This is a genomic window from Enterococcus sp. S22(2020) (assembly GCF_020295385.1).
GTDB classification, from domain to species: Bacteria; Bacillota; Bacilli; order Lactobacillales; family Enterococcaceae; genus Enterococcus_L; species Enterococcus_L dunnyi.
Genome location: NZ_JACFUD010000001.1, coordinates 115,344 through 346,029 on the forward strand (window position 1 = coordinate 115,344; position 230,686 = coordinate 346,029).

The following is a 230,686-nucleotide window of genomic DNA, read 5'->3' on the forward strand; positions in this document are numbered from 1 at the left end:
AAGCGGTCGATGCGCTCATCTTCTGGAATACCAGCAATGCTCAATACTTGCTCCGCATACAAAGCAAAATTTTCAGGTACATTGTTTTTGACTGGAAAAATCGGTGAGCAGAAAAATCCTCCGCCGATCACACCTTCTAATTGATCTGCTAATGCTGCTGTTGCGAAAATCCCGCCCATTGAAAGGCCAAAAACAGCGATTTGCGCATAGCCTTTTTCTTTTAAAAATTGAAGAGCATTTATTGTGTCCTGCTGCCAGTCTGCTGTTGTTTTTTCCAAAATATTTTCCGGATCAAACGTTGCATGACCGGAAAAATTTGGTGAGTACACCGTGTAGTTTTCTTTTTCTAAATAGCGACTAAGCATACGCATGTCATTGCTGCTTCCTGAATATGCGTGCAGTAAAAGAACTGCACGAGGACCATTTTCGGTAAATAATGGTTTAGGTAGTTTTGTTATTTTCATTCTATGATTCACCTCATCCTCATTTTAGCACATTATCGGCTGAAAACCTTATGAAAAGAAAGGTCGCTGACTTTTTTCCTTTGCTTTTTGAGGAAATAAAAAAGTCCCTCAGTAAATGAGGGACTTCAAAGGTCTTACTTTGATGATAATAATACTAAGACAAATAATAGTAACATCCAAACAGCGCCAATCACTGCTGTTGCTCTTTGCATCACAGCTTCAAAACCACGAGCTTTTTGTTTGCCGAAAAGTTTATCTGCTCCACCTGTAAAGGCACTTGCTGCGCTATTTTGTTTGCTTGGCTGCATCATTACAGCAATGACCATCACTACTGACAAAATGACTACAAGTGTTAAAATAAAATTATACATAGTTTAATTCTCCCTTATTCACAAAATACATCTACTATACTTTAGCATAATTCTTTTTTAAATACTAGTTAAAATTGAAAAATCCTCTGTCTTTTTGTCGGAAAAAAGTCTAGGAGACCACTCATTAAGTCGCATCCTAAACTTTTAATTGATGGATTCTAAACATCAGAAGAATCTCTATTTTTATTACGCTCTTAAAACATCTTTATATTCCGGCTTTGTATCAAATTCTTTTTTTGCGAATGGACATAACGGAATAATTTTTTTCCCTTCTCGACGGGCTTTTTCCACCCCTTGATAAACTAATTTTTCAGCAAGTTTTTGACCTCTGTACGCTGGATCAACAAATGTATGGTCAATGATCATCATTTCAGTGCCTGCATCTGACCAAGTCATTTCGCCAATTTCTTGGTTTTCATCATTATATAAAGCAAAACGCCCTGTTTCTTCTTTGATTTCCATTCTTATTTTCCTTCCTTTCGAATATACTTTAATGCCCCGCTCGGACATGTATCGATTACCCGAATATCGTCTTCTACGCCGCCATTATCTGCGATGATCCAAGGACGACGTCCTACTTCAAATACATCAGGATTGCCCCGCACACAATTACCGATGTGAGCACAAATATCCTTGCTATAGTATATATCTAATTTTTCTCCCGAGTATTTACGATACCCTTGGTCTAAAAGCATCTCCTCTGTTACATTTTTTCCATCGATTTTACTGCCGTCCATCGTTTTTCCTCCTCATCTAACAAGCATTACTAAAATTTGATACATGTTTTTTAGCCTCTTGTTACTGAAATTAGATAACACGCTTTATCTATAGCTACATTTTAACAACTTAAAACCAGCAAGGCAACTAATCGTTCCTGCATCAATCATTTCTAGCCCGTAGTGAAGAAAGGATCGACACAGTATCTACCACTTCCTGCAACACTGCCCCAAATAAAGCTGGAATCACTCCTGTACTAGCGATCAGCATCAAAATAGTACAAATAGCAATACCGATCAATACAGATTGCTTAGCAATTTTCATCGTATCTTTTGAGATTTTAACAGCTTTACTGACCTTTTCTAAGTCATCTTTTAAAATAACCGCATCTGCCGTCTCACTTGCAGCACTTGACCCATGAGCACCCATCGCGATTCCGATATCTGCAACAGCCAAAGAAGGTGCATCATTGACACCATCACCTACCATGATTACTGGACGACTTGATTCTGGCAATTTTTTCAACACGTCTATTTTATCTTGAGGCAAACACTCTGAGTGAACTTCTGTAATGCCGACTTCTGACGCGATCTCTTCGGCAATTTTCTGATGATCTCCAGTCAACATCAATAAATGACTGATTTGAAGCTTTCGAAGTTGGCTCATCGTTTGCTTAGCTTCTGGTCTAACACTATCAGTGAAAGTGATATATCCTAAATAGTGGCCATTCATAGAAACATAGATAGCTGTTTGCTCTGGAATATCTTCTATTGTATCTTTTGAAACGAACGTTGGCTTACCGACAAGAATCGTGTTTCCTTCAATAATCGCTTTCACACCAGCACCAGTTGTTTCCTCAAGGCTCGAAACCTTTTTCAAGCTATGACTTTTTGATGCGTAATTGACAAGCGACCGTGCTAAAATATGACCTGATTCTTGTTCAGCACTCGCTGCTAAAACAAGTAACTCATCCTCAGCAATAGACCCTAAAGCAACAACTTGTGCGACAGAAAGTTCTCCTTTGGTGATCGTACCAGTCTTATCAAAAGCGATTGCCCTTGCATCGGCTATTTTTTCTATAGAAGTTCCAGTTTTTATAACGATCCCATTCCTGCTTGAACGGTTCATGCCGGCAACTAAAGCAATCGGAGCCGCTAAAATCAACGGACAAGGTGAAGCAACAACTAACACTTCTGCAAATCTAGTTGGGTCCTTTGAAAAAAACCAGGCAGCTCCAGCAATCACATAAGCGGCGATCGTAAAAGGTACAGCATAGCGGTCAGCCATGCGAACAAAATGTGCAGGCTGCGTTTGGGACTCTTTAACCAGTTTCACAATCATTTGATATTGACTATCTGCGGCTGTCTTTTCTGCTTGGATCGTCAAAGAACTTTCTCCATTGATAGAACCCGACATCACAGAATCTCCAAGATTTTTGTTTACCGGACGTGATTCACCGGTCAAAGATGCTTCGTCCACCGCAGACTTGCCTCTCAAAATTTTGCCATCGACTGGTATGATTTCTCCTGGTTTCACGACTAGCTCATCACCAATTTTGATTTGCTCGACACGAATATCAGATAAGGAATCATCTAACAGTAGATGAGCTATTTGAGGAGAATGATCTAGAAGCGACTTCAATTCTTTATTCGCACGCTTTGCTGCATAGTCTTCCAAAGAATCACCACCGGTCAACATGATCAGAATCATCAAGCTTGCCCAATACTCACCGACGGCCAATGTGGCAACAATTGCTGTGATTGCTAATATATCCACTCCATAGCGCCCTGACTTTAGTGTACGGATCATCTCTACCAGCATTGAAAACGCCATAATCGAACCCGTTATTAAAATAATACCAAATGCAAATGAAGGTTGATGAAGAATAAATTCAAATAATAAAGCTAGTATTCCTGTGCTGATCGTGATCAGTAATTTTGTCAAATGTTTCATCGTAGCCACGCCTTTCACAAAAGATCTCTTTTAGTCAAGAATACCCTCAAAGAACAATAGAACAAAACCAAAAGGCTTAAATGAAAATGATTGTCATTCTTTATTAAAAACAGCCAAAAAAATAACCTGGACATTTTACTCGCCCAGGCCATTTTCAGCTTAAATCACACGTTTTTTCTTTTTGATCTTTCTATTTTCTTTTCTCTTTTCCACTTCGTAAACCACTCTAGTCATCACCAATGAAATGTAATTGAAGATGGAACGGCTACCTAAAACAAGTGGTAAGTAGAAGAACACGTTCCTTGTGAATAAGGAGGTCAGCATGAAAAATTCTCCGAAAATCAAGAAGCAGACTAAGAATGCTGCAATCAGCAATCCAATCATGATTTTCTTTTTCAAATCTAAAGGCCTTGCTGTTCTGAAAAGCACTTGAAAGCCAACACATCCAGTTAAAAGAACACACATCGTAGAAACTTCTTGATGTGGCAACCCAAACCAAATTCCAGCCAATTGTAAAATCAAAATATTAAAAACAACTGTCAAAGCTCCCGGCACCGAAATTCTAAGGATATTGGTCAAAAAATGACCTTTGATCCGCTGATAATTTGGCTCCAGCGCTAAAATAAATGATGGAATACCAACAGTTAACGTATTGATCGGTGTTAACTGTAACGGAGCAAATGGATACGGCAATAATAAGAAAATAAACGTCACTGCAAGAATGGCAGAATAGATCGTTTTGACCATATACATCGATGCCACACGTTCAATATTATTGATGACACGACGGCCTTCATTCAATACTTGGATCATAGAACTAAAGTCTGAATTCAGTAACACGACATCTGACACAGCTCTAGCTGCATCGCTTCCGCTAGCCATTGCCACGCTAACATCTGCTTCCCTCAATGAAAGAATATCATTTACGCCATCACCTGTCATACACGTCGTATGACCATTTTCTTTTAAAGCCTGGATCAGTTCCCTTTTTTGATATGGTGTTACTCGACCAAATACTGTCGTTTTTTCAACCAGCTCATTAAAATTTTCAGAATCAGATACTTTACTCATATCAACAAAGTGTTCAGCTCCTGCAATTCCAGCTTGTTTGGCAATCTGAGAAACTGTGATTGGATTGTCACCAGAAATAACTTTTAGAGTAACATCCTGTTTTGCAAAATAAGAGAATGTATCTGCAGCATTTTCTCGTAATGTATCTGCGATAATAAAGATAGCTACCGTTTCTTTTTCATTTGGCAGGATCGGACCCGTTAACTCTTCATCAGAATGAATCAAAATCAACACTCGATCGCCTTGCTCATTATAAGGCGCAAGTCTTTCACGAAGTTCATTCGGTAGCTCCGAATAAATGAATTCAGGAGCGCCCATTACAAAAGTCCCTTTTTCATTAAATGTAATGCCACTCCACTTTCGATCAGAAGAAAACGGCATGACTTTTTTTACTGTCCATTCTGCTTGTTGCTGAGGAAATCTTTTTCTCAGTACTTTTGCAGTTGCATTTTGATCGGACAGACCCGCCATCATCTCGCTCATCGCGCGCTCGATCTCACTCGAAGGAAAACCCGCTAACGGAATCAGCTCCTTGAATGTTAATGTTCCATCGGTGATCGTCCCTGTTTTATCCAAACAAATCGTGTCGACACGTGCTAGTGTTTCGATACATGCTAAGCGCTGAATCAGCGTTTGCTTCCGCGCCAAATTTGCTGCACCTACGGCAAATGCCACACTAGTCAAAAGCATCAATCCTTCTGGTATCATGCTGATCAATGCACCGGATACGCCTAAGACTGTTTTAGGAAATGAGTGTGTTGATTGATATTGAGACCAAAATAGCAATACTCCAATAGGCACGATCGCAAAAGTCAGTCCTTTAATCAAAAGGTTTAACGAATTCATAAGCTCTGATGTTGATTTTTTCTCTGTTTTTGCTTCTTTAGACAACTTGGAAACAAAATTATCTTCACCCACAGCTGTGATTTTGACAAAACCTAAACCAGAAGTGATAAAGCTCCCGCTCATGATTTTATCTCCATTACCTTTCAGGATCTTATCAGACTCTCCAGTTAACAGCGATTCGTCAACCTCCATACCTTCTCCATGAAGAACGATGCCGTCAGATGGCACTTGATTTCCTAATGTCAAAACGAGCACATCACCTAAAACAATGTCATCTTGAAAAATCTTTTTCAATTGCCCTTGTCTTAGCGCTAAAACCTCTGTTTTATTGACGATCGATAGCTTGTCGATCGTTCGTTTCGCATGAATTTCCTGAAAAACACCAATTGCTGTATTGATGATGATAATCCAGAAAAAAAGCGCATTTTTAGGATATCCTACAGCAAAAACAGCGATTGCCAGAAATAAATTAATGAAATTAAATAATGTCAATGAATTATCCAAAATGATCTGTTTCGTTGTTCTGGATAGATCTTCTGTTTCCTTATTGTATTTTCCTTCAGCATAGAGTGCTTCGACTTCTTGGTCGGATAGCCCTTTGATCGTCTCTGGAATCCTTATATCTTCAGTAGCTATTCCTTGTTGTTTTTCTTCTGATGAAAAAAACGTTTCATTATCGATATCTCTTTTTTTCTTAAACAATTTTTTCATAGTTCACCCAATTCACTTTCCTCTGATGTTTATACTTAATTAATTGTAGAATACTTTTATCATAATTACTGGCTATAGCTTTAAGTTTACACTTTTTTTAATCAATTGAACAAGAATGGCCCTTTCTTTCTCTATTCAAAGTGTATTTAACATCATTTTCTTGGATCGTCATTGCTAATTCCAGATAGAAAGAATTTTTCCAGCTCCCACTATTTATCTCATTTCTTGTTATTAATAAATAGAAACTAAAAAAAGCCTCACTCTATTGGCAGTGAAACTTTTTACGGATTACTTAATTCGCATGGTTATCTATCGTGATAAATATTCTGAACCTAAATACTTTCAGAAATCAAGAATACTAATGATCATTGGTCTATTGCCATAACAAGATAGAAACTTCGATAAATCGAGCTTTCTATTTTTCTCGTTTCAGCGGGACACTTTTGTAGAAAGTGCCATAATACGTTATAAGATAGCTACTTTTTGAGATTTAGGGTTAATCTACTTCAGATGCCTTGATTAAAATATCTGTAAATGTTTTTCTCTCTATAGTTTTTGATAAAAGTAAAATCAGATGTCCTTCAATGGAGAAAAACGTTGGAGTACTAAGATCTCATTTCCCGGAATCTTTAACATAAAAATAAGGAGAATGCATGAGAAGTTTCTACTCAAAAAATTGAGATAATATATAAACATAAAGGAGAAACGTCTAGCTCTAAACAGAGCTAGACTTGAAGATCCCTAGTCGATCATTGGACAAAGTACTATTTCAATCCACTAGCTCTAAACAGAGCTAGACAAAAAGTGGAATCATTGGAGCTGATCAGTAATGATATTTCAATCCACTAGCTCTAAACAGAGCTAGACTCTTAAAACAATGTTGATTGTGATGAGTGGTGCAGAATTTCAATCCACTAGCTCTAAACAGAGCTAGACATAAACACCGTCCTTTTAATGTACCATTATTATACATTTCAATCCACTAGCTCTAAACAGAGCTAGACGTTATAGAGCGTTTAACAGACAAATCTAAGAAGGAATTTCAATCCACTAGCTCTAAACAGAGCTAGACACGAAGGAAAAAGAGGAGCAGCGCAGCACGTTTATTTCAATCCACTAGCTCTAAACAGAGCTAGACATCGAGAGCAATTTGTTCCGGCAATTCAATAAATATTTCAATCCACTAGCTCTAAACAGAGCTAGACTTTCTACTGAATCCCAACTGTTTTATTGGGTCAATTTCAATCCACTAGCTCTAAACAGAGCTAGACTATGATCTTTTTGATATGATCGTTACTGGTAATAATATTTCAATCCACTAGCTCTAAACAGAGCTAGACTGTGAATAAAGCAGAAATACATTACATATCCGCTATTATTCACCTTAAATTCTCCTCTCACATTAAATTCCCATGAGAAAAAGAGCAATTACAACCCATTTATCTCGATTTTTTGGTGCGAATCGCTCAGTGATTTCATGTGCACTTATGATTCGCACCAAACACGAAACAAACTACAATGTACTATTATTTCCAAAAATCATCAAAAATCGTAATTGGCATATGGCGTTTGTGTTGCGTTTTTTTATACCAGTTCTCGATCGTCTCTTTAGCTTTTGCAGAAACCTCTTTGCCTTCCACATAATCATCAATGTCATCGTAAGTCACACCTAAAGCGACTTCATCCGCTACTAACGGCTTATCGTCTTCTAGATCTGCAGTTGGGATTTTTAAATAAAGTTCTGCTGGCGCACCTAATTCTTTCAACAGAGCTTTGCCTTGTCGCTTGTTCAAACGGAACAATGGTAAGATATCTGCTCCACCATCACCATATTTCGTGTAAAAACCAGTAATATTTTCTGCAGCATGATCTGTTCCTATTACAGCACCTGATTTTTCACCTGCAATAGCGTATTGTACGATCATCCGTTGCCGAGCTTTCATATTGCCTTTGTTGAAATCACTTATTGAAACACCCGTCTCACTCAGTGAAACCACGCTCGCATCAATCGCCGGTTTGATATCTACTCGCAAGGAAATATCTGGTTTGATAAAATCCAACGCCTTTTTGGCATCTGCTTCATCTGCCTGTTCGCCATATGGTAAGCGAACGGCAATAAATTGATAAGAATCATCTTTGGTTTCTATGCGCATTTCTTCCATTGTAAGCTGTGCCAATCTTCCGGCCAAGCTTGAGTCTTGACCACCGCTGATTCCTAACACCAGTGTTTTTAAAAATGGGTACTTATATAAATAGCTTTTCATAAAATCGATACTCTTACGAATTTCTTCTTTAGGATCGATTTGAGATTTTGCACCTAATTCTTCGATGATCGTTTTTTGCAAAGAATCCATGAAACATTCCTCCAATTTATTTATTTTCTGTTAGTGCCTTTACATCAACACGGACTTTTTCAAGTAGACGCATTTTATGATTCCAGCATTCTGTCGATAGATCTACTGGATATTTTTGCGGATTAAGATCTCGTTTGTACTCTTCCCATAATGAATCGAGATTTTCTTTGGCGTAATGTTTGATTTCTTCCAATTTCGGCAGTTCATACACTCTTTTTCCTTCAACAAAAATATCCTGCAAGACTGCTCTTGCTTCAAAATTTCTAACTGTCTTGTTGATAAATGTATGCACTGGATGGAACATGTAAATTTCTTCCTGTTCACGCGGATCTTCGTCCCATAAAGTGACATAGTCGCCTTCAGACTTTTTATCTGACTTACGTGTGATTCGCCACACTTGTTTTTTCCCTGGCGTAGTCACTTTTTCCGCATTGCTTGAAAGCTTGATCGTGTCTTTCATCTTGCCATCTTCATCTTCGATCGACACTAACTTGAACACCGCTCCTAATGCAGGCTGGTCGTACGCCGTGATCAGCTTAGTTCCAACACCCCAAACATCGATCTTAGCTTTTTGCATTTTTAAACTCAAAATCGTATTTTCATCCAGATCATTTGAAGCGTAAATTTTTGCTTCGTGGAAGCCAGCTTCATCTAACTGCTCACGTACACGTTTAGAAATATAGGCCATATCCCCACTATCCAAACGAACACCAAGAAAATTGATTTTATCACCCATCTCACGTGCTACACGAATCGCACTTGGCACGCCTGACTTCAAGGTATCATACGTATCAACTAAAAAGACACAATCTTTGTGGGTTTGAGCATAAGCCATGAACGCATCGTAATCATTACCATAGGACTGAACAAGTGAATGGGCATGTGTTCCACTCACAGGGATACCGAAAATTTTGCCTGCGCGCACGTTGCTCGTAGCATCTGCACCACCGATAAATGCCGCACGTGTTCCCCAAATAGCCGCATCCAACTCTTGTGCTCGACGTGTCCCAAATTCCATCAACGGATCATCACCAATCACTGACTTGATTCGAGCTGCTTTTGTGGCGATCAATGTTTGAAAATTGACCATATTTAATAAAGCTGTTTCGATCAACTGACACTGAGCTAATGGTCCTTCAACCTGGATCAAAGGTTCGTTATTGAACACTAGATCGCCTTCCAAAGCGGAACGGACCGTACATTTAAATTCAAATTCTTTTAAGTAGGTCAGAAAATCTTCTGGATAATCCTCTACTTCTCTAAGATACGCAATATCCGTGTCAGAAAATGTTAGATTCTCTAAATAATCGACTAGTCGCTCTAATCCGGCAAAAATTGCATAGCCATGGTTAAACGGCATTTCTCGAAAATAACATTCAAAAACAGAATGGATATCTGCACGTCCTAACTTCCAATATGTTTGCATCATATTGATTTGATATAAATCAGTATGTAACGTTAAACTATCATCTTTATAAACTCGCTTCATCTCACCATGCCATCCTTTACTTTTTATAAAACATTATCCTTTATTATAACAAAACTTCATTATTTCAACCAAAAACTCGTTTTACTTCTTAAGAAGCCTTGTTCTTGAAAATCAAAAACTTGCTAAAGAAATAATTTAATACGATCACGACGACCTGTGTGACCATTTTAGCCCAAAAATCAGAAATATGCAGCCACTCGATCATCAATACCATCAGAGCCATATCAATGACAAACGATAAAATACGATACCAGTAAAATAGCAGCATTTCTTTAAAAAATGCTCTCAAATCAACATGCTGACTTGCAAAAACAAAATACTTATTTGTAAAAAATGCAAACAAGACAGATAAGAACCAGCCGATCGTATTACTGATTTTATAATCAATGCCAAAAAGATCTTTACAGATAAAAAACACAACAATGTTAACAACTGTTGTTGCCACACCAAAAACTAAATAAGAAATCACTTCTTTATATTTATGAAATAACTCTTTCAATTTTCACTCTTCCTTTCATTGTGCTTCTATTTTAACAAAAATAGAAACGAAAGCCTACTGATTTTCTATTTTTTAGTTATCAGCGAATCGTTCATTCGTTGATAAAGTAAAAGCACCAAAAAGGGCAATCGCTATTTTCCCTTTTTGGTGCTGCTCATTTTTACTTACTCAGCAGAAACATTTTTTTGAATTACAATGATATCCTTTCTAGGTGCACTAAAAGAATAACCTGCTTCTGTCATTTTATTTTTTATGCCGATATGTACATCGACATCTTCTCTTGTTGCATTCAAAAGTCTTTTGATCACAAAGTCAACTTCCGCTTTTGCAATTTTTTTCTTCGTATTGATCATAATGATGTCGATTTTATCATAGGCATCCGCATAAACGATCTGTGTTCGGTCTAGTGCATATAATTTAAAAAACTTGATTGCTTTAGAACCAAAAACAAACTTTGTGATATTTGGATAAAAATATTCTAAATTCAAATTTTTATTTATTGGTGTTTCGATCAATTTCATATATGTAGCTCCTTTTCAACTATCCCTGTCTGATTAACCTTACATAAATTTTACTCTTTCTTTGCTTATTTGTAAATCAGAGATTTTATATGTTATTGTAAATAAAAGACTTGACCTTCACGTTAGGTAAAGGTTTATGCTTAGTTACACAGGAGGGAAAAAGATGGAATATACAATCAAAAAAGTTGCTGAATTATCCGGAATCAGTACACGAACATTACGCTACTATGACGAAATCGGCTTATTGAACCCTGCGCGCATCAATTCTTCCGGTTATCGTATATATGGTACAAAAGAAATCGATCGTCTTCAGCAAATTCTTTTTTACCGCTCGCTAGAGATGAAGCTTGAGGATATCCAAAAGTTGTTAAATGATCCTAATTATGATCCTCAAAAAGCATTACAGGAACACTATGAGCAGCTTTTAGAAAAACGAACGATGATCGATCATCTGATCCTGACTGTAGAAAAAACGATCCACTATCAAAAAGGAGAGATAAATATGACTGATAAAGAAAAATTTATTGGCTTTAAACAACAAAAACTAAAAGAAAATGAAGAACGATACGGTAAAGAAATCCGTGAAAAATACGGAGAAAAAACTGTAGACGCTTCAAATAAGCAGTGGCTAAATTTAAGTGAAGCAGATGTTGAAAAAATGGAACGCATTGAAAAAGACATGTTTGATGCTTTGAAAATAGTCATACAAACAAACGACTATAAATCGGATGAAGCAAAAACTGTATTTTCAAAACACAGAGAATGGCTGATGATCACTTCCCCTAACTATTCTGTTGAAATGCACAGAGGACTAGGTCAAATGTATGTTGGCGATGAACGTTTTGCTGCTTATTACAATGATCGTGTTGGTGACAGAGCTGCCGAAACATTGAATCAGATCATCCAAGAGTTTGCGAAATAGGAACAATATACAGATCAAATGCAAAACAGTACTTCTAAATCAAAAACGGCTAAGTCAAATCATTAGAGTAAAAAACGAGCACTACGCAAATCGTAGTGCTCGTTTTTGAAAAATTGTCAAAAGCTCTGACTTTTGACCACTTTTTTTATAGTATATTCTCTTTTCGCTCAAATTTAAGCTCTTTTAGTATGCTCAAGGCTGTATCAGCAGGTAAGTTCAGTTCAACAGCATCCTTGAAACTCAGGCTGATCGAACCATAATTCTCCTCTGATTCAAAATAATACACCATCATTTGACCTTGTTCAGCGTCTTGTTTTGCTTCTTCTCGATATTCAGTAATGAAAAAATCTTCATGAATTTTTTCCGTTTTTTTATTGACCGAAGATTCAGCTCTCGTTTGAGCTGCCTTTTTCAAATACTCGGAAAAACTATCGTATGTAGCTTTCTCTATCATGCTAACATCGATAAAATAGGTTTCGCTCATAAACGATTGATATGAATATCCATCTTCATCAGCAATATCCATAAAATAGCCAGATTGATCATGAAGTTCCTTAGGCAGTGTTAATGTGATCGTCTCATTTCCTCTTGATACGTCTATTGACTGAATCATCGTTTTTTGTTCATCGTTATCGAGTTCAGCCTCGTCACGTAATCGATTTTCTAAAATTGAAGAACCATTATCGTTAAAATAAGTTTTTGCTCCAAAATAGACCACAGCACTCGCTAGAACAATACCGATCAACGTCAAGATAATTGTACGAATCCTTCTTTTTCGGCGTTTCGCCAAGAAATTAGTATTCTTCAACACTTCTTTTTTATAGCTGTCTGAGTGTGTGATCGCTGTGATATCATAGTAATAAAAATGCAGCGGCTGCTCAAATCTAACTTTATCTGTCTCATAGTTGAAACCTACTAGTAATGTATATTGCTTGATGGCTGACGGAAAATTACGAATATTTTTCTTGTTTAACTTGATCAATTCGCCCTGACTATCTAAAAAATAATAGGCTTGATTATCTTCTTGCGGCGCACTTTCCTGCATCACCGGAAACGCCTCGATCAATTTTTCTGGAATTTCCTTAAAATAGCTTTCAAAGGAAGCTTCTTTTAAAAAGCGAAGCAAATACAGCAAGCCGACAACTTCGCTAATAAAAACAAGTACTAAAATCCCCCTCAAAATAGCAGTTGAAACACCTATCCCTGTGACAGTCAAAAGCATTACAGCAATCAGTCCAAATATATACAGCTGATAGCTCCTTTGATAAAGTTGTCGGATCCCTGATTTGTAATAGTCAAGATCGCGATGAATCTGTTCTTTTATATTTTCCATTCGTTCTCCTTTTACCAGCATAACTATTTATTTTATTAATTCTTTAAAAATAAATTTTCCCACGCCTCCATCAGCGCAGTCGCCAATCACTCGATCACATTGTTCTTTGACGATATCCAACGCGTTACCCACCGCAAGCGAAACATCAACAGCTTCCAGCATCGCCAAATCATTTTCTCCGTCTCCAATGCCATAGCTGACCGCATTTGGATAAGCACTCATAAATTCATTGATCGCATAACCTTTGCTGCTTTTTGGATCTACCACTTCTAGACACTGAGTAAATGAAGAAAAGACATACGCGGTATCGCTTCCCAATAATCTACGTAAATTCTCATGTTCGGCATCACTTGCTTCCATCAATTCGATCTTCATTACTTTCACCTCAGGATGCTCTACTAAATAGGCCAACGGATCCTCTACATGATCGCATTCTGTTTTAAAGAAGTTTTCTTTAAAATCCATGATTTGCTTTCCAATGTCTCCCATTGGCGCAAGTTTTTCTCTCAAAGCTAAAATATTATCTTCATAATTCTCTACTGGTTTTAAAATGATTCCTTCGTTCGTATGAAGATGATAAAAAATGTTGCGATCCTCCAAGATCGTAATCGCTTTTTTGCATTCATCCAAAGGCAAGCAATGGTTATACTCAACTGGCTGACCAACTAATTTGTGACCACCACCATTACTAAAAATCATATCACATTCACTATCAAGCTGATTCATCAATTCTTCTAATTGCGCAAAACCACGTCCACTGATAAACACAAAATGATCTCCTTGTTTTTGAAGCGCATAAATTGCGTCAAAATTAACTTGCGGAATTTTTTGACCCATCTCTTGAAAAGTACCATCTATATCACAAAAAACAACGTTCACTACTTATTCTCCCCTTACAATTCATTTTCCATTTTATTCGCTTGATTAAGTATAGCATAAAGAAGACGATTATATATTTTGATTTTTTATATTTCATTTTGGTGAATTGTTTCCTGTAAAAAATAGAACATATCAAAAAAGCCATGTTGATTACCTGTGCAGGTATGCAACATAGCCCTTTCGATCATTCGTTTTTTTCATTTACTATTTTCTGTTTCTTGTTGTTCTGCTTCGATAGCCAGACGACTAGAGACAAGCAAGTTCCTATTGAAATAGCAGCTGACAGCAGTTGAAGCTTTGTCCAGTAATAGGCAAAGTGGACAGTTCCTTTTCCACTCAAACGTAGCTCACTAAGGCCTGGAAAAGTTGGACTATTGTATGCTTCCAGCATTTTTCCATTCACCTTAGCTTGATAGCCTTTGTAATAAATGAAAGGGAAAACGATCGCTTCTTTTGATTCTTTTTCATCTATCTGATAATCCAAGTCGACTGCACCATAATCAAAGGTGACATTTTCAAATTTGAGCCCTTTACTATTGCGGATCGTTTTAGGTGCTTGAATCAATTCCTGAAGATCAGTATCAGAAGGGATATATTCATTGCCCCATCCTAAAAATGTTGAAGGCAACTGCTCAATCTGATCTTTGGTAACCAACCGCTCAACATCTGCCACAAAAAAACCATGCGTAAACACAAGTACCAGAGCTATCGCCATAACACCGTATGAAAGTAATTTTCTCCAGTACTCTTTTTTTATGATCAAAGAATAATTTTCTGCGAATAACCAGCAAACACAAAAAGTAACGATCGAAAATAAGCGCCAAGGAAATTGAATCGCGTTCATTAATGTATTATCCAATAATCTATGAGGAAAGAAACTCGTTGAGGCAAATAAAAATAATCCTGCGATCATAAGTAATTGTTTTGCTCGTTTAGAAAAACTACTGTAATTTAATCCTAGGAAAAATAGTAACCCGATCATCAACAGCCCTATGTTATTAAACCCACTATTTCGAATAGCAATGTTCAAATAATCGACGATCGTTCCAACTTCCTGACTAAGCTGTGTTACTTGATTTGTTTGAAATGTGAATGATTGCTGTACGACTTGTTCAGCCAACGGCACGAGAAAACCTAGGCATAATAATATCGTTAGTCCGATTGCTTTAAAAAAGGCAACTATTCTTGTTTTTTCACTGATTATATGACGTATATTAAATAGTAAGTAAACTACAATAAATAGACTAAAGATAAACGCACTTAATACATGGCTTAAAATCAAGGCTGACATTCCCAGAGATAACAAATAAAATTTATCCCTGTCTCCTTCAAAAATTGACCACATACCGACAAATGCTAGCGGAATAAACGTAAGGGCCAATACTTCTCCTAAAGCAGCTCTTTCCGTCAAGTCACTTAAGCGGTAAGAAGCTGTCCCATATAAAACAGCAAAAAGAAATGCTTGAAAAGGGACTTTTTTATAAAAAAGAAAACTATAATAAGCAATCAAATAAGTCATAAAATTTATCCCTATCAAGAAAATAATATAACTATTGCTTATTGACAGACCCAATATTCTCAGCAAACTAGCCGGATAAAGGAAAATATCTGAATAAAATATTGGTGAGCCATAACCCATCCCATAGAGAAAAAAATAGTTGATTTTAGGACTATAATCTCCATTTCTTATGCCCAAAGCTAAGCCTTCGATTCGATTGAGATGAAAATAAAGATCATCCCCTCGATACATGACTTCTTTTCCTATATGAGTAAATAGCAGCGGTATGATACTTAACAGCAAAAACACAATAAATAGGAGTATTCGCTGTCGATTCCGTTCCATCTTTATCCGAGCTCACCTCTTTTCTCTCAAATCACTTATATAACGAATCATTCTTTTACTCTGTGTAGTCGATGATTGCCGCGTGAATTTCTCTAAATTCTCGTTTATCATTGAATCCAACTCGCAAGGTTTGAGAAACTAGTTTCTTTTCTTCCGCTTCTTCATCATTTCCATAGACGACCACTGTTTTTGAAGCTGGTCGTTTATCGACTTCTTTGTAATCTTTCTCAAAATTTTGGATAGCTAAATCAGCTGTATCCTTTGAAATATCGATGTTTTGAGCCACTTCCAATAGCAGTTCATTGAAATTGTCCTTTGGATACGCCTCTTCTTTTCCATAATTTGACAGCGCCAAGCTTTGCGAAGCTAAACGAACTTCTTTTTGCTCTTTATCAAACGAATATTTCAGATCGATTAATGCAAAAACAATTAATTCTTCTCCTTTGTAGACAGGGTAATACCCGCGAACTAAAAGGTCATTTCCAGAAGCATAGAGGGAGTACTCAACTTTCTTTGCTTCAAGGTTAGTGGTGATGATCTTTTCATCAAATAACTTTTTAGTCTGTGGGATGATTTCAGGAACCTTCACCTCAAATTTATTTTTCAGTAAGTCCAATGCCTCATCCTCTGAAATTTCTGGATAGTCAAATGTACCAAAAGGTTTCTCTCGCTGTTTTTGCCAAATCAGTTGCTGATGCTCAACCTCAGCTGCATTATTTTTACCTGAGCAACCTGCCGCTAATAAAAGACAGATAAATAGAGCAAGTATAAACAAATAGTTTTTGTGTTTCATTATTTATCTCCTTCCTCTGCTGCAGTCGTTATGACGATCGGAATCTCATCGGCTCCTGCAAAGCGTTCTTTTGAAGGAATTAAAGTCACTTCACTTGTATCCTTCAGCTCATATAAAGACACACTTTCTGCACTGGCTCCTATCGCAATTGCTTCATTTTTTTGCTCGATCAATTTAGGAATATCCAATATCGTGTTTTCTTTTGGTAGTTTGCCTTCGGCTAAGGTTTGATCATTTTGAGTTACCTGAATTGCTTCATCCCAAATTTTAGCTGTCACATCTTGTTCACCGATATTTTCAACTGTATAGCGTAACGCAAGTAATTTTTTGCTGCCTTCTCCATTTAAATTCATTACACCAGTTAATTCGATCGAAAGGGTTTCGTTTTTAAAAACTACTTCATTTGTTTCATCAGAAGTGTCGCTTCCTGAATCACTGACTTCTTTTACAGAACGTGCCGATTCATCAATGATTTCCGCTCTTTTTTCATGACCGCCATCATTTGCTGAATAATAATTTAGCTGAAGCAGTCCGTGCGCTGTTTCAATGTAGTACAGATGCAGCCAAGTTGAACGCTTTTCAAACATTGTATCTAAGGTATATTTGTATCCTTTATATTTCCCAACCTTAAATTCTTTCATAAAAATTTCAGATTCTTTTTTATAGTTATACTGTTCTTTCAGTTCTTTTCGCATCCGCTTGCCAAAATCTTCGTCCAGCGTTACTGCTTCTTTCCTTTGACCCATGACGACTAAAGTTGAGTTACTTTTGGTATCTTGTGCACCAAATACTGCTTCGTTACTGTATTTTACTTTGAAATCCGTCACTGTTTCCCATGTACTCGGCAGCTGGATCGTATAATCGATCCCTTTCGCCTCAAAAGATTCCTTTTTGTCTGCTAATTTAGCTGAACAACCACTAAAAACAAGAAGTAAGAACAACAGTAATACCTTTATTGGTTTCTTAGTCATAGTACCCTCCATTCTCAATTACTATTAAGCTTTGCTTGTTCTTTTTTATTAGTTGCCAGTTATAGAAAGTAAAAAGAAGAATACAACTGACAAATAAAATTACTCCCAGTTTAAGCCCTTGTGGAACAAAGACGAATTTGATCGTATGACTGCCTTTTGCGACTGGCAACGCAAGAAAAGCATCTTTGAAGGTCGGAATAGCCACTTTTTCTCCATCAATGTAGGCTTGCCATCCCTTATCATAAGGAATCGTCGTCAAGACCACTTGTTCTTTATCTAAATTCACCTTAGCCTCTGCAGTACGCCCATCTGTTTTAAAGTCAACTTCTTTTTCCTTCACCTTTTGAATCGCCTCTTTAAATGTGTCGACGTTGATAAACATAGCATTCGGCCTCACTAAATGGACCACCCGGTCACCTGTGAAGCTGACTTCGACCTCTACTGTTTCAGCTTTATCATAGTAGCCTAAATTATAATATTGCCCCGTTCCTTCCAAACCAGCCCAACTTTCAACACCATTGACTTTCATTTTGACGTCAACCTCGGTTCCCTGACCGTACAAGCTAAGATAGGCTTGTGAACGTGCCGGAACATCGACTGAATAAGTCAGTGTTCTCAGTTTATTGGGCATTGTTTTGGAGTAAAATAAGACAGAATCATGATCTTCAACTTGAACATTTTCTTCTTTGACCGTTTTGATCTCAGAAAAATAGAAGAATGAATCTGTTTCGCCGGATAAATACTGCAACAACTCTGTTTGATTTTTTACCACATCTTTTTTATATATGCCTTTATCCGTCAGCATGCCTAAAGGTAAGGCAAATTCATTTTCATACACACCATATTTACCGACTTTTTTCTTAAGAGTAAAGCCAAATTTATCTGGATCATTTTGCGCTAAATTGTATTTGATTCCTAACAAAGAATCCATTACTAGTGTGTTATTGATATATTGGATCGTTAAATTGGTTCCTGTTGAACGAAATCCTAATTCATTCATATACATTGAAGAATGACGGTTTCGGATCGATGAAAACATTGAAACTCCGCTGTAGCCATGAATAAAGCTTTCATTTCTTGAACTACTGTTGAGATTTCCTACGCGGTATAAAGTATCATTTTGCTCTTTTGTCCATTCAACTAATCGATGCACATCTTCATAGTTTTGAGTGTAGGCAATTCGTTCTGGGTAACGCCATTCAGTTGCAATTCCCTCCACTAATTTTTGAGCATTCAATGTCATTTCTCCGATGAAAACAGCTACTAAAAGAAATAACCAAATAGTTTGTTTTGATTTGAAGCGATCTTTCAGTAACAAAATCAGCAAGTAAACAATCAGAAAAACGACACTAGCCAGGACAGCATTTTTATCTAAGAAATCATAACGTTTACGATTCGCTAAGAAAACGATCAGAACATAAAGAAAAATGATGCCTAAAACGATATTTAATATGCGATTGCCGTCTTCTTTCGTCGCTTTTTCCAGTCCGAACCCTGCTAAAAGTAATCCTAAAAAAGAAAATAGAAAGCTAAAACGGAATAAAAACATATTTGGCGCGTGGAATCCATGCCAAAATAGATTCATTGGTTCAATATAAACACTTGCGATCAAAAGGAAAAAAAGACTGCCGTATACGAGTTTATTTTTCAATTTTATTTTTGGACTAACAAAATAGAAAAGACAAAAAATCGTTCCTAATAAACCAAAATATAGAAACGGTGCACTTCCATATTTACTAGTATCATAGACACCTACCATGGTTTTGACTGGAATGTCCCAGATCCCTGTATCATTTGTAAACAAACGACTTAATTTAGTTAAGCTTTCCCCATTGTTTTTTAAATCAAGCAAGGTAGGTAAAATAGTGACCATTGAAGCTCCACCTGCTAAAAGCGAAGTGATCAAATAGGTGATCAACGTCTTTTTGTACATTTGCGGCGCTAATATAAATCGACATAATACATATAGAAAAGAAAAGACACCGATCATGAAAGCCATGTAAAAGTTTGATAAAAACAAGAGTAAATAACTGATAAACAATAATGCTGGTTTTCTTTCATCCATCAAGCGATGAATCCCTAAAATAACTAACGGTAGATAAATCAACCCGTCCAGCCACATTTGCTGCGGAGAATACGCAACGCAAAATCCGCTTAAGGCAAAACTGACACTCAAAATCAATTTGCTCCATTGGGGGATTTTGAAAATACGATCGCTCATTACCCAAAATGTTCCGCCGATCGCACCGAATTTCAGTAAAAGGATCATATACAATGCGTCTGGTATTTGACTGTTATCAAAAAAATAAACAAGTGGGCTAAAAATACCATTGATATAGTACGCCATAAAGGACCAGTAATTCAGCCCTAAAGAGCCGTACCAAGTATATAAAAAGCTCTGCTTTCCATGTAAAGCATTGTTGAAACTGGCAAAAAAATTAGACGTTTGCGATAAAGCATCACTAGCTAAAATCGTTTTCTCGCTGCCTGGATAAATTCCTAGAAGAAAATAAACAAAGCCCATGATGCTGATCGGTAAAAGAATGCTCAATAAAAATGCCCAGCCCTTATGTTTGATCCATTCTTTATACTTCATACTGCGTTTCCTCCTAGATATTTAATCTCTTTTTCAATTTATGCGCCCTGCTCGATCAAAGGGATAAAAACGGCAAACCACCGTTCCTTCAATTTGTTCTGCTTCGACCAACCCAAAGTGACGGCTGTCTTTTGAGGCATTCCGATTATCGCCTAAAACAAAATAACTTCCTTCCGGAATCACTGAAATATTGCGTAATTTTCGAGCTACTTCTTCACTAACAATCAACTTTAATGTACTGTCAGGCAACTGGAAGGCAGTTAATTGATCATTTACATCATTCCATACATCTGCCTGTTTTGGTCTTAAGTACACACCTGTTTGATCTGTCCAAAGCTGATCTCCCGGCATACCGATCACACGCTTCACGTAACTGGATTCCTCCGGTATTTCCGGATCGAAAGTGATCAAATCGTAGCGGTTCGGTGATTGACCTTTTCTCACAATGATTCGATCATTATTTTGTAGCGTAGGCAGCATCGAGCGTCCGTCAACTCGATGTGTTTTGATTTGTAATAAACCGAGAATGCACAGGGCTACCAAAAAAAGCAGGAGCCCTTCACGAATGTTCAGCCCTTTTTTAGTTTCCCGCTCCGATACTTTTTTATTTTTTGGGAGCCTCCTATTTGAAAAATGTTGACGCTTTTTGATCGTAGATTGTCCTTTTCTAGGTTTCTGTGTCTGCATTTGATTGATTGCCACAGTTGTTCCTCCCATTGCCCGATTAAAATTGTGTCATGTTGTGCAACGGCAACAGCCTTGTTTTCACAACACCAATAATGTTTTCTTCATCGATCCAGCCAAACTGACGACTATCCGCTGCGTAATGACGATTATCGCCCAAAACAAAATAGCTGCCCTTCGGTAAAGCCCTAGACCCTGTCAAGGAAGCTAAAGAAAAATTTTCAGTTAATAAGCGCTCCTCTGCTTTTGCTTCGTTTTGTTCGTTCACTAAAAATCGTTCGACAACGAACTTTTGATCGATCATCAATTGATCCTCTTCATAAGTAATCTCTTCTCCTGGTAGACCAATGACCCGCCTGATCATCAACTGATCGTTCACGGGATTTTTAAAATAGATCAAATCAAACCGCTTAATCTGTGCGTGCTTCCTTACAAAAAGTCGATCACCATCATTCAATGTAGCAGTCATCCCATAACCATTGACTGTCGGCAAGCTAAAGAAAAGCCACTGTAATAGAAAAAAAAGACTCATCAACAGGAAAAAGCTGATACCAATTTCTTTGTATATTTGGTGTCTTTGCTCACTTCTTTTTCTTTTTTGACTCGTTTTTTTTCGTTTTCCTTTTTTTCTATTTATTGTTCTGGATGAAGAATGCTTCTTTTTTGCTGCAGAAGTCGCCGTTGTCTTAGCCGGTGTTTGTTGCGACTTTCGGCTTTTTACGTTCTTTTTTTTGGCAGTCTGCTCTCTTATCTTTTTACGTCTTTTATGGTTCTTAACTTTAGCCTTTTGTTCCATGTTGAGTCTCCTAGTTTTTCTGTTTCAGTGCCGACTCATTGACTTTAAAGTAAGTAAAAACAGCTTTTTGTCGTTCTTTGATCTTACTTATATCTTTCAGGTAACTTTCGAGTATTTCTTTGTTTGCTAATTGTTCTTGTGTCAAAGTCGATAAGTTCATTCCAACATCTTTCATCGAAACATAATAACGAGTCAATAGCTTGGAGCCTTCCTCTGATAGTCCCACCGAAACCGGTCGATTGCCATAGGTAACCAATAATGAACTTACTTCTTGAAACTGAGGATAGACTTTATCGATACTACCGCCTTCTTTGATGGTTGTAAGCTTTTTTTCTAAATCTTCTGTCAATAAATACCCTTGAACAACTACTTTGGCATCATCTGACGTTAAGTTGGTCAATTGATAGTATCTAGCATATGCAGCAGATCCAGCTGAAAGAAGCATGACAACTAAGAAAATTAATGAATTTCTAAAGTAACGTTTTTGACGACTAACAAGCAGCCGTCTTTCACGTACCCACCTTTTTCGTTTCACCTTATTTTTTGGTCGCCTTCTCCACTGGCCTTTTTTTAGTTCCTTTTTCGTTGCAAAGAAGTAAAATAAGCAAAATAATACAAACATAAAGCAAAGCATAGCTAAAGAAAGCAACCCCATAAAAAACCAATCTAACAGAACCATATTACTGATCCCCCTTCTTATTTAGCTGCTCTTCTTTCTTTTCTTTTTTGCTCCGCTTTTACTACCCTTCTTCTTTGTTTTTTTCTTATTATTCATTGCTCTAACAGTGAAGAAAATTGCCAAGAAGGCTATAAATACACCACCTGCGATCATTGCAATCAGCTTCCAGTTGATCCCTCGTTCTTGGATCAGTGTCACATCCTGCGCATTGTATTTGTCTGCATCTTCTTTTGTGATTTTAAACTCTTTATCCCACGTCCATTTTTTGTCTCCGCTTGTTACTAGAATATGAGCTTTATAATCGCCTGGTTCCATCTGATCACCATTCATTTCCAATGGAAAATCGATCAGTGAGTTTGGAGCCATACGCATATCTGCGCGTTTTGTATCATAAAGAACCGCTTCTGAACCTTTTTTCGTCACTTCCATTTCAACAGTCATTCCGCTGACAAAATCTGCAGAGACATTCGAAAAATTGGCAAAAATACTATTGCGGTAATTTGATAGGCCAGCGGAAACACTATTCAGCTTTAATTCTGGTGTAATCGCTGTATCCGTTTCTTGCAAGACCATACCTACTACAAAGGCATACTCGTTGATCACGCCCGTCGCTTTTTTCTTCTCTTCTTCCTCTTTTTTGCTTGGTTTTGACTTCATATAAATTCCGCCAACGATTTTACCATCATAACTGACTTCCGGCATTGTTATGTCTAAATTCAAAGGTGCAGTTTCTTTAGGTCCCAGTGTTACTTCTGTCGGGCCTTTTACAATGTCTTTGAAATCATATTTTAGTGAAGCATCATTTTTTATTGAAGATGGACCATATTCTAAAACACCATTTGAGTTTGTTTTAGCGCCATTCAATCCAATCGTGATCGTCTGTTCTTCCTCTGCCCGGTTTGTGAGCATGATTTGAACGGTTTGTTTTTGACCTGGATTCATCCGTAAATTGAAGTATTGCACATCTCCTTGTTGATTTTCCGGCATGATCGATTCATAGGCAAACTGCTTCTCAGCATGTGCAGGCAGGGCAAAGCCAAACAACGATACTATGTATAATCCTATTATTAGGTATAAGCTGATTCTTTTTTTCATTTGATTTGATTGTCCTTTCTCGTCCTATCACTACAATAAGCCAAGACTAAAAATGCTCAACTTCTATAGTTAAAATTAGATACAAATACTTCCTAATTATTGTTACTTCTCTAAACGAATAGGCTTATTAAATAAATGGCGGGAGCAGAAGCAGCTCCCATATATTCCGATGACTAACTGACCGTGATCAGCTGAATCATCGAAAGTGATTCTTAGAGTGTGCTGCTTCTGTCCCAGCCTAAATAATTATTCGAATGGTTGATCTCGAATTATAATGGTGTTTCTGAAAGTGTCCAAGTGATTTCAGCTACATATTTACCATTCATGATTTCTTGTGCTTGGTTCGCAGGGATTTCTAATTTAACAGATTCTTCTGCTTTTTTAGCTGGATCTTCGATATCACCAAAGTAAACAGCATAACGTCCGCGACCTTTAGAACCGTTAGCTTCTTTACCATCTGTATTTGTAAATACAGCAGCAGGTGTTGATTCGTTTACTACAGCTGTTTTAATTCCTGTAGAACTTGGTTTTAAAGCTTCGTTTTCTGCATCAGCAACTAAAATTGGGTTGCCGTAAGTGATTTCAGCACCATTGATGTTTCTTACTTTACCTTTTGCAGTATCGTTGAATTGGAAGTTTCTAGTAATTTTTGCAGTCAATTCATATGTGTGATCGTCTGTTTGACGGTCATCTTTGAATTGAACCCAGTTAGCACGTGATGGCACGTGGTCAGCTGCTGTAGATGGGTTAGCTGTTGTTGGTTTCGCCCAAGAAGTTACTGCACCAGTTGTTGCAGCTTGTGAATTGAAGACTAACTTAGACATACCTTGTACTAAAAATTCTCCATCCAACAATGCAGTACTATCAGTATCTCTTGTTGATTGGCTAGATGTGTTAGGTGGTACAACACCAGAAGTATCATATGTTTCATACGATTTACTTGTAAATTCGATTTCTCCTTCGCCAACACCTGGTTTGTTTGGATCTGCCGCTTTAGTTGCCGGTCCTGCTGCTGCTACTGCCAATGCTGCTAGTAAAGCTGTACCAGCTAATTTGTGTGTTAATTTCATTTGTATTTCCTCCTAGTTTTTGTGTATATTTATGGTAACTCGGCTAATATCCAAGTTAACACCGTTGAGTAAGCGCCCGCTTCTTTTTCTGTTTCCTTAGGTACAGTTAGTGTAATCGCTTGATTACTATACACAGGCTTTTTAAAGATTGGATCTTCAATCGTATTGCCTGAAGAATCCTTTCTCAGTTCCAATGAATTTTGACGCCCATTTTTATTTTCTGCTGACGCGCCAAATATGATGCTCCAAGTTCCAGAACCTTTTTCGTCCTGTGCTTGTGCAAGGTTATACGTGTCTCCAATATTACTCATACGAATGACTTCTTTGGAAACTGATGGTGATAAAGATGCATCTGTAGTCGAATTCGTCCAAGCTTGGTCAAAAGAAATCACTGCTCCCTTTAGCTCAGCTCCGACCTTCGTTGCATGCTTAAATTGTTCCTCTTGTCTTACCTGTAATGTCCAACCTGAGTGATTGTCACGATAATCTGAAACTTGAATAAAATTTCCTCTCGCTCCAGTCTCACCGTGAAACAGTTGTGCATTGATCGGATAGACAGCTGCTTCTTTACTTATTTTTACTGTGCTGAAATTTAGCTTTGGAACAAAATCGATTCGTAAATCACCATCCGTTTGCGGTGTTTCGCCTGGATCGACCTCTATATCAGGATTTTCAGGATCACGAATAATAGAATCTTCTTCCTTAAATTGACTCAAATCGATTTCTGCTCCACTTTTGCGTGAAGCTTCTGCGTGAGCTTGTTCCATTTGAGCTGAAAAAAAGAGAACAGTACCAAGAAAAGCAGTCATCAGTAAGCTTATTCTTTTCATTGATCAGACCCTTCCTTTCTGGTAGATTCTCGTTTTCTTTTCACTAGATAAAAACCTAGTGCAAAAATAAGAACAGCAATTCCGCTAACCGATAGGCTTTTTTGAATCAATTCTCCTGTAGAAGGATATTTTCCTGCCGGTTTTTTTGTTGGTTCTTCACTAGACGATGTTGTCTCACTTGTTTCTGATGTTGGAGGAGTACTTTCTTCTGTGAAAACAATTTCTCCGTTTGTTTTGACAGAAGCCTCTGCTCCATATACCAGTGCTGGTTTCAGCATGAAGAAACTACCTATAAAAACAAGGGAAAGTAGAACAATAGTTGCTCGTATTTTTTTTACTGTCATGTGCATGTCTCTCCTTTAATTTTTACGGGGTCTCTCCAACTGTAAATTCGATCGTTGCTTGATATTTACCTAATTTCTTCACTGTATCCGCAGGCACATCTAATTTGAAGCCTTTGCCTTTCGGATTCCAGGTTCCACTTACATCAAACTCATTACTCGTCGTATGAGTATCTGTCAATAGATCCTGTGCAGTATCCAACAAGAAACTCTTTTCATTCTCCGTCCCATCGTTGTATCTCAAAATGTTAGGAATGACTTTTTTTGATCCATCCGTATCCGTTAAAGTAAATTCTTGTGTTACTTTAGCTTGAAGTGTCCACTTTTGTTTGCTGGCTCTTGTATCCGTGATGATCAATGCTTTGTCAAGTGTAGCTTCGTTTACACGAATTGGCTTATAGCTGACTTCTTCGATCCCAAAGTTGAGCTTCGTTGGTGTTGAAGATAAAAATAGTCGGCCTTCAAATTCATACTCTACTGTATTGCCACTTGCTGAAAGTACAAATTCCTCGACTGGTGCGTTGGTTTGTTCGTAACCTGCATCTTTAATAGCCTGAATAGTATCCGTAACTGATTTGATGTTTTTCAAATTGATTGGATCTCCAATCATTTGAGTCGTATCAACATAATCAGGATATTTATCGGTCATATAACTTCCGTTGATTTTGTACTTAACTCTTAATTCAGTTGTAACAGGTACAATCGTGATTTTCACTTCAATGTCCTTTGTAACATTTTTGGCCGTCGTTAGTGTCAGCCACAACGTCTTGTCTCCTAATACAGATGTGTCGGGCAACGTATGATTTTGACTATAGGTCACTTTCACTGGTTTATCGATTAAGTTATCCGTATCCACAGAAATATTTTTCAAGAAATAATTCTCAGTTTCTGTCGGTAAAGGATTTGCATTAAATGGATAGTCCGTTTCAAAATTCGTATTTAGTGGAATTTGAATTGGTGATTTTGCTTCTGCATTTGGTATACCTTCATATAATACTTTTGCTTGCGAACCAACTTCATTGACATTTTTTATAGGCACTGATTCTAACGCCTTATTATCAATATTTAAAAAGGCATTAACATAGCTGTAGTAAGCAACTGTCTTAGGACCAGCCTGTTCAAAGACCATATAACCATTGTCCTTATCACTTTGATCGGCAGCATTAACGTATCCGTATGGTGACGTCGCAGAGCCATCAAAATTGAATTTGTCATTTGGGACAGCTATCACTTTGATATCAAATAAACTACCATTGAAATCGTTAGATGTAGAATCTTTTGCTGTCAAGATAGCCTTTGACTTCGCTGTACCATCAAAAGTGATATCAAAAAGATTCGTCTTTTTGATTGTCGTACCGTATTCATAAATTTCAATAGATTGAATATCATAAAACTCCGGAACTTCTGTCTCAAGTCTGAATTTAGTGTTTCTATTTTCTTTGGAGTTATCAGCAATTCCTTGAAGAATAGAGTACTTCAATGTCTTATAATCTGGGTCAGTATGGACGGCACTGTTTCTCTCTCCATATACGATTGGTGTTGCTGGTGCAATACGAGCTAGAGACTCAGTAGAATACAAGACAGCCATTTGACCTGGCCATGGATCTGGATCATCATAATCATATCCTTGATATTCCATACTCATTTCATACGTCTTTTTTTCGAACAAATCAGTTAATCGAGTAAATGGTTGATCTACTTCTAAATCATCACTGGTCATTTCAAAAATATTATTTTCAAGCTTATAACCGATCTTTGAATCATCTGTAACATACATATTACTAAAATCAGTTGAAGAAAATGGGAGTGCAACTTTTTTGTTCACATTCACATTACTAAAGTTCCATGAACCTTTTAAATTGAGCGATTCTTTGTTATCGTTATAATAAAATTCATAATGATAACGAACTTTATCACCTAACATAAAATCTTCTTCATGACTATATAAACCCGATCCGACCATTAAGAAGTAGCTTCCCCAAGCTGTGTCGATTGGTACATTAACCATACTATTTCGATCAGCCGCATCTACTGCAAAAAAGCGGAATGAAGGATATGTACCATCTTTTTTTTGCGCAAAGGCCATTTCATCGATGACAAACTTCATATCCACACTGCGACCATTATATAATCCAGCATTTCTAACCCAAGCACCTTTTTCTGTACTCGGATTTGTAGGATTAAATTGGTAAACCTTGGTCTTACTTCCAGAAAAACCATCATTGATTATTGGGTTTCCAATCGGTTCATAGGTGACATTATCAGTTAATTTGAACATGAAACCATAATCTCCAGAAATTTCTGTATTAGAACCACTCTTACCGACTAAATTAATCCCATTGGCTGTTTTAATATCTGAATAGCCTGGTAAAGGTGCTGCAACAATTTTATTTCCATTAGAAACATAAAATTGAAACCAACCAGAAACTAGGGCAATTAGCCCTAGTCCTAGAAAGAGAAAAACTTTGATATGTTTCTTCATTATTTTCCTCCTTTCTTCAAAAATTAAATAAGAATCACATTACTAAAGGTAATCGATTAGATACTTCCACCAACTAGAGAAAGCTTACCGTAGTTTTCAAGTTTAAATTCTTGATCTCCAGTCAAAGTACCTGTAACTGACAATGTTTTGCTATTGCAGATCTTACCGAAGTTCACAGCAAATTCTTTTCCACCTCTGAATGTTTCTGTAGCAGGTGTTGCATAATCTCCACCTAGTTGACCCCAAGTTGAGATACGGCTAATATTTGTACCATTGATTGTTGTATTAGTTGAATAGAATAGTTTTGAATTCGCACGTTTGTTTGCTACTTCAAAGTTTTTAGGGGCATTTAAATTGATTACTGCACCCTTATATTCACTTTCGATTACTGATTTTGTGCTGTCACCAGTCACAACTAATTCAGCACCGCGATCTACATTTACTTCAGTTCCATAGTATTGTAGTTTCATTGCTGAATAGTTTCCGCCACCACGACCATTGAATTTCACTTTACTTCTTGAAGCTAAGTTCAATGTTGGTACTTTATTTACATAATCAGCACGAGGAATAAATTGGAAAGCAACTCCTGCAGCATCAACATCAAATGTTGCGCCTGTACCTACATCAACTTTTTGTACTTTATCGTAAAATACTGGATAGTAGTAATTAACTTTGCTTTGAGGTCCAATTTTTACATTTACGTTTGCATTGTCACCGATGATTGCTTCACCAGTTGCTTTTCCGTTGATCAACGCACCATTAAAGTAAAACGCTGAGAATTGTCCGTGATCTTTGTTAGCAGCGATTCCGTTATACGTAGAACCTGCTTTAAATTCTAAATCGTGAACCCAAGCATTTTCTGCACGAGTCGTGATATTATTTGTTCCGTCAAACGTTAATTTACCTTCACTAAGGTGAACAAAACGAGCACCTGTATAAGTGACATCTTTCGCTAGAACGTCCCATCCATAGCTTGAAGGTCCGTTACCAGAACCACCTGTAAAGAAACGACCGTCACTGTCGGCACCAACGATGTTTGCATTTGTGATCGTTACAAGGTTTGTACCTTTCTTGTTTTGTTTACCATAGATAGAGTTGTGTGCTGAGTTGATCACAACACCTTGATCTGCATTACCATTGATCGTTAGATCACGATTTGGGATATCTGTGATGTTTTTCTTGAATTGGATACTTGCATTTACATTGATTACTGTAACTGAAGGGTTTTTTAAGGCCGCTTCAAATTGTTCAATAGTTGAAACTTCTGCTGTTTCTTCTGCCGCGTATGCTACTACTGGGCTACCTGAAATTGGTGTTGGTACAGTTAGTACCACTGCTCCTAGGGTCGCTGTTGCCGCTAAAGCAAACAAACTTCTTTTCAATACTTGTGTTTTTTTCAATTCTTTCTCCTCCTAAAATGTGCTTTTGACGAAACCTTTTTTGCTCCCTCCTTTCCAGAAGCAACGAGCATCCACTTCTCCTCCCGTTTGCTTCTATCCAGTTTCGCAAATTATCCTATTGACTGAAATCATAATATGCATGTCTCTACCTCCTATTTCTAACTAAAATCAAATGATTGGTTTTATCGTACTAGGATGTATCATTGCCGATTCCCAGTCTAATTACTAATTAGATAAGCTGCTATTCATTTCTTTAAACATATAACATGTATCCTTTAGAACGAATTGTTTTGATATACTGTGGTTTTTCAATATCATGCTCGATCTTTTTCCTTAAATGAAAGACTAAATTAGAAACACGATATTTTCTATTTCCATAGGTATCATTCCAAACATTTTTATAGATTTCCTCATATGTCATTGTTTTACGTGCATGTTTATGTAAATACTCAATCGTAAGAAATTCTAATTTCGTTAGATTTACTTCTTTGCCGTCTTCTAAACAAACACTCAGATTTTGTGGATTTAATTGAAAGTCTTTTACACCTCGAACCAAAGAATTTTTTGACATGCTCAATTGTGCCTGAGGTTCTTTAAAACGTTTTATTAAGTTCTTTACAGTTAATATTGATTCATCTAAATCATTGTTATAATCAATGATCCCGTCAGCACCCAATTGAAGATAAACAATACGATTCGTTTTATTAGACTCATCCACAGATGTAAGAATCCACAATGGTAAATCTGTTTGTCTTCGTATGTCCATAATCAATCCGCAAATCCAATTGATGCCGGAAAAATCAATATCCTCGATAATTAATGTATCTAATTGGTTAATTGACTCAGCTTTCCCTAAAAGTAACTGATCAATCGTTTCTTTTTCTATTAATTGAATATCACATTGAAACATATTAAGGATTTTTTTATACTTTTCACTTAACTTACCATTTAATGAAATGTATCCGATTGTGTACATTTCTCGAAGCCTCCTCACCATCATTTGTTGTTTTACTTTTTTTTCCTTTAAACAATATTTCTTTTAAATTTGAAGCCTTAAAGTTTAGAAAAAATTGATTTGCGATTATAATAACGATAAGTAAATTCATCAGTGGTCGAATGAATTTATATCGACGGCGAATTTTGATTTTATATAGATATTTGGCTTAAATTAATTTCTTGAATGTATCAGGTATAAGAAAAAGGACGGTCAGCTCTTGTTACTACACACTTCAAAAAATCAGTTGACCACTTTATGACGGCTAAAAAATGTCTGGCAGACAAAAAAAAGCTAACAAAACAAGCGATGTTTTGTTAGCTTCTTTTTAAAGTAGTTCCTGTAATTGCTTATCCAATATAGAAACAGCTGCTCTTCTGTTTTCCCAAAGTGAATCTGTGTAGGTATCTAAGGTCAATTTTATCGAAGCATGACCTAAAAGCTTACTTAAAGTGGCAATATCGATACCGCGTTCTACACATCTTGTTGCAAATGTGTGTCTTAAAACATGGAAATGAATCGGTTTGATTCCAGCTTCTTCAATGGTTTTTCGAAAACGATAACTAATCACTCGAGGTTCAGCGTAGCTATCTTTGCAAGATATAACATATTCGGAGGTTCGTTCCTTTTTCTTATTTAATAGGTAGCTTTTCAAATTATCTGCCAAAGGAATCAGACGCTTAGAACTTTTTGTTTTGGGTTCTGCCAAGATAACCTCAGTCTTTTTCTTGTTTGTCACACTTGGGATCCTATACAGTGTTCTTCTAATGTGTATGATGTTCTTCTCAAAATCAATATCGTCCCATTTAAGTCCGCTTATTTCACCAATTCTCAAGCCTGTATATAGCGCTAATATGACAGCAGAACATCTTTTCTCTCTTAAAGCGATAGCTTCTATTTTCTCTTGATCGGCCAAACTTAGTGCAGATATTTCATTCGTCGATGTAGAAGATAATGAAAGATTTTTACAAGGATTTACTAAAATACAATTCTCAATATACGCTCTCCCCAATGCACTTTTTAAAACAGTTACTATTGAATGGATCGTTGAAGATGATAATTCCAATTGAATCAGATAATTAACGAATTCCTCTATTTCACGACTTTTTAGCTGTGTTAATGCGCGATTTCCCAAAGCAGGAATAATATATTTATCGATCCTTAGCCGATAACTTATATAGGTAGACTGCTTTATTCTCTTCTTCATCACAACATTCAGCCAATGATTTAGCCAATCTTCAACGCTTCCTTTATATAAACTGAGATTATTATGCGTGAAAGAATATTGAACTTTCAACTCAGCAAGCCTTTTTTTAACACAAGAATATTTTTTTCCGTAGATATAGCCATATATGATTTTGCCATGTTCGTTTCTTGCTTTGATGTATCTACCTTCCCATCTACCATCCTTCCTTTTATATATATTTTCACCTTTTCTACTCACTTGCGACACCCTCTCCGAAAAAAATTGACGGCTTATTTGACGGCTTAAAAATATATACCTATTTCTTTTTCGATAAGATCATAAGTATGAACAATTTGATTTCAATAAAAATAAAACAATAACCATCTAAACCTTTGTTTTTATAATTTTTAATACCTATTTGTTTAAATCTTTTCTCATTTTTTTCTCAACTTTCATAAAAACATGATAGAAAAATGATCTTTTTCATATAGACTGCTCATCTTTTTTGAGATAGAATGAATTAGTAGTTGAAGTTGACGTGTGATTTATTGATTAACCTGTTTTATATTTTCTTATACCTGATACATTCAAGAAAAAAATTATCTAATACATATATATCATTATTATATCAATATAACTAGAAATTTCATCCTTTTTATAAAAAATATTATTTCTTTTTTTGTATAAAAAACATAAAATCTGAAATATTCTCTCCGATTCCTACACTTATTCTTCTCTCTAACTAAAACAGTCTATCTTCCCTTCAAAAAAGTAATCGAACATGAAAAACTATGCTCTCTTCTATATAACTTGTGGTAAAATAATGTATCTTTACTTACTATAGACAGGGAGGCAGATTGTTGGCATCTAAATTTTTTACAGGCAGTCAATTAAAGTGGCTGGCGATCTTTTCAATGTTGCTGGATCATACAGCAAAAATCATTTCATTTCAGCAGTACGCTATATTGTCTGTCCCTTATACAACAGACAGTTCTGTTATAGCAGAAGTCACCAAAACATTATTCCCTATTTTTATTACGATCGGTAGATTAGCTTTTCCTTTGTTTTGCTTTTTGCTGGTTCAAGGATTTATCCATACGTCAAACCTTTCACGTTACAGTTTACGCTTATTTCTGTTTTCCCTTCTTTCTGAAATTCCTTATGATCTTGCTTTTTCTAAACAATGGTTTGATTGGCAAAGTCAGAATGTCTTTTTTACCTTATTGATAGGTCTACTCGTTATTACTGGTCTAAAGAGGTATCAAGGTCGCTCGATCAAAAATTATCTTATCTCAAGTGTGTTTATTCTATGTGGAGTTTTTTCAGCCGAATGGTTGCATACGGATTATGGTGGTTGGATCGGTGTTTTATTGATCGTGGTATTGTATATTTTTAGGAATCATAACTTACTGAAATGTATATTTGGCGGGGCTGTGATTTTACAAAACAGTTTATTTGGCCTGATGGCTTTTCCTTTGATTTATTTTTATAATGGGCAGCGTGGAAAACAAATGAAGTATTTTTTTTATTGGTTCTATCCTGTTCATTTATTGCTTTTGACAGCAATTCAGCAGTTCATCATTGTTCCATATTTGCTAAATATGTTCTAGATAAAATAAGTAGACCAGATGGTTATTTCAAAGTAGCTACCTCAATTTCTACTCTTTACATAAATTCAAAGAGCCCGAAACAAAACTAAACATCAGTTTTGTTTCGGGCTCTAATTTCGAATAAATATCGAGACAAAAGCAGCTAACACGCTTCGATCACATTAGCCAAACGCTTTTGTCCTAACATTTCTTCTTTGTTTTTTATTACATCATGCCGCCCATACCCATTGAAGGATCCATTGGTGGCATTGCTGGTGCAGCTGGTTCTGGTTTATCAGCAACAACAGCTTCTGTTGTCAATAATAATGCAGCAACAGAGGCAGCGTTTTGTAATGCTGAACGAGTTACTTTTGTAGGATCAACGATCCCTGCTTCTACCATATTGACCCATTCGCCATTTGCAGCATTGAAACCAATACCTAGTTCAATATTTTTCAATTTATCGACAACAACTGAACCTTCATAGCCAGCATTTTCAGCGATTTGACGAATTGGTTCTTCCAAGGCACGGACAACGATTTTCACGCCAGTGGCTACGTCTCCTTCAGCTTCTACTTCTGTTACTTTATTGATCACATTAACTAAAGCAGTACCACCACCAGAAACCATTCCTTCTTCGACAGCTGCGCGAGTAGCATTTAACGCATCTTCGATACGTAGTTTCAATTCTTTTAGTTCTGTTTCAGTTGCAGCACCAACTTTGACAACGGCAACCCCGCCAGCTAATTTTGCTAAACGTTCCTGTAGTTTTTCGCGGTCAAAATCAGAAGTTGTTTCTGCAATTTGATTTTTGATCAATTGAACACGTGCATCGATTCCTGCTTTTTCGCCTGCACCTTCAACGATCGTTGTATTATCTTTATCCACAACGACCTTGCTTGCATTTCCAAGGTTTTCGATCGTTGTATCTTTCAATTCAAGGCCTAAATCATCTGTGATCACAGTTCCGCCAGTTAAGACAGCAATATCTTCAAGCATCGCTTTACGACGATCACCAAATCCTGGAGCTTTCACTGCAACAACATTGAATGTTCCGCGGATTTTGTTTAATACTAAGGTTGGTAATGCTTCTCCATCAACATCATCAGCAATGATCAATAATGGACGGCTTTGTTGTAGAATTTGTTCTAGTAACGGTAAGATATCTTGGATGTTTGAGATTTTTTTATCTGTGATCAAGATATATGGATTTTCTAAAACAGCTTCCATTTTATCATTGTCAGTGACCATATATTGAGATAGATAACCGCGATCAAACTGCATTCCTTCAACGACATCTAATTCTGTTTCGATCCCTTTTGATTCTTCGATCGTAATAACGCCGTCATTCCCAACTTTTTCCATTGCATCTGCAATCAGTTGACCCACACGGTCTGATCCTGAAGAAACAGCTGCAACTTGAGCGATCGCTTCTTTAGAATCAACGACTGTTGAGATATTGTGTAATTCTTCAACAGCTGTTTTTGTTGCTAGTTCGATACCACGGCGAATTCCTAACGGATTAGCTCCCGCCGTAACATTTTTCAATCCTTCACGTACGATCGCTTGCGTTAAAACAGTAGCAGTTGTTGTACCATCTCCAGCGATATCATTTGTTTTTGATGCTACCTCTGAAACAAGCTTAGCACCCATATTTTCAAAATGATCTTCTAATTCGATTTCTTTCGCGATGGTCACACCATCATTTGTGATCAAAGGAGAACCAAATGATTTTTCTAAGACAACGTTACGACCTTTAGGGCCTAATGTTACTTTTACTGTATCTGCTAAAATATCTACACCTCGAAGCATTGCTGCTCGTGCATCTTCTGCGAATTTAATTTCTTTTGCCATGATTTCTTCACCTCAAAATTATTTTTCTATTTACTTGATTGTATCGATTACTCAACGATCGCAATAATATCTTTTCCAGAAACGATCAGGTAATCATTGCCTTCATATTTTACTTCTGTACCGGCGTATTTTTCAAACATTACTACATCGCCTTCTTTAACATCAGCAGGAACTTTTGTCCCGTTATCTAAAACACGGCCTTCTCCTACTGCGATGACTTTTCCAGTTTGTGGTTTTTCTTTAGCAGCAGACGCTAAAACAATGCCTCCTACTGTCTTTTCTTCTTCTTGTGCGACTTCAATAATGACGCGATCGCTTAATGGTTTTAACACAATAAATCCCTCCATACTAAAATTGATCATCTTTTTTAGCACTCTTATAAGCCGAGTGCTAACTTACACTTTTTATAATACTCATTTTGCTATTACTTTGCAAGTCTTTTGGTCAATTTTATAAAATATTTCTTCCCTCTTTTTTTAATATCTATTAAAAGGTCCCTAGTTAAATAAACCATTTTTTTGTTTACAACGATTTCGTGGTAAAATAAAAAAAGAAAGTGAGGCGATTTAGATGAAACAACGAATTATCGGAGCTCTACTGGCGACTGGCCTTTATTTGATCATTGCAAATGTGGGAAATTTCTTTTTTGGCATCAGCCAACGTTTTGATTGGACAACAACATTATGGGAAGCGGCTTTCTTCTTTGTATTCATTTTTCTCTTATTAGGGTATCGCAATAATCGAAAATGATCGACTTTCATTCAATCAGTCTATATCTTCTCATAAAAGATATGATATATTTTTTACATTGTTATATGGAAAGGAGTTCAATTTATTTATGCTCAGAAACTTATCGATCAAAAAATTAAGCATCATTACGATTTTACTTTATTTACTAGTCTTTTTTTCACCCTATGTCTTTGTACCATTTTCTTCAGATTTAGTGATCATCGGGACAACTGTCAGCTATATTCTCGGGGCAGCAGCGATGATTTGGCTATATTTCAAGAATAGGAAAACAGCTGTTACAATTACTGAAAATGAAGCAAAATTGACTTCTCCTGTTTTTACCTTGCTTTTAGGCATCAGCGGGATTTTTCTGGCTATGATCATCCAAACAATCGTCTTCAGTATTGAAATGGCCATCACAGGGGAACAACCAAGTTCACAAAATACTCAAAATATTATTGCTATTATTTTAGCTAACCCGCTATTTATCTTGGCAACCACTATCGGCGGCCCTATCATGGAAGAATTTGTTTTCCGTCGTTCGATGATTGGTTTAACAGAAAATTATACAGGTTTTTGGATCGCTGCTGGGATCAGTTCAGCTTTGTTCTCCGTCGTGCATCAAGATGGCCATTTCTTTGTTTACTTTTTCATGGGCTTCTTTTTTGCTATTTTATATAAAATGACTGGAAAAATTTGGACATCGATCCTTGCACATTGCGGAATGAATACGCTCGTTGTCATCGCTCAATTGATTCTACATTATGCAAATATTGAATTACCTAAATAAAAAATACCTAAGGTTCCGTATCACATCGTGAGTACAGCCTTAGGTATTTTACTTTTTTATTCTTCTATCTCAGCGTCGATCAATTCATTGTCATGATGCAAGAAGTAGATCAACGTTTGTAATTCATTCGTCAAATCAACATTTTGAATCAATACATCAGAAGGTGCAACCAAACGTGCTGCGGTAAAGTTCAAGATCCCTTTGACCCCTGCATCTGCTAATTGGCTGACAACTTCTTGTGCTCTTCTAGCAGGTAACGTCAAAATAGCTACTTCGATTTGCTGAACACGAATCTGCTCCATCATATCGCTCATTGGATATACGGGGATCCCGTCAACGATCCGACCAACGATATCTTCATTTACATCAAACGCGCAACTCACACGAATACTGTTACTTTGATGGAATTTATATTTAAGTAATGCACTCCCTAAATTCCCTACACCGATCAAAGCCACATTAGTAAGTTCATCATCATTCAATGTCTTAGCGAAGAAATTCATTAAGTTCTCCACATCATAACCGTAACCACGCTTACCTAATTCACCAAAATAAGAAAAATCGCGGCGAATCGTTGCGCTATCTACTTGAACTGCTTCACTTAACTCTGTTGAAGAAACTTTGTTTTTCCCTGCGTCATGCAGGATTCTCAAATAACGATAATATAGGGGAAGGCGGCGTGCCGTTGCTTTTGGAATAATTTGGTCTTTCACAATTGTACCTCCAATATTCTAAATATAGACAAATATCCATCTCTCATGATATCAGTTATTCTCATCAAAAAGCAATCTTACAGCTCAAGAAAAAGGAATTTTTTCAATCTTTTCTAATTCCCTAAAGTGATTTTTGCAGGACAACCGGCAGTATAGGTGCTATTTTGCCTTAAACTATGCTACACTAAAGACATTCAAATAGAAATGAGGATGCCCCATGATTTTACTCCAAGCAAATCAAATCGCCCGTTATTTTGGAGCGGAAACTTTGTTTGAAAACATACAAATGGAAATCAGCACGAATAGCCGAATTGCTTTAGTCGGCCGCAATGGTGCTGGTAAATCAACATTATTAAAAATAATAGCTGGGATCGATGCTCCTGATGCAGGAACGATCGCTAAAAATAAGACAGCCAGTCTTGGCTACCTTGCTCAAGATACTGGTTTAACCTCTAATAAAACTGTTTGGGACGAAATGCTTGAAGCCTTTGCAGAAATCATCACAACGGAAAAACGTATGAGAGAATTAGAAGTGATCATCAGTGAACTTTTACCTAATGCAGCGAACTACGAATCAATAATGAAGGAATACGATCGCCTTCAGCATGACTTTGCTGAGCAAAACGGCTACGGGTATGAAAATGAGATCCGCTCAGTTTTACACGGATTCGGCTTCCAAGAAGATTTTTATGAAAAAGCCATCAGTACATTGTCTGGAGGTCAAAAAACTCGTTTAGCTTTAGCTAGAATGCTGCTGCAAAAACCAGATATTTTAATTTTGGATGAACCAACAAACCATTTAGATATCGATACTCTTTCTTGGCTAGAAAATTATCTGCCAAGTTATTCAGGTGCTCTCTTGATCGTTTCCCATGACCGCTATTTTCTTGATAAGGTCGTCAATGAAGTCTATGAAATCAGCCGTCACAAAATGCGTTATTACAAAGGTAATTATTCTAAATATTTAGATTTAAAAGCTGAGCAGCTGACCAGCGAATGGAAAGCCTATGAGAAACAACAGGCTGAGATCAGTAAACTGGAGGATTTTGTCGCACGAAATTTAGTGAGAGCTTCCACAACCAAACGCGCACAAAGCCGAAGAAAAACCTTAGAAAAAATGGAACGATTGGATCGGCCTCAAGGTGATGAAAAATCAGCTAATTTTCTTTTTGATATAGAAAAAGTATCTGGAAATGTCGTACTTCAGGTTGAAGAAGCAGCGATCGGGTATGATACTCGCATTTTATCTGAACCTGTTTCTTTAGATATCCGAAGACAAGAAGCCATCGCTTTAGTAGGTCCAAACGGAATCGGAAAATCGACGCTGCTTAAATCGATCATTGGAAAAATCCCTTTTATCAAAGGTCATGCAACGCTTGGAACCAATGTCCAAATCGGATACTATGATCAAGAGCAAGCGGAGTTACATGGTACAAAAACAGTTTTAGCCGAATTATGGGATGAACATCCTACCACTCCGGAAAAGGAGATTCGAAGTGTGTTAGGCAGCTTTTTATTTAGTGGAAACGATGTTGAAAAAACGATTCCGCTTCTAAGCGGCGGCGAAAAAGCTCGCGTTGCTTTAGCCAAATTATCGATGGATAAAGAAAATTTTCTGATCCTTGACGAACCAACCAACCACCTAGATATCGATAATAAAGAGGTACTTGAAAATGCTTTGATTGATTACGAAGGCACGTTATTATTTGTTTCTCATGACCGTTATTTTATCAACCGAATTGCTACAAAAGTGATCGAACTTTCCGAATCTGGTAGTAAATTATATTTGGGCGATTACGATTACTATATCGAAAAGAAAAAAGAAGAAGAAGAATTGGCCGAATTATTAGCAGATGAAACAACTAAATCTTCGGAGACACCAAAACCTAAAAATGACTTTTATCAAAACAAAGAGCAGCAAAAAATACTACGGAACTTAAAGAGAAAAATCACTCAAATCGAAGAAACGCTAACGTCATTGGATACATCTATCGACGAGCTAGAGCAAAGCATGAATGATCCAGCGCTAGTTGACGATCATGTAAAACTAATGGCTTTAAATGACGAACTGGAGTCTCAACGTACTCAGCAGGAAACATTGCTTACAGATTGGGAAAATCTCAGCCTTGAGCTAGAAGAATTTGAAGATATGAACGAATGAAAGGCAGATGAATATGGCATCTAAACGCATGAATGTCACCAAACCTAAATATCAACAAATCGCTGTCGATGTCGCCTCTCAAATCGCTGAACAACGATTCTCAGTGGGCGATAAGCTTCACGCACGTTCTACACTGGCAAATAAATACAGTGTTTCACCTGAAACCGCTCGAAAGGCTATCAGTGTTTTAGTCGATTTAGAAATCGTCAAAGCAAAGCATGGCAGTGGATTTTATGTCCACTCGATCGAAAAAGCCAAAGTTTTTGTTGAACAATACCAAGATGTTCAATCGATCCATGATCTAAAAGAGGACTTGATCAATAGTGTACAGAAGCAAAAAGAAGAATTAAGCTACTTCTCTGAAATATTAGATAAGTTAGTTGATCAAACAAAACGTTTTGATTCTTTCAATCCTTTGAATCCCGTAACATTTACCTTAACGGAAGAAGCTGCAAACCTTGATAGGACAATCAGTGAGTTAAACCTATGGCAAAGTACTTCTGCCACCGTTATTGCAATCAAACATGGGGAAGAATTACTTGTCTCTCCTGGTCCTTATGCAAAATTAGAAGCCGGTGATACGATTTATTTTGTTGGACATGAATCTACTTTGCAGCGCGTTCAAAACTACTTCTATCCTAGCGTGTAATCAAAATGGCTATACAGCAGCTCCTTTGGAAATTTCGTAAAAATTGGTCTTTGGCCACCGTTCATTAAGTAAGAGAGTTCGAAACAAAACTGTTATTCAGCTTTGTTTCGAACTCTCTTATTATTTTCTCATGAGATATAACAGCAATTTGACAAAGTGACTACACGATGTTAACCTAAAATGGTCACTTTTTTTCAGAAAAGAAATGATTTTCTTTTCATGAATAAAAAATTGAGTATGAATGATCGCTACAATGGACAACGTATTTGTTATCTAGTTGCTTGAGCCTGTCTCTCGAGAAAAAGATAAAACCTAAATGAGGCTAAAAGCACCTCAGTCATGTTTTCCTATTTTCTAGTCGAGACTAAACGGGCTCGTTACGCTCTTGCTGAGAATCACAACGAAAGTATTTGAGTTGATGATGAACAGTACAAGACTTTCGTAAGAGAGTGTCGATCATTTGTGTTATCTAGCTGCACAGGCTAGTTCTTCGGAAAAAAGATAAAAATAAATTGTGGCAAAAAACACCTTATTTCATTTTTCCTATTTTTCTGTCAGAACTAAATGAGCCTGTTCCGCTTTTATTGCTATCCAGCTGTACAAGCCAGCTTTTCGGAAAAAAGATAAAAATAAATTGTGGCAAAAAACACCTCATTTCATTTTTCCTATTTTTCTGTCAACGCTAAACGGCTTGTTCCGCTTTTAATTTTAAGGAGGAATTTTGTTTTGCCCAAGGTAAAAGTGTCACATTTAACAAAAATATTTGGTAAAAAATCCAAGCAAGCATTGGATATGATCCGAGAAAACAAGTCAAAAACGGAGATTTTGAAAAAAACAGGCGCCACTGTCGGTGTGTATGATGTTAATTTTGAAGTCGAAGAAGGAGAAATTTTCGTGATCATGGGACTTTCAGGAAGTGGGAAGTCTACGTTGATTCGTTTATTGAATCGCTTGATTGAACCAACATCAGGAAATATCTTTATCGACGATCAAGAAATCGCCAAACTGGATAAAGAAGGATTACGGGAAGTCCGTAGAAATAAAATGAGTATGGTGTTCCAAAATTTTGGTCTCTTCCCTCACCGAACAATTTTAGAAAATACAGAATACGGTTTAGAAGTTCGTGGCGTTCCTAAAGAAGAACGAACAGCTAAAGCTGAACAAGCGTTGGAAAATTCTAGTTTATTAGCATTTAAAGATCAATATCCCAATCAATTATCCGGTGGGATGCAGCAACGGGTCGGTTTAGCCCGAGCATTAGCAAATGATCCTGAAATCCTATTGATGGATGAAGCATTTTCAGCGCTAGACCCTTTGATTCGCCGTGAAATGCAGGATGAATTAGTTGATTTACAAGAAAATGTGAAGAAAACGATTATTTTTATTACTCATGATTTAAATGAGGCGTTACGTATCGGTGATCGGATTGCCTTGATGAAAGATGGACAGATCATGCAAATCGGTACTGGAGAAGAAATCTTGACCAATCCCGCTAATGATTATGTTCGTACGTTCGTTGAAGATGTCGATCGTTCAAAAGTCTTGACCGCACAAAATATCATGGTGCCGGCACTTACGACCAATATCGAGATCGACGGCCCTACGGTTGCTCTGACTCGTATGCGCCAAGAAGAAGTTAGTATGCTGATGGCAGTCGACAAAAAACGTCAGTTAAAAGGAGTGGTCCGGGCTGAACGTGCGTCAGAAGCAAGAAAAGCTGGACTTCCATTAACAGATTTTGTTGACACTGAGATCACAACGATCGATAAAGATATGCTAGTCAACGATATCCTACCTATCATCTATGACTCCCCTACTCCTGTTGCAGTAACAGATAATAATAAGCTATTGGGTGTAGTTATTCGCGGAAGTGTTCTTGAAGCATTAGCAGAAACTGAGGTGAGCATCAATGAATAATTATCAATTACCAGTAGCTGACTGGGTAGAGACGATCACAGAATGGATGACAAATACATTTTCTGGACTATTCAGTTTCTTCCAATCTACAGGTCAAAGTCTGATGGATACGATCACTTCTCTACTTGTTGCAATCCCGCCACTATTGTTCATTGTATTATTAACGGTGGTTGCCTTTCTTATTTCAAATAAGAAAATCGGTCTAAGTCTTTTCACTTTGGTTGGTCTATTATTTATCTATAACCAAAACCTTTGGAACGATTTGATGAGCACAGTGACGTTAGTTTTACTTTCTAGTGTAGTATCGATCATTATTGGGGTTCCATTAGGGATCTTAATGGCTAAAAGTAATAAAGCTCAAAGTGTGATCACTCCTATCCTCGATTTCATGCAAACGATGCCTGGATTTGTCTATTTGATACCAGCAGTTGCTTTCTTTGGTATTGGAATGGTCCCTGGTGTATTTGCTTCTGTCATTTTTGCTTTACCGCCAACTGTTCGTTTTACGAACCTTGGTATTCGCCAAGTGCCGAAAGAATTAGTTGAAGCTTCCGATTCATTTGGTAGTACAGGCTGGCAGAAACTATTTAAGCTAGAATTACCATTAGCTAAAAGCACCATTATGGCTGGTGTCAACCAAACAACCATGCTGGCACTTTCAATGGTCGTTATCGCTTCGATGATCGGCGCGCCTGGCTTAGGTCGTGGTGTTCTATCTGCCTTGCAAAGAGCGCAAGTCGGAAATGGTTTTGTCAATGGTGTTGCTTTAGTTATCTTAGCAATCATTATCGATCGCTTTACTCAAAATCTAAACAAGAAAAAAACAGCACCAGCTAAATCGACTGTTTCTAAGAAGCAGAAAATCGGCGGTATCATCGCTATCGTTGTGTTGATCATTGGCGCTATTGCAGTTCCTTCTCTATTTACTTCAGCAAAGAATGAAGATAAAAAAATCTCATTGTCTTACGTAGAATGGGATACAGAAGTTGCCTCCACTCACGTGATAGGTGAAGTATTGAAAGATGCTGGATATAATGTTTCATTGACGCCATTAGACAATGCCATCATGTGGGAATCTGTATCAAAAGGTGAAACAGATGCTATGGTTGCAGCTTGGCTTCCAGGCACACATGGGGAACAATACAAACAATATCAATCTAAAGTCGATGATCTAGGTGAAAATCTAAAAGGTGCTAAATTGGGGCTTGTCGTTCCAGCCTATATGGATGTTGATTCGATTGAAGATTTAACAGATCAAGCTGGCAAAAAAATCACTGGGATCGAACCTGGGGCAGGAGTTGTTTCTGCAGCTGAAAAAACACAGAAAGCCTACAGCAATTTAGCAGACTGGTCTGTTGAAACCTCTTCTTCCGGCGCAATGACTGTTGCCTTAGGTCAAGCGATCAAAAATAAAGAAGAGATCGTCATCACCGGCTGGTCTCCTCACTGGATGTTTGCTAAATATGATTTAAAATATTTAGAAGATCCTAAAGGAACGATGGGAACTGAAGAAACGATCCATACAATGGCTAGAAAAGGATTAGAAAAAGACAATCCTGAAGCTTATAATATCTTGAAAAATTTCCACTGGACAAAGGAAGACATGGAATCTGTCATGTTAGCGATCAACAATGGAACTGATCCAGAACAAGCAGCACGAGATTGGATCGATAGTCACTCAGATGAAGTGGCAAAATGGAAAAAATAAACCAAAGAAAAAAGCAACTCATCGTATGAGTTGCTTTTTTCTTATGATCAGATAGTCTCAATGCTTTTGTCTACTCATCACTTTACAAGTTAAAATTTTTTATTATTTCAGCTTGATAAGAAATCTGTTAAACGCTCTTTATAATTATTCTTTTCAATCAAATCTCCTAATATTACCGCATCATGTGTATACGTTTTACCTGAATAGAGCATCTCTTCATAAAGATTATAGAATGGCAGATTTGCCTCTTGCGCTCTTTTAAGTTCTTTCTCAACATCATAAGATATTCTTCTAAAATCCACATTCACAAGACAACCATCCTCTACTTCTAAAATAGCATAGTGTGCTCTTCTATCATGTTTAAAATGTTTCCAGCCATTAAAAGGTTGTCCGATCGATCCTGGATTTATGATGATTTGATCATTCGAACTATATCGTAATGTTTGATGATGTACGTGCGCATAGACTGCAATATCACTTTCAATGGAAAATAATTTGTCAAACTCAGATTGGTTTGAACTAGGATGCAGCTGTCCACCATAATTTATTTCTGGTAGGTTGTGCGTTAAACTAATATTTAAACCAGCTATTTTCTTTATTCGTTGAATTGGCATTTTCTTAAAGAAATCAATGTCTGCTTGATCAAATTGTGGAATAATGATGCTGGCCAGCATTCCTACATATACATCAGTTGGATCATCGAAATCGATTTTTTTATCGACCACATCTAAAAAGCAATCATCCCAATTTCCTCTGATCCAGGCACTTGGAGTAACCGCTCTTAAATTCTTTAGAATGTCTTTTCCACCAGGTCCTGGTAAAAATAAATCTCCTAAAATCCAGTAATCAGATACTTCTCTATGCTCACAATCCTTCAAAACAGATTCTAAAGCAGTTGAATTTCCATGAACATCTGCCAACAACGCAATCTTATTTTTCATAACGAACCTCCTTCAAATTTTATTCAAGATAACCAACAATTAGCTACAAAGTATACTTATATTATATCTATATAACTACAGGTTGAAAATATCAAATAATCCTAGCTACTGTTTATTCGCAAAATCAATTATACGTGAATCATTCTATCCACTTGATTGGAAAGTTCATTCTCCCTAAATAAAGACAAAAGACCGCTCGGCTGGGTGACCGAGCGGAAAGGAGTTCTTTTTTACTTGAGGAGTAAAAATGAAAAAGTGTTTTGTTTGGGTTTGTTATTGGGTATGCATTAATAATACCGAGAAGATTTGAAGAAAGTGTGCCCAATTTGTTTTGATTTTCTATAGAAACATTAAGAAAGAGTAAATATAAAAAAACAGTAACATCAACTCCGCATTTCACAGAGTGCTGTTACTGTTTTTACTTATTTCGGTGTTACGTATGCAAGTGTATTAGCTGTGTTTTGGTCGATCACTCGGAAAGAGACTACTCCCAAACCAGCAGCGTTCATTTCTGAAATCAAGATTGAACCATCTTCATACACATGTTCAACAAACGCTACATGTCCATAAGTTCCGTCTGCTCCAGCTACGCCAGGTTGGAAGCTGACAGCTGTACCGGCTTTAGGCTTATTTGTGACTTCGTAGCCATTAGCTTTACCAGTAGCGCCCCAATCCATTCCGTTGCCCATCGTCGTTTCTACAGAGCCGCCTAATTGAACAACACGATTGTATACATATTGAGTACAATTTCCTTCTGCATAGGCTTCAGAACCTGAGAAAGTTTCCCCAGTATAATCTTCAAAATCACTGTCTGGATGTGTATCAGCGATAATCATTCCTGATGCGGTTTGAGAAGGCTGAGCTTTATCATACTCAGTCAAATTATACTCTTCAATGAACGCATTCAATTTTTGATCATAGCTGGTATCTGTCGCATAAACACCTGTCAAAGATTTTGTTGCTTCTTGATATGTTACAGCATTCTTTTTCCAAGTACCAGAATAAATCTCTGGATTAGAATCAATGCCTTCTTTCATCAATTTTGCATAATCTTCAAAGGATTCTTTGTAGCCAGGGTATTGTTTAAATGCGGCATCGATCGTATATAGATTTCCAGAACCGTCATCTTCTTGAGTAGAAAAAACGACGCTCTCACCTTTATACTCTCCTTTGATACCAAACAAATTATGGTAAGGCTGTTGACTTAATTGGCTGCCGCCTGCCCCTGTTTCTAAGATTGCTTGAGCAATCATGACAGAAGCATATAAGTTATTTTTTTGTCCAACTGCTCGTGCTTTTTCACCGATTCGACGAATAAAGTTTTCGGTTGGCTCATTTTTTACTACAGAAATCTCTTGGTTAGGCTGAACTGTCAACCCGTTGTCTGTTACTACGGGCACTTGATCAACTGTCACCTCTTCTTCAGGTGGTGCTGGCGCAACAGGAGCAGGCTCTACTGGCTGCTCAGGTTCCGGGCTGACTGTTGGCGGCTGTGGAACCACTGAAGAATCTGTCGTTTCAGTATTACTAGATTCTGTCGTACTTGTTTCGCTTCCAGATGTTGAAGAATCTGTCGTTGATGTGGATGTTTCCTCTGTAGAAGAACTTTCAGTAGACTCAGTTGTTGAACCGTCCTCAATTGTACTCGGTCCCGACTGGCTCAATTCATCCGCATAACTTGCGACGGGAATCAAATTCACACTAAGCAGTGCAAAAATCATCTGGAATGATAGAATTTTTCTTTTCATTCACTTTAGTTCCTCTCGTAAACTGCTAAGATTCAGACCATCTGTTTTTAGTAGGATCTGTTCTTACTTTATTCGTTATTGCCTTCTTATATCTTGATGCTTAAATCAGTACCATTTTTTGCAGTTTCAATAAGTCAGCCTTTTAGCTGGCTTCTTGCCACATACTTTGATATAGCCACCTACCTTTGTTCTAAAGATCGATTTAAAGCTTCCATAAGTTGAATTTATTTTACCATAAGTAAGTGTTAAAATCTCGTACTTGACTCAAAGTTTCATAAAATTTCTCAAAAAATTCATGATTGATACTAAATATATCCTTTTTTTATGTTTCTTAATAAAAAAACTCCCACATCCAGTATAAGGGATGAAGGAGTTTCTCTTACAAACTATTCAAGATATTTTTGACGATGTTATTTTTTGTCAACCCATTTTCACTAAGCAGCTCAGATGCAGAGTAACGGTCATGAAATGTTTTTTCTAAGCCATAGGTTTGAACTTTTACATTTTTATTGCCTAGGTATCCAGCTACAGTTTGACCATATCCTCCATCAAGCACACCATCCTCAAGTGTAACGACGAGCTTATGATTCTTTACTAAATCATCAAGCAATACTGTATCAAGACCTGAGATAAATTTAGGATTGATGATCGTTGCATTGATGTTATGCTTTGTTTCAAGATCAACGGCAATGTCCTCTGCTAAAGAATAAAAGTTTCCTAGTCCTAAAAGCGCAACTTGAGAGCCTTTTTTTGTGACATGATTTTTGAAATATTGAGCGTAATTTGTTTGATCTTTGATTCCTGTTTCTTTGACTGATCCGACCGGCACACGAATGGCTACAGGATGTTCATTTTGTTCAATCGACCAATCTAGCATCGCCAAATATTCTTCTTTTGTTGTCGGTGCCAGATAAACGATATTTGGAATATGACTTAAAAACGGAATATCAAAAATCCCTAAATGACTTTCATCATTCATTCCATGTACTGAAGCACCATAAACTAAAATCGTACCTGGTAAATCATTCAATGCTAAATCATGGGAAATCTGATCATAACTTCTCTGCATAAATGTAGAAAAAACAGCCCAAATTGGTTTTGCTCCATTTTTAGCAAGTCCTGCTGTCATCGTTGCTGCATGCTCTTCAGCAATGCCAACATCAACAAATTGTTTTCCTACTTTTTCACGTTGCTCTTTATTGAAAAGAAGCATTGGCGTTCCTGCATTGACTGCAATAACTTTTGGATCAGCCTGCATTTTTCCCATCAAAAAATCCGTTGTGATGGAATTATATGTCTCCTTTTGGCTACTAGAGGTAAGGTAATCGCCAGTCGTTAGACTAAAAGGGCCGCCGGCATGAAATTTTTCTCTGTTTTCTTCTGCAAATTTGAACCCTTTGCCTTTGATCGTGTGGATATGAAGTAACACAGGTATTTTTTTGTCTTTCACACTTTCAAATAAATCGATCAGTGCAGTTAATTCGTTACCTTCTTCAAGATAGTGATACTCGAATCCTAGCGCTTCAAAGAAATTATTTTTTGCCTGCCCATTTGTCTCACGTAACTCTTTAAGATTTTTGTAAATGCCACCAAAATTTTCTGCAATAGATTGATCATTGTCATTGACGATCACAATCGTATTTGTTCCTTGCTCGACAATGTTATTCAATCCTTCATAGGCAAGTCCCCCAGAAAGTGACCCGTCACCGATAACAGCTATTACGTTATTCTTTTCATTTTTTAAATCACGCGCTTTCGCAACACCATTTGCTAAGGATAACGAGGTCGATGTGTGTCCAATCGTAAAAAGATCATGTGTACTTTCTTTTGGATTCGTGTAGCCTGAGACATCCTCATAGTGTTCTGGGGATAAAAATGCTTCTGCACGCCCTGTCAACATTTTATGAATATACGTTTGATGAGATACATCAAAAATGAGTTGATCGATCGGTGAATTAAAAACGTAATGCAAAGCGACTGTCATTTCAACCATACCTAGATTCGGTCCATTGTGACCACCATGATGACTGATTTTACGTAGTAAGGTTTCCCGCGTTTCATTCACCAAGTTCTGTAGTTCCTGATCAGACAGTTTTTTAAGATCACTTGGCTGTTGTATTGTTTCTAGTAACATAAAACTCCTCCTTTGTCTTGATTTATTTTACTACTTGAAGTTAACTTTAGGTCAAGAAAAATTTATAGTGTTTCATCGATAATTGATTTATCAGCCTGAGATTGTTTTTCTCATTGATTTTTTCATTATATGATTGTTGAACTATTCGATGTATAATGAGGATGAAAAGGAGGATAACTCGATGAAAAATAATATTACTTTTTTAGTTTCTTTGATTCTTCTTGCCTATCCTGTATTGACACTGCCCTCGATCATTGCATCTAAACGATCGATGGGAAAATTTTTTACTGATCAGCGTTTGTTTATTTCTAAATCAGAAGGCTATGGTAGTAGCATCAATAGGAAGAATTTGATTAGTTTCTTTTCGCTTCTTCTGGCTGGGTTACTTTTTCTATTTTTAAGTTTTAACTAGAATCTTTAGTGAAACAATTTCAGAAAGTTCCCTATTAGTTTTCTGTTTGCATATATTTTGACCTAATTACTTAATGAAGGAGAACGATTTTGATTTTTAAATACATACTCTTTTTTCTGTTACCTTTGCTTGGCACTTATTGTTCCTATGAAACTAAATCGCGCGGGCAAAGAAAGTTTCAACTTTTTTGGCTTGCGTTTGCCTTACTGCCAGTTTTACTAATTTATATTTACTTTTTTTTTCGGTGAGCCTGTTTAGTGTTCGAGAAATAAGTTATTATCTAACAAAAAAACGATTCCCAAAAACTTTGGGAATCGTTTTCCAAGATTTATCTACATATCATAAAGGGGTACTCACCATTACATTAACTCCAATAAAGGCAACATCATTAATTTCCTAACTCTATCAATGATTTTTCATACTCTTTAACATAAAAACGAATATTCGTTCGTCCTCTTTGAATAATTTCATGCCCCTCAGCTTCTAATCGCTTTTTCTGTACTTCTATTCCGCCAGGGTACTTGATATTCAATTCTCCATTCGCTTTTAATGTTCTCCAAAAGGGGGTTTGATCTTGTTCTCTTTGAACGCTCGCCCAAGCAACAATAGACACAAATATTCCAGCTGTGATTGGATCAGTAAAATCTGCTTGATTTTCTTTTGCAAAGTACTGTCGAATTTCTCCCACGGTAGTCAATTTACCAGTAGGGATTGTTTTCATTACCGCATCATAAGCAATTGGTGGCGCAAAAAACATTCTTTTCCCACCATACTTATCGATACTTTTTTGATCATCGATCACCTTTATTTTGGGCATATCTTTGCTGTCTTGCAACATTGCATTAAAGTCTTTTGTTCCTTCATTAGCCATCTGTATTCGCTCCTTTCATGTTCAATTTACCTTACTTATAAAAGAGACGCAATGAGACAGTTAAAAAAATGAAAGAAAAAAACAGACATATTCATCTTTTTAGGACTATATAAACAAACTATTTACCAAAACATTCATTTTACTTACGATACATCATAAATCGTTACAGATTAAAGAAATAAGAATTTCATCCCCCGAAGTTTATCATGAATAGTTAATCTGTATGTTTTATTGTCATAGTCTTCCATAATAAGATTACTTTTTAATATGCCAAACTATACATTTAAGCACCTTCTACTAAATCACGTCTACTGTATCCAAAATAACCAATGAACATCAACCCAATACTAATTAAAGTAATTATCGAAAAGATCGTACCATCGAATGATTCTATCGGCATTCTTGGAATCCAGCTTTGAATCGCCGTTTTGGCAAACCAATCTGGAAGATCTAAAATACCGCCAAAATAATTCAATGCAAATGAATAGCCTAAATAGACATAAATCACCTTACCTAGCTTAGGAAACCAACCTAAAGCTAAAGCAGCACAGCCAACGAAAAATAGGACTGCTGGGAAAAAATTATATCCTGCTGCCAGAAAATCATTTAGCTGTAGATCAGATTTTCCGTCCATCGCAGCAACTGCCGCTCTTCCGAGTCCCCCTAAGGCTAGTAAAATCCCAATAGCGCCAAAAATCACAGCTAATAAAACATTTGTCCAATAAAGCTTAGCGCGAGTCATCTTAGTCACATAAAATTGACTTAGATGCTGACGGCTTTCTTCTGCAAATAGCTTATTGATGATCGCAATCGGTAAAATTGACACTAATCCTGTTAATACAACCGTGATTGTTCCGGTAAAAGAGTTTTCAATTGAGACATCTGATTGGGCAAACATTTGCTTCATCAATTCATTACTATTTAAAAAAGATTGCATATCTCCGTAAATAGAACCATAAGCAGCCCCCATAATAAGAAACCCAATCAGCCAACTCAAAATTACACCGCGATTGATTCTTAAAAACAGACCCGGAACAGACAATAAGGTTTTGCCTGCTGTAGCTTTCCCTTCAAATTCTGGAAGATAGCCGCTCCCCATATCACGCCGACCTTCAAGAAGAAATGAAAGTCCTAGCAGGATTACACCAAACAGCACGCCAAAGCCCAGTACATACCAATGATTTTCAGTAAAGGGATAAGTTAAATACGTCCAGCCTAACGGATTCAGCATTGAAAGATCAACGTTAGACGCATCCGTTCCCGCCCGAACAATATATAACAAACCAATAATCCCTAAAGAAGAACCTGTCGCTCCTGCTGATGTAGCCATGATTTGCGACATCACTAAGGCGATCACAGCGCCTAAAATTCCTGCTAAACCGACAGATGCACCAAATAAGAAAGAGCCATTTATCGAAAGTGTTTCTACGCCAAAGCTTGAAATCACACAACCAACCAAGACAGCCAGCAGCAGATTGATCAAAATCGTTTCAACGATTACAGCCAAAGAATTAGCCTGACGTCCGACCTGAAATGACCGAACTAACTCAGTCAAGCCTAAATCTTCTTCCTTACGTGTATGACCAACGACATGCAACACTGACATAATCATCGCAAATAACCCGCAAAACAGCAGCATTTCATGTGCATACATAGCACCTAAGGTATAATCAGCGGCTTCGGTCACCGGAGTCGGTCCGACCATTGAGATCATTGCCGGATTTTGCATGGTTTCATACATTCCGATCAGCCCTTGACCTTTACTGATCTCTTCAAAAGCTGGAACAAAGCCTGCTGAAAACAAGCCTAGACCAACAATCCAAACAATGATTTTTTTCCAGTCACGTTTTATATATTGCTTAAACAGCACATCCCAGCGCCCAAATTTTTCTCTTGTCATCTTTTTCCCTCCTCAGCCTTCGTAGTGACGCATAAATAAGTCTTCCAGCGTTGGTGGGACTGATTCAAATTTTTGAACGCCAAGCTTTGTTGCCTCAATTAAAATATCATTGATACATTCATTGTCTGCAGAAAATGTTGCTTGATTGTTTTTGACTTTAAAATCATAGACTCCTTTTATACCAGCCATCTCCGAGATATTTCCAGCAGTGACCATTGTCACAGTTGAGCGCGTCAAATGACGCAGCTCATCAAGCGTTCCAGTTTCTACGATATTACCTTGACGAATAATAACCACCTTATCAGCTAAACGTTCTACCTCACTAAGAATATGTGATGAAAGTAAAATCGCTTTCCCTGCATGCTTTATTTTTTCAACTTCTTCTTGAAAAACTGCCTCCATCAATGGATCCAACCCGGAAGTCGGCTCATCAAAAATATATAAATCTGAAGCAACAGATAAAGCCGCAATCAGTCCGACTTTTTGTCGATTTCCTTTTGAATAACTTTTTGCTTTTTTCTTTGGATCCAGTTCAAAACGCTGGATCAGCTCATCTCTTTTTTGACGGTCGCCGCCACCATGCAGCTTGATAAATAAATCAATAATTTCTCCGCCCGTTAAATTCCCCCACAAAGCAACGTCTCCTGGAACATAGGAAATCCTTTTATGAATATCGAAACTATCCTTCCAAACATCTTGATTAAAAATCTTTGCTTCTCCTGCATCACGATTAATAATTCCCAGCAAGGTTCGGATCGTCGTAGATTTCCCAGCGCCATTAGGTCCAATAAAACCAACGACCTCTCCTGCTTCAATAGTAAACGATACATCATGCAACGCTTGAAATTTTCCGAATTTTTTTGTAAACCTTGTACTTTTACGATCTCTGACATAGCACTAAACTCCTTACAATTATTTTAAATAGGTTATAACGTGCTTTCCAGTTTAAAATAGCCTTTTTATCAAGTTACAATAACGAACTAAAAACAATAAAAAAGTTCATATTATACCTTTTTTTATCTTATTTTAAACTAAAGTTCATTTATGATTTCAATAATAGACTCTTACAAGTAGATAGTCAATCAAAATCGTTCTTTTTTACGAACTAATTGTAATTTGATAATTCATAACTATTACTATATAATAGAAGAAAGATTTATTTTGAACTAGAAAACGAAAATCAATATCTATTTTTGTAGAAAGTGGGAACTACTATGAATGGTTTTGAAAAACGAACCCAGGAAAAGAAAAATCAAGTTTTAGAGGCAACCTTTACTTTAATGAATACGGAGAATGGTATTGAAAACTTGACAATGGACGATATCGCCAAATATGCCAATGTGGGGAAAACTTCTATTTTCAAATACTTTGGTAACAAAGAAACCTTGATTCATGAAGTCTTCAGTTCATTTTTAAATAAGATGGGTGAATCTGCTACCAAAATTATGGCTGAAAATAAACCATTTGAAGAAACACTGATTGCGATGAGTCAAAATAAAATCAACTACCTAGAAAAAATAAACAAGCAATTTTACCTTGATTTAATGGCTTATTATACTGATAAAAGTAATCGCGAATTCTCTCTTTTGATGGAGCAATATACACAGGAAAGCTTTAGCATCATGCTTGACCTATTTCACCGTGGACGTAAGGAAGGAAAGGTCGATCTTAAATATTCAGATGAATTTCTTTTGCTTTATTTCCAAGCAATTGTGGAAGGAATCTCTAGTCCTCAGATCTATGAACGAATTCTGCCTTATACAGCTGAGTGGACAGAGCTCCTAATTAAAGGGATCGCACCAAGAAAAGAATAAACTTACCTAGCTAAACCACCAACGAATAAAAAACAAAAGCTTCTTGTTTCGCTTCCAATAGCATCTAAAGTAAAAATAAGCTAGAAATCTTCATAAAAAGCTGCCATCTTGGCGCAATACATTTTCAAGCTACTTTTTGACTACTTAAATTTTGAAAAGTAAATTGTAACAATACGTAAAAAAACTAGCTGTATCAAATGATACAACTAGTTTCCTTCATTATAGGATAATAAAATTAACAGCTACAATGACAGCTCATTTTTCTATTGATTTAATACTACCTTAGCTGAGTTTTCTCGCTATTTCCGATACATCTTAAACTCTAAAAACAAATCATTATAAATCCCAAGATATTCCGCACCCAAATCCTCATACACTTCCAAGTGCTTGATCACTTCATCGCTAGGATAGAACTGTTCATCACCAGAAATCTCTTTAGGTAAAAGCTTCTTCGCTTCTTTATTCGGTGTAGAGTACCCAATGTACTCTGCATTTTGCGCTGCATTTTCTGGCCGTAACATGAAGTTGATGAATTCGTAAGCACCTTTGACATTTTTAGCCGTTTTAGGAATCACGATATTATCAAACCATAAGTTCGAGCCTTCTGAAGGAATCACATAATGCAGATGTTCATTGTTATCCAGCATTTCTGCTGCTTCACCTGAAAATGTCACAGCTGCCGCACTTTCTTCATTGATCATGTACATCTTGATTTCATCAGCGACGATCGCTTTGACATTCGTTGTCAATTTATTTAACTTGTCCGTTGCTTTTCGCAGCTCTTGATTGTTTCTACTATTTAAAGAATAGCCAAGACTATTTAGTGACAGACCAATAACTTCTCTAGCACCATCGATCAGCATCACATTATCTTTTAACTCGGGTCGCCACAAATCATCCCAATGGTTGACTTTGCTTCCATCGATAAACTTGTCATTGTAAATGATCCCTAACGTTCCCCAGAAATACGGGATCGAGTATTTATTCTGCGGATCAAACTCTTGATCTAAAAAACGCGTATCGATATTATTAAGTCCTTTAAGCTTTGTATGATCGATCGGCAACAGCATTTTTTCCTTCATCATTTTTTGAATCATATACTCAGAAGGAATCGTAATATCGTAGGCCGTTCCGCCTTGTTGAATTTTTGTGAACATCGCTTCATTTGAATCAAAGGTTTCATAGTTGACCTTGTAGCCTGACTCTTTTTCAAATGTACGTATAAGATCGGGATCAATATAATCGCCCCAATTGTAGATGGTCAGCGTATCGGCTCCAGCCATGCCGCTTGATTTTTCAAGTTGATGTACACCAAAAAACAAAATCAAAATGATCGCTAAGATCCCAATAAACAAAGATTGTAGTTTTCTCATTTGAGCTTAGCCACCTCACTTTGCTCCTGACGTATTTTACGCATTCTTTTTGGCAGGTTATCCTGACTAATAAAATAATAGCCGATCACAAGAATCATAGAGAAAATAAAGACAAGGGCACTCAAGGCATTGATTTCTAAGCTGATTCCTTGTCTGGCACGGGAATAGATTTCAACTGACAACGTTGAAAATCCATTTCCAGTAACAAAAAATGTCACCGCAAAATCATCCAGTGAATACGTAAAAGCCATAAAATAGCCGGCAATGATCCCTGGTGACAAAAATGGTAAAATAATATTTTTGATCACTTGGATATTATTTGCACCAAGGTCTCTTGCAGCATCCACCATCGAGTCGTTCATTTCCTGTAATTTCGGTAAAACCATCAGTACAACGATCGGGATACTAAAGGCAATATGCGACAATAATACGCTAGCAAAGCCCAAACTGATAAATCCGACTGCTGTAAAGAAAATCAAAAAACTAGCACCGATGATTACGTCCGGAGAAACTAACAAGATATTATTGAAGCTCATCAATGTCGTTCTCGTTTTACGTCGGCGTGTATAATAAATTCCCATCGCACCAAATGTGCCGATGATCGTTGCCAGTAAAGCAGATAAAAACGCCAGTAAAAAGGTATTCAGTACGATGATCAGTAAACGAGTATCTTCGAAGACCGCTTTATAATTATCCAAAGTGAAGCCAGTAAACTGATTCATCGTATCCGTGTCATTGAACGAGTAAAAAATCAAGTAAAAGATCGGTGCATATAATAAAGCAAAAACAACGATCAAATACAGATAAGACCATTTGAATTTTTTCTTTGTCATTCTTTCACCCGCCCTTTTTTCTTCTTCTCACCAGTCAAAAGCATCACAAAAAACATCGCAACGATCAAGATCACACCGATCGTTGACCCCATGCCCCAGTTTTGAGTCACCATAAAATGCTCTTCGATCGCCGTTCCTAATGTGATCACACGATTGCCGCCAATCAAACGAGTCAACATGAACAGAGAAAGTGATGGAATAAATACTGCCTGCACCCCACTTTTAACTCCATTCAAAGATAAGGGAAAAATCACCCGTTGAAAGGTTTGAACACTGCTCGCACCTAGATCACGGCTAGCGCTGATCAATGAAGGATTCATTTCTTCAAGTGCATTGAAGATCGGCAAGATCATAAATGGAATTTCAATGTAGGTTGCAACAAATAAAAAACTAAAATCAGTAAACAAAATTTGATATGGACCAACACCCGCAAAACTCAAAAATTGGTTGATACTTCCATGAATACTAAAAATGCCAATAAATGCATAAGCTTTTAGCAAAAGATTGACCCAGGTCGGCAAAATAACCAGCATCAGCCATAATTGCTTATGCTTTAATTTCGTCAAAAAATAGGCAGTCGGATAGCTGATCAACAACGTAAATAAGGTGATCAAAAACGCATACCAAACCGAATTCAACGTCATACTTAAATAAGTGCCTGATGTAAAATACGTTTGGTAATTTTCCAATGTGAACTGTCCATTCATATCAAAAAATGATTGATAAATGATCATCAAAACAGGCGTGATCACAAACAAAAGCAGCCACATCGCATAAGGAATCGAATAGATCCGACGCATTGTTTTCATTGCTCTTCCCCCTATTCCTCGTAGCTTTCTAAACGAGCATCAAAATCTTCTTCCGATTCATTGAAACGCATGACGTGAATGTCTTCCGGCTCAAAAAACAACCCAACTTTAGCTCCCTCGGTTGCCTTTCTAGTCGAATGGACCATCCATTCATTATGGTCTTCGTCATGGCAAATGATTTCATAATGAACACCGCGAAAAAGCTGCGTATCGACGGTAACAACTAATTTTCCTTTGTCTGCACTTGTAATTGTCAAATCCTCTGGGCGCAGAACGATTTCTACGGGCTCATTTTTACGCATCCCGCCATCGACACATTCAAAGCGTTTACCGACGAATTCAACCAAATTATCTTCGATCATCGTACCATTGACGATATTACTTTCCCCTACAAAATCTGCAACAAAATGATTGATCGGCTCATCATAAATATCCACTGGTGTCCCGCTTTGCACGATATGACCTTTATTCATCACGAAAATCACATCACTCATCGCTAGAGCTTCTTCTTGATCATGGGTGACAAAAATAAATGTGATCCCCAACCGCTGCTGCAGGTCCCGAAGCTCATACTGCATATCCGTCCGCAGCTTCAAATCTAGCGCAGATAATGGCTCATCCAACAATAAGACTTTTGGCTCATTGACGATCGCTCGGGCAATCGCCACACGTTGCCTTTGTCCACCAGACATTTCGCTGATTTCTCTTGTTTCATATCCTGGCAATTGAACCATTCGCAAAGCATCTTTGACTTTTTTCTCTATTTCTGTTTTTGATAGCTTTTTGATTTTCAACCCAAAAGCGACATTATCAAACACATTCATATGAGGAAATAGCGCGTAATCTTGAAATACAGTATTTACCTGACGCTTATTAGCAGGAATATCATTGATCCTCTGACCATCAAAATAGATATCTCCTTCTGTCGCATCTGCAAATCCAGCTAAAATACGTAAGATTGTTGTCTTCCCGCAACCAGAAGGCCCAAGGAGCGTATAAAATTTCCCCTGTTCAATCTCAAAGCTGACATTTTTTAGTACTTTTTCATCATCATATTCTTTCACTACATTTTCAAATGAAATGATCTTTTTTTTCACGCGCCAATGCCCCCTTGTTTATAAATAAGATTCTGTTGCTACGATCAATACACGGCTTTTCCCCTTGGCATGATTGATCAATTGATGCGGCTCTGTTGCTTGATAGTACATTGCTTCACCTTTTTTTGCCGAGTATCTCGTTTCACCTAACGTCAATGAGACTGCACCATCGATCACGTAAATAAAGGTCTCAGATAATGAAGGCTCGAACGTTTTATATTCCCCATTTTTATCAAAGGTCAATAGCACAGGCTCCATCTCTTTTTCGTTCGATTCTGGAATCAGCCATTTTAGTTCATAGCCGTTTTCTTCATCATAATAGAGCGTACTATCTTCATCTTTATACACGATCTTTTGTTCCAAGGTTTGCTCACTAAAAAATTGTTCTGGAGTGATGCCCAATACTTCTAAAATATTAAAAAAGGTTTCCATTGAAGGTGAGCTTAAATCCCTTTCCAACTGCGAAATATAGCCTTTCGTCAAGTCCGTCCGCTCACCAAGTTCTTCTTGGGTCAAATTTTTTTGTACGCGCAAATTACGTAGCTTTTCACCGATTTCCATCTACTCACCTCACTTGGATATTCTAAAAAGTTTTCTAATACTAAACTAGGAGTTTAATTTTACCTTCTTTAGTATACGAATTTTTCAAAAAATAGCAACTACATTTGCTAAAAAAATTCTATTTTTTTATAGCTACTAGGATCATTTAATTAAACGCAATAATAAAAAATTGTATCAAACTAATATGATATAATATACAGAAACCTCTTAAGAGAACGTAGCCCAACGCATTTAGTCACAAATTTTTAAGGAGGATAATTTAATGACAATACTAATTAGGAAAATGTCTGAAAGTGATTGGTCTGAAGTTAGAGCTATTTATCAGGAAGGCATCGAAACGGGTACTGCAACTTTTACAACGGTTGATTCAATTCCAGACTACTCCACATGGGACGGCAATCATTTGATAATTGGAAGATTGGTAGCCACTATTGAACATCAAGTGGTTGGTTGGAGTGCTTTTTCTCCAATTTCTTCTCGAAGCGTATATAGCGGAGTTGCTGAAATCAGCATTTATACTTCATCACGCTATAGAAGACAAGGAATTGGCGATCAATTAATGACAGCTGCAATTCAGGAAAGTGAAAACAATGGATTATGGACAATTCAAGCAGGGATTTTTTCTGAAAATACGGCAAGCATACTTCTCCACGAGAAACATGGTTTTAGAATTGTAGGTAAAAGAGAAAAAATTGGAAAATTGGGACCTAAATGGAAAGATACATTACTTTTAGAACGCAGAAGTACATTCGTTGGAATTGATTAATAAGAAACTATTCAATTATCAAATAAACTAAATGAGAATAGATTGATCCAAAATTTTCTTTCTTCCGCATTTATGCTTTTTCTGATGAGACGATTTTTTGAGCTAAAGAACGCGAATAGGTTGTAATCTTTGCAATATCCCTTCTAAGCTCTCTTATAACAGTTGCAAGTTTTCGCCCAATTCCACGAATGTTAAAACCAAAACCATGATAAAAAAGAGCATTTCTTGCTTGCCTATAGTAAGGTGTATATATAAAATCATAAATAAATACCGCCTAGTCGGTATAATTTGTCAACATTATTATAATAGGCTTTTTCACCTTCAATTTATAGTTTCCCACTTAAATTATGTATTTACTTATTTTAAATAAAAAAAGAACAGGACAAAAGTAATCTTTACTCTCGTCCTGTTCTTTAGATAGTCTATTGTTTCTAAATCATTGTCTGCCTTATTCTTCTATTTACTCACAAGAAATCCATCTAGCTCACTACGATAAGGAATCGCTGGTTGTGCGCCGTATCGTTGGACAGTAAGTGAAGCAGCTTTTGCACCGTAACGAATGGCAGCTTCTAAATTACTGAAATCTTTTTCCAAAATAGCTGCCATCGCGCCAATAAACGTATCCCCAGCTGCCGTTGTGTCAACTGCTTTTACTGGATATGCCGGGATGATTCTCCGCTCTCCTGCCCGATCATAAAAAGCACCAGCACTACCGAGTGTGATCACGACCGTTTCTATTCCTAATCCATGTAAAGAAGAGGCTGCATGGATCATACTTTGTTCAGAGGTGATTTTTATTCCAGTCAGAATTTCTACTTCGGATTCATTTGGTACGATCATATCCGTATTTTCTAGTAGCTGCGTAGGAATCTGTTCGATCGCCGGCGCTGGATTCAAGATAGTTTTCGTCCCAGCTGCTCTGGCTAATTCAAATGCTCGAATCGTGCTGTCGATCGTACTCTCAAATTGGGCAATGATAAAATCACTTTCTTCGATCTTATTTCTATTTTCTTCCACCTGTTCACAAGTGATTTGATTATTTGCGCCTGAATGGATAATGATACTGTTTTCCCCAAAGCTATCTAACAATACATATGCACTGCCCGTCGTTTGATCATCAAGGGTTTTGATCCCTGAGACATCGATCGTTTCTTTCTTTAATAAATCCAGCATTCGCTTGCCTGTATCGTCAGCACCAACAGCTCCGATAAAGCTTGTATTTGCTCCGCTTCGTTTAGCAGCGATCGCCTGATTTGCCCCTTTTCCTCCGCCTGATGTAAATAATTCATCTGCATGGATCGTTTCTCCATGTTTGGGCAAATAGTTCATTTTTAATGTTGTGTCTGCGTTGATACTTCCAATGACTGTGACTTTATTCATTGCCTGACCTCCTCTACTACGTTTCACTCGAATGATGACTACTTAGAAAAATAAGACATCGTATCTATTACTAGGGCTTTGAATTTTGGTAAATCGATATCAAATCCAACAAGCACATTTTTTTCTTTTTTGAAAAGATCATCATAATCAACAACTGTGCTTCCTAGCGCAAGTGTTTCGCTTGTTTCGACCTCCACATGCATCGGTAAAACTTTGAATAAGCTTGGATCGATGACATACGCCATCGCACATGGATCATGCATATGAATCCCTTCGATATGACCTTCCTCAGCCAAAAATGGAACTGTTGTTGTCAAATTGAAAAAGTCTAATAAATCAGCCATCGTACGAGCGACTGGATTACCGATCGCTCTGATTTCTTGAATATCTTCTTCGAAAAGCTGTGCTTTCAATGTCACATCTAAGCCAAACATCGCTGTTGGCACGCCAGATTTCACGACAATATCGGCTGCTTCAGGATCGACATAAATATTGAACTCTGCATGCGGAGTGATATTACCGCCAAAACAAGCGCCGCCCATAAAGGAGATCAGCTCGATCTTCTCTTTTAGCTCTGGATGTGATAATAAAAAGATCGCGATATTTGTCAGTGGACCAGTAGCGATGATCGTCACCTTTTCATCACTTTCTCTTAATAGCTTCGCTAGTAAGTCATTTCCGCTGATCTTTTCTGCCACTGCTGTTGGTTCAGGTAGCTCTGCTCCATCCAGCCCACTTTCTCCATGAACATCATCTGCAATGATCAATTCTCTTCGAAGAGGTTTCAATGCACCCATTGCTACGGGAATGTCTTCTCTGTTTGCTAAAGCTAAAAGTTTTCGTGTATTATCAAAGGTTTTTTCCGGCAATTGATTGCCGGCTGAGGTCGTGATTCCGATCAGTTCAACCTTGTCAGAAGCTAAAGCCATCAATAAAGCCAACGCGTCATCATGTCCAGGATCGCAATCTAAAATTATTTTTTGTTTTGCCATTTTTCTTCCTCCTATCATCTTTTTTTATAACTATTATTATTCTGCTCTTGAACGACTGTAGATCGTTTTTTTCGTTACCAAGAAGATCACTAAAGCGGCCAAAATGATCACACCACCGACTAAAAAGACATTGGCATAAGTTGACGCAGCACCGCTGTCTACACCGACGATACTTCCGCCAGACATCGCACCTGAAGACATCATTCCGCCGAATACAGCCACACCAACAGAACCTGTGATCGCTTGGACTAGGTCATTGACACCAAGAACACGACCTGATTCTTCCGGTGATACAGTAAGCGTTGCTGTATCAACGATCGGTGAGTAAAAGAATGACGTTCCAAAATAATAGATACATGGCGCCACAGCTAATGCCCAAACTTTGCCCATAGGAATGGCGAAAGCAATTGCGACCAATCCTAATCCCATAAAGCTCAAGGCCATAATGATGCCTGCTGAACGTCCGATCCGTTTAATAACTGGACCGCAAACAAATCCAAGAACTGCCGCTAATAAAATCGACCAAACCAATAAAGTAGAAACTTCTGCAGAATCGATACCATAAATATTCAAGCCGATCGCATTTACACCTGCATTTAATGTATAGCTGAAGAAATAACCTACAAAAATAACGGTCATCGTTGCAATGAATGCTGGGTTCTTAAAGAACTCAGGAGTAATAAACGGATTTTTAGCTTTATTGATATAGACGATAAAAGCAATCAGTGTAACCACACAGGCTACTGCCCAAAATACATTCATATCTGTAAAGAACATCGTGACTGCTCCAGCAAATGCACCGATCAAGGCAAATCCAGCCCAGTCGATCGTGGCACCTTCTGCATGATCGTCCGGTAAGTTTTTCGCTAACGATGGAATAAATAAGAAAGAAATCAAAGGAACAGCGAATAACCAACGCCAATCGATCTTCGTTACATAACCTGCTGCTACCACACCTAGTGCTGCTGAAAATCTAAAAACAGCAACGAAAATACCATAGTAGATCACACGATTTTCTTTTGCGATATATTTTGATACCAAGACTAAGAAAACAGAACCTGCTACCTGTCCGCCTGCTGATTGAAGCACACGGGCAATTACGACCGCCCAAATATTGATCGGTCCCAGTATAAATCCGATCGCAGAACCAACAATCAATAATACGACACCCAACATCGTCATCTTTTTAAGTGAAACAAAATCTCCCAAAGAACCATAAATGACACAAACGATGCCCAAAACGATGCCCGGTATCGATGTGATCAACGGCGCTAAATTGGGTGTTCCCAACTGTTCGCCAATATTAACAAAAATCATACCAAATGCCTGTTGCTCAAGAATACCAAAAATAAAAATAATTAAAATCAGCGGAATCGCACGTTTTGCCATCCGATTCATTTTTTCAAATTCAGGAGTTCCTTCTCTAGGAACGGGAACGCCAATTACTTTTTCTGTCTCAGTGTTAGCTGACATTTTTTCCACACCTTTCAATCTTGACTTTATTCAACAACCAACCATTTTTACGGAGCGTTTATCTCATCCGTCTCTTTCACGCTTTCTTTTTACTAGTTCCCCAACAGTATCAAACATTTTACTCACCCCTTTCTCTTTCAAAAACCATCATGAACGCTTCTGTCGTAAATACTGGTTCTGAAAACCCAACTCCTTGTCCCACACGCGTGATCGGAGGTGGTGTAACAAAACTTTCTTTTAATCGTTCAGGCTGTGAAAATACATCATCCACTGATCCGTCTAAAAGTACCGTTCCTTCTTTCATCACGATGATTCGTTCAAAATTATCTGCCACAAACTTCATATCATGCGTTATCGTGATACATAGCACTCCACGATGTTTCAGTTCCTGAATGATTTTTTTCAATCGTCGATTTCCATAGACATCTTGTCCGCAGGTCGGCTCATCGAAGATCAGAACCTTCGGATTCATCATCATAATAGAAGCAATCGTACAAAACTTTTTTTCAGTTGCATTTAAGTCAAATGGATGAATATCTAATTTATCCTTTAAGCCAGTCACATCTGCTACCCATTCTAGGCGTTGGTCGATGTCTTTTTGGGACATACCAATCTGTTGCGGACCAAACAACAATTCCTTTTTAACTGTTTCTAAAAATAATTGATCATCAGGATTTTGAAACACATAGCCAACCGTTTTCGACCATTGCGCTGTGCTCTTTGTCTGGATCGCTTCTCCATCGATCCAGACATCGCCTGAGGTCGGTGATAAGATGCCATTCAAATGCTTCACGATCGTTGTTTTACCTGCACCGTTTTGTCCGATGATCGCGACAGGTTTTGTGCCTTCGATCGTTAAATCGATTCCTTTTAATACTTCCTCACTTGAAGGATAGCTAAAATGAAGGTTTTTCAACTGGATCTTCATGCTTCAGCGCCTCCTTTACTAAACGAATCGTTTCTTCTTCCGTCCATGTGATCTCTGCTTTGGTATAGCCCTTTTGTTGAAGTATTCTTGAAATTTTCACATAATCAGGCACTTCGATTCCAAGATCTGTTTGTTCCAGAAATTCAAAAACATCCTTGGGATTTCCAATCATCTGGATCTCACCTTCTGAAAGAACCATGATCTGATCCGCATTTTTTGCTACCCGTTCCATGTCATGATCCACCATGATCACAGTGATCCCATTTTGATTCAAGCGCTTCACGATGGCAAAAATCTCGTCACTTCCCATGGGATCCAGCTGTGTTGTACATTCATCTAAGACTAAGATTTTTGGTTCTAAAATGAACGTCGAGCCAAAAGCGACCCGCTGTACCTGACCTCCCGATAGCTCCAGCGGATTTTTTGAAAGAATATGGTCGATATGCATCAGCTTGGATACAGTCTCCACTTTTTTGAGCATCTCTGTTCTCGGTACACCACGATTGCCCAAGCCATACGCTAACTCTTCTGCAACAGTACCCGCTGTATAGGATAATTGATTGAATGGATTTTGAAAGACTAACCCAATTCGTGTAGACAACTCAGCGATCGTCGCAGCTTCTGTTTTAAGCCCATCGATGATGATTTCTCCTGCTTTTTTTCCTACAAAATAGTGAGGAATCAAGCCGACTAGTGCATTACATAACGTTGACTTCCCTGAGCCATTTCCGCCAACGATACAAAAGAAGCTGCCCGCTTCTACCTGAAACGTCAAATTTTTCAGGGCTCTTGTTTTCGTTTGATTATATCTATACGAAAAATTATTGACTGTTACAACAGGTTCAGACATTCATTTCCCCTCCCATCTTGTTTATTTCATCCAGATAACTGCTAGAATCACAAAAATTAAAAAGAGTACCAGCAAGATGTTGATGATCTTATCTATTTTTGTCGTTTTTACTTGGACATAGCTTGTTTGCTTGACTCCTTTAATACCAAATCCTCTTGTTTCCAGCGTCATTCCTCTTTCTTGTGCATCCGTCAGCGAAGACATGATCACAGGACCTAAAAGCGGCAAGTAAGCCTTGATCCTTGCGACTAAACGTCCTTTGATCTCGACGCCTCTCGCTTCTTGCGCTTCTTGGATCACATTCATTCGCCGCTGCATTTGCGGTACGACATTCAATGTTGCTAAAACCAAATAGCCTGCTTTGGGCGGTAAGCCACTATTCGTCAATGCTGCAACTAATTTTCCTGTCTCAGTCGTTTGATTCATCAAATAAAAGGATCCTAGAAATACTAATAATGTCGTCACTATTTTTAGCGCATACAGCACACCTTCTAAGCCTAGCTCAGCAAAGCCAAAATCAGCAATGACTGTTTTATTATTTACGCCGTAAAAACCCTGAATAAAAAGCAACATCAAACTGATCGGCAGCCCGAAGCCCAGCATCAAACGAGTAAACGGTTTCAGTAATTTCCCTAAATAAGCAATGAAAAATAAACAAATAATAAGTCCAAACCCTAACCATAATTTGGGAAATAACAGCGTACCTAATCCAAAACAAAAGACAGCAAGGATCTTCGTCAACGGATTTATCTTTTCGATCACTGTATCTTTTTCTACAAAGACATTTGACAGCTTCATATTCTCCCTCCTAAACTATTTTCGTTCCGTCCCATTTCACTACCAATCTTCTTCTAATTCATCTTCATTTATTCCAAGTGCATACTGACTTAAGAAACGTTTTGGAATCTTTTGTACTAGAAGATAGGCGATCAAAAAAACGATCCCTTTATCGACCAAATTTTCGATCATCGATGTCGATAAAACCGATAGAATGATTTTCTTAGTCGTTGCAATCAATGCAGCTGTAAAAAGTGAACTGCCGTTAACACCTGTTGCACCGCCGTATACAAAAATCGTGATCAACGAAGCAGATACCGTATTTGTGAAGGCGCATACAAGCCAAGTCAAAATTGCTCCCCAAATATTTCGAAACAACCCCGCTTTGACCATAAAGCCTGTGACAAGACCACATAAAACACTCACGACAGAATAAGGAAAATAAACTGGATTAGCCACTAAAGTTAAAAACACATTTGTCAAAAAACCACATAAAGCAGCAACCCAAGGTCCAGAGAGACAAGCAATGATGATCGTTCCGATCATATCTAAAAACAAAGGCAGCTTTAACGCTGAACATAACGTTCCGCCAATCAGGTTGATGCCTACAGCTATGGGAATGAGAACTAACGATTTCGTCGTGAACTGCGCCTTGATTCTATTTAGAAAACTTCTCTGCTTCATGACATGACCTCCGTTTCGTTCAGAATTTGTTTTCCGAATAAGGAAAACTTTTTCGGAAAACGTTTTCTCTAAGTAGAAATTAACATCGTTTGCTTCTTTTGTCAACGCTTTTTTGGATTTTGATCAAAAAGATTTTTCTCCTCATTCACAGAATACTTACGGTTGACTTCCATGAATTATTTATCTATGATGTAAGCATAATTAGACGCTTCATTTTGATAGAAAGAATTAGCATTTTTTTCTTATTTACTATAGATGAACCACCTTTTGATCACTAAACGAAATGAGGGAAATAATCATTATGAATATAAAAGACATCGCCAAATTAGCTGGTGTTTCTGTTTCTACCGTATCAAAAATCGTCAACCAAAAAGACCAAAGTATCAGCCATGAAACAAGAGAACGCGTGCTGAAAATCGTCAAAGAATATAATTATGCACCTTATGCTTCTTCTGCAGGTACCCCAGCAAAGTCATGGCTATTAGGCGTTTTACTCCGGTCTTCCACCTCATTGGATGCGACGTTAGACGGTATCATCCAGACCGCTCAAAAAAATGGCTACAGCCCGTTGATCTTTAATAATTACAATGACAAGGAACAAGAATTAAAAAACATCACCTCTCTCTGCAAGCAAAACGTCGACGGTGTCATCTGGGAGCCGATCGATGAAGAAAGTTTAAGCCACCTCACCCATTTTGAAGAACTGGCTATTCCAGTCCTAAGTACTGGAGAAAATGGTGGTGAAACATCGATTTTGTTTCCTTACGAAAAAGCAGCCTATCATATCACACAAGAGTTGATCGATCAAAAACATCAAAAAATCGCCTGTTTACTGACACCCGGCAGACGTACCGAAGCCTTCTTAGCTGGCTATAAAAAATGTTTGTTCGATAATCATATGAAACTTGACCCAGAGTTGATCTTCTTCGATTTCAATGAGAACTTAAACCATAAATTAAATAACAGACAGATCACAGGTGTGATTTCTTCTCACTATCATAAGGCATTAGAATTTTACCAACTACTCCATGCACTAAGTTACAAAATTCCGGAGGATCTTTCGCTGATCTCACTAAAAAGCGAACGGACGGAGCCGCTATCATTAAGTGAGTTATCTGAAATCTCTACATATACGATTCGAAATGCTGATTTTGGCGGCTATCTTTGTCGTCAATTGATCAATACCATAGAAAAAAAATCATTGGAAACACCGACTTATTTTCAAGATTTTTCGTTGGATAATCGTACAACCGTCAGCTTGCCCTTCAATTTGAATATTCCTAAAATCGTAGTGATCGGAAGTATCAATATCGATACTTATTTGACCGTGCCAAATCTGCCGGACAGTGGGAAAACAGTCTCGATCACAGGTTCTTCGATCTATCCTGGAGGAAAAGGGGTAAACCAATCGATCGGTGCTGCTAAATTAGGGCATCGGGTTGCGCTGATCGGCAAAATCGGATCGGACCTTGATTCTGATTATGTATATAATACATTGAACCAATTTGGTGTTGAGACATTAGGAATCAAGAGAAGTAATCATACTAATACAGGAAAAGCGTATATCTTTGTAGAAACGAGCGGCCACTCCACTATCTCGATCCTCCCTGGTGCCAACGGCATTTTTACACCAGAAGATATCGAAGATAAAAAAGAGTTGTTCGAAAACACAGGCTATTGCCTGATCCAAACAGAAATTCCACTGGACACCGTCGCTAAAGCGTGTTCAGTAGCACACCAATATGGCGCAAAAACAATTTTAAAACCTTCAGCTTATGGCAGTATTCCTAAAGAGGTTCTTTCTGCGATCGATATCTTGATTCCGAATGAAGATGAGCTGAACGAACTATGTCCTGAATACACTACTTTAGAAGAAAAGTCCGATCATCTCCTAACATGCGGTGTCGATACGATCATTGTCACGTTAGGCGAAAAAGGCTGTTATGTTAAAACAGCCGAATGGGATGACTATGTTCCCGCTGTTGATTTTCCAGCAATCGATAGCACAGGAGCAAGTGATGCGTTTATCAGTGCCCTTTCTTCCTACTTGCTTTATGGATATACATTGAAGGATGCTGTTCGTATTGCTACGTATGCTGCCGGCTTTTGTATTTCTCGTGACGGTGTGGTTTCTTCATTGATCGACAAGCACGAATTGGAAGCACACATTAAACAAAAAGAAACACATTTAATCAAAGAATAGCAAAAAAGAAAAGGCTGGGTACTAAATCCCAACCTTTTCTTTTATTCTGCAGCGACTTCATTGTCCTCTGGGATCACTGCCTTTTTTCTGTTTAGTTTTAACGGAATAAAATAATTCACTGCTAATGCGATTCCCATCCCGATAAAGCTATCTACCACACGATCAAACGCATAGCCGTAAGACTGATCAGAAGGAATCATAAACACGATCGTCAAAAGCGTCGCGCAAGCTCCGACCGTTCCTTCATGACAGCTGATCGAAGCAAGCAGTGCGATCATCACCATAATGATCGTTGGAATAAAGATCAGCTGAACGATCTCGGTTCGTCCAAATACACTGAACACCGCAATCACAACAACTGACATGATCGCTCCCATTACATTACCAGTAATTCGATGCTTGCCGTATTTTAACGTATTCTCCATGTCTTCTCTCAGACTGAATACAGTGGTGATCGCCGCAACGACATACGTTTCACGTTTCAATAAAATACTGACAAGGATACAAAGAAACACACTGATCCCCGTTTTAAATGTACGCATACCAATTTTAAACTTCACTCATTCAATTCCCTTTCCGCTTATTTTTTTCATCCATGTATTTATTTTCACTTTCCAAGTCAATAAAACACTCACCTTCTATTCTAGCTTATTTTCTAGCATTTATGAAGGTTGATTTGAGAAGAATTTCCTAAAGATAAAAGGAGAATATGTTATGATAGTAACAATAAAACGATTTTGTATTTAAAGGAGCCTACACATGAAAACATTTTCTGGATTTGTCGTAAATGACATCGATCAAACATTCCAAACAGAGGTAGCTGATACTACGATCGATGCGTTATCTGCTGGTGACGTTACGATACAAGTAGCTTATTCATCGGTCAACTATAAAGATTCTTTAGCAGCAAAACAAAACGGCGGGGTGATCCGTCATTATCCTATGATTCCCGGTATCGATCTAAGTGGCACTGTCTTAACTTCAACTGATGCTCGCTTCAAAGAAGGACAAGAAGTTTTAGTCACAGGCTATGGTCTAGGCGTGACACATACTGGCGGGTTCGCTCAAATTGCTCGTGTTCCGGCAGATTGGGTCGTTCCTTTACCTACTGGTTTAAGTCTAAAGGATGCTATGATTTTCGGCACTGCTGGTTTTACTGCTGCCTTATCTGTTCAAGCACTAGAAAATCATGGTTTGAGCCAAAACAAAGAAGCGACAATTTTAGTGACAGGCGCAACAGGTGGTGTCGGCAGCTTGTCGATTGCGATGCTGAAGCAATTAGGCTATAAAAACATCATTGCATTAAGTCGAAAAAAAGAAGCGGAAGCATCATTAAAGAATATCGGCGCCTCTCAAGTACTGCTTGTTGAGGATTTCCTGCCTGAAAAAATCAAGCCTTTATCAAAACAAACCATTGATTTTGTGATCGACACCGTTGGCGGAGATATCATAGCTGCACTATTATCGCAATTGCGTTATGGCGGAAGCATTGCCATCTGCGGCAATGCAGCAGGTATCAAACTAAATACGACAGTCTTACCGTTTATCTTACGAGGTATCAATTTGTTAGGCATCGATTCAGTCAATGTGCCAATGGAGCCGCGCGCAGCGATCTGGCAACGTTTGGCGACAGATTTGAATGTAAGCCAACACGAACTGACACAAGAAATCACGTTAGAGCAATTGCCAAATACTTTGGAGCAATTACAAAAAGGCACACACATTGGCCGCACCATCATAAAAATGAACTAAAGGGGCATCACAATAATGAATATATTGATTACTGCAGGTGGAACTTCTGAAAAAATAGACAACGTCCGTTCCATTACCAATCATTCGACTGGACGCTTAGGTAAAATCATCGCTGAAACATTTTTAGCACAAGGTCATCACGTAACCTATGTCACCACAGCTCAAGCTGTCCGACCTGCTGAACAGGAAAAATTAACGATCGTTCCCATTGAAACGACGAAAGACTTACAAGAAGCGTTGCTTGAACAATTTGACCAGACCGCTTTTGACAGTGTGATCCATAGCATGGCTGTGAGCGATTTTACGACTGAAACAACCCTATCAGAAGAAGAATTTATCGAGCAGCTTTCTGCAAAATTAGTTGAGTTGGAACAACCAACGAAGCAACAACTAAAAGAATTTTTGCATCAAGGTTTAGCTGCAATTGGCGAAACGGTTCAGGATCAGAAAAAGATTCCTTCAAAAACAGATCGTCTCTTGCTTTTTTTAAAGAAAAACCCTAAAATAATTGCAATGCTTCGCGAAAAACAACCGCAGGCAATAGTAGTTGGTTTTAAACTTTTAGTTGGCGTTTCAGAAGAAGAGCTGATCCAAGTCGGTCAAACGATTCTTGAAAAAAATCACTGCGATTTTATTTTAGCCAATGATTTAGAAACGATCCAAGGCGATCAGCACAAAGGCATTTTAATTGATGCGGCTGGGCAAACACAAACTGCTCAAACCAAAGCCGAGATCGCACAACTGATCGTCGAGAATGTCGAAAATAAATGGAGGAATAAAAAATGAAAACCATTCTGTTAGGTGTGTCAGGCAGTATTTCTGCCTATAAATCAGCGGATATCACTAGTCAATTAACGAAATTAGGCTATAATGTGGAAGTCATCATGACAACAAACAGCACCAAATTCATCACGCCTTTGACATTGCAATCTCTTTCTAAAAACCCTGTGCACACAAATGTCATGGAAGAAATTGCGCCAGATAAAATCAATCATATCGAACTAGCAAAAAAAGCCGATCTATTCCTTGTAGCGCCAGCTTCTGCGAATATCATTGCTAAGCTTGCTAACGGGATCGCAGATGATATGCTTTCAACCGTTGCTTTAGCCTTGAAAGAAGAAGTGCCAAAGATGATCGCACCAGCAATGAATACCTATATGTATCAAAATCCGATCACACAACGGAATCTAAAAACACTAAAAGAAGTTGGCTACCAAGAAATCGAGCCTCGTGAAGCATTATTGGCTTGCGGTGATTTTGGTCGCGGCGCTTTAGCGACTGTTGAAGAAGTCGTGGCAAAAGCCAGTGAACTTTTAGCGAAATAATGGTGAGGAGTTCTTTATGAAAAATACAAAAACATTTACATTGACTGCGATGTTCTTAGCAATTTTGATCTTATTATCAGCAGTTCCCTTTCTGGGATTCATTCCGATCGGTCCGATCAATGCAACAACGATGCATATTCCTGTCATTATCGCTTCGATTATTTTAGGTCCAAGAATCGGTGCTTTTTTAGGCGGTGTCTTCGGTGTGATCAGTATGATCCGCAGTACAGTAGTCTTATCTCCACTGTCGTTTGTTTTCTCGCCGTTTATTCCGGTGATTGGAACAAACCAAGGCAGCTGGAAAGCGATCGTGATTGCAATGGTGCCGAGGATTTTGATCGGTGTCGTCCCTTACTTCGTCTTTATGGGGCTAAAAAAAGTAACTAAAAATAAACCAACATCACAATCGATCAGTTTATTTATCGCAGGATTCCTAGGGTCTGCGACAAATACGATCTTAGTCATGAACTTGATTTATTTTCTCTTTAAAGATGCATATGCGGAGACGATCGGCGCAAGCGGTGCTGCTGTGTACACTGCGATTCTGACGGTGATTTTTACAAGCGGGATTGTGGAAGCAATTGTAGCGGCGATTGCTACGGTGGCCGTAACTTCGGTTTTATTGCGGTTAGTGAAGACCAATGCTACACAGAAACTATAAAATGAAAAAAAGGAATAGACCGACCTTTTTAGGTTGATTTATTCCTTTTTCTATATGAAAAATTACAGTTTTTTCATTTCCTCATCGCGAGCAACTGTCGCATCGATTCCTTTTACCACTGTCGCAATAAATGCTTCTTCCTCCAAAGCCAGTAATCCCGCAACTGTAGTCCCTCCTGGAGAACATACACGATCGATCAAAGTCCAAGGATTTTCATCTGAATCTATGATCATTTGTGCACTACCTAGAACAGCTTGAGCCGCATATTCCAATGCTTTTTCTTTCGTCAAACCATGTTTGACTCCTGCTCGAGCAATACTGTCAATAAATAAATATGCATAGGCAGGTGAACTTCCTGCCACAGCCGTATAGGCTGAAAAGTCTTTTTCTTCAACTTCCCACGCTTTTCCTACAGCATTGAACAAGTCAACAACGTATTGAATCTGTTCTTTTGAAGTATTTTGATTTCCAGCTACTGCCGCAGCTCCTAAACCGATCATTGCGTTAACGTTTGGCATTACTCGAATAATTGGTAATGTACTTGTACCAACCAATCCTTCCAGTTTATCCAATGTTGTACCTGCAGCAATCGAAATCAATAGTGGTTTTTTCTTTAATACGACTGATTTTGTTTCTTCTACAACTTTTTGAATAATATTTGGTTTAACTGAAAGTACGATAGCATCTACTTGCTCAATCACTTCTCCAGCAGAAGAGCAAACATTTCCATCAACTTGAGCCGCTAACTCTTTGACTTTATCCGTCAAAACATCAAACAGATAAACGTCTTTTCCCTTAACAAAGTTTTTAGCAGTGATGCCTTGTACGATTGCTCCTGCCATATTTCCTGTTCCAATGAATCCAATTTTCATAAAAGTGACTTCCTTTCAAAAAGTACTAAACTGATTCGCTTTCTTTTTTGGTAAATTTTGTTAATGCCTGAAATGATTTTGGCGGCCGATTGATCAAAATGATCGATAAACAAACTAAAATCAACCCAAATGCTAAAGGCATCGTGAAACGTTCACCTAAAATAACTGCTAGTAAGCTGCCAGAAATCGGCATGATAAATTTATAAACAGTGATCTCTCCTAGATTAGCATACTGCGCACACCAGTACCATAGGCTAAATGGAATCGCTGATGCAGCTGCTAAAATAATCAATAACACCACACCTAATGGCGTCCAGTTGATATAACTTAAGGTGCCGCCCATAAATAAACCAATGATAAATAAAAAAACAGAACCAATAATCAAATTCCAGCCCGTCATTACAAATGAATTCAGCGTAGAACCGATTTTTTTCGCTAACATCGTAGCCAGTGCCGCGATCAATCCATAAATCAACATGAACCCTTCCCCTGTTAAAGCAAATTCAAACATATCGTTGATTGTTGTTCCACCAGTAAGCTGAGAAATGATCAATCCAGCAAAACCAATCACCAAGGCAACTACTTTCGGCACAGTCAATTTGTCATTTTTATACGCAAAATGAGCTAAAATCGCTGCAAAAAAAATTGTGGATTGCGCAAGAATCGTTGAGTTGATCGTTGAAGAAATATTCACATTCCCGATATTAAAAAAGAAATATGCAGCCGTTGTAGACAAGAGCCCCATGATCACAACTTCTTTCCATTGAGTTTTTGTCACCTTAAAAATATTTTGTTTAATAAACATCGCAAAAATCAATGTCATGATCCCTGCAATAAAAAAGCGAATACTGATCGTTGCCAAAACCTGTCCAATATAATTATCTCCTAAAGCATCTCTGGAAATTCCCATCTCATCATTCATGATTTTGATTAGTTTAAATGGTGTTCCCCAAATGACATTCGTTACAATAGCTGCAATGGCAATCATCATTTTTGTTGGTACTCTTTTTTGAGTCGTTGTGTCCATTTTTTGTTTCCCCTTTCATACAAAGTGTCTTATTCCATTTTGCTATATATATCGAACAATTATATTGCTCGTATTTTCACAATCAAGAAAGTTGTTAAATAGCTATTTACATATGAATTCCAATTCATTATACTTTCATTTGAGAATAATTGAATTAGTCTGTCCAAACATATTAAGTAGGCTATTTTAAGATGGAGGAATTATGTATACTTTTTCTAAAGAACAATTCGACTGCTTTTTTGACTTTTTAAAAATCCTGGATTGTTATAATAAAACCCAAGATGGAATGATTGAAGAACTTAATAATTTTGAAACCAATCCCAAACGACAAATCGCCTCTTTCGTCTGTCAAAGCACAAAAAAACGGCTGACCTACCGTGCACCTTATATTCGAATTTTATACGTTCTTAGCGGATCTGTAAAAATTCTGATCGATGATAAGGAATTGTTATATAAAGCTGGTTGCTTAGTTCTAGCAAATGAATGGACAGTGGTTGAATACGAGGAGATGGAAGCTGAAACAACGATGCTTAGTTTCTATTTTAAAAAAGAGTATTTTAATGATTCTTTGCTCGCTCAATTTGCGGAAGAACCCATCATATATCGCTTTTTTGTGGAGAGCATCAAGGAAACGGAAGAAAATAGCCATTATTTCATCTTTCAGTTTTCTCCAAATGAAGATATCCATGTTTATGCTCTGCTATTGTTGAAACAAATCGTAAAAATGCGCTATTTTAATAATAAAGTGACAAAATCTGCCTTCGTTTTGTTTGTTGTCGAAATCAGCCAACTTTCAGATAAAGGCTTATGTGTAAAAGATTCAAACCTATCCTCTGGCGTTTTAGTTGAAGAAATCCTAGCGCATATAGAGACTCACCTTACAACGGTAACTTTATCCGAAACAGCAGAGAAATTTCACTTTCATCCTAACTACCTTTCCGCATTTATCAAAAAACAGACAGATAAAAATTTTTCAGACTGGGTGATTCATTATCGTTTGCGTTATGCTGAAACCTATTTACGTCAAACAGATCTTCCCATTCAAACAATTATTGAAGAGATCGGCTATCAGGATAAAGCATTCTTTTTCAAATTATTTAAAGATCATTACCAAACAACTCCTGGAAAATATCGAAAGCTAGTGAAAAACAACGCACAATAAAAAAGTTCCAGCGATTCAAGATTATATTGAACTGCTGGAACTTTTTCTTTTTCTTTTTGAGTACACAAGAAAGTATTGACGCAGTCTTCTAAGGTGCCACAAAACTGCATATACTCATTCGCCATTTGTTTGGCTGCTGCGCTTTGTGCGGTGATTTCTCCTAGGTAAAAATTAAAGGACATTAGTCATTCACCTCGCCATCATCCTCTGAAACGAATAGTTTTTGCCGTTTATCGTACAGATTTCTGTTTTCTATCAGATAAAATAATAACGGAATGATTTAAAAAGGTTTATCCTAGTTATCTAAGAATAAACCCTTTTAAAAATATAAATTTATATTTCTTTTTAAAATAAAGCAATTAAGTCTATTGACTTAGGTTATCTATTCAAATAGATAACTGAAATATGTTACCTGATCCACTTCATAATCTTCAAGAGGAATATTTGGAAGCTTCAATTTCAATTCAGACGGATCTATTCTAAATAAGTCATGTTGTTCCAACTTATTTTGTATTCTGACCATTTCTTTTTCAAGTAAACTATTTCTAAATTTTTTTATATGCGCTAATTCCAATTTTTCTTTTCCTTTAGAATACATTGCTCTTTCTAAGTAAAAAAATGGACTTATTGCTGAAATCTTCAAGCTTATAAATTCAATATATCCTCTATCCATTATCTCATTTGTCGCTTTTTCTGAAAAAAATGGATTCTTTAATTCTAAATCTTCTAAAATATAATAAGAAAAGCATCTTGAATAATTAAAATCTGTCATCCTTTCTACAGTTAAATTCTGTAACTCACTAAATAAGACTGCATCCCAAATATCAGGTTTAATATATTTTCTCAGCGTATAACCATAGTCACCAACATTTAGACTTCGCTTTACAAAGTTTATTGCTTCTTTATTTTCCATAAAAATGCTCCTACAACCTCGTTCAAACTCTTCACAGATTCTATATATCTATTCTTCACATAATTTTCGCAACAAGGCTATTTTCTAGAACAATTTATTTTATGTTTTAGCTATTGCTTAGTCACTATCATAATCCCAAGGCTCTTCAATTGCCTCCATCGTTTTCACTTCTTTTAGACTGATATCATTTGCTTCTTCATAAGTAAGATTAAGCACTACTTGATGCTTTTTCTCAAACTCTGCAACACTTAGCCATGTAGATTCTCCATCTTCACTTATTGATCCATCTAAATCCTTAGCTAACTCTACTGCCATGATATACAAGGCTCGTTTATCTATAGTGAGTATATTTTGATGTTTAGACATAATAAAGAGAAGATTTTCTTCTTTTAAAAACTCTAAATCAATATCTTCAAATTGAAGCGGACTTTCTATTTTTTTCCATTTGGAATCATTTAACCATTTGTCTATTGACAAACTGAGAAATAAATTGTCTTGTAATGACTCATTATTTCCTATATGAGATATTTCAAGTTCATGGCCATTTTTTTCTTTGAACCACATTTTTTCTGCTAGTTCTCGGTAGTCTAAATTGATTTTTCTATTGTTGATGTTTATATAAATACGCAATATGTTCTCCTAAATACCCAAATGAACAAGAATTTGATTTGTATTTTCCGCTTCATTACACAAGTTGATAATTTTTTCCAATTGAATAATTACTTTTTCTTTTGCAAAATCTTCCTTAACAAAAATCATTTCTTCAATATCATATTCAGTTTTTAATTGAAAGTTTTCAGGTGCTAAATCAAACATATTTTTCCAATTTATAAGGATATTATTGAGCTTTTTTATTCCTGATTCTTCGAAGAATGTTACACCATAGTAATTGATTCCCCTATTATCATTGGACATATAATTCCAATGACTTTCAACCCAATTAAGAGTATCTGTTATATACTGAATAAATGAATCATCAATTGATACTGCATGTTCACTTGTAATATCGTTAAATTTGATATTCTTATCTTTTTCAATTACTTTGAATTTATGCGATAGCACCATTTAATTGTTTCCTTCTTTTTATTTTTACTATATAAAATATCGTATTTTATTCACTCTTGCTATTTCATTTTCATAGAATCAAAGTGATGTATAATTTTGATAAACTAGATTCAATAAACAATACTATTCAAAATATGCTTCCCATCATCAAGTATCCGAATAGCTGTTTCCCTAGCTATTTCAATACAATCAATTTTCGAATACATAATAATGAAGTCTTCAAAAGACTGAAAAGATTCGTTTTCTTTTGGCTCATCATAGTCCCAAAGGTAATACGGACTGACCTCCAAACAAATTTTTTCATCGCTATTGTATAACCAACTAGCATAGCCTTCTCTAGCAGGAGTTGACCATAGAGAAAACTTAGCTGTTAAATTCTCTATATCAAAATTTCCTTCTGCTACTTCATGAGAATAAATTACCCATTCATATCCTGCACCTTTTTGAAATTTTTTTTTGGAAATGTTTATTTCATTCTTTAAAACTTTTTCAAATTGGCTTACTAGTCTTCTAAAAGTTTCAATTGCAAAGTCTTTAAATAATAAATATTCATTGTTATTATCAATATATTTGACCATCACCTCATTATAAGCATAGACTTTTTCCTCAGTTTTAGTAAAAATGAGTTCTAATTTTTTTTCTTCACTAAAAGTGTAGATTAAGATTTCTTTCATTTCAAAATTTTTCCTTTCTCTTAAATCTTAAAATGAATAGGAGATGGCTTTAAACTCTGCTATGATACAAAACTTTATTACTTATTCTTACTTTTCGTCCATTTAGCTGACTTATATTCTTCTGGAATTGCTTCATAATCAGAAATGGGATCTTCAAATCCTAGCTTTTCTAGCTCATCAAACCATTGATTCTTTTTAGATTCTGGTAATTTTTCTCCAGTCCAAGGACAATGTGTTATCGTGATATACGATCGTCCTCCATCATGAATAATTATTCCATATTCATCAAATCGCTCGTCATGATAGATTACCTTTTCCTTACTAATATTCCTACTAATTGAATTTGTTATATATTTTTTTATTCGTTCGTAACAAAGTTCTCTGCTCATAATAATATCCTTTTTCTAATTAGATAAACTGTGAAATCATAGTTTTTTTCTTATTCAATATTATCCCACGGTTCTTCAACTGCTTCCATGCGAGGAGCTTCTTTTAAACTAATTTCATTAGCTTCTTCATAAGTAAGATTAAGCACTACTTGATGCTTTTTTTTAAACTCGTCCACCGTTAGCCATGTGTTCATATTGTCTTCACTAATTTTCCCATCCAATTCTTTAGCAATCTCCACTATCATAATATACATAGCACGCTTATCTATTGTCATTATTTCAGTATGCGTAGAAACAATTTCAATAATATTCCTGTCACTTAAAAGCTTTAATTCAATGTATTCAAAATATATTTTGGTTTCGACCTTACTCCATCTTTTATCATTAAGCCACTTATCAAGAGATACAGCTAATTCAAAATTATTCTGCAAGCTTTCATCATTTCCAGCATGAGAGATTTCAAGTTCTTTACCATTTTTTTCTTTGAACCACATCTTTTCTGCTAATTCTCTGTAGCCAAAAGACGTTTTTTTTCCATTTGTTTCAACATAAATTCGCATTTTCTCACCTCTATTTTGCTTTCAGCCAAATCCAAGCTCTATAAATATAATCCACTAAATCTTCTAATTTACCTTTCCCAATTCCTTTTCTTACATGAGGTGGAATTTGATTATAAATACTTGACCGATCCGTAATTCTGTCAACATCTACTCTATGATCTAAAGGTGAACGTTTTCCACCACCAGTTTGTATTTGAATTTTATTCCCATCTGGTTCTGCATCTACACGTATTTTTGACTTCTTGCCGTTTACCCTACCTTCAATAGGCTTCCCAAACGTCTTACTAGTAATCTTCCCATTATTTGAAAACTGGACTAAATCCTTCAACGTCAGTGAATCTGCGGCAACTGGAACTGCTACACCACCGGATATTGCAATTGTACCAACACTATTATCGCTAAAACGAACAAGTAATCTGTTTCCTGCCATACCAATGATTTCGCTGATAACTCGCTTAATACCGCCACCAAAAGAAACTGCTGTACCAACAAAGGAAACGAATTTCCCAAATTTATCGTCTTCGATTCGTTGTTTTGCTAACCTGATCAGCTCGTCTTTTAGTAGGTCATTATAGGCTACCGTCGCATCTTCATCAAAAACACCGTTACGATAAATTTCGTAGGTGGTACCGCCAAATTTATTCTTGCTCTCTCGCACTTCTAAGTTGTTTCCTTTGGACTTTTCTTGATTCTTCCATTGGTTCATGATCGGTTTCATCCAAGCCATATTCATCCGACCTAAATCAAACGTTCCCGAACCCGAATTCCATGCTGCCCCTTTTTCAACTTCTGCTAATCCTGCATCTAAGTTTGCCAGCTGTGCTTCAAAATCTGCAAATAGACCTGGTGAACTGGCATTGAATTCATACAAACGCTGTAGTTTTTCTTCGTTCTTTTGAATCGAGCTTTGAACGCCCATATAGCGCTGTTCTAAGCGTTGGTTGGGTTCTTTTTCTTTATCCATCGTTCGTGCCATACTTTGTAGTAAGGCTTGTCCTTGGGCGATCTCTGCTTTTAATTGGTCCTCGATCACGTCGCAGGTGTCGACTTGTGATTGAAATTCTTCCGGGAATTTGCTGTGAGCTTCGATCAGTGCCTCACATGCTAGTATAAACCCACTTGCTAAAGTTGGGTAGACTGTAGAGAAATAAAGTTTCGCTGAGTCGTAGGTTTTTCCCGATAATGGTGCATTCATGAAGGCATTGACGCTGTCTTTTAAGGTGCCGCAAAACTGCATATACTCATTCGCCATTTGTTTGGCTGCAGCGCTTTGTGCGGTGACTTCTCCTAGATAAAAATTAAGGGACATCAGTCACTCACCTCGCTGTCATTCTCTGAAGCGAATAGTTTTTGCCGTTCATCGTATAAATCTTCTTCAAGTCTTCGTAATTGAACTTCTTCATCGACTAAACGCTCTGCAATATCTTCTAAACGCTGACGCTCATATTGATGTAACCGATTAGCTTCTTCGTCTAATTCCATAAAATGACCAATATCACGCGAACCTTGATTATTTCCGATCAGATCTTGGAAGTACCGTTGTTCTTGGTGGTGGATGGAAAAATAGTCGGCTTCCAGATCTTCTAATTCTCTGATTTCCTGTCGCTTATCTTCTTGATCAATGCTCACTTGTCGTAGTTGTTGATTGATCTTTAATTCCTTATCTTCTACATTCATCGATTGTTTCCTCCTAGATTCGGTGAAAACAACGGTAAATCAAATCCTTGTTTTATTTTTTGATCGATCTGGCTAAATTCCTTCGCTACTGAATGGATATTATTGCCATCTCGTGTGATTGCGTTGGACAAACGTTGTCCTCTGCTGTGAATACTTGTTAAACTGCTTTTTGCATTTGTATTTCCGCTAACGGTGGTCCGTTCTGCTTTGGTTGTCGCTTCATTGACTGATAAGAACCCGCTGGCCGTTTGACTAAGCTGTGCTGAAATACCACCAGCAACAGTTAGACTGCTATTGATTCCGCTCATTTGATTAACCCCTTTTGCCTTATTTTTAACTTTCACATTTCGTATTCTTCCCCATTATCCATTTTGACATATTTTTATACCTAATAGTTATCAAATATTTCTATAAAACACAAAAAAATTGCAAAACTTTCGATTTGCAATGAAGAATACTCTCTTAATGATAAAAATAGTTATGATCTTATGTAGATTCATCCCGCAGTTAGTGAGGTTCTAGGTTCAAATAATACGCTAAAAGAAATTAGTTGTCATATTCATTTTTTGTTATTTATAGCAAATTTAGGGGCCATTTTTCAATAGTTATCTAATTATAACAAAACGTTATTTTTATTGCAGTGGCGCGTTTCTTTCTGTATAATAAAGGGCATAGGATAGAAATTCAGCGTGCTGTAGCAACCAGAACTTTTGTTACGGTAACTTGGAAAGATAAATAAAAAAATTGGCACTTCAATCGTTTGGCGGCAACCGTACGATCGAAGTCTTGTTCAGACTTACTAGACCTAGTCCAAACAAGTTGCCAATAGTGCTAGCAGATACTAGCTTCTTTTATTGTACCCAAATTCTGAGGAGATTTCCACAAGAATCTTTTCTTTGTGTATGATTTAGTTGTCGTGTGTATCTTGTTAGTCTATTGTCGACGGTATTGGGCGTTTGCTCAATGCCGTTTTTTCTATCCTTGGAATTTAATGAAAAGGAGGAGTAAATAATTCTGTGTCAAAACAATTGAATAAAACAAAAAAAGGCACTCCATTCTTTGGCGGCAACCAAAAAATGAAGCCTTGTATAAACATTAGACCCTATCTATACAAGTTGCCAATTTGCTAACGCCAAAGCGCTAGTTTCTTTATTGTACCTAATTTTTCGTTTAAATTCTAGATGGTTCTTGAATTTTTTGAAGGTTGGGGCCTTCCAAGAGAATCTGCGGGTTTGGTTTGGCTGATTGTGAACGGTATTGTATGTCGAATGGTAAAAAGTCGTTGCGGGTTTAGGACTGGCTTTTTCTGCTGGAGGACTGCGATATCTTTTTTGTTTTATGTTGATCCGAGGTGGTAGGAATACAGCAAGGCTTGAATAGTCGTTCTTATCGTCGCTTTAAGGATCTTGCCCTAGTCAATGCATAAATGTACGAAGGAATGAACAACGGCAGGAGCGAGTCTTGAGGGCTTATCCTGCTTATTTTGGAGGAGATGTGTGAATGGAAAAGCAAGCGTTGTGTGTGAAAGCGATCTCGTATCAGGAAATCGTAGAATTGAAGGATTTGATGGAACGATTGGCTTCTTGGGAGGAGCCGTTGTCGGTTTTGATGGCATTTTTTGCCTTTCATAGTGGACCGATCAATAAGAAGCAGATTATTAAGGAGTATTATGCGCGCGGACAGGTTTTTCAGGCGTTTTATGAGGATTATCGAGGATTAGTTGAAGTTGGGGATGCATTGGTGCAGGAGATGGTGAGAGCGAAGAAAGTTGGGAAATAGGAAACAGAAAATGGAATGGAATGCGTATGTTATAAAAGAGGATGGAGATTGTCCATCCTCTGATAATGACTAAGCGTTTTATTTTTGCTAGACTACATTCTTTTTAACATAGCTTCTACTTCGTCATCGGTATATGATTTTTTATCGTTCTTTATTTTTTCTCTGTGATCAATCCCTTGAGGTACGAATCTGAATACAGAGAAAGCTGCTTCATGATTATGGAGATTTAAGATCCGATGTAAACTCTGATTCATACGGATTAATTCCCCTTTTTGACAGTCCTTATATGTTTTTTTGTTATCAACAATTGTTTCAACTCTAATTTCTCCGTCATTAACAAGCAGTATTTCTTCAATGTCACTATGCGTATGCCAACCTTGAATTGTACCGGCTGGAATCGTGTTTAAATGGACTTCGAATTCAGGGAAAATATAGTAATTTACCTTTGTGCCATCTTCTTTTTCAGCAAAAATTGATTCTGACTTGCTCATTGTTTCTATGAGATTGTTTAACATGGTAGATTGTAATCCTTTCAGAGAATATAAATTGAGCACATAGCTACTTTTGTAAAAAATGCCCCTAATCTTAGCTGATTAGGTCACTTGAATTTTTTCATAAAAAAAGTAAGAGCTAATAATTTAACGCGCTTTTTTTGTGTCCGATTTGATAGTCTCAAGTATACCATTTAGACTATCAAAAGTTGAAGTATCAAATCTAGATTTTAATATTAAATCTTTCAAAACAAAAAATCTTGTAGTCCTATTAGATAATTTATTAACACCTTCAGATGAAGATAATTTATATCTATTTACTTGATCATATAAATCTGACTGTTCGCTAGTAAGACCCATATTCTGAGAATCAGTATTCACATGATTATTATAAAGATTAATAAACGCACTTAAGTTTTCAAAATGTTCAGGAAGAAACTCTATGCCTTCTCTTATCATATGAAATATCAACGAAAATAAGCTATACACCTGAATTTTTGTTCTAATAAACCTGTTAAGACCGATTTTTTCAATAATATTATAATAGTACCTAATTGCTTGTTCGATAATCTGTTTATCTTCATTTATTTCTGGATAATTATCTTTATATTTTTCATATGCTTCATTAATAGGCTCATCTATTTTTGATTGATCAACAATTCCTCTCTTAGAAAGAATTATTAAATTAGCACAAAAAGTAACATCTTGCATTCTTTTTATATCTCTTGCGGAAAATATCTTTATATACTCCCACAATTCATTCTCTGACAGCTCAGATGCAAATTCATGGAACTTACCACTACCAAAATTTGCATGTCTTTTTTCTTGATTGTTCAATGTGTATTCAGTCAAATTAAGTCTATTAAACATTTTAATAACATTTTCTTCATTTGCATTAGGGTCTATTTCAATAACGGATATTTTGTACCCCCAAAAATCTTTTTTCTCCCCCTCTGTTAATTGAGCAAATGATTTATTTCCATATAGTTTTTGTGCCTCCTCATCTAATAAATCTTTTGTCTTTAATATTAGATTTCCTTTTACAAATTGATCTATAGAGTTAAGCCTTTGCTGACCATCTACAATGTGAGTTATTGAGTCACCAGTCTCTGAATCAATTTCACTTTGCCAAAAATAGACAGATGGAACGACATAGTTTAAAAGAATTGTCTCTATTAATCTAATCTGATCTTTTTCACTCCAAATAGCTCGTCTTTGGTATGAATGATCAACTATTAAATCTTCATTTTTTATTAATTTATGCACTTCTGAAATCGTTTTAGTATTTTCAGTGTATTTAAATTTCATTTTTTTAAATTACCTCCTTTACATTTTTCTATTCCACTAAGTGTATACAATTCCAAATCTCTCCAAGAATTGTAAATTCTATAATTTATGGGATGAATGATGTCAAAATGATCTCTTAATCTTATACTACATCTATCTATATGGTTTATTGCATTAGTATTAAGTCCCAATTGTTGAAATAAGTTTTTATCATTAATAAATCCTCTAAAGACAGAAGAAGATAAAACCTTATATTCACTAATCATTTGTTCATATTTGTACTCCTTTAAATTCTCCCATGTTACTTTAAATAGTTCAGGAGAAACTATTGCGATATCTAAATCAGAAAGCACTTGCCCTTCGGATTCTTCTAATTTAAAAGACTTAAATTTTTTATTTGGAGCTAAACTGAACCCTAACTTACCACTGCCAACAAGGTGAGAATCGTGTCTTTCAATTTTAAATTCTTCAGAAATAATTTTTTTGAAATCATCTATTTCTTCGACACTATCTTGTAATAATACTCTTTCAAAATACCATATTCGAGTACACATAATATATTCCTCATAAAATTCTTTTGATGACATAGAATTTAAGTCACTTAAAATATCCTCCTTCTTTTTTTCTAAAAAATTCAATATTTAAAATCTCCCTTCTAAATATTCTCTTATCGTCTTTGCTATATGCGAGGATAATAAAAATGGAACTGCATTTCCAACACACTTAAATTTATCCGTCATGCTAAGTTCTTTTTTCACTTTAAATTCTTTCGGAGCAGACTGTATCGCTAAAGCTTCGGCAACACTAATTCTTCGAGGCAAATAAGGATGTAAGTGGACTTCATTATTACCATAAGCTGCAGTTGGAGCATACCTCCATCTATGTAACCTTTTAAATGATTTTCTAGATACATCGCCTTCATCAATTGTATTAAATTTTTCTAAGGATTTTGGTTGAAAAAAGTCTAAAGAATTATAATGATCATAAACGTCATTTTTTCTGAACCAAGATTCTACAGTTATCTCCTCTAATATATTAGTATTAGGTTCCAAATTAGACTCTTGAGCAAAAATATTTAACTCTGGCCAATTATATTGTGCAACATCTAAATCAGTAGTGAATAAAGATTCTTCCAACATATTGAAATGATTATAAATACCTAGTTCAGTAGATTTTTCACTATCCACACCAATGATAAAAAATCTTTCTCTATTCTGTGGAGCACCATAGTCTATAGAGTTCAATATCCCATATGAAATCAAATATCCCTCATTTTCCATCTCCGAAATTTTTTTTCTAATATATTCTTTATGCCTTTTCGTACTCCAAATTCCTTTCACATTTTCAAACAAAAAAAAGTGCGGATGATTTCTTTTAATTAATTCAAAATAATCTGTGGTTAGTCTTCCATTAATTCCTTCTGATCCTCTATTTTTGCCAGCAATTGAAAAATCTGGACAAGGAGGACCACCTATAAATCCTAATGTTCCTTCTTCTTTTTCAAGCAAAACCTTGTTTTCAAAATTTTTATCTTTATTGAGCTCTGAAATATCCTTCTGACTATAACCATATTTTGGCTCTTTAAAATTCATATCCTCACGTGCATATTTATATGCTTCTAAAAATGGTTTATAGAATTCAAAAACTTCTAATATTGTATAATCATTTTCTTCAAAACCTAAATCAAGTAAACCCAAGCCTGAAAAAAAAGAAAAAATTTTTAATTCCAAAATATCCCTCTTCTACTTTATAATAGTTTTTTGATCACCTTAAGTTAACATTTTAACACTTTATTCTTGTTATGACGACCTTAAAAGAGATACGCTTTATTAAACTTATTTTTGTATTAAAAAATCACTATTCAATAATATTATTTTTGATCCACACTAAAATAAGTATTTAATCTAAAATCTCACGCCTTTCGTTTCTTTTAAACAATTCAAAAATTGTCTTAGAAATAATTGCTGATAATTTAGGGGGAACGGCATTTCCTATTTGTTGATATTGAGAATCCTTGGTTCCCTTAAAAACAAAGCTATCTGGAAAAGACTGTAACCTTGCAGCTTCCCTAATGCTTATCGCACGATTAAGAATTGGATGAATCCACATCGATTTTCTCACATTCACTACTGTACCAGCAGGCTTATCATAACTCACTCTGAGATATATTGTATTTTGAGTTCTTTCAGGATTTGTATAAGTATCTTTTAGAGATTTATCTAGATTATGAAAATTCTCGCCTTCTTTCAAGTTTCTGAATCTCTCTAGAGCTTTTTCTCTGGTTGCAGTTATAACATGATTGTAGATAAGATCAGAATCATTTATTTCTTTTAAAAACTCATTCTCAAACAGATTATTCTGTCTATAACCTTTTGGAGCAGAATTCACTTCTAATTCTGGTTTTATTTTTTCCAAATCTTCAATGGCATCTCTTACGGTATACTCCTTACTAGTATGTTCATAAATTTGAGATATATCTTTATAATTAAGGTCCTTTCTAACACCACTTAATATAAATCTTTTCCGTTTTTGGGGAACACCATAATTAATTGCATTAACAACTCCAACAGTTTGTTCATAGTTTTCTTTAAATACCTCATTTAAATAGTCCACAACTGAATAAGATTGAACTTCAGCATATACTATATTATCCTTACTGAAAAAAGTAGCAATTATTTCATTTCTTTTTAATTCCTCGATTATTTTAATCCCTTTTTGAAAATTTATAAACGAATCAAAATGATCAAAAAAATCCATAGAATATTTTCTAGTACGTAAGGCAGATAAAAATAGATCGTAATCCCTAGCAAAAATACTTGAGTTACTTTTATCAATTTCCACTAAATTTTCTATCTTCTGTAAATTCTTGTCCAAAAATTTCTCTACAGCGATAGTATCCCTTTTTTTTCGGAATAATATATTTAATAAATTATATAATCCATCTTTTATTAAATATTCTTCGTATTTTCCACATCTTGCAATCTCTAAAATATCAAAGTCCTTGTATTTACCATTTGCCACTAATACATGATCCGACCTAATATCAAGATCTAAAAGGTCTATTTCTGCTTGATCTTTCTTAGAGTAATAAAACCTATGTTTTTCAGAAGTAAGCATTTTCACATTTTCCATGATAAAAACTTTGGGATTTAATGCTTTTACAGCTCTAACATATTCTTTAACTAAGATATTATTAGAATTGATGATATTATTCTTTTGTCTATTTACATTCGAGAAACCTTGGCAAGGGGGACCACCTATAATTACATCCACTGTTTCAAATTTTTCTTTAAATTTTAAATAATCTACTTCTCTCACATCAGACAAAATATCTATATTTTCATTTTTGTGATTATAGATATATGTTTCTCTTGCGTATTTATCATTTTCAACAGCTGCAACAATATTAAAATTTTTATTTTTACTAAAGCCTAGGCTCAGTCCACCAGCACCGGCAAATAAATCTATTACGTTATACATTAAATTTTCTACCTCTGTTCACAAAAATTAAGCACTTACAAGACAACTAGATTATTTTTATAATCCACTTTCGTTAGTTTAATATAAACTTTTCCTTCTTTTTATCATATGAGATATTAATTCCACTATATAATTCTTGAGGAATATTTTCGTTAGTTAATCCTTCAAACAAAAGAATATTTCTGAGCTCAATTTGGGATATTTCCAATAAATTTCTATTCTTAATTACACTGATTACGATTTGTTCATAACTGTATAGTTCACTCTCCTTTGGCACAATAAAACTTTTGTTATATCTAATATCCTTAACTAATTTATTTATAGAGCGATAACTAGAGTCATAGTTTTCAATGATTGAGCGTAGAAGATAATGATTCCATTCTAAATTGATATCAGGAAAATTTCTAAAATCTACAATTCTTTCATATGGCATAAAGTCGTATTTTCCTAGCAACAACCTCAATGATTGGTTTATCTTATTGACTTTGTTTTCAGATAGATAAAATTTGTCTTTTTTTAAATACGTATATTGATCAATTCTGATTAATTTTGAAGTTAAGTTGTTCATAGCATTATTTTTTGTAATATACTTCCACTTCATCTTACTTGCAAATTTATCTAGATTAGCATATTCAAAATATCCTGTCTGCTCATCAATTAACATAGTTTCTACAATTTTCTCAGTGGATAAGTTACCTTCAACTAAATTTTTTTTGGCAATATTTGGAATTCTAAAATCATATAGTTCATCAAAAAAATATGAACTAATATAAAATAAATTTTTTGGTGTATAATCTATACTAGAATCTATTTTCATAAATTCATCATATAGAATCTGTTCACTAATAAATCCATCATATTTTAATATGTTATATTGTAAAATACGATCAAGTTTTCCAATGAACTCTTGACAAATATTTAGACTATCAACATGTACATAAGTATGAGTATCCCACATAATAATTTTTTTATTTCTTTCTAAGATAAAACTTATAGTATAGTCTTGTATACCTGGTATATATTTTTTTATTTCTTTTTTAGTTACTGGTCCTTTTTTAGCTAAACTAATTATTCGGTCATCATATGTTTCATCAGACATTTTAGAATTTTTATTTAAGTAATCTCTTCTATATTCAAAATCATCAGGATAACACCACTTAATAATGCCATGTAAAAAATTGTAATTATCAATATTACTCTCTAATAATAGTCTTCCCTTAAATAATTCAAAAAGCTCCGAATAATAGAAAGTATTTTGTTCTTTTCTTAAAATATGTTTTCTGATATCCTCAATCAATTCATTATGAAAGTAAACTTTTTCAATAGGGCAATATCTTCCTCTTCCAGAAAGTATTATTTCTGGAAAATCCGTAATTCTTGCAAAAAGTGCTCGATTTTTTTCTGGTAATTCAATTCCAGGATACTTAAAAAAAATTATATTTCTCAATTTTTTCATATCTTCATTGCCTTCATCTTGATCTAATTTTAGGTCAAAGTTAAAATAACGTCGTATTGCATCAATACAAGAATATACATATGAACTACCTCGTTTAATAACAAAATCCCCATAAAAAGTATAATCATTTGCTATTAAGCAGTTTTGAATATCATCCATATCAATAAAATCTAAATTGTTTTCTTCTAACTCTTCAATTATTTTGTCCATTAAATCATATAGGTTTCCATATTGCCCAATTATATCTTTCATGATTTTTGTAAGTCTTAATTCTACCTCTAAACTACTACTAGATTTGAAAATGAACTTATCTAACATTTCACTAAATATAATTATATTAGAATTTTTAAGAATAAAAAAATACAATTTTCGTTCTTCTTCTTCATCAAAATATAAGTCTTCTAATCTAATAAAAGGATTACTAATAGATACTTTTGATAAAGCTCTTATTTCAGCGTAATTAATAATTTTAGAAATAGTTTTTTTTATAATCTGGCGAACTCTTTCTCTAGTCAAATTGTATTGTATTCCTATTGTATTTAGAGTTTCTCCTGATGCTCTTTTTCTCAATATTGACAAACTACGTTCATCTATATTTTTTATTTTATCTAAATACATATTATCTAAAGACTTATTCAAATCGTCGTGATTCTGTTCCAGTAAATACCACTGTACAGGAGTTAAATTTAAACTGTAAATATCTGAAATTTTAGTAATATATACTCCATTAAAAATTTCGGATATTTTCATCTGTAATATTTCTGGTAAAAAATTTATAGGTATGTTTTCTATCTCTGAATTAAAATATTCATTAGGAACTGCAACTAAATCCATGCCTTTTAATTCATTAATTTTATTTGTTATTTCATTTTCAAACTTAATTAAATTATTTTTCCTTTTGCAAGACATTTTATCTTTTTCAAAGTGAAGCCAGTCCTTAACGGTCTCTATATGACTAAATTTGAAAAGGTTCTCTAATTTTCTATCAATTAATTTTCTATCAATAATTGATAAAATTTGTGTATTCATCAACCACTCTGGAATTTCCAAATACTCATTACTATTATTTAACATGCTCAATTTAGTTTTAGCTTCTTCTTTATATGAATAAACATTTTCCTTAAATTCCTCTATTATTTCTATACTTAATCCAGGAATAAAAATTATCTCATCCAAATCAAATGCACATAGCTCATCAAAATCAGTAATTCCTTGCTCATTTAAAAAGTATTGAATCTTTTTAAACTTGCTATCTTCAAAAAGAATATCTAAATTAGGTTCCATTAAAATTCACTCCTGTAAAGCTGAATCCCTTTTTCAAAAATTTTTAATTCAATAGTTTTCATATCCATACAGTCAAGGAGATATGTTCCCCCCAAAAGATTCAAATATTTTGATAACTCAGCCATTACTCTTTTATTGATGACAATATTTTCTTCCCGTAGTTGGAGAATTGCTGTTAGAAAAGCTCTGGTAATCTGAGAATTGTTAGAAGTATTACGTTCTAACACATCTTGAATATAATTTGAATTTTCACATAATAGTTCAGTTAATTCATAAGGATTTTTTCTTGTTTCATCATATGAAAGTCTCCCAATCCACCACAATCTAGAAAGAGCATTTCTTGTCAGAGATCTTCTCGCTCCGTAACCAAAGAAAAAATGGTTTTCTATATCTGAACTTGATTTTATTTTCCATCTATATTTGGTATATTCCCAAAACCTTGTTATACACAATCCTGCCCATAACCTTTCGTCTGAAGCCTGAGAATCAGTTAAGAATTTTAAACGGTTATATACTCTTTTTACATTTTCTAATTCTGTGAAAAATGGTTTTTCATTGTTCATTATTAAATCAAAATTTTCTAATTCAATTTTTGAATTTGTAAATGGATAATCATCTTTAAAAAATTCTAAAAATTTGTGGTTATCCTCATAATAAAAACATCTTTCTAATATTGGTAAATTATTTTTAATTGTTTGAAGAGACTCTGATTTTACTATTTCAATATTATTCATCTTCTTCATCTCCATTCTCACTATAACCAAGCCATAACCTATTTAATCCATCGGAAATGGGATTTGCTATTAAGTTTTGAGACAATTCGAAACTACTATGATCTTTTAAATCTTCACTAAGCAATTCAATTTGGAATCTTTCTTTCAATATAGAATCTAAAGAATTAAACCAAGTATAATCCATAAACTCTAATTTATCTTCGTCATTCAAGTTACTTAACCGCTCTATCACATACACAAGTGCTGGTAAGATAATCATTGAGCTTAAAACTGGGATTAATGCTTCTGTTTTGCATAGAGTTTGATATCTTATAAATTCAGTTTCAGGTATACGAATAACTATTTTATTTGAAAACATATCTATTGAGTTATTGTTTTTATCTCCATAATATTTTACTATACTAAAAATTGATGGTGTTTTAGTCAAGTCTTCACGATTTTTCTGTATTGAAATATTAAATTGTTGCCCTACACCAATAATACATCCCTCTTCAAACATGAAAGTGAAACCTTTATATACATCATTGAAATCATCGCTAAAAAATTCTTCAATTTTATCTACTGCTATAATAAATGGACAAATACTTATTTTCCCATTTATTTTATCATCAGTAATATGATGAATTTTTGTAGGTTCATCAGTTAAGATAACTTGCCTATATGAAGTTTGAGTACATTCAATATGATAAGCATACTTTGCCTTTCCATCTCTAATTAATTTCAATAACTCATAATTATCAAGTACAGAAATAAAACTTAAAATCACTTCATATCCGATAATTTCAATTCTCACATCGGTTTCAAATTTGCTTTCAATATAATCATCTGAATAATTTGTTAAAACAGGATAAGGGTAGAGCTTTTCTCTAATATCCATTTACTCGTACCTCCATTGATAAATAATCGGATGAATAGATATTAACAATTAATCTAACCAATTTTTCCTTTTCAAGTGTCCCACCAATAATTCTATTTTTTTCTATTTTCAATGTTGGTGAAGATATAAGTTGTGCAGAAATTATTTCGGCTTGATTTGATTGTGATTCCCCAACTATTATTAAAGATATTTCAGAATTAGTAACTGTTCTCTCAGGAATAAATGAAACGGAATATCTTCCTTCATCTTTATTCAAAGCTATTATTCTTGGTTTTTTTATCTCTACTGGTTTCTTTTCCCCTTTTTTATATTCATGTTCACTTCCATACCCTTTTCCATCTAGAGAATCTCTTGAAATACTAGATTTTCCGTTTCCCTTACCTTTTTTTTCTTTTTTTCCAACAAAATTATCTACATTATCAAACCCATTTATATTATCAGTATATTCAAATTCCGTTTCCATTTTATCTAATCTAGCTGATATTTTTTTTACTAATCTTGGTGATACTTCTGTCACTTTAATTTCCGTAATATTTCCAGTAATATCTTCAGTTTCTTGTTGATCCCCATCTACATTATCCATATCCAGAGGTAAATATTCTCCAACTCCTGAATCTAATTCTTCTTCCTCCTCTTCCTGTATTAACGTATTTAAAGATTGCATTATAAATTTACGCAAAGCGATAATATCTTGCTTTGCCCTTGGTTCACTAGTTCCTAATCTTTTTGGTTCCCATTTAGTATGCTGAGGATTTTCCATACTTCTTAGATATTCATTTAAATTTTCTCCTAATATTAGAAAAACCCCTCCAACAGAAACTAGCGGATTTCTAATAGGGTAATCTAGAATTTTCATTCCCGTTTTCCTAACCATTGCAACTTTATTATGCATTAAATCATCTACTAATAATCCTAACTTAATAGTTCCCATTTTTTTAAAGTCTTGTTCAAACCAAACCGTTTCAGATGATGTCAAAACTTTATAGAAATTTGGTGCTTTCTCTGTAAACGCATCTGGAAAAACTTTGATAAGATCATCTATACTACTCTTTGAAATTTCATATTTGCCTACTTTAACTATAAGATTCCCAGAATATACTGCATTTAAAAAACCATCTAACACAGCACCTATAATTGATTCTTCCCAACTACTATCCTCAAAAAAGAACCCTAAAACAAAAATATCAGTCCCTGAATATGGATACTCTCTTTTAAACCCCTTTTGAAGACTCTTTTGTTCGAATATAGGCATATTCTTCGCATCACCATAATAACCAACACCTTGGGTTAGTTCTCCATCATTATTCTTAAAAGTTGTTAGCCTAGAAACTCCTTGAAATGCACTATTTCCGCTATAGTCTAAAGTACTGTAAAAAACTGTTCTAAAACTTGAACAGGCAAACGGAGCAAATTTCCCTATTCCAAAAGAACCACCAGCAGAACCTGCTTTATCTGATGCCCCAGAAGATTTTATTAGGTTCGTCCAAGGTGTATTATATAATTCTTTTGAACCTTTCAATCCTTTTGTATTAAAATCACTTATACGAAGCATTGGAATGTTTTCGTTACAAAAAAGTTCAATCGCCTCTTCATAAAATCGCTTTGCTTTTGTTGATTTTTGAACTTTCCAAAATTCATTTCCCATTTTCAAAGCTTCAAGTAAATTCTTTGCACCTGGAATATCATTAAAATTTAAATAAAATTTTTCAAATTCAATTACTACTGGCTTATTTTCATCGACAATAGCATCGATAGAATTTTGACAAATCTCCCTAGCTAATGACTTTATTGGCTCACCAAGAAACGTTTCAATTCCTGAATCACTTATACCATTTATTTGTCCAAAATTATTGGAAGGAAAACTCCAATTCATTTTTCTACCTCCTATTTAATATTCATTTCTATTATAAAGTAACTAAAATTATTATAACATGAAATAATAAATCGACATCATGAAAACAAACACTTATACATTTTTCTAAATAATTAGAATTCTTATGTTTTTCTAATTTTATAGTTAATTTAACTCAACCTTACTTAACTGTTTTGTCAATATATTCCATATCATCCATCGGCTTTGCTATTGATGAATTTAAAAATGATACAAATACTAAATAAATGAAGAGTACAGGCACAACAGTAAAAGATTTTGCATGAATGAATAAAGACAATAAGAAAACAAGTATTGCCAGTAAAATGATTGTTCCAGTTATGCAACGCTTTTTATAGAATTGATTATCTTTTTTCAAAACAATTAAATGATCAAATGTACTCATTTCTTCCTTACTAAAAATTTGTTTCAATTTATTAGCATTCGATATGGAACGTATATATCTGAAAATAAAGCTAATTAAAATAGCAACTAAGAAGGACAGTAATATAAGGTTAATGGTCATCTCTTCAAAAAAGATACTCTCTATACCTTTCATCAAAGCATATATCACTCCACTCAACATAAATCCAGAAAAAGACCATACGGAAGCTCCCATTTTATTCTTAGGTACTTTTTTTAGTTTCTCATACTGCTTTTTGTCGATTTTAGCCGCTTTATTTTCTAAATACCAAGTTGCCATTGGAAATAACCATGTTAACTTATGAGAATCTAAGTCTACTAAGTAGTTATCTTTTTTATTGATTGTTACTAATTTAAAACGAGAGATAGATGTGTCTTCAAATTTCATAAACATTCCTCATAATTCGTATGTTTCTATAAAAATTGACTAAATAGGATTTGTTCATTTTCACTCTTGTACAGAAAAATTACTTCCATAAGGATAAATATATCCTCGATTAAGAAATAGAGAAAACAACACACAAATAATGAAAATTACAATCATATCAAATGAATAGAATACACTAAAATATCCAGAAGAAAAAATAGCTAAATAGATTATTAAAAATGCAATTGCGCTATTTCTCTTGTAATAACTCGTTATACTTTCCTTCTTTATACGGATAAGTATTCCTTCCCTCGAATTTCCAATATTTTTATACATTCTACGTTTGTTAACAATGGCATTAATTGCACGATAACTTATTAGAAGTGCTAAAACTACAAACAAATAAACAGTTCCTAATATAACTCCTGAAATTGTTACATAGTTTTGAAAATACGTGTTTATTAACCATGTGGATGGTCTTCCAATAACTATAGAAAGTATTACAATCTGAACAACACCATAGCCTGCTTTTTTATTTGTTATTAACTCGTCAAACCTTACTTTATCGATTTCTATTGCTTTAAAAGGGAATAGCCACACAAGCATTGGCAAGAACCAACAGAATTTATTACTATCCAAATCTAACAAATAATATTTGGCGTTCATTTCTACTAGTTTATATCTCTTATTCGTTGATTCATAAACTTTCATATTTTATCACCAATAATACCTTTATTTATCGTAGTTTCTGAGAAATAATGAAACACATTTTCTTCTACTCTATTTCATCAGTCTTAATTGTTATCTTCAATTAAAACACTAGACGTTATTATTTTATTCGTTTCATTTTTAATTTTTGCAGTATATGTCCTGCCTTTTTCTACAATATAGACATAGTAAAACCTATCTTTTGGAGTGAACCTATCTTCGCCAATATTATATGGTTTTATCACTTTTTGAGTTTGATCATCATAAAAATTTACGGAAAAATCGTTCTTGTACTTCTTATCAATGTATATATGCACACGAGCTTCGTTATTGTTTTTAGCTATTTTTATATTAAATTCTCTTTCTTGATTAGGAAGATACTTTTGTCCATAATTTTTGGGTACTAAGAAGAAAATAATTGAAAAAAGTGAAATAATAATAATTACACTACTTGACTTTATTGTATTTTTTACGTTCATTGATGTTCTCCAGAAACTTGTTGCTACTTTTTTTATAGCATCACTCTAAACTAACTAATATTACTTATTTTAGTCATTATCTTCAACGACGACATTAGATTTAATGATAGAATCAGTATTATTTATTATTTTAACAATATACTTTTCTCCAGCTTCAACTCTGTGTGAATATAAAATTTGTTTTGTCCCAACCTGTTTCCTTAACTGGTTGATATCGCCATTCTCTCTAATTAATTCTATGTCCAAATTTTTACCTGTCTTTTTATCCACATAAACACGAACCCAAGCTTCAATATTTGCCTCATGAATTACTCCTCGAATCTCTTTTTCTTCATGAGGTAGATATTTAGTTCCTTCGTATTTTGGAATTAAGAAGAACACGAGGGCGAAAAATAAAATGATAATGATAATACTACCCTCTTTTGTCAAATTTCTTGAAATCATTTATCCTCTCCTTTTCAGCAAAATGTCCCCATTGAAGTAAAATTGAATATGCTATTTTTAACGAATTTGCATCTCAGAAAATAAGGATTTATAGTTATTGTCGTTTACACTGACATAACTATAAACAAATGAGTCTGTTCTATTTTTTATCTTTACAGTATACTGCTTACCTTTCCCTGTATAGATACGATAGCTGTAAAAAAATTTATTTTTCGGTGTAAAACGATCTTCACCAACAAAGTCTGGTTCAACTGACTTTCCTTCCGAGTCATTTACTCTAATTTCAAACGTTTCTTTTTTATCTTTTGTTAGATATACTGAAATTTGTGGTTCAATATTTTTCTTATCAATTTTTACTTGAAACTCTTTCTCTTGATTTGGAAAATATAGGGAATGATAAACTGAACTGATATTTGAAACAAGATAGACGACTACCATTATAGTTAAAATAGATACTATAATGATACTAATTCTGTTTATAGTATTTTTCAAAATCCGTTATTCCTTCCTCTATAATTTTAGCATCACCATAGTTTTCAAAAGAACCAATTTTCTTATCATTACAAACTTTAACTAGTTTAAATAATCAAGACTTCATCATGAATTTCAATCTAATTGTTATTTTCTACAATAACATAACTATAAACAAATGAATCTGTCCTATTTTTTACTTTTACTATATATTCTTTTCCAGCTTCTGCCTTTTTAAAATACATGATTTCTTTTGTCCCTTTTTGCTTTTCCAACTCCTGTATTTCACCGTTTTCCTCACTTAAGGTTACGTTTAAATCATTTCCAGCCTTATTATCAACATAAATTCGAATTTCAGCTTCAATATTGCTCTCTTGAATTTCAACTTTAAATTTCTTCTCTTGATTTGGAAAGTATAAGGATCTATATACTAATACAGCATTTGAAATAAGATAAATAACTAGAATTACTGATACGATAGCTGCAATTGTGATACTAATTTTTTTTATTATACTTTTCAAAATCTGCGATTCCTTTCTCTATTAATTCTGCATCACCTTTATTATCTCCGTAATTTCCATTTTTAATATTTTCAATCCACTTTGGAATATCCTTATCAGAAATAAACCCTTGCGCAACACCAGCTCCATATTTTAAAGCATCATCTTTAAACATGAACGCTCCTTGCCCATAATAGCCAAAAAGATAATTTCCTAGATAGTCAGCTGAACGGTTGTCTTCTTTACCATTTGTCTTTACAATAAATTCTGGTGTCCATTGTCTTGACCAAATCGAATAATCCGATTCACCAAAAATTCTGCTTTTTAAATCTAGAGGCTTTTTCGTATTTACCATATCTACAAACTCGAGGAGATGTTTATCGGAAACATCTATAGCATTATTTCCCAAACTTCTCACTATTGATTTGATATCAATATCAAGCTCTTGTAATATTTTCGCTAACTTTTTCTCCGCTTCTTCTGTTTCCGGAGAATTTGCTCCAAACTTTGCTCTTATCTTATCGTACTCATCAAAAGCAGGTTTCGCTAGTGAATAAAGATAATCTTCATAAACACGTGCAATTTTATCCGCTTTTTCAGTCGGTGATAAGCTTTTGTCATCTTTGATCTCTTGAACAAGTTTTGCGTAGTTAAATGGTAAAACAAAATTATCTTTCCACTCTTTATTAATACTTTTGGCCCAATCAAGTGTAAGTTTCGCAGTGCTATACATACCATTTGAGCCATCAAAACAACTAGTACTCGCAAGAGCGGCTAAACCTTGGCTAACGTTGTCTAATAATGAATCCGCTGTTGTATATAAATCAGAGCAAGAACTTTCCAAATCATACATCGATTGTATTTCTTCTTTCAATTGATGAATTTGGATCGTGATCGCATTTGAGCCATCATCCGCATTGACATTTCTAGTTCCAAATGATGGACTATTATCCATCAAGCTATTTCTATACAATATGGATCGTCTTTGTTGTTCTAAACGCTCTATAGTTCTGTTTAATTCATCCTCATCAATTTCTTCATTTTCGATCTTTTCAGCTATGCGACTTGCAAAAGTTAGATTGTCATTCATGATTTCATCATTTGCTCGAACTTGGCCACGCAAGAGTGGAATATGAGCGATTTCAGCATAGCTTTTAGCTGCTGACCATGCATTACCGGTTAATTCTGTCGCACTAATAAAGTTTTGCATACCTTGCATGATTTGGTTTAGTCCTTCGTTTTTGCTGTTTAATGAAGAATTTATCTGATCTAAATAACTTGTTATCTCGCTTACCCTTATCTTCAACCCCATTAATAGAACCTCCTTTTAACTGCTCTCTTGTCGTAGCTTTATTTGTTTATCTACCAGATTCTCCTCTTTTTTGACTAATGTTTTTTGTTCTTGCTCTAATTCATATTGAGCCTTATCCAATGCGTTCATCGCTCGTTTATGATCATACTCATTTTCTTCGTGAGCCATATAAAGAAAACGATTGGCTTTGTCACCTTTCCAGTAGTAAGCCAACTCATCTAAAATATCTGTGTTTTCTTTATAGATTTGTTGGGTGATATCGTCCGCTTCTTCAAGTTTTTCAATTTGCTTTTTATTTTTATCTAACTCATCTGTGACAGTTTGTAATTCTCGATTAAGCATAATCATTTCATCGAAAGAATCTTTCTTTTTCTCTTCTGACATTTTCTACCCTCCATTTGCAATTTGTGCATCTTTTTCAGCAAAAGTAGTAGCAATCATCGTAAAATTAGCTAAGTCTTTAGCCAATGCACTGCCATATTGACTAGTACTTGTTATTGATTTGCCATTAGTACTCTTTACTTTCTCGCAAACAGAAAGATTAGAAAAGCTAATCGTAGATGAATGGACAGTTGTTTGCAATGAGGAGTCTTTGGCACTTGAAATTGGATTTATGTAATTTGATGCTACACCTACATCTGAGCTAATTGCTTCATTCGTCATTTTGGTCACCTCTTTTAATTATTTATAAAATGGTATTAAAAATCTCAATTATTACTTATCTCCCTAATTGTAATTCGAAACTAACTCTGTGTAAATATATATTTTTCAAATGTTCTGTCTAATTGATCAAATGATGTTTATAAAAAACTTTTATTTCTTACTAATTTCGCTTTATCGTTTCATACAAAAACAGGCAATCTAGAAAATAACCATTTTCCAAATCACCTGTTTCCATAACTATTCTATTTTTGAACCCTAATCAAATCCAATACATCCCGCGGATTTCCTACATCTACTGTTACTACTCGAACATTATCCAAAATATCTTGTGTCAATGCTCTCACTTTTTCTGGATCATTCGCAACCTCCGCACCGATTTGCCAATGGCTTGGTACTGGATATACATTGATCGTCCCATTTCGATTACTTGTATAAACGATCTGTCCTTCAGCACTATAACCACCGTAAAGCATAATAGCATCCGTTGGATATGTCACACTACCTGCATCGTATGGATTGAGTGGTGTTCCCGCAGGAATCACCTTTGCATTCAGCTCCGATGGTTTCACGCCGATCAATGTCAACCACACACGAGCATATTCGATCTGGTCATCTGAATAACCCAGAAGCATTTTATCATCACCTGTTGCTTGTTCTACCGCTTTATTGGCATCTGCTTTGGCTTTTTCTAGTGCGTTATTGACTTCTTGCTCTGCCGCTTTTTGTTGCTGCGTCAATGCACTGATTTGTCCTTGCGTATCGATCATCGCTTTCATTAAAATCAATTTGGCTGTAAAGGTCGTTTTCAGCTCTTCGTTTTTGACCTTTTCGATTTCTTTGTTTAAAGTATCATAGTTGCTTTGCTGAACGGTTTCTTTAGGCACATTTCCATCAAATGGCTCGTTGAGTAATTTTTTTATTTTTTCAACTTGATCGACTTGTTCTGTCGCATTTTTTAGAATCGATTCGATTGCGACTTGCCATTTTCCTTTTAGCTCCTTGTTGTCTTTAAGCTCATCTGTGACTGTGGTGATTTTTTCTTTCGTCAAATCGACTGTGATCGGTAATTGATCTTTGACGTTATCGCCTTTCAGCGCTGGTTCTTTTGAGCTGAATAGTTCATTTGTCTTTGTTTGTATCTCTAATTTATCATTGGCTAAAGCTGTTTTTTTCTGTAGCTCTTGAATATTTGTTTCAGCTTTGTCGGCTGTGACTTTCTTGCCGTATTCACGTTTGATTTTTTCAATTTCTGTTTGTTTCTTTAACAACTTTTCTTTCGTTTCTTTGATCGTTACAGGTTTGATTTCTTTGGTTAGAAATTCTTGTTCGTCCTCGTAAAGTAATGCAACATCTTTCGATAACTCACCATCTTTTGCTGTTGTTTTTTCGATGGCTGCGATTTCATTTTGCGCAGCGGTGATTTTTTTCTTTTCACTTGCTTGCTTTTGAAGTAAAACTGCACCGATGATCGCAAGAATCACCACGACTACACCGATCGAGATCCCCAAAACTTTCTTCTTCATTCCCCAAAACACTCCTGTCTTTCCAACTTTTCTATTTTTCTTTCTATTGTTAGTTTAGCACATTTATTCGATCTGTCATTTAAAAGATGAGATAAAAAAAGAACTACTGAAAATCAATAGTCCTTCTTTTACTTATTTGCTTCTTTTTGTTGCTTGTTTAACTGCGTGGATCCTCAATCTGCGGTAATCGGCTTCCCAATGATCTTCTTTCCATAAAACAGGTTTTAATTTCTGATCCATGTTTTCGAGAACTATTTCTTTTTGTTCTAGGGTCAGTTCTGCTAACTCGTTCGGATAAAATTGTTCCATCCATTGATGTAACCCAAAAGCACCTTCTTTTAATGGTGTCGGTCGCTCATATTCTAACATTTCGATGCGATCAAAATGGTTTTTTTCAAGTAATTTTTGATAGTCTTCGGATGAAGTAAAGCAAAACGGTTCCTCTAAAGAAATCTCATACGCAGCTAACTCTTCACGAAAAGCATCTCGAATGGCTTGAACATTGCCAACCGCACCAAATTCACAAATCAACTCACCACCATCAACCAATAGCTGATGAATATTTTGAAGCAAACGATCTTGATCTGGAATCCAATGAAAAACAGCGTTTGAAAAAGCAATGTCATAAGAGTCAAATCCTATCACAGGATCTAAAATATCTCCTTTTATAAATGACAACTCTGGAAATTTATTCGTCGCTTGCGTGATCATTGCTTCGGATCGTTCAATGCCTGTTACGCTGTGACCTAATTCAGCAATTTGCTTAGTCAATTCTCCTGTACCGCTGCCAATATCGATCACTCGCTTTGGCTCCTTGGGTAATAATTCTAATAAACCAGCACCATATTTAAAGATAAAATCATGCGTGGTATTGTATTTTTTTGCATCCCAGTCCATCTGTTTCCTCTTTTCTCTACCGATGTACTTACTGCCAATAAGCAGGAATTTTCGCTTCATAAGCCGTGATTTCGTCAGCGTGGCCCAAGCTAATGGCGATATCATCCAAGCCATTCACCAGCTTATGCTTCCATGTGCCATCGATCTCAAATGTATACGTCGCATTAGGTACTATAACTTGCTGGTTCGGCAGATCGATCGTGATCGTTTCATCTGCTTTGAGCTGTGCCAAAGCTGTTAATTCTTCCCGCTTTAAAACGATCGGCAGCAAGCCGTTTTTAGTCGCATTCATATAAAAGATATCGCTAAAGCTTCCGGCGATGATCGCTCTAAAACCATAATCTGCTAATGCCCAAGCCGCATGTTCTCGGGATGATCCTGAGCCAAAGTTATCGCCTGAGATCAGAATCGTTGCTTCTTTATATTGCGGTTCGTTTAAGGTAAAGTCAGGATTTGGTGTACGATCTGGCAAATAACGCCATTCATCAAATAGAAATTCCCCAAATCCTGTTTTTTCGATGCGTTTCAGAAATGATTTTGGAATGATCTGATCCGTATCGATATTATCATTCATCAGCGGAACCGTGGTTCCTGTATGTTGTGTAAATGCCTCCATTATGCACCAAGCTCCTTTCGAATATCGACAAATGTTCCTTCAAGTGCAGCTGTTGCGGCCATTGCGGGGCTACAAAGATGCGTTCTAGCCCCTTTTCCTTGACGGCCTTCAAAGTTTCGGTTTGAAGTGGAAGCACAGTGAACACCTGCTGGTACTTGATCTGGATTCATGCCCAAACACATTGAACAGCCTGGCTCACGCCATTCAAAGCCGGCTTCTGTGAAAATTTTATCCAAACCGATTTTTTCTGCTGCTTTTCGAACAGGTCTGGACCCTGGTACCACGATTGCTGTGATCCCCTCTTTGACTTTTTTACCTTTGACGATTCGAGCAGCCTCTTCTAAATCAGATAGTCGGCCATTCGTACAAGATCCGATAAAGACATAGCCGATCTCAATATCAGATGGGCGTTGTCCCGGTTTAAGATCCATATAATTATAAGCACGTTCATCATTCATATCTTTGATTTCTGGGAAAGTCCCTGTAACTGGAATGCCCATTTCCGGGTTTGTGCCCCAAGTAATATATGGCACAAGCTCATCTGCATTCAATTCTAGATCCACATCGTACACCGCATCAGGATCACTTGGCAGTTTTTTCCAATCCGCGATCGCTGCTTCCATATCTTCCGGCGCATATTCTCTACCGCGCACGTACTCAAAGGTTTTCTCATCCGGCGCCATCATCCCCATTTTCGCACCGCCTTCGATCGCCATGTTACAAATCGTCATTCGTTCTTCCATTGTCAGGCTTTCGATCGTTTCTCCATAGAATTCAACAGCATAGCCGACACCGAAATCAACTCCGTATTTTGCGATCAACGCTAGGATGATATCTTTTGCATACACGCCTTTTGCTAATTTTCCTGTGATTTTCACACCCATCGATTTAGGCTTGTTTTGCCAAATACACTGTGTGGCAAAAACATGTTCGACTTCACTTGTCCCGATACCAAAAGCTAATGCACCAAAAGCACCGTGTGTTGCGGTATGAGAATCACCACAAACGATCGTTTTTCCCGGCTGAGTCAAGCCAGTTTCCGGACCGACCATATGAACGATCCCTTGACGTTCGCTGCCATTATCACATAGCGTGATGCCGAATTCGTCACAGTTTTTTTGAAGTGCTTCGATTTGTTTTTTTGCTACTAGGTCTGTGATATTGAAGATATCTTTTGTTGGAACATTATGATCCATCGTAGCAAACGTGCGATCTGGTCGACGGACTTTCCGACCCGCTTCTCTCAATCCTTCAAATGCTTGCGGCGACGTCACTTCATGAATCAAATGAAGATTGATATAAAGCAGCTGCGGTTCGCCTTCTTTCCCGCTGACCACATGTTGTTCCCAAAGCTTATCAAATAATGTTTTTCCCATATTAAGCACCTCTCAATTCTGTTAATACCGCTTCTGTAAATTCAGTCGTAGTCGCTTTACCGCCAAGATCTGTTGTTAAAATCCCTTGATTCATGACACGGTCACAAGCAGCTTCGATTTTTAGCGCTGATCGTTCTAACCCAAATGACTGACGAAGCATCATCGCCGCAGATAAAATCATCGACATCGGATTGGCTTTATTTTGATTGGCAATATCTGGCGCTGATCCGTGAATCGGTTCATATAATGAAGGACCCGTTTCACTATGACTAGCACTTGGCATCATTCCTAGTGAACCAGGGATGACTGACGCTTCATCACTTAAAATATCGCCAAACAGATTCTCTGTCACGATCACATCAAATTGTTTTGGTCTTTGGATCATGACCATCGCCGCAGAGTCGACAAGCTGATGCTCCAACATGCAATCCGGAAATTCTGCTGCCACTTCTTCCGCTGTTTGACGCCACAATTTACTGGTAGATAGTACATTGGCTTTATCAACAGAAGTTACTTTTTTATTTCTTGTACGAGCGATTTCAAAAGCTTTGCGGATGATTCTTTGGATCTCTGCCTTTGAATAAGTACAAAGATCTGATGCTTCTGTGTCACCTAATTGTTTTTCGCCAAAATAGATACCGCCTGTCAACTCACGTACGACAACAAAGTCGACGCCGCGAACATTTTCTTCTTTTAATGGAGATAAATGAACCACTGCATCCGGCACAGAAATTGGACGAATATTGGCAAATAGTCCTAACGCTTTTCTTAACGCCAGCAGCCCTTGTTCTGGACGTTTCGGAGCGTTGTCCCATTTCGGTCCGCCGATCGCACCAAGTAAAATCGCATCTGCTTTTTTACAGGCTTCCAGCGTTTCTTCAGGCAGAGGATCTCCTTTTTGATCGATTCCAGCGCCGCCAAAAGCAAAACGCTCGATATCAAATTCTAAGTTATCTTGAACCATAATCTCCTCTAAAATCGTTAAAGCACTATCCATGATTTCTGCACCAATGCCGTCTCCCGGCAAGGCGATGATTTTTTTACTCATTAGGCTTTCCCCACTTCTTTTTGAAATTGTTCACTTGCTTTGACATACGCTTTTGCAGATGCCTGCAGTACGTCAAAATCGATACCGATGCCGTTATAATGTGTGTTCTCTTGATCGGCTAAGGTCACGTGGACTTCTGCTTGAGCATCTTCTCCGCCTGTGACTGATTTAATGTAATATTCTTTTAAATCTGGTTTTTGGCCAAAGATTTTATCGATCGAATTATAGATTGCTTGAATACTACCTGAGCCGATCGCCGATTCTGTTTTTGCTTCTTCCCCTGTATCGATGGAAACAATTGCCCCTTGGCTACCGTCAGAAACGTATTGCAACTGTACTCGCTCCAACCGATAAGTGTCATTTGATTCTTGGCTTTGACCGACCATCAACGCAATGAGATCATCTTCTGTTACTTGTTTCTTTTTATCAGCGAGTGATTTGAATCGTTTGAAGGCATCTTTTAGTTCATCATCTGTTAGCTGGTAACCTAATGTCTCCATTTTAGCGGCAAAGGCATGACGCCCAGATAACTTACCAAGCGGCAATGAGTTTTCGTTGACGCCAACCAATGATGGAGTGATGATTTCATACGTATCAGGATTTTTTAGCACGCCGTCCTGATGGATCCCTGATTCGTGCGCATAGGCATTCGCTCCGATAATAGCTTTATTTCTGGGTACAGCTACACCAGATAAACGGCTGACCAAATCACTGGTACGTTTCGTTTCATTTAATGTGATCTTGCTTTCTGCCTGATAAAAGTCTTTTCTGATATACAAAGCCAAAGCTACCTCTTCGAGCGCAGTATTTCCTGCACGTTCACCAATCCCGTTCACTGTTCCTTCTACACGACGTGCGCCGTTTTCGATCGCAGCAAGTGCATTGGCTGTCGCCATTCCTAAGTCATCATGACAATGGGAAGAAAAAATGATTTCTTGATCACTTTGGATATTCTCGATCAAAAACTTGAACAACGCGCCGTATTCGGAAGGATTAGAGTAACCAACTGTATCAGGAACATTGATGATCGTCGCACCAGCATCGATCGCTGTTTGAACTGCTTTTAATAGGAAGTCCCTTTCTGTTCGTGTGGCATCTTCCGGAGAAAATTGAACTTTTTCGAACTTGGTTTTGGCATAACTGACATGTTCTTTGATTGAAGCAATCACTTCATCTGGTGTCATTTTCAGCTTGTATTCCATGTGAACAGGACTTGTGGCTAGGAATACATGGATTTGCGGATGCTTAGCGTGTTGAAGGGCTTCATGAGCGCGGTCGATATCCGCTTTTTGACAACGAGCTAACCCGGCAACCGTCATTTTTTCTACATTTTCTGCAATGGCTTTGACAGCTTCAAAATCACCCACAGAAGCGATCGGAAAACCGGCTTCGATCGTATCGATCCCCCATTTTTCCAATTGTTTAGCGATTTGGACTTTTTCTTTTGTGTTGAAATTTACACCTGGCGTTTGTTCGCCATCCCGTAGTGTTGTGTCGAAGAATTGAATCTGTTTCATTTTGCATACATCCTTTCTGGTAAATTACTTCTTCATTTTTTTAGTGGTATTTTTTAGTTTGATACGTTCTTATCATGTGGTTGTTTTGCTTTTTTGACTTGGGCTACTCATGTATGAAGCTTCGCTCATTCTATTCGTCAAGTATTGCGCGACATCAGCTCTGCAAGCAATCGCTGTATCTTTGTACGAATGAAACTTCGCTCTCTCCGCTCGCCAAGTATTGCGCATCATCAGCTCTGCAAGCAATCGCTGTGTCTTTGTACGAATGATACTTTGCTCTCTCCGCTCGCCAAGTATTGCGCGACATCAGCTCTGCAAGCAGTCGCTGTGTCTTGCAACAAAAAAGCATCCCACGATATGGGATGCTTGTCATCCCGTTCATGCAATGCGAAAACAGGACTCTCAACTTCTGATTGAAAAAGCAACTTATTTGCTCGCTTCTAAAGATCAGTGTGATGAGTCCTTCACTAATAATAAGAATGTAATTGTTGTGATTTGTTTGTCCATGATCGTCAACATCCTTTATTGTCAGAATTTTTGAATAATTCAAACTATAGTCATAAAGATACAGAACTTTTCTATCAAAGTCAATAGTTTTATGAGAATTTTTTTAAGAATCGATTATTCTACCTTATCAGCTTTCTAAAAAACACTTGATACAAAAGGAAAAGCTTCTGTATCAAGTGTTTATGTTTAGATTTTTGCTAAAGCTTGTTCTAAGTCTGATAAGATGTCATCAACATTCTCGATGCCGATCGATAAGCGAATCAATTCTGGAGAAGTTCCTGAGACCTTCAGTTCTTCTTCGCTTAATTGGGAATGTGTGGTTGATGCTGGATGGATGATCAATGATTTTGCATCACCGACATTTGCCAATAAAGAAAATAGTTCCACATGATTGATCAAGTTTTTCCCAGCTTCTGCTCCGCCTTTGACACCAAATGTAAAAATCGATCCCGCTCCTTTCGGCAAATACTTTTCAGCTAAGGTATGATATTTATTATCAGGCAATCCAGGATAGTTGACCCAATCGACTTTCGGATGCTTCACTAAGAATTCCGCGACTTTTTGAGCATTTTCTACATGACGTTCTAATCTCAAGGAAAGTGTTTCTAAGCCTAAAATCAGCAAGAAACTATTGAAAGGCGAAATTGCGGCTCCTGTATCTCTTAATAATGACACGCGTAAACGAGTAATAAAAGCGGCTGCACCAACATCCTCAGTATAAGATAAGCCATGATAACTTGGATCAGGATCGACCAATTTAGGAAATTTTCCATTCGCCCAATTGAATTTTCCGGAATCGATCACCACACCGCCTAAAGCAACACCATGTCCACCGATGAATTTTGTTGCTGAGTAAACGACGATATCTGCGCCAAAGTCAAACGGACGAGTTAAATAAGCGGTAGCAAAGGTATTATCGACGATCAGCGGTAACTCGTGCTTGTGAGCAATGTCTGCGATTGCTTCAATGTCTGCAACATTCGTACTGGGATTTCCGATCGTTTCAACAAAAATCGCTTTCGTATTTTCTTTGATCGCTTCCTCAAAATTAGCCAACTCATCTGGATCAACAAAAGTTGTTGTGATGCCAAATTCAGGTAACGTATGGGCAAACAAATTGAAGGTTCCACCATAAAGAGTTGATGCAGAGACAATATGATCGCCGCTGCTGGCAAGGTTTTGAATAGCATAGGTGATTGCTGCTGTTCCTGAAGCAACAGCTACAGCGCCCACACCGCCTTCTAATTCATTCAAACGATCTTCTAATACGGCCGTCGTCGGATTGGTGATCCGTGTATAGATATTGCCCGCTTTTGATAAAGCAAATTTTTCTGCTGCATCTTGCGTATCATCAAATGTGTAGGAGGTTGTTTGATAGATAGGTACCGCTCTAGAGTTCGTGTCTTTATCGGGGGTATGTCCTCCGTGAATTTGGATCGTTTCAAAGTGATAGTTTTGGTTTGTCATTATGCTTCATTCCTTTTCTTTTAAATTTAGTTGATTTTATTCGTTTGCTGCACATGTCACCTTCTTGCATAATGACCACCTCTTTCTGGATTGTTCTCATTGAAAAGAATTTATAGCGATTGTCAGATCTGATAGTAGAAAATCTGACACCTGATATTTTAAATCTGGTATCTCGTTGTCTTTTGTGATCTTGGCGATCACAGAGAGTTATTCATTCTGAATTTTTCTTTTTCAGCCTCATTTATTGTTCTTTGATTGATTTAGCTGAACTAGTTGTGGTCCTTTGACTTTACATGATCAACTTAGAGGGGATTGGGTGACTCACTAATATGGATACTTCGCTCTCTTTGATTGCCAAGTATTGTTCATCATTCGCTCTTTTTTGACTCTTTTTGAAGTTGCTCCTACTCTTTCGGGTTGGATTCAAGCGTTAGGTGATTCCTAGTATGGTTACTTCGCTCCCTTTGGTCGCCAAGTACTATTCATCATCCGCTCGTTTTGAGGTTGTTTCTCCTCTTTCGAGTTGGATTCAAGCGTTGGGTGATTCCTAGTATGGACACTTCGCTCCCTTTGGTCGCCAAGTACTGTTCATCATCTACTCTGGCATAGCCAGTCGTAGTGATTCACAGCAAAAAGCCCTCTACCAGCCTATGCTAGTAAAGGGCGACGATCGCGGTACCACCTTTATTGGAAAATCATTTCCATCTCAAGCCAAACAATAAATCACTTTATGATTTGGTGCTTTGTTAACGGTAGCAGCCGTAAAAATCAAATCGATTTTTCCTCTCCAAGATCATTTTCGACAAATTTCCATTACTTTCTTCCACCATACGAAAGCTCTCTCGCTTCAGCAAAAAATCTTTGCTGAATAAATGTTTTTTTGTCTACTCTTCTTTTCAATGAGTTTTGATATTGAATCAATATTAGAACATACTCATTTATTTGTCAACATTTTTTCATATTAAATTTATTGATCAAAATTAATTAGGTTCAAATAAGGGTTCCTGTTTTTCTTTCTACTCATTTTTTATTATACTTAAATAAAATGGAGGTCGATCGAATGTCAGAACATATTGAAAAAGTGGATTTTCTTTTATCTTATTTATCAGAGATCCATACAAAGAGCCTGTCTTTGTATGATTTAGTCACTAGCCGTCCACGGCCTGAAGAATCTCGGATTCTTTTGAATATCAATGAGGTCTTTACCTACTATCATAGTATCCGGATTTTTTATATTAGTAATGATGAGATTTCTTCCGATGCAGTTCAGCCCTTTTTTACTGCGTTTGAAGAGTTCTACTTTGAGTTGAAACAAGTTTTCTTCCTTGAAGATGATAACAGCGCACTTCTTTATAATAAGTTATCTGCGATGAAAGATGCTTTTGAGCAGTTGACGAATGATTTTAATGTTTTATAATAGAGTAGACAACAAATAAAGAAGGTGCACAAATGGATCAAAGCGAAGTATTGGATCGCTTGCGCGAAGAGTTGGAGATTCCATTTTTTAATGGATCGATCGAAGAACGTGAATACACAGAAGAAGAATATCAAAAAATCAAAGCTGATCTTGTTCAGTATTTTGATGATTACGTTCGAAATGTAGAAAACTGATACGACTATGTCGTTAAAATTAAAAGATGGGATAAAACAAAAATGTTTTATCTCATCTTTTTTATGATTAATATAATTATTTATTTACATAAAATAACTGCCATTTTTTAAAATCAGTGTAATATAAATAATATTTTTTAATTTATATTTTGATTCAAATAATAATGAAAGAAAAAACCACCGGTCAAACTGACCGATGGAAAAGGAGTATTACTCAATAAGAGTAAAATGAAAAATAAAAAGGTTGTTGTTGGTATGAATATATAATACAACAAATATTTTTCATTGTCTACTAAAAATAACGTTAAAAAGAAATTAAATACCATTTCTTTTTGTCAATTTTTCGTTTATATTTTTATTTTTTTAACAAAAGATTACTCATTCTAGTGATCGCAAATGAGATATCATCTGTTGCTTTGTCTTGTTTCTCTTCTGAAGCGTTGAACAAGTCAACATCTATTCCTTTTTCTGAGTCTAAAGATAGAATCATTTCATTACAGCCAGCTAAATATTCAATATATGAGCGTTCAAATTTTTTATGGATGCCCATTACTCGAGCGGGCGGGCGTAATTGTGACACTTTCTCCAGCATCGTTTCGTATTCTTTTGTTCCATCTTGGAATATGCGTTGGATCTCAACAATACGCTCGGGAGCTAGCTCTGTTACCTTATCTTCGTCGATTGCTTTACGAACTTCTTCGTAATATTCGTTCATTTTTTCGCCGACTTCTTCTGTTTCTTTTACAATATCATTGATGTTTTGCACATAATAGCCTAAATTGGGTTTCAAATTCTTTCCTACTTTCTTTTGATAATCACCTAATTTTACACTTTTTCATAGGGTGATGACAAGGAGAATCTTTCAAAACAGCTTTTTTCTAATCATTTTGATAAAAAAACTGCAAGTCACTTGTACTTGCAGTTCGTTCTTATTTTACTGGATTTCATCGCTTGTATCGATGATCTTAGATACCATTCCATAATCTTTTGCTTCTTCAGCAGACATCCAGAAATTACGGTCTGTATCTTTTGCGATTTTTTCATACGTTTGACCAGTTGCTGCAGCAATCAAACGATTTACACGCTCACGCATACGGATGATTTCTTTGGCTTCGATCTGAATCTCAGTACTTTGGCCTTGAACACCGCCAGCTGGTTGATGGATCATGTAACGAGTATTTGGCAAGCTGTATCTATTTTTAGCTTCAGCAGCCAAATAAATCGTAATACCCGCACTTGCTACCCAGCCGGTACCAACAACGATTACTTCTGGTTTGACAAACTTGATCATATCATGAATCGTGTCTCCTGCTTCAACATGTCCGCCTTGGCTATTGATAAAAATTTTGATTGGCTCATCACCCATCGCTGCTAATAAAAGTAATTGTGAGGTTACTTCCCGCGCTAGATCCTGATTGATCTCACCATAAATCAAAATCGTTCTCTCTTCAAAAAGTTTTTTCATAAATGCATTTGGTTGTTGTTTTTCTTCTGTTTCTTCATTTTCATCTAAATAGTTCATAATGAATGACCTCCATATTTTAAAGCTGAATATCTATATTAATAATACCGTAATCTAAAAATTTGTCCACTTATTTGACTTATTTTGACCTTAAAATTTTCTTCATGCTACTATACTGAACCATAGAAAAAAAGATAGCCGAATATTCGACTATCTTTTACTAATTTTATATCCCTTTACCCATTTTTCGTTGAACAAATTTTACAACTTCAACGATAGGAATGATCGCAAAGGATGTTCCTGCAACGATTGCCCATTGGTACGCATCTAGTGATGTTACACTAAACAAATCGTTGAATCCTGGAATAACGATCGTAGCGGCTAACAATAGGAAGGAAACTAAAATCGCCCAGTTGAACGATTTGTTTCGGAATAAGCCAACTTTGAAAATCGATTGATAAATCGATTTTACGTTGAACGCATGGAACAATTGAATCAATCCTAATGTCGCAAATGCCATAGTCAACGCATCTCCATGTTGTAAATCATACAACGCCTGTGCAGATAAGTTTGGCATATTTGCCGCTGTATGCGCAGGAAACTCGATGGCCATTTTATAAACGATCAATGTCAAAGCACCTTGAGTGATCCCTTGATAAATGACACTGCTCAAGACACCACCAGAGAAGAAGTTCGATTTCTTACCACGAGGCGCATGACTCATCACATCACGTTCTGCCGGCTCAACACCTAAAGCAATCGCTGGGAAAGTATCCGTTACTAAGTTGATCCACAATAAATGAACTGGTAGTAATGTATCCCAAGCTAACATTGTTGCAATAAAGAGTGTCAATACTTCCCCTAAGTTGGCAGAAAGTAGGTATTGGATCGTTTTTTGGATATTTGAGAAAACTTTACGTCCTTCTTCAACGGCGACAATGATCGTTGAGAAGTTGTCATCTGCCAAGACCATATCAGAGGCACCTTTCGATACTTCCGTACCAGTGATCCCCATACCAATACCGATATCCGCTGCTTTTAAGGCTGGTGCATCATTCACACCGTCACCTGTCATGGCAACGACCTTACCTTCTTGCTGCCATGCTTTAACGATACGAACTTTATGTTCAGGAGATACACGAGCATAAACAGAGTAATGTCCAACGACTTTTGCAAAAGCTTCATCTGATAACTCATTCAATTCAGCGCCTGTGATCACTGCATCGTCATCGCCTTCTTTGATAATGCCAAGACGAGCAGCAATAGCTTCCGCTGTATCTCTGTGGTCACCTGTGATCATGATCGGACGAATACCAGCTTCTTTAGCTACTTTAACCGCTTCTGCTGCTTCTTTACGTTCAGGGTCGATCATACCGACTAGACCAGCAAACACTAGACCATTTTCAACCACAGCTGAATCCATTTCAGCAGGAACTGCATCAACGAATTTATATGCCATTCCTAATACACGTAACGCTTGTTTCGCCATTTTCGTGTTGTTTGTTAAAATTTCTTTGCGTTCTTGATCATTTAATGCTGTTGTTTGACCATTTAATAATACTTGCTCACAGCGTTTTAGCAACTCATCGGGTGCACCTTTGACTGCAACTAAGAATTTGCCATCGACTAATTGGTGAACAGTTGTCATCAATTTACGATCAGAGTCAAACGGAATTTCAGCTACACGAGGTTCCGCTGCAACTTTTTCAGTGACATTGAAGCCATGGTCTAAACCGAATTGAACTAAAGCCGTTTCGGTTGGATCGCCGATCAATGTACCATCTTGAGCAAATTTTGTATCATTTGTATAGTTCATGATTTTTAAAGCCATGTTATCCATTGCTACATCTTCAGATGCTGCAGCGACTTTATTGTCTGTATATAATGCTTCAACAGTCATTTGATTCAGAGTCAACGTCCCCGTCTTATCTGAACAAATAATATCTGTACTACCCAATGTCTCAACGGCTGGAAGTTTACGCACGATCGCATTTTTCTTCGCCATTTTTTGTGTTCCTAAAGCTAAAATGATCGTAACGATTGCCGGCAAACCTTCCGGAATCGCAGCAACAGCTAATGAAATCGAAGTCAATAGCATATCGATCCATGTTCTACCGTTCATCATTCCAACAACAAACATGATCGCAGCGATCACTAAAATCGCGATCGTCAACATTTTACCTAATTGATTCAAGTTTTGCTTCAATGGTGTTTCTGTTTCTTGTTCGTTAGCTAGCATGCCGGCGATTTTACCGACCTCGGTATTCATACCAGTACCGACAACTACACCTATCCCACGACCATAAGTGACATTACTATTTGAATAAGCCATATTGATACGATCACCGATACCGATATCTTCTGGCGTACCTTCTAAAACAGTTGCTTCTTTTTCAACTGGAACTGATTCACCAGTCAAAGCCGCTTCTTCAATTTTCAAGCTAGCTGCTTCTAATAAACGTAAATCCGCCGGCACTACGTCGCCAGCTTCTAATAAGACGATATCTCCTGGCACTAATTCATCACTTTTGACTGTAATCACATGGCCATCACGACGAATGTTCGCATTTGGTGAAGACATTTCTTTTAGTGCTTCGATCGCTTGCTCTGCTTTGGCTTCTTGGATCACACCGAAAATCGCATTCAATACAACAACGAGTAAGATGATGATCGAATCAACGACATCATGTGAGAATACCGCTGAAATCACTGCAGCAAATAGTAATACGATGATCATAAAATCTTTAAACTGCTCAAAGAACTTCACGACGATCGATTTCTTTTTCCCTTCATCCAGAGCATTTGCTCCGTAACTCTCTAACCTTTTTTTAGCCTCTTGATCCGTTAGACCTTCAGCAGTCGTACCCATCTTTTCCAGAACTGTTGCTTCCGGCTGAGTATAAAATGCTTCAGCTAATTGAACCTTTTTTTCTTCTGACATGTTCTTCCTCCTCTGTAATTTGCAGCTACTTACATCTATTTTACTTCATAATAGCGAAACGAACACGTATTAGACCTCTATAAAGAGAAGCTGGTTCGTAGCAAAAACGAAAAAAAATAGACCTCTGTATGCTACCTAAATAGAACATACATAAGTCTCACTGATTAAGACAACACCAGAAATTTCTTTCGGAGTTGGTGATGTTGTCGCAGCTTAAGCCGCCAGTTACTCCCTCATGAAATAATATGATGGTGATCTTTGAGGTACGATCACCAATAATTATTGCTGAAATTAATTATACCTGTTCTTTTAGTGTTTTTCAAATGAAATCGTATTGATTTTCAGAAAAATTTCTAAAGCTAATTTTAAGCTCTCACTATATAGATATTGGGATAACTATTTATACATATGGAAGATATATTACTATCTCTTTTAAAAGTTGACTGAACCTATTCATTGATCACTCGTTTTTGAATTTTCCAATAAGCGTGTTAGAACTTTTTCTTTTTTCTTTAGTCGCACAATAAATTTAATGCTATAAGATATAATCGCTATAAAAAAGAAAATAAGTGCCATCTTTACAGCCAAATCGGATAAAAATGACATTGATTCCTCAATCGCACCTGTTCTTCTAAATAAAATCATTATAAAGGTAGTAATTACATGACAAATTAAGCTGATGACTCCCATATATCCAGCAATTTTCACTATAATATTCAAAAAATTAATAAAGATACTTTTTTCCTTGTTAACCTCTTCAATCACTTTTTTTACCAACTCAAGTTTTTCTTTCTCCGTAAGATTTTCCATCCCTTTTCTCATAACTCTACTCCTTTATTCCGCTTAGCACTTCAGTTTATGATGCAAACAATCATACAGAGGTTTTCGTCCAAAAGTTTTCCGTCGTTCCTTGCTCCATCCCCATGATAAACTTCTCGCGAATATCAGGATAGCTCTGTGATAAATTCGTGACGACCTGCTTGATTTCCTCGCGCTTGGTCTTTTTATCTACCGGGCAAGGATTGAAGATCACTGGTAACTCTTCTCTCTTAACAAAACGAATGATCTCTTTTTCTTCTATATAAAGCAGCGGACGGATCAGTGTGATATCTGTTTTAGACAAATAACTTCGCGGTTCAAAACTTGCCAGCTGCCCATGGAAAAAGAAGTTCATGAAATACGTTTCGATCGCATCATCTAAATGGTGTCCTAAAGCGACTTTGTTACAACCTAATTCTTTTGCTCGATTATATAAAATACCTCGTCGTAATTTTGCACATAATGAACATGGTGAACGCTCCTCACGAATATTAAAAACGACCTGAGCAATATTTGTAGGAACCACATCTAATTGATACCCTAAGTTTTCAACAAATACCTGCATCGGTGCAATATCCACATCAAAGCCCATCGCTAAGGTAATTGGCACGATCTCAAATTCAAAGCCTAAACGCTTTTGCTTACTGATCATATCCAAAAAATATAATAAACTTGTGCTGTCTTTACCACCACTCATACCAATCGCTACTTTATCGCCTGGCTGGATCATTTGATGATTCAAGACAGCTCGGCGGATTGGATTGTAGTAGACTTGATTGTCTTTCTTTTTAAAACTCATCTTGTGCTCCTTTAGATTTTAATCAAAAAAATCATTTTTTAGACTATATTGCTCACCAGAAACGATATCATATTGAATCATCCGATAATCTTCATACAGCTCTTCTTGTGACTGCGTCAGTTTCAACGTTTTATTCCACTTCTCATTCGTATAATAGAAACTTTTTTCAAAGGCTGGTACCTGTTCTCCAAGTTGACTTAGTAATTGATAAAAGCCAGTCATCTGTATATCACTTTGATCGAACAACGTTGGTGCGAAGTAAAAAGGACTTGTGATCGCATCCTGTGTTTTTTGTTTACGTAGTGATTCTTGAGTATCATACATCAGGAATTCTGTTTGGTGCATCATTACCTCATCGTTCATTTCTTTGATCTCATCTGAATAGATACTTGGTAAATGATCGCCCCAAAAAACAACTAAGGTTCGCCTTTTGACATTTTTCAATTCCTCAGTAAATTCTTTCAATGCAGCACTGCTATAGGCAATATCCTGCATGTAGCTATCGATCGCGGTTTTATTCCCTTGCCCTTGAGATGAATACTCTATATCAGTATATTTATCACTATAAGGCATATGCGTCTGCATCGTTACTAGATGGACAAATTGTGGCTGCTGATCGTCTTTTAAAAGATCAAGAACTTCTTTATACGCAGATCGATCTGAAATATAGGGATTGTTTTGCAGTTTTTCTTTATACTTCATCGTATCTTCACTAATAAACTGATCAAAACCTAACACGTTATAGACATCTTTACGCTTATACATTGAGGTATTGTACGGATGGATCGCTGTTGCTCGATAGTCCTGATTTTTCAACAAGGAAACAACCGACGGAATCTCATCCATTTTAGGCACTAACATAGTATACGGTGTCGTCATTTGCGGATTGAATAGTTCCATTGAGAAGCTGGTCAATGCTTCAAATTCGATATTGGCTGTTCCACCACCGTAATTTTGAGAAAGCATTTGGCCGCTATAAGTTTTATCTGCTATTTCATAATAATCTTTTAGTGGATTCTTATTTGCGGTCACCCCTGCTAGATGCTGTGGATCAGAAAAGCTTTCGCTCATCACAAAAATAATGTTCGGTTGCTCTTCTTCAGCCTCTTTTTTCGCTGCTGTGACTTGTTTGTTGTATTTATCAGTGATTGCTGTGATCGTTTTTTTAGAGTAATTGTCTGGCTCATCCATTGCTTCGACTTTTAAATTAAATAAAAAGCCGCCCATAAAGCCTGTGTTATAGTAATTCATTTTTTGGCTGTATGGAATCCATAACGCCGTTTTGTCGTATTGCTTGCGTAAGAGATTATTTGGATTATTGAAATCACTGATATACACTAATAATCCAATCGTGACGATCAAACCGGTCACACGAACAATTTGCATTTTTTTCGATAATAAACGACTTTTGTAGATTGCTCGGCAAAAAAAGACTAGGGCAATCGCTGCAATCAGTACGATCACAATAAAAGGAACGGTTCCGATCATTTCTCTTAGCAGCCCGAATTCGGTGATCATTTTTAGATCATCAGGATAAATAGGCTCTGTCCGGTAAAACATCTTCTGATAGTCTGCAAACCCTAAGATAGCGATCGTTATGGCATAAAGAACACTCCCCAGTAGAAAAGAGCCAGCTAGACTGATCAAAAATAGCAAGAATACCAGTAAAACCAAGCAGCCTAAGATAAATTTTTCTGTATGCCAAGAAAAGGCAAATTTTAGCATTAAATCTGTGGATAATTCATTTTGACACCATTGCAGATATAGGTTGCTGATGACTACCAGCAGGATCAGTCCAATCACGATCAGAGGATAGCTGACTGATTTTTTCTTAAATATTTGTAATTTTTTCTTCACAACGTTCTCCCTTTTCTTTTCCCTAAACACATTCTCTAATATTTTATGCTTAGACGAAAAAAAAGTAAAGCTTCCCTTGGAATACTTTACTTTTTTATAGAAGAAATGGTCATTTTCTTTTTCAACTATTGATCATATTAGCGTTGGTTAAAGCCATCGTTCGATTTCTTTTCTCCCGATTATACTGCTGAATGATCTTCAGTGCACGTTTACGTGTCTTTCGATTGGTGCATTTTAATCTTCTGCGTGCACTTGAAATGTCTTGTTTTTCCATTGTTTCTCCCCCAAAAGCTTTTTTATTACCAGCTAGCTTTATGTACGCCGGGAATTTGCCCTGCATGTGCCAGCGTTCTAAAATTGATCCGTGACATGCTGAATTTTCGCATATACGCTCTTGGTCGTCCATCGATCAAATCGCGGTTTTTTAAGCGATTAGGGTTTGAATCTTTTGGTAATTTTGCCAGTGCTGCGTAATCTTTATTTGCTTTTAATTCTTGTCGTAGTTCAGCATATTTTTCGACCAATGCTTGTTGTTGTTTTGCTTTGGCAATTTTTGATTTTTTCGCCATATTCTTATCTCCTTCCTTCAAATCGTAATCATTTCGTTTTAAGAGAGATAAGGATAGCATTACTTTGTATCAATTGCAAGTTTTTCTTCTTTTAGTCGTTAACGATTAGTTTATCTCAATAAAAAAACGAAGCATAAAATCTTCGTTTTTTGCTCTTCACTCTGTCAACAGCATAATCGCATCAGACTTCACCGTTAGTTGTTTTACCTGATCTACTGCTATCTGTTTACTGCCTTTCCACCAAAGCTTTGTCCCACGGTGAGAAAACCAGCTATTTTGTTCAAAAGGTGTTTGCTGTGAAAAACCATACTCGACCTCTAATTGATTCACTCCCGAAGTATCCAATAGAAAATCATGAGCTCTGATCCCAATATGAGAATGTCTCGGCAATACTTCTTGTGCTACGGTCAAAGGTACGGACCAACCAGTCACTAAAACCGTATGCGTATCTATTCGTTTTATCGGGAAAATATTTTTACAGCCTGTTAGCTGGGCTGCTGCTAGGGTTTGCGGTTGTTTAAATAAGGTATCTGTTTCTCCCAGCAAACAAGTCTCTTCCGTCATGATCATCAGCTCAGGACACAAACGGTACAGCTCATCTAAGCTATGACTGACGATCAAGATATTTCCGCTAAAAGAAGACAAACGCTTTTGTAACTCAAGCTGAAGCTCTTCCTTCAATGAAGTATCCAACGCAGAAAAAGGTTCATCCAGCAACAATAATTCCGGCTCTGAGGCTAACATCCGCGCTAACGCAGCACGCTGCTTTTGACCGCCGGAGATTTGATGCGGATAGCTATTTCGGCTGTTTTCTAAATGAAACATCTCTAACAGTTCTGAAATCAGCTGACGATTCTTTGTGACACTAGCTAAGTTCTTATACACCGTTAAATGGGGAAACAAGGCGTATTGTTGAAATAATAAGCCTACATTTCGTTTTTGTGGTGACAAATCGATAGTCGCTTCTTTGTCGAATAACACTCGATCACCTAATTGGATCCGACCTGAATCTGGCGTTTCAATTCCAGCAATACATTTTAGCAGCATACTTTTTCCGCAGCCGGAAGCGCCTAAAACACCTAAAGTAGTTGCTTCTATATCAAAGGCAGCGCGCAATGTATGGTTCTGCAGTCTTTTTTTGATATCCACGCTTAGTTTCATGATTTATGCCTCCATGACTTTCGACCAAAAAATTCCGTCATAAAAAGAATCAATAAGCAAATAATGACGATGACCCACACATAGTTTTGAGCTAAAGCCCAATCTCCAGCAGCGACAGCTGAATAGATCGCTAATGGTAAGGTTCGTGTTTTTCCTGCGATATTTCCTGCCAGCATCGTTGTAGCACCAAATTCACCCAATCCTCTGGCAAACGCTAAAACTCCACCAGCCAATAAACCATTCAAAGATAAAGGCAAAGCGATTTTGAAGAAAATTTTCATTTCTGAGAATCCCAAAGTTCGTGCAGCAGAAAAAAGATCCCCATCAATTTGCTCAAAGGCTGCGATTGCGGAGCGATACATCAATGGAAAGGATACAGCTACTGCCGCAATCACTGTTGCTTTCCATGAAAAAACGACTTTTACCGCAAAAAAATCCAGCAAAAACTTCCCAATCGGCTGCTGGACACCAAAAATATCAAGTAAGAAAAAGCCAAAAACCGTTGGCGGTAGCACCAGCGGCAAGGTAAATAAGCTATTGAAAATGAGTTTTAAATTTTGCTTTTTCATACGGAAAATCAAATAAGCAATGATCGTACCACTGAAAAAAGTAAAAATGATTGCAACGATCGCTGTTTTGAATGAAATAATAATTGGACTTAAATCCATCAGACTCACCTACTTATTGATAATAAACCCTGTATCTTCAAAATATTTTGCGACTTCCTCACTTTGTAAAAATGTAAGGAAGCTTTCCGCCATCTCTTTTTCTTTCGAACTTGAGACGATTCCTACTGGATAGATGATCGGTTCATCAAGTATGTCATCAGGCATCACAGCAACGACATTTACTTTATTACCAGAGGCAGCATCCGTTGCATAAACCAGTCCAACTTGGGCACTTCCCTCTGCGACCCAATTCAAAACTTCTGTAACATTCGTACCAAAGCTCGCATGTTCTCTCACATATGCCCAATCACCAGTTGCTTTTAGTCCCTTTTCAGCGTATTGTCCTGCTGGAACACTCGCTGGATCGCCGACTGCAATCGTTTCTGCCTTGTTCAGATCACTGAATGAGTGCCAATTTTCCTTAGATACACTCGGTACGATCATCACTAGCTGATTTTTCAGCAGCGGTACGACACTTTTTTCTTCGATCAATTTTTGTTCAGTCAACGCAGCCATTTGTTTTGTTGCAGCTGAAAAAAATATGTCGGCCTCCAAACCTTTTTCGATTTGCGTTTGGAGTTTCCCCGAACTATCATAATTGCCTTCGATCGTCGTCATTGGATGCTCTTTGATGTATGCGGGAATGATCTGATTCTCCATGACTGCCTCTAAACTGGCAGCTGCTGCGATCAATAAATGATGTTCTTTTGACTGACTAGCGGAATTTGCGGTCGTTGTTTTTTTGGTGTCATTGGCTGTGCAAGCGGATAAAAGAAAGCATACTGCGAAGATCCAGCCTAGAATACATGATTTTCTTAGGTGCTTCATCGTTTCACTCCTTCACTACGACTATAAATAACCGCCGTAACCCAAACCGATAATTTCAGCTTTATTTATGCTATCTTTGGCCATGATCCGAGGCAACAATAAATCAAACACCGTACGTTTAGAATATAAGACTCCGCCAGGCAAACCGACGATCGTCTTTTCATTTAAGTACGCAAGTAAAAGCATCGATCCCGGCAAAACAGGTGTCCCATGAGAAATGATTTCTGCTCCAGTCTGCTTGATAGCTAAAGGTGTTCGATCATCCGGATCCACACTCATCCCACCGGTACAAAAAATAATATCTGCTCCAGCTTCCAGCATATTCTCGATGGCCTGAGTGATTTGATTAGGTTCGTCATTGACGATCGTATGAAACTTGATTTCTGCTGTCGGATAGTCAGCCAGCTTTTCTTTGATCACTGGGCCAAACGCATCCTTGATCAAACCATTGTAGATCTCACTGCCAGTCGTCACAATACCGATCGTCACTTTTTCAAACGGAATCAACGACAATATAGGGTCGGTCCCTACAGCTTGTTCAGCTTCGACCAAAGCAGCTGATTCAATTTCTAAGGGAATGATTCGCGTACCAGCTATTTTTTGTCCGGCACGGACTTTTTGATTCGTGGGAAGTGTTGCAGCGGCCATCCCCGAAACTGCATTTAGTCTAAACAATGATTCTCGATCGACTTTTAGTAGTCCATCACGTTCAGCAACTACTTCTATCTTTCCTTCTGAAACTGGCGTTGCGTTCATAAACTCACTCGCTAGAAGTTGATACAAAAAGTCAGCTGCTTCATTTTCATGGATCAAGTTCGACTGTTCTGATCGTAAAAATAAATGTTCTTTTCCTAACGAGAGCAGTATCGGAATATCTTCTGCAGTCACACGATGTCCTTTTCGAAAAGCCACGCCTTTGAACTCACCTTTGACGATTTTAGTAATGTCTTGATAGAGGACCAACCCTTGTGAATCGATCGTTTTTACTACTTTCATCGTTTTCCTCCATTTAATGCTCTGTTTTACGATCCGTTAAAATGTCGAGCGCATGTGATAGAATCGGCTGAAGATAAGTCAAAATTTCTTCAACAGCTTTTGGGCTTCCAGGTAGATTGATGATCAATGTCTTGTCGCGTTGAACTGCCACGCCGCGGCTTAACATACCGAACGGTGTCTTTTTGATACTAAGCATACGCATCCCTTCACTGATTCCGGGAATTTCTTTATCAGCAATACTCATTGTCGTTTCGGGTGTGATATCTCTCACGCCCAATCCTGTTCCGCCAGTAGTTAAAATCAACTCACATGTCGAACACCAGTCGATCAAGGTCTGCTTCAGCGCTTCTTTTTCATCTGGAATAAGGATTCGATCAATGATCTCAAATTGGTCTTTCAGCATTTTTTCTATTAAATCCCCAGACTCGTCTTGTCGCAGTCCTTGCGCTCCTTTATCACTGAGCGTGATGATGCCTAATCTATACAACTTCAAGCGTATCACCTTTTTTGATATGACCTTCATCTACGACGACCGCAAAGATTCCTTCTCTAGGCATAATGCAGTCCCCAACGCGGGCATAGATCTGACAATGCTTGTGGCATTCTTTTCCGATTTGGGTCACGACCAAAGACGCATCTCCGATCTGGATTTTTGTACCTACTGGCAATCTACGTAAGTCGATTCCTGAAACAATAATATTTTCACCAAATGCGCCATTGCCAACACGAGCCCCACGCTCATTGAATTCGGTGATTTTTTCAAAAGACAATAAGCTGACTTGACGATGCCAATTTCCACCATGAGCATCATCCGCTAAACCGAAGCCTTTTACTAAATCAACTTCTGGAATCTCTTTTTTCTGTGTTCCTCTTCGTTCACTAATATTGATACCAATAATTTCTCCTGTAGCCATAATCGTCTTACCCTCCAATTTGTGACATGAAACGGGAATCTCCCTGTGTTTCTAAAAAATGATGTTTTTCCGGTTTTTGCTGAATAGCTGAAAAAATCTGAGTCAATAACAGCTCTTTATTTTGAGCAGTCAAGGCAGGTTTTAAAGAACATCCTTCGTCCATATGCAAGCATGTCTTGAGATTACCATCTGCAGTAATGCGAATGCGATCACATGCAGCACAGAAACAATGCCCTAATGCACTAATAAATCCAATCTTGCCTTGAAAAGCTGGTAATGAAAAATAACTTGCTGGTCCATTCCCTAAGCGTTGCTCAAAAGGATCCAAGCGTCCGTAAGCTGACTGTATCACTGAAAAAAGTTCTTCTTGCGTTCGTCCAGGACAGCCTTTTCCTAAACCGATCGGCATCAGTTCAATAAAACGAACATGAAGGGCTTCATTTTGTGCTAATCCAGCTATTTCTACGATTTCTTGATCTGTCAGCTCACCTCTGGCGACTGTATTGATCTTTATATTGGGCAAGCCTACTTTGAGGGCTGCTTTTAACCCATCCAGCACTCGGGTTAATTCACCAACTCTCGTAATTGTTCTAAATTCTATTAGATCGAGTGTATCAATACTGATATTTAGGCCATCTAATCCGGCATCTTTTAATGCTTGCGCATGACGTACCAGCTGAATACCATTCGTTGTCATCGTCACCTTTTCGATCCCTTTGATCTCTTTGATTTTCGCAATCAAAGCGACTGTATCTCTTCTTACTAAAGGTTCACCACCTGTGATTTTGACCTTTTTGATGCCTTGTTCAGCCAACGCTGTTAATAAAAATAGAATCTCTTCTTGTGACAACACTTCTTCCTTTTTCAAAAAACACATGCCCTTTTCCGGCATACAATACGTGCAGCGTAGATCACAGCGATCTGTTACAGATAAACGTACATAATCAATTTCGCGATTGAAAGAATCCCTCATTTTCTCCGCGCCCTTCCTACTCTCCTTGTTTAGATATCACTTCTTTTGAACATGCCACTTTTTCCACCAGATTTTTCTATTAAACCGATATTGGTCATCGTCATCTCACGATCCATTGCTTTACACATATCATAGATCGTCAATAAAGTAACATTCACGCCTGTCAAAGCTTCCATTTCAACACCTGTATTTCCTACTGTTTTTGCCAAGCATTCAACAGCTAAGACTTCTTCTGATTGCCACCGAAAATCGATCTCACATTTGGTCAGTGCAAGTAAATGACATAACGGAATCAACTCAAATGTTTTTTTCGCTGCCATGATCCCTGCAATTCTGGCAACTTGAAGGACTTCGCCTTTTTTTATCGTCTGATTTTTAATTGCTTCAGCAGTCGTTTGATGCATATGGATTTCGCCATATGCAATAGCAACTCTTTTAGTCAATGGTTTTTCTCCCACATCGACCATCTGTGCCTGACCTTGCTCATTGATATGAGTGAATCGTCTTTTTTCATCCATTTCCACACCCCTTTAAAACGCTTTCAAATAATTAAAATACAAATTTGTTCTCTTCCTCACAAGTGTATCACTACACCTTAAAAAAAACAATCTGATATAAATAATTTTTTTTAGCTATTTTTGTCATCCACTATTCTTTTCAAAATATTTTCAATTTTAGTTCAACAACATGTCAAATAACATAAAAATAAAAATAAAAATCTAAAAGAAATAATTATTTACCAATATATACTTTTATTTTTTCTTTTTTTACAGTATGATACTTTTTGGGGAACAATATTCCCTTTAATAAAATCGAAAGAAGGAAGAAAATGAAAAAATGGTTACCTGTTTGCCTGCTATTTTCTCTGGCCATTTTAGGACACAGCGAAACGTATGCAGAAGAGTCAAACGAAACAAAAGAAGCAACAGCTGAAACTCAATCAGAAACGTTGCAGACATCTGAGCGAAAAGAAATACGTAAAGTGTTTTTAGGTCGAGGAAATGCTGCAAATGAACAAAAACGACAGCTACGAACACTACGCTATTCTAGCTTAGAAGCTTCGGGATTATATGGAAAAAAAGGCGATATGTTACACGTCAATGTCAGCGATCAAGATTCTCTTGAATTAGTGCTGGGGACACCTGAACGTAACACACAAAAACGTGTTCGTTTAAATCGTGGGGAAAATGTCATTGCTGTAGAAAATGACGGGGCTATCTATATCACAAATCCAAATGATAGCGGCAGCGCATTAGTAACGATTTCAGGAGCAACAGGCTCGATGCCTTATTTTGACTTAAACGCGACGAATGTCAGCGACTTTCAAAAACAAATGGAAGAACAAACAGATGCTGCTGACGTACAGCTAGTAAGTAATAAAGCGATGATCACTGTTAGTTATGCCCGAGCAAAAAAATATCTTGAAGACCCTAAACAACTGATGGAGTATTATGACAAATTTTTATTAGCACAAGATCGTGTTTCCGGAATTAGTGATACTGGTAATCCTGCAAATTATACTGATCGCCATTTTCAACATTTTATTGAAGTAGGTAAAATGTATATGTATGCAACAAATGAATACCTGGGCTTTAATGGTGATGCAGCAGTAAGTAGATTACTGCAAACGAATAATGGTTGGGGAATTTGGCATGAAAGTGGTCATCAAAGACAACAGAGTCCTTGGAAATGGGGATCAGTAACAGAATCCACTGTAAATATCTATTCAATGGCTGCCGAAAAAGAAGTCACTGGGAAAATAGGTGCTCTAGATAAACATTATCCGAAAATGCATTCCTATCTAAATTCAAAAGACAAAGATTTTGAAAAACAAAGCAACGAGTTAAAAATGGTCTTTTTTGGACAATTATCAAACACATTTGGTGATCAGTTTTATCCTACTTTACACCAATATTATCGTGAAAATCAGCTTTCTTATTCAACTGACGCTGAGCGCATACAGAATTTTATGACAAATGTTTCTACAATCACTGGTTATGATATGACACCTTATTTTGAACAATGGGGATTTAACATCGATGACGCCACAAGAGAAAAAAATGAACAATTGAATAAATTACCCGAACAGATTTGGTTGAATGATAATAAAACAACTAAAAAATTACCTATGCGTTTGTTTAATACGATTTCTCTTTCTGAATCTAACGTAAATGTCGCTCTTACAACTTATCAAAATAATATCTTTGAAGGGCAAAAAATAGTATTAATCAAAAATGATCAGTATATTGCAGAACTGACGAATAAAAAACCTGCCTATAGCTATTTAAAACAAAATAGCTGGATAAGAAATATCCAATTGGAAGCAACTGATGTTATCCGTATCGAAACAAGAAATGCAGATGGTACATTCCAACTTTACAGAGGTTCTATCATCACTGATCAGTTAAAAAAACAGCTTACTGAATATCTTCATTTAGGCGACGAAATAGTTATGACTATTGATCAAGCTAAGTTGGATGATCTGAGAGGGAAAATAAATAATGTTACAGATACTATAATCAAAGAGAAACTGTTATATTTGCTAGAAACATTAGAGGAAAGATATTTAGGCTATTTGATTGATGATATCTCTTTAAATGAACAGGGTGTTCTTCAGGTTGATTTCTTTGATAATAGGTTTAAAGCTTATAATAAAATCGTCATCCTAGGCAATAATAAATATATTGCAGAAGTTGCTAAAGGAAAGCCGTATTACAGTAATTTATCTAAAAACAGCTTACGCATGTCTAATAAGATGGATCAGGACAGTTTTGCCGTACAATTCCGTCTTCCACATAAAACTTACACTGTAGCAGAAATCAAGAAATCAGAGCTTTTATTAAAAAATGAAATAAATGCGTTGGTAACAGCAGACCGTCAGTTGGATCCAAGCGTCACACAAGAAAAACTAGACAGCTTACGTGCCCAAGTCGGACAAATGACAGGCAGCGTAAAAGAAACACTCACTCAAAAAATTAATGCAGCACAACAATTATTTTTTGAATCAATGATTACTGAAATAAATTTGAACAATAATAAAGTGACGGTTACTTTTGCAAATGATCTTTTCAAAAATTACAAAATTGTTATCATTGAAAATAGTAAATATTTGGCAGAAGTAACAAACGGAAAACCTTATTACGGGCAATTAAACAATAATGTATTTGTTACCAGCAAAACTAGCACAGCAGAAAATTCTTATGAGCTAGAGATAAGACATTCCAGCGGCAATTACAGAATCAAAAAATAGCTTCTAATGAATGAAAAGCTGCACTAACAAAGAAAGTATTCCCGATAATGCTTGGGAGTACTTTCTTTTTTTATCATTAAATTGTTCTGCCAAAACTTTTTTCAAAGCTTCCAATAATAAACAGTCACATTCTCCCCTTGTTTTAAAGATGTTTTTGCCGGCTGATCGATCAAACAATTCGTTTCCAATGTATTATGAAAAACAGAGGAAAAATGCTGATCTGAAATAAGTGAAACCACTCCATCTTTTTCATACGCGCGGATAAACCTACGAATGCCTGAAAACGTTAAATCAGATCCTAGCTGAACCTTTCGAGACTGTAGATTTAATTCAGGACATTGCATAAAATGTGCATAGAATGACCAATAAAATAAATGTAAATTGACCACAGAAGCAAAAGGATTCCCTGATAAACTTAAAATCAAACGATCAGTATAACAACTAGCCATGACCGGTGTGCCAGGTTTCATATTTACACAATGAAAGAGTTTCTGGCCGCCTATTTTATCAATGACTTCCGGCAAATAATCCTTTTCTCCTACTGAGACGCCGCCAGTCGTAATCAGTACATCAACGGTCGCTATTTTTTCTTTGATCATTTCAGAAAGTTCTTCAATGCTGTCAGGACAACGTTCTTTAAATAGCAGCTGACTGCCGCTAGCCTGAATAAAAGAAGCTAACGTATAAAGATTGCTGTCATAGATTTTTCCTGAAGTCAGAGAATTTCCAAGTGAAACTAATTCCGTGCCAGTCGCTATAAGTCCTACTTTTAACGGCTGAAAAACTAGTACAGTTTCCATTCCCTGTGCCGCTAAAATCCCTACTGTTCGGCTATTGATCAGTTGTCCTTTTGCCACGATCTTTTGACCTTCAAAAACATCCTCACCGATTCCTCCATAATTCAGCCCTTTGCTTGCCTCATGATAAAGTTCAACCTTCTCTATGCCGTAATCTGTCCATTCTTGCTTGATCACTGCATCAAAACCTGTCGGAATTGGTGCTCCAGTCATGATCTTATATGCAACACCTTGTTTTTCTGTTGTTTGGATTTCTTGATCTCCTGCATAAATGCTTCCTACAACAGCCAAACAAACAGGTTGCTCTTCACTTGCCCCTATTGTTTCGGCGGCAATCACTGCATAGCCGTCCATCCCCGCTCTGGAAAATGTAGGTACAGCTACTCTAGCGAAAATGTCTTCTGCGCACACTCGACCAGCAGCTTCTAAAATCGAAACAGATTCACGATTATTTTGACGAGGAAAAGCTTGTCGAATTTTTTCCTGTGCTGCTTCTACTTCGATCATTGACGTCCCTCCTCTTATTTGATTGGAACGATATCTACCGCACAAACCTTATATTCAGGGATGATCGCAATATCATCAAACACAGCATTTGTCAGTTCATTGACATTTCCATCTGGAAAATGGAAGGTCATAAAGACTTCTTGCGGGAACACGCGATTTCCTACTGCTGCATAAGTTTCGATCGTCCCGCGTCTTGATCTAACTTTGACTTTATCCCCTTCTTGAATTCCAAGACGACCAGCATCGACACTATTGATCTCAATGTATGAACGACCAGCAATTTGATTGATTCCTTCGGTTCGGCCCGTCATCGCTCTCGTATTATAGTGATAAAGCATTCTACCAGTCGACATTAAATATGGGTACTGTTCATCCGGCAGCTCTCTTGCTTTTTTGTATGGGATAGCCATAAATAGACCTTTGCCGCGTGTAAAATTCCCTACGTGCATAATTGGTGTTCCAGGATCATCTAAGGTACGGCAAGGCCATTGCAGTCCTCCAGTTTCTTCCAGACGCTCATAAGTGATACCACCAAAAGTTGGGGTTACTGCAGCAATTTCTTCCATGATTTCTTTAGCTGAATCATAATGACAAGGATAGCCTAGGCGAGTCATCACCTCACAGAAAATCTCAAAATCTTGTCGCGCGCTTCCTATTGGTTCAACTGCTTTTCTAACTCTTTGAACTCTTCGCTCAGTATTTGTGAACGTCCCATCTTTTTCAGCATAACTGATGCCTGGTAATACAACATCCGCATACGCTGCAGTTTCTGTCATAAATAATTCCTGAACAACTAAAAATTCTAGATTTTCCAACGCATGGCGAACATGATTCGTATCAGGATCTGTCACGATCGGATCTTCACCAAAGATATATAATCCCTTAACTTTCCCTTCAGATGCTTCCGGCAATACTTGAGTAGAAGTCATTCCGACATTTCGATTCAGCTTAACATTCCAAGCTTTTTCAAATTTTTCGATGACTTCCGGATTTGCAACTTTTTGATACCCTGGGAAATCAAACGGCATACAGCCCATATCACAAGCTCCCTGTACATTGTTTTGGCCACGTAAAGGATTGACACCACAGCCGGGCTTTCCGATTTTTCCGACTAGCATCGCCATATTAGACATACTCATGACGCCTTCGGTTCCAGTAGAATGCTCTGTTACACCTAAACAGTAAATAATCGGCGCTTTTTCAGCTTTAGCATATAGTCTGGCTGCTTTGATTAGATCATCTGCTTCGATATGACAAATTTCGGCTACTTTTTCCGGTGTGTATTCTGCAACTAGCTGTTCTAAAGCTTCAAAACCTTCTGTTTTTTCCTCGATAAATTTCCGGTCTGCTAAGCCTTCTTTTAAGATCACATGCATCATCCCATTAGCAAAAGCGACATTGGTCCCTGCTTGGATCTGCAAATGTAATTCACTATTTTTAACTAGATCGATCTTTCTTGGATCAACAACGATCACTTTGGTACCGCGCTGCATCGCCTGACGTATTTGAGCACCGATCACCGGATGTGCTTCTTCTGGATTAGAGCCCACAAGTAAAATCACATCGACATCTGTCGTAATATCCGCAATTGGATTGGTCATTGCACCTGAACCTAAGGTATGGGCTAGCCCATGAACAGAAGCTGAATGGCAAACTCGGGCGCAGTTATCGACATTATTCGTACCAAATGCTGCTCGAACCATTTTTTGAAACACATAATTATCTTCATTGATCGAGCGGGAACAAGAAAAACCTGCAAGAGCATCTGGTCCATCATTCGCTTTGATTTGTTTGAATTTATCTGCCACTAAAGTCAATGCTTCATCCCAAGTCGCAGGTTCAAAAACACCATTACGCTTGATCAAAGGTTCAGTCAATCGATCCCCTGAACCAACAAATTTGTAGGAAGCAAATTTACCTTTTACGCATAAAAGATTTTTATTTGCTGCACCATTGATCGGTTCAACGCCAACCAGCTTGTTTCCTTTGACTACTAAATTCATTTGGCACCCTGTTCCACAGTGCGGGCAGGTCGTCGGAATTTTTTTTGTTTCCCATGCTCTATGAGTTTTGCGCTCTTTCGCCACTAAAGCACCTGTTGGACAGACTGACACGCAATTTCCACAAGATTCACATAAAGACTGATCAAAGGAGGCTTCATAGCTTGGTGTCATTTTTGTATCAAATCCGCGTTTAGCAATGCTGATCACATCTCTACCTTGACGTAATTGGCACACTCTCGAACACTTACGGCACATGATGCATTTTTCAGGATCATAGGTAAAGAAAGGGTTACTGGTGTCCTCTTGGTGACATGGCATCCTTTTTCCTTCTGTAAACGTAGTATCATCAATACCGTATTCCATACAGTAGTCCTGTAATTTACAATCGCCGTTTTTCCCGCAAGAAAAGCATTCTAATTTATGATTACTCAATAATAGATCTAAAATGAAACGACGGGAATCATTGACTCTTGGCGATCCTGTATGAACCACCATACCTTCTTGGCAATGTGCTGTACAAGCCGTATTCAGTCCGCCTTTTCTTCCACCTTCAACCTCTACCACACACATGCGGCAAGAGCCATCCGGAGCCAGTTCTTTTAAGTGACACAATGTAGGAATATCGATACCAAGCGTCTTTGCAGCTTCTAATACTGTTGTTCCCTTCGGTACAGTAACCTGTTGCCCATCGATAGACATGGTCACAGTTTGTGTTTTGATCATCGTTTCCATATTACCAAAGCCCCCCTTTAACTGGTACAGCAGCTTCTTTCAGTCCAGCTTCAAATTCTTCTGGAAAATAGTTTAAACCGCTTCTCATCGGATTCGCTACAGATTGACCTAAGCCGCACGCTGAAAGATTCGTGACATGTGTCAGCATATGTTCAAGACGTTCAAGGTCACCTGATTCCGCCTGTTTCTTATTGAATTTTGTCAATAGTTCTAAGATTCTCGTTGTTCCTAAACGACAAGGTGTGCATTTCCCACAAGATTCATGTGCAAAAAAAACTGCTACTTGTACCAAGTAATCAACAATACTGACCTGATCGTCCATGACAACAATAGCTCCTGAACCGATCGACAAATTCTTCTCCCATAACCCTTCATATGAATAAATACAATCATCTAAATTTTTAACAGCACCAATCGGTCCAGACTGTCCGCCAAAATGAATAAATTTCAATGGATTCCCTGTAGATGATCCGCCGCCATACTCGTCTGAATAGATAATTTCATGTAAAGGTGTCCCTAGGTTTACTTCATATAATCCTCGATTCTTCACATGACCAGATAAACAAATCAATTTTGTTCCACCGCCATCTTCGGTGCCTAGATCACGGTAGGCCTGTCCGCCTTCTCGCAAAATCACAGGAATTCCCGCAAAAGATTCAACATTATTGACTAATGTAGGTTTTAAATACAACCCCACATCAGCTAAATGAGGCGGTTTTACTCTTGGTCGCCCCGTTTTACCTTCAATTGAATTTAGCAAGGCTGAATTTTCACCACATACATAAGCACCTGCTCCTGAAATAATCGTAATTTTATAATCAAAGCCTTCGATACCTAAAATATTATCGCCTAAAAAACCTGCTGCTTCTGCGTGATCCAGCGCCTCTTGAAAAACCTTTTGAATACGCCGATACTCTCCCCGCATATAGATATAGCCAGCCTTAGCTGAAAATAAGTATCCTGCAATGACCATCCCTTCGATCACACTAAGTGGATCATGTGCCAATAATGCTTTATCTTTAAAAGTTCCCGGCTCACCTTCGTCAGCATTACATACGATATATTTTGTATCTCCTTTGGAGCCGTACAAGTGTCGCCATTTTTTGCCTAAAGGAAAGGCAGCTCCGCCTCTGCCGCGTAAATGAGCAATATCCAGTTCATCTAAAATGGTTTCCTTATCCATTTCTATTACCTTTTTCAGCCCTTCAAACCCTTGATAACGTTCATATTCTGCTACATCCGTCGCATGTTCCATTTTGTTGACTCGTTCCAGCAAAACAGGTTGATTTCGTTTGATCATCTCTTTTCCTCCTATAGTTCCTGATAGCAGCCATTGCGTAAGTCGTCGATCAGCTGATATACTTTTTCTTCTGTCAAATCACTAAATACTGTATCTTTGATTTTAATGACTGGACCTTGATCACATGCACCAATACAAGGAATACTATGATACATGAACAATCCATCCGGAGTTGCCTGATCGATCGGAACCTCTAGAATCGTTTCTAATACTTCTGCCAACATGTCTCCTCCTGTATATAAACAAGGAGTACTGTTACAAATTTTAAGAACATATTTTGCTTGTGGTTCTGTCTTCAAAATAGCGTAAAAACTTAACAGCTCATAAACACGCGCTTCCGATAAGCCTAAATGACTTCCAACCAGCTTTGCTGTTTCTTCATCGATATATCCTTCCTCTGACGCAAATTGAATGTCGAGGAAAATATTTAATATGCGTTGTGGATCAGAATCATTTTCAAAAATAATTGCTTCTTTCTCTTTCAAACTTAACCCCATATTTTTGCTCTCCTATCCTTATCCTTTTTGTTATAATAAATACCCGAATTGGTTTTGACGAGATCGAAATGATTGGGTAATTCTGGAGAATTCAAAACCAAATCTGCTCGATCGATCACTTTTGCTGCAGTTTTCTTCATTCCTTTCTGATTATTCATCATGATGAATAATCCAGGTTCAACTACCTCACGAACAGAATTCGATTCACAAACGACTACTGTATCTGCAGGAACTACTTGTTGAAAAGCTAAAAGACCTTCCAATAAATGATCGTAAAAAACCTTTAATAAATAGACCTTTTCGCACCCCGCTCTTAATAGCTGCATCGTATCTTTGGACCCACTGGCGTTTTTTTCTTCGATCAATTCATACCCTTCGTCAATACTTGTACATATCCCACAACCTGTTTCTCCTCGTTGGCATTTCCCTTTAGCACCGCTGATCGTAATGACTTTTAAGCCATAGATAGGGAAAAACGGTTGTCCTTTTTCTATTAAAGTTTTCGCAAGCGTTGTCTTACCACTATTACGTCCTGTAGAACCGATCTGAACCATCAGAGGCATTTCAAGTTTTTTCATACACGCCACCTACACTTAGCTCTTCTGCTTCTTTTTTCTCAGTTGTGACAAACATCAAAGGTACCGCTAAAAATAGACTGCCGCCGACTGCATTCCCGAAAAAAACAACCACTGTATTGATTAAGTATTCAGACCACTGGATGTTGCTTGCGTTAGAAAAAATCGCTGCGGGAATGATAAATGCGTTCGCTACAACGTGCTGAAATCCGCAAACAACAAAAACCATTACAGGAAACCATAGCCCAAAAATCTTGCCTAAATAAGTTTTCCCCATGGCACCCAAATAGACAGCTAGACAAACAAAAATATTACAGCCAATACCTGAAACAAATGCTACAAGCGGCGTATCATTGATTTTTGCCTGTGCCACAGAGAGCGTTTTTTCTAGAAATGCACCTTCAGTCAAACCAACGATATGACCGAAGAAAAAAGCGACCAAAAAACCGCCAAGACAATTGGTGATCAATACGATCAGCCAATTATAAATCACATCTTTTTTCGTAATTTTCTTTTGCATCAATCCTAAAGTCATCACCATCATATTTCCTGTTGCTAACTCACCGCCCACAAAAGTAAGCGCTACCAATCCAATTGGAAATAAACAACCTCCTAAAAACGTCGCAAAGCTGCCCCACGTTTCAGGAACAGTTCCTGTAATTCTGACAAACGATAAATACCCCAGTGCAATAAAAGAGCCTGCCATAATTCCTAAAATGCTCAACCGAACAAATGATAATTTCGTCTTTGCCTTTGCTTTATCCCCTAAACTGCTGACGACTTCCTGACTGCTGTCAAAATCCATCCTGTACTCCTTTCATGTCACTTTATTTTAATTCCAAAAGACAAGTTCTTTTGGCGTGTTCACATTGTTGATAGTCGTAGACGTTTCTAATGTAATGATCTTAACTGAAAATCGATCGAATTCTTTTGCTATGCGCCAATTTTTTGATGTAAGCTGCTGTTGAAAGACAGACAAACAAGAACGATGGTAAAAAGCAAATAAAGGTTCTAGGCATCCTTTTTGCTGACACAATACAATTTGATACGTTGATAAATACTTTTCCATGATTCGAATCAAATCAACGGTCAAGTTAGGGATATCACAAGCAACTAAAAATAGATATTCTGTTTCTATTTCTTCCAGTCCAGTTGCTAAACCGCCCAAAGGCCCTTTTTCATGGTAATGATCTTCAATGATAGCCACTTGAGAAAAAACAGCTGGAAATTTTGTTCTTTGATTTGCTACGAGCAATACTTTAGGAAAAATTTTTTGGAGCTGTTTTACTGTTCTAAGTAGAACGAACTCTCCATTGACTTTTAGCAAAGATTTATCAAAGCCCATTCTTGTACTTTTTCCTCCACATAAAATGACAGCTGTAGCCTCTTTGATCATTCCCACAGAACTCCTCCTTCTAGCCAAAGTAAATCAAAAAACTAAATATTTTTCATCTAGCATAAATATTTTTAAGCACTCTCATTTACTCTATTATAAAACATCCTTTCAACAAGTCAATTATTATTTTTATTATTTCTTACCTTTATCTGATTCGATAAAGGTAATCTCGCAGCTATTTTGTTCGTTACAGTAAATTTTTATATAAAAAAAGTTTAGAGGATAACTGGTTGAGTTATCTTCTAAACAAAATACTTGATAAAACAATTTACGTTGTATCAGATTGCAATTTCAATCCATTCACTTAGATGACACGCTCTCTAAAGAATAAATTTAATTTATTTTGAACAAATTTTTTTATCTGTAACTTTTGAGTTTCCTCTTTAAAAGCTACGTCAATACTCATTTGAACCACAGAATCGATTATTGATAGAAAAAGCACTTAAATTTTTTGTCCTATAAGCTTCACCTGATTTATTTTCTAAACCATCCAATACCTTTTTAAATCCATTGCGAGCTTTACCCTTTTATCTCTGTCTAATAGTAGCAATATAGAAATAACGACCAGCTTTTTTCATCACGCATATCAATCACACTAATTGATTTTGCTTACTTAACAATAATATAAATATCCTGATTTTTTTGGTAAATATCATAATAATAGTCCGACTTCTTTCGTTCTTTTTCATCGGATTGGAATTCTTCTAAGTTAAAAGGTTGGATATCAATATTCATACCTGAATATGTTTTGAATAGCACTTGATTTGGCCAGAAAAGTGCTGTATTTGTTGGTACTAAATCTTTTAAGATCGGGTAATTTTTAGCAGTATTTTCAAATACAGGTGATTCTTTAAAAAGAGTGTTTGAATAGACCTTTTGCTTATCTGAAAGTACTAAATCCTTTAAATCTGATGCTAACACAAGGCTTTGACGTTCAAATGCATCAAGTTGATAGGACAAAGATGAGGCATAGACAAAAGGAAATGACAGTAAATAGAAACAAAATAGAGTGATTATTCCTTGTATCGGTATTGATAAACTAGGAATCATAGGCAATCGATTAAGAAGTAAGATCAGCGTTATAGCAACAAAAATACTAAATCCATATGCGTATCTTGGCGCTGCTAAAGCTAATTTTTCTGAGAATATCAAGAAAACACCATAGCTTAATATTGATCCTAAAATCAAATAAACAAAAGAAAAAAAGAAGACATTAGCTCTTTTAGTTTTAGCTGTAATAACGTGAACAAAAATGAACACTATCAACAAAACTATAACGAATAATATCCATAAGCGCGTACTTTGTTCTATAATTTTTTGCAAATACATTTTGCTATTAATAAAGATAACCGCTGGAATATCTTTTAGAGAGGCTATTGCAACATTGCCGCCTCTATTTGCTAATTCAGGGTTAAATTTCATTTCAAGTACATAGCTCCCCATAGCAACAATATAAGCTAACGCTGACAACGCTATTTGTTTGAGGATCTCTATCCATTTTTCGTTTTCCAAAATTCTTTTGAAGGACAAAGCCAATACTAAAAGAAGATATACGCCAGAAGACGCTTGATAGGTATTACACATAAGAAAAACGCCGATAACCGATATCCAGAAAAAGAAATACTGCTTGCCCTCCCACCAAAGAAATGGAATGACTGAGAACAAAATGCTGAATGCCATAAAAGGAGCATCAAATCTGAAACTTATATTTTGAAGAAACCAAGGATTTATCCCGACGATCGTGGATACGATCATTGGAATGATCTGTAATTTTTTATCATTTAATACATATACGACGATACTACTGGAGATAGTTAAAATAATTGCCGTTAGAATCGAAGAAACTAATCCTAAATCAGTTAGATGCCTACTTCCCTGTATCACCCAAGCTAAAATCTCACTGCCCCACCGTGAATATCCTTCTGCAAATTTTGAATATCCCCATAATTGCCGTCCAACATCATCTAAATAAGGAAAATTCACTATCCCTATCGCCAAATTGATGACCAGATAAATAAAAAAAACTAAGAGGATACTTCGTTTATTTTTTTCAACAGCTAACACTTTTTTCCAACTCCTTTTTCTCTTTATGGTTATTCATTTGTAAACATTCTAGCCATTGATCTTTTCGAAGAATATTTTATCTACATAAAAATCTCTACAAACATTTTTTAGTCTCATTTGAAATAAATATAATGACAAAAATCGATTATAACAAATAAGAGTGAGCTAGAAATTAAAAAAATTTCTAGCTCTCATTATCTCACGCCAAGCTTATTCTGAATATTGTTTTAGTAAACTCATATATTCAGGATGCTCTTGCAAGTTATTTTTTAAATTTTTCTTATTTGCACCGAGGAATCTATGCCTTTTTATTGCAAAAAATAGCCAAACACCAATACCACCTATAACAAGGAATGCTAGAAAAGGACCTGCTTCATCTGGAAGCACACCTAAAATATTTACTAAGAAAAATCCAAGACTTGCAAACAAACCGTAACGTCCCTTGCGCTTCATCCCTTTTTCAATTGTTGAATCTTCTTGACTCACAGGACGACTGCCATCAATGTCGATTTTTTCCTTTTTAGATGCAGTCATCAACGTCATATGATCGATTCCTTCGTATTTATACGTAATTTTCCAAAATGGTACATACGTATATTTTGATATCAACGTATACGAAAATTTAGTGATTTTTTCATTTTTATTCTTATCACCAGGTAAGAGGCTCTTCATTTTCTTGCGTGCTTCTTCATGGGCAAATCCACGAACAGAACGCAACGCTTCTGAAACCTTATCTGACGAAATTTTTAGTTGACGAGTTCCAGCTGTGTAATGCGCATCAAAGGGCTTCACTTCATTTATGATTGCTAGACCAGAAGCTTTTTCCGCAAATGCCGCAACTGCTCCTGTCAATTCATTGTTGATCAGATAACTTTTATAAGCCGTTCCTGTGAAAATATCGCTTGAATGATTCCAATCAACGACTGTTCGCGTTTTAGTCACAGGCTCTGTATATTTATTGCCATTTTTATCCTCTTTTGTTACGTATTCTGTATAGGTTTCACTGCGATTATAGCCAATATCGGCACTCCAAGAGCCTTCATATGAAACACTTGCCCCCAAATAAGGAATATACACTTGTTCTAATTGGATGCTCGTTGCTTTTCCAAGAATATCTAAAGGAACATTTTCCCCTGCGATCAACCATTCATAAAATTTCTTTTTTGCTAAGCCTTCCGGCACTTGAAACGGAATCAAATCATCCGCTTCATAGGTCAAATTATCAAAATCCTGCTCCGCTTTTGTTGTAAAAGTCGAGTGACAAAAATCGCATGAAAATTGCTGTTTCTCAATATTAAAAGTCACCGGTGAGCCGCAATTTGCACACAACTCGATATTTTTGTTTTTCTCATCGATTTCCTTTTGGATCATATCCAACGTAGTTCCGCAATGCGGGCAATTTTTAAATGATGGATCATTGATCGCTCCCCCACAAGCTGAACATTGATTCTGAACTAACGTTTCTTCCATTTTATTCCCTCCAAAAACTCACTTTTCCTTTTTGATTATCTCATTTTTCCGCCAGAAGGTAAACCCAATAAAAAAAGATACGATTTCAATTTTTTCCATCGAAATCGCACCTCTTTTATTTATTTTTTCTGTTTTCTTAACTTATATGCATATTCACTTGCTTTAAATAATAAATTATTGACAGGTAAATCAAACTCACCAATAAATTCATTGACCGTTGGATTAAAATTAGATTTGAATTTGATCAAACCATCGTTCAAACTTCCTTCAAGTCCACCCATATTGCACGAAGAACATCCTCGTTTAAAGCATTCTTCGATTGCATCGAACCATGTTAAATACGCAGGCATATAGCGCTTGTAACGGTCATCCATACCCGCATATAAAATTTCGCTCGTTGAACCGAATGTGATCGCCAAAGCACCTGCAACGACAGCAACATCCCCGGAATGTGCGATGTTTTCTTCTAATTCTGTCATTTCACGTGTCAAAGAAAAATCTAATTCTTCTAAATTATGACGCTTCTTAACTTGATTTTCTTTCAAATTTGCTAGATCTTCTTTGTTTTTATCGAAACGTTGTTTAGTTTCTTCATAACGTTCTTTCAAATTCACTTCTGCCAACATGATGAATGAATTTTCTGGATAGATCTGTAATAGCTTTTTGAAATAATCACTGTTTCTTAAAGAAATATGTTGTCGTTCTGTCGTCAATTCAATGACTTTAGCAAAATCATCAACAAAATCAGTATGTCCCATTTTCACTGTGACACCTTTTTTCTGCGCTTGCTTCATCATTTTCTTCGTACTTTTTGACAGTTGCTCTTCACTGAAATCTTCTTTATAGATATTTGCTTGGAAACGTGGCTGAATCGTTGCATCCATCGCCATCGTCAACCCTTGATGTTTTGCTCCGCTGGCAATTAGATTATCGATGATCGTTTTGGCAGCAGGATCGATCGTTTGTTCCTCACCTAAATGAAAATCTTTATAATGCACCGTTGGATCCATCTTCACAAATAAGGCTCTTTTTTGTTTGCCGAATTTTTTTAATTCTTTTAAAAAGAAAGCGACTAATTCTTTATTAGAATAATCCATGATCGGTCCGCGTGGGGTATATAACATGGAAAATTTCATCGGTAAAGGTCTGATCAAAACCAAACTAGAGGCAACGAGCGTCCCATTTTCATAAACGCCGACAAGTTCTGAGCCCCAGTTATCTTTTACTTTTCCCCAAGCAGATGATTGCAGTAAATTACATAAGGGATGGTTTTCTACAAAGGAATCATGTTCTTTTGCATCGATTCCGATCTTAAATTCAAACATTGGTTAAAAACTCCTCTACATTTTTGCTTCTGTATTACCATATCATAATTTAGCCACTAGGAACAGTAAAGTTTTTCGGGAAAATAAATAAAAAATGGATCATTAAAGAAATAAGAGTACGGAACAAAACTAAAAACCGTTTTGTTTCGCACTCTAAAATTTAATAAACAGTGGTATCAAAAGAAATTCCTTTAGTCCCAACCATTTTTTTAGATATTATTTCAATTATGCTCTTTTTTCAAAATGAACCGATTTATTGATCCAATACATGATCGGTGCGGCTACTGCCATTGTCACAAATTCACTAAGTGCAAGTGTTGCATAATTGCCCCAAAAAGCAGCTCCACCTTGTGGCGCCAACATATATGCGATGATACACATGGTAGCCGTAAAAAAGACCGTATTCAATGCTAATCGAAGCATCACATTAGGTACTTTTTTATAAAGCAAGGCTGTTAAGCCTAGTGAAATAAATGACTGCATTCCGCCATATAGCGCATCGATAGCACCAAAACCAAAAAAGAAATTATAAACAATTACTCCGCCTAAAACACCCCACATCAACTTGCGGTTGAAAACGACTAAGTGATTCAGACTTTCCGAGATTCTAAATTGGATCGGTCCTGACGAAACTGGTGCGACCAATAGCGTTAAGGCAAGATAGAGCGCCATCACGATACTGTTCATGGTAATTACTTTGACTTTACTGTTTGTTGTAACAGTTTTTTGCATAGTTTCTCCTTCTTTCTCCGAGTTTTTTTACAAGGGATGGTTGATGAACCTTGTCGAGAACTTTTCGTTCTCAAAAAATGATACTTAGGCATTATAGCTTATATTGGATTCTTTCACAATGGAAAATCATCACTATTTTTTCCCGAATACTTTTCAAGCATTGCACATTCTTAATTTTTCCATTGTCTGTTATAATAGGAGTTTGAACAAGGAGGAAACAAATGAAAAAGCATTTTTATCTTGTCATCAATGAAAACGCCGGCAGCGGAACTGGGAAAAAGGCTGCTCAAAAAATCATTAATCAATTACAAACAGTAGCAATCGATCATACAGTTTTTTATACAGAATATGCAGGTCACGAAGAAGTGATCGTCCAAGAATTGGTTGAGCATACACTGCTTCCTTGGTCAGATGATTTGGATATCGAAGTATTTCCATTACTCGTCGTTTTAGGCGGCGACGGAACTTTACATAGTGTGATGAATGCCCTGCAAGCATTTGATCCAAGCATTCCCTTAGGATATATTCCTTGTGGCTCTGGTAACGATTTTGCTCGTGGTGCTGGAATTTCACGTCAAACGGAAAAAGCCTTCGTTCAATTGTTGAAGGCGGAACGCCCGCAAGAACTGCAAGTCATCACCTATAATGAATCGATCCAGGAAGAACAGGGGATCGCTGTCAATAATGTCGGCATTGGTTTAGATGCAGCTATCGTCAATGCAGCCAATGAATCAGCCTCGAAGCATGCATTGAATAGGTTCAATTTAGGCTCACTTTCTTATATTTTTTCGATTCTAAAAGTTTTATTCACTCAAAAAGGATTTCCTGTTCGTGTAGAAGTGAATGGACAAGACCTTGAGTTTGACCGTGCTTTTTTGTGTACAGTAACCAATCATCCTTACTTTGGAGGAGGCGTTGCGATTGCACCTGTTGCCGATCCACGCAAACCGGTTTTGGATCTTGTATTAGTCGAACGGGTCAATCTATTCAAAATTTTTTGGTTGATTATTTTATTGATTCAAAAAAAGCACATGAAATCTAAGTATTTTCATCATTTTCAATCAAGTAAATTAAGAATAGTTTCAACCGTTCCTGAATATATCCATGCAGATGGCGAAATTCTAGGCAAACGAGGAACAGATTTTTCATTTGCAACAGAGCCGAGACTATTTTGGTTTTAACAAAAAAAGAACATTAGACAAAAGCGTGTATTTACTTTCGTCTAATGTTCTTTTTTTATTTTATTGCTTCAAAAGCCTGTCTTAAATCGTTGATCAAATCCTCACTTGCTTCGATACCAGTTGAAATCCTCAGTAAATCTGGAGTCAAACCATAAGATTCTCTCAAGCTTTGTGGAATATCTGCATGAGTTTGTGTTGTAGGATACGTGATTAAACTCTCAACACCACCCAAACTCTCTGCAAAAGTAAAAATCGATAATTGCTTTAAAAAGTCTTTGATCGCCTGTTGGTCTTTTAATTTGAAACTCAACATACCGCCACGTCCTGGATACATGACTTCCTTTACAAGAGGCTGCTGACTCAAGTAATCTGCAACTGCCTGTGCGTTTTTTTCATGCCTTTCCATCCGTAAGGACAATGTCTTCAACCCTCGAATCAATAGCCAACTGTCAAAAGGAGAAAGGACTGCCCCTGTTGTATTCAGCTGATACGCTAATAGATCACCTATTTCCTGCGAACGAGCGATCACTGCACCTGCCAAGAGATCGTTATGACCTCCAAGATATTTTGTTGCACTATGGACAACAATATCTGCTCCTAAATCCAGCGGCTTTTGAATCAATGGTGTATAGAATGTATTATCCACGATCACTTGTGCTTTATAACGCTTAGCAATAGCAGCTATTTTTTCAATGGACACTTCCCCCATCAATGGATTAGTCGGTGTTTCAATAAAGACTGCTGCTGTATGATCCGAAATTGCTTTTTCAAACCCAGCTTCATCTTCCACATAAACAAACTGATACATTCCCATCTTTTCTAATTCTTTAAAATAACGATAGCTGCCGCCATATAAATCTCTTGAAGCAACAATTTGACTGCCTACAGGAAATTGACTAAAAACTAACTGAACTGCACTCATACCTGAACTCGTTGCCAAACCTACAGAACCATTTTCTAGCACAGCTAAAGCATTTTCTACAACTTCTCTTGTTGGATTTTTCGTTCTCGTATAATCATAGCCCGTCGACTCTCCCAAAGTTGGATGCTCATACGTCGTTGAAAAATAAATCGGCGTATTGATCGATCCTGTCATTGGATTTTGATGATTTCCGATTTGTGCTAAAAAGGTGTCTGTTTGAACATTGTCTCTTTGCCCTTCATATCCCATTTGCTTCCCTCATTTCTACCAAAAATAATTGACCTTCATTTCAATTATTCAGAAAAAATGCATCATTTTTTTCTGAACTTCTTTTTATTATATACATTGAACTATTTCTTAAGCAAGAAATAGTTCTCAAAAATGAGTAAGAGAAAAGGCTTAAACAGTCTTTATCTGTTTAAGCCGCTATTTCATAAAATCATAAGGAGTTGTTTTCCCCATTCCAATCATTGGATCGATCGATTGCTCTTGAACTAATGCTGGCGTTAACTGACGTTCGATTTCTAAAGCTACCTGTTCCTCTATTTCTTCCTCAGGCTGAGCAAATAGAGACAATTCTTCTACTTTTGGTTTCGTGGTGATCGGTTCTATTTTCTCTTCTACAACAGAGGCTTTCTTCTCTTTGACTTCTTCGTAGGCAACTGATTTATTTTCATAAGTGTCTGAAAATGGTGATTCCTCGCTCAGTCCTTCTTCATAAGCTTCCAGCTGCATTCTGACAGTCAATGTCATATCATCAGCACTCGTGATCCGTTCTTTCAACATTGTCAAACGACTCGCTGATTCATGTGTGACACAGGTCGAAAAAGCTTGAACTTCACCCAGTAAAATCAAAATTTCCTTACTCCGAGTGACAGCAGTATATAGCAGATTTCGTTGAAGCATTCGATGATATTGATGCACCATTGGCAAAATAACCATTTTAAATTCACTGCCCTGCGCCTTATGGATCGAACAACAATACGACAGCGTAATCTTATTCCACTCATTTCGTTTGTAGCTCACTTCATTATTATCAAACTGTATCACTAATTCATCTACTTTATCTTCTGAATCTTTCGCCAGAATGATCCCGACGATCTCACCCATATCGCCATTAAACACATTCAGTTCAGGAGTATTGACTAAATGCAGCACTTTATCGCCAATTCGGTATACCGATTCATTCCATTTCACTTCTTTTTTTGAACCATCATTCGGATTGAATATCTCCTGCATCATTTTGTTCAATGCATCAATTCCTGCAGCTCCACGATACATCGGAGCTAACAATTGAATATCCTGTGGTGAAAAACCTTTAGCTTTTGCTTTAGTCACGATTTGCCGAACATAACTTTCAATATGATACACATCACTTGGGAAAAAGGAACGATCCTTCTGATTCACAGTGAAATCCTGCGGTAATTTCCCTTGTTTGATTTCATGAGCTAAAGGGATGATACTTGAGCCATCTCCCTGACGATAAATTTCTGTCAACTCCGTCTTAGGAATTTCATTGATCTGTAATAAGTCATGCAAGACTTGGCCCGGTCCAACAGAAGGAAGTTGATCTTTATCACCGACAAAGATCACTTGCATATTTGTTGGGATCGCTTTGAACAACGTATTGGCTAACCAAGTATCGACCATCGACATTTCATCAATGATCAAAAGCCCACCTTCCAGCTCCTTAGCAGACATGCTGGGATTTTTTTCCCGTCCTGTCAAGCCGAGTAAGCGATGGATCGTGCTAGCCGGTAAGCCTGTCGTCTCATTCATCCGTTTTGCAGCCCTGCCGGTAGGTGCTGCCAGTAAAATTGGGAACATATCCTGCGTGTAGTCTTTGATATCTAAAGACAACCCATTCAACTCCGCAAACAACGAAACGATCCCATTGATAACAGTTGTTTTCCCCGTTCCAGGTCCCCCAGTTAAAATAAATAAAGGAGATTTGATCGCTTCTTCGATAGCCGCCTGCTGAGACTCTCCATATAAGATCCCCAAACGTTTTTCGATCATCCGAATATTTTTTTCGACATCTTTTTTGTCATATTTGATCGTTTTTTTGCGTGAAAGCAATCGTTGCACAGATGTCCCAATGCCCCATTCTGAAAAGTAAAGACTATTTTCAAATAGTTTTGTCCCTTCTTGCTGGATTTTACTTTCCTCTACTAAATGAATGATTTGTTCTGCAACTAAGTCCATTGAAATCTCGATTGGACGGCTGGATTCAAGCGTATTGATCGTTTCTTGCAACAACGTTTCAGCTTCAACATATGTATTTCCGGAACGTACTGAATGTTGAAAGATCTCATGAGTGATCGCTGCTCGAATACGTTTTTCAGAATCAGCTTCGATCCCCAGTTGTTCTGCGATCGTATCTGCACGCTTAAACCCAATTCCTTCAATATCTTCGACTAATTGATAGGGATTTTCATGAATGATATCCAGCGTTTCTTCTTTATAAGTTTGATAAATCGAAAATGACAACTGACTCCCGAAGCCATAGCGATTCAAACCAACGATCACTTGCTCCATCCCATGATTCAACCGAATCGTTTCAATGATCGTCTGCCGTTTTTTTTCGTTCAACTGTGGAACTTCCTCTAGTACATCCGGTGTTGCAATGATTCGATCAATGGCATCTTCACCTAGTATTTCGACAATTTTTTCAGCGGTTCGCTTACCGATTCCCGGAAATTTTTCACTGGATAAATAATTGACGACTCCATTTGCTGAAGTTGGCCGTTCCTGCTGATAGTTATCTACTTGAAATTGACGCCCATATCTAGGATGATCGACAAAGTGACCAAAAAAGCGATAGATTTCTTCTTCTTGGATCTGGCCAAAACTACCAGTGGTCACAATTTCTTTTTCTAAATAATCGGTATTTGTGTCTGTGATTTTCACTAATAATACTTTGTAAAAGTTGCTGGGGTTTTGGAAAAAAATAGCCTGAACATGGCCTACGACATATTCTTTTTCCTCATCTCCAAATAGTGTATCCATCGTTTTGCCCCCGCCTTCTTTCCAAAAATATTGTTATTGTAAAAAGGAATCATCATTCCATAATTTTAAATGGTAGCTTTGATCTTCAGAACCAGTTGTTTCTAAAATCGATAAGCTATTATTTTTTAGCCCACCCATACTACGCAACTCGGCTAAATCTTTGCCTGCTAGAGATTGGATCGCCGCAGTCAATGATGCTCCGTGCCCTACGAATAAATAGGGACCTACACCCGTATCAACTGCTTTTTCAACAACAGATGAAATTCTTGAGATTGCTTGCTCGATCGGTTCTCCTTGAAAAACACTCGGATCGTATTTATCTAATTGATAACGCATATGATCCATCTGTTCTGAGTAAGTTTTTCGCATTTCGTTGATCAGCTGACCTTCAAGTTGACCTAACCCCAGCTCTTTCAGCTCATCAGTATAGACGATCTCAACCGGAGACGCTAGTACTTCTTGAATTCCTTCAGCTGTTTTTCTCGCACGTAAGGAGGTGCTGGAAAAAATTTTTTCAAACGGCACATCCTTGATTTGCTGCCCTAGTAATTTTATTTCTTCATAACTCGTTGGCAATAATGGCGAATCACCTGTCATGCCTTGAAAACGTAATTCCTGATTCCATTCTGTTTTACCATGCCGAGTAAAGTACAATTTCATTCTTTTGACTGCTCCCTTGATCCTATAATATTGATTATCTTAACTAGTGTATCATTTTCATTATAAAAATTCCATTCACCTCTAAGGTTTTCTCTAGAAAAATAGCGTATAATGGGAGACGCACGATCAACCAACTTGAAGGAGGCATTCCCTTGTTTTTAACAACCATTCATCATATTGCGATCAACTGTTCAAATTATGAGCAGACGATCGAATTCTATGTAGACAAACTTGGTTTTCAGATCATTCGTGAAAATCATAGAGAAGATAAAAACGATATCAAGCTTGATTTAAAACTAGGTGTTTACGAACTAGAATTATTCATTTCCTCTGATTATCCAAAACGTCCCTCTTACCCAGAAGCACTAGGATTAAGACACCTAGCGTTTAAAGTGACAAATATTGAAGAAGTTATCGCAGATTTGAAAAGTAAAGATATCGATTGTGAGCCCATTCGAACGGACACTTTTACTGGAGAAAAAATGACCTTTTTCTTTGATCCTGATGGCTTGCCGTTAGAGCTTCATGAATAATCACAAAAAAAGTGCGAAACAAAACTAAAAAACAGTTTTGTTTCGCACTCTAAAATTTTATAGCTAACGGTGAAAAATCAGATTCTTCGATGCTTGATCGAACCTAATCTCCCTTGTTCTCAAGCTCTTTTTAAGTTAATCTATTTTATCATTCTCGTAGTGATGCTGTAATTCCAACTGAGGGAAGTTTTGCTGCCGCAGTGCTTCATAAACGACCAAAGCCACCGTATTCGACAAGTTTAACGAACGGACATGCTCATCATTCATCGGGATACGTAAACATTTTTCTGTATTCTCCCGCATAAATTCTTCCGGCAATCCTGTGGTTTCTTTCCCAAACATAAAATAATGATCTTTTTCATCTGCGTAATCTACTTCGCTATATGTTTGATTCGCAAATTTGGTGATCAGATGTAGTGAATGTTCACCTAAATGATTTATAAACGCCTCCAGATCTTTATGATACGTAATATTCACATCATTCCAATAATCCAATCCTGCACGTTTCAGGTGTTTGTCATCTGTAGAGAAACCTAACGGCTCAATGAGATGTAGAGGAGAATTCGTTGCTGCACATGTGCGAGCAATATTCCCTGTATTTGCCGGGATCTGTGGTTCAAATAAGACAATATGGTTGGTCATGATTACAATTTCCTTTCAATTGAATGACATAATTCTCACTTTTTTATTCATTATCGACATAAAAAAAACGTACCGCCTCGGTGTCAATCACTGCGAGTCGTTACGTTAATGAAGCTCTTCTCACTAACTTTTATCAGAACAGGAACCTGATAAAAACCAATGAAAAAACAACTTGTATGTAATATAACACCAATATTGGAGCTTTGCAATACCTTTTCGTAAATTAACTAAATGTAAGCGCTATTTCACCTTTCCTTTTAACATTCGGACGTCAATTGTAATTTCTTTCAACGGGTCCTTTTTCAATGTTTCTTTCACTTGTTCTGCAGCGCCCCACTCCAAGGGGGACATTTCTAATAAATCCAAACGATTTTCTTCCGGAATATGAAAGGTATAACGGATTCTTTCATCCACTAAAATGTCCATCTCTTCAGAAAATTTCGCAAAGACTTTTTCGTTTGAATAAGATTGCTTCCGTTCGTCGTCCGGATAAAATGCTGCCCTCAGTTCTTTCAGATAATCCGCTTCTGGTATGACCTTGACCAATGCTCCATCTTTTGTCAAAACACGACGAAATTCTTGATAGTGTGATGGTGAAAAAATATTCAAGATCGTATTCATTGAGTGATCTGCAAATGGCAAGTTGGTTAAATCAGCGACGCACCAGAAAGCATCGACAGCTTGGTTACTAGCTAAATAAATTCCCTCTTTAGAAATATCAAAACCAACTTTTGACCCACGTAACCCCAGTTTGCTAAGTTCAGATAAGAAACTACCCTCACCACATCCTACATCCAACACACTGGCAGTCGGTTCGATATGCTCTCTGATTTTTTCTAATAACGGGTGATACATCCCGCTTTTGATCATACGTCCACGAGGCTCTAACATTTCTTTACTGTATTCTGTTTGAATACTATGTGAAAGAAAATAAAGCGTCCCTTTTTTTGAAAGATCAAATCGATGTCCTAATTTACAGGTTAAGCTGTATTCGTTTAACTGAACTTGTTCATGGCAAACTGGACATAGAAATTGTTGTTGATGTTCTTCTAAAAAGTTACGTGCTGCCTCAATTTTTTTTAACATAGACTTCTTCCTATTCTATTAAAAAGTTCTATTACATTTTCTTAAACTATCGTTATTTATCTTACAACGAGAACAACGCTTTGGCAACTAGCTGAACTATGGTACAATGCCTGTGAAGCAAAAATGAGGAGTGGAACCAATGATCAAAGAATTTTGTGCTGAGAATTTTACAAATATCCCAACAGCTATCCGAAATGGTGCTAATCGCATCGAGCTATGCGACAATCTTGCTGTTGGCGGAACAACACCAAGTACAGGCGTTATTGAAGAAGTAATTGCCTATGCTGGTGAGCATTCTGTTCCTGTGATGACAATCATCAGACCGCGCGGAGGTGATTTTGTCTATAATGATATCGAATTAAAGATCATGCATACAGACTTGATCGAAGCAAAAAAAATAGGCACTGACGGTGTCGTTTTAGGTTGCTTAACAGAGGATGGATGGCTTGATGAGGATGCGTTGGAGCTGTTGATTGAAACTGCAGAAGGCTTACAACTCACCTTCCATATGGCTTTCGATGCCTTACCGAAAGAAAAACAATTCAAAGCCATCGATTGGCTAGCAGATCATGAGGTTCATCGAATCTTGACGCATGGCGGTCCTAGCGGAACACCAATCGAAGATAATTTTGATCATTTAAAAGAATTGATCGCCTATGCAAATGATCGAATCCTTATTCTCCCTGGCGGAGGTATTTCAGATAAAAATTTAGACACTGTTGTCAATGCGCTGCAGGTAAACGAAGTTCATGGAACAAAAATTGTAGGATAACCCAAAGAAAATGAGGAAAAAGCAGTTTATTTCTAAATAAGCTGCTTTTTCTGTTTGTCTCAATCTTTTCTCCTTTACTCTTCATCACTCTTAATATTACTAGCTTCAATACTCATTACGAGACTTCCTACCAGTCCTAGACCTCCTAAAAAAAATAGTTCTTTTTTTTCAAAAATGATACCCGCACTTGCTATGAATCCACCAACAACCAAATTCGTTAAGGCACTCTGATTCATTCTTCGCTTAGTCAATTTTGGGACTCGAATCTGACTTCCCACTTTTTTATTTAACTGGTTGATTTTTCTGTTTACTTCATTGATCATCATTTTTCCTCCTTTATTTTTTTACTACTCTATAAACTAAATCCATATACATACCATTAGTATGTATATATTAAAAATAAAAATGCTTCTAGCATCTTTATTCTTTGATCACTCTATACATTGTAACGACATCTTGAATATACTCATCATCGATCAACGGAAATTGAACCCCATCATACAACTGCTTAAAAAAATTCAATTTGTTTAAAAGCTCCTCTTCATTCATTTTATATAAAGAAGGCGCTAACCACATATTCGTTGAAAGAACGATCAGTTCAGCGATTTCTTGAGGATATTGAGTTGAGATAGAACCATCTTGAATCCCTTCTTCAATGACTCCTTGAAGATAAGGGATCGTTTTTTGAAATGCTTCTATATACAACTCACCGATCACCCTAGGATCTGTGATCAACGATTTCGCAGAAAAGGCTAATTTCTGATGTTCTAATGATCGAAGGCTGATCCTGTTGATCCGCTTGATTTTTTCAAAACCACTGATTCCTTCCAATGATTGAATTTGCTTATTGATATCAACTGTATATCGTTTTTCTAAGATCGTATTGAAGATCTCTTCTTTAGATTTAAAATGATGATAGATTACACCTTTAGTCAATCCGCCTAAGTTATCGACAATATCTTGAATAGTGGTATGATCATATCCCTTTTCTATAAAAAGCTGTTCTGATACATCCAAAATTTTTTTCACTGTCTCTTCAGGATATTTATTCCGTGCCATTTATTCACCTCTATACATACCGTTAGTATGTATCTTATCTTATGACAATTTTTTTGTCAACTAAATAAAAAAACACACTCATTTTTGAGTATGTTTTAGCTAATAAATCTTATATCAAAAGTTTAGATTCTTCCTTATACAAAATACTGCATGAACAAACTAGCGATATTAAAATAGATCAGTACACTGGTCAAATCACTCAATGTTGTAATGAATGGACCACTGGCCACTGCAGGGTCGAAACCCAATTTATCCATCAGCATAGGAATCAAGCTTCCAGCTAAATTCGCAACAGTGATCGCACAAAGCATTGCCATGCCAATTACAAAACCAAGCGGAAAATTATGCTGCCAAATTCCCACGACAACAAAAATAGAGACTCCAGTTACAGCACCTGTCACCAATCCCGTCAATACCTCACTGATGATCAAGCGAACAAAACTATTGTCTTTTTCATCTGAAACAGCAAGCCGCCTAACTGCAACCGCCAACGATTGCGTACCAGCATTACCAGCCGTTCCTGTGATCAATGAAATGAATACAGCCAAAATACTTGCTTCACTAACTAATTCTTCATAATGACTGATCAATGTTGCTGTAGACATTCCTAAAAATAATAGCGTAATCAACCACGGAAGACGTTTGGATGCGGCTTTAATTGGATTTTCACTTACCTCTTCTACGTTGACCCCTGCTAAACCAGAGTAATCACTGGCAGCCTCATCATCGATAACATCAATGATATCATCGACAGTGACGATCCCTAATAAGTGATCATCATAATCCGTGACCGGCAATGCCAGAAAGTCATAGTCCCGAATCGTTTGAGCAACATCTTCTTGATCGTCTCCCACATGAACCGAGATGACCCGTTCACTCAAAACATCGGAAATCATGGTATCATCATCATTCACGATCAAATCACGCAAGGAAATCACTCCGACTAAATGATTTTCCTGATCGACGACATACACATAATAGATAGTTTCCGCGACATCTGCTTGATTTTTCAATACATACATCGCTGAACGAACAGTCTGATTAGCCACGATCGAAACAAACTCAGTGGTCATGATCGCCCCAGCCGTGTCATCTTCATAATGAAGTAGCTCTTTGATCTCACCGGCATCTTCCGAACTCATTAAGCTCAGATATTTAGCCTTTTGGCTTTTATCCAATTTATTCAATAAGTCAACCGCGTTATCTGTATACATTTCTGACAGCATCTCGGCTGCATAGCTTGGCCGCATTTCAGCGATGTAGTCTTTCATGTTTTCATTATCTTCTTCGATCACATCAAACATATCCGCCAGCTCTTTTGGTGATAAGTAGCTATAGATCTGTTTTCGATCTGTTTCATCGATCGATTGATAAAATTGTCCTTGTTCATAAATGTGAAGTGCTAAAAACAATTCGCGAAACTCAGTCATTTCCTGTTTCTGCAGCGTCTCTAGCAACAGCGAGAAATGCTCTTCCATTTCCTGTCCTTCATTCACATATACCGCTCCTTCCTCGCTATAATCGTGCTGCAATTTTTTTCATATCATCTGCTAAAGGAGACCTTAATTCCATATACTCTTTTGAAAAAGGATGAACAAAATTCAACTGGCAGCAATGCAGCGCCTGACGTTCGATTCCTTGATCCATATTACCGCCATACATCTCATCCCCTAATAGCGAACAGCCAATCGATTCAAAGTGTACTCTGATTTGATGCGTTCTTCCTGTATGCAGCTGGATATTCACCAAAGCTTGATCTGCTTGACGCTTCAACAACCAGTATTCCGTCTCAGCTTGTTGCCCTGTCTCAACGATCGTGCGCTTCAATAGTGACGACAAATCTCTTCCTATTGGCTGATCGATTTTCCCATGTTCAGATAATGACTCTACATGTCCGCCAACCAACGCCTGATAAATTTTTACGACTTTCTTTTGCCGCAGTTCTTGATCCAGCATCGCATGAGCAAAACCATGCTTTGCAAATAACATCAATCCTGTAGTATCACGATCCAAACGAGTAACTACATGAATCACCTGATTTTTATACCCCTGAGCTTTATAATACGCTTTGACTCGATTAGCCATCGTACCATTCGGGTGATACTGAGATGGAATAGAGGCAACTCCAGCCGGTTTATTAACTACTAAATAGTGCTCATCCTCAAATAAAATTTCTAAAGGTTTATTATCAACCAATAACGTCTCATGTTCCAGTTCATCCGGAATCGTCACTTTGACTCGATCGCCTAAAGACAGCTTAAATAAAACATTTTCGACTGATTCATTGACTTCGATCTTACCACCTTGAAACTTGATTTTGGCTAGGAGGCCCCTAGATATCCCCTGCTCTTTTAAAAAATATTTTACTTGCTCCGGCTCTTCTTTCTCTACAATCCAACTAAATTCCATTTTCCTTTAATCCTCACTAATAAATGCATCCTTCACTCGATGCCAAAAATGCATATGCCGATATGACGCAAAATGAATTCGTTCATCAGCAATACGATAATAAATCGATTTGATGTCATCTTGATAAATATCCAACTGATCGACTGTGATCAGATAGTCATTACTTTCCTGAAGTTTGATTTCGACCCATTCGGTATGAGCAATCACGATCGGAGATCCTAACGTTCGAAAGACACGATTGTTCAATGAGGCGATCTCAGCTAATTGAAAGGCATTGATACTTGGGTGTAAAACAGCTCCGCCAATACTCTTGTTATAAGCTGTTGAGCCCGTCGGTGTAGAAACAGACAAGCCATCCCCCCGAAAGCGTTCAAACAGCTCGTCTTTAATAAATACATCTGCTACCATCGTCCGATTAGCACGCTTGATCGTTGACTCATTCAAAGCTAGAAAATGCTTGTCAGGCTTATTCCCGTGAAAACTGATTTTCACATCTAATAATGGATAACTAATGCTTTTTTCCTGATGAACTAACAAGCTTTGCACTAATTCTTCAAGTTCATAGTCCCGCCAATCCGTATAAAATCCTAGATGTCCTGTATGGACACCTAAAAAACTAACCTCATCCAAGCGATGGTTGAAGCGGTGAAAGGCCGATAACAATGTACCGTCTCCACCTACAGAAATCACCAGTTCCGGCTGTTGTTCATCGATTTCAATGTTATTTTGCTTTAACAGCAAAAGCAGACGCCCTGTCACTTCTTTTGACAGCTGCTCATGATTATGAACAATTGCTACTTTCATCTGATGCCTCCTATTGATCTAGTTTCTCTTTCTTTTCAGATAATCGTTGATAATAATCATCTTGAAATTTTCCCCGCCCATGAGAGAATAAATGCTGCGCTTCTTGAATTTCTTCACGAATCGTGGACATTTCTTCATCTAATTGGTAGGCTGCTTCTGCTGCTCTTTGAAGACGTTCTTTCATTTCTTCGGGAAAAACACCTTGATATTTATAATTTAATGAATGCTCAATGGTCGCCCAAAAATTCATTGCTAATGTCCGAATCTGAATCTCAGCTAAAATTTTCTTTTCACCTGTGATCAATTGGACAGGATATTCGATCACTAAATGATACGAACGATAGCCGCTTTCTTTCTTATTCGTGATATAATCTCGCTCTTGAATGATCCGTAAATCTTTTCTATTGCGAATGATATCCACCACTTGACGGATGTCTTCCACAAATTGACACATGATCCTAAGACCAGCTATATCCTGCATTTCCTCTTCAATTCGTTCTACTGGAATATTCCGCAGAGCTGCTTTGGTTAAAATACTATCGACTGGTTTCACACGTCCAGTTACAAACTCAATAGGCGTATGTTTGTTTTGTTCTCGAAACTGCTTACGAATGCCGCGCAGTTTGACTTTCATTTCTCCAACAGCCTGTTCATAAGGTGCCAGAAAAAGCTCCCACTCTTTCTCCATCCTAATCCCTCTATTTCCTTGAATTTGATTCACAGCTTATTTTACCATAGAGCTGAGAAAAATAGGACATTTTGAGAAATTGTCTGTTTTTTTTAGACTTTCGTAAACTTTTTAACTTCTAGTTCACTTTTCTTGACGTAAATGGGTAAAGTATGTAAAAATTGAATTAAATTAAAGAAAGTGGGTCAAAAAGTAGTGAGTGAAAATTTAGAAATAGAATTTAAAACCTTATTATCTAAAGAAGAATTTTTGCGCACCGCTGATTTTTTTAAATTAGAAGAAAACCACTTTTTTACACAAACCAATTACTATTTCGATACAGCTGATTTCCAGTTAAAAGAAAAGCACATTGGTTTAAGAGTTCGAACACTATCGAAAAATGCAGAAATCACTTTGAAAGTACCTGAAAAGGTCGGTTTATTAGAGATCAATGACTCGCTTTCCACTGCGCAAGCACAAGCAATTATTGACTCAGGCATACTCCCTAATTCAGGGGCTGTCTACAATAAATTGATTACATTAGGTATTGCCAAAGATGATTTACGTTTAATCGGCAGCTTAACAACTAAACGAGCAGAAAAAAAACTTCCCCAAGGTTTACTCGCGCTAGATGAAAGTTGGTACAACGAGCAGCATGATTTTGAATTAGAATTAGAAGTTAGTGATGCCATTATTGGTAAAAAAGAATTTTTTGCTTTATTGGATACTTTGAATATCAAAGAAAAGCCATCACCAAATAAAATTCAGCGAATGATGCAAAGCTCAAGTAAAAAGATTAAGAAGTTATAATGGTAAAACATATCATTTCAATTTTCCCAAGTTTTCTGATAAATTAGGGTCACTTAGTTGAGAAATGATGTCTAGTTGCAAAAAAAGAGTCAAATTGGAGGAAGTATGAATGATTGAAATCTATCTGTTCGTTAATCCTTTGGGGGGCATTTGTCTCAACATAGAAAAGGATATTTTAAAATTAGTTGAAACGGAAAATAAGAAAATTCAGTTTCGTTTCATCCCATTAGTTAATATGAAAACGATAAACCACCTGATAAAGTTATTTGATATCCCCGCACATGATATTGAACAACGAAATCAATTGTTTGAAGATATCTATTCCGCAGCTCTTGATTACAAAGCTGCACAGCTACAAGGAAAAAAGAAAGGTCGTCATTTACTTCTCGGTCTTCAACAAGCTGTAGCAGTTGAAAACCAACCTTACTCATCAGAGTTAGTTGAAAAACTTGTTGTAGAAGCTGGTGGTGATTTAGAGATGTTCCATGCTGATCGTGCTTCTGATTTTGTTAAGGAATCATTCCAAACTGATCAACAAATCGCTCGAGAGATGGGCATCACTAAGCATCCTTCTGCAGTTGTTTATAATTACGCTTGTGATCGTGATTTTGGCGTACTTGTTGAAGATTGTGAATCTATGGATGAAATCAAAAGCCTTTGTGAGACTTCGGAAGATAACTTACAATATTTCCATGAAAAATTCGAATTGAACCATTTCAATGATTCAAGAGTTCCTCATGGTCACCTACATTTACTTTAAACAAAAAACCTCCTTATCTAAAAGGAGGCTTTTTTTCTATTCCATTGACTCTACAAGTTTCTCTAATTCATTCAAACGTGTTTCAAAAACTTTCATTGCATCTTCTATATACTGTGGCTGAGTCATATCCACACCAGCCTTTTTCATGACTTCGATCGGATAATCACTGCTTCCTGATTTCAAATAGGTCAAATAGTTTTCTAATGCTTGCGGTTCTTCTGCTAAAATTTTATTTGCTAAAGCAGAAGCGGCTGAGAAACCTGTTGCGTATTGATAAACATAATAATTATAGTAAAAATGTGGAATTCGTGTCCATTCCAACGTGATTTCTGGATCTTTCACAACATCCGGTCCATAGAATTTTGCATTCAACTGCTCATAATATTCACTTAAATACTCGCTAGTCAAAGGCGTTCCTTTCGCATCTTCAGTGTGAATAAAATGCTCAAATTCAGCAAACTGTGTTTGACGGAAAATCGTTCCTTTGAATCCATCTAAATAATGGTTCAGTACATACGCTCTGATGCGCGGATCCGTTTCTGTCTCTAAAAGATACTCTGTTAAAATGTTTTCATTTGTAGTAGACGCAATCTCAGCTAAGAAAATCGAATAATCCCCATAAACATAAGGTTGATTGTTACGAGTAAAATAGCTGTGCACGCTGTGACCCATCTCATGTACTAATGTATAGAGTTGGTCTAGACTGTCATGCCAATTCATCAAAATATAGGGTGCTGTGTCATATGCTCCTGATGAATATGCACCGCTTCGTTTCCCTTGATTTTCAATGACATCGATCCAACGATCATTAAACGCTGTTTCAACAACGGTCAGGTATTCCTCTCCCATTGGTTTTAATGCAGCCAGCGCTTTTTCTTTTGCTTCTTCATAAGAGTATTTGATCGAGGCTTCTCCTAAAATCGGCGTATACATATCATACATATGCAGTTCTTCTAGATTCAGTAAACGTTTCCGTAATGCAACATATCGATGAAGCAACGGTAAATGCTTATTTACAACATCTAACAACGTATCGTAGACACTTTCAGGTATATGGTTACTACTTAATGCAGCTGCTCTAGCCGATGGATAGTTTCTAATCTTTGCCTTATAATTATGCGCTTTGACATGAGAACTCAACGTTTGCGCAAATGTATTTTGGAACTGATCATACACTGAATACAGCGCTTTAAATGCCTTTTCACGAACACTTCTATCGATATTTTCCATTAACTGGCCATAAACGCCATGAGTCAATTGAACTTTTTCGCCATTTTCATCCTCGATCACAGGGAATTTCAAATCTGCATTGTTCAAAATTGAAAATGTATCACTTGAAGCACCAAAAATTTCACTAGCGCCTGCTAGTAGCGCTTCTTGCTCTGCGGATAAAATATGCGGACGTTCATTTAGAATATTTTCAACAAAGTGTCGATAAATTTCCAATTCTGGCTTCTCTGCAAAATATCCCCAAATCAGATCATCATTTAAAGATAATAATTCTGGCTCAAACCACGCAACTGCCTCACTGACTTGTGCAAATAATGAGCTCGCTCTAGAATACAATGCTTGATAGGTTGCATTCGATGTATCCTGATCATTTTTTAAATGAGCATACACGTAGATGACTTCGATTTGTCGATATACTTTTAGCAGCATCTCAATACTATTTAAAAAAGCTGTACTGCCCTGATCCAGCGTCCCTTTATATTTTTCTACTTCTTGTAATTCTTTCGTCAACACTTGGTAAGCATCGTCAAATGCCTGATCGTCCTTAAAAATTTTAGTTAGATCCCAAGTCATTTCAATAGGTAATGTGGAACGTTCTGGTAATTGTTTTGCTCCGCTCATCATATCTACTCCTTTAAGAATTATTTTTCATAAATTTATAGTATCATATTTTGATGTGGAGTAGCACTGATTACGCGTTTCTTTTCAATACTTTTCAGCCATTTGTGGATATCGGCAACACAATATTCATTTTCCCCTGCATTTACCTTCCAACCTTTTGACGTTTTGATCAAATACTGGCAATGGATCAAACGACGAAGCAATTGCTCAAAGCAATACGTTTGAATCGATTCTAACGAAATATTGGGAAAATCATAAAATAATTCTGTTGATTTTGCTAATTCAGCCATCAAAGATGCTTTTAGTTCTTCAGGCAAAAAAACATTCTGATCAAAAAACTGTACCCATTTCCAAACGATCAATTTTAACAGCATATCTGATCCGACACAGCAAAAAATATGGAGACCTGGATAATAAAACCAATAAGGCAAATGGAGAATATGAAAATGGTTGTTATATAATTGAGATTGAATCAATCGTACCTGCTCTTCTCTTTTACATAGTTTTTTATTCAGTTCATCATAATAAGCTGAAATCAACTGTCCAGCCTGATATTCTCTGTAATGATGCAGCGCTGCAGTCACGGGAAAATGAATGATTTTAAGAAGAAAATCTGTAAACAGTGGCCAAGTTTTTTTAGCAGAATAGACCCTCTTTTTCCAATCTTCTTCTAAATGAAAGTATAAGGAAAGCTCCTTTTTTTGCCAATCTGCTGCCCATAAATAGAAACCGATGTTTTCAGAATAATAACATAAATTTTTCGCTAGTCCTGTTAAAATATTGAAGTCACGAAGGATCTTTTTCCCACAGATCCAAACAACCTGATACCCCTTATCTCGATAGTTCTTACTTCTTTCGATCAATCTTGATGAACTTAAAGGACTGCATTGAAATTCCACAGCGATCTTTCCGATCAGTAGGTCTGGCCGCTGATTGATTTCCGGCAAATATTTCTCCAATTCATAAGCAAGTCCTTCAGATTCACACCACGCTGCAAACATTTCCTTCAAAGAAAGATGCTCTTGTGTTTCTCCATCTGCGGCAAATGGACAATGACTTCGATTATAATGTGCAAAGTGAGGAATTTTTATACGTCCGTTCTTGATTTGAACAACAGCTTCACAAATAGGGCAAAAATATTGGACTCCTTTTAGCTCGTCTATCTCTTCTCTGGTCTTATGGAGTAATGTGATGAGCTCTTTGTCTTCCGTATATGCATTTAATATAGTGATCACCTCTAATGCTAATATACGCACTTTTTTCAATGATGCACAAAAAAAACTGAAACAGCACACATATTAAGTGCTGTTTCAGTTTCATTGAGTCTATTCAAAGTAATATCTAGTCAATTCCAATGCATTTCTTTCCATAATACACGTACCATATTCATTTAAGGTTTCAGGAGTGACTGTCGATAAACGAGCAAATTCTAATAATTGTGCTAATTCATTTTCCACATCATTTTTCCCTAACTCATCCAGCAAGAAAATAACTTGCAGATAATATGTTCCTTTAAATGTATATAAATTCGCTATCACAGACTGTAGATAAACTTCATTTGCTAATTGAATCATTGTTTCAAAATCATTCAGTTCAAACACTAAATTTTTTACTGTATTATCAGAAAATTCTTGTGTGTCATCAGCAAAGTCATCTTCTATTTGTTTTCGAATAATATTACTCACTTCTTCTGAGCTCAAATCATTAAAATTTTCAAAATTAGAAACATCATCCATCGAAGCATTTTTACTAATAAAAAGTTCTAACCCATCACTTTTTGGCAGAACCTGAAAGGTAACAGCTTCACTGCCTTGAAATTCATCTTCCACATCAACTTCTTCTAGAATGCTGTAGAAAAAATTTTCTACCTCCTTATGATTGCCAAGTAAATCTAAAAACGTAATCCCTCGGTCAGCCAGATCTTCATTGCCAATCAATACCCGTATGGTATTTTCATTGATATGTTCCATTTCCATGTCGCTACACCTCACTTTTGCTTTTCAGGAAACTTATTCTTACGTACATTGTAGCGGAATCACGCCAAATGTAAAGGGAAAAGTAACAATATTTGTAAATAAACTGTTCTCTTATTAATTTCCTTAACTCTAGTAGCATATATGTTTACTTTTCTATAAAAATTTGATTGTTCTATGTAAAAAATTCATGACAGAACCGTTCAGCAACGAGGCTTATGCGTTCAAACTTTCTATATATTTCGTACTTAAAAATTGATGTAATCGAAAAGTAGTGAAACTATACGACATACCTGATATGACAATAATCACTCCTGCTTTCAATGTTTATTCGTTTTTAAAAGGACTGGGTCGTAACTCGTAGAGTCATGTCCCAGTCCCTCTGCTTAAATTTTATAAACCTGCCATTAGTTGCGCTTGACGTAATTCTAACTGCCGAACTCCTCTTGGCAAGAAACGTCGAATTTCATCCTCATTAAAACCAACCTGTAATCTTTTTTCATCAATCATTATTGGCCGACGCAACAATCCTGGATTCTCTTTTACTAATTCTAGTAAATCTTGCAATGGCAGCTCATCCAAATCCATATTAAGTTTTTGGAAGACCTTAGAACGGGTAGATATAATTTCTTCAGTTCCGTCTTCTGTCATTCGCAAGATTGCTTTCAATTCAGAAATATTCAATGGTTCTGAAAAAATATTTCTTTCTTTGAATGGAATCTCGTGTTCTTGCAACCACGCACGAGCCTTACGGCAAGACGTACAACTTGGGGAAGTATAAAGTGTCAACATGTGCATCACTCCTTTTGTGATTAGTAATACTTTTTTAAAACAGGAAATCAAACTGTTTACCTGTTTAATGTAAGTATACCCAATTTCTAATAAAAATACTAGGTCTTTTTTTGAAAAAAAGCATAGTTTTTTCGTTATTTTACGTTTTTTTTTTAATAAGCAAAGATAAATTGCCACTTAGTCACGAAAAAATATAGCGTTTTCACACAGGTGAAAAATGATACAGTTTCCCCTATTATTCTATCTGTATTAGTCCAGAAATTGTGACAATTTAGTTTTTTTCTTTGTTTCCCTGTTTTTTTTTTCTTTTAGCTGTATAATGATAACAATAACGTTTATTAATTGATTAAGGTGGTTACTTTATGGAAACAATTTTTTCTGGCATACAGCCAAGCGGAATACCAACGATCGGTAATTATATCGGTGCAATGAAACAGTTTGTTGATTTGCAGAATCATTATGATTGCTACTTTTGTATCGTTGATGAACATGCGATCACAGTCCCTCAAGATCCTATTAAATTGCGTCAGCAAATCCGCGGCCTAGCAGCTTTATATTTAGCAGTTGGGTTAGATCCTGAGAAAGCAACGATCTTTATTCAATCTGAAGTATCAGCACACGCAGAAGCTGCCTGGATCATCCAATGTAATACAACGATCGGCGAGCTTGAACGTATGACTCAATTCAAAGATAAATCACAAAAAAATGGACGAACTGGTGTGAGTGCCGGTCTTTTGACATATCCGCCGTTGATGGTTGGAGATATCATTTTATATAACGCTAATCTAGTTCCTGTCGGAGACGATCAAAAGCAGCATTTAGAATTGACTAGAGACTTTGTTGAACGCTTTAACAAGCGCTATGGTCAGGCAAACCAAGAATTATTAGTGATGCCTGAGGTCAAAATCGCGGAACAAGGCGGACGCGTGATGAGTTTACAAGATCCAACAAGTAAGATGAGCAAATCTGATACGAATGCTAAAGGATTCATTTCTATGCTGGATGAACCTAATGTGATCCGTAAAAAAATCAAATCAGCGGTTACCGACTCTACTGGAATCATCGAATATGACCCAGAAAATAAACCTGGTATATCTAATCTATTAAGTATTTTCTCAGCGGTGACAGGTCGTCCTGTTGCAGAAATAGTAACTCAATATGAAGGTAAAGGGTATGGTGATTTTAAATCTGATTTAGCCGAAGCTGTTGTTGAGCTACTTGAGCCGATCCAAACTCGCTACAATGAACTATTAGCTTCAGATGAACTAGATGAGATCCTTGATAAAGGCGCTGAACAGGCACGTCTAGTTGCGAATAAGACATTACAACGAATGAAAAATGCGATTGGCTTAGGTAGAAAACCGCGCAGATAAGAACTTGAACCAAGTAGATCGATTGCATAGTTAAGAAATTACTTCTATTCTCAGTGTAGATATGAATTTAGGGTGTGAAGCAAAAGTACAACGACTTTTGCTTCACACCCTTTTTGTTGATCAATCTCTAAACTGTGCATCATGTAAACGACGGTAATGTCCACCTTTTGATAGCAGTTCTTCATGTGTTCCTTCTTCTAGGATTCCTTGATCACTGACGACGATGATACGTGTTGCATGCTTGATCGTTGCTAAACGATGGGCAATGATCATTGTTGTTCTACCTTCAGCTAAAGAATTCAGTGATTCTTGGATGACCTGTTCTGTTTCTGTATCAAGTGCAGAAGTTGCTTCATCCAAAATCAAGATCGGCGGATTTTTTAAAAACATTCGGGCAATTGCTACACGCTGTTTTTGCCCACCTGAAAGCTTGACTCCTCTTTCACCGATCAATGTATCCAAGCCCTCAGACATCTGATCAATCACTTTTTCTAAATGGGCTAATTTGACAGCCGTTTGGATCTCTTCTTCTGTTGCATCTAATTTTCCATAAGCGATATTCTCTCGTATCGTTCCCGGAAATAAAAATACATCCTGCTGAACGATCCCGATTTGACTTCTTAATGAAGCTAAAGTCATATCTTGAATGTTGATTCCATCGATCGTGATATTTCCTTCGCTTACTTCATAAAACCGCGGCAGTAAATTGCAAAGTGTTGTTTTACCAGAACCGCTTTGACCTACAAATGCGACCGTTTCACCAGGAACGATATGCAAATCGATATGATTCAGTACTTTAGTGGAATCTGCATATGAAAATGATACATCCTCATAAATGATATCTCCTGTTAAATGCTCAACAGCTACCGCATTCGGTTTATCTTTGATTGCCGGCTTTTTGTCGATCTCCTCAGTAAAACGTTTAAATCCAGCGATCCCTTTAGGATAACTTTCAATCATGTTATTGACTTTCTCGATCGGACGCACAAAAACATTGGCCAACAAAATGAATCCAACAAAATCACCATTAGTGATCTCACCATTGATCGTATAATACGCGCCAAAAATCAAGGTAAACAGATTGATCAGGCGAATAAGAAAATAATTGTACGCAGAGCTGACACCCATCAATTTATAAAACATGATCTTTGATTGGCGATAAGCCTGATTCAAGCCCTCAAAGCGTTGACGCTCAAAAGGTTCATTTGCAAAAGATTGTGTGACTCTTATTCCACTGACAGAAGCTTCTACGCCTGCATTGAATTCCCCTAGATTGTCATAAATCTTAGTATTGACCTTTGTCATTCTTTTATTGAAAAAGACTAGTGCAATCGTGATGAATGGTAAAAGAACAAACGTTGCTAGCGCCAATTGGACATGAATACGAAGCATTAGATAAAAGGAACCAAGCAATGTCATCACGGTAATGAAAACATCCTCTGGCCCATGATGGGCAACTTCTGAAATTTCAAATAAATCAGTCGTTAAGCGACTCATCAGCTTCCCTGTTTTTTGATTGTCATAATATTCGAACGGCTGAGTCTGTAAATGCTCATATAACTCCCTGCGCATATCCGTTTCAATATTGACCCCTAACTTGTGACCAAAAAATACAACAATATATTGTAAAACTGTGTTTAAAATATAAAAAAACAGTAAGCCTACACAAGCCAATCCGATCAAACGAAAATCACCTTTAGGCATGATTTTGTCGATCACTTGATTGACGACGACGGGAAATGATAATTCTAATAGACCTGCAATAACAGCACAGGAAAAATCTAAGATAAATAAATGCTTATATGGTCGATAATAGCTAAAAAAACGTTTTAACATAAACTCCCTCTTTCTCTTTTTGACTCTTATATATTATACGCAAAGAAAAGCATTGATGCAAAATTTGAAAAAAATACTTCATACTCTACAAAAGCAAAGTAAAAAAACCTTGAGAATAAATTCACATGATAAGTAAAAAAAGAGAAAAAAGTTTATTTTTTAAGCATAAAAAAATGAACGATCGTTATTTTTTAAATGTAGAAAATAATAATTCTATTTTTAAAATTCCTATTACTTAAATAATATATTTCGATTTTTACAATAATAAAAAATAGCTTCTGTGGTAATTAAATTCGTTGAAATAGATAGTTATTTCTTCATGTAGACAACATCATTATGAAAATTTTCTAATAAATTCATCGGTAATATTTTCAGATATAATGAGTATAAATATCAGATAACTACTTCGTACTTCTTATAATTAACTTTAGTTTTAGTTTTTTATACATTTTGCTCCTTGTTATTTCAAATACTTGAAAAGCTGACCAGTATTTGTTAAATTATATACATACATGTACATCATTGAAAAACACCGATAAGTTGCTTATATCTTGGGGAAGATAGGCCTAATCGGTGTTTCTGTTTATATTATACTAAATGTACATTTTTTTTAAAAGCCTTATTCTAAAGAATCTAGCTAACATTCAATAGCAATCAGCCTCCTATTTCAAGAAAATTTGCCTCTAACATTAAAAATTTCTTTCTGTTCTTTTTTCGTGAAATTCGCTACAATGAAAATGAGATTGAAAAAATTTCTGAAAAATATTAAGGAGTGCAACTTTTTTAATGAAAACTATTGTTTTTGATGTGGATGATACGATTTATGACCAACAACAGCCTTTTAGAAATGCGATCAATACAGTTTTTCCTACTGTGAAATCAGATGATATGCATGAGCTTTACATTCGTTTTCGCTTTCATAGCGATGAAACATTTCCAAAAGTAATGTCCAATGAATGGACATTAGACTTTATGCGTTTTTATCGAATCGACGAATCATTGAAAGATTTAGGGTATGCTTCTGTTATAAAAGAAGACGGCATCACTTTTCAAAAAGTATATGAAGAGGAATTAGACAATATCGTCATGCATCCTGAATTAAAAAAAGTCTTTGACTTCTTAAAAAACAAAAATATTCCAATGGGAATCATTACAAATGGACCAACAGATCATCAATATAAAAAAGTAAAACAGCTTCAACTTGAACAATGGGTTCCTACTGATAACATCATTATTTCTCAAAGTACTGGCTTTCAAAAACCAGAAAAAGAAATTTTTGACCTAGCAGCAAAAGAATTTTCTATGGACGCTGCACACACACTTTACGTCGGCGACAGCTTTGAAAATGATATTGCTGGTGCCAAAAACGGCGGCTGGCACTCTCTTTGGTTCAATCATCGTTTAAGAGCCTTACCTGAAAACGAAACACCAACACATCTTCATGAAGTAACTTCATTTGATGAATTGCTGCCAGTCATTCAATCGATATTTTCATAAGGAAATACAAATAGAGCCCGAAACAAAACTAAAAATCAGTTTTGTTTCGGGCTCTATTTACGAGTAAGCTGCTGCTGCGCTCTGATCACATCAGCTGGGACATACAGCTTCATTATTGTTTCCTTTTCTACAACTCTCCAATGCTCAAAATTGCACGAATATCATCTTCGGTCATTTTAGCTAACTGCTCTTCATTCCCTTGAATTACTTTTTGGAATAGTTCCCTTTTCTCCTGTTGAAGTGAATTCATTTTCTCCTCAACTGTTCCTTCGGCAATCATTCGCCAGACCTCAACGACATTTTTTTGTCCAATACGATGTGCACGTCCAGCAGCTTGTTCTTCCACAGCAGGATTCCACCAAAGATCGTACAAAATAACTGTGTCTGCTCCTGTCAAATTAAGTCCAGTACCTCCAGCCTTCAAGGAGATCAAGAAAACGTCTTTTTGACCTGCATTGAAAGCATCCGCCATTTCCATTCGCTCTTTGGGCTTCGTACTCCCTCTTAGATAAAAAGTCGACAGACCTAATTCAGCTAATTCTTTTTCAATAATAGACAGCATGCTGGTAAATTGAGAGAAAAGCAAGACTCGACGATTATTTTCTTTAGCTGCGATCAATAGATCTTTCACTTGTTCAAGCTTACCAGAACCACCAGAATAATCATCAATAAATAAACGAGGATCGCAGCAAATCTGGCGTAATCTTGTCAAGCCTGCTAAAATACTTAAACGATTTTTCTTGAACGCATCTTGATCCATTTGGCTGACATCTTCCTGCATTTGTTTTAGATAAGCCAGATAAACTGTTTTTTGTTCCTCAGTCAGTACACTATACAAATTACTTTCAATTTTTTCAGGTAAATCCTTAAGGACCGTCTGTTTATCCCGACGTAAGATAAATGGTTGAATCATCTTAGCGATTTCTTCCGGCTTCATCGCTCTAAATAATGTACGCGTTGGAAATAGACCAGGTAAAATCATTTGAAAAATCGACCACAGCTCATCTAAATTATTTTCGATCGGCGTTCCGCTTAATGCAAAACGTTGAGGGACTATTAAACTTTTTAGCGCCTGAGCTGTTTTAGTGCCGCTATTTTTGACCATTTGGGCTTCATCTAAGATCAGATAACCTAAATCAAATGCTTGATACATATCGACATCTTGCCTTAAGCTTGCATAAGATGTGATCAAAATATCCAGGTCTTTCTGAGCCGCAATAACTTCTCGCTCTGCTTTGTTGCCGGCGATAACAGCTGCTTCTAGGTCTGGTGCAAACTTCTTGATTTCCGCAGCCCAGTTGTATATCAAACTCGCTGGCGCAACGATCAATGCTTTGCCTTTGATTCTATTTTCTTCTTTTTCAGAAAGCAAATAGGTAATCGTCTGTAGTGTTTTCCCAAGACCCATTTCATCTGCTAAAATACCGCCAAATTGATAATAACTTAGCATCTTGAGCCATTTAAATCCATCGACTTGATAATTTCGTAAAGTTGCTTGAATATTATCAGGTAATTTTGCTTCAAATTCTTCCGGGTGAGTCAGGTTTGCAACCATTTCCTTGAATGATTCTGAAAAATGAGCCCGTGAATTATTTTCCAGCATACTTTCGATCATCAACCCTTGGTTTCTAGGTACTTGAATCGTTCCTTGAACATTTTTCATATTTTGTCTTAACAATGTCAGTATTTCACTGGTTTGTTGAAATTCTTCTGAATCAAATGACAAAATCTCTCCTGATTCTAAGGTATAAAACCGGTCATTCCGTAATAAGCTGGATAAGACTTCATCGATTTCCTGTTCGCGGATACCACTGATATCAAACCGAACATCCAACCAAGAATCAGAATCGGAAACTTCGATCATTGGCTGATGATGTTGAGCATCCAAGAATAATTCTCGTAGTTTTTTCCCCATCCTAACCTCGCCTAGACGTCGGAAAGCAGGAATTTCTGCTTTGAAAAAGTAATACAAACGCTCACCAGCTGGTAATGGTTTTTCATAGGCATCAACACTTTTTTGATAGCCGAATGTGCCAAGCTGCTCAAGGATTTCTTGTTCTTTTTTTCCGTCACGAATCACTTCCTGATTTTCTCCTGAAGCGATAGAATGCGTTTCATCAGTTGAGAAAACAACATCACCATAAGTAAAATCAACTCGAACTTTGATCATTCCTTTGATTTTCCGGAAAATGAAAATTGTTTCCAAAGAATGGTAAACAACTTCTCCTGAGACTTCATCACTGACTGTGACCGTCCCGATTTTTTCTAATAATGGCACAACGGAACCAAATAGATCTGATAACTCGTGTTTTTCATAAATGATCTCAGGCTTTTCGATCCGTTTCAACAATTGCAGCAAGGTAGTATAAATTGACTCTTGCTCCGGTGTAAACAGATAGACTTGATTATCACTGATCCCCCACTGATAATGCGCCAAAAAAGTAGTGATTCGATCATCGATCTTTAATTTATACGTACCATCACTTTGTTTACTAACGTCGAACAAAATCGGTAACGCGCCTCTAGTAAATGTCAAATGACGATATTTTTTCTCTTCATCATTCAGCTGAAAGTAGGGAATATGGGTCATTTTTTCGATCAATTGTTGTCCTTGATCGATCGGTAAAATGAGGTAGCGCTTATCGATCTTTCCTTTCACTTGGACACCATTCGCACCAAGCAGCTGACTTGTTTGATAAACAGCAGCCAATTGCGTCAATAACTCTTGTACTTCGATCGAAAATGCGTCTTTCTTCAAATCAAAGTAGTGCTGTTTATTGACTAAAAAAGTGCCCTCTTTTTGAAAAGTTTGTAAAAATTCACCGATATTTTTGATGATATAGGTCTTCGGTTTGACTCCTTGATACCCCAATCGAAGAGAAACACCTAAAACAGCCAGTTCGGGATAATAATTATTTGTTTCGATCACATCAATAACCACTTCAACAACTAAAGGAATTATTTTTTCCGTTTCAGCTGTTTGATTCAGCTTAGCAAAGCCTTTTGTAAACATTTCAGACATAGATACAGAACGCTTTTCAAACATCTGAGGCTGATCGTCTTTGATGATCCTTGAGGTTCCTTTTTGCCGCAAAGATAACTCAACAGCTACAGTATGTTTACAATAACCATGATCCATCCAGTATGGACATTCGCAGACATCATTTTCCTTTGCTGAACCATCTAATTGTACATGGTATAGTTCATTCCCTAACACTTCAGCATGCCAGAGTTTTCGCTCTGGGTCTTGAACGATCGACAAGACACGTCCTTCTTTCATATAATCTCTACCGCGCTCTACGATACGCTCCGGTATACTCCATTTCATACGTTCACCTCCTATGCCATTTGATAGGTCACTTTACTTTGACCATTCCCATTTGTTTTGATTTGTAACTGTTGTGGAATTCTTGCTTTTAATTCACTTACATGACTGATAATACCGATCATTCTTCCTTCATTTTCAATTGTTTCCAAGGCTTCCATCGCCATTTCTAGCGCTTCTTCATCTAAAGATCCAAATCCTTCATCGATAAAGAGTGCCTCGATCAAAACACCGCCAGCTTGTTCTTGGATGACTTCTGCTAAAGACAAAGCCAACGCTAACGCCGCGATAAAGCTTTCACCGCCAGAAAGTGTATGGGCACTTCGACTCGTTCCCGCATTGTCATCATATACATTGATTTCTAGTCCAGTTTGATTTTTATAACTGCCCGAATCTTGGTTCAGCTCAAACTGATATCGGTTATTCGTCAACAAACCCAAACGCTGATTCGCAACAGTCAATACTTCTTCCAAGTAGGTTTGAAGAACATATCGTTCTAAGCTTGTTTTTCTTGGATTATCGCCATTGATCGTTGCTGATAATTGATGCAAAGCTGTCACTTCTTCCCATTTTTGTTCTACAGAAGCAATCAATTCTTTGATCTGTTTTTCTATATGTTCATTTGTTTGGATTCTTTCTTGTTGTTGATAGTATTGTTCTTCTTTTGACTGAATTTCATTTGATAAAGAAGTAATTTCCGCTTCAACTGCTTCGATTTCAGGTTGTTCCTTATTCTCTAATTTTTGCTCTAGCTCAGCGAGCTGGAAGATCAATTGGTCTTTTTTCTTATCAAATTCTGTCAATTCTTCTGTGATCTTTTCTAGTTTTGGAACTTCCTGCACTAACAAACGCAAACTCTGTTCATCAAAATCAAACATTGATTCACTGATTGCTTGTTCCAGCTGCTTTTGTGACTTTACTTGCTCCGCTAAACTGGCTTCTTTTTCCTTAGCAAGATGAACTGCTGTATTTTTTAAGATCAAATGTGTTTCCTTTACTTTTGACCATTGCTTTTCGATCGTTTCTTTCATTTCTTCCCACTGAGTATACTGTTGTTCTAATTGTTGCTTTTCATTTAGTACCTCTGTTAAAGATGCATCTTCATTTTGTAATTGTTCTGAGATTGTTTTCAATTTTGTTTTAGCTGAAATCTGCTCTTGATTTTTTTCATTCCATTGATTTTCTTGCTCTTTCAACATCTCAATCTGTTGGTCGACAATTGATGCTAATTCAATGCTCTTCAACTTAGCTGATTCAACTTGTACCAATGCCTGATTCAAATCATGAGCTGCTTTTTCGAATTCATCGCTTCCCTTTTTGATCCACTCTTCAGTTATTGGTTCTGATAGTGTCAAGAAGGATATCTTATTTAAGGCTTCTCTCGATAGCTTCAGTTTCTTCTCTTGTTTTTGCAGTTCACTTGTCAGTTCTACCTTACTTGTTTGAGCTTGCGTAAGTTCTGACTGAAGCATCGCTGCAAGTGCTTCTTGCTTTTGTGCCTTCTTCTCCAGCTCATCTAACTGACTTTCCATCATTTGGATTTCTTCAAGTGAAAATTCTTGGTGTTCGTTTTGTATAGGATGTTCAAGAGAGCCACAGACAGGACAAGGTTCTCCCTCAACTAAAAGCAGGCTTAAGCGGCTGATTTGCATTTTTGCCCACTGGCTTTTTTGTTTTTTGACTTGCTCATAAACGGCCGTTTTCGTTTGTTCAGCTTCTGCCAATGCTGTTTTTTTATTGGTGATTTCTTCTCCTAGCCGTTCTTTTCTTTGTTCAAGGCGTTGGTTATTTTCCCAATTTTCGAGAAATATTGCCCACTGCTCCTGACTTCGTTCTAATGTCAGCTGTTCTTTTTCGATCGTTGCTTGCCGCTCAACGATCAACTGTTGTTCCTGATATGCGTGTTGGGTGATGGCTTGCTTCTCTTTGATTTCTGCTAATCGACTATTGATCTTTGCCAAAGTCTGTTGATTTTGCTGAATATCTTTATTTACTTTCTCTTTTTCCTCGTATAAAGGAATTTGAAATTGCAATTTAGTGATTTTTTCTTTTATTTGAGCCATTGCCGCTGCTTGACTTTGACTCGTCTCATGTTCTTTTTTCCAATGCTGTTCTAATTCCTGCTGCTTTTCTTGTTCCAATTGATTGGTCTGTAGTTGCTCCGTATAAGACAAAACTGCCCGATTTTTTTCGTCGATTTTTTCGATGACGCTTTGATGATCTTTGATCCACTTCAGTTGCTGCTCTTCTGTTCGCAGCTTTTCTATCAACTCAGCTGTTTCATCTAATTCGGCCTTTTGTTTTTCTAACAGTGCCTTCTTAGTAAAATCATTGATCAATTCTTCCAACTGAAATTTTTCTTGTTCCTTCGTTTGCTTTTTCTGTTGAAGGATAGTCACAGCTTCTTTAGTTGCTGATTGTTGCTCCAGCATTTCTTTTTGTTGTAGATTCAATCGTGCTAATTGCTGTTCCACCGTTTGTTCAGCTTCTATGTCAGTCAGCCAATATAATTGATCCAATTTAGCCTCAATTGTTTGTTGTGTTGCTTCGATCCCTTTATTGACTTCCTTTAACTGTAGTTTAAGCTGTTCATTCAAGGTCTGATATAAACGAGTGCCAAAAAGATTTCTCAACACCTTTTCTTTATCACTACTATTTGCGATTAAAAAGGTGCGAAATTCTCCTTGAGGTAAAAGCACGATCTGAGCAAATTGGTTAGCATCTAAATGAAGCAATTCCTGAATAAAAGTATCAACTTCACGTCGCTTGGTATACTCTCTAAGTTCTTTGCCTTTGTGATCTTTAACCACCAATGAAATCTTGGCACTCTGTACTCTAGTACCATCCCCGCGTTTTTTAAATAGTTCCTGTTCAGGCTTTCGTAGAATATCATAAACATGGTCTCCATGTGAAAAAGTCAAATGAACTTCCGTTGGTTCAGAAGGATCTGCAAATGTTGAACGCATTTCTTTTCCCTGCCGCAGCTTTCCAGAGCTTTCGCCAAACAAAGCATAGCTTAACCCATCAAAGATCGTTGTTTTTCCAGCTCCTGTTTTACCGCTGATCAAAAATAATGAGGAATCTTCAAATCGGCTAAAATCGATCGTTTCGTCAATAAAAGGGCCAAAGTTTTTCAATGTTAATTTTAATGGTTTCAACTTATTTCCCTCTTTCTGATTGATGGATTTCAGCTAATTGTTCTTTGATCCATTTTTGCTGTTGACCAGTTGGTTCTTCACCAGTGACTTCTGAAAAAAACTGTTCGACCAATTGATTTGGTGCTAGTTTTTTTAATCCAGCTTTGGTTGTTGTCTTTGCCGTTTGGTCTTCTCTTCCATACAGACGTTCAACACCAATGATTCTAGGATACACTTGTCTTAATTGATTCATCATATTTGGAATAACCGCGCGATCTGTCAATTGCACATGAAGATAATCATCTTTTTGGATCGTTTCATAAAATTCAGGTGAGATCAGTTCCTTGAAACTCCCTTCTATCTGTATGATGTCCCTTACCGGTTGAATTTCTTTGAATTCAAGCGCTAATTTTTGAACGTCGATATCTACGAGCCAAACCCCTTTTGTCTGATTCAGCTCAGATAATGAAAACTTCAACGGCGAACCGCTGTATCTGGCAGTTTCTGATTGAAGAGCATTTTTCCCATGAAGATGGCCTAAAGCGACATAATCAAATGCATCCAGTGTTGCTAATGGTACGGTATCTAGTCCGCCAACCATCAATTTTGTTTCTGAATCTGTTTTTTCACTGCCAGCCACAAAAAAGTGACTAACTAAAACATGCGCCTTCTCCGGATCAAAATGCATGGTCATTTCTTTGACGACTTCTTTCATTGCCTGTTCGATCGTTCTGATTTCTTCATTTTCAAAATACAAACGAGCAGAAATCGGCTCAAAATATGGCAATAGAAAAAATTGAGTATCGCCCATTTCGATTGGCTGAAATGCTTGCTCTAAGCGTGTATGTAAATAAAAATCAGACTGTACAAACCAAGGGCCGCCCGTTTCTAGACGAGTACTGCTGTCATGATTTCCCGAAATAGCTAAAATTGGCAATTTTTCCTGCAAATTCATTTCAATGACCATCTGATTGAAAAGTTCAATTGCCTCCACCGCTGGTACAGAACGGTCATACAAATCTCCTGCAATAACGATTGCGTCAACTTTTTCAGTTTTTGCAATTTGCAAAATTTGGTCAAATGCAGCTTTTTGGTCCTCTAATAAATCAAATCCATGCAGTTTCTTGCCAATATGCCAATCGGCTGTATGTAAAAAACGCATTCCTTCACCACCTAAAAAAAGTCCTTCTCACTATTATACCAAATTTATGGAAAAAGAGGTCATCCAAATGTATTGTAATTATTAAAATTGCATCAAAAAAAGAACCAAAACCTATTTAGGTTTCAGTCCGCTTGTTTTACTCTTTGATTTCATATTTGAAGTTCGGATCGATTTCTTTATCTAAACTATCAAACGCATTTTGCATTCTTCGCTCAACTTCAGCAATACCCTCTTTATCCATTTTTGGAACATCACTGATATCGATCGGCTCTCCAAATCGCACAGTGACACGACGACGCTTGAACAAGTCTTTTAATGTTAATGGTCCTTGATAAACTGCTGGAACGATTTTGACTTTCGCCATTTTGGCGATCAAAGCGACGCCGCCTTTTAGTTCAGAAGAATGTCTCGTCCCGCTCGGAAACATGATCAAACTTAAATCTGTGCTTTTCAAACTTTTGACTGGTGTTTTGATCGCACTTGGTCCTGGCTTATCCCGATCGACCGGAAAAGCATTGGCGTGACGCAGGATGAAGCTTAAAATACCATTTTTAAATAGTTCTTTCTTGGCCATAAAGCTAAACTTTTTAGGTGAACCGCCAACAGCCAAATAAAGAGGCTCCCACCACGTTCTATGAGGTGCAACTAAAATATAATTTTCATTTTGAGGAATACGGTCTTTTTTTTCATAATGAGCATTGCCATTGATAATAAATAGCACAACACGCACAATACCGCGCATAAATGTAAAAAACATAATTTTCTTCCTTTCTTTTCACTAGTTATAAGTATGCCGAAAGCTTTGGCGTTTGACAAGTCTTTTTCTTTAGTTTCTTATGATTCTTAATCGTAGTATAATACAATGATTTTAGTGATTCCATCAAAGTGTCTTTTACATTAATAATCACTGTCAAGTCTTTCTATTTCAGCATAATTACTATATAATCTAAGAAAAATGGAGGCTATCTTATGGTTGAATTCAAACAACTGGCACTTAGTGAAAATGAAGAGAAACTGATCGAACTGCTTTCTGAAAATCAACTTGAAGAGAAACAAATTCCTTCTGAAGCAAATTGTGATTTTTCATTGGCGCTTTACGACGATGGACATTATCTTGGCGGAGTCACAGCAAATAAATGGATGAACATCACACATATTTCTCTACTTGCGCTTGTCAAAAGTGCCCGCGGAAAAGGTTATGGAACAAAGCTTTTAAAAAAGGCTGAAGCTTTTGCTGCAGAAAAAGGAGTATCTGTCATTACGATCCATACACAAGATTACCAAGCAAAAACATTTTATGAACAATTCGGTTATTCCGTTTTTGGAAAACTAGAAGATGTTCCATTTGAAGGAACAACAAAATTTTATTTAATGAAAAAAATTTAATTATAATCTACTTAAAGGAATGAACAATACATGCTATTACCAGGTGAACGAATCGATCAATTATTTGCTGATGATATCCAGATCATCCAAAGTAAAGAGGTGTTTTCTTTTTCGATCGATGCTGTCTTGCTGGCAAATTTTCCAAAGCTTCCTAAAAAAGGAGTAGTCGTAGACTTATGTGCCGGTAATGGTGCTGTGGGTTTATTTGCCAGTAGAAAAACAGACGCTAGAATCATACAGATCGAACTTCAAACACGCTTGGCCAATATGGGACAGCGTAGTATCCAGCTTAATCAGCTAGAACAACAGATGACTATGATCGAACTAGATCTAAAAAAGGCAACAACAGCGGTCAAGCCAGACTCTGTCGACCTTGTTTTATGTAATCCTCCTTACTTTAAGGAACTGCCAACCAGTCAGAAAAATCCTAATCCTCACCTAGCGATCGCTCGCCATGAAATTCATACGACGTTAACTGAAGTCGTTGAAGTCTCTTCAAAGCTATTAAAAACTAACGGACGCTTAGCGATGGTTCACCGTCCTGATCGCTTTTTAGATATTTTACATGCGATGGAAGCTGCTGATATTGCACCTAAACGAGTTCGATTTGTCTATCCGAAAGTTGGAAAAGAGGCAAATGCATTATTGATCGAAGGAATCAAACAAGGAAAGAAAGATGGTTTTCGTGTTCTTTCTCCTCTATTTACTTACGATGAAGAAAATAATTATTTACCAGAAATGAAGGCGATGTTATATGGAAACTGAACACTACTTTTACGTTCTTCATTGTAAAGATGATACTTACTATGGCGGTTACACAACTGATCCTGATCGCCGCCTGAAAGAACACAATAGCGGAACTGGCGCAAAATATACGAGGCTTGCTTCACGTATACCTGCACAAATGATCCACATCGAAAAATTTACCAGCCGCAGCGAAGCAACTAAGGCAGAGTATGCCTTTAAAAAATTGACTCGTAAACAAAAAATAGCCTATTTAAACAAAAAACATCCTTGATCAAAAAAACTGATCAAAGATGGTTTTTATTTATTCAACTTGCATTTTCAACTCCTGCTTTACCTTATAAAGGAAGAATAATAAGAAAATAATATTCACAAGTAAGAACGGAGCTGTATAATCTTGCAACAGCAACCCTATCACCACCCAGCCGACAAAATAAAGAATATTTTTACTGATGAAAGGGAGATAATTGTACTCTTTTTTCGTATAGATGACCATATTGACAAGCGTACCGCCCAGGAAACAAATTAGACTTGCCGCTAAACACAGAACAAAAAACAGTGGATCGATCTCACCTTTTACGTAGTTTTCATATAAGACGATCGATAGTTCCAATCCAGCAAATACAAAATAATGAGAATGGATCAAGACCAGCCCTGCCGTAGTTTTTTGCCGATCGATCCCAGATTTATAGATCGTATTATAAAATAGAAACATCACAACGATCAATAAAAAGAACAAGACACTGCTAAACTGAATATCATTAAATAAAATCGTACTGGCAACAGCAATCACAGCCTCACCAAACAACAGTAAGGTAAATAAACTGTAGCGCTCAGTCAAATGTTCAAAGTTGGTTGGAAAATCCAATAATGCTTTTTTTGTCAAGATCGGGAAAAAAGCGGTGATAAAAATTGAAAATGCATAGATAGCAAAACGAAGCCAATAGCTTCCAAACGGCAGTATTGAAATGAATCCGAGCACTCCACTTACGACTAAAACTACCGCCAATTGAATACATAACTTTTTAATAATTTCATTATCTGTACTTTTCATTTTCAAGTAATACTGCAAAGCAATACTAAAAAACAAAATAGAGGTCGCGCCTGCAAATGTAAAATGAGTTCGCTCAAAATCAACATTGATCGACTGCGCTAAAATAATGACCCAAAACATATCAAAAAACAAAAAAAGAGCACTTAACTTATTTTTGATCGAAAAACGATTCGCAAAAACGGTTTGGTAAGTCCAAATCGTCCAAAAAACAAGCGTCAGCATCAAAAATTCTCCAAGGCTTTTGAAAGACAACAGGTGATCTGTTCCGACAAGTAAAATAGAGGCGATTTTACTAATAGCATACGCAAAAATCAAATCATAAAACAATTCAAACTCAGTCACTTCTTTTTTTAGTACCTGCATTTGATCACTTCCATTCTGATTTAATAAGTTCTCCTGTTCTTTATTATTATAATGGTTCTTTTACCATTAATACAAAAATAGTGATCTTTAGAATAAAAAAACGGTTATGAAACTTCTTTCTATCGTTTCATAACCGTTTTTTTTATTCAATTATTTGAGCACCTAATGTTTGTTTAAAATGTTTTAAAGCCCACTCATGACCTACTGGATCAAAACTGGCGACTGCTGATTTATGCACAACAATTTGATACCCTAAATTATACGCATCTACTGCCGTATGCAGAACGCAAATATCTGTACAAACACCTGTCAAATGAACTTCTGTGATCTTTCTCTCACGTAAACGGATATCTAAATCCGTCCCGCTGAATGCAGAATAATGGCGCTTATCGATCCAATAAACATTTGACTGATCCGAGCTTTGTTCATAAAGATCAGCAAGTGCTCCATACAACTCTCTGCCCGTTGTACCCTTGAGATTATGGGGAGGAAACAGCTCTTTTTCAGGATGATATCGATCTTTTGTATCATGGCAGTCTATTGCATAGACAACAAAATCATCATTTTCAGTAAATGTTTTTGTCAATTCGACTAATGCGGATTCAATCGCTTGTCCAGCCTGCCCTGTTGTCAAAGCGCCCTCATTGGCTACAAAGTCCTTAGTGTAATCAATAGAAATCAGTGCTTTCATCGCTATCCCTCCAATTTAGACAAGATGTTCTACAAAATGAATCACCATTTGAGCAGATTTCTCGCCTGCTTCTTCAATGAACTCATCAAACGTTTGACTTGCCTCATGATCAGCCGTATCACTGATTGCCCGAACAACTAGGAACGGAATCTTGAATTGTGCCGCAGCTTGAGCAATAGATGCCCCCTCCATTTCACAAGCTAATGCCTCTGGAAAGTCTTGAAGGATTTTTTGTACTTTTACTTTATCGTTGACAAATGAATCGCCTGTAACGATCAGTCCATGTCGAACGGACATTCCAGTTTTTTCTGCAGCTTTTTTCATTTCTAGCTTCAAATATTCACTGCACTCATAGTATAAAGGCATGCCAGGCAGCTGTCCTGGTGCATAACCGAAGCCAGTGACATCAACATCAAAATAAGCTAATTTATCAGAGATCACTACATCACCAACTTTTAACCCTGATCCTATACCGCCGGCTGAGCCAGTATTTATGACCATGTTTACTCCGTATTGGTGGATCAAAAGCGTTGTCGTAACTGCTGACAATACCTTACCGATCCCCGAACGTACAACGATTACTTCATGACGCCCTAAAGACCCTGAGACAAAAAGTGCTCCTGCTCTTTCCCACGAACGAGTATCTGATAATTTTTCCTTTAAAATTTTTACTTCCTGATCCATCGCACCGATAATACCGATTTTCATACTGATTACCTCTTTTCTATAAATTCAATACAATAAATATCACGATCGCAAGTAAAATGGCAACAACAATAATCGCTTTCGTCAATGTGCTGCTCCGTTCGCGGATTTTTGTCTGCTCATTTGATCGGCTTTTTGTGATTTCCTTTTGCTTTTTATGTTCTTTGCGGTAAAAGCTGGAAATTTCTTTTTCCTTTTTACGGTATTCTTTATCCGCTTCTTTTTTTTGTTGTTCCAAATATTTCTGTTCTTCTCTTTCAGCCTCTTCTTTTCGCTTTCGTAATTCTGTCCGAGTGACCAGCGGACCTTTGCTCATCGTTTATCCTCCTTTAGCTGCTGCAATTCCCAATATTGTACAGCAAAGATTGTTTTGGCATCGCAAATCAATCCGCTAGCGATTTCAGCTTTTGCCTCAGCTAATGTTAATGTATATAATTCTATCACTTCATCATCATCTAATGGACGAGGATTAGGAACTTTTTCAAGTTGTTCAGCAAAATAAATATGAAGTAGTTCATTCGCAAAACCCGGTGAGACATACATAGAGTTTACAAAAGAGAACTTATTTGCACGATAACCTGTTTCCTCTTCTAACTCTCGCTCAGCTGTTTCTTTAGGATTATTCTGTTCTCCAGGATCGATTTTGCCGGCAGGAATTTCCAAAGTAACTTTTTCCAGTGGTTTTCGATATTGTTTGACCATGATCATTTTATTATCTTCTGTGATCGGAATGACTGCAACAGCACCTGGATGAAACACTAATTCTCGTTTTCCCGTTCCTCCATCAGGCAGTTGAACATCATCGACGACGACCTCAATGATATGACCTTTAAATATTTCATTTCTGGAAATCGTTTTTTCTTCAAAATCTTCAAAATTCATCATACTGTTCACCAATCTTTCTATCGATATCATACCTTAATTTTGAAATTTTATCACTTCTGCTTCTTTTTGTGAATCCTTTCTCTCAATTAAGTGCTCATTTATGCGCAATTCACATGATTTATTAACAATAACTTAGGACTTTCGCTATCAGTTACAATTATACCAGTAATTAGTCTTAACAAACTTTTTTTCGATTTTACTCGCTAAAATAAAAAAAGAAGGGAAACAAGACGCTCGTTTCCCTTCTTCTCTATAAAAACTTTTTTATAATTCTGTCAATGATTTCATAAGCTTGATCATATCAGGCTCATTCTCCTTCTTTGTACTTTCTAAAGTCCAGCTGATACATTGAAGGTAGTGGTCTTCGCTTTCCATTAAATCATACATGTAATAAACTTCTATACCGTCTTTCGTTGCAGTGAACTTACGGCGTTCACCTTTCATCCCGTTATATTTGATCGATTCTTTTTTCTCATTCGATATCTCTCCTAAATCAGAAATATCGACTGATTTTTTAAACGCAGAAAAATTTTCAAAATCTTTTTTGGCTTCACTTAACACAATATAATAGGTTTCTGTATTCGAATTTTTCACGCTAATATCTGCATTATCACTCAATTCTTTTGTCTCGATAGTCTCCCATCCTGTTGGAAGCTCTACTTTAAAGTCACCATTACTTGTCTTGATCACTTCTACTTTGCCCTTGTCTTCAGTAGAAGATTGTGTTGTTGTTTCTGTCGCTTGTTTATTTTCATCTATTGTACTGCTTGTCTCAGTGCTATCTCTGGGTTCATAAAACACTTCATCGCCTTCATAGGAAACAGATTCCTCAATGCTGGAACTTGACTCTTCTTTATAGGCATCCTCTATTATTTCTACCTCAGCTTTACGCCCAAAACAACCTGTGAGCATAAACCCTACAAATAAAAGCGGTATGATATTTTTTATCTTCACTGTATTTCTCCTTTATACCAAATCATTATTATCCATTATACCCTATGGTTTTGCTTTTTTCTCAGATTTCTTTTGACTTTTTTGTGAACAGGATGCATCATTCTACATCCTAAGTAGTAAAAAACAGCTGAATTCACTTGTCATTTCTTACATTTTCTCTAAATATTAAAATCCATCTTTGGACTGATATTCTTTCTTAAGTAGAATGTGCTAAAATAGCATATATAGCGAAGGAAAATTAACTTTCGATGGAATAAATGATTGGAGGGAACTGAAATGAGAACAGGAAAACTTATTAAAATAATCGCCTACTTGATTTTAGCTGGCTTCGTTCTGCGTTTTATTACCGGTATACATCTACCTGCCGTTATCGTGGCTTTAGTGATATTAATGGTGCTGCTCTTTACTGGGTCAAACAAAAAGAATGTGAAAAAAGAAGAACAGCTGCCTAACTTGACCAAGGCAAAAGAAGAACATTATTCTGAATCAGGTATGACAGATCAGGAAATCACCTTTTTCCGTGATACGATGAACACAACAAAAAAACAGATCATTAAACTGCAAGAAAATATGAACGCCTCAACTAAATTGAGAGCGATCGATTTGCGCAATGATACATTGCGAGTATCCAAAGCTTTGTTCAAGGAATTAGTTAAAGAGCCTAAAAAGCTTCATTTAGCAAATCATTTTCTTTACACACACTTACCTAACTTAGTTGATTTAACAAGTAAGTATTTAGAAATCGATGATCATGAAATCAAAAATAAACAAACCTATGAAAAATTAGAAGAAAGTGCTCAAATTATCGATCAAGTCTCAAAATTGATCAAAAAAGATTATGAACAATTTGTTGCAGACGATTTAGATGATCTAGATATTGAGATTTCCGTTGCTAAAAACAGCTTAAAAAGAGATAATGAACATAGTGAAAATGAAGAATAATATCATTAACAGCACTATGTAAGCTCGTTTATGCACAGAGGAGGAAACTATATGGAAAATAAGCCAAAAGATGTGACACCTGTCAGTGATACTTTAGATGATTTATTAAATAACCCGTTTTCAACACCTATCGATTCATTGACTGCTACACAGCAAAGCGAAATTTCTGCTTTACAGGATCAGCAAGTTGCTGCCCGTTTGGTAGATAAATTACCAGAAGAACGTCAGGCACAAGCCAGAGAATTAGCGTCAAAAATCGATGTACAAGATGCCCAAGCGGTCATTACTTATGGAGCTGCTGCTCAAACAAAATTAGGAGAATTCTCTCAATCAATGTTAAATCATGTGCAAGCACAAGATATTGGCCCTCTTGGCGATTCATTGACCGATTTGATGTATCGTCTAAATGAAGCGAACCCGGATGAATTACGGACTGGTGAAGGAAATATTTTCCAAAAAATGTTTGGAAAAGTCAAACAGTCGATCTTTGAAATCACTGCAAAATATCAAAAAATCGGTGCACAAATCGATAAGATCGCCATCAAACTTGATAAAGAAAAAAACGGCTTGCTAAAAGATAATTTAATGCTGGAACAGCTTTATAATAAAAATAAAGATTATTTTGATGCATTGAATATCTATATTGCTGCAGGAGAATTAAAAATCGAAGAATTACAAACAACGATCATCCCGGAAGCAATGAAAAAAGCAGAAGAATCAGGCGATCAGATGGACGTACAAATCGCCAACGACTATACACAATTTTTAGATCGTTTAGATAAACGGACACATGACTTGCGATTGGCTCGTCAAATCACGATCCAGCAAGCACCACAGATTCGGCTAATTCAAAATACCAACCAAGCACTAGCAGAAAAAATTCAAGCATCGATCAATACTGCCATTCCACTTTGGAAAAACCAAGTAGTTATTGCTTTAACTCTTTTGAGACAAAAAGATGCTGTAACTGCACAACGCCAAGTCTCCGAAACAACCAATGATCTATTGAAGAAAAATTCTGAAATGTTGAAAATCTCAGCAATCGAAACTGCTAAAGAAAACGAACGCGGTATTGTTGATATTGAAACATTACAAAAAACACAAAATGACTTAGTAGAAACGATCCAAGAAACATTACGTATTCAAAAAGAAGGAAAAGAAAAACGTAGAGCTGCTGAAATCGAATTAGGTCATATGGAAGAAGATCTGAAAAATAAATTATTGGAACTGACTCAATAAGAATCAGAGCCCGAAACAAAGCTATTTTCTAACTTTGTTTCGGGCTCTTTTTTTGATGTAGTAAATAAAGCAGCTATGTCTACTTGGCTTCTTTCATCCTTGTTTAGACGATTAACAAAAATAAATACCTTCATGATTTGCACACTTAGAATTGAATTGGTGACCACAATTTGGACAAGAACCGCTTTGTTTATATTGATCATAATTCATTTCAACAGAGCAGACCCCACAGAGAATTATTTTGACCTGGGAATCTTTACTGACCGGCCAAGCTTTAAAGCTATGCTCTTCCATTTCATCGTGGCAATGATAGCATGCATAATACGTTCGACATTCATAACACTGATTGGCAACAACATCATACTCAGAATCATAATGGCTGCATCTGCCATGCTCATCAACACTGATGCCGCTGATCCTCTTCACGATTGTTCCCCTTTTTTTACAAGAACTCTTGACAGTCTCTTAGCAACAAAAGCAGTTAAAAAGGCCTTGATCGTATCCCCAGGAATAAATGCTAAACTTGCCACTAAACTTTTTGAAAGAGAAACATCTGATAATAGACTTACGCCAACAGCACCACAAAAATCAATGAAAACTGCGCCAAAGATAAAAGTAATGACAAATGCATAGATAAGCTTCTGATTGTTTGGATTGAATTTTTCAGTTAACCAGCCAATCAAAAAAGTCGCAAAAGGATACGCGAAAAGATATCCTGCCGTAATACCTATAAATACAGTGATCCCACCACGTCCACCTGCTAAAATCGGAAATCCGATTGCTGTTAGTAGTAAAAACAGCAGCGTAGCAATCGTTCCATTCTTTTTCCCTAAAAGTAACCCACTCAACATGAATCCAGCATTTTGAATAACGATCGGCACTGGTAACAGACTAATTGGGATCGGCGGGAAAAATCCTAACACAATAATAATGCTTATCATAATTGCAATTCTTGTAATATCTTTTGTCTTCATAGATCGGCTCCAAACTATTTGTATTTGTTGTATCTTTAAAATACTATTTACTTTTTCTTTTGTCAACCTTTTTGAAATAAAGGTTAACCAAAAGCAGAAGACTCAATTATATTCTCACATCAATAGCATTTACAACTATTTCTTTTACTATTTTAGGTGGTCTGATCGATTTTTCTTTCCAAAAACTGTTCAACTTGTTCAAGTTCAAACTCACTTTCACTATTTTTTTGACATAATTTATGTTGTTTTCTAAATGATAATGGTGGTAAACCAAATTTATCCTTGAATGATTTATTGAATGCCCTAAGACTGGAGAAACCTGTGTCCAAAGCGATGTCCATAATTTTGGCATTCGTCTTTTTTAGAAGACGAACACTGTAAAATAGTCTGACTTCCCGTAAATAGATTTGGATAGAAAAACCTGTACACTTTCTAAAGTTTTGAAAAAGAGTATATTTATCCAACATAAAATGTTCGACCAATTTTTCTAAGCAATGCTCCTCGATATAATTTTTATTGATATACTCCAAAATCTCTATAAAATCAGTGAATGGGCTGCCATCTACTCTCAAGGTCTTCTCGATGAATATAATCTGATTTCTCAGTAACAGCTTCAACAAATACTGAGGATGTTCTTTATAAAGTAGACATTTAACAATTTCTTGATAGATTTTTTCACTAGAAATTGTTAAAGGATTGGGTTGTTTAAATCGACAGTTCAGCCACTTTTCTGGCGTAATGTTCAAGCTTACACTTAATACCTGATTCTTGCTGCTTGGAAAAACACTCATCATTTCATTCTTATTCAAAAGGTAAATCTCCCCTTTTTTCAACACCACATACTGATCCAATAAAATCAATTCTATTTGTCCTGAAATAACCATCAACAGTGTTAATTCCTCATTAGGATAAAGCATTTTTTCTTCTATTTCGCTAGTGAAATATTTAGTGATCGTTGTTTTAAGTCCTTGTTTGCTATGCATTCTCTTTGCTCCCTCATGTTTTTCATTCTTATTTTTCCTTCTTGATAAAGATACGCAGAATTTTAAGATTTTTATTTTTTATCAATCATCAGTCTTTAGTTGTTTTTCTTGTTGATAATGATACAATAAAGTAAAAAGTACTTTTATCTAATTTAGAGAGGATGAGCGATTTGGTGCACTTTAATTCTAGGGAAGAAGAAAAACAATACTATGAGCAACACGCTAGTGAAGCCGAATTTTTAAATTGGTATCATCAACAAGAACTTCCTGAATATGAAAAGCCTTCTCTGACCGTAGATATTGTTTTGATGTGCTATAACAAAGAAGAGGATCAATTAAAAATATTATTGATAAAAAGAAAAGGCCATCCTTATCGAAATTCATGGGCATTACCTGGGGGATTCGTCAACCGAAATGAGTCTACTGGTGAAAGCGTACTGCGTGAAACGACTGAAGAAACAGGTGTTGTTATCTCTAAAGAAAATATTGAACAGCTGCATAGTTTCAGCAGACCTGATCGTGATCCGCGCGGCTGGGTCGTGACTGTCAGCTATTTAGCATTTATTGGAGAAGAACCATTGATTGCAGGAGATGATGCTAAAGAAGTACGCTGGTTTACGATGGAACGTGACGGAGATCTTCTTTCACTAACTAATGGCAGTGTAGAGATTATTTTGGACTTGAAAACAGGTGCTTCAAACGGCAAAGATACATTAGCTTTTGACCATAGTGAAATTATTTTAAAAGCATTTAATCGGGTTTCAAACAAAATGGAGCATGATCCGCAAGTTCTACAGGTATTGGGAAAAGATTTTACAATTACTGAAGCACGTAAAGTATTCGCTAAATTTTCTGGAGTCGACTACAAAACGATCGATCACTCAAACTTTAAAAAAGCAATGCTTCATCATTTTGAAGAAATTGGCGAGCGTCCCGTAGGAATCGGTCGTCCTTCAAAAATTTACCAGCTAAAACCTGAAAATTCATTGAATGACCACTAAATGTCATAAAGAAAGGATCTTACTATGGCGACTTATCTAAGATATGCGCAACCTAATGATTTGCCTGAACTGATGGAAATCATTGTCCGGGCAAGGCAACTTTTAGCAGAACAGAAAATTCCACAATGGCAAAATGGTGAAGGCCCAAGTGAAAAGCAATTGATTTCAGATATTTCTTTGGGACACTGCTATGTCCTGGTCGTCGATGAAATGATTGTTGGTCTAGGCGTTATTTCTACCGATAAAGAACCACCTTATGAACAAATAAAAAACGGTAACTGGCAAGATACAGGTTCATCTTATGCTGTTATCCATCGAGTTGCTCTTCATTCAGATCACCAAGGAAGAGGTTTAGCGCTGACCCTGATGAATCTGCTTATTTCAGCCGCTAGGTTAAATGGATATTTAGATATCCGAATTGATACTCATCCTAAAAATCAAGCCATGCAACAATTGATAAAAAAAGCAGGCTTTTCGTATCAAGGGGATATCCTGTTGGAAGCACCAAATGGAGAGCGTTATGCTTATCAATTAGTTTTAACATAAATAAAGAGGTGAAACAAACTGTTGATCAGTTGTCTCACCTCTTTATTTTACTTATTTTGACACACTCTACTAAATTGAAGACTGTTCACTTTCATTCTTAACTAAACATCTATCAGGGATACAACCCCAATAGATACATTTTTACTATAATTCAACGTTTCACTTTTAAATACATGCCCACACTAGAAGGACTTGTTTCAACAAATCCAAATTGTTCATATAATTTATTTGCAGGCACATCTGCAATTAGATTGACATAAGCTAGCGGGTCACATTTTTCATTTATATAAGCCATCAGCTGCTCCATGATCTGCTTTCCTAAACCTTGTTTCTGATATTCTGGGTGGACAACAATATCAACAACTTGATAACTTGTACCGCCATCCCCTACGATTCGTCCCATTCCAACTAATCTTCCTGTCTCTTTTTCTCTAATACAGATAGAAAATAAGCTATTTTTTAATCCTAATTCACTTGCTTTTTTTCCACGTGGAGACAGACCTCCGCTTTTACGTAAATCTAGGTATTCTTCAACTTTAGGTATTTCTGTCTTTATTGACCAAAACTGCATTTTTTGTGCCTCCTTCATCCTGTTTTCTTTTATATTATACATTGGATACACAGAAAAATGGCAAAGAATCTGAACATTGACTTTTTCGTCATCATCCAGATTCTTTCAATATCATTTCAGAATTTCTTTTGCAATAAAGTTAGAATATTTGACTTGTCCATCAACATTGGGATGAACTCGGTCTTCATAAAACCACTCTTCATGTGCATTACTATAATTATACCAATCGATAACCGTTAAATTCTTATATTTCTTTTTCATGTTGTCCAACATCGTATTAACTTCGTTTTGCCATCTACGTGTTGGAACGCGAACATTGATCCAATAAACTTTTCGCTTCGTACCAATCGCTGACATAAATTCATCAAACTGTGCTTCAGTAAATGAGCCATTCGTCCCAAGCCCAACCAAAACATTGTCTTTTAATAATTTATCTTTATCCAACTTTTGAATCGTCGGAGCACTTTCATATAATTGTCTTCCCACTTCACCGTCAACAATTATTTTTGGAAAAATTTCCTGTAGTCCAGCTGCTGCATCAAGTACTACTGAATCCCCAAAAGCAGTGATCTCCATCCCTTGTGCTTTTTTGATTTCTTCAGCTGTCAAATCAACATTTATTTCTGGTGCTTTTGCTGACTGTTCTGTAGACTCAGCCGTTTTTCCTTCGTTTTTCGCTTTCTCTGCTTCTTTACGTTCTTCTGCTTTTTTCTTATTTTCTTCAATCGTTTTTTGCAGCTGCTTTTGATCAGCAGTTACTTCATTAGATGGTGCGATCGCCAGACCATATAACGCAAAACAAGTGAATACTGTGCAGATGACCGCAGTGATTTTAGCCGAAGTAAACCAAGGCTTTTTAAAGAAATCTTTGATTGCGAACCATGTATACTTATAATAAAATTTGCCTAAAGGTTTTTCAATAAAGCGATAAGAAAGCTCGCTGATGCCTAAAATCAAAGCTAGTTCGATCAATGAGTGCAATAAAACATGATCACTAAGATTTTTTATTTTGGCTTCGTAAAAAATCATCACTGGAAACTGATACAAGTAGATCCCATAGCTTCTCTTACCGATCCAAGTAAAAACAGGATTTGTCAGCCAACGATTGACGTCAGCTCCTGGATGAGCCGTAACTGCTACTAAAAGCGTAGCAAAAATACTGACAATAAACATCCCGCCGTAATAGACAAAAGAATAACGATCTGCGAAAAACAAAAACGAGGCTAATAAAACGACCAATGAAGCAATTCCGACGCCATTCAATAAATTCCTTGCTTTAGCAGGAATTTCTTCTTTCAGACGATAGCTTGGCCAAACAAAAGCCAAACCACTCCCCATTAAAATCGAAAATAATCGCGTATCTGTTCCGTAATAAACCCTTGTGGGATCCGATCCTGGTGTGAACAAAACCGCCATCAGCACCCCAGAGATGACTGTCGCCCCCATGATCAAAGCAAAAATTTTACCACTATGTTTCACGTATTTTTTTAAGACAATAAATAACAACGGCCAAACCAGATAATTCTGTGCTTCAACTGCCAATGACCAAATGTGAGTAAAAGGAGATTGTGTAGCAAAACGATCAAAATAAGAAAAGCCTTTAAATATTTGCCACCAGTTATTATAGTAAAATACGCTGCTGGCAAAAACGCTGCGTAAATTGTTCAGTAAATCTTTTTGGAAAAGAACGATATAGGCTGATGATAGGATCAACATAGCAATCAAGCCTGGGTAAAGCCGCTTCATCCGACGAATATAAAAGCCCTTGACATCGATCGTTTCGGTCTGAAGCCATTCCTGCCTCAGCAGGTCAGTAATCAAATAACCTGAGACAGCAAAAAAAATAGGGACACCTAAATAGCCCCCATGCATTATATTTGGGAACAAGTGATAAAGAATCACGCCAATGACCGCTAGTGTCCGAATTCCATCAAATCCGGTGATATAACGGCGATCTTCTAACCTTTTATTAATATTCATTTATATTCCAACTTTACTAATATTCTATTTTGGTATTTCGAGTAATGTTTAACAAAGAGACATGATAATAAAAATGACGAATGATAGAAAAAATAATTCTGGTTTGATCAAAAAGGTGATCGAATGAAGTGAAAATGATTTTCTATCTGGCTCATGCTCATTGACAGTCGATGTTTTTGACTGATTTAATGTAGTAAGTTAAATATACGTTCTTTCGGAGGAAATGGCAAGGACTCTCTCTCCATTTTTCTATATTTTTAATCAAATTTTAGATATTTATTTTTGTAAAAAAAAATTGACTCATTTATCAGGTCATCCGCTGATAAATGATGTCAATTTCTCCCCTTCTTATTCTCGGAAATTTTTACTAAAAAACCAAAATAAAATAACAATAATTCTAAAATATAAACAATTATTTTTTCTCTAAACAAGTAATGCATATAAAGATGGATTGTCACTCAAATCAATATAATTCGGATCAAATGTAGCCATCTTTTTTAATAAATTGGATAATTCTTCTTTTTCTTTTAAAAGAATCCCCAAAATTACTGGTCCGGTTCCCCGGTTCACCTTTTTCGTATATTCGAAACGAGTGATATCATCATCAGGACCTAAAATATCGGTTACAAACTCTCTTAATGCTCCAGGCCGCTGTGGAAAGTTAATGACAAAATAATGTTTCAAACCTTCAAAAATCAACGAACGTTCTTCGATTTCTTCCATTCGATTGATATCATTGTTTCCACCACTGATAATACAGACCACTGTTTTTCCCTTGATTTCTTCCTTGATGTGTTCTAATGCAGAAACACTCAACGCCCCAGCAGGTTCCACTACGATCGCCTGCTTTGTGTAGAGCTCTAGAATCGTCGTACAAACTTGTCCTTCATCAATGGCCAGTAATCTATCTACATAGTCCATTGCATGTTCATAGGTCAGATTGCCAACTTTTTTCACCGCAGCGCCATCAACAAACTTTTCGATTTGTTCCAACATGACCGGTCCGCCTTTATCAAAAGCTGCTTTCATCGATTGAGCCCCTAATGGTTCTACACCGATCACTTCGGTCATTGGACTTACAGCTTTTGCATATGTAGAAACACCACTGACTAAACCGCCGCCGCCGATCGCTGACAGTAGATAATCAACTTGAAATTCCGCTTCTTTTGCTTCTTTAAAAATTTCAACTGCAACGGTTCCTTGCCCCGCCATGATGTTTAGATCATTGAAGGGATCGATAAACGCTTGATTATTCGCTTTTGCATAGTCTTTCGCCGCTGCCGCAGAGGAATCAAACGTATCACCGATCAATTTGACTGTGACTTCATCACCACCAAAAAATTTCACTTGAGAAATCTTTTGTTGAGGAGTGGTTGTCGGCATAAAAATCGTTGCAGGAACTTTCATTTCTTGACAGGTATAGGCAACGCCTTGTGCATGATTACCCGCACTCGCACAGACAACGCCGTTTTTTAGCATTTCTTGCGGTGTTTCTTTGATAGCATAATAAGCTCCACGTAACTTGAAGGAACGAACCTTTTGCAAATCCTCTCTTTTCAGATAAACATTGCATTGGTATTTTTGGGATAAGTAGATATCGTATTGTAATGGTGTTTCAGTTACGACTTCCTTTAATGTATGATACGCATCTTCTATTTTTTCTCGTGTTAATTGTGACAACTGTTCCACTACCTTTCATATAGCCAGAAAAAGGCTGAGACTAAAGTGTTTAGCTCCAAGAACCAAGTAGGTATTGTGCAACACTGTTTATCTGCAGCGAGTCTTTGATGAGAAAGCATCCACTTATTCTTCGTTGTGTTTTACAGTAATTTCAGCTTATTTCCGAATCTTTCAACTCTTAGTGGTTTAGGACTTAGAATGTTGCTAGCTTTACTTTGTTCTTTAAACAGTAGTGAAACTATATGCATTAGCTGATGTGATCGAAGCGTAGCCGTAGTAATTGCTTTTTTCTCGCCATTTATTTAGGTTTAGAGAGCGAAACAAAACGGATGTTTAGTTTTGTCCCGCTCTCTTTATCCATTTGCTACCTATTTAGTCTTCTCTAGAAACAAAAGGCATCATTTTACGTAGCTCTGCTCCAACTTTTTCAATTGGATGTCCAGCATTTTCTTTACGCATTTGATTAAATTCTTTAAAACCATTTTTGTTATCGTCAATGAAGCCTTTAGCAAATTTTCCATTTTGAATGTCTGTCAAAACATCTTTCATATTCGCTTTTGCTTCTGCTGTAACAACTCGTGGACCTGAAACATAATCTCCATATTCCGCAGTATTTGAGATAGAGTGACGCATTTTCTCAAATCCTCCTTCATAAATAAGATCTACGATCAATTTTAATTCATGACAAACTTCAAAATAGGCTAATTCTGGTTGGTAGCCTGCTTCTGTCAACGTTTCGAAACCTGCTTCGATCAAACTAGTCAAACCGCCGCATAAAACTGCTTGTTCTCCAAATAGATCTGTTTCTGTTTCTTCTTTAAAGGTTGTTTCAAGTACTCCTACACGCGTTGCGCCGATTCCTTTTGCATAAGATAAAGCAACATCACTAGCATGACCAGAAGCATCTTGATAAACTGCAAACAATGCAGGTACGGCAAAACCTTCTGTAAATGTCCGGCGAACAAGATGACCTGGTCCTTTAGGAGCAACTAAGAAAACATCCACATCTTTGGGTGGTGTGATCACATCAAAATGAATATTGAATCCATGTCCAAACGCTAAGGCATTGCCTGCTTCTAAGTTTGGTGCAATCTCATTGTCATAAAGATCTCCTTGGATTTCATCCGGTGCTAAGATCATCACAACATCTGCTTTTTTAGATGCTTCTGCTACTGGAAAAACATCAAACCCATCATTACGAGCTGCTTCAGCTGATTTTCCTTCGCGAATACCAATGATGACTTGATTTCCATTATCTCTTAGATTTTGCGCGTGAGCATGTCCCTGAGAACCGTAGCCAATGACTGCGATCGTTTTTCCTTCTAATTGATTTTTTTCTACTGAATTATCATAATATACTTTTGCCATGTTGAACCCTCCAAATTTTTTATGCTTATAAGCGTATGCTTAAAACCCTTTTTTAATTGTTGCCTCTTGTAAATCCTGTAACGCCAGTACGTGCAAGCTGTTTGATGCCATATGGTGCGACCACATCAACAAATGCACTGATCTTTTCACTGGTACCCGTAACTTGAATAACAACAGAACGTGTTCCAACGTCGATGACATTTGCTCGAAATGGATCGATGACTGAAAATAATTCTGCCCGAACCGCAGCAGGTGCGTTGACTTTAACTAATGCCAATTCTCTTTCCAAATGAGCTTCGTCTGTGATATCAGAAACTTTGATCACATCGATTTGTTTGTTTAATTGCTTTGTGACCTGTTCACTTTCATTTAAATCCGCTACCTGAACAACTATCGTTATTCTTGAAACATGTTCTTGTTCTGTTGGACCAACTGAGATACTGTCAATATTCACCTGTCTTCGTGTCAATACCCCACTAAAACGGTTCAGCACACCAGAATTATTGTTAACTGTTGCAGTGATAATGCGCCTCATTTACTCCACCCCCAACATCTGATAGTTCGCTTTTCCAGCTGGAACCATCGGCAGCACGTGTTCTGTCGGAGAAACCATTACTTCGATAAGTATTGGTCCCGTTTCCTTGAAGGCTTCTGTCAGCGCCTTCTCCAACATTTTCGGATCATCGATTTTAACACCTTTGATATGATATGCTTCAGCCATTTTTACAAAATCAGGCTGACTGGAAAAAACAGACTCTGAACGGCGATTATTGAAAAAGCTCTCTTGCCACTGACGAACCATCCCTAAGGACTGATTATTTAAAATGACGATTTTGATCGGAATATTATACTCATTTAAAATGGCTAATTCTTGATTCGTCATTTGGAAGCCGCCATCGCCAACAAATAAGACAACTTCTTTATCTGGACAACCTAGTTTTGCGCCAATTGCTGCTGGAACACCGTACCCCATTGTTCCAAGCCCTCCACTAGTGACTAGCTGCTTTTCATTTTTAAATGGATAAAATTGAGCCGCCCACATTTGATGCTGTCCAACATCTGTCGCAACGATCGCTTCTCCTTTGGTTAATTCACCAATGAATTCAATTACTTTTTGCGGCTTGATTTCTGCCTCTTGTTCTTTATCGTATTTAAATGGATGTAATTTTTTTCTTGAGAGATTCAGTTTGTTCCAATCATTCCAGCCACCACAAGTCACATCGATCTTCAACATTTCCTTCAATGTCTCTTTGGCATCAGCTACGATCGGGATCTGAGTATCAATGATTTTTCCGATTTCAGCGGGATCGATATCTACATGTGCAATTATTGCATTTGAAGCGAATTCTTTCGGTGCACTTGCCAATCGGTCATCAAAACGCGATCCAATATTAATCAATAGATCACAATCAGTTAATGCCATATTCGCCGCGAAAGATCCATGCATCCCGCCCATTCCTAAGAACAACTCTTGCTCCGTCGGGATCGCTCCTAATCCAAGCAAAGAACTTAATGCTGGCAGTTGATATTTCGTGATAAATTCAACTAGCTCTTTTCCAGCATCTGCATGTAAAACACCCGCTCCTACAAGTACTAACGGTTTTTTAGCGACAGCTAATGCTCCCATTAGTTTTTTTACTTGCAGTTTATTTGGTTTGACCGTCGGCTGATAACTTGGCAAATGAAGTTTGACCTCAATATCGGCTTCCGCCTCCATTACAGTCATATCTTTTGGTAAATCGATCACGACTGGTCCTTTTCTACCTGTAGTTGCAATGTGAAAAGCCTCTTCAATGATTCTTGGCAATTCCTTTGTATCACGAACTTGGTAATTATTCTTTGTGATCGGCATGGTCAAGCCAATAACATCCGCTTCTTGAAATGCATCTTTTCCAATACCATCAGTGATCACTTGCCCTGTAAAAACGACCATCGGAATTGAATCACTCATGGCATCTGCAATACCTGTTATCGCATTTGTTGCTCCAGGTCCGCTTGTAACGATAACCACTCCTGGTTTACCTGTTGCTTTTGCATAGCCTTCTGCTGCATGAACTGCTCCTTGTTCATGTCGTGTCAAGATATGAGGAATGTCCCCATCATATAAAGCATCATATAGAGGAAGTACTGCACCACCCGGATAACCAAAAATCATTTCAACCTTTTGTTTCAACAACGCATCAATCAAAATCTTTGAGCCGCTTTTCATTTTTTTCTGTTGTTCTGCCATGAACTTCCCTCCTCTAGTCTAGCAGGTCTTCTGGAATCTGCATGATTCCTCCTGTGTGAGCTGACGTGACCAATGCTGTATAACGCGCCAAATATCCTGTTTTTACTTTCGCTTTGAATTTTGGTAAATGGTCATTTCGTTTAGCTAGCTCTTCATCAGAAACATGTAATTCTAATGTGCGATTAGTTAAATCTATCTCAATTTCATCTCCGTCTTCAATTAAAGCAATGGGACCACCAGCTGCTGCTTCAGGTGAAATGTGTCCTACTGCGATCCCGCGCGTAGCACCTGAAAATCGGCCATCTGTGATCAGAGCCACATCTTTACCTAAACCACGTCCGACAATACTTGATGTTGGCGCCAGCATTTCCGGCATTCCCGGTCCACCCTTTGGTCCTTCATAACGAATAACGACTACATGTCCTTTTTTCACTGTATGATTATCGATTGCTTCAACCGCTTCATCATGAGAGCTGAAACAGATCGCTTTACCGACAAATTTCTTGATCGATGGATCAACTCCACCAACCTTTATTACGCTGCCTTTTGGTGCAATATTTCCGTAAAGGATCGATAACCCACCGACTGGGCTGTATGGATTTTCTTTAGGATGGATGACTTCTTCATTTTTGATCACTGCATCCTGAACATTTTCTCTGATCGTTTTTCCTGTTACAGTGATTCTATCTGGATGAATTGCATTCCCCAAATCAACTAGTTCTTTCATGATCGCTGGTACTCCTCCAGCTTCATGTACATCGTGCATGGAATAAGCAGAAGAAGGAGCAATTTTTGAAAGATACGGAACTCGTTTGGCGATTTCATTGACTTCTTCAAGGTTGTAATCAATTTCTGCTTCATTCGCAATCGCCAATGTATGCAAAACAGTATTCGTAGAGCCGCCCATAGCCATGTCCAAAGCAAAAGCATCATCGATTGCCTCTTTAGTGACGATATCTCTTGGCTTGATTTGTTTTTTAACTAAGTCCATCAGATGGAATGCTGACTTTCTAACCAATTCCTTTCGTTCATCAGAAACTGCTAAAATCGTCCCATTCCCTGGAAGAGCCAATCCCAAGACTTCCATTAAACAATTCATAGAATTTGCTGTAAACATGCCCGCACAAGAGCCGCAAGTTGGACAAGCATTTTCTTCCATGAACTTAAATTCTTCTGCTGTCATCTTTCCTTCTTTAAAAGTCCCGACTGCTTCAAACATAGAAGATAAGGTCGTCGTATGTCCTCTTGGGTCGATTCCTGCTTTCATTGGCCCACCAGAGCAAAAAATCGCTGGTACATTCGTTCGAACACTAGCCATGAGCATACCTGGCGTAATTTTGTCGCAATTTGGAATATAGAAAACACCGTCAAACCAATGAGCATTGATCACTGTCTCCGCTGCGTCCGCAATGATCTCTCTACTTGGTAATGAATAGCGCATACCAATGTGCCCCATCGCGATCCCGTCATCAACGCCGATCGTATTGAATTCAAAAGGAATTCCTCCTGCTTCACGAATCGCTTCTTTAGCAACATCCGCTAATTCTCTTAGATGAACATGTCCAGGCACAATATCAATATACGAATTGCAAATCGCAATAAATGGCTTCTCCATATCTCTGGCATTTTTTACTTGTCCAGTTGCATATAGCAAGCTTCTTGCCGGTGCTGCTTCGATTCCTTTTTTTATTTGATCACTACGCATTCTTCATCCACTCCAATTCAGTTAACTTTCTTTACATTGTTTTCTACAAAAAAACATCCCAATCATAATGAATGGGATGTCTTAGTAAGAATCCCATTTACCAAAGACAAACAGGACTCAAACATCTGCAAAATTTCTCAGTGTTCTAAGTCCTTCACGATAAAATAATGACTAATACGTGGTTGTTGTTGGTCTTCTTCATGGCAATGGTCTCCTCGTTCAAAATCTATAAAGATTAAAATTCAATGTGATAAATAAAAGCTTTTGTTAACTATAAACCTAATAAATGAGATTGTCAATAAAAAATGGTGAAAAATGTCAGAAAATTCTAAAAATGTTTGTTGTTGTTTTTTGACTTTATGTTTTATAAATAAAAAAAGCCGTACCTTTCACTTAAGGTACGGGCTTTTTAGCTCTTTTGGAAATAATACAGCGGTTTGTGCGACAGACGTTTCATTTGTCTTTTTTTATCTTCGATGATCGTCAACAACTCTTCTGAAAAAGTTTCTAAAATCAATTTTCCACCCTTATAGGTACTTCCACCCATTGAGATGACTTCATCCGGGGTCAAAATTACTTTTCTGTGAGCAATCTTTTTGAAAAACTCTTCGACTAGATAAGTAGGAAGATAGAAATTGTTTTGCGCAGAAAAAGATTCCAAATATATAAAGTCGTCGATGCTGATATAACAATCATCCATAGAAATAAAGTTAACAGATTTATCGACATAAATATCTCTCTTTTGCAAAATTTCATTGATTTTTTTGTTCAAAAGATTCAATGTTTCGATTTCTTTGACGAAATGTTCCAGCTCACGATAACGTGCTGCTTTTCGTTCTTCAAACGTCACTCGTAAAGCAACGCTGATCGACACAATCACTGCGCCAACTAATACGCCTGTTATGCCTGCGATAAAAACAACCATCCGAATCCCCTCACTCTTCTTTACTTGCTTTTTTAGTATAACATACTCTTTCACAAGCGTAAAAACATAGAACAAAAAAATAAAAAGGATTCATTTACTTAAAAATTTTCAATTCTTTTTGAAACGTGATCTTTAAAAGTTATATAGATTACTTTATAAGTTGATGATATAATATAATGGTAATTATATTATTATAAAGTGGGGATTTAAAAATGGGGAAAAAAGTGATTAAATTGGATTTTGAGGAAGTTATTATTGCTAATGAGGATGGGAGTACGATCAGAGCTCCTTATGAATGGTTGAACTTCAAACCAGAAATTGGGGATTTGGTTGAAGTATTTGAAGATGGCGATGAACTGATCATCCATAAAACAGAAGCAAAAACAAATGCAGAAAATCTGCAAGACAAAATCAACATCAATATTGTCAATGAAAACAATAATACTCAATCAGTTGGTGGTTATGTACAACAAGGTAGAGTAGTCAATAAATGGATTTATTTCATTCTAGCATTTTTCTTAGGCTGGATCGGTGCTCATAAATTCTACTCTGGTTTTTCTGGAAAAGGCATCATGTATCTTGTTTTCAGTTGGACTGGCATTCCAGCTCTTATTGCTTTCTTCACTGCGATCATAACTTTATTGAAGCCTGCTGACCAAAATGGCAACATTGTTGTCACTTCATAATATTTATTTTGAGAATAATAGTAGAAGGCAGAAACACGACTCAACGTTTCTACCTTCTATTTTTTCAGTTCATTTAAGTTGACCTTTTTTGACCAATAAAGTATACTTTTTTTAAGCATTCAGGTATGCTTTGTGATAAAATGATTTGAAGAGCTTTTTATATAGGAGGAATATACTATGAACTTAATACCAACAGTCATTGAACAGTCATCTCGTGGAGAAAGAGCTTATGATATTTATTCACGATTATTAAAAGATAGAATCATTATGTTAAGTGGTCCGATCGATGATAATGTAGCCAACTCAGTAATTGCTCAATTATTATTTTTGGATGCACAAGACTCTGAAAAGGACATTTACATTTACATCAATTCTCCTGGCGGAAGTGTTTCTGCTGGTTTAGCAATTTTTGATACAATGAATTTTGTTAAAGCAGACGTCCAAACGATCGTACTTGGGATGGCTGCATCAATGGGCAGCTTTTTACTAACTGCTGGTCAAAAAGGTAAACGTTTTGCCTTGCCTAATGCTGAAATCATGATCCATCAACCACTTGGTGGTGCACAAGGACAAGCGACAGAAATCGAAATCGCTGCAAAACATATCTTGGATACGCGTGACCGTTTGAACAAAATCTTGGCTGAGCGTACTGGTCAGCCTTTAGAAGTCATCGAACGCGACACAGATCGTGACAACTTCATGACAGCTCAACAGGCAAAAGAATACGGCTTGATCGATGAAGTAATGGAAAATAGCAGTGCCTTAAGCTAAACCTAAAATCAGATGTCCAAAATTCTTTTCCGGATTTTGGACATTTTTATTTCAACTTAGACTAAAAAACGCTACACTATAAGTAAAGAAATGAAAGGATGTATAACATGGATATCTCAATTATCGATGCAACAAAAGTCACTACAAAAAATGGTTTAGTCATTGGTCAAGAATCAGCTCCAGTAAAGATGGTCGAATTTATGAATGTTCGTTGTCCCTACTGTAAAAAATGGTTTGAAGACTCTTTTGACCTTTTAGAAAAATATGTTAAAGAAGGAAAAGTTCAGCGCATTATCAAGCTATTTGATAAAGAGAAAGAAACATTACAGCCTGGAAACGTGATGCATCACCACATTGATTACGACTTACCAGAAAGAGGATTACTTAGTTTAAAACAAATGTATGACACGCAAGATCAATGGGGGCATCTTTCATTAGCAGATGTTGCCATCTTTGCCCAAGATAACCTACAGCTAGCCGAAAAGAAAAATCCTGCAATGATCGATGCTGTGATTGCTGAAGCAAATGCTGCTAATATCAAATTTGTTCCAACGATCGTTATTGGTGAACATATCTTTGATGAATCTGTTACAACGGAAGAATTGATCAGCTACATTGAAGGAAAATAAAAAAACAAAGACAAAGCTATTGTGGCTTTGTCTTTGTTTTTTGTTCTTGTTTTCTCTTTAGTTTCTTTTCAGCGAGCGAATCTTGCGTTTCTTTTTGGGCGTCTTCACTAAAATTCAAGATTTTATCTACATCTTCTTTACCTAAAAAGTCGCCCAAACCTTCACCTAATTGTTTGATTTGCCGCATAATAAAGTCTTTATCCTCAACACCCATTTCTTTCACCTGATTTCTATTTTTTAGTTCACGTAACTTTGCAGCTATGCACTTTTTTCTCTAAGTTTTTCAGCAAATTCATTGATTTTCCTGATTCGATGATTGATCCCCGATTTTGAAATTGCACCTGAAGGAATCATCTCACCAAGTTCTTTCAGACTGACTTCCGGATATTCCAAACGCAATTCAGCGATTTCCTGTAATTTTTCCGGTAGAGCCGTTAAGCCTACCACACTTTCAATATACTGGATATTTTCAATTTGTTTTGATGCAGCATCGATCGTCTTATTTAAGTTCGCTGTTTCGCAATTGACCAAACGATTAACAGAATTGCGCATATCCCGCACGATTCGGACATCTTCAAATTTTAACATCGAATTCGTTGCACCGATCAATGTTAAAAAATCAGCGATCCGTTCTGCACCTTTCAAATAAGAAATATAGCCGTTTCTTCTCTCTAGCGTCCGTGCATTCAAATCATAATAATTCAGCATTTGACAAATATCTTCATTGTGTTCTTCATAAATAGAAAATATTTCTAAATGGTAACGACTGGTTTCAGGATTATTGACTGAGCCAGAAGCCATAAAAGCACCACGTAAATAAGATCTCATCTTTTGGGCATTCCCCATGATTTCATCTGATACATGGCTATTGAACATCATTCCATCTAAAATATCTAAATCTGCAAGAACGTCTTTAGTTCCCTGCTTTAAACGAACAATATAAACATTGTTCTTCTTCAGCTTCATTTTTTTTCGAACGAGTAACTCCGATCGTACGTCATAATGATCTTTTAAAAGAGAATAAATACGTCTTGCGATCGCAGCATTTTCTGTTTGGACATTCAACACGAATTGCTGATTCACGATGCTTAGTGACCCATTCATTCGAATCAATGCAGCCAGTTCTGCTCTAGCATGTTCCCGATGGACTTCTAGCGTCGTTAGTTCTTTCTTCACATCTGAGGCAAAAGACATTTTTCTCTCCCCCTCTCTTTTCCTTTTAGTACCTTGCTCCAAAAACGATTCGGAACAACTCGTCAACTACCTTATCACCATCATGAAAAACGCCGCCGTCTCTTAATTTCAGAAAATCAGTAGAAATCACTCGGCAACCTTCCGATCTTAATTTTTGAAAGTCATGCTCCACTTGTACAAGATACTCATCATAAACGTCCGGATCCATGTATCCGTCAGGTACTTTTTCTGTGTTGACTAATACCGTATCAACAAACTTACTTTTGAGATGATCGTGTAAAACACAAACATGATCTGCATCTGTAAAGTGTTCAGTTTCACCTTTTTGTGTCATGATATTACAAATATACACGACTTCACCTTCTGCATTGATAATGGCATCTCCAATTTCACTGATCACCAAGTTTGGCAAAATACTAGTAAATAAACTTCCCGGACCTAAAACGATCATGTCTGCTTCTTCAATTGCTTTTACTACTTTTCTAGCAGCTTTTGGCTGTTCATCGTCGTTTGTATTTGTTACAAAAACATAATCGATCGTTTTTCGATCTACAGCAATATTCGATTCACCAACTGCCACTGTTCCATCTTTGAAAACAGCATGTAAGGTCAATGGTCTTTCTGATGAAGGAAAAATATGTCCGTCCACATGCATCATTTTTGATAACAATTGGATCGCTTCATACGTACTACCACGCATTTCAGAAACTGCGGCAATAATTAGATTGCCGATCGCATGATTAGCAAAATACTTATCTGATTTATCAAAACGATACTGAAAAATATCTTCATACAACTGCGGCATATCCGATAAAGCAACGAGCACATTACGTAGATCACCGGGAGGAGTCAGGTTCATTGATTCCCGGATTTCACCACTACTGCCTCCATCATCAGCAACTGTTACAACAGCAGTGATATCCGCGCTTTGATTTCTCAAGCTTTTTAAAATAACAGGCAGCCCAGTACCCCCACCGACAACAACGATCTTAGGCTTTCTGATCCGGTAAGTTTTCATTTTCATGAGCGGTTCACCGTCTCTTTCCGTTTTCCTTTATCACGATGAGTAATGTTCACATGATACTCCTTACCAAGTTCTTTGCCTACTCGTTCTGTCAAAGCGACTGAACGATGTTGTCCGCCAGTGCAGCCGATTGCGATCGTGATACTTGATTTGCCTTCTTTTTCATAGCCAGGCATCACGTGTTGCAATAGATCGATGAAACGAGTGTAAAATTCTTCTGTTTCAGGAAAACTCATAACATAGTCGTAAACAGATTTATCTTGCCCAGTCAATGGTCTCAACTCTGGTATATAGTGAGGGTTTGGTAAAAAACGTACATCCATTACAATATCTGCATCGATCGGCAGACCATATTTAAACCCAAACGACACCATCTCCACACGAAACCCATGTGTGTCGCGTGTTTTAAATTCTTCATTGATTCGTTCTCTTAGTTGTCTTGGAGAAAGATCCGTTGTATCGATGACGACCTGAGCGTCTCCTCTGATTTCTTCCAGAATCGCACGTTCTTTTCTGATCCCTTCTGTGACCAAGCCATCCATAGCTAACGGATGTGCACGTCTAGTTTCTTTATAGCGCGAAACTAACTCTTCATCAGTTGCATCTAAAAACATGATCGTCGTATCGATCAAATTCGTATTTTCAAGTTCGACCAACATATCCTGAATTTCTCTAAAGAAATTACGCGAACGTAAATCGATCACCAAAGCAATTTTAGTTACTTTGCCTGATTCCTTGATCAATTCCCAAAATTTGGGAATCAGACTTGGCGGCATATTATCAATACAAAAATATCCCATATCTTCAAAGCTTTGAATTGCGACAGTTTTACCTGCTCCGCTCATTCCAGTGATTATTACTAATTGTAAATTATCAGCCATTTTACAGCGCCCCTTTAATAGCATTTGACTAATTATAACATTCCGGGCGTATCAATGAAAGCTTTTCAACCATTCCAGTCTTTTACATTGGCTATCTTTAAATAAAAATGACCATTTGACATCTTGACATCAGATCAAACAAAAAAAGCAAAGCAGAAATTTTCTATTTCTGTTTGCTTTTACGATATACATATTATAAAAATAATAAAGGAACGATTATACATCTTCGATTACATTTAAATAATCCAAGCTTAAAATCGGATCGTCACACTTGATATTCGAACGGTCGGTTGGGTGACATTTAAGAACTCTTACTTCCAAGTCATCTTCTTTTTTAGAGATGGCTTCTCCAATAAAGAACCAAGAAAAGTTTGAGCCATGACAAACATAATGAGCGCCAATCTTAATTTCTCTTTTTTCCAAGAAAAATCATCCTTCCATACTTTTTTCGTATGTATAGAATATCATGATTTTATTCAAATGTACCGTCCAACATACGTATATAATTTACCTTTTTTTGACTATTTTTAAATTAAAGTTATTAAAAAACAAGAGTTTCTCCATCTTGTTCATTTTTTTCTCATTTACTTTTGGTTTATATTTACTTTTTTCACATCTAAAATAAATATAAGAAACAAAAAAACAGTTTTCAAATAAATGAAAAACTGTTTTTTCTTTTTTGAACGGGTTATTTATAGAAGGAAAGATATATACCAATTAGGTTGAACAATATATCTACCTGTGAGTGATTTTACTGTATGAAAATGAAGAAATCAAGACTACTCACTAAATTTCCTCTAATCTTCACACATTCTTTAAGTTTTGTAAAATCACGTCCTAAATGGAGTAGACCAATATCATAGAACCCGTTTCAAATATTTACCAGTATAGCTAGTTTTGACTTTTGCAATATCTTCCGGCGTTCCAGTGGCAACGATCGTTCCTCCACCATCTCCGCCTTCTGGACCAAGATCGATCACATGATCCGCTGACTTGATGACATCTAGATTATGCTCGATCACTAAGACAGTATTTCCCGCCTCAACTAATCGTTCCAATACAAGCAGCAAACGAGCAATATCATCCGTATGCAGACCAGTGGTTGGTTCATCCAAGATATAGAAGTTTTTACCATTGGAATTTTTGTGCAGTTCACTAGCCAGCTTCATCCGTTGTGCTTCCCCACCTGATAATGTCGTTGCGGGCTGTCCTAACGTCACATAACCTAATCCTACATCAACGATTGTTTTTAATTTACGATGGATCTTAGGAATATGTTGGAAAAAGTCTACAGCATCTTCCACTGTCAAATCAAGAATATCAGCAATCGTTTTGCCTTTATAATGGACTTCTAACGTTTCAGAGTTATAGCGTTTGCCATGACAAACTTCACAAGGAACATATACATCAGGTAAAAAGTGCATTTCGATCTTGATGATTCCATCTCCGCGACAAGCTTCACAGCGACCACCTTTTACGTTAAAGCTAAAACGGCCCTTTTTATAGCCACGCACTTTTGCTTCATTCGTTTTTGCAAATAAATCACGGATGTCATCGAAAACACTTGTATAGGTTGCAGGATTACTACGCGGTGTTCGACCGATCGGACTTTGGTCGATATCAATGATTTTTTCGATTTCTTTATAGCCCGTGATACTCTTATGCTTCCCAGGTTTATTAGAATTACGGTTGAGTTTTTGTGCCAAGGCCTTTTTTAAGATCTGATTAACTAGTGTACTTTTCCCCGAGCCAGAAACACCAGTCACTGCAACAAATTCACCTAAAGGAAATTCAACGGTTACATTCTTCAGATTATTCTCTGCTGCACCAGTAACCTTGATTTTTTTGCCATTCCCTTTTCGACGCTCTTTTGGTACTGGAATGACTTTTTTGCCGGATAGATACTGACCTGTCAACGATTTTGGATTTTCTGCTACCTCATCAGGGGTTCCGGCTGCAACGATTTCTCCACCAAGGTGGCCTGCGCCCGGACCTACATCAATCAAATAATCAGAAGCCCGCATCGTATCCTCATCATGTTCTACGACAATCAGTGTATTTCCTAAATCCCGCATCTTTTTGAGTGACTCGATCAAACGGTCATTATCTCGCTGATGGAGACCGATTGATGGTTCATCCAATATATATAAAACGCCAGATAAATTGGAACCGATCTGTGTAGCTAAACGAATCCGCTGTGCTTCTCCGCCGGACAAGGTTCCCGCAGCTCGACTAAGAGTCAAATAATCTAAACCAACATTTTGCAGAAAATTCAACCGATCTTTTACTTCCTTTAAAATCGGTTTGGCAATCATTTGCTCTTGTTCAGATAAAGTGACTGTTTCAAAAAAGTTTACTGCTTTTTTGATTGCTAATTCACTGATTTGTCCAATATTTGTATTATCGATTTTTACAGAAAGAGCTTGTGGGTTTAAGCGATAACCTTTACACGTCGTACAAGTCAATTCAGTCATGTATAAACGCATTTGATCACGCGTGAAATCACTATTCGTTTCATGATAACGGCGCTTGATATTCGTTAAGACACCTTCAAAAGGTACTTCAACATCACGAACACCGCCAAAATCATTTTCATAATGGAAATGAAAAACTTCTCCATTAGACCCATTCAAAATAATATCCTGATGCTCTTCTGGTAATTCACTGAATGGTGTATCCATATCGATATTAAAACTTTCAGCTGCTTGCTCCAGCATTTGCGGATAATATTGCGAGCTGATCGGATTCCAAGGAACAATCGCTCCTTCACGTAAGGTTTTAGTCCCATCAGGGATCACTAAGTCCTTATCTACTTCCAATTTATTTCCCAACCCATCACAATCAGGGCAGGCGCCAAATGGAGCATTGAAAGAAAACAATCTCGGCTCAAGCTCGCCAACAGTAAACCCACAATAAGGACATGCATAGTGTTCGCTAAACAGCATTTCTTCACCGTCGATCACATCCACTAATGCATAACCGTCAGCTAAACGTAATGCCGCTTCAAATGAATCAAATAAGCGTGAACGAATGCCGTCTTTCACTACGATTCGGTCGATCACTATAGAAATATCATGCTTCTTATTTTTCTCAAGTTCAGGAGCTTCGCTAACATCATACGTTTCTCCATCTACTCGCATCCGAACATAGCCTTCACGCTGGATCATTTCGAAAATTTTCTTATGTTGCCCTTTTTTCTTCACGATCACAGGTGCCAAAATTTGGATCTTTGTTTTTTCCGGCAATTCTAAGACTTTATCCACCATTTGTTCAACTGATTGACTGGTGATCTCAATATTGTCATTCGGACATATTGGATGTCCAACACGAGCAAACAATAATCTTAAATAATCATTGATCTCCGTCACCGTACCAACCGTTGAGCGCGGATTTTTACTAGTAGTTTTTTGATCGATGGAAATTGCTGGGCTTAATCCATCAATACTATCGACATCTGGTTTATCCATTTGACCTAAAAATTGTCTAGCATAGGCAGAAAGACTTTCCACATATCGGCGTTGACCTTCTGCATACAAGGTATCGAAAGCGAGTGAACTTTTCCCAGAACCTGATAAACCTGTCACTACAACCATCTTATCTCGCGGAATTGTAACATCTATATCTTTTAAATTATGTGCGCGTGCACCATGAATAACGATTTTATCGTTTGCCATTACTTCTCTCCTTTTCACTTTTTAGTCCGATGTCCATTTCTTCTACACGAATAATTCGTAAGAGTAATGGCTCTCCTTTATGTTTATTGGTCTGGTGATCATTACTTTGAAACACAGCGTTACTGTCATTTTTGTACTGATACTTGCTCGTCTGCAAAAAAAGTATCATTGAACAGTGTGTGTCGGTTTTTAGAACAATCGATTCCTATGATTTTCTATTTCCTTCGGCCGAGTTTTCTTATGTTTCAAAGAAATCAGTTTAATCTGCTGCTTTTAGCTCTAAGATCGTATCTCTCAGCGTAGCGGCTGTTTCAAAGTCCAGCGCTTTTGCAGCATCTTTCATTTCTTTTTCCAGTTTCATCAATAAATCTGCTTTTTCCTGACGAGTCATTTCATGGTAAGACTTATCGATCTTGAATGGTTCATTCTTTTCATTGTTCGCCTTAGAAATCGAAATCAATTCCCGAATCTCTTTGATGATCGTTTTCGGCACGATCCCGTGTTCTTCATTATATTTCTCTTGAATCGAACGGCGACGAGCTGTTTCATCCATCGCTTTTTGCATCGAATCAGTTATTTTATCCGCGTACATGATCACTCGACCATCTGAATTCCGCGCCGCTCTTCCGATCGTCTGAACAAGAGAACGCTCACTTCTCAAGAAGCCTTCTTTATCAGCATCTAAAATAGCGATCAATGATACTTCCGGTACATCAAGTCCTTCTCTTAGTAAGTTGATCCCGACTAACACATCGAATTCTCCTAAACGTAGATCTCGAATGATCTCCGTTCGTTCCAATGTTTTGATATCACTATGCAGATACTTGACCTTGATCCCTAATTCTTTGAAGTAATCTGTTAGATCCTCTGACATTTTTTTCGTGAGTGTAGTAACGAAAACCCGTTGGTTCTTCGCTACACGTTCATTGATTTCACCAACCAGATCATCGATTTGTCCCATGATCGGACGAACTTCGATCAATGGATCTAGTAAGCCAGTTGGACGAATGATCTGCTGGATCACAGTATCCGTCTGTTCATGTTCATATGGCCCTGGAGTTGCTGAAACATACACGATTTGATGAACATGCTCTTCAAATTCTTCCAACCTAAGCGGGCGATTATCCAATGCACTTGGTAAACGGAAACCATAGTCGACCAGCATTTGTTTTCTTGCTCGGTCTCCATTGTACATCCCTCTGATTTGAGGCATCGTCACATGTGATTCATCAATCACTAACAGAAAGTCATCTGGGAAGAAATCCAGTAATGTATATGGCGGCTCCCCTTCTGAACGACCATCCATGTGACGGGAGTAATTCTCGATGCCGGATGTGTAGCCCATTTCACGCATCATTTCAATGTCATAATTCGTTCGTTGTTCCAAGCGTTGTGCTTCCAATAATTTATTTTCACTACGTAATACTTTTAATCGCTCATCTAATTCTGCTTGAATCTGAGAAATAGCATGCTCCATATGATCTTCATTCGTCACAAAGTGAGTTGCTGGGAAAATTGCTACATGCTCTGTCTCTGCAATTATTTCTCCCGTCAACGCATCCACTTCTCTGATTCGTTCGATCTCATCACCAAAAAATTCGACTCTTAACGCATGCTCATCTCTAGATGCCGGAAAAATTTCAACCACATCTCCCCGAACTCTAAAACGGCCCCGCTGAAAGTCAATATCATTACGCTCAAATTGAATATTGACCAAGTTCGTCAACAATTGATTACGATCCATCTCCATACCTACACGAATCGATACAACCTGTTCGCTATATTCTTTAGGGTCTCCTAAACCAAAGATACAAGAAACCGAAGCAACAACGATCACATCATTTCTTTCTAATAATGAGCTTGTTGCTGAGTGACGTAATTTATCGATTTCATCATTGATACTGGCATCTTTTTCTATATATGTATCGCTGGAAGGAACATAAGCCTCTGGCTGGTAATAATCATAATAACTAACAAAATACTCGACCGCGTTATTCGGGAAGAATTCTTTGAATTCACCATAAAGCTGTCCAGCTAATGTCTTATTATGCGCGATGACCAGAGTTGGCTTATTGACCTCTGTGATTACATTAGAAATGGTAAATGTCTTACCTGTTCCTGTCGCTCCAAGTAGAATCTGAGCTTTCTCGCCGCCTTCGATCCCTTCTGTCAATCGCTTGATTGCCTCCGGCTGATCACCATCCGGCTGATACTTTGAGACTAAGTCAAATGTATTGGAGGTTTCTCTTTCTATCATTCAACATCCTCCTCTGAATAATTTACTGGCTGCTTCCATTCAATCATTAGCCAATGACAATAGATACAAAGTTTCTAAAATCACTACTATTAAATTGAAGGGAAACCTCTGAAAATATTTTACCATACCGAACATATTTTCGCCACCTTTAGAATATATTGCGTATACGCATTTTTTTAAGCTTTCAACTTTATTTTCAGTTTTTAGCTTCAATATTTTTCACTTTATAATGTAATATTATATAACATCAAATGTTAGAAAACGACATTTTTTTACGTTTAACTTGTTTAATGACTTGTGTTTTACCCATTTTTTACTATATAATTATTCAATATGTAAATATAGGAGGTATTTTATGAAAAAGAAACATTTTTTGCTTTCATTTATGCTAATGATGGCAAGTCTACTGACATTTACACTTGGACAGTCGGCTCAGGCTGAGGAAAAAACATATAATATAGGAACAGATTTAACTTTTGCGCCTTTTGAATTTCAAGATTCCAAAGGAGAATACATCGGTATCGATGTCGATCTGCTTAAAGCCATTGCAGATGATCAAGGCTTTAAGGTCAATCTAAAACCGCTTGGCTTTGATAGTGCTATTCAGGCAGTTCAATCAAAACAAGTTGATGGAATGATCGCCGGTATGAGTATCACAGACGAGCGAAAGAAATCTTTTGATTTCTCAGAACCTTATTTTGATAGCGGATTGCAAATGGCAGTCAAAAAAGGCAATGATAAGATCAAAGCTTATGATGATTTAAAAGGAAAAACCGTTGCTGCTAAAGTGGGAACAGAAAGTGCTACTTTCCTTGAAAAAAATCAAGATAAATATGGCTATACAATCAAAAACTTTGACGATGCTACTGGACTTTACCAAGCACTCGAAAATGGTGAAGCAGACGCAATTTTTGATGACTACCCTGTGTTAGGCTATGCAATCACGAATGGGCAGAAATTACAGTTAGTCGGTAAAAAAGAAACAGGAAGTTCTTACGGGTTTGCGGTAAAAAAAGGACAAAATAAAGAATTACTTGAAAAATTCAATGCTGGTTTGAAAGATTTGAAAGACTCAGGTAAATATGATGAAATCATTGCCAATTACATTTCTACTGGAAATGAATCCGAGGAACAAGCAGATACACAAATGAAAAAGATCCAACCAAAAAAAGATACGTATGTCATTGCCAGTGATTCAACATTCGCACCTTTTGAATTCCAAAATTCTGATGGTGAGTATGAAGGAATCGACGTTGATCTAGTCACACGAATCGCTGAACTCCAAGGATTCAATATTGAATTTAAGTTTATTGGTTTTAGTTCAGCTGTTCAGGCGGTTGAATCTGGACAGGCAGATGGGATGATCGCTGGAATGACGATCACTGACGAACGTGAAAAATCATTCGACTTTTCGACTCCTTATTTCAATAGCGGGATCCAAATCGCTGTCAAAAAAGGCAACGACAAAATTACTTCTTATGAAGATTTAAAAGGGAAAAAAGTCGGTGCAAAAATTGGGACAGAAAGTGCCGATTTTCTTGAAGCAAATAAAAGCAAATATGGTTACTCCATCAAATATTTAGATACAACTGATGCCTTATACAGTGCCCTTGAAATCGGTGAAATCGAAGCAATGATGGATGATTATCCTGTTATCGGTTATGGCGTTGCTCAAAAACAGCCTTTAGTAACACCGATTCCTCGTGAAGAAGGTGGAAAATACGGTTTTGCCGTTAAAAAAGGCAAAAATCCTGAATTGATCCAAATGTTCAACGAAGGGCTTGCCGAATTAAAACGAACAGGTGAATACGATAAAATCGTTGGCAAATATATCAAAGATGCTTCTACGGAAAACAAAGTAGATGAATCAACCTTTGTCGGTATGATCCAAAATAACTGGAAACGCCTATTAAGTGGATTATGGATGACGATTCAATTAACCTTGATTTCATTCATTCTTGCATTGATCGTTGGTGTGATCTTCGGATTATTCAGCGCCTCTCCTTCTAAAGCGTTACGCGTGATAGCCACTGTTTATGTCGACATCATCCGTGGAATTCCGTTGATGGTACTTGCTTTCTTCATTTATTTTGGCTTACCTGGAATTCTAGGATTCAATATTCCAGTATTCCTTGCTGGGATCATTACCTTAACGCTAAACGCCAGTGCCTATATCTCTGAAATCGTACGCGGCGGGATCAATGCGGTTCCTACAGGACAAATGGAAGCTTCGCGCAGTTTAGGACTTTCATATAACCGGACAATGCAAAAGATCATTTTGCCGCAAGCAATCAGAATCATGATCCCATCATTCGTCAACCAATTCGTTATTTCATTGAAAGATACAACGATCCTTTCAGCGATCGGGTTGATCGAATTATTACAAACAGGAAAAATCATCGTTGCCAGAAACTTACAAAGTACACTTGTTTATTTTGTAATTGCGATGATGTATCTAGTCTTGATCACAGCGTTGACAAAACTAGCAAAAGTCTTGGAAAAGAAGGTGAAATAATATGGCTGAAAAAATTCTAGTCGAGCATTTAGTAAAAAAATATGGTGATAACACTGTTTTAAATGATATTAATGTTTCTATCCAAGAAGGCGATGTTGTTTGCGTGATCGGTCCTTCCGGTTCTGGTAAAAGTACTTTCCTTCGTTGTTTGAATCAACTGGAAGAAGCAACAAGCGGCGATATTATTATTGACGGAGCAAACTTAACAGATAAAAATACCAACATCAATAAAATACGTCAGCATATTGGTATGGTGTTTCAACACTTCAATTTATTTCCACATTTATCGATCATGGAAAATATCACATTAGCTCCTACTGATCTAGGTCGTCTTTCTAAACAAGAGGCGGAAGAAAAAGCCATCCAGCTTTTAGAAACTGTGGGTCTTGCTGATAAAAAAGATAGCTATCCAGAATCATTATCAGGTGGTCAAAAACAACGTGTTGCAATCGCTAGAGCCTTAGCGATGAACCCGGATATCATGCTATTCGATGAACCAACCTCAGCCCTTGATCCGGAAATGGTCGGCGATGTATTAAACGTTATGAAAAAACTTGCAAAACAAGGAATGACGATGGTGATCGTTACTCATGAAATGGGCTTCGCTAAAGAAGTAGCAAATCGTGTGATGTTTATCGATGGCGGAAATTTCCTAGAAGACGGGAGCCCGCAGCAGATCTTTGAGAATCCTCAAAATGAACGGACGAAAGATTTCTTGGATAAAGTTCTAAATATTTAAGACTAACTGAAAAGACATGATTTGAATGATTCAAATCATGTCTTTTTTAGTTTAGATATTCTTTTCTTGATAAATCTACTATTCTAACGTAAATTAAAAAAGAAGTTATTTTTGAAAGAAGGCTGCCGTCCATGAAACGCATTTTCTCTTTTTTTATGCATGATCTACTATTTTCTATCTCTTTTCTAATAGCACTTATTAGCTGCTTTTTCGGTACATTTTCAATTGAGTCGATCGACTTTAAAGTCATCGTTTGCCTGTTTGGTCTAATGCTGCTTGTCGCTAATATTGAAAAGCTAGGTGTTTTGACCTATCTCGCTGAAAAACTGATCGATATATCGACTACTACTCGTGCTCTCATTAGAAATATCACACTCCTGGCTTTTTTTAGCTCTATGTTATTGACAAATGATGTCGCTATTTTAAGTCTGATGCCGATCTACTTGACGATCACGAAAAAAGTTTCGGATATGAGCCATAAAATGACTGGTGCTGTTCTACTAATCATCGCAGCCAATTTAGGCAGTAGTTTCTTCCCTTTCGGCAACCCGCAAAATTTGTTTTTATTTTCCTATTACTCATTGACTGTTGGTACATTCTTCAGTTGGGCTTCCCTCTTGCTGCTTGTATCGTTCAGCTTCTTATTTCTGTCCTTTTTTTGGATCAAAAAGACCCCTATTCCAAATCAAAAAGAGCCGCTGCCCTCGATCGATCAACGCAAAACCAGTTATTTAAGCTTGATCGGATTAGTGATTTTGGTTGGCGTCTTCGACCTGTTTCCTTATTATATCGTCATTCCTATTGCTGTTTTGCTTCTTTCGATGTATGATTTCAGCAGTTTAAAGCAAGTTGATTATCGGTTGTTGGCTACGTTTATCTTTTTCTTCATTGCTGTCGGTAATTTTTCTCAATTGGAAACTATTTCTCTATTGATCAAAAAACAGTTCACAACAAGCTCAGCTACGTTTTTTGGCAGTATCGCAGCTAGTCAGGTTATCAGTAATGTTCCGGCTGCCATTCTTCTCGCTCCATTCACTACTCAAACCCAAGCCCTGTTCTTTGGAGTCAATATTGGCGGCTTAGGAACAATCATCGCCTCTTTAGCTAATCTGATTGGGTTTAAAATTTATAAGCAATATTATCCAAATCAAGGAAAGCGATTTTTACTAACGTTTAGTCTGATCAATCTGATTTTTCTACTTGGATTTATTGTCGTCTTTTATTTTACTCTATAAAAAAACAACAAAATGATCGTCATTTTGTTGTTTTTTTTCAATTTCTAATTAGCAATTGCTTCCAAACGTGCTGTTACTTCTTGTTCTGTCAAATGATTCTTCGCTACATAGCGATTAGCTGGATGATGACGGCATTCATCTGAACAGCTGCCAAGATATTTAGCTTCATTTTCTTCTGAAGCTAAAATTTGTTTATTACAGAACGGGTTAGCACAGTTGATATAACGTTCGCAAGGTGTTCCATCAAACCAGTCTTTACCGATGATTTTTTTATCGACATGATTGATTTCCACACTGATACGTTCATCGAAAACGTACATTTTTCCATCCCATAATTCACCTTGTACTTCAGGATCTTTTCCATATACAGCAATCCCGCCATGAAGTTGTGAAACATCTTCAAATCCTTCTTTTAGCATCCAGCCAGAAAACTTCTCACAGCGGATTCCGCCAGTGCAATAGGTTACGATTTTTTTATCCATAAATTGCTCTTTATTTTCTCTGATCCATTGAGGTAGCTCTCTGAAATTACGGATATCAGGGCGAACTGCGCCTCTAAAATGTCCCAGATCATATTCATAGTCATTCCTAGCATCGATCACAACAGTATTTTCATCAAGCAAGGCTTCTTTAAATTCCTTAGGCTCTAAATATTTACCTGTTAATTCTAACGGGTTCACATCCTCTTCTAAATTTAAAGAAACAAGCTCTTTCCTTGGACGAACAAACATTTTATGAAATGCCATCTCTTGTGCTTCATCGATTTTGAAGTAAGTATCTTTGAATCTTTCATCCGCAAGCATTGCTTCCATATAAGCATCTGTGTCAGCGATCGTTCCAGAAAGTGTACCGTTGATTCCTTCTGATGCAACTAAGATTCTTCCTTTTAAATTTAGTGAATTACAAAATGCTAGATGTTCTTTCGCAAATTGTTCTGGATTTTCTAGTGGTGTATATTTATAGTAAAGTAATACACGATAGTCCATTCTTATCTTTCCCCTTTTTGTACAAACTGTTTACAAGACAGTCCTTAATTTATCTTCATACCTATTAAGTATATAAAAAAAGAAAGCGAAAAATCGAGATATTTGCTTGTGTATTAATGTACAATATAAAAGCTTTGAAACATAGCTTCTTCAAGCATATTTCAAAGCTTCTATACTTACCATTATTGTCCAGAAACGGCAAAATAATTTTCGTCATTATCCGCAAAATTAAACACAAGTCCTGTCGGCAATTGAACCATCTCGCCTACTCGAACACCTGCATCTTTCATTTTTTTATACAAATTCACAATATCATCAGAGAAAAACATCAATGATGGCGTGTTGCCTGCAACTTCTGGCGAATGTTTTTGAATAAATTCCAAATCATACAAGACTATACTAGTATCTGCATCTTCACCTGGTGACACTTCCACAACCAAAGTTCCATCAACTGCATCTCTTTCCTTCTCTACAAAACCGATTTTTTGCCAAAATCGGCTTGATTCCTCGACATTTGTTACATACAACATGATTTTAATTTGATTAGTAAACATTATTGAGCTCCTTTTCTAGATAGCAATTATTCCATTTCTATTATATACTTTTTACTATATCTTATACCAAGGTTTATGAAAATAATTTTGCTTTAAAAAAGGAGATGCAGCTAATAAATAGCCGTATCTCCTTTTCATTTTAACTCTCTTGGGGAAGAGAAGTGGATCACAAATTATGCATTTTCTTCAATGACTAAATTGCTGTCATTTAGGACATCACGATCTAGTTCATTGATTCTAGAACTCGTCACGATTCCTGCGACCATGCTGTCACTCACGTTAACAGCCGTTCTCGCCATATCGATCAACGGTTCTACAGAAATCACTAATCCAACAATCGCAACTGGTAAGTTCATAGCGCCTAGTACGATCAAGGAAGCAAAAGTCGCTCCACCACCGACACCGGCAACACCAAATGAACTGATTGTAACAATTGCAACTAACATCAAAATAAATTCTAAACTAAAGACATTAATCCCAACAGTTGGTGCAACGATCGTTGCCAACATTGCAGGATAAACCCCTGCACAGCCGTTTTGACCAATCGACAAGCCAAAGCTTGCAGCAAAGTTAGCGGTCGCATCATCGACGCCCAATGCCTTTGTTTGTGTTTCAATATTTAAAGGTAATGCTCCCGCACTTGATCTTGATGTGAAAGCAAAGCTCAACACTGGAAATGATTTTTTCAAATAATTTACAGGATTTACTTTTACCGCAATCAAAATCGCTAAGTGAATCAGCATCACAATAATCAACGCAGTATATGAAGCTAAAACAAATTTACCCAAGTTCAATATTGCTTCAAAATCACTTGTCGCTACCACATTTGTCATCAACGCCAACACGCCATACGGTGTCAAACGCAACACAAGTGTCACGATACGCATCGTAATTTTATAAAGACTATCGATCAGATTGGCGAAAAATTCTCCTTCTTTTGGCGCTTTACGCTTTACACCAAGATAGGCTACACCAACGAAAGCCGCAAAAATAACTACGCCAATCGTACTTGTTGGACGAGTGCCAGCAAAATCTGCAAAAACATTTCTAGGAATAAAAGCTAAAATTTGTTGAGGAATCGATAGGTTTTCAACGGTTTCCTGTCGAGTCGCAAGTTCTGCGATCCGTGCCGTTTCTGCCGCTCCTTCAGTAAATTTCGCACCTTGAAGTCCAAACAATAATGTAGTTCCGATTCCGACCAATGCAGCGACGGCAGTCGTACCTAACAATGTTGCCAGCACATTAAAGCTGATTTTTCCTAATTGTTTGGATTCTTTCATTTTCGTAAATGCTCCGACGATCGAAACAAAGACTAAGGGGATTACGAGCATTTGTAAAAATGCTACATATCCATTACCTACAATACCGATCCAGTCCATTGCTTGTGTTGTAACTTTATCTTGAGTACCAAATGCGAATTGAATAATTGCGCCTAAAACAATACCCACGCCTAATGCAGCAAAGACACGTGTTGAAAACTTAAGGTGTTTTTTCTGCATACGATAAAAGACGTATAACACAGCGACAAAAGCCAGGACCACTAAAACAGTGATGAGTGTTGTCATTTTTTTCCCTCCCAATTTTTAAAGCGAAAGCAGCCTTTAAAGCTAACCACCGCAAAATAAATGACAGTCCATCAAAGGAAGTAAAGGTTCCCGGGAATCATTCTTCAATGATCCGCCCTAAAAATTAAAAAGCTTATTTTTAGTGATACGTCTATTTTACCTGATTTTAAATAAGAAAAGATACTTTTTTGTTTCACTGATGATAGTAAAAAAGAGTTTGTGATAGTTTCAGGCTATCGCAAACTCTTTTTTCTATTTTATCCTTCTTGTGATGATTGAAAGTTCAATTGAATTCCTGGCTTATCCAGTGCAATTTCAGTCACTTCATAGGCCATACGTTGAACAATGCTGAATAGAGGACTTACTAATTCATCCACTTCTTCTTGGCTGATGTCTTCTTGTTTTTCAATTTTGTGATTGATGATATGGTTGATTTGACTCACAGATCCTGACAACACATATTCTTCAAATACTAAGCGAAACTCTAAACGAGCCGCGATAATTGAATTTTCTTTAGGATAATTTTCATCTGTTGATTCGATTGGTGAAAAACCAACTCTCAGATCTGTTTCTACCTCACCCATATCTTGTGTACGCATATCGTAATGAAAAGCTTCTACGACTTCTTGCTGACGTTTTATTTCCACGTTTTTGTACTCTCCTTTATCTTCGGTTTGACAGTCACTATTTTACTAAAAAAATAATTGCTCTGCTTAAAATCATTATAACATATTTCTTTTTCTTAAAAATAGCTCAAACCCTTATTCCATTAATTTTTAAAAGAATGGATCGGTGCTGGAATACGTCCACCTCGTAAAATAAAATCGGTAGAAGCGTAGTCATTGACTTTCATCACAGGTGCTCTGCCTAATAATCCGCCAAATTCTACCATATCTCCGACTTGTGTCCCTTTGGCTGGAATGATTCTGACAGCTGTTGTTTTATGATTGATCACACCGATCGCTGCTTCATCGGCAATCATAGCGGCAATTGTTTCAGCAGAAGTTTCTCCAGGAATTGCGATCATATCTAATCCTACCGAACAAATGGCAGTCATTGCCTCTAATTTTTCCAAATTCAAAGCGCCATTATTCACCGCATCGATCATGCCAGCATCTTCAGAGACTGGAATAAATGCGCCGGAAAGTCCACCAACGTGATTACATGCCATTACTCCACCTTTTTTCACCGCATCGTTCAATAGAGCCAATGCAGCAGTTGTCCCATGAGTCCCAACACTTTCCAAGCCCATCTCTTCTAAAATATAGGCAACACTATCTCCGACAGCTGGTGTAGGCGCTAAAGATAAATCAACGATCCCAAACGGAACGTTCAGTCGTTCGGAAGCGATTTTTCCAACTAGCTGACCCATTCGTGTGATTTTAAAGGCTGTTTGTTTTACGACCTCAGCTACAACGTCAAAAGGCTCTCCCTTGACCTTTTCCAGTGCCCGTTTGACAACTCCTGGTCCACTGACACCCACATTGATGACACAATCAGCTTCCCCTACGCCATGGAAGGCACCAGCCATAAATGGATTGTCTTCAACAGCATTTGCGAATACGACTAATTTGGCGCAGCCCATATCGGATCTTTCTGCAGTTTCTTTGATCACATAGCCCATATGACGAACAGCATCCATATTGATACCGGCACGGGTTGAACCGATATTCACAGAAGAACACACAAATTCTGTTTCAGCCAATGCTTGTGGAATCGAATTAATTAGGATATCATCACCATGCTGATACCCCTTTTCAACTAAGGCGCTAAATCCGCCAATAAAGTTGACCCCAACCGCTTGAGCTGCTCTGTCTAATGCTTTCGCATATTTCACATAATCTTTATCTGGACTAGCTGCGGCAATGATCCCAATCGGAGTTACTGAAATCCGTTTGTTGATGATCGGAATCCCGTACTCTGATTCAATTTCCGCTCCAACTTTAACAAGATTTTTCGCTAAGCGAGTGATTTTTTCATATATTTTTTGACAGGCACGATCACTATCACTATCAATACAATCAAGTAATGAAATCCCCATCGTGATCGTTCTGATGTCTAAATTTTCTTCTTCGATCATGCGAATCGTTTCTAAAATTTGGTTTGTTTCCAAAATGATTCCTCCTAATTTTAAAAGTAACACGAACTAGCTTATAAAGTTAGATGATGTAAAAAATAAAGCTCAAGCCAGTATGTGATTATTATAATTTGTGCATCACGTTGAATATTTCTTCGTTTTGGATACTGATCGTGACCCCTAATCGTTCACCTAATTCATTCAATGTTACACGAATGTCTTCAAAATTAGCTTGTTCTTTGGAAAGTTCAAGTACCATCATCATCGTAAAATAGCTATCCATGATCGTTTGAGAAACATCAAGGATATTAATGTTCATTTCAGCTAATGTCTGGCTTACACCAGCGATGATCCCTACTTTATCTTTTCCTATAACTGTCAGTACTGCCCGCATATATTTTCCTCCTCAATCATTTTTTCCATTATAACATAGCACGTTCACTTGTTAACAAAAAAGCGGAACAAATCCTACTAAAATGAACTGATTGTTCGCTTTTCAATAAAAAAATTGAAAATCAACTCTTCCTAGTCAATTTTCAATCTACTACTTCTACTGTATTCATTTTTTAAACCACTTTAAAAAACTGCTCTTTACATTTCGAACAAGTTACTTTGATCTTGCCTCTTTTTTTCGGCGCACGTAACTGCTGTTTACAAGCTGGACATTTAAAGTAACGATAGGTATGCCGATTGACGAATCTTATCTTGATCGTCGAAAAAAACGTTAGCACCCGTTGTCGGCTCGCTACAAAACGAGTATTTTCATTTGCTCTTGGGTATATCCGTTTTGAAAAAAAGCGATAATTCGACCATAACCATAACCCAAATGCTGCAAAAAATACAACTGACGTTGATAAAAATAAATTTACTATCAGCAAAATCAAGCTAAGCAACAACAATGTGCGATTAAGTGAATCGATTCGTGCATATCTTCCAGTTAATAATTTCTGCACTTTTCTATTCCAACGAAGCAATCGCTCAAACCACAGTTGTTTCATGTTATCCCTCTTTCTCTACTCTATGCTATTATCTCAATCAATAATCGCCAATTCAAGAGTATTTACGAATAAATTTGCTGGAGTTTTTGAATTTCCTCTTTGATTTGAGCTTTGACTTCGTCCGGCTCTATCACTTCGATCGCACTACCAAAAGAAAGTAAATAAGACGTTAGCCAACTGCCTTTCGGTTGCTGTGTTCTTACCGTCGTATACTTTTCATAAGGCTCTATTTCAACTTCAGACAGCTCTTCTTTGATTCTATAAAAGAGCTCATTTTGTACTCGGAATACCACATCAGTCGTTTCAAATCGGGGCTGATAGTTTTTGTCTAAAAGCAATATATCGATTTCATTATCTGTCATGACCAAATCAGCGATCCGTTTCAATTTAAATAAGCGCGTCGTTTTTCGAACACAACAATATCCTGCAAGATACCAAGCATTTTGCTTAAAGATCAGTTTGTTTGGCATAACTTCTCGAGAAATTCCTTCACCTTTGCCATTCTTATAATAAAAAGAAACACATTTTCCTTTTATTTTGGCTTCTGTGATCAATTCGATCGCATGAGCTTCGTCTTCTTGTCCCCAAGTTGAAAAATCGATATCGATCCAAGGTTCTATTTCTTTATTGAATAAGGAGGAAAGTTTATTGACTAATGGTTCGACACTACTCAGATTCGCCGCCGATAAGTTCTGTAACCCTACTATGATCTGGTCCTGTTCTTCATCATCAACAAAGGTTGCCGGCAAATGATGTGTATCCAACAAATGGATCCCTCCATCACGGCCACTTTTAGCGTATATCGGAAAGCCTTGAGCAGACAATACATCAACATCTCGATAGATCGTCCGCGTCGAAACTTCCAACTGTTCCGCCAGATAAGTCGCTTTCACTTTATTATGGAGAGTCAGGTAGTGCATGATGTAGAATAATCTTGATAAACTATTCATGTATCTTAAAATCCAAGATCAGTTTGCTTGTTTCACCAATAAAATCGTACTGATAAGAACCAGACAATCCCTGTAATTCTCCTGTACCTTTGATGATCATTCCAGGTGAATCAAGTGCTCCTTTATCGAATAAGCCTTTTTCCGCAGCTGTAAAGGTTCCTGTTTTTCCTTTATACTGTCCTTCAAAATGAAGAAATCCAGTAATTCTAGCTGTAGCAAGATGGCCATCTTCTTGATTGCTTTCAATATAGTATAATAGATATTCAACCCATGCGATTCCTTGCAAATCTCCTTCAAGCTGATACTGAGCGTGTACTTGATTGAGCGGAAAATCTGTCTTTTCAGCATCAATTGTCTGTTCATCCCACTTGGTCACATTAAATGTTGTACTCATACTTACCCCTCCTATAATTTAAAGGATACCAAACATACGTTCTTTTTTCAAGATGGAATTAGTAAATTAAGTGCACTACTAGTATTAAAAATTTTCCCTTATTTCTATGTGCACACATAATTACATAAATAAATCGTCATTTACTGGTAAACTTATTATTGATATAATAAAAAAAGTGTTCATAAAAGATGCTCTGTACCATGATAAACAGTGAAAAATCTTGGAAAAGATAATTAGACTTTTTGACTTATCTTTATAAAAGAATACATGAAAATAAAGGGGGAGATTTGTGTGTCAATTCTAAAAAAAATCAATCAATTTGAAAATTTTTTATTTGCAGTTCTTTTATGTTATACATTTTTTGGAGCCATTAGATCATCTTTACTAAACTTCCAAAATATTTCAAACTTACTTTATAGCTTTGTAATTATTTTGTTTTTTCTTACTACATATGTGTTTCTTTCAGATAAAAGGACGAAAATAAAAAAGATAATAGTTACAAAATTACGAATAATTTTAACTCACGAACGCCTTATCGTTAGCTTGATGTTTTGTCTATTTATCTTGATCCAGATAGCTTTATTAATCAATATTACTGCTCCTATCGGCTGGGATGTACTTGATAATTTTAATGAGGTTACCTCACCAGACAAAGGCCATTTTAGTTTTGCTTTATCTGTTAATCCCAACAATCAATTTTTCTTTTTTATGATGTACGGAATAAACACGATCATTAACAACATTGATTTTTCAGGTTCGTTAAGTAATTCCTGGTTATCTTGGCAGATAGTCAACTGCATATTCATAGATCTAAGCATCATTATCCTTTATTTATCTGCTAAAAAGTTATTCAATCGATCGATTGCTTTTATTACCTTTTGTCTTTTCTCTTTTTCATTGGCACTTTCACCATGGATCTTAACACCTTACACAGATACCATGGTGTTACCTTTTATCAGCTTTACAATTTTCTTCTTTAGTATTTTAAGAAATAATGATTCTTTAGCCTTATGGAAAAAAATGATACTGATATGGGGTATCGGGATGCTGATAATGTGCTGTTTTTTTATGAAACCATCTTCTGTAGTATTCTTTATTGCATATGTACTGGTCGTTTTACCGAGGACGCTATTATCCAAAGAATCACGTAAAAAAAAGACTTCACTGATTCTCACAACTGTGATACTTGTGACCAGTTTGATACTCACACAACAATCTTTTAGATTCTTTACTCAACACCAATCGATCATCTCTTTTGATACATCACTTGCAAAACCGTGGACCTTTTTTGTGATGATGGGACTAACTGGCTCTGGAGGCTATAGTGATGCAGATACTCAGATGATCTACAGTATCCCAACAGCTAAAGAAAAAAAAGAATACACTAAGGAAATGATCAAAGAACGAATTAAAAATAAAGGTGCGATAGGCTATATAAAATTTCTATCTCAAAAAAATATCAATAATACTGCTAATGGCGATTTTGATTGGGGAGTAGATGGAGCAGATTTAAAACCGGCATCGTCACCTAAAAATAAATTACAAGCTTTTTTACAAAATTTATACTATCCTCAGTCACTTCAGTCTGCTAATATTCGATTTTTAATGCACATCGTCTATCTACTCACTTTAATAGGAATGATACTGACGATAAGAATGAAAAGAGAAAATGTTTTGATTGAGATACTTAAATTGACTTTTATTGGAATGATTTTCTATTTGCTCTTATTTGAAGGCGGTCGCTCTAGATATTTGATTCAATTTTTGCCTTTTCTATTTTTATTATCTGCTAATGGTTTTTATTATCACTTTAAACACTCGTTATCAGAAATTTAAACAACTACGGAGGCATAAATCTTTAATACAACTAAATTGTAATTGATTTTTACTTATATCATTCCCATCTAACAAACCGCAAAAAAAAGAACAGGAGATACTAAAATCCTAGTTCCTTTTTTGCGGTTTATTCTATTTCATAACAACTCATTGATCAACTCAAGCTTTGAATGGTCATAGACTATTTCTCAAAATATTTTAAATTCATTGACCGGAAAAAGCTGAACTATTACTTTTCCGATGATATTCTTCTTAGCTACAAATCCATAATGGCGACTGTCTGTCGCATATGGTCGGTTATCCCCCATTACAAAATAATATTGTTCAGGGATCACAACTGTTTTTCGTGCAAAGTTTTCTGTGTAATTACGACCATTTTTTTGGCTTTCATTGACCTCATCGATCAAAAATTTTTCATCGACTGGTTGTTCATTGATATATAAAGTGTCTGACGTATAGTCGATCGTCTCTCCCGGCATGCCGATTATACGTCGAACTTGTATCTTTTCATTTCCTAAAGTAAAGACAGCTAAATCAAATCTTTCTAGATCACTCGTCTTTTTCGTTACTACCTTATCTCCTTCACGTAGTGTAGGAACCATCCCAAACCCGCTCACGGTAACGATCCTCACAAAACAAAAGCTGACTAACACTATAAGAATACTCCCACTAAAAAAAGCTAAAAATAACTCTTTAATAACTCTTTTACGCTTACGATGAGCTTGTTTCTTTTTGTTTGATGTAGGTAGGAGGCGTTTTTTCTGTATCTGACGTTTATTTCTGTGCTTTTTAGACGAATGGATGCGACGCTGTCTCTTTTGTTTAGCAGAGTTTCCGCTTATTTTCTTGATAGTTGAGGGGCTAGACAATGATTTTTTCTTCATGACTTTTCCACTCCGCCTATTTTTCTTCTGAAAAGGCTGTTTCATCGACTTTATAATAGGTGAATGCTGCTTTCTCGTATGTTTTTACTTTCTCTATATCTTCTAAGAAGCTATCAACTATTTGGTCGTTCCCGTAAAAATTTTTGGTTTGCGTACTTGCATTCATCCCAACTTGCTTGATCGCATTATAATAGCGATTCAATGTCAACTGGCCTTCTTGGGAATTGATCGTACTAGCCGTTTTTGTTCCGTAGCTAGCCATAGCTGTTGCTAAATAGCGGATATTTTTTTGTAATTTTTCTTCGTTGTCACCTTTTTCTTTAGCAAGTGCTAATTGTTGTTCAAAATCACGTAAAAGATAGTACCCTTTCACTACTGAATCTGAATCATTCGTTGTCAGGTTCATGGCTTGGTAATAAGAAAGATAGCTTGATGCACCGGCAAATAAACCTGTTAAAAATAATAGCATCAGAAAAAATTTAAGACTGCTTTTTTTCTTTTTTATGAGCATTTGACGTTTTTTGCTTGCTGCTCGTTGCTTCTTTTTATTTTTTAATCGCCTGACTGGCAGCCGTTTGATTTGCTGTTTTATTCGTATGATTCTTACCAAAAAATAGCCTGATCCTAGGAGCACAACGATTGTCATTGCTATACCTATAACGAAAACCCAATCTATAGTAGACACTCTCTTCAGCTCCTATACTGCATTAATTGTTTGTTTTTTTCTGTTTATTGCTTATCTTTTCTGAGGGTTGTTTCTTTTGTTTTCGTGTCTTTTTATTAGTAGCATTCTTTTTATTTTTGCTTTTTCTAAAGAAATGAACAATTAAGAAAAGAAGGAAAATTCCTACAAGAAACGCTGCAACAAGCAATAAAATTAATTTCCAATCCAAACTCTTTTCCTGAACTAAACCAACATCTCGCTCATTGAATTTATTTGCATCTTCATCAGTGATTTTGAATGCTTGCTTCCAAGCCCATTTTTTATCACCAGAAGTAATCAGAATATCAGCTTCATAGTCTCCAGGGATCATTCGCTCGCCATTCATGCTAACAGGAAAATCAATAAATGAATTTGGCGCCATCCGCATAGCCGTTTGTTTTCGCTCATATAAGACCGTTTCTTTTCCTTTTTCAGTAATTTGTACTTCTGCGGTCATATCATTTAAATAGGCAGCCTTGATATTGGAATAGTTGATAAAAATTGCATTTCGGTAATTGTTTTGACCTGCTTTCACACTATTCAAAGATAAATCGGGATGTATTACAGTATCATTTTCTTGTAAAAGTACACCAATGACATATGCGTATTGATTGATGATTTTAGATCCTCCACTATTAGTCGTTGCATCTTGTCCGGCACGCATCAATTGAATGCCGCCTGCAACGACTCCATCATACTCTGTCTCCGGCATTTTAATCGTCAAATCTAAACTTTTAGTTTCTCCTGGCGCTAATTCAACAGATTTTGGACCTTCTACAAGGTCAATAAAATTGAATTTCAAGGATGGATCATTTTTGATTGCTGATTCACCATATTCGATCACACCGTTTTGATTTGTTTTTGCTCCATTCACTTGGACATCGATCGTAACCTTTTCAGCACTGGGATTGCTTAACATAATACTTAATTGCTGTTGCTGCCCGGGCGTCATTTTCAGCTTGTAGTAACCTAACTCCTTATCTATTTGATTATCTGGAAAATTAATACTATAGGTAAATCCCGTTGCACCTGCTGAATTCTCCTCATCAGCAGATACCGATACTGCTTGACCTAAAAATAAAAATCCCACAATTATACTAAAAACTAGACTAATATACTGCAGCGTAAAAGACTTATGTGTTTTCATAACCAACCTCGCTTATTCTGAAATGATTTTCTATGTATACAGGCCAACAAGGTTGACTTGTTGGTCTGTAAAAACTGTTAGAATCAGTTTATTATGCTTATTGTGCTGCAACGATTTTCCATGTTACTGTTGCTGTATAATCAGTTGCCGCCATATTTGAAGCTGTCGCTGCTGGTACAGTTAATTTAACAGAGCTAGTATCCGTATCCGGAGTCCCTACTGTAGAATCTTTACTTTGTCCAAATTCCATGATATAACGACCTTTACCTTCTTTTAAATCTTTACTGGCAGTTACGATCGTTTTAGCATCATCAGCTGCTTCTGTTAATTGGAATGCTGTTTGTGCATTTGAAGGTACAGTATTTGTATTGCTTCCCTGTGCAGAAACCATTCCATTACTAAAATCGATTGTAGAACCTGTTAATACATTTGTTCCTGTAGTATCTTTGAATTGACTTGATAATTGTGCTGTCACAGTGTATCCATACGTACCGCCTGAACGAACATCCGCCCATTGAACATATGCGCCACGAGTTTTTGCTCCTGCTTCAAAGCTCATTGGTTTAGCAAAACTTGTAACTGCATCTGCAGAAGTTTTGATCGTACCAAAATCTAGATCTGTTGTTTTTTCAACAACTAATGGACCTTTATCAGAGTTCGTATTTTCTCCAGGTGATTCTGGATCAGGATCTGGTAATATTTCGTTAGGGTTTTCTGGATCGACTGTTCCTTGGTCTCCACCACCAGCAGTCCCTTCTTCGACCTTAACTGTACCAGTTGAATTTAATTCTGTTGGAGCTGCAAATGCAGGTGCAGCATTTCCTAATAAAGATACTCCTAAAATTGCTGCTAATGTTGTTGCACAAAGACTTCTTGCTTTCATATTGTTGTTCCTCCTAAAAGTGTGTGTAGTTTATTAAGGCAACTTGGCTAATATCCAAGTTATCTCCGTTTGGTATTCGACCGGATGGATCACTGTCGTTTCCGGTACGGTCAGGGTAATCGCTGAATTGCTATACACTGGCTTGTTATAGGTTTGATCTATAATTGGCTTATGCGAAGCATCAACGACTGGTGTTAGTGTCTGAGGTTGATTATTCGTATTGGTCTCTGAAGCGCCGAATGCGATCGTCCAAATTCCTTTACCACTATTTTTTCGCGCAGTCGCTACTTCATATGCCGAACCAATCGAATTCAAGGCAATCGTTTCGCGTGTTACTGTGGGTGCTTCACTAGTACTACTAGAATTTGCCCAGCCTTTATCCAAGGACAAGACAGCACCTTTCAACTCTTGTTCCTCAGCATTTTGAATGATCGGATTCGTAAATTGTTTTTCTTGTTTGACCTGTAATGTCCAGCCTGAGGAATCCGCCTGCTGATCTGTGATCTGTATATAACTTCCTCTTGGTCCTGTATCACCAAAAAATTGTTGTGCCCGTGCATTGTAACGACGAGCACCTTTCGTGATCTTACTTTCACCAAAGTCAAGTGCTGATACATAATCGATCCGAAGTGGGCCTGTTGTAGATGGACTTTTCCCAGGATCAACTATTGTACCTGGATTTTCAGGATCGACAGGGCTTGTCGTTGAGCTTCCTTTTACTGACACTGATCCAGATTGCTCCATAGAATCGGGAGCTGCCTGCGCAGATAGACTGTTGATGCTAAACAAAAGGACAAGACCCGTCATACTAACTAGAAAAGAAGTGTGTGTGAATCTCATTTCTGCTCCCCCTTTCTCCTTTTAGTAAAAAAGAGAAAGATTAGAACGAAAAGAAGCAAGCCGCCTCCGATTAGACTATAGTGCTTGATCTGTTCTCCCGTATTAGGAAGCGGTTTTCCAATAGGTTTGCTTGGCGTCGCTGAACTGGGTTCTGTGCTGGTAGAACTGCTGGTGTCAGTCGTTCCTTCATAGAATGAAATTTTTCCATCTGTAATGACTTGACCGCCATTTCCTTCATTCGCCTGAACAACGGTTTCTGTAGAAATGACCCCTATCCATAGAATCAGAGAGCAACAGAACAAGATAAATCGCATTTGTTTCATTTTTCTCTCTCCTTTTATGGTTGTCCTGCCATCACTTTCCATGTAATGACGCCAACGTAATCTCCTGTATATACCGTATCAGAGGAATTGATTTGAAGCTTGATTCCATCCGTATTAGCGGCAGTTCCCCAGCCGTTGCTGACAGTATAGCTTCCCATAGTTCCTTGCGTATTGGTATAAATGACTTGTGCATCTTGATTTAAAATCGTTTCTTTTCCCTGATTCACATAGCGTAAAGCATTCGTCAGTTCTTGCCCTTTGGCATTTTGCATCGGCGAGGACAAAGAAGCAGTCATACGCCAACCATTCGCTGCTTCTGCACGAGTATCAGTCACAACTAATTGCTCATCAAAAGCAGGATCTTCTACTCTTTTGGTTGTAGCATCATACGTCAATGTTCCAAACTCCAACGCATGCGGCACTGAAGTTAAACTTAATACCCCTTGCAGTTTGTATCTTACAGTAACCGTTGTATTATCAATTTTTACTGCAGCCTCATTTTCTGGACGTTGAGCGATGTCATAACCCGCTGCTAATACGTTTTCTAATTGAGCTTGAACTTCAGCATTTTGGGTTAGATCGACCGTATCTCCGACTTGTGTATCAAGTGTCAATGTATAACCTGAAAGTACTTGGTCTACTTCATTCACAAACTCGACATTCAACACAGCATCTACATCAACAACTGTGACATTGATCGTCGTAGAGATATCTGTTGGCAATCCTGAATCACTAGCTTTGACTGTTAGTGTCACGGGATATGCTTTAGGTTGAATCGCTGCAATATCATTCAACCCACCAAAATCCGTCACTTTTATAAATGAACTAAGATCAGTTTTTTCACCCTCAACTAACTTATATGCAACTGGTTGGCTGTGCGTGAGAATGTAATCTTTCAATTGATCTTCGGATAAATTACGAATATCAACATACGAGGCTTCAATATCAGAGCCGTAAATTTCTTGCGCCGCTTTGTTCACAGTGAGAGTAGATACAACAGTCGTCATATTCCCAGCTTCATCCGATAAGTCAACTTTTACAGTATGCTCACCAAGTTGACCCATAAAGCTGTCAACCAATGACTGGGGTGTTTCTGCATTAAAAGCATACGTGAAATTTTGTGGAGTTGGATTAGAATCGGTTGGATTACCTACAAATTTATCTGCAGTCGGTGTAACTTCGTTTAAAGCAACATGATAATTTACGGACTCTCCTTTTGGCGGCGTTTTATCTAAAACTGTCTGATTCGTGTAGCTGTCCTTCCCATTCAACCATGCATAAGCCTTTATCTTTTGCCCTGCTTTCAACGTAACATTCTCAGGTAGTTCGAAAGTAAATTTTCCTTTATCATCTGCGATCGTATTGAATTTTCGTGCATCACCTTCAACTGGAGAAGCTACATCAGGAGTCGTTAACAATACATCTTTACTTGGATCGTTTTCATCTGTTACTAGATAAAACAGCATTGCTGCACCATTATTGACTGTCCCAGAAATTTTTTGACCACTTCCTAGTGCTTTATTATCACTGATTTCATCTACCCCAACGATAACATCTGGAATATAGTCATAGACAATTCTTGAAAAGTTTTCTGTTCGATAGTTATTTATGAAATTTGTTTGGATCGCATTTGTAATACTATTTCCTGAAACACTTGTTGTAGTAATACCGTTATACTTGATGGTCATTCCATACATCGGTGTCCAGTGGAATGTTGGTGTTACTTGTGCTGCATCCTGCTTACTCCAAGAAGAAACTTCCTGAATATCAGCTGTAAACGTCCCTGGATTCGTCATATTGATCAAATTCGCATTTGTATTTCCGCGTGAATCCAAGTCTATTTTTTGAGCATTCGAGAATTGGAAGATGGTATTGCTGCCAAAATCCAGCATATTCCGAACACCGGTCCCATCTTTAATAACAGATTCAAAGGTTCCTTTATCACCAATAATAAAAGAAGAACCACTACCTCCATAGATCATTGAGCTTGTCGATGTCCCTTCATTTGTAGACGTGAATTTTGTTACACCTTGATCGCTTACTTTAAATTTAGAGCCGTTAGAAAGATCAAGAAGACGTCCAACTCCCCCGTTTTTATTCAAAGTCAGCTGCCCTTTTTCTGCGACATCAAATTTGGCGTTTTGTCCCATGGAAATAACTGGAGCCCCTGCTGTCATCTGATTTGCGTTGATAATCATTTCTGCATTGTCACCGACATTGATAGCGGAATTTTGTTGAAGCATAAATCCTGCACGTGAACTAGTCGTCGCAATCGGACCGTTGATGTTCACATTAAAATGACTGCTTTCCTCCAGATCGATACTCGTCGTCCACTGAGAAGTTGCTGATTGATAACCTAAACGTACGGGTACACGTGTTGTTCCATCTGCCGTCTCAACATTTAATGTAGCGTTTTTACCGACATCTATTTTTCCATTTCTTTGGACACTTATCACAGAGGGAATATTACCGCCGTCAGTTTGCCAAGAATTTGTTTCTCCTGCGTTCCCTAATGTACGAATCGTTGCAGTAGCATTTTCTTCTAAAGTCAACGAAGGTTGGATTGTTGCGACCGTATCATAGTTAGAGTACCAGCTACCTAAAATCACACCATCACCATTTTCGACTTCGATCGTTGTATCTGTATTAGATGCAAATAAGAGTGTATGTGACTCTAAACCAGATTGATTGGTATTGGCCATATTGCGAACCGCTCCATCATAAGAGGTGTAACTTGTTGCTTTAGACTTAATGACGTTTTTCCCTTCAAAGCGTAAAAGAGCTTGGAAAGAGGCCGTCACTTGTGAACCTGTATAATTTACATTTCGATATGTGATACTTGAGCCATAGGCATTTCTATCCCACATCGTCACAGGTCCATAATAGTGTCCGCCATACATATCTACATTATCGACGACTGCTTTGTGTACGATCGATGTATTCGTTCCCCACCTATAAGAGTAGCCAATAAAATCAAGAGAGTAGCCATTTCCTAATAACACATAGTTTGGTCGGCTATCCGAGACAGTTCGATCCGTCCTATTCGTTACAGTATTGGTCATAGAATTTTGCACATCGACAATCGTTACCGTGTTACTCATCAATGCAGCATCCAGTTGATCCCATGTACTTACTTTTGCTACATTTCCGACATAAACGATGACTTCACTTGTTAAATCGCTACCTGTTCCTGACACATTTGAAGGAACGGTCAATGTCAAATGAAACTCCTGTAGATCATTTGTTGCAACTGTATCAAGTCCTTTTAGATCCGATAGTTGGATCTTATCGGTTACGTCAACGACAGATTCACCAGACAGTCCATATGCTTTTGCTCCAGTATCTCTGAGAATCATCTGTTTGATTGCTTCAGTATCACCGTTATAGCTTTGAATATCCGTCATTGTTTTTGCTATATTTTTAGCTACGATCCCCGTCCCGTTTTCCGATAATTCAAACGTTTCAAGATTTGTCATTTGCGGTTGTATGGTTTTTGCATCCCTACTAGCTACATCTAGCGTTGGGGTATTTTTTTTGATAACTTCAACTTCAGATGACTCGTTCGTTGAAAGGGGCGGTGTCGATTCTATAGTACTTTGACTGGTAGATTCTTCTGCTTTCAGCAATGGCGTACTATGATAAAAATAGAAGCCTATCATTGTAATGAAACTCAGAAACAAATAGATACTTTTTTTCCTTTTCATTTTTTCACCTCCTTTCAACTGCTTATAAAACTAATCGGTAGCCTTTTGATCGTACAGTCTTGATATAAATAGATGTGCTCTCCAATTTATCTCTGATGTGAAAAACCACGTTTGCTACTCGATAAGGTCGATCACTATAGGGGGATTTCCAAAGAGCTTCATAGATTTCTTTATAGGAGAAGGCTTTCCCAGGGCTGCTATATAATAATTCCATAATTTGATATTCTAATTTCGTCAACGCAATTTCTTCGATCTGATTTTCTTCTGTAACGACAGAAATACTTAAATTTCGAGGGTTTAATTTCATCGATTCTATTTCGGAATCATTCATTTTTGTGCTTTCTTCTACTGGAGTTTGTTTATTTTTCCTAGTAAACGTATTTCGTATGACTAATAGAGGCTCTGCTGGAAAATAATTACTATTAAATACATTGTCGACACCTAGTTGTAAATAGACTTGCCGATCGACAGTCGTTGATTTTTTGGAGAGAACCCAAATGAAAACATCACTTTCTTTGCGAATCGACAACACCAATTCACAAATGAGACTGATCGAATGTTCTTGTGTTTCTTCGATAAAAATACCATCCAAACCTTCACTGCAGATTTGTTCTTTACTTAAATAAGTCAGCATGAAACCATTTTTTTCAAACTCAGACATTATTTTTTCAGGGTAAGTTTTTTGCGATACAATTCCTATTTTATACATGGCGTGCCTCCTGATTCTGGTTATTTAAAATAAAAGCATTTCATTCCCTATTGTTTTCAGAAATGTAGTATAATATCTAAACTCTTTCTTATAACTTCTACTTATAGGAAAGAACATTATGAAACTCAGATTTATCTATAGTTCAAGCCGTCAAATGACCATTGATTTGACGGCTCTTAAAACAAAAAAATAAGAGACTGAGGCATAACTCTACGAGTTATATTCCAGTCTCTTTAAAAACGAATAAACGATGGGAACAGAAGTAAATCCTTCTGTCCTAACCTCTCATATCATTTAAATAAAGAAGGTTTTTTCAACAATGCGTCAACGGCTTTCATTACTTCCTGCCGATGCTCTAACAATGAATCAGCGTAAGTGTCAAGCGTAAGCTTTGTCGATCGGTGACCTAAAATTCGACTCAAGCTAACGATATCCACACCTTGCTCCAAACATCTAGTTGCAAATGTGTGCCTCAACACATGAAAATGGATCGATGCGAATTCTGTTTCACGGATCATTCGCTTAAAACGGTAATTGATGACTCTTGGCTCTGCTAATTTTCCTCGACAATGGATCACATAGTTGGACGGGGAGGTTTCTTTTTTTTCTAGTAAATAATCTTTCAAATTGGTCGCCAAGGGGATCACTCTGCTAGAATACGCTGTTTTTGGGCTTCCAGAGATCAATTCTGTTTTATTGATCGTGCTATGTTCATCGATAATTCTTGAAATCGTTCGATGAACTCGGATCAATCCTTTATCAAAATCAATATCTTCCCATCTGAGCCCACTGATTTCTCCTATCCTCATCCCAGAATAAAGAGCTAAAATAATCGGAGAACATTCAGTTTCATTGAATGCCAATTCTTCTAATTTTCTCTGCTCCTTACTACTTAAT

At 36.9% G+C, this 230,686-nt stretch carries 216 protein-coding genes, 1 pseudogene, 1 CRISPR repeat array and 1 other annotated feature (2 of these 219 only partly in view); of the genes and pseudogenes, 42 read left to right on the plus strand and 175 right to left on the minus strand.

Translation table 11 applies throughout. The annotated features are described in order from the left end of the window. The 10 genes from H3T55_RS00500 to H3T55_RS00545 all read right to left on the minus strand — a co-directional run. Positions 1 to 464, minus strand: the 5' portion of a protein-coding gene (locus H3T55_RS00500; RefSeq protein WP_225533155.1) for an alpha/beta hydrolase. The gene continues 301 nt to the left of window position 1, outside the view; only the first 464 of its 765 coding nucleotides appear in the window; its start codon is at positions 462 to 464; its stop codon lies beyond the left edge, outside the window. 134 nt (positions 465 to 598) lie between these two features. Continuing rightward, the gene (gene secG, locus H3T55_RS00505) at positions 599 to 835 is read right to left on the minus strand and encodes a preprotein translocase subunit SecG (protein ID WP_087639739.1); all 237 of its coding nucleotides are present in this window, start codon (positions 833 to 835) and stop codon (positions 599 to 601) included. A gap of 186 nt (positions 836 to 1,021) precedes the next feature. After that, positions 1,022 to 1,297 (minus strand): GNAT family N-acetyltransferase, encoded by a 276-nt coding sequence (locus tag H3T55_RS00510; protein WP_087639738.1) that lies wholly within the window; start codon positions 1,295 to 1,297, stop codon positions 1,022 to 1,024. Positions 1,298 to 1,299: 2 nt separating this feature from the next. Then, on the minus strand, positions 1,300 to 1,572 hold the full coding sequence (locus tag H3T55_RS00515; RefSeq protein ID WP_225533154.1) for a (4Fe-4S)-binding protein: 273 nt from the start codon (positions 1,570 to 1,572) through the stop codon (positions 1,300 to 1,302). A 142-nt stretch (positions 1,573 to 1,714) separates the two neighbouring features. After that, positions 1,715 to 3,505, minus strand: a complete 1,791-nt coding sequence (locus H3T55_RS00520) for a heavy metal translocating P-type ATPase (protein WP_225533153.1) — start codon at positions 3,503 to 3,505, stop codon at positions 1,715 to 1,717. 159 nt (positions 3,506 to 3,664) lie between these two features. After that, a complete protein-coding gene (locus H3T55_RS00525) occupies positions 3,665 to 6,133 on the minus strand; it encodes a cation-translocating P-type ATPase (protein WP_225533152.1) in 2,469 nt (822 codons plus the stop codon). A gap of 766 nt (positions 6,134 to 6,899) precedes the next feature. Further along, positions 6,900 to 7,473: a CRISPR direct-repeat array (repeat unit 33 nt; unit sequence ATTTCAATCCACTAGCTCTAAACAGAGCTAGAC). Positions 7,474 to 7,659: 186 nt separating this feature from the next. Continuing rightward, positions 7,660 to 8,487 carry an ammonia-dependent NAD(+) synthetase gene (nadE, locus tag H3T55_RS00530; protein ID WP_225533151.1) on the minus strand — a complete coding sequence of 276 codons (828 nt, stop codon included), beginning with the start codon at positions 8,485 to 8,487 and terminating at the stop codon, positions 7,660 to 7,662. A 16-nt stretch (positions 8,488 to 8,503) separates the two neighbouring features. Continuing rightward, positions 8,504 to 9,976, minus strand: a complete 1,473-nt coding sequence (locus H3T55_RS00535; RefSeq protein ID WP_225533150.1) for a nicotinate phosphoribosyltransferase — start codon at positions 9,974 to 9,976, stop codon at positions 8,504 to 8,506. 88 nt (positions 9,977 to 10,064) lie between these two features. Then, entirely contained in the window at positions 10,065 to 10,475 is a 411-nt protein-coding gene (locus H3T55_RS00540) for a GtrA family protein (protein ID WP_087639733.1), read from the minus strand. A gap of 164 nt (positions 10,476 to 10,639) precedes the next feature. Beyond that, entirely contained in the window at positions 10,640 to 10,996 is a 357-nt protein-coding gene (locus tag H3T55_RS00545; protein ID WP_225533149.1) for a DUF1827 family protein, read from the minus strand. Positions 10,997 to 11,159: 163 nt separating this feature from the next. Between H3T55_RS00545 and H3T55_RS00550 the strand changes: the two genes are divergently transcribed. Continuing rightward, entirely contained in the window at positions 11,160 to 11,918 is a 759-nt protein-coding gene (locus H3T55_RS00550; RefSeq protein ID WP_225533148.1) for a MerR family transcriptional regulator, read from the plus strand. Between the two features lie 145 nt (positions 11,919 to 12,063). On the opposite strand, the gene H3T55_RS00555 is transcribed toward H3T55_RS00550, so the two are convergent. The 17 genes from H3T55_RS00555 to H3T55_RS00635 form a co-directional block, all read right to left on the minus strand. Continuing rightward, positions 12,064 to 13,251 (minus strand): hypothetical protein, encoded by a 1,188-nt coding sequence (locus H3T55_RS00555; protein WP_225533147.1) that lies wholly within the window; start codon positions 13,249 to 13,251, stop codon positions 12,064 to 12,066. Positions 13,252 to 13,278: 27 nt separating this feature from the next. Continuing rightward, a complete protein-coding gene (locus H3T55_RS00560) occupies positions 13,279 to 14,130 on the minus strand; it encodes an HAD hydrolase family protein (protein ID WP_225533146.1) in 852 nt (283 codons plus the stop codon). 184 nt (positions 14,131 to 14,314) lie between these two features. After that, positions 14,315 to 15,973, minus strand: coding sequence for a hypothetical protein (locus H3T55_RS00565; RefSeq protein WP_225533145.1), 1,659 nt, complete (start codon positions 15,971 to 15,973; stop codon positions 14,315 to 14,317). Between the two features lie 55 nt (positions 15,974 to 16,028). Then, entirely contained in the window at positions 16,029 to 16,766 is a 738-nt protein-coding gene (locus tag H3T55_RS00570; protein WP_225533144.1) for a hypothetical protein, read from the minus strand. Then, positions 16,766 to 17,737, minus strand: coding sequence for a DUF5067 domain-containing protein (locus H3T55_RS00575; protein ID WP_225533143.1), 972 nt, complete (start codon positions 17,735 to 17,737; stop codon positions 16,766 to 16,768). Before H3T55_RS00575 ends, H3T55_RS00570 begins: the two co-directional genes overlap by 1 nt. Then, the gene (locus tag H3T55_RS00580) at positions 17,730 to 20,333 is read right to left on the minus strand and encodes a YfhO family protein (protein ID WP_225533142.1); all 2,604 of its coding nucleotides are present in this window, start codon (positions 20,331 to 20,333) and stop codon (positions 17,730 to 17,732) included. Before H3T55_RS00580 ends, H3T55_RS00575 begins: the two co-directional genes overlap by 8 nt. 33 nt (positions 20,334 to 20,366) lie before the next feature. Next, positions 20,367 to 21,035 (minus strand): signal peptidase I, encoded by a 669-nt coding sequence (lepB, locus tag H3T55_RS00585; protein WP_225533141.1) that lies wholly within the window; start codon positions 21,033 to 21,035, stop codon positions 20,367 to 20,369. 22 nt (positions 21,036 to 21,057) lie between these two features. Further along, complete coding sequence (gene lepB / locus H3T55_RS00590) at positions 21,058 to 21,813, minus strand: signal peptidase I (RefSeq protein WP_225533140.1); 756 nt, start codon at positions 21,811 to 21,813, stop codon at positions 21,058 to 21,060. A gap of 10 nt (positions 21,814 to 21,823) precedes the next feature. Further along, positions 21,824 to 22,492: a hypothetical protein gene (locus H3T55_RS00595; RefSeq protein WP_087639722.1), complete on the minus strand. Its 669-nt coding sequence runs from the start codon at positions 22,490 to 22,492 to the stop codon at positions 21,824 to 21,826. A 21-nt stretch (positions 22,493 to 22,513) separates the two neighbouring features. Beyond that, positions 22,514 to 23,587, minus strand: a complete 1,074-nt coding sequence (locus tag H3T55_RS00600; protein ID WP_225533139.1) for a DUF916 and DUF3324 domain-containing protein — start codon at positions 23,585 to 23,587, stop codon at positions 22,514 to 22,516. Between the two features lie 269 nt (positions 23,588 to 23,856). Further along, entirely contained in the window at positions 23,857 to 24,657 is an 801-nt protein-coding gene (locus H3T55_RS00605; protein WP_087639720.1) for a WxL domain-containing protein, read from the minus strand. A 29-nt stretch (positions 24,658 to 24,686) separates the two neighbouring features. Next, positions 24,687 to 25,487, minus strand: a complete 801-nt coding sequence (locus H3T55_RS00610; protein ID WP_087639719.1) for a WxL domain-containing protein — start codon at positions 25,485 to 25,487, stop codon at positions 24,687 to 24,689. Next, on the minus strand, positions 25,484 to 25,831 hold the full coding sequence (locus H3T55_RS00615; protein ID WP_087639718.1) for an LPXTG cell wall anchor domain-containing protein: 348 nt from the start codon (positions 25,829 to 25,831) through the stop codon (positions 25,484 to 25,486). The genes H3T55_RS00610 and H3T55_RS00615 overlap by 4 nt, the downstream gene beginning before the upstream one ends. Positions 25,832 to 25,853: 22 nt before the next feature. Further along, entirely contained in the window at positions 25,854 to 28,310 is a 2,457-nt protein-coding gene (locus tag H3T55_RS00620) for a hypothetical protein (RefSeq protein ID WP_225533138.1), read from the minus strand. A gap of 56 nt (positions 28,311 to 28,366) precedes the next feature. After that, on the minus strand, positions 28,367 to 29,710 hold the full coding sequence (locus H3T55_RS00625) for a pectate lyase-like adhesive domain-containing protein (protein ID WP_225533137.1): 1,344 nt from the start codon (positions 29,708 to 29,710) through the stop codon (positions 28,367 to 28,369). 253 nt (positions 29,711 to 29,963) lie between these two features. Then, the gene (locus H3T55_RS00630; RefSeq protein ID WP_225533136.1) at positions 29,964 to 30,686 is read right to left on the minus strand and encodes a winged-helix domain-containing protein; all 723 of its coding nucleotides are present in this window, start codon (positions 30,684 to 30,686) and stop codon (positions 29,964 to 29,966) included. 346 nt (positions 30,687 to 31,032) lie between these two features. After that, the gene (locus tag H3T55_RS00635; protein ID WP_225533135.1) at positions 31,033 to 32,148 is read right to left on the minus strand and encodes a tyrosine-type recombinase/integrase; all 1,116 of its coding nucleotides are present in this window, start codon (positions 32,146 to 32,148) and stop codon (positions 31,033 to 31,035) included. A gap of 602 nt (positions 32,149 to 32,750) precedes the next feature. Here H3T55_RS00635 and H3T55_RS00640 point away from each other — a divergent pair. Further along, positions 32,751 to 33,500, plus strand: coding sequence for a TraX family protein (locus H3T55_RS00640; protein ID WP_225533134.1), 750 nt, complete (start codon positions 32,751 to 32,753; stop codon positions 33,498 to 33,500). A gap of 204 nt (positions 33,501 to 33,704) precedes the next feature. Here H3T55_RS00640 and groL read toward each other — a convergent pair whose 3' ends face one another. Then, positions 33,705 to 35,333, minus strand: coding sequence for a chaperonin GroEL (groL, locus tag H3T55_RS00645; protein ID WP_087639712.1), 1,629 nt, complete (start codon positions 35,331 to 35,333; stop codon positions 33,705 to 33,707). A gap of 47 nt (positions 35,334 to 35,380) precedes the next feature. Next, positions 35,381 to 35,665, minus strand: coding sequence for a co-chaperone GroES (gene groES, locus H3T55_RS00650; protein ID WP_087639711.1), 285 nt, complete (start codon positions 35,663 to 35,665; stop codon positions 35,381 to 35,383). Positions 35,666 to 35,903: 238 nt separating this feature from the next. Between groES and H3T55_RS00655 the strand changes: the two genes are divergently transcribed. After that, positions 35,904 to 36,083, plus strand: coding sequence for a hypothetical protein (locus H3T55_RS00655; protein WP_225533133.1), 180 nt, complete (start codon positions 35,904 to 35,906; stop codon positions 36,081 to 36,083). An 88-nt stretch (positions 36,084 to 36,171) separates the two neighbouring features. Next, a complete protein-coding gene (locus H3T55_RS00660; protein WP_225533132.1) occupies positions 36,172 to 36,852 on the plus strand; it encodes a CPBP family intramembrane glutamic endopeptidase in 681 nt (226 codons plus the stop codon). Positions 36,853 to 36,908: 56 nt separating this feature from the next. Here the strand turns inward: H3T55_RS00660 and H3T55_RS00665 are convergent, their stop codons facing one another. After that, entirely contained in the window at positions 36,909 to 37,565 is a 657-nt protein-coding gene (locus H3T55_RS00665) for a redox-sensing transcriptional repressor Rex (protein WP_225533131.1), read from the minus strand. A 217-nt stretch (positions 37,566 to 37,782) separates the two neighbouring features. Between H3T55_RS00665 and H3T55_RS00670 the strand changes: the two genes are divergently transcribed. The 4 genes from H3T55_RS00670 (at position 37,783) to H3T55_RS00685 (ending at position 44,000) form a co-directional block, all read left to right on the plus strand. Then, a complete protein-coding gene (locus tag H3T55_RS00670; protein WP_225533130.1) occupies positions 37,783 to 39,726 on the plus strand; it encodes an ABC-F family ATP-binding cassette domain-containing protein in 1,944 nt (647 codons plus the stop codon). Positions 39,727 to 39,739: 13 nt separating this feature from the next. Further along, positions 39,740 to 40,375 (plus strand): TrkA C-terminal domain-containing protein, encoded by a 636-nt coding sequence (locus H3T55_RS00675; protein WP_225533129.1) that lies wholly within the window; start codon positions 39,740 to 39,742, stop codon positions 40,373 to 40,375. Positions 40,376 to 41,101: 726 nt separating this feature from the next. Continuing rightward, positions 41,102 to 42,292, plus strand: a complete 1,191-nt coding sequence (locus tag H3T55_RS00680; RefSeq protein WP_225533128.1) for a quaternary amine ABC transporter ATP-binding protein — start codon at positions 41,102 to 41,104, stop codon at positions 42,290 to 42,292. Continuing rightward, a complete protein-coding gene (locus tag H3T55_RS00685) occupies positions 42,285 to 44,000 on the plus strand; it encodes an ABC transporter permease/substrate binding protein (RefSeq protein WP_225533127.1) in 1,716 nt (571 codons plus the stop codon). Before H3T55_RS00680 ends, H3T55_RS00685 begins: the two co-directional genes overlap by 8 nt. Positions 44,001 to 44,107: 107 nt before the next feature. Here H3T55_RS00685 and H3T55_RS00690 read toward each other — a convergent pair whose 3' ends face one another. The 3 genes from H3T55_RS00690 to H3T55_RS00700 form a co-directional block, all read right to left on the minus strand. After that, complete coding sequence (locus H3T55_RS00690) at positions 44,108 to 44,941, minus strand: metallophosphoesterase family protein (protein WP_225533126.1); 834 nt, start codon at positions 44,939 to 44,941, stop codon at positions 44,108 to 44,110. 422 nt (positions 44,942 to 45,363) lie between these two features. After that, positions 45,364 to 46,689 (minus strand): glucosaminidase domain-containing protein, encoded by a 1,326-nt coding sequence (locus H3T55_RS00695; RefSeq protein ID WP_225533125.1) that lies wholly within the window; start codon positions 46,687 to 46,689, stop codon positions 45,364 to 45,366. 379 nt (positions 46,690 to 47,068) lie between these two features. Then, a complete protein-coding gene (locus H3T55_RS00700; protein WP_225533124.1) occupies positions 47,069 to 48,823 on the minus strand; it encodes a 1-deoxy-D-xylulose-5-phosphate synthase in 1,755 nt (584 codons plus the stop codon). A gap of 181 nt (positions 48,824 to 49,004) precedes the next feature. On the opposite strand from H3T55_RS00700, the gene H3T55_RS00705 reads away from it, so the two are divergent. Continuing rightward, positions 49,005 to 49,235: a hypothetical protein gene (locus H3T55_RS00705; protein ID WP_225533123.1), complete on the plus strand. Its 231-nt coding sequence runs from the start codon at positions 49,005 to 49,007 to the stop codon at positions 49,233 to 49,235. A gap of 388 nt (positions 49,236 to 49,623) precedes the next feature. On the opposite strand, the gene H3T55_RS00710 is transcribed toward H3T55_RS00705, so the two are convergent. From H3T55_RS00710 to H3T55_RS00720, 3 genes and pseudogenes are all read right to left on the minus strand, one after another. After that, positions 49,624 to 50,106: an MGMT family protein gene (locus H3T55_RS00710; protein WP_225533122.1), complete on the minus strand. Its 483-nt coding sequence runs from the start codon at positions 50,104 to 50,106 to the stop codon at positions 49,624 to 49,626. Between the two features lie 283 nt (positions 50,107 to 50,389). Next, the gene (locus tag H3T55_RS00715; RefSeq protein WP_225533121.1) at positions 50,390 to 52,006 is read right to left on the minus strand and encodes an ABC transporter permease; all 1,617 of its coding nucleotides are present in this window, start codon (positions 52,004 to 52,006) and stop codon (positions 50,390 to 50,392) included. Positions 52,007 to 52,018: 12 nt separating this feature from the next. Next, a pseudogene (locus H3T55_RS00720) lies at positions 52,019 to 52,899 on the minus strand (ATP-binding cassette domain-containing protein). Between the two features lie 321 nt (positions 52,900 to 53,220). Here H3T55_RS00720 and H3T55_RS00725 point away from each other — a divergent pair. Then, positions 53,221 to 53,820: a TetR/AcrR family transcriptional regulator gene (locus H3T55_RS00725; protein ID WP_225533119.1), complete on the plus strand. Its 600-nt coding sequence runs from the start codon at positions 53,221 to 53,223 to the stop codon at positions 53,818 to 53,820. Between the two features lie 299 nt (positions 53,821 to 54,119). On the opposite strand, the gene H3T55_RS00730 is transcribed toward H3T55_RS00725, so the two are convergent. The 5 genes from H3T55_RS00730 to H3T55_RS00750 are packed head-to-tail and all read right to left on the minus strand — an operon-like array spanning position 54,120 to position 58,493. Beyond that, on the minus strand, positions 54,120 to 55,193 hold the full coding sequence (locus H3T55_RS00730; protein ID WP_225533118.1) for an ABC transporter substrate-binding protein: 1,074 nt from the start codon (positions 55,191 to 55,193) through the stop codon (positions 54,120 to 54,122). Continuing rightward, positions 55,190 to 56,026, minus strand: coding sequence for an ABC transporter permease (locus tag H3T55_RS00735; RefSeq protein WP_087639695.1), 837 nt, complete (start codon positions 56,024 to 56,026; stop codon positions 55,190 to 55,192). The genes H3T55_RS00730 and H3T55_RS00735 overlap by 4 nt, the downstream gene beginning before the upstream one ends. After that, the gene (locus tag H3T55_RS00740) at positions 56,023 to 56,835 is read right to left on the minus strand and encodes an ABC transporter permease (RefSeq protein ID WP_225533117.1); all 813 of its coding nucleotides are present in this window, start codon (positions 56,833 to 56,835) and stop codon (positions 56,023 to 56,025) included. The genes H3T55_RS00735 and H3T55_RS00740 overlap by 4 nt, the downstream gene beginning before the upstream one ends. A gap of 11 nt (positions 56,836 to 56,846) precedes the next feature. After that, positions 56,847 to 57,932: an ABC transporter ATP-binding protein gene (locus H3T55_RS00745; protein ID WP_225533116.1), complete on the minus strand. Its 1,086-nt coding sequence runs from the start codon at positions 57,930 to 57,932 to the stop codon at positions 56,847 to 56,849. Between the two features lie 18 nt (positions 57,933 to 57,950). Then, entirely contained in the window at positions 57,951 to 58,493 is a 543-nt protein-coding gene (locus tag H3T55_RS00750) for a helix-turn-helix domain-containing protein (RefSeq protein ID WP_225533115.1), read from the minus strand. A 262-nt stretch (positions 58,494 to 58,755) separates the two neighbouring features. Between H3T55_RS00750 and H3T55_RS00755 the strand changes: the two genes are divergently transcribed. Further along, positions 58,756 to 59,259 (plus strand): GNAT family N-acetyltransferase, encoded by a 504-nt coding sequence (locus H3T55_RS00755; RefSeq protein WP_087639691.1) that lies wholly within the window; start codon positions 58,756 to 58,758, stop codon positions 59,257 to 59,259. A gap of 456 nt (positions 59,260 to 59,715) precedes the next feature. On the opposite strand, the gene rbsK is transcribed toward H3T55_RS00755, so the two are convergent. The 7 genes from rbsK to H3T55_RS00790 form a co-directional block, all read right to left on the minus strand. Further along, the gene (gene rbsK / locus H3T55_RS00760) at positions 59,716 to 60,639 is read right to left on the minus strand and encodes a ribokinase (RefSeq protein WP_225533114.1); all 924 of its coding nucleotides are present in this window, start codon (positions 60,637 to 60,639) and stop codon (positions 59,716 to 59,718) included. A 38-nt stretch (positions 60,640 to 60,677) separates the two neighbouring features. Next, complete coding sequence (locus H3T55_RS00765) at positions 60,678 to 61,631, minus strand: nucleoside hydrolase (protein WP_225533113.1); 954 nt, start codon at positions 61,629 to 61,631, stop codon at positions 60,678 to 60,680. Positions 61,632 to 61,667: 36 nt separating this feature from the next. Further along, positions 61,668 to 63,104, minus strand: coding sequence for an MFS transporter (locus tag H3T55_RS00770; protein ID WP_225533112.1), 1,437 nt, complete (start codon positions 63,102 to 63,104; stop codon positions 61,668 to 61,670). Positions 63,105 to 63,222: 118 nt separating this feature from the next. Then, positions 63,223 to 64,032, minus strand: a complete 810-nt coding sequence (locus tag H3T55_RS00775) for an energy-coupling factor ABC transporter ATP-binding protein (RefSeq protein WP_225533111.1) — start codon at positions 64,030 to 64,032, stop codon at positions 63,223 to 63,225. Next, positions 64,001 to 64,882: an energy-coupling factor ABC transporter ATP-binding protein gene (locus tag H3T55_RS00780; RefSeq protein WP_225533110.1), complete on the minus strand. Its 882-nt coding sequence runs from the start codon at positions 64,880 to 64,882 to the stop codon at positions 64,001 to 64,003. Before H3T55_RS00780 ends, H3T55_RS00775 begins: the two co-directional genes overlap by 32 nt. Before the next feature lie 21 nt (positions 64,883 to 64,903). Further along, positions 64,904 to 65,680, minus strand: coding sequence for an energy-coupling factor transporter transmembrane component T (locus tag H3T55_RS00785; protein ID WP_225533109.1), 777 nt, complete (start codon positions 65,678 to 65,680; stop codon positions 64,904 to 64,906). A 39-nt stretch (positions 65,681 to 65,719) separates the two neighbouring features. Continuing rightward, the gene (locus tag H3T55_RS00790) at positions 65,720 to 66,343 is read right to left on the minus strand and encodes an ECF transporter S component (RefSeq protein WP_225533108.1); all 624 of its coding nucleotides are present in this window, start codon (positions 66,341 to 66,343) and stop codon (positions 65,720 to 65,722) included. Between the two features lie 301 nt (positions 66,344 to 66,644). On the opposite strand from H3T55_RS00790, the gene H3T55_RS00795 reads away from it, so the two are divergent. Beyond that, entirely contained in the window at positions 66,645 to 68,546 is a 1,902-nt protein-coding gene (locus H3T55_RS00795; RefSeq protein WP_225533107.1) for a PfkB family carbohydrate kinase, read from the plus strand. A 41-nt stretch (positions 68,547 to 68,587) separates the two neighbouring features. Here the strand turns inward: H3T55_RS00795 and H3T55_RS00800 are convergent, their stop codons facing one another. Next, positions 68,588 to 69,106, minus strand: a complete 519-nt coding sequence (locus H3T55_RS00800) for an FUSC family protein (protein WP_225533106.1) — start codon at positions 69,104 to 69,106, stop codon at positions 68,588 to 68,590. A 199-nt stretch (positions 69,107 to 69,305) separates the two neighbouring features. On the opposite strand from H3T55_RS00800, the gene H3T55_RS00805 reads away from it, so the two are divergent. Genes H3T55_RS00805 through H3T55_RS00820 form a run of 4 tightly spaced genes read left to right on the plus strand, consistent with a single transcriptional unit; the run spans position 69,306 to position 72,284 of the window. Next, complete coding sequence (locus H3T55_RS00805) at positions 69,306 to 70,298, plus strand: oxidoreductase (protein ID WP_225533105.1); 993 nt, start codon at positions 69,306 to 69,308, stop codon at positions 70,296 to 70,298. Positions 70,299 to 70,313: 15 nt separating this feature from the next. Further along, positions 70,314 to 71,084, plus strand: a complete 771-nt coding sequence (coaB, locus tag H3T55_RS00810; RefSeq protein WP_225533104.1) for a phosphopantothenate--cysteine ligase — start codon at positions 70,314 to 70,316, stop codon at positions 71,082 to 71,084. Further along, on the plus strand, positions 71,081 to 71,623 hold the full coding sequence (coaC, locus tag H3T55_RS00815; protein ID WP_087639680.1) for a phosphopantothenoylcysteine decarboxylase: 543 nt from the start codon (positions 71,081 to 71,083) through the stop codon (positions 71,621 to 71,623). Before coaB ends, coaC begins: the two co-directional genes overlap by 4 nt. A 16-nt stretch (positions 71,624 to 71,639) precedes the next feature. Then, entirely contained in the window at positions 71,640 to 72,284 is a 645-nt protein-coding gene (locus H3T55_RS00820) for an ECF transporter S component (protein ID WP_087639679.1), read from the plus strand. Between the two features lie 62 nt (positions 72,285 to 72,346). Here H3T55_RS00820 and proC read toward each other — a convergent pair whose 3' ends face one another. Continuing rightward, positions 72,347 to 73,156: a pyrroline-5-carboxylate reductase gene (gene proC / locus H3T55_RS00825; RefSeq protein WP_087639678.1), complete on the minus strand. Its 810-nt coding sequence runs from the start codon at positions 73,154 to 73,156 to the stop codon at positions 72,347 to 72,349. A 25-nt stretch (positions 73,157 to 73,181) separates the two neighbouring features. Continuing rightward, positions 73,182 to 74,183: a DMT family transporter gene (locus H3T55_RS00830; protein WP_225533103.1), complete on the minus strand. Its 1,002-nt coding sequence runs from the start codon at positions 74,181 to 74,183 to the stop codon at positions 73,182 to 73,184. Positions 74,184 to 74,385: 202 nt separating this feature from the next. Between H3T55_RS00830 and H3T55_RS00835 the strand changes: the two genes are divergently transcribed. Further along, entirely contained in the window at positions 74,386 to 75,345 is a 960-nt protein-coding gene (locus H3T55_RS00835) for a helix-turn-helix domain-containing protein (protein ID WP_225533102.1), read from the plus strand. 382 nt (positions 75,346 to 75,727) lie between these two features. Here the strand turns inward: H3T55_RS00835 and H3T55_RS00840 are convergent, their stop codons facing one another. The 9 genes from H3T55_RS00840 to H3T55_RS00880 form a co-directional block, all read right to left on the minus strand. Beyond that, complete coding sequence (locus tag H3T55_RS00840; protein WP_225533101.1) at positions 75,728 to 76,258, minus strand: hypothetical protein; 531 nt, start codon at positions 76,256 to 76,258, stop codon at positions 75,728 to 75,730. Positions 76,259 to 76,375: 117 nt separating this feature from the next. Continuing rightward, entirely contained in the window at positions 76,376 to 76,888 is a 513-nt protein-coding gene (locus H3T55_RS00845) for a hypothetical protein (RefSeq protein WP_225533100.1), read from the minus strand. 9 nt (positions 76,889 to 76,897) lie between these two features. Then, positions 76,898 to 77,323, minus strand: a complete 426-nt coding sequence (locus tag H3T55_RS00850) for a hypothetical protein (RefSeq protein ID WP_225533099.1) — start codon at positions 77,321 to 77,323, stop codon at positions 76,898 to 76,900. 110 nt (positions 77,324 to 77,433) lie between these two features. After that, entirely contained in the window at positions 77,434 to 77,997 is a 564-nt protein-coding gene (locus H3T55_RS00855; protein ID WP_225533098.1) for a hypothetical protein, read from the minus strand. Between the two features lie 77 nt (positions 77,998 to 78,074). Then, complete coding sequence (locus H3T55_RS00860; protein ID WP_225533097.1) at positions 78,075 to 78,386, minus strand: DUF6980 family protein; 312 nt, start codon at positions 78,384 to 78,386, stop codon at positions 78,075 to 78,077. Between the two features lie 50 nt (positions 78,387 to 78,436). After that, positions 78,437 to 78,946 carry a hypothetical protein gene (locus H3T55_RS00865; protein WP_225533096.1) on the minus strand — a complete coding sequence of 170 codons (510 nt, stop codon included), beginning with the start codon at positions 78,944 to 78,946 and terminating at the stop codon, positions 78,437 to 78,439. A gap of 10 nt (positions 78,947 to 78,956) precedes the next feature. Beyond that, positions 78,957 to 80,255 (minus strand): T7SS effector LXG polymorphic toxin, encoded by a 1,299-nt coding sequence (locus H3T55_RS00870; RefSeq protein WP_225533092.1) that lies wholly within the window; start codon positions 80,253 to 80,255, stop codon positions 78,957 to 78,959. Further along, a complete protein-coding gene (locus H3T55_RS00875; RefSeq protein ID WP_087639667.1) occupies positions 80,255 to 80,623 on the minus strand; it encodes a DUF3958 family protein in 369 nt (122 codons plus the stop codon). The genes H3T55_RS00870 and H3T55_RS00875 overlap by 1 nt, the downstream gene beginning before the upstream one ends. After that, entirely contained in the window at positions 80,620 to 80,931 is a 312-nt protein-coding gene (locus H3T55_RS00880) for a TIGR04197 family type VII secretion effector (protein WP_225533091.1), read from the minus strand. Before H3T55_RS00880 ends, H3T55_RS00875 begins: the two co-directional genes overlap by 4 nt. 1,192 nt (positions 80,932 to 82,123) lie before the next feature. On the opposite strand from H3T55_RS00880, the gene H3T55_RS00885 reads away from it, so the two are divergent. Further along, positions 82,124 to 82,402 carry a hypothetical protein gene (locus tag H3T55_RS00885; protein ID WP_225533090.1) on the plus strand — a complete coding sequence of 93 codons (279 nt, stop codon included), beginning with the start codon at positions 82,124 to 82,126 and terminating at the stop codon, positions 82,400 to 82,402. Positions 82,403 to 82,494: 92 nt separating this feature from the next. Here the strand turns inward: H3T55_RS00885 and H3T55_RS00890 are convergent, their stop codons facing one another. From H3T55_RS00890 to H3T55_RS01010, 25 genes are all read right to left on the minus strand, one after another. Beyond that, positions 82,495 to 82,893 carry a cupin domain-containing protein gene (locus H3T55_RS00890; protein ID WP_225550068.1) on the minus strand — a complete coding sequence of 133 codons (399 nt, stop codon included), beginning with the start codon at positions 82,891 to 82,893 and terminating at the stop codon, positions 82,495 to 82,497. Positions 82,894 to 83,040: 147 nt separating this feature from the next. Then, complete coding sequence (locus H3T55_RS00895) at positions 83,041 to 84,201, minus strand: DUF262 domain-containing protein (protein ID WP_225533089.1); 1,161 nt, start codon at positions 84,199 to 84,201, stop codon at positions 83,041 to 83,043. Further along, positions 84,198 to 84,818, minus strand: coding sequence for a hypothetical protein (locus H3T55_RS00900; RefSeq protein ID WP_225533088.1), 621 nt, complete (start codon positions 84,816 to 84,818; stop codon positions 84,198 to 84,200). The genes H3T55_RS00895 and H3T55_RS00900 overlap by 4 nt, the downstream gene beginning before the upstream one ends. Positions 84,819 to 84,821: 3 nt before the next feature. Beyond that, positions 84,822 to 85,910, minus strand: a complete 1,089-nt coding sequence (locus tag H3T55_RS00905; RefSeq protein WP_225533087.1) for a DNA cytosine methyltransferase — start codon at positions 85,908 to 85,910, stop codon at positions 84,822 to 84,824. A 169-nt stretch (positions 85,911 to 86,079) separates the two neighbouring features. Then, positions 86,080 to 87,660: a DNA cytosine methyltransferase gene (locus tag H3T55_RS00910; RefSeq protein WP_225533086.1), complete on the minus strand. Its 1,581-nt coding sequence runs from the start codon at positions 87,658 to 87,660 to the stop codon at positions 86,080 to 86,082. A 73-nt stretch (positions 87,661 to 87,733) separates the two neighbouring features. After that, positions 87,734 to 90,400 (minus strand): sigma factor-like helix-turn-helix DNA-binding protein, encoded by a 2,667-nt coding sequence (locus H3T55_RS00915; protein ID WP_225533084.1) that lies wholly within the window; start codon positions 90,398 to 90,400, stop codon positions 87,734 to 87,736. Beyond that, the gene (locus H3T55_RS00920) at positions 90,400 to 91,134 is read right to left on the minus strand and encodes a DUF6339 family protein (RefSeq protein WP_225533083.1); all 735 of its coding nucleotides are present in this window, start codon (positions 91,132 to 91,134) and stop codon (positions 90,400 to 90,402) included. The genes H3T55_RS00915 and H3T55_RS00920 overlap by 1 nt, the downstream gene beginning before the upstream one ends. After that, positions 91,127 to 92,011: a hypothetical protein gene (locus H3T55_RS00925; RefSeq protein WP_225533082.1), complete on the minus strand. Its 885-nt coding sequence runs from the start codon at positions 92,009 to 92,011 to the stop codon at positions 91,127 to 91,129. The genes H3T55_RS00920 and H3T55_RS00925 overlap by 8 nt, the downstream gene beginning before the upstream one ends. After that, positions 92,001 to 93,884, minus strand: coding sequence for a hypothetical protein (locus H3T55_RS00930; RefSeq protein ID WP_225533081.1), 1,884 nt, complete (start codon positions 93,882 to 93,884; stop codon positions 92,001 to 92,003). The genes H3T55_RS00925 and H3T55_RS00930 overlap by 11 nt, the downstream gene beginning before the upstream one ends. A gap of 160 nt (positions 93,885 to 94,044) precedes the next feature. Further along, positions 94,045 to 94,692, minus strand: coding sequence for a DUF443 family protein (locus H3T55_RS00935; protein ID WP_225533080.1), 648 nt, complete (start codon positions 94,690 to 94,692; stop codon positions 94,045 to 94,047). Between the two features lie 60 nt (positions 94,693 to 94,752). Continuing rightward, positions 94,753 to 95,382, minus strand: a complete 630-nt coding sequence (locus H3T55_RS00940) for a DUF443 family protein (RefSeq protein WP_225533079.1) — start codon at positions 95,380 to 95,382, stop codon at positions 94,753 to 94,755. An 83-nt stretch (positions 95,383 to 95,465) separates the two neighbouring features. Further along, positions 95,466 to 95,858 carry a hypothetical protein gene (locus H3T55_RS00945; protein WP_225533078.1) on the minus strand — a complete coding sequence of 131 codons (393 nt, stop codon included), beginning with the start codon at positions 95,856 to 95,858 and terminating at the stop codon, positions 95,466 to 95,468. A 69-nt stretch (positions 95,859 to 95,927) separates the two neighbouring features. Next, entirely contained in the window at positions 95,928 to 96,302 is a 375-nt protein-coding gene (locus H3T55_RS00950) for a hypothetical protein (RefSeq protein ID WP_225533077.1), read from the minus strand. 57 nt (positions 96,303 to 96,359) lie between these two features. Next, positions 96,360 to 96,794: a hypothetical protein gene (locus H3T55_RS00955; protein ID WP_225533076.1), complete on the minus strand. Its 435-nt coding sequence runs from the start codon at positions 96,792 to 96,794 to the stop codon at positions 96,360 to 96,362. Between the two features lie 119 nt (positions 96,795 to 96,913). Then, positions 96,914 to 97,294: a hypothetical protein gene (locus H3T55_RS00960; RefSeq protein WP_225533075.1), complete on the minus strand. Its 381-nt coding sequence runs from the start codon at positions 97,292 to 97,294 to the stop codon at positions 96,914 to 96,916. Further along, entirely contained in the window at positions 97,269 to 98,585 is a 1,317-nt protein-coding gene (locus H3T55_RS00965; protein ID WP_225533074.1) for a T7SS effector LXG polymorphic toxin, read from the minus strand. Before H3T55_RS00965 ends, H3T55_RS00960 begins: the two co-directional genes overlap by 26 nt. 15 nt (positions 98,586 to 98,600) lie before the next feature. After that, complete coding sequence (locus H3T55_RS00970) at positions 98,601 to 98,969, minus strand: DUF3958 family protein (RefSeq protein WP_225533073.1); 369 nt, start codon at positions 98,967 to 98,969, stop codon at positions 98,601 to 98,603. A gap of 3 nt (positions 98,970 to 98,972) precedes the next feature. Further along, complete coding sequence (locus H3T55_RS00975) at positions 98,973 to 99,248, minus strand: TIGR04197 family type VII secretion effector (protein WP_225533072.1); 276 nt, start codon at positions 99,246 to 99,248, stop codon at positions 98,973 to 98,975. 242 nt (positions 99,249 to 99,490) lie between these two features. Beyond that, positions 99,491 to 100,771 carry a hypothetical protein gene (locus H3T55_RS00980; RefSeq protein ID WP_225533071.1) on the minus strand — a complete coding sequence of 427 codons (1,281 nt, stop codon included), beginning with the start codon at positions 100,769 to 100,771 and terminating at the stop codon, positions 99,491 to 99,493. Between the two features lie 132 nt (positions 100,772 to 100,903). Beyond that, positions 100,904 to 101,668: a class I SAM-dependent methyltransferase gene (locus tag H3T55_RS00985; protein ID WP_225533070.1), complete on the minus strand. Its 765-nt coding sequence runs from the start codon at positions 101,666 to 101,668 to the stop codon at positions 100,904 to 100,906. 28 nt (positions 101,669 to 101,696) lie between these two features. Further along, the gene (gene leuD, locus H3T55_RS00990) at positions 101,697 to 102,284 is read right to left on the minus strand and encodes a 3-isopropylmalate dehydratase small subunit (protein ID WP_225533069.1); all 588 of its coding nucleotides are present in this window, start codon (positions 102,282 to 102,284) and stop codon (positions 101,697 to 101,699) included. Further along, positions 102,284 to 103,660: a 3-isopropylmalate dehydratase large subunit gene (gene leuC / locus H3T55_RS00995; RefSeq protein ID WP_225533068.1), complete on the minus strand. Its 1,377-nt coding sequence runs from the start codon at positions 103,658 to 103,660 to the stop codon at positions 102,284 to 102,286. Before leuC ends, leuD begins: the two co-directional genes overlap by 1 nt. A gap of 1 nt (position 103,661) precedes the next feature. Then, positions 103,662 to 104,708: a 3-isopropylmalate dehydrogenase gene (gene leuB, locus H3T55_RS01000; RefSeq protein ID WP_225533067.1), complete on the minus strand. Its 1,047-nt coding sequence runs from the start codon at positions 104,706 to 104,708 to the stop codon at positions 103,662 to 103,664. Then, positions 104,708 to 106,225, minus strand: a complete 1,518-nt coding sequence (locus H3T55_RS01005) for a 2-isopropylmalate synthase (protein ID WP_225533065.1) — start codon at positions 106,223 to 106,225, stop codon at positions 104,708 to 104,710. Before H3T55_RS01005 ends, leuB begins: the two co-directional genes overlap by 1 nt. Before the next feature lie 693 nt (positions 106,226 to 106,918). Beyond that, on the minus strand, positions 106,919 to 108,199 hold the full coding sequence (locus H3T55_RS01010) for an O-acetylhomoserine aminocarboxypropyltransferase/cysteine synthase family protein (RefSeq protein ID WP_225533064.1): 1,281 nt from the start codon (positions 108,197 to 108,199) through the stop codon (positions 106,919 to 106,921). 656 nt (positions 108,200 to 108,855) lie between these two features. Then, positions 108,856 to 109,108 (minus strand) — a binding site (T-box leader). 151 nt (positions 109,109 to 109,259) lie between these two features. Here H3T55_RS01010 and H3T55_RS01015 point away from each other — a divergent pair. Continuing rightward, positions 109,260 to 109,616: a hypothetical protein gene (locus H3T55_RS01015; protein ID WP_087639654.1), complete on the plus strand. Its 357-nt coding sequence runs from the start codon at positions 109,260 to 109,262 to the stop codon at positions 109,614 to 109,616. Between the two features lie 32 nt (positions 109,617 to 109,648). After that, positions 109,649 to 109,810, plus strand: coding sequence for a hypothetical protein (locus H3T55_RS01020; protein ID WP_087639653.1), 162 nt, complete (start codon positions 109,649 to 109,651; stop codon positions 109,808 to 109,810). A 355-nt stretch (positions 109,811 to 110,165) separates the two neighbouring features. Here H3T55_RS01020 and H3T55_RS01025 read toward each other — a convergent pair whose 3' ends face one another. The 16 genes from H3T55_RS01025 to moaC all read right to left on the minus strand — a co-directional run bounded on the left by H3T55_RS01025 (position 110,166) and on the right by moaC (position 124,315). After that, on the minus strand, positions 110,166 to 110,600 hold the full coding sequence (locus tag H3T55_RS01025) for a hypothetical protein (protein WP_225533063.1): 435 nt from the start codon (positions 110,598 to 110,600) through the stop codon (positions 110,166 to 110,168). A gap of 144 nt (positions 110,601 to 110,744) precedes the next feature. Next, positions 110,745 to 111,332 (minus strand): ATP-dependent Clp protease proteolytic subunit, encoded by a 588-nt coding sequence (locus H3T55_RS01030; protein ID WP_087639651.1) that lies wholly within the window; start codon positions 111,330 to 111,332, stop codon positions 110,745 to 110,747. Positions 111,333 to 111,498: 166 nt separating this feature from the next. Then, the gene (locus H3T55_RS01035) at positions 111,499 to 114,213 is read right to left on the minus strand and encodes a cation-translocating P-type ATPase (protein ID WP_087639650.1); all 2,715 of its coding nucleotides are present in this window, start codon (positions 114,211 to 114,213) and stop codon (positions 111,499 to 111,501) included. A 453-nt stretch (positions 114,214 to 114,666) separates the two neighbouring features. Continuing rightward, the gene (locus H3T55_RS01040; RefSeq protein ID WP_225533062.1) at positions 114,667 to 115,035 is read right to left on the minus strand and encodes a hypothetical protein; all 369 of its coding nucleotides are present in this window, start codon (positions 115,033 to 115,035) and stop codon (positions 114,667 to 114,669) included. 49 nt (positions 115,036 to 115,084) lie between these two features. After that, entirely contained in the window at positions 115,085 to 115,831 is a 747-nt protein-coding gene (locus tag H3T55_RS01045) for a tRNA 2-thiocytidine biosynthesis TtcA family protein (protein WP_225533061.1), read from the minus strand. 18 nt (positions 115,832 to 115,849) lie between these two features. Then, positions 115,850 to 117,688 (minus strand): LTA synthase family protein, encoded by a 1,839-nt coding sequence (locus tag H3T55_RS01050; protein WP_225533060.1) that lies wholly within the window; start codon positions 117,686 to 117,688, stop codon positions 115,850 to 115,852. Positions 117,689 to 117,809: 121 nt separating this feature from the next. After that, positions 117,810 to 117,962 carry a putative metal homeostasis protein gene (locus tag H3T55_RS01055; protein WP_225533059.1) on the minus strand — a complete coding sequence of 51 codons (153 nt, stop codon included), beginning with the start codon at positions 117,960 to 117,962 and terminating at the stop codon, positions 117,810 to 117,812. A gap of 25 nt (positions 117,963 to 117,987) precedes the next feature. Further along, positions 117,988 to 118,257 (minus strand): 30S ribosomal protein S14, encoded by a 270-nt coding sequence (rpsN, locus tag H3T55_RS01060; RefSeq protein WP_225533058.1) that lies wholly within the window; start codon positions 118,255 to 118,257, stop codon positions 117,988 to 117,990. 156 nt (positions 118,258 to 118,413) lie between these two features. Further along, positions 118,414 to 119,418, minus strand: coding sequence for a sulfate/molybdate ABC transporter ATP-binding protein (locus H3T55_RS01065; protein ID WP_225533057.1), 1,005 nt, complete (start codon positions 119,416 to 119,418; stop codon positions 118,414 to 118,416). Beyond that, a complete protein-coding gene (modB, locus tag H3T55_RS01070) occupies positions 119,415 to 120,086 on the minus strand; it encodes a molybdate ABC transporter permease subunit (protein ID WP_087639641.1) in 672 nt (223 codons plus the stop codon). Before modB ends, H3T55_RS01065 begins: the two co-directional genes overlap by 4 nt. A gap of 9 nt (positions 120,087 to 120,095) precedes the next feature. After that, positions 120,096 to 120,914 (minus strand): molybdate ABC transporter substrate-binding protein, encoded by an 819-nt coding sequence (gene modA / locus H3T55_RS01075; RefSeq protein ID WP_225533056.1) that lies wholly within the window; start codon positions 120,912 to 120,914, stop codon positions 120,096 to 120,098. 21 nt (positions 120,915 to 120,935) lie between these two features. Then, a complete protein-coding gene (locus tag H3T55_RS01080; protein WP_225533055.1) occupies positions 120,936 to 121,910 on the minus strand; it encodes a molybdopterin-binding protein in 975 nt (324 codons plus the stop codon). Between the two features lie 13 nt (positions 121,911 to 121,923). Continuing rightward, positions 121,924 to 122,397, minus strand: a complete 474-nt coding sequence (locus tag H3T55_RS01085; RefSeq protein WP_176372787.1) for a molybdenum cofactor biosynthesis protein B — start codon at positions 122,395 to 122,397, stop codon at positions 121,924 to 121,926. After that, on the minus strand, positions 122,390 to 122,824 hold the full coding sequence (locus H3T55_RS01090; protein ID WP_087639637.1) for an MOSC domain-containing protein: 435 nt from the start codon (positions 122,822 to 122,824) through the stop codon (positions 122,390 to 122,392). The genes H3T55_RS01085 and H3T55_RS01090 overlap by 8 nt, the downstream gene beginning before the upstream one ends. Positions 122,825 to 122,831: 7 nt before the next feature. Further along, the gene (moaA, locus tag H3T55_RS01095) at positions 122,832 to 123,797 is read right to left on the minus strand and encodes a GTP 3',8-cyclase MoaA (protein WP_225533054.1); all 966 of its coding nucleotides are present in this window, start codon (positions 123,795 to 123,797) and stop codon (positions 122,832 to 122,834) included. A gap of 29 nt (positions 123,798 to 123,826) precedes the next feature. After that, complete coding sequence (gene moaC / locus H3T55_RS01100) at positions 123,827 to 124,315, minus strand: cyclic pyranopterin monophosphate synthase MoaC (RefSeq protein ID WP_087639635.1); 489 nt, start codon at positions 124,313 to 124,315, stop codon at positions 123,827 to 123,829. A 311-nt stretch (positions 124,316 to 124,626) separates the two neighbouring features. Here moaC and H3T55_RS01105 point away from each other — a divergent pair, with 311 nt between their 5' ends. Then, positions 124,627 to 127,047 carry a M60 family metallopeptidase gene (locus tag H3T55_RS01105; protein WP_225533053.1) on the plus strand — a complete coding sequence of 807 codons (2,421 nt, stop codon included), beginning with the start codon at positions 124,627 to 124,629 and terminating at the stop codon, positions 127,045 to 127,047. 101 nt (positions 127,048 to 127,148) lie between these two features. Here H3T55_RS01105 and H3T55_RS01110 read toward each other — a convergent pair whose 3' ends face one another. From H3T55_RS01110 to H3T55_RS01160, 11 genes are all read right to left on the minus strand, one after another. Then, complete coding sequence (locus H3T55_RS01110) at positions 127,149 to 128,351, minus strand: molybdopterin molybdotransferase MoeA (RefSeq protein WP_225533052.1); 1,203 nt, start codon at positions 128,349 to 128,351, stop codon at positions 127,149 to 127,151. A gap of 14 nt (positions 128,352 to 128,365) precedes the next feature. Then, complete coding sequence (gene fdhF, locus H3T55_RS01115; RefSeq protein WP_225533051.1) at positions 128,366 to 131,086, minus strand: formate dehydrogenase subunit alpha; 2,721 nt, start codon at positions 131,084 to 131,086, stop codon at positions 128,366 to 128,368. Between the two features lies 1 nt (position 131,087). Continuing rightward, positions 131,088 to 132,386: an NADH-quinone oxidoreductase subunit F gene (locus tag H3T55_RS01120; RefSeq protein WP_225533050.1), complete on the minus strand. Its 1,299-nt coding sequence runs from the start codon at positions 132,384 to 132,386 to the stop codon at positions 131,088 to 131,090. Between the two features lie 11 nt (positions 132,387 to 132,397). Continuing rightward, on the minus strand, positions 132,398 to 132,883 hold the full coding sequence (locus H3T55_RS01125) for an NAD(P)H-dependent oxidoreductase subunit E (protein ID WP_225533049.1): 486 nt from the start codon (positions 132,881 to 132,883) through the stop codon (positions 132,398 to 132,400). Beyond that, complete coding sequence (locus H3T55_RS01130) at positions 132,874 to 133,461, minus strand: hypothetical protein (RefSeq protein WP_225533048.1); 588 nt, start codon at positions 133,459 to 133,461, stop codon at positions 132,874 to 132,876. The genes H3T55_RS01125 and H3T55_RS01130 overlap by 10 nt, the downstream gene beginning before the upstream one ends. Further along, positions 133,448 to 134,263, minus strand: a complete 816-nt coding sequence (locus tag H3T55_RS01135) for a formate/nitrite transporter family protein (protein WP_225533047.1) — start codon at positions 134,261 to 134,263, stop codon at positions 133,448 to 133,450. Before H3T55_RS01135 ends, H3T55_RS01130 begins: the two co-directional genes overlap by 14 nt. A 27-nt stretch (positions 134,264 to 134,290) precedes the next feature. Then, positions 134,291 to 134,854 (minus strand): molybdenum cofactor guanylyltransferase, encoded by a 564-nt coding sequence (locus H3T55_RS01140; RefSeq protein WP_225533227.1) that lies wholly within the window; start codon positions 134,852 to 134,854, stop codon positions 134,291 to 134,293. Between the two features lie 609 nt (positions 134,855 to 135,463). Continuing rightward, entirely contained in the window at positions 135,464 to 136,918 is a 1,455-nt protein-coding gene (locus tag H3T55_RS01145) for a glucosyltransferase domain-containing protein (RefSeq protein ID WP_225533046.1), read from the minus strand. 210 nt (positions 136,919 to 137,128) lie between these two features. Further along, positions 137,129 to 138,388, minus strand: a complete 1,260-nt coding sequence (locus H3T55_RS01150) for a zinc ribbon domain-containing protein (RefSeq protein ID WP_225533045.1) — start codon at positions 138,386 to 138,388, stop codon at positions 137,129 to 137,131. Positions 138,389 to 138,507: 119 nt separating this feature from the next. Continuing rightward, a complete protein-coding gene (locus H3T55_RS01155; RefSeq protein ID WP_225533044.1) occupies positions 138,508 to 139,713 on the minus strand; it encodes an aminoacyltransferase in 1,206 nt (401 codons plus the stop codon). A 225-nt stretch (positions 139,714 to 139,938) separates the two neighbouring features. Next, positions 139,939 to 140,445: a QueT transporter family protein gene (locus tag H3T55_RS01160; RefSeq protein WP_087639628.1), complete on the minus strand. Its 507-nt coding sequence runs from the start codon at positions 140,443 to 140,445 to the stop codon at positions 139,939 to 139,941. A gap of 221 nt (positions 140,446 to 140,666) precedes the next feature. On the opposite strand from H3T55_RS01160, the gene H3T55_RS01165 reads away from it, so the two are divergent. After that, on the plus strand, positions 140,667 to 141,626 hold the full coding sequence (locus H3T55_RS01165; RefSeq protein WP_225533043.1) for a diacylglycerol/lipid kinase family protein: 960 nt from the start codon (positions 140,667 to 140,669) through the stop codon (positions 141,624 to 141,626). A 55-nt stretch (positions 141,627 to 141,681) separates the two neighbouring features. Here H3T55_RS01165 and H3T55_RS01170 read toward each other — a convergent pair whose 3' ends face one another. From H3T55_RS01170 to H3T55_RS01180, 3 genes are all read right to left on the minus strand, one after another. Then, entirely contained in the window at positions 141,682 to 142,797 is a 1,116-nt protein-coding gene (locus tag H3T55_RS01170) for a PLP-dependent transferase (protein ID WP_225533042.1), read from the minus strand. Between the two features lie 177 nt (positions 142,798 to 142,974). Further along, complete coding sequence (locus H3T55_RS01175) at positions 142,975 to 145,557, minus strand: ATP-dependent RecD-like DNA helicase (RefSeq protein ID WP_225533041.1); 2,583 nt, start codon at positions 145,555 to 145,557, stop codon at positions 142,975 to 142,977. 33 nt (positions 145,558 to 145,590) lie between these two features. Beyond that, positions 145,591 to 146,217: a histidine phosphatase family protein gene (locus H3T55_RS01180; RefSeq protein WP_225533040.1), complete on the minus strand. Its 627-nt coding sequence runs from the start codon at positions 146,215 to 146,217 to the stop codon at positions 145,591 to 145,593. Between the two features lie 152 nt (positions 146,218 to 146,369). Here H3T55_RS01180 and H3T55_RS01185 point away from each other — a divergent pair, with 152 nt between their 5' ends. Then, positions 146,370 to 146,750: a VOC family protein gene (locus H3T55_RS01185; RefSeq protein ID WP_225533039.1), complete on the plus strand. Its 381-nt coding sequence runs from the start codon at positions 146,370 to 146,372 to the stop codon at positions 146,748 to 146,750. A 135-nt stretch (positions 146,751 to 146,885) separates the two neighbouring features. Here the strand turns inward: H3T55_RS01185 and trmL are convergent, their stop codons facing one another. Both trmL and H3T55_RS01195 read right to left on the minus strand, forming a co-directional pair. Next, positions 146,886 to 147,392 carry a tRNA (uridine(34)/cytosine(34)/5-carboxymethylaminomethyluridine(34)-2'-O)-methyltransferase TrmL gene (trmL, locus tag H3T55_RS01190; protein ID WP_087639621.1) on the minus strand — a complete coding sequence of 169 codons (507 nt, stop codon included), beginning with the start codon at positions 147,390 to 147,392 and terminating at the stop codon, positions 146,886 to 146,888. A gap of 240 nt (positions 147,393 to 147,632) precedes the next feature. Then, entirely contained in the window at positions 147,633 to 148,478 is an 846-nt protein-coding gene (locus H3T55_RS01195; protein WP_225533038.1) for a methyltransferase domain-containing protein, read from the minus strand. A 139-nt stretch (positions 148,479 to 148,617) separates the two neighbouring features. Between H3T55_RS01195 and H3T55_RS01200 the strand changes: the two genes are divergently transcribed. After that, positions 148,618 to 149,250 carry a copper homeostasis protein CutC gene (locus H3T55_RS01200; RefSeq protein ID WP_225533037.1) on the plus strand — a complete coding sequence of 211 codons (633 nt, stop codon included), beginning with the start codon at positions 148,618 to 148,620 and terminating at the stop codon, positions 149,248 to 149,250. Positions 149,251 to 149,324: 74 nt separating this feature from the next. On the opposite strand, the gene H3T55_RS01205 is transcribed toward H3T55_RS01200, so the two are convergent. The 6 genes from H3T55_RS01205 to H3T55_RS01230 all read right to left on the minus strand — a co-directional run bounded on the left by H3T55_RS01205 (position 149,325) and on the right by H3T55_RS01230 (position 154,210). After that, positions 149,325 to 149,573 (minus strand): hypothetical protein, encoded by a 249-nt coding sequence (locus H3T55_RS01205; protein WP_225533036.1) that lies wholly within the window; start codon positions 149,571 to 149,573, stop codon positions 149,325 to 149,327. A gap of 97 nt (positions 149,574 to 149,670) precedes the next feature. Beyond that, the gene (locus tag H3T55_RS01210) at positions 149,671 to 150,309 is read right to left on the minus strand and encodes a TetR/AcrR family transcriptional regulator (protein ID WP_087639617.1); all 639 of its coding nucleotides are present in this window, start codon (positions 150,307 to 150,309) and stop codon (positions 149,671 to 149,673) included. A gap of 134 nt (positions 150,310 to 150,443) precedes the next feature. Then, the gene (gene mgtE, locus H3T55_RS01215) at positions 150,444 to 151,805 is read right to left on the minus strand and encodes a magnesium transporter (RefSeq protein ID WP_087639616.1); all 1,362 of its coding nucleotides are present in this window, start codon (positions 151,803 to 151,805) and stop codon (positions 150,444 to 150,446) included. A 19-nt stretch (positions 151,806 to 151,824) separates the two neighbouring features. Further along, a complete protein-coding gene (locus H3T55_RS01220; RefSeq protein WP_225533035.1) occupies positions 151,825 to 152,718 on the minus strand; it encodes an RluA family pseudouridine synthase in 894 nt (297 codons plus the stop codon). 6 nt (positions 152,719 to 152,724) lie between these two features. Continuing rightward, positions 152,725 to 153,522 carry an NAD kinase gene (locus tag H3T55_RS01225; protein ID WP_225533034.1) on the minus strand — a complete coding sequence of 266 codons (798 nt, stop codon included), beginning with the start codon at positions 153,520 to 153,522 and terminating at the stop codon, positions 152,725 to 152,727. A gap of 10 nt (positions 153,523 to 153,532) precedes the next feature. Continuing rightward, on the minus strand, positions 153,533 to 154,210 hold the full coding sequence (locus H3T55_RS01230; RefSeq protein WP_087639613.1) for a GTP pyrophosphokinase family protein: 678 nt from the start codon (positions 154,208 to 154,210) through the stop codon (positions 153,533 to 153,535). A 195-nt stretch (positions 154,211 to 154,405) separates the two neighbouring features. On the opposite strand from H3T55_RS01230, the gene H3T55_RS01235 reads away from it, so the two are divergent. Together H3T55_RS01235 and H3T55_RS01240 are read left to right on the plus strand one after the other, a co-directional pair. Next, positions 154,406 to 154,999: a CYTH domain-containing protein gene (locus H3T55_RS01235; RefSeq protein WP_225533033.1), complete on the plus strand. Its 594-nt coding sequence runs from the start codon at positions 154,406 to 154,408 to the stop codon at positions 154,997 to 154,999. 109 nt (positions 155,000 to 155,108) lie between these two features. Next, entirely contained in the window at positions 155,109 to 155,759 is a 651-nt protein-coding gene (locus H3T55_RS01240; protein WP_225533032.1) for a ClpXP adapter SpxH family protein, read from the plus strand. Positions 155,760 to 155,795: 36 nt separating this feature from the next. Here the strand turns inward: H3T55_RS01240 and pepF are convergent, their stop codons facing one another. The 4 genes from pepF to spxA all read right to left on the minus strand — a co-directional run bounded on the left by pepF (position 155,796) and on the right by spxA (position 160,375). Next, positions 155,796 to 157,610, minus strand: coding sequence for an oligoendopeptidase F (gene pepF, locus H3T55_RS01245; RefSeq protein ID WP_225533031.1), 1,815 nt, complete (start codon positions 157,608 to 157,610; stop codon positions 155,796 to 155,798). 35 nt (positions 157,611 to 157,645) lie between these two features. Continuing rightward, on the minus strand, positions 157,646 to 158,866 hold the full coding sequence (locus H3T55_RS01250; RefSeq protein WP_225533226.1) for a competence protein CoiA: 1,221 nt from the start codon (positions 158,864 to 158,866) through the stop codon (positions 157,646 to 157,648). 69 nt (positions 158,867 to 158,935) lie between these two features. Then, positions 158,936 to 159,586: an adaptor protein MecA gene (locus H3T55_RS01255; RefSeq protein WP_087639609.1), complete on the minus strand. Its 651-nt coding sequence runs from the start codon at positions 159,584 to 159,586 to the stop codon at positions 158,936 to 158,938. Between the two features lie 390 nt (positions 159,587 to 159,976). Further along, the gene (gene spxA, locus H3T55_RS01260) at positions 159,977 to 160,375 is read right to left on the minus strand and encodes a transcriptional regulator SpxA (RefSeq protein WP_010760718.1); all 399 of its coding nucleotides are present in this window, start codon (positions 160,373 to 160,375) and stop codon (positions 159,977 to 159,979) included. A 362-nt stretch (positions 160,376 to 160,737) separates the two neighbouring features. Here spxA and trpS point away from each other — a divergent pair, with 362 nt between their 5' ends. Next, on the plus strand, positions 160,738 to 161,748 hold the full coding sequence (trpS, locus tag H3T55_RS01265) for a tryptophan--tRNA ligase (protein WP_087639608.1): 1,011 nt from the start codon (positions 160,738 to 160,740) through the stop codon (positions 161,746 to 161,748). Positions 161,749 to 161,868: 120 nt separating this feature from the next. On the opposite strand, the gene H3T55_RS01270 is transcribed toward trpS, so the two are convergent. Next, positions 161,869 to 163,584, minus strand: a complete 1,716-nt coding sequence (locus H3T55_RS01270; protein WP_225533030.1) for an ABC transporter ATP-binding protein — start codon at positions 163,582 to 163,584, stop codon at positions 161,869 to 161,871. Positions 163,585 to 164,370: 786 nt separating this feature from the next. Here H3T55_RS01270 and H3T55_RS01275 point away from each other — a divergent pair. Further along, positions 164,371 to 165,081: an HAD family hydrolase gene (locus H3T55_RS01275; RefSeq protein WP_225533029.1), complete on the plus strand. Its 711-nt coding sequence runs from the start codon at positions 164,371 to 164,373 to the stop codon at positions 165,079 to 165,081. 127 nt (positions 165,082 to 165,208) lie between these two features. Here the strand turns inward: H3T55_RS01275 and H3T55_RS01280 are convergent, their stop codons facing one another. From H3T55_RS01280 to H3T55_RS01295, 4 genes are all read right to left on the minus strand, one after another. Then, positions 165,209 to 168,409: a DEAD/DEAH box helicase gene (locus tag H3T55_RS01280; protein WP_225533028.1), complete on the minus strand. Its 3,201-nt coding sequence runs from the start codon at positions 168,407 to 168,409 to the stop codon at positions 165,209 to 165,211. A gap of 11 nt (positions 168,410 to 168,420) precedes the next feature. Continuing rightward, on the minus strand, positions 168,421 to 171,564 hold the full coding sequence (locus H3T55_RS01285) for an AAA family ATPase (protein WP_225533027.1): 3,144 nt from the start codon (positions 171,562 to 171,564) through the stop codon (positions 168,421 to 168,423). 1 nt (position 171,565) lies between these two features. Further along, on the minus strand, positions 171,566 to 172,705 hold the full coding sequence (locus H3T55_RS01290) for an exonuclease SbcCD subunit D (RefSeq protein WP_225533026.1): 1,140 nt from the start codon (positions 172,703 to 172,705) through the stop codon (positions 171,566 to 171,568). Between the two features lie 136 nt (positions 172,706 to 172,841). Next, positions 172,842 to 173,462, minus strand: a complete 621-nt coding sequence (locus H3T55_RS01295) for a lysophospholipid acyltransferase family protein (RefSeq protein ID WP_225533025.1) — start codon at positions 173,460 to 173,462, stop codon at positions 172,842 to 172,844. Between the two features lie 212 nt (positions 173,463 to 173,674). On the opposite strand from H3T55_RS01295, the gene H3T55_RS01300 reads away from it, so the two are divergent. The 3 genes from H3T55_RS01300 to H3T55_RS01310 are packed head-to-tail and all read left to right on the plus strand — an operon-like array spanning position 173,675 to position 175,109. Further along, positions 173,675 to 174,091, plus strand: a complete 417-nt coding sequence (locus tag H3T55_RS01300; RefSeq protein WP_225533024.1) for a GNAT family N-acetyltransferase — start codon at positions 173,675 to 173,677, stop codon at positions 174,089 to 174,091. A 30-nt stretch (positions 174,092 to 174,121) separates the two neighbouring features. Then, positions 174,122 to 174,856, plus strand: coding sequence for a tRNA1(Val) (adenine(37)-N6)-methyltransferase (locus H3T55_RS01305; protein ID WP_225533023.1), 735 nt, complete (start codon positions 174,122 to 174,124; stop codon positions 174,854 to 174,856). Continuing rightward, complete coding sequence (locus H3T55_RS01310; protein ID WP_225533022.1) at positions 174,846 to 175,109, plus strand: GIY-YIG nuclease family protein; 264 nt, start codon at positions 174,846 to 174,848, stop codon at positions 175,107 to 175,109. The genes H3T55_RS01305 and H3T55_RS01310 overlap by 11 nt, the downstream gene beginning before the upstream one ends. Before the next feature lie 30 nt (positions 175,110 to 175,139). On the opposite strand, the gene H3T55_RS01315 is transcribed toward H3T55_RS01310, so the two are convergent. The 6 genes from H3T55_RS01315 to H3T55_RS01340 form a co-directional block, all read right to left on the minus strand. Continuing rightward, entirely contained in the window at positions 175,140 to 176,252 is a 1,113-nt protein-coding gene (locus H3T55_RS01315) for a low temperature requirement protein A (RefSeq protein WP_225533021.1), read from the minus strand. A gap of 142 nt (positions 176,253 to 176,394) precedes the next feature. Further along, the gene (locus tag H3T55_RS01320) at positions 176,395 to 176,943 is read right to left on the minus strand and encodes a cysteine hydrolase family protein (RefSeq protein ID WP_225533020.1); all 549 of its coding nucleotides are present in this window, start codon (positions 176,941 to 176,943) and stop codon (positions 176,395 to 176,397) included. Positions 176,944 to 176,958: 15 nt separating this feature from the next. Then, complete coding sequence (locus tag H3T55_RS01325; protein ID WP_087639597.1) at positions 176,959 to 177,651, minus strand: 5'-methylthioadenosine/adenosylhomocysteine nucleosidase; 693 nt, start codon at positions 177,649 to 177,651, stop codon at positions 176,959 to 176,961. A gap of 16 nt (positions 177,652 to 177,667) precedes the next feature. Next, positions 177,668 to 177,964, minus strand: a complete 297-nt coding sequence (macP, locus tag H3T55_RS01330; RefSeq protein WP_087639596.1) for a cell wall synthase accessory phosphoprotein MacP — start codon at positions 177,962 to 177,964, stop codon at positions 177,668 to 177,670. Beyond that, positions 177,961 to 178,533: an NUDIX domain-containing protein gene (locus tag H3T55_RS01335; protein WP_087639595.1), complete on the minus strand. Its 573-nt coding sequence runs from the start codon at positions 178,531 to 178,533 to the stop codon at positions 177,961 to 177,963. The genes macP and H3T55_RS01335 overlap by 4 nt, the downstream gene beginning before the upstream one ends. A 264-nt stretch (positions 178,534 to 178,797) precedes the next feature. After that, a complete protein-coding gene (locus H3T55_RS01340) occupies positions 178,798 to 179,487 on the minus strand; it encodes a hypothetical protein (protein ID WP_225533019.1) in 690 nt (229 codons plus the stop codon). A gap of 276 nt (positions 179,488 to 179,763) precedes the next feature. On the opposite strand from H3T55_RS01340, the gene H3T55_RS01345 reads away from it, so the two are divergent. Continuing rightward, entirely contained in the window at positions 179,764 to 180,429 is a 666-nt protein-coding gene (locus H3T55_RS01345) for a 5-bromo-4-chloroindolyl phosphate hydrolysis family protein (RefSeq protein WP_225533018.1), read from the plus strand. Positions 180,430 to 180,480: 51 nt separating this feature from the next. Beyond that, complete coding sequence (locus H3T55_RS01350) at positions 180,481 to 181,668, plus strand: toxic anion resistance protein (protein ID WP_087639592.1); 1,188 nt, start codon at positions 180,481 to 180,483, stop codon at positions 181,666 to 181,668. A 111-nt stretch (positions 181,669 to 181,779) separates the two neighbouring features. On the opposite strand, the gene H3T55_RS01355 is transcribed toward H3T55_RS01350, so the two are convergent. The 3 genes from H3T55_RS01355 to H3T55_RS01365 form a co-directional block, all read right to left on the minus strand. Beyond that, positions 181,780 to 182,094, minus strand: coding sequence for a CHY zinc finger protein (locus tag H3T55_RS01355; RefSeq protein ID WP_225533017.1), 315 nt, complete (start codon positions 182,092 to 182,094; stop codon positions 181,780 to 181,782). After that, a complete protein-coding gene (locus tag H3T55_RS01360; RefSeq protein ID WP_225533016.1) occupies positions 182,091 to 182,642 on the minus strand; it encodes a biotin transporter BioY in 552 nt (183 codons plus the stop codon). Before H3T55_RS01360 ends, H3T55_RS01355 begins: the two co-directional genes overlap by 4 nt. Positions 182,643 to 182,794: 152 nt before the next feature. Then, complete coding sequence (locus H3T55_RS01365; protein WP_225533015.1) at positions 182,795 to 183,625, minus strand: helix-turn-helix domain-containing protein; 831 nt, start codon at positions 183,623 to 183,625, stop codon at positions 182,795 to 182,797. 161 nt (positions 183,626 to 183,786) lie between these two features. Here H3T55_RS01365 and H3T55_RS01370 point away from each other — a divergent pair, with 161 nt between their 5' ends. Then, the gene (locus tag H3T55_RS01370; RefSeq protein WP_412523555.1) at positions 183,787 to 184,626 is read left to right on the plus strand and encodes an NUDIX domain-containing protein; all 840 of its coding nucleotides are present in this window, start codon (positions 183,787 to 183,789) and stop codon (positions 184,624 to 184,626) included. Between the two features lie 24 nt (positions 184,627 to 184,650). Next, positions 184,651 to 185,172, plus strand: coding sequence for a GNAT family N-acetyltransferase (locus H3T55_RS01375; RefSeq protein WP_225533013.1), 522 nt, complete (start codon positions 184,651 to 184,653; stop codon positions 185,170 to 185,172). Positions 185,173 to 185,323: 151 nt separating this feature from the next. Here the strand turns inward: H3T55_RS01375 and H3T55_RS01380 are convergent, their stop codons facing one another. The 8 genes from H3T55_RS01380 to H3T55_RS01415 all read right to left on the minus strand — a co-directional run bounded on the left by H3T55_RS01380 (position 185,324) and on the right by H3T55_RS01415 (position 195,631). Beyond that, entirely contained in the window at positions 185,324 to 185,743 is a 420-nt protein-coding gene (locus H3T55_RS01380; protein ID WP_087639586.1) for a GNAT family N-acetyltransferase, read from the minus strand. 111 nt (positions 185,744 to 185,854) lie between these two features. Beyond that, positions 185,855 to 187,723, minus strand: a complete 1,869-nt coding sequence (locus H3T55_RS01385; RefSeq protein ID WP_225533012.1) for an acyltransferase family protein — start codon at positions 187,721 to 187,723, stop codon at positions 185,855 to 185,857. 423 nt (positions 187,724 to 188,146) lie between these two features. Then, complete coding sequence (gene ilvA / locus H3T55_RS01390) at positions 188,147 to 189,403, minus strand: threonine ammonia-lyase IlvA (RefSeq protein ID WP_225533011.1); 1,257 nt, start codon at positions 189,401 to 189,403, stop codon at positions 188,147 to 188,149. A 372-nt stretch (positions 189,404 to 189,775) separates the two neighbouring features. Next, positions 189,776 to 190,771, minus strand: coding sequence for a ketol-acid reductoisomerase (ilvC, locus tag H3T55_RS01395; RefSeq protein ID WP_087639583.1), 996 nt, complete (start codon positions 190,769 to 190,771; stop codon positions 189,776 to 189,778). 52 nt (positions 190,772 to 190,823) lie between these two features. Beyond that, a complete protein-coding gene (gene ilvN / locus H3T55_RS01400; protein WP_087639582.1) occupies positions 190,824 to 191,306 on the minus strand; it encodes an acetolactate synthase small subunit in 483 nt (160 codons plus the stop codon). Continuing rightward, complete coding sequence (gene ilvB, locus H3T55_RS01405; protein WP_225533010.1) at positions 191,307 to 193,001, minus strand: biosynthetic-type acetolactate synthase large subunit; 1,695 nt, start codon at positions 192,999 to 193,001, stop codon at positions 191,307 to 191,309. 13 nt (positions 193,002 to 193,014) lie between these two features. Next, entirely contained in the window at positions 193,015 to 194,706 is a 1,692-nt protein-coding gene (ilvD, locus tag H3T55_RS01410) for a dihydroxy-acid dehydratase (protein WP_225533009.1), read from the minus strand. Between the two features lie 409 nt (positions 194,707 to 195,115). After that, on the minus strand, positions 195,116 to 195,631 hold the full coding sequence (locus H3T55_RS01415) for a hypothetical protein (RefSeq protein ID WP_087639579.1): 516 nt from the start codon (positions 195,629 to 195,631) through the stop codon (positions 195,116 to 195,118). A 212-nt stretch (positions 195,632 to 195,843) separates the two neighbouring features. On the opposite strand from H3T55_RS01415, the gene H3T55_RS01420 reads away from it, so the two are divergent. From H3T55_RS01420 to H3T55_RS01430, 3 genes are all read left to right on the plus strand, one after another. After that, positions 195,844 to 196,317 carry a TM2 domain-containing protein gene (locus H3T55_RS01420; protein ID WP_225533008.1) on the plus strand — a complete coding sequence of 158 codons (474 nt, stop codon included), beginning with the start codon at positions 195,844 to 195,846 and terminating at the stop codon, positions 196,315 to 196,317. Between the two features lie 177 nt (positions 196,318 to 196,494). After that, positions 196,495 to 197,088 carry an ATP-dependent Clp endopeptidase proteolytic subunit ClpP gene (gene clpP, locus H3T55_RS01425; RefSeq protein WP_087639577.1) on the plus strand — a complete coding sequence of 198 codons (594 nt, stop codon included), beginning with the start codon at positions 196,495 to 196,497 and terminating at the stop codon, positions 197,086 to 197,088. 107 nt (positions 197,089 to 197,195) lie between these two features. Then, positions 197,196 to 197,717 carry a DsbA family protein gene (locus H3T55_RS01430; protein ID WP_225533007.1) on the plus strand — a complete coding sequence of 174 codons (522 nt, stop codon included), beginning with the start codon at positions 197,196 to 197,198 and terminating at the stop codon, positions 197,715 to 197,717. A gap of 16 nt (positions 197,718 to 197,733) precedes the next feature. Here H3T55_RS01430 and H3T55_RS01435 read toward each other — a convergent pair whose 3' ends face one another. From H3T55_RS01435 to uvrB, 8 genes are all read right to left on the minus strand, one after another. Continuing rightward, positions 197,734 to 197,931 (minus strand): hypothetical protein, encoded by a 198-nt coding sequence (locus H3T55_RS01435; protein WP_225533006.1) that lies wholly within the window; start codon positions 197,929 to 197,931, stop codon positions 197,734 to 197,736. A gap of 44 nt (positions 197,932 to 197,975) precedes the next feature. Beyond that, positions 197,976 to 198,911 (minus strand): DNA-binding protein WhiA, encoded by a 936-nt coding sequence (gene whiA, locus H3T55_RS01440; RefSeq protein ID WP_087639574.1) that lies wholly within the window; start codon positions 198,909 to 198,911, stop codon positions 197,976 to 197,978. Between the two features lie 25 nt (positions 198,912 to 198,936). Beyond that, positions 198,937 to 199,935 (minus strand): gluconeogenesis factor YvcK family protein, encoded by a 999-nt coding sequence (locus tag H3T55_RS01445; protein WP_176372749.1) that lies wholly within the window; start codon positions 199,933 to 199,935, stop codon positions 198,937 to 198,939. After that, complete coding sequence (gene rapZ, locus H3T55_RS01450) at positions 199,932 to 200,816, minus strand: RNase adapter RapZ (protein ID WP_225533005.1); 885 nt, start codon at positions 200,814 to 200,816, stop codon at positions 199,932 to 199,934. Before rapZ ends, H3T55_RS01445 begins: the two co-directional genes overlap by 4 nt. A gap of 216 nt (positions 200,817 to 201,032) precedes the next feature. Beyond that, the gene (locus H3T55_RS01455) at positions 201,033 to 201,239 is read right to left on the minus strand and encodes a hypothetical protein (RefSeq protein ID WP_087639572.1); all 207 of its coding nucleotides are present in this window, start codon (positions 201,237 to 201,239) and stop codon (positions 201,033 to 201,035) included. A 434-nt stretch (positions 201,240 to 201,673) separates the two neighbouring features. Then, a complete protein-coding gene (gene uvrA / locus H3T55_RS01460; protein WP_087639571.1) occupies positions 201,674 to 204,490 on the minus strand; it encodes an excinuclease ABC subunit UvrA in 2,817 nt (938 codons plus the stop codon). Further along, a complete protein-coding gene (locus H3T55_RS01465) occupies positions 204,477 to 204,659 on the minus strand; it encodes a hypothetical protein (protein ID WP_225550070.1) in 183 nt (60 codons plus the stop codon). Before H3T55_RS01465 ends, uvrA begins: the two co-directional genes overlap by 14 nt. A 90-nt stretch (positions 204,660 to 204,749) precedes the next feature. Next, positions 204,750 to 206,747 (minus strand): excinuclease ABC subunit UvrB, encoded by a 1,998-nt coding sequence (gene uvrB, locus H3T55_RS01470; RefSeq protein WP_225533004.1) that lies wholly within the window; start codon positions 206,745 to 206,747, stop codon positions 204,750 to 204,752. Positions 206,748 to 207,102: 355 nt separating this feature from the next. Between uvrB and H3T55_RS01475 the strand changes: the two genes are divergently transcribed. From H3T55_RS01475 to H3T55_RS01485, 3 genes are all read left to right on the plus strand, one after another. Then, positions 207,103 to 209,262, plus strand: coding sequence for an amino acid ABC transporter substrate-binding protein/permease (locus H3T55_RS01475; RefSeq protein ID WP_225533003.1), 2,160 nt, complete (start codon positions 207,103 to 207,105; stop codon positions 209,260 to 209,262). Position 209,263: 1 nt separating this feature from the next. Beyond that, positions 209,264 to 210,001 carry an amino acid ABC transporter ATP-binding protein gene (locus H3T55_RS01480; RefSeq protein WP_087639568.1) on the plus strand — a complete coding sequence of 246 codons (738 nt, stop codon included), beginning with the start codon at positions 209,264 to 209,266 and terminating at the stop codon, positions 209,999 to 210,001. A gap of 131 nt (positions 210,002 to 210,132) precedes the next feature. Then, a complete protein-coding gene (locus tag H3T55_RS01485) occupies positions 210,133 to 211,236 on the plus strand; it encodes an SLC13 family permease (RefSeq protein WP_225533002.1) in 1,104 nt (367 codons plus the stop codon). 44 nt (positions 211,237 to 211,280) lie between these two features. Here H3T55_RS01485 and H3T55_RS01490 read toward each other — a convergent pair whose 3' ends face one another. The 9 genes from H3T55_RS01490 to H3T55_RS01530 form a co-directional block, all read right to left on the minus strand. Further along, the gene (locus H3T55_RS01490; RefSeq protein ID WP_225533001.1) at positions 211,281 to 212,222 is read right to left on the minus strand and encodes a rhodanese-related sulfurtransferase; all 942 of its coding nucleotides are present in this window, start codon (positions 212,220 to 212,222) and stop codon (positions 211,281 to 211,283) included. Between the two features lie 182 nt (positions 212,223 to 212,404). Then, the gene (locus H3T55_RS01495) at positions 212,405 to 212,776 is read right to left on the minus strand and encodes a VOC family protein (protein ID WP_087639565.1); all 372 of its coding nucleotides are present in this window, start codon (positions 212,774 to 212,776) and stop codon (positions 212,405 to 212,407) included. A gap of 173 nt (positions 212,777 to 212,949) precedes the next feature. Next, positions 212,950 to 214,341 (minus strand): L-cystine transporter, encoded by a 1,392-nt coding sequence (locus H3T55_RS01500; protein ID WP_087639562.1) that lies wholly within the window; start codon positions 214,339 to 214,341, stop codon positions 212,950 to 212,952. A gap of 257 nt (positions 214,342 to 214,598) precedes the next feature. Next, positions 214,599 to 214,988 (minus strand): DUF1149 family protein, encoded by a 390-nt coding sequence (locus H3T55_RS01505; protein ID WP_087639561.1) that lies wholly within the window; start codon positions 214,986 to 214,988, stop codon positions 214,599 to 214,601. Positions 214,989 to 215,110: 122 nt separating this feature from the next. Continuing rightward, positions 215,111 to 216,454, minus strand: coding sequence for a PFL family protein (locus tag H3T55_RS01510; protein ID WP_225533000.1), 1,344 nt, complete (start codon positions 216,452 to 216,454; stop codon positions 215,111 to 215,113). Positions 216,455 to 216,542: 88 nt separating this feature from the next. Beyond that, complete coding sequence (locus tag H3T55_RS01515) at positions 216,543 to 216,812, minus strand: ACT domain-containing protein (RefSeq protein WP_225532999.1); 270 nt, start codon at positions 216,810 to 216,812, stop codon at positions 216,543 to 216,545. Between the two features lie 172 nt (positions 216,813 to 216,984). Further along, positions 216,985 to 217,416: a hypothetical protein gene (locus H3T55_RS01520; protein WP_225532998.1), complete on the minus strand. Its 432-nt coding sequence runs from the start codon at positions 217,414 to 217,416 to the stop codon at positions 216,985 to 216,987. A gap of 62 nt (positions 217,417 to 217,478) precedes the next feature. After that, complete coding sequence (locus H3T55_RS01525) at positions 217,479 to 218,366, minus strand: helix-turn-helix transcriptional regulator (protein ID WP_225532997.1); 888 nt, start codon at positions 218,364 to 218,366, stop codon at positions 217,479 to 217,481. Further along, on the minus strand, positions 218,359 to 218,760 hold the full coding sequence (locus H3T55_RS01530) for a DUF3224 domain-containing protein (RefSeq protein WP_087639556.1): 402 nt from the start codon (positions 218,758 to 218,760) through the stop codon (positions 218,359 to 218,361). The genes H3T55_RS01525 and H3T55_RS01530 overlap by 8 nt, the downstream gene beginning before the upstream one ends. A 291-nt stretch (positions 218,761 to 219,051) precedes the next feature. Between H3T55_RS01530 and H3T55_RS01535 the strand changes: the two genes are divergently transcribed. Further along, entirely contained in the window at positions 219,052 to 220,596 is a 1,545-nt protein-coding gene (locus H3T55_RS01535) for a glycosyltransferase family 39 protein (protein WP_225532996.1), read from the plus strand. 188 nt (positions 220,597 to 220,784) lie between these two features. Here H3T55_RS01535 and lepB (H3T55_RS01540) read toward each other — a convergent pair whose 3' ends face one another. The 9 genes from lepB (H3T55_RS01540) to H3T55_RS01580 all read right to left on the minus strand — a co-directional run. Beyond that, entirely contained in the window at positions 220,785 to 221,525 is a 741-nt protein-coding gene (lepB, locus tag H3T55_RS01540; RefSeq protein ID WP_318654256.1) for a signal peptidase I, read from the minus strand. Further along, positions 221,497 to 222,165 carry a hypothetical protein gene (locus H3T55_RS01545; protein ID WP_225532994.1) on the minus strand — a complete coding sequence of 223 codons (669 nt, stop codon included), beginning with the start codon at positions 222,163 to 222,165 and terminating at the stop codon, positions 221,497 to 221,499. The genes lepB (H3T55_RS01540) and H3T55_RS01545 overlap by 29 nt, the downstream gene beginning before the upstream one ends. Positions 222,166 to 222,187: 22 nt before the next feature. Next, positions 222,188 to 223,273 carry a DUF916 and DUF3324 domain-containing protein gene (locus H3T55_RS01550; protein ID WP_225550073.1) on the minus strand — a complete coding sequence of 362 codons (1,086 nt, stop codon included), beginning with the start codon at positions 223,271 to 223,273 and terminating at the stop codon, positions 222,188 to 222,190. A 154-nt stretch (positions 223,274 to 223,427) separates the two neighbouring features. Then, entirely contained in the window at positions 223,428 to 224,213 is a 786-nt protein-coding gene (locus tag H3T55_RS01555; protein ID WP_087639551.1) for a WxL domain-containing protein, read from the minus strand. 33 nt (positions 224,214 to 224,246) lie between these two features. Continuing rightward, on the minus strand, positions 224,247 to 225,053 hold the full coding sequence (locus tag H3T55_RS01560) for a WxL domain-containing protein (protein ID WP_225532992.1): 807 nt from the start codon (positions 225,051 to 225,053) through the stop codon (positions 224,247 to 224,249). After that, the gene (locus tag H3T55_RS01565) at positions 225,050 to 225,376 is read right to left on the minus strand and encodes an LPXTG cell wall anchor domain-containing protein (RefSeq protein WP_225532991.1); all 327 of its coding nucleotides are present in this window, start codon (positions 225,374 to 225,376) and stop codon (positions 225,050 to 225,052) included. The genes H3T55_RS01560 and H3T55_RS01565 overlap by 4 nt, the downstream gene beginning before the upstream one ends. A 14-nt stretch (positions 225,377 to 225,390) precedes the next feature. Next, entirely contained in the window at positions 225,391 to 229,080 is a 3,690-nt protein-coding gene (locus tag H3T55_RS01570) for a WxL domain-containing protein (protein ID WP_225532990.1), read from the minus strand. Between the two features lie 22 nt (positions 229,081 to 229,102). Further along, on the minus strand, positions 229,103 to 229,789 hold the full coding sequence (locus H3T55_RS01575) for a DNA-binding response regulator (protein ID WP_225532989.1): 687 nt from the start codon (positions 229,787 to 229,789) through the stop codon (positions 229,103 to 229,105). A 290-nt stretch (positions 229,790 to 230,079) separates the two neighbouring features. Further along, positions 230,080 to 230,686: the 3' portion of a tyrosine-type recombinase/integrase gene (locus tag H3T55_RS01580; protein ID WP_225532988.1), read on the minus strand. It continues 521 nt past the right edge of the window; the window shows 607 of its 1,128 coding nt (coding positions 522–1,128); its start codon lies off the right edge, out of view; it ends in the stop codon at positions 230,080 to 230,082.

Coding starts and splice junctions, on each gene's coding strand:
- H3T55_RS01500 (WP_087639562.1), bottom strand. CDS start 214,341: ATGACAACACTCATCACTGTTTTAGTGGTCCTGGCTTTTGTCGCTGTG.
- H3T55_RS01320 (WP_225533020.1), bottom strand. CDS start 176,943: ATGAAAGCACTGATTTCTATTGATTACACTAAGGACTTTGTAGCCAAT.
- H3T55_RS01415 (WP_087639579.1), bottom strand. CDS start 195,631: ATGGTTGTTTTTATCGCAGGCATAACAGGCGTATTAGTTGGCGCAGTG.
- H3T55_RS00535 (WP_225533150.1), bottom strand. CDS start 9,976: ATGAAGCGAGTTTATAAAGATGATAGTTTAACGTTACATACTGATTTA.
- H3T55_RS01445 (WP_176372749.1), bottom strand. CDS start 199,935: ATGAAAATGAAAACTTACCGGATCAGAAAGCCTAAGATCGTTGTTGTC.
- H3T55_RS01345 (WP_225533018.1), top strand. CDS start 179,764: ATGAGAACAGGAAAACTTATTAAAATAATCGCCTACTTGATTTTAGCT.
- H3T55_RS01160 (WP_087639628.1), bottom strand. CDS start 140,445: ATGCAAAAAACTGTTACAACAAACAGTAAAGTCAAAGTAATTACCATG.
- H3T55_RS00790 (WP_225533108.1), bottom strand. CDS start 66,343: ATGAAGCAGAGAAGTTTTCTAAATAGAATCAAGGCGCAGTTCACGACG.
- H3T55_RS01125 (WP_225533049.1), bottom strand. CDS start 132,883: ATGGGGTTAAGTTTGAAAGAGAAAGAAGCAATTATTTTTGAAAATGAT.
- H3T55_RS00545 (WP_225533149.1), bottom strand. CDS start 10,996: ATGAAATTGATCGAAACACCAATAAATAAAAATTTGAATTTAGAATAT.
- moaC (WP_087639635.1), bottom strand. CDS start 124,315: ATGGATGAAAAAAGACGATTCACTCATATCAATGAGCAAGGTCAGGCA.
- H3T55_RS00670 (WP_225533130.1), top strand. CDS start 37,783: ATGATTTTACTCCAAGCAAATCAAATCGCCCGTTATTTTGGAGCGGAA.
- H3T55_RS00655 (WP_225533133.1), top strand. CDS start 35,904: ATGAAACAACGAATTATCGGAGCTCTACTGGCGACTGGCCTTTATTTG.
- H3T55_RS01135 (WP_225533047.1), bottom strand. CDS start 134,263: ATGGATTTTGACAGCAGTCAGGAAGTCGTCAGCAGTTTAGGGGATAAA.
- H3T55_RS01005 (WP_225533065.1), bottom strand. CDS start 106,225: ATGAAACAGATTCAATTCTTCGACACAACACTACGGGATGGCGAACAA.
- H3T55_RS01110 (WP_225533052.1), bottom strand. CDS start 128,351: ATGATCGAAGTAGAAGCAGCACAGGAAAAAATTCGACAAGCTTTTCCT.
- H3T55_RS00855 (WP_225533098.1), bottom strand. CDS start 77,997: ATGAAAGAAATCTTAATCTACACTTTTAGTGAAGAAAAAAAATTAGAA.
- H3T55_RS01530 (WP_087639556.1), bottom strand. CDS start 218,760: ATGAGTACAACATTTAATGTGACCAAGTGGGATGAACAGACAATTGAT.
- H3T55_RS00715 (WP_225533121.1), bottom strand. CDS start 52,006: ATGACAAGAGAAAAATTTGGGCGCTGGGATGTGCTGTTTAAGCAATAT.
- H3T55_RS01520 (WP_225532998.1), bottom strand. CDS start 217,416: ATGAAACAACTGTGGTTTGAGCGATTGCTTCGTTGGAATAGAAAAGTG.
- H3T55_RS00770 (WP_225533112.1), bottom strand. CDS start 63,104: ATGTCAGCTAACACTGAGACAGAAAAAGTAATTGGCGTTCCCGTTCCT.
- H3T55_RS01315 (WP_225533021.1), bottom strand. CDS start 176,252: ATGCAGGTACTAAAAAAAGAAGTGACTGAGTTTGAATTGTTTTATGAT.
- H3T55_RS01020 (WP_087639653.1), top strand. CDS start 109,649: ATGGATCAAAGCGAAGTATTGGATCGCTTGCGCGAAGAGTTGGAGATT.
- H3T55_RS01010 (WP_225533064.1), bottom strand. CDS start 108,199: ATGACAAACCAAAACTATCACTTTGAAACGATCCAAATTCACGGAGGA.
- H3T55_RS00950 (WP_225533077.1), bottom strand. CDS start 96,302: ATGATTTCAAGAAATTTGACAAAAGAGGGTAGTATTATCATTATCATT.
- groL (WP_087639712.1), bottom strand. CDS start 35,333: ATGGCAAAAGAAATTAAATTCGCAGAAGATGCACGAGCAGCAATGCTT.
- ilvC (WP_087639583.1), bottom strand. CDS start 190,771: ATGGCAAAAGTATATTATGATAATTCAGTAGAAAAAAATCAATTAGAA.
- H3T55_RS01045 (WP_225533061.1), bottom strand. CDS start 115,831: ATGAGTTTTAAAAAGAAAGACAATCAAGTCTACTACAATCCAATCCGC.
- coaC (WP_087639680.1), top strand. CDS start 71,081: ATGAAAACCATTCTGTTAGGTGTGTCAGGCAGTATTTCTGCCTATAAA.
- H3T55_RS00695 (WP_225533125.1), bottom strand. CDS start 46,689: ATGAAAAGAAAAATTCTATCATTCCAGATGATTTTTGCACTGCTTAGT.
- H3T55_RS01155 (WP_225533044.1), bottom strand. CDS start 139,713: ATGTTTGAATTTAAGATCGGAATCGATGCAAAAGAACATGATTCCTTT.
- H3T55_RS00875 (WP_087639667.1), bottom strand. CDS start 80,623: ATGAATGTAGAAGATAAGGAATTAAAGATCAATCAACAACTACGACAA.
- H3T55_RS01120 (WP_225533050.1), bottom strand. CDS start 132,386: ATGATCAAACGAAATCAACCTGTTTTGCTGGAACGAGTCAACAAAATG.
- H3T55_RS00575 (WP_225533143.1), bottom strand. CDS start 17,737: ATGACTAAGAAACCAATAAAGGTATTACTGTTGTTCTTACTTCTTGTT.
- H3T55_RS01365 (WP_225533015.1), bottom strand. CDS start 183,625: ATGCATAGCAAACAAGGACTTAAAACAACGATCACTAAATATTTCACT.
- H3T55_RS01560 (WP_225532992.1), bottom strand. CDS start 225,053: ATGAGATTCACACACACTTCTTTTCTAGTTAGTATGACGGGTCTTGTC.
- H3T55_RS01325 (WP_087639597.1), bottom strand. CDS start 177,651: ATGAAAATCGGTATTATCGGTGCGATGGATCAGGAAGTAAAAATTTTA.
- H3T55_RS01280 (WP_225533028.1), bottom strand. CDS start 168,409: ATGAAATGGAGTATACCGGAGCGTATCGTAGAGCGCGGTAGAGATTAT.
- H3T55_RS01015 (WP_087639654.1), top strand. CDS start 109,260: ATGTCAGAACATATTGAAAAAGTGGATTTTCTTTTATCTTATTTATCA.
- H3T55_RS00895 (WP_225533089.1), bottom strand. CDS start 84,201: ATGAAATTTAAATACACTGAAAATACTAAAACGATTTCAGAAGTGCAT.
- nadE (WP_225533151.1), bottom strand. CDS start 8,487: ATGGATTCTTTGCAAAAAACGATCATCGAAGAATTAGGTGCAAAATCT.
- H3T55_RS01305 (WP_225533023.1), top strand. CDS start 174,122: ATGCTATTACCAGGTGAACGAATCGATCAATTATTTGCTGATGATATC.
- H3T55_RS01255 (WP_087639609.1), bottom strand. CDS start 159,586: ATGGAAATGGAACATATCAATGAAAATACCATACGGGTATTGATTGGC.
- modA (WP_225533056.1), bottom strand. CDS start 120,914: ATGAAGCACCTAAGAAAATCATGTATTCTAGGCTGGATCTTCGCAGTA.
- H3T55_RS00935 (WP_225533080.1), bottom strand. CDS start 94,692: ATGAAATTTGAAGACACATCTATCTCTCGTTTTAAATTAGTAACAATC.
- H3T55_RS01195 (WP_225533038.1), bottom strand. CDS start 148,478: ATGTTAAAAAAAATTGAGGCAGCACGTAACTTTTTAGAAGAACATCAA.
- H3T55_RS01030 (WP_087639651.1), bottom strand. CDS start 111,332: ATGAACTATTTAGATGAAAATGAAGAAACAGAAGAAAAACAACAACCA.
- H3T55_RS00725 (WP_225533119.1), top strand. CDS start 53,221: ATGAATGGTTTTGAAAAACGAACCCAGGAAAAGAAAAATCAAGTTTTA.
- H3T55_RS00735 (WP_087639695.1), bottom strand. CDS start 56,026: ATGACAAAGAAAAAATTCAAATGGTCTTATCTGTATTTGATCGTTGTT.
- leuC (WP_225533068.1), bottom strand. CDS start 103,660: ATGGGAAAAACATTATTTGATAAGCTTTGGGAACAACATGTGGTCAGC.
- H3T55_RS00805 (WP_225533105.1), top strand. CDS start 69,306: ATGAAAACATTTTCTGGATTTGTCGTAAATGACATCGATCAAACATTC.
- H3T55_RS00940 (WP_225533079.1), bottom strand. CDS start 95,382: ATGAAAGTTTATGAATCAACGAATAAGAGATATAAACTAGTAGAAATG.
- H3T55_RS00555 (WP_225533147.1), bottom strand. CDS start 13,251: ATGGAAAATATAAAAGAACAGATTCATCGCGATCTTGACTATTACAAA.
- H3T55_RS01360 (WP_225533016.1), bottom strand. CDS start 182,642: ATGAAGACAAAAGATATTACAAGAATTGCAATTATGATAAGCATTATT.
- H3T55_RS01275 (WP_225533029.1), top strand. CDS start 164,371: ATGAAAACTATTGTTTTTGATGTGGATGATACGATTTATGACCAACAA.
- proC (WP_087639678.1), bottom strand. CDS start 73,156: ATGAAAATTGGATTCATTGGAACAGGAAATATGGCAGGAGCAATCGTA.
- H3T55_RS00510 (WP_087639738.1), bottom strand. CDS start 1,297: ATGGAAATCAAAGAAGAAACAGGGCGTTTTGCTTTATATAATGATGAA.
- H3T55_RS01090 (WP_087639637.1), bottom strand. CDS start 122,824: ATGGCTACAGGAGAAATTATTGGTATCAATATTAGTGAACGAAGAGGA.
- H3T55_RS01380 (WP_087639586.1), bottom strand. CDS start 185,743: ATGCAGTTTTGGTCAATAAAGACAGAAATACCTAAAGTTGAAGAATAC.
- H3T55_RS01370 (WP_412523555.1), top strand. CDS start 183,787: ATGAGCGATTTGGTGCACTTTAATTCTAGGGAAGAAGAAAAACAATAC.
- H3T55_RS01040 (WP_225533062.1), bottom strand. CDS start 115,035: ATGAGAAAAGGGATGGAAAATCTTACGGAGAAAGAAAAACTTGAGTTG.
- H3T55_RS01165 (WP_225533043.1), top strand. CDS start 140,667: ATGAAAAAGCATTTTTATCTTGTCATCAATGAAAACGCCGGCAGCGGA.
- H3T55_RS01080 (WP_225533055.1), bottom strand. CDS start 121,910: ATGAAAGTAGTAAAAACGATCGATTCACAAGGGTTGGTCCTCTATCAA.
- ilvD (WP_225533009.1), bottom strand. CDS start 194,706: ATGCGTAGTGATCAAATAAAAAAAGGAATCGAAGCAGCACCGGCAAGA.
- ilvN (WP_087639582.1), bottom strand. CDS start 191,306: ATGAGGCGCATTATCACTGCAACAGTTAACAATAATTCTGGTGTGCTG.
- H3T55_RS00980 (WP_225533071.1), bottom strand. CDS start 100,771: ATGAAGAAGAAAGTTTTGGGGATCTCGATCGGTGTAGTCGTGGTGATT.
- moaA (WP_225533054.1), bottom strand. CDS start 123,797: ATGAGGGATTCTTTCAATCGCGAAATTGATTATGTACGTTTATCTGTA.
- H3T55_RS00700 (WP_225533124.1), bottom strand. CDS start 48,823: ATGTTACTAGAAACAATACAACAGCCAAGTGATCTTAAAAAACTGTCT.
- H3T55_RS01480 (WP_087639568.1), top strand. CDS start 209,264: ATGGCTGAAAAAATTCTAGTCGAGCATTTAGTAAAAAAATATGGTGAT.
- H3T55_RS01210 (WP_087639617.1), bottom strand. CDS start 150,309: ATGGCACGGAATAAATATCCTGAAGAGACAGTGAAAAAAATTTTGGAT.
- H3T55_RS01270 (WP_225533030.1), bottom strand. CDS start 163,584: ATGTTAAAACGTTTTTTTAGCTATTATCGACCATATAAGCATTTATTT.
- H3T55_RS00915 (WP_225533084.1), bottom strand. CDS start 90,400: ATGGAACCTAATTTAGATATTCTTTTTGAAGATAGCAAGTTTAAAAAG.
- H3T55_RS00890 (WP_225550068.1), bottom strand. CDS start 82,893: ATGAGCAAGTCAGAATCAATTTTTGCTGAAAAAGAAGATGGCACAAAG.
- rpsN (WP_225533058.1), bottom strand. CDS start 118,257: ATGGCGAAAAAATCAAAAATTGCCAAAGCAAAACAACAACAAGCATTG.
- H3T55_RS01475 (WP_225533003.1), top strand. CDS start 207,103: ATGAAAAAGAAACATTTTTTGCTTTCATTTATGCTAATGATGGCAAGT.
- H3T55_RS00730 (WP_225533118.1), bottom strand. CDS start 55,193: ATGAGAAAACTACAATCTTTGTTTATTGGGATCTTAGCGATCATTTTG.
- H3T55_RS00690 (WP_225533126.1), bottom strand. CDS start 44,941: ATGAAAAATAAGATTGCGTTGTTGGCAGATGTTCATGGAAATTCAACT.
- H3T55_RS00870 (WP_225533092.1), bottom strand. CDS start 80,255: ATGTCCCTTAATTTTTATCTAGGAGAAGTCACCGCACAAAGCGCTGCA.
- H3T55_RS01430 (WP_225533007.1), top strand. CDS start 197,196: ATGGATATCTCAATTATCGATGCAACAAAAGTCACTACAAAAAATGGT.
- H3T55_RS01225 (WP_225533034.1), bottom strand. CDS start 153,522: ATGAAAGTAGCAATTGTTCATAATCATGAGCAGCTGTCAAAAGAAGTG.
- H3T55_RS01515 (WP_225532999.1), bottom strand. CDS start 216,812: ATGCGGGCAGTACTGACAGTTATAGGAAAAGATAAAGTAGGGATCATC.
- H3T55_RS01490 (WP_225533001.1), bottom strand. CDS start 212,222: ATGGACTATCGTGTATTACTTTACTATAAATATACACCACTAGAAAAT.
- H3T55_RS01300 (WP_225533024.1), top strand. CDS start 173,675: ATGGTTGAATTCAAACAACTGGCACTTAGTGAAAATGAAGAGAAACTG.
- H3T55_RS00920 (WP_225533083.1), bottom strand. CDS start 91,134: ATGAATAATATTGAAATAGTAAAATCAGAGTCTCTTCAAACAATTAAA.
- H3T55_RS01170 (WP_225533042.1), bottom strand. CDS start 142,797: ATGGGATATGAAGGGCAAAGAGACAATGTTCAAACAGACACCTTTTTA.
- H3T55_RS01310 (WP_225533022.1), top strand. CDS start 174,846: ATGGAAACTGAACACTACTTTTACGTTCTTCATTGTAAAGATGATACT.
- H3T55_RS01205 (WP_225533036.1), bottom strand. CDS start 149,573: ATGATCAATGAAGTAAACAGAAAAATCAACCAGTTAAATAAAAAAGTG.
- H3T55_RS01130 (WP_225533048.1), bottom strand. CDS start 133,461: ATGAAAAAACTTGAAATGCCTCTGATGGTTCAGATCGGTTCTACAGGA.
- H3T55_RS01140 (WP_225533227.1), bottom strand. CDS start 134,854: ATGATCAAAGAGGCTACAGCTGTCATTTTATGTGGAGGAAAAAGTACA.
- H3T55_RS00515 (WP_225533154.1), bottom strand. CDS start 1,572: ATGGACGGCAGTAAAATCGATGGAAAAAATGTAACAGAGGAGATGCTT.
- H3T55_RS01290 (WP_225533026.1), bottom strand. CDS start 172,705: ATGCGTTTTTTACATACAGCCGATTGGCATATTGGCAAGAAACTGCAT.
- H3T55_RS00930 (WP_225533081.1), bottom strand. CDS start 93,884: ATGAATTGGAGTTTTCCTTCCAATAATTTTGGACAAATAAATGGTATA.
- H3T55_RS00615 (WP_087639718.1), bottom strand. CDS start 25,831: ATGACAGTAAAAAAAATACGAGCAACTATTGTTCTACTTTCCCTTGTT.
- H3T55_RS00785 (WP_225533109.1), bottom strand. CDS start 65,680: ATGAAGCTGTCAAATGTCTTTGTAGAAAAAGATACAGTGATCGAAAAG.
- lepB (WP_225533140.1), bottom strand. CDS start 21,813: ATGGAACAAAAGGCTAAAGTTAAGAACCATAAAAGACGTAAAAAGATA.
- H3T55_RS00910 (WP_225533086.1), bottom strand. CDS start 87,660: ATGTATAACGTAATAGATTTATTTGCCGGTGCTGGTGGACTGAGCCTA.
- H3T55_RS00925 (WP_225533082.1), bottom strand. CDS start 92,011: ATGGATATTAGAGAAAAGCTCTACCCTTATCCTGTTTTAACAAATTAT.
- H3T55_RS00820 (WP_087639679.1), top strand. CDS start 71,640: ATGAAAAATACAAAAACATTTACATTGACTGCGATGTTCTTAGCAATT.
- H3T55_RS00885 (WP_225533090.1), top strand. CDS start 82,124: ATGGAAAAGCAAGCGTTGTGTGTGAAAGCGATCTCGTATCAGGAAATC.
- trpS (WP_087639608.1), top strand. CDS start 160,738: ATGGAAACAATTTTTTCTGGCATACAGCCAAGCGGAATACCAACGATC.
- H3T55_RS01150 (WP_225533045.1), bottom strand. CDS start 138,388: ATGGAAGAAACGTTAGTTCAGAATCAATGTTCAGCTTGTGGGGGAGCG.
- H3T55_RS00975 (WP_225533072.1), bottom strand. CDS start 99,248: ATGACGAATGAAGCAATTAGCTCAGATGTAGGTGTAGCATCAAATTAC.
- H3T55_RS00580 (WP_225533142.1), bottom strand. CDS start 20,333: ATGAAGTATAAAGAATGGATCAAACATAAGGGCTGGGCATTTTTATTG.
- coaB (WP_225533104.1), top strand. CDS start 70,314: ATGAATATATTGATTACTGCAGGTGGAACTTCTGAAAAAATAGACAAC.
- H3T55_RS01385 (WP_225533012.1), bottom strand. CDS start 187,723: ATGAATATTAATAAAAGGTTAGAAGATCGCCGTTATATCACCGGATTT.
- spxA (WP_010760718.1), bottom strand. CDS start 160,375: ATGTTGACACTTTATACTTCCCCAAGTTGTACGTCTTGCCGTAAGGCT.
- H3T55_RS00610 (WP_087639719.1), bottom strand. CDS start 25,487: ATGAAAAGAATAAGCTTACTGATGACTGCTTTTCTTGGTACTGTTCTC.
- secG (WP_087639739.1), bottom strand. CDS start 835: ATGTATAATTTTATTTTAACACTTGTAGTCATTTTGTCAGTAGTGATG.
- H3T55_RS00840 (WP_225533101.1), bottom strand. CDS start 76,258: ATGGAAAATAAAGAAGCAATAAACTTTGTAAAGCGAAGTCTAAATGTT.
- H3T55_RS00750 (WP_225533115.1), bottom strand. CDS start 58,493: ATGGAAATCGGTGAAAAGCTACGTAATTTGCGCGTACAAAAAAATTTG.
- H3T55_RS00965 (WP_225533074.1), bottom strand. CDS start 98,585: ATGGGGTTGAAGATAAGGGTAAGCGAGATAACAAGTTATTTAGATCAG.
- H3T55_RS01335 (WP_087639595.1), bottom strand. CDS start 178,533: ATGATGAATTTTGAAGATTTTGAAGAAAAAACGATTTCCAGAAATGAA.
- H3T55_RS00685 (WP_225533127.1), top strand. CDS start 42,285: ATGAATAATTATCAATTACCAGTAGCTGACTGGGTAGAGACGATCACA.
- H3T55_RS00705 (WP_225533123.1), top strand. CDS start 49,005: ATGAAAAATAATATTACTTTTTTAGTTTCTTTGATTCTTCTTGCCTAT.
- H3T55_RS00775 (WP_225533111.1), bottom strand. CDS start 64,032: ATGAAGATCCAGTTGAAAAACCTTCATTTTAGCTATCCTTCAAGTGAG.
- H3T55_RS00850 (WP_225533099.1), bottom strand. CDS start 77,323: ATGGTGCTATCGCATAAATTCAAAGTAATTGAAAAAGATAAGAATATC.
- H3T55_RS00970 (WP_225533073.1), bottom strand. CDS start 98,969: ATGTCAGAAGAGAAAAAGAAAGATTCTTTCGATGAAATGATTATGCTT.
- H3T55_RS01295 (WP_225533025.1), bottom strand. CDS start 173,462: ATGTTTTTTACATTTATGCGCGGTATTGTGCGTGTTGTGCTATTTATT.
- macP (WP_087639596.1), bottom strand. CDS start 177,964: ATGAGCAAAGGTCCGCTGGTCACTCGGACAGAATTACGAAAGCGAAAA.
- H3T55_RS00660 (WP_225533132.1), top strand. CDS start 36,172: ATGCTCAGAAACTTATCGATCAAAAAATTAAGCATCATTACGATTTTA.
- rbsK (WP_225533114.1), bottom strand. CDS start 60,639: ATGAATAAAGTCACAGTCATTGGAAGTATCAACGCAGACACAACATTA.
- pepF (WP_225533031.1), bottom strand. CDS start 157,610: ATGAGCGGAGCAAAACAATTACCAGAACGTTCCACATTACCTATTGAA.
- H3T55_RS01485 (WP_225533002.1), top strand. CDS start 210,133: ATGAAACGCATTTTCTCTTTTTTTATGCATGATCTACTATTTTCTATC.
- H3T55_RS00755 (WP_087639691.1), top strand. CDS start 58,756: ATGACAATACTAATTAGGAAAATGTCTGAAAGTGATTGGTCTGAAGTT.
- H3T55_RS01565 (WP_225532991.1), bottom strand. CDS start 225,376: ATGAAACAAATGCGATTTATCTTGTTCTGTTGCTCTCTGATTCTATGG.
- clpP (WP_087639577.1), top strand. CDS start 196,495: ATGAACTTAATACCAACAGTCATTGAACAGTCATCTCGTGGAGAAAGA.
- H3T55_RS00605 (WP_087639720.1), bottom strand. CDS start 24,657: ATGAAATTAACACACAAATTAGCTGGTACAGCTTTACTAGCAGCATTG.
- fdhF (WP_225533051.1), bottom strand. CDS start 131,086: ATGGAAACGATGATCAAAACACAAACTGTGACCATGTCTATCGATGGG.
- H3T55_RS00985 (WP_225533070.1), bottom strand. CDS start 101,668: ATGGACTGGGATGCAAAAAAATACAATACCACGCATGATTTTATCTTT.
- ilvB (WP_225533010.1), bottom strand. CDS start 193,001: ATGGCAGAACAACAGAAAAAAATGAAAAGCGGCTCAAAGATTTTGATT.
- leuD (WP_225533069.1), bottom strand. CDS start 102,284: ATGGAGGCATTTACACAACATACAGGAACCACGGTTCCGCTGATGAAT.
- whiA (WP_087639574.1), bottom strand. CDS start 198,911: ATGTCTTTTGCCTCAGATGTGAAGAAAGAACTAACGACGCTAGAAGTC.
- leuB (WP_225533067.1), bottom strand. CDS start 104,708: ATGAGTAAAAAAATCATCGCCTTGCCGGGAGACGGCATTGGTGCAGAA.
- modB (WP_087639641.1), bottom strand. CDS start 120,086: ATGGATTTAAGTCCAATTATTATTTCATTCAAAACAGCGATCGTTGCA.
- H3T55_RS01525 (WP_225532997.1), bottom strand. CDS start 218,366: ATGAATAGTTTATCAAGATTATTCTACATCATGCACTACCTGACTCTC.
- H3T55_RS00830 (WP_225533103.1), bottom strand. CDS start 74,183: ATGGACACAACGACTCAAAAAAGAGTACCAACAAAAATGATGATTGCC.
- H3T55_RS01240 (WP_225533032.1), top strand. CDS start 155,109: ATGATTGAAATCTATCTGTTCGTTAATCCTTTGGGGGGCATTTGTCTC.
- lepB (WP_318654256.1), bottom strand. CDS start 221,525: ATGAAACAGCCTTTTCAGAAGAAAAATAGGCGGAGTGGAAAAGTCATG.
- H3T55_RS00550 (WP_225533148.1), top strand. CDS start 11,160: ATGGAATATACAATCAAAAAAGTTGCTGAATTATCCGGAATCAGTACA.
- H3T55_RS00835 (WP_225533102.1), top strand. CDS start 74,386: ATGTATACTTTTTCTAAAGAACAATTCGACTGCTTTTTTGACTTTTTA.
- H3T55_RS00570 (WP_225533144.1), bottom strand. CDS start 16,766: ATGAAACACAAAAACTATTTGTTTATACTTGCTCTATTTATCTGTCTT.
- H3T55_RS01570 (WP_225532990.1), bottom strand. CDS start 229,080: ATGAAAAGGAAAAAAAGTATCTATTTGTTTCTGAGTTTCATTACAATG.
- H3T55_RS01220 (WP_225533035.1), bottom strand. CDS start 152,718: ATGGAATTTAGTTGGATTGTAGAGAAAGAAGAGCCGGAGCAAGTAAAA.
- uvrA (WP_087639571.1), bottom strand. CDS start 204,490: ATGGCAAACGATAAAATCGTTATTCATGGTGCACGCGCACATAATTTA.
- H3T55_RS01435 (WP_225533006.1), bottom strand. CDS start 197,931: ATGGGTGTTGAGGATAAAGACTTTATTATGCGGCAAATCAAACAATTA.
- H3T55_RS00565 (WP_225533145.1), bottom strand. CDS start 15,973: ATGGAACGGAATCGACAGCGAATACTCCTATTTATTGTGTTTTTGCTG.
- H3T55_RS01105 (WP_225533053.1), top strand. CDS start 124,627: ATGAAAAAATGGTTACCTGTTTGCCTGCTATTTTCTCTGGCCATTTTA.
- H3T55_RS01575 (WP_225532989.1), bottom strand. CDS start 229,789: ATGTATAAAATAGGAATTGTATCGCAAAAAACTTACCCTGAAAAAATA.
- H3T55_RS00675 (WP_225533129.1), top strand. CDS start 39,740: ATGGCATCTAAACGCATGAATGTCACCAAACCTAAATATCAACAAATC.
- H3T55_RS00710 (WP_225533122.1), bottom strand. CDS start 50,106: ATGGCTAATGAAGGAACAAAAGACTTTAATGCAATGTTGCAAGACAGC.
- H3T55_RS01375 (WP_225533013.1), top strand. CDS start 184,651: ATGGCGACTTATCTAAGATATGCGCAACCTAATGATTTGCCTGAACTG.
- H3T55_RS01230 (WP_087639613.1), bottom strand. CDS start 154,210: ATGGAGAAAGAGTGGGAGCTTTTTCTGGCACCTTATGAACAGGCTGTT.
- H3T55_RS00780 (WP_225533110.1), bottom strand. CDS start 64,882: ATGTCTGAACCTGTTGTAACAGTCAATAATTTTTCGTATAGATATAAT.
- H3T55_RS00600 (WP_225533139.1), bottom strand. CDS start 23,587: ATGAAAAAAAGAATCAGCTTATACCTAATAATAGGATTATACATAGTA.
- H3T55_RS00880 (WP_225533091.1), bottom strand. CDS start 80,931: ATGAGCGGAATCAATAGCAGTCTAACTGTTGCTGGTGGTATTTCAGCA.
- H3T55_RS00945 (WP_225533078.1), bottom strand. CDS start 95,858: ATGAACGTAAAAAATACAATAAAGTCAAGTAGTGTAATTATTATTATT.
- H3T55_RS00630 (WP_225533136.1), bottom strand. CDS start 30,686: ATGTACACAATCGGATACATTTCATTAAATGGTAAGTTAAGTGAAAAG.
- H3T55_RS00525 (WP_225533152.1), bottom strand. CDS start 6,133: ATGAAAAAATTGTTTAAGAAAAAAAGAGATATCGATAATGAAACGTTT.
- H3T55_RS01350 (WP_087639592.1), top strand. CDS start 180,481: ATGGAAAATAAGCCAAAAGATGTGACACCTGTCAGTGATACTTTAGAT.
- H3T55_RS00520 (WP_225533153.1), bottom strand. CDS start 3,505: ATGAAACATTTGACAAAATTACTGATCACGATCAGCACAGGAATACTA.
- H3T55_RS01495 (WP_087639565.1), bottom strand. CDS start 212,776: ATGTTTACTAATCAAATTAAAATCATGTTGTATGTAACAAATGTCGAG.
- H3T55_RS01055 (WP_225533059.1), bottom strand. CDS start 117,962: ATGGAAAAACAAGACATTTCAAGTGCACGCAGAAGATTAAAATGCACC.
- H3T55_RS01465 (WP_225550070.1), bottom strand. CDS start 204,659: ATGATACTTTTTTTGCAGACGAGCAAGTATCAGTACAAAAATGACAGT.
- H3T55_RS00795 (WP_225533107.1), top strand. CDS start 66,645: ATGAATATAAAAGACATCGCCAAATTAGCTGGTGTTTCTGTTTCTACC.
- H3T55_RS01555 (WP_087639551.1), bottom strand. CDS start 224,213: ATGAAAGCAAGAAGTCTTTGTGCAACAACATTAGCAGCAATTTTAGGA.
- H3T55_RS01035 (WP_087639650.1), bottom strand. CDS start 114,213: ATGTCAGAAGAAAAAAAGGTTCAATTAGCTGAAGCATTTTATACTCAG.
- H3T55_RS00740 (WP_225533117.1), bottom strand. CDS start 56,835: ATGAAAACAATGCGTCGGATCTATTCGATTCCTTATGCGATGTGGCTG.
- H3T55_RS00765 (WP_225533113.1), bottom strand. CDS start 61,631: ATGGCAAAACAAAAAATAATTTTAGATTGCGATCCTGGACATGATGAC.
- H3T55_RS01200 (WP_225533037.1), top strand. CDS start 148,618: ATGATCAAAGAATTTTGTGCTGAGAATTTTACAAATATCCCAACAGCT.
- H3T55_RS00860 (WP_225533097.1), bottom strand. CDS start 78,386: ATGAGCAGAGAACTTTGTTACGAACGAATAAAAAAATATATAACAAAT.
- H3T55_RS00595 (WP_087639722.1), bottom strand. CDS start 22,492: ATGGTTCTGTTAGATTGGTTTTTTATGGGGTTGCTTTCTTTAGCTATG.
- H3T55_RS00865 (WP_225533096.1), bottom strand. CDS start 78,946: ATGCGAATTTATGTTGAAACAAATGGAAAAAAAACGTCTTTTGGCTAC.
- rapZ (WP_225533005.1), bottom strand. CDS start 200,816: ATGGCTGATAATTTACAATTAGTAATAATCACTGGAATGAGCGGAGCA.
- H3T55_RS01065 (WP_225533057.1), bottom strand. CDS start 119,418: ATGAAACTAAGCGTGGATATCAAAAAAAGACTGCAGAACCATACATTG.
- uvrB (WP_225533004.1), bottom strand. CDS start 206,747: ATGATAGAAAGAGAAACCTCCAATACATTTGACTTAGTCTCAAAGTAT.
- H3T55_RS00620 (WP_225533138.1), bottom strand. CDS start 28,310: ATGAAGAAACATATCAAAGTTTTTCTCTTTCTAGGACTAGGGCTAATT.
- H3T55_RS01180 (WP_225533040.1), bottom strand. CDS start 146,217: ATGAAATTGTACTTTACTCGGCATGGTAAAACAGAATGGAATCAGGAA.
- H3T55_RS01420 (WP_225533008.1), top strand. CDS start 195,844: ATGGGGAAAAAAGTGATTAAATTGGATTTTGAGGAAGTTATTATTGCT.
- H3T55_RS01175 (WP_225533041.1), bottom strand. CDS start 145,557: ATGGATACACTATTTGGAGATGAGGAAAAAGAATATGTCGTAGGCCAT.
- trmL (WP_087639621.1), bottom strand. CDS start 147,392: ATGACCAACCATATTGTCTTATTTGAACCACAGATCCCGGCAAATACA.